211 protein-coding genes, 7 pseudogenes and 1 riboswitch (2 of these 219 running past the window's edge) are annotated in these 230,686 nt (G+C 61.1%); of the genes and pseudogenes, 114 read left to right on the top strand and 104 right to left on the bottom strand.

Translation table 11 applies throughout. The features are described from left to right. The 3 genes in view from N1937_RS31105 to N1937_RS31095 are tightly spaced (at most 12 nt apart) and all read right to left on the bottom strand, a layout consistent with a single transcriptional unit that may run on beyond the window. A protein-coding gene (locus tag N1937_RS31105; protein WP_260060307.1) for a sarcosine oxidase subunit alpha family protein crosses the window boundary here: on the bottom strand, window positions 1-1,851 show its 5' portion. It extends 1,107 nt beyond the left edge of the window; 1,851 of the gene's 2,958 nt are visible here — the first part of the coding sequence; it begins with the start codon at window positions 1,849-1,851; the stop codon falls past the left edge of the window. Beyond that, window positions 1,848-2,129 carry a sarcosine oxidase subunit delta gene (locus N1937_RS31100; protein ID WP_017968486.1) on the bottom strand — a complete coding sequence of 94 codons (282 nt, stop codon included), beginning with the start codon at window positions 2,127-2,129 and terminating at the stop codon, window positions 1,848-1,850. Before N1937_RS31100 ends, N1937_RS31105 begins: the two co-directional genes overlap by 4 nt. A gap of 12 nt (window positions 2,130-2,141) precedes the next feature. Continuing rightward, window positions 2,142-3,392: a sarcosine oxidase subunit beta family protein gene (locus N1937_RS31095; RefSeq protein WP_260060306.1), complete on the bottom strand. Its 1,251-nt coding sequence runs from the start codon at window positions 3,390-3,392 to the stop codon at window positions 2,142-2,144. Window positions 3,393-3,479: 87 nt separating this feature from the next. On the opposite strand from N1937_RS31095, the gene N1937_RS31090 reads away from it, so the two are divergent. The 16 genes from N1937_RS31090 to minE all read left to right on the top strand — a co-directional run bounded on the left by N1937_RS31090 (window position 3,480) and on the right by minE (window position 18,755). Beyond that, window positions 3,480-4,439, top strand: a complete 960-nt coding sequence (locus tag N1937_RS31090; RefSeq protein WP_260060305.1) for a GlxA family transcriptional regulator — start codon at window positions 3,480-3,482, stop codon at window positions 4,437-4,439. A gap of 79 nt (window positions 4,440-4,518) precedes the next feature. Next, window positions 4,519-5,202, top strand: a complete 684-nt coding sequence (locus tag N1937_RS31085) for a helix-turn-helix domain-containing protein (protein ID WP_260060304.1) — start codon at window positions 4,519-4,521, stop codon at window positions 5,200-5,202. Between the two features lie 88 nt (window positions 5,203-5,290). Continuing rightward, a complete protein-coding gene (locus N1937_RS31080) occupies window positions 5,291-6,199 on the top strand; it encodes a class II glutamine amidotransferase (RefSeq protein WP_170278951.1) in 909 nt (302 codons plus the stop codon). 38 nt (window positions 6,200-6,237) lie between these two features. After that, window positions 6,238-6,924: a GXGXG domain-containing protein gene (locus tag N1937_RS31075; protein WP_003548139.1), complete on the top strand. Its 687-nt coding sequence runs from the start codon at window positions 6,238-6,240 to the stop codon at window positions 6,922-6,924. A 14-nt stretch (window positions 6,925-6,938) separates the two neighbouring features. Beyond that, window positions 6,939-8,267: an FMN-binding glutamate synthase family protein gene (locus N1937_RS31070; RefSeq protein WP_003548137.1), complete on the top strand. Its 1,329-nt coding sequence runs from the start codon at window positions 6,939-6,941 to the stop codon at window positions 8,265-8,267. An 83-nt stretch (window positions 8,268-8,350) separates the two neighbouring features. Then, the gene (gene glnT, locus N1937_RS31065; RefSeq protein ID WP_017968480.1) at window positions 8,351-9,658 is read left to right on the top strand and encodes a type III glutamate--ammonia ligase; all 1,308 of its coding nucleotides are present in this window, start codon (window positions 8,351-8,353) and stop codon (window positions 9,656-9,658) included. A gap of 98 nt (window positions 9,659-9,756) precedes the next feature. Continuing rightward, the gene (purU, locus tag N1937_RS31060; protein WP_260060303.1) at window positions 9,757-10,641 is read left to right on the top strand and encodes a formyltetrahydrofolate deformylase; all 885 of its coding nucleotides are present in this window, start codon (window positions 9,757-9,759) and stop codon (window positions 10,639-10,641) included. Between the two features lie 150 nt (window positions 10,642-10,791). After that, a complete protein-coding gene (locus N1937_RS31055) occupies window positions 10,792-11,925 on the top strand; it encodes an aminomethyltransferase family protein (protein ID WP_260060302.1) in 1,134 nt (377 codons plus the stop codon). An 11-nt stretch (window positions 11,926-11,936) separates the two neighbouring features. Then, window positions 11,937-12,542 carry a dimethylamine monooxygenase subunit DmmA family protein gene (locus N1937_RS31050; RefSeq protein WP_075224575.1) on the top strand — a complete coding sequence of 202 codons (606 nt, stop codon included), beginning with the start codon at window positions 11,937-11,939 and terminating at the stop codon, window positions 12,540-12,542. Further along, window positions 12,539-13,504: a PDR/VanB family oxidoreductase gene (locus N1937_RS31045; protein WP_260060301.1), complete on the top strand. Its 966-nt coding sequence runs from the start codon at window positions 12,539-12,541 to the stop codon at window positions 13,502-13,504. The genes N1937_RS31050 and N1937_RS31045 overlap by 4 nt, the downstream gene beginning before the upstream one ends. Before the next feature lie 31 nt (window positions 13,505-13,535). Further along, complete coding sequence (locus N1937_RS31040; protein WP_170261551.1) at window positions 13,536-14,576, top strand: heme-dependent oxidative N-demethylase family protein; 1,041 nt, start codon at window positions 13,536-13,538, stop codon at window positions 14,574-14,576. Between the two features lie 40 nt (window positions 14,577-14,616). Continuing rightward, window positions 14,617-15,954: an NAD(P)-binding domain-containing protein gene (locus tag N1937_RS31035; protein ID WP_162115102.1), complete on the top strand. Its 1,338-nt coding sequence runs from the start codon at window positions 14,617-14,619 to the stop codon at window positions 15,952-15,954. A gap of 120 nt (window positions 15,955-16,074) precedes the next feature. Then, window positions 16,075-16,677 (top strand): methyl-accepting chemotaxis protein, encoded by a 603-nt coding sequence (locus tag N1937_RS31030; protein ID WP_164067234.1) that lies wholly within the window; start codon window positions 16,075-16,077, stop codon window positions 16,675-16,677. A gap of 199 nt (window positions 16,678-16,876) precedes the next feature. After that, window positions 16,877-17,596, top strand: coding sequence for a septum site-determining protein MinC (gene minC, locus N1937_RS31025; RefSeq protein WP_222280317.1), 720 nt, complete (start codon window positions 16,877-16,879; stop codon window positions 17,594-17,596). An 86-nt stretch (window positions 17,597-17,682) separates the two neighbouring features. Next, complete coding sequence (minD, locus tag N1937_RS31020; protein ID WP_260060426.1) at window positions 17,683-18,498, top strand: septum site-determining protein MinD; 816 nt, start codon at window positions 17,683-17,685, stop codon at window positions 18,496-18,498. Next, window positions 18,495-18,755, top strand: coding sequence for a cell division topological specificity factor MinE (gene minE, locus N1937_RS31015; RefSeq protein WP_003574994.1), 261 nt, complete (start codon window positions 18,495-18,497; stop codon window positions 18,753-18,755). Before minD ends, minE begins: the two co-directional genes overlap by 4 nt. Window positions 18,756-18,796: 41 nt before the next feature. On the opposite strand, the gene N1937_RS31010 is transcribed toward minE, so the two are convergent. The 4 genes from N1937_RS31010 to N1937_RS30995 form a co-directional block, all read right to left on the bottom strand. After that, window positions 18,797-19,177, bottom strand: a complete 381-nt coding sequence (locus N1937_RS31010) for a DUF6481 family protein (protein WP_017968471.1) — start codon at window positions 19,175-19,177, stop codon at window positions 18,797-18,799. Between the two features lie 247 nt (window positions 19,178-19,424). Further along, window positions 19,425-19,649, bottom strand: coding sequence for a hypothetical protein (locus N1937_RS31005; RefSeq protein WP_017968470.1), 225 nt, complete (start codon window positions 19,647-19,649; stop codon window positions 19,425-19,427). A 227-nt stretch (window positions 19,650-19,876) separates the two neighbouring features. Then, window positions 19,877-20,086, bottom strand: a complete 210-nt coding sequence (locus tag N1937_RS31000) for a cold-shock protein (protein ID WP_003548109.1) — start codon at window positions 20,084-20,086, stop codon at window positions 19,877-19,879. Between the two features lie 270 nt (window positions 20,087-20,356). After that, complete coding sequence (locus N1937_RS30995; protein ID WP_260060300.1) at window positions 20,357-22,726, bottom strand: DUF1989 domain-containing protein; 2,370 nt, start codon at window positions 22,724-22,726, stop codon at window positions 20,357-20,359. Between the two features lie 249 nt (window positions 22,727-22,975). Between N1937_RS30995 and N1937_RS30990 the strand changes: the two genes are divergently transcribed. Further along, window positions 22,976-24,760, top strand: coding sequence for an APC family permease (locus N1937_RS30990; RefSeq protein ID WP_017968468.1), 1,785 nt, complete (start codon window positions 22,976-22,978; stop codon window positions 24,758-24,760). 157 nt (window positions 24,761-24,917) lie between these two features. Here N1937_RS30990 and N1937_RS30985 read toward each other — a convergent pair whose 3' ends face one another. The 3 genes from N1937_RS30985 to N1937_RS30975 form a co-directional block, all read right to left on the bottom strand. Next, window positions 24,918-25,949, bottom strand: coding sequence for an aldo/keto reductase (locus tag N1937_RS30985; RefSeq protein WP_170256421.1), 1,032 nt, complete (start codon window positions 25,947-25,949; stop codon window positions 24,918-24,920). Between the two features lie 232 nt (window positions 25,950-26,181). Further along, the gene (locus tag N1937_RS30980; protein ID WP_260060299.1) at window positions 26,182-27,453 is read right to left on the bottom strand and encodes a flavin monoamine oxidase family protein; all 1,272 of its coding nucleotides are present in this window, start codon (window positions 27,451-27,453) and stop codon (window positions 26,182-26,184) included. A 63-nt stretch (window positions 27,454-27,516) separates the two neighbouring features. Then, window positions 27,517-28,029 (bottom strand): MarR family winged helix-turn-helix transcriptional regulator, encoded by a 513-nt coding sequence (locus tag N1937_RS30975; protein WP_260060298.1) that lies wholly within the window; start codon window positions 28,027-28,029, stop codon window positions 27,517-27,519. Between N1937_RS30975 and N1937_RS30970 the strand changes: the two genes are divergently transcribed. The 8 genes from N1937_RS30970 to N1937_RS30935 all read left to right on the top strand — a co-directional run bounded on the left by N1937_RS30970 (window position 28,030) and on the right by N1937_RS30935 (window position 35,563). Next, a complete protein-coding gene (locus N1937_RS30970; protein WP_260060297.1) occupies window positions 28,030-28,920 on the top strand; it encodes a haloalkane dehalogenase in 891 nt (296 codons plus the stop codon). 254 nt (window positions 28,921-29,174) lie between these two features. Next, window positions 29,175-29,849, top strand: coding sequence for a response regulator transcription factor (locus N1937_RS30965; protein ID WP_017968460.1), 675 nt, complete (start codon window positions 29,175-29,177; stop codon window positions 29,847-29,849). Beyond that, window positions 29,846-31,246: an ATP-binding protein gene (locus tag N1937_RS30960; RefSeq protein WP_260060296.1), complete on the top strand. Its 1,401-nt coding sequence runs from the start codon at window positions 29,846-29,848 to the stop codon at window positions 31,244-31,246. Before N1937_RS30965 ends, N1937_RS30960 begins: the two co-directional genes overlap by 4 nt. 12 nt (window positions 31,247-31,258) lie before the next feature. Beyond that, window positions 31,259-32,239, top strand: a complete 981-nt coding sequence (locus tag N1937_RS30955; protein ID WP_170261561.1) for a 3'-5' exonuclease — start codon at window positions 31,259-31,261, stop codon at window positions 32,237-32,239. 181 nt (window positions 32,240-32,420) lie between these two features. Further along, the gene (locus N1937_RS30950; protein WP_003594835.1) at window positions 32,421-32,567 is read left to right on the top strand and encodes a DUF1127 domain-containing protein; all 147 of its coding nucleotides are present in this window, start codon (window positions 32,421-32,423) and stop codon (window positions 32,565-32,567) included. A gap of 615 nt (window positions 32,568-33,182) precedes the next feature. Beyond that, window positions 33,183-34,019 carry a 5-dehydro-4-deoxy-D-glucuronate isomerase gene (kduI, locus tag N1937_RS30945; protein WP_170256414.1) on the top strand — a complete coding sequence of 279 codons (837 nt, stop codon included), beginning with the start codon at window positions 33,183-33,185 and terminating at the stop codon, window positions 34,017-34,019. After that, window positions 34,016-34,780 carry a 2-dehydro-3-deoxy-D-gluconate 5-dehydrogenase KduD gene (gene kduD / locus N1937_RS30940; protein ID WP_311202860.1) on the top strand — a complete coding sequence of 255 codons (765 nt, stop codon included), beginning with the start codon at window positions 34,016-34,018 and terminating at the stop codon, window positions 34,778-34,780. The genes kduI and kduD overlap by 4 nt, the downstream gene beginning before the upstream one ends. A 42-nt stretch (window positions 34,781-34,822) precedes the next feature. After that, window positions 34,823-35,563, top strand: a complete 741-nt coding sequence (locus N1937_RS30935) for a FadR/GntR family transcriptional regulator (protein WP_170256412.1) — start codon at window positions 34,823-34,825, stop codon at window positions 35,561-35,563. Window positions 35,564-35,584: 21 nt separating this feature from the next. Here N1937_RS30935 and N1937_RS30930 read toward each other — a convergent pair whose 3' ends face one another. Both N1937_RS30930 and N1937_RS30925 read right to left on the bottom strand, forming a co-directional pair. Then, complete coding sequence (locus tag N1937_RS30930) at window positions 35,585-38,872, bottom strand: GH36-type glycosyl hydrolase domain-containing protein (RefSeq protein ID WP_260060295.1); 3,288 nt, start codon at window positions 38,870-38,872, stop codon at window positions 35,585-35,587. A 105-nt stretch (window positions 38,873-38,977) separates the two neighbouring features. Next, complete coding sequence (locus tag N1937_RS30925; RefSeq protein WP_260060294.1) at window positions 38,978-40,519, bottom strand: DHA2 family efflux MFS transporter permease subunit; 1,542 nt, start codon at window positions 40,517-40,519, stop codon at window positions 38,978-38,980. Window positions 40,520-41,011: 492 nt separating this feature from the next. On the opposite strand from N1937_RS30925, the gene N1937_RS30920 reads away from it, so the two are divergent. Continuing rightward, entirely contained in the window at window positions 41,012-43,030 is a 2,019-nt protein-coding gene (locus tag N1937_RS30920) for a beta-N-acetylhexosaminidase (protein ID WP_260060293.1), read from the top strand. 85 nt (window positions 43,031-43,115) lie between these two features. Here the strand turns inward: N1937_RS30920 and N1937_RS30915 are convergent, their stop codons facing one another. Continuing rightward, entirely contained in the window at window positions 43,116-43,592 is a 477-nt protein-coding gene (locus tag N1937_RS30915) for a winged helix-turn-helix transcriptional regulator (RefSeq protein WP_260060292.1), read from the bottom strand. A 90-nt stretch (window positions 43,593-43,682) separates the two neighbouring features. Here N1937_RS30915 and N1937_RS30910 point away from each other — a divergent pair, with 90 nt between their 5' ends. Further along, complete coding sequence (locus N1937_RS30910; RefSeq protein WP_162115086.1) at window positions 43,683-44,498, top strand: oxidoreductase; 816 nt, start codon at window positions 43,683-43,685, stop codon at window positions 44,496-44,498. An 84-nt stretch (window positions 44,499-44,582) separates the two neighbouring features. On the opposite strand, the gene N1937_RS30905 is transcribed toward N1937_RS30910, so the two are convergent. After that, on the bottom strand, window positions 44,583-45,323 hold the full coding sequence (locus N1937_RS30905) for a helix-turn-helix domain-containing protein (RefSeq protein WP_260060425.1): 741 nt from the start codon (window positions 45,321-45,323) through the stop codon (window positions 44,583-44,585). A 278-nt stretch (window positions 45,324-45,601) separates the two neighbouring features. Between N1937_RS30905 and N1937_RS30900 the strand changes: the two genes are divergently transcribed. Then, window positions 45,602-46,516, top strand: coding sequence for a DMT family transporter (locus N1937_RS30900; protein ID WP_260060291.1), 915 nt, complete (start codon window positions 45,602-45,604; stop codon window positions 46,514-46,516). A 236-nt stretch (window positions 46,517-46,752) separates the two neighbouring features. On the opposite strand, the gene N1937_RS30895 is transcribed toward N1937_RS30900, so the two are convergent. The 6 genes from N1937_RS30895 to N1937_RS30870 all read right to left on the bottom strand — a co-directional run bounded on the left by N1937_RS30895 (window position 46,753) and on the right by N1937_RS30870 (window position 51,785). Continuing rightward, complete coding sequence (locus N1937_RS30895; RefSeq protein WP_222280304.1) at window positions 46,753-47,010, bottom strand: hypothetical protein; 258 nt, start codon at window positions 47,008-47,010, stop codon at window positions 46,753-46,755. Between the two features lie 196 nt (window positions 47,011-47,206). Continuing rightward, window positions 47,207-48,409 (bottom strand): ROK family transcriptional regulator, encoded by a 1,203-nt coding sequence (locus tag N1937_RS30890; RefSeq protein WP_260060290.1) that lies wholly within the window; start codon window positions 48,407-48,409, stop codon window positions 47,207-47,209. An 84-nt stretch (window positions 48,410-48,493) separates the two neighbouring features. After that, window positions 48,494-49,693, bottom strand: coding sequence for an MFS transporter (locus N1937_RS30885; protein ID WP_260060289.1), 1,200 nt, complete (start codon window positions 49,691-49,693; stop codon window positions 48,494-48,496). Window positions 49,694-49,708: 15 nt separating this feature from the next. Continuing rightward, window positions 49,709-50,485: an SDR family oxidoreductase gene (locus N1937_RS30880; RefSeq protein WP_260060288.1), complete on the bottom strand. Its 777-nt coding sequence runs from the start codon at window positions 50,483-50,485 to the stop codon at window positions 49,709-49,711. A gap of 25 nt (window positions 50,486-50,510) precedes the next feature. Next, the gene (locus N1937_RS30875) at window positions 50,511-51,374 is read right to left on the bottom strand and encodes a MurR/RpiR family transcriptional regulator (protein WP_017968441.1); all 864 of its coding nucleotides are present in this window, start codon (window positions 51,372-51,374) and stop codon (window positions 50,511-50,513) included. A gap of 21 nt (window positions 51,375-51,395) precedes the next feature. Beyond that, window positions 51,396-51,785 carry a RidA family protein gene (locus N1937_RS30870; protein WP_260060287.1) on the bottom strand — a complete coding sequence of 130 codons (390 nt, stop codon included), beginning with the start codon at window positions 51,783-51,785 and terminating at the stop codon, window positions 51,396-51,398. A gap of 111 nt (window positions 51,786-51,896) precedes the next feature. Here N1937_RS30870 and N1937_RS30865 point away from each other — a divergent pair, with 111 nt between their 5' ends. The 3 genes from N1937_RS30865 to N1937_RS30855 are packed head-to-tail and all read left to right on the top strand — an operon-like array spanning window position 51,897 to window position 54,986. Continuing rightward, window positions 51,897-52,379 (top strand): hypothetical protein, encoded by a 483-nt coding sequence (locus N1937_RS30865; protein WP_260060286.1) that lies wholly within the window; start codon window positions 51,897-51,899, stop codon window positions 52,377-52,379. Window positions 52,380-52,409: 30 nt separating this feature from the next. Continuing rightward, on the top strand, window positions 52,410-53,885 hold the full coding sequence (locus N1937_RS30860) for a M81 family metallopeptidase (RefSeq protein ID WP_170256405.1): 1,476 nt from the start codon (window positions 52,410-52,412) through the stop codon (window positions 53,883-53,885). Continuing rightward, complete coding sequence (locus tag N1937_RS30855; protein WP_260060285.1) at window positions 53,886-54,986, top strand: D-TA family PLP-dependent enzyme; 1,101 nt, start codon at window positions 53,886-53,888, stop codon at window positions 54,984-54,986. It begins immediately after the preceding gene. Between the two features lie 269 nt (window positions 54,987-55,255). Here N1937_RS30855 and N1937_RS30850 read toward each other — a convergent pair whose 3' ends face one another. From N1937_RS30850 to N1937_RS30820, 7 genes are all read right to left on the bottom strand, one after another. Continuing rightward, a complete protein-coding gene (locus tag N1937_RS30850) occupies window positions 55,256-56,239 on the bottom strand; it encodes a LysR family transcriptional regulator (RefSeq protein ID WP_260060284.1) in 984 nt (327 codons plus the stop codon). 73 nt (window positions 56,240-56,312) lie between these two features. Beyond that, window positions 56,313-56,903: a hypothetical protein gene (locus N1937_RS30845; RefSeq protein WP_260060283.1), complete on the bottom strand. Its 591-nt coding sequence runs from the start codon at window positions 56,901-56,903 to the stop codon at window positions 56,313-56,315. Between the two features lie 369 nt (window positions 56,904-57,272). Continuing rightward, complete coding sequence (locus N1937_RS30840; protein ID WP_170278927.1) at window positions 57,273-58,406, bottom strand: ABC transporter ATP-binding protein; 1,134 nt, start codon at window positions 58,404-58,406, stop codon at window positions 57,273-57,275. A gap of 87 nt (window positions 58,407-58,493) precedes the next feature. Then, window positions 58,494-59,699, bottom strand: a complete 1,206-nt coding sequence (locus N1937_RS30835) for an ABC transporter substrate-binding protein (protein WP_222295436.1) — start codon at window positions 59,697-59,699, stop codon at window positions 58,494-58,496. A gap of 73 nt (window positions 59,700-59,772) precedes the next feature. Further along, on the bottom strand, window positions 59,773-60,630 hold the full coding sequence (locus tag N1937_RS30830; RefSeq protein WP_017968431.1) for a carbohydrate ABC transporter permease: 858 nt from the start codon (window positions 60,628-60,630) through the stop codon (window positions 59,773-59,775). Beyond that, the gene (locus N1937_RS30825) at window positions 60,627-61,511 is read right to left on the bottom strand and encodes a carbohydrate ABC transporter permease (RefSeq protein ID WP_162115345.1); all 885 of its coding nucleotides are present in this window, start codon (window positions 61,509-61,511) and stop codon (window positions 60,627-60,629) included. Before N1937_RS30825 ends, N1937_RS30830 begins: the two co-directional genes overlap by 4 nt. Before the next feature lie 12 nt (window positions 61,512-61,523). Beyond that, window positions 61,524-62,681, bottom strand: a complete 1,158-nt coding sequence (locus N1937_RS30820) for a Gfo/Idh/MocA family protein (RefSeq protein WP_017968429.1) — start codon at window positions 62,679-62,681, stop codon at window positions 61,524-61,526. A 328-nt stretch (window positions 62,682-63,009) separates the two neighbouring features. Between N1937_RS30820 and yghX the strand changes: the two genes are divergently transcribed. Then, complete coding sequence (gene yghX / locus N1937_RS30815; RefSeq protein ID WP_260060282.1) at window positions 63,010-63,897, top strand: YghX family hydrolase; 888 nt, start codon at window positions 63,010-63,012, stop codon at window positions 63,895-63,897. 124 nt (window positions 63,898-64,021) lie between these two features. Here yghX and N1937_RS30810 read toward each other — a convergent pair whose 3' ends face one another. Beyond that, window positions 64,022-64,462 carry a DMT family transporter gene (locus tag N1937_RS30810; RefSeq protein ID WP_260060281.1) on the bottom strand — a complete coding sequence of 147 codons (441 nt, stop codon included), beginning with the start codon at window positions 64,460-64,462 and terminating at the stop codon, window positions 64,022-64,024. Then, entirely contained in the window at window positions 64,459-64,944 is a 486-nt protein-coding gene (locus N1937_RS30805) for a DMT family transporter (RefSeq protein ID WP_260060280.1), read from the bottom strand. Before N1937_RS30805 ends, N1937_RS30810 begins: the two co-directional genes overlap by 4 nt. 291 nt (window positions 64,945-65,235) lie before the next feature. Here N1937_RS30805 and mug point away from each other — a divergent pair, with 291 nt between their 5' ends. From mug to N1937_RS30780, 5 genes and pseudogenes are all read left to right on the top strand, one after another. After that, window positions 65,236-65,793 carry a G/U mismatch-specific DNA glycosylase gene (gene mug, locus N1937_RS30800; RefSeq protein WP_407768106.1) on the top strand — a complete coding sequence of 186 codons (558 nt, stop codon included), beginning with the start codon at window positions 65,236-65,238 and terminating at the stop codon, window positions 65,791-65,793. Window positions 65,794-65,845: 52 nt separating this feature from the next. Beyond that, complete coding sequence (locus N1937_RS30795; protein ID WP_260060279.1) at window positions 65,846-67,606, top strand: MOSC and FAD-binding oxidoreductase domain-containing protein; 1,761 nt, start codon at window positions 65,846-65,848, stop codon at window positions 67,604-67,606. A gap of 63 nt (window positions 67,607-67,669) precedes the next feature. Beyond that, window positions 67,670-67,905 (top strand): annotated as a pseudogene (locus tag N1937_RS30790) (pirin family protein); the annotation flags it as partial. A 60-nt stretch (window positions 67,906-67,965) separates the two neighbouring features. Then, window positions 67,966-68,184: a hypothetical protein gene (locus N1937_RS30785; RefSeq protein ID WP_017968423.1), complete on the top strand. Its 219-nt coding sequence runs from the start codon at window positions 67,966-67,968 to the stop codon at window positions 68,182-68,184. A gap of 279 nt (window positions 68,185-68,463) precedes the next feature. Beyond that, window positions 68,464-69,837, top strand: a complete 1,374-nt coding sequence (locus N1937_RS30780) for an ISNCY family transposase (protein ID WP_260058593.1) — start codon at window positions 68,464-68,466, stop codon at window positions 69,835-69,837. 265 nt (window positions 69,838-70,102) lie between these two features. Here the strand turns inward: N1937_RS30780 and N1937_RS30775 are convergent, their stop codons facing one another. The 3 genes from N1937_RS30775 to N1937_RS30765 all read right to left on the bottom strand — a co-directional run bounded on the left by N1937_RS30775 (window position 70,103) and on the right by N1937_RS30765 (window position 72,343). After that, the gene (locus tag N1937_RS30775; protein WP_260060278.1) at window positions 70,103-70,636 is read right to left on the bottom strand and encodes a GNAT family N-acetyltransferase; all 534 of its coding nucleotides are present in this window, start codon (window positions 70,634-70,636) and stop codon (window positions 70,103-70,105) included. Between the two features lie 119 nt (window positions 70,637-70,755). Next, complete coding sequence (locus N1937_RS30770) at window positions 70,756-71,574, bottom strand: bifunctional allantoicase/(S)-ureidoglycine aminohydrolase (protein WP_162115337.1); 819 nt, start codon at window positions 71,572-71,574, stop codon at window positions 70,756-70,758. 115 nt (window positions 71,575-71,689) lie between these two features. Then, window positions 71,690-72,343: a glutathione S-transferase gene (locus tag N1937_RS30765; protein WP_260060423.1), complete on the bottom strand. Its 654-nt coding sequence runs from the start codon at window positions 72,341-72,343 to the stop codon at window positions 71,690-71,692. A 123-nt stretch (window positions 72,344-72,466) separates the two neighbouring features. On the opposite strand from N1937_RS30765, the gene N1937_RS30760 reads away from it, so the two are divergent. Next, window positions 72,467-73,681 (top strand): polyhydroxyalkanoate depolymerase, encoded by a 1,215-nt coding sequence (locus tag N1937_RS30760; RefSeq protein ID WP_260060422.1) that lies wholly within the window; start codon window positions 72,467-72,469, stop codon window positions 73,679-73,681. Between the two features lie 32 nt (window positions 73,682-73,713). On the opposite strand, the gene N1937_RS30755 is transcribed toward N1937_RS30760, so the two are convergent. The 6 genes from N1937_RS30755 to N1937_RS30730 form a co-directional block, all read right to left on the bottom strand. Continuing rightward, the gene (locus N1937_RS30755; RefSeq protein ID WP_260060277.1) at window positions 73,714-75,549 is read right to left on the bottom strand and encodes an ABC transporter ATP-binding protein; all 1,836 of its coding nucleotides are present in this window, start codon (window positions 75,547-75,549) and stop codon (window positions 73,714-73,716) included. 32 nt (window positions 75,550-75,581) lie between these two features. Beyond that, window positions 75,582-76,778 carry an aminotransferase class V-fold PLP-dependent enzyme gene (locus tag N1937_RS30750; protein ID WP_260060276.1) on the bottom strand — a complete coding sequence of 399 codons (1,197 nt, stop codon included), beginning with the start codon at window positions 76,776-76,778 and terminating at the stop codon, window positions 75,582-75,584. Window positions 76,779-76,846: 68 nt separating this feature from the next. Next, the gene (locus tag N1937_RS30745) at window positions 76,847-77,359 is read right to left on the bottom strand and encodes a RidA family protein (RefSeq protein WP_170261597.1); all 513 of its coding nucleotides are present in this window, start codon (window positions 77,357-77,359) and stop codon (window positions 76,847-76,849) included. 50 nt (window positions 77,360-77,409) lie between these two features. Beyond that, complete coding sequence (locus N1937_RS30740) at window positions 77,410-78,279, bottom strand: ABC transporter permease (protein WP_222295402.1); 870 nt, start codon at window positions 78,277-78,279, stop codon at window positions 77,410-77,412. Continuing rightward, a complete protein-coding gene (locus tag N1937_RS30735) occupies window positions 78,279-79,220 on the bottom strand; it encodes an ABC transporter permease (protein WP_011655191.1) in 942 nt (313 codons plus the stop codon). The genes N1937_RS30740 and N1937_RS30735 overlap by 1 nt, the downstream gene beginning before the upstream one ends. 80 nt (window positions 79,221-79,300) lie before the next feature. Next, window positions 79,301-80,827 carry an ABC transporter substrate-binding protein gene (locus N1937_RS30730; protein ID WP_222295403.1) on the bottom strand — a complete coding sequence of 509 codons (1,527 nt, stop codon included), beginning with the start codon at window positions 80,825-80,827 and terminating at the stop codon, window positions 79,301-79,303. Window positions 80,828-81,053: 226 nt separating this feature from the next. Here N1937_RS30730 and N1937_RS30725 point away from each other — a divergent pair, with 226 nt between their 5' ends. From N1937_RS30725 to N1937_RS30705, 5 genes and pseudogenes are all read left to right on the top strand, one after another. Beyond that, window positions 81,054-81,638 (top strand): DUF1349 domain-containing protein, encoded by a 585-nt coding sequence (locus tag N1937_RS30725; RefSeq protein ID WP_260060275.1) that lies wholly within the window; start codon window positions 81,054-81,056, stop codon window positions 81,636-81,638. A gap of 187 nt (window positions 81,639-81,825) precedes the next feature. After that, a riboswitch (TPP riboswitch) is annotated at window positions 81,826-81,922 on the top strand. A 51-nt stretch (window positions 81,923-81,973) separates the two neighbouring features. Then, on the top strand, window positions 81,974-82,777 hold the full coding sequence (thiM, locus tag N1937_RS30720) for a hydroxyethylthiazole kinase (protein WP_222295405.1): 804 nt from the start codon (window positions 81,974-81,976) through the stop codon (window positions 82,775-82,777). After that, window positions 82,774-83,409 (top strand): thiamine phosphate synthase, encoded by a 636-nt coding sequence (gene thiE / locus N1937_RS30715; RefSeq protein ID WP_170258334.1) that lies wholly within the window; start codon window positions 82,774-82,776, stop codon window positions 83,407-83,409. The genes thiM and thiE overlap by 4 nt, the downstream gene beginning before the upstream one ends. Then, the gene (thiD, locus tag N1937_RS30710; protein ID WP_017968399.1) at window positions 83,406-84,215 is read left to right on the top strand and encodes a bifunctional hydroxymethylpyrimidine kinase/phosphomethylpyrimidine kinase; all 810 of its coding nucleotides are present in this window, start codon (window positions 83,406-83,408) and stop codon (window positions 84,213-84,215) included. Before thiE ends, thiD begins: the two co-directional genes overlap by 4 nt. 162 nt (window positions 84,216-84,377) lie before the next feature. Further along, a pseudogene (locus N1937_RS30705) lies at window positions 84,378-85,057 on the top strand (spermidine synthase). Between the two features lie 3 nt (window positions 85,058-85,060). Here N1937_RS30705 and N1937_RS30700 read toward each other — a convergent pair. From N1937_RS30700 to N1937_RS30690, 3 genes are all read right to left on the bottom strand, one after another. After that, entirely contained in the window at window positions 85,061-85,852 is a 792-nt protein-coding gene (locus N1937_RS30700) for an HpcH/HpaI aldolase family protein (RefSeq protein ID WP_162115326.1), read from the bottom strand. 100 nt (window positions 85,853-85,952) lie between these two features. Further along, a complete protein-coding gene (locus tag N1937_RS30695) occupies window positions 85,953-86,156 on the bottom strand; it encodes a hypothetical protein (RefSeq protein WP_170258336.1) in 204 nt (67 codons plus the stop codon). Between the two features lie 121 nt (window positions 86,157-86,277). After that, window positions 86,278-87,180 carry a choline sulfate utilization transcriptional regulator gene (locus N1937_RS30690; protein WP_170258337.1) on the bottom strand — a complete coding sequence of 301 codons (903 nt, stop codon included), beginning with the start codon at window positions 87,178-87,180 and terminating at the stop codon, window positions 86,278-86,280. A gap of 144 nt (window positions 87,181-87,324) precedes the next feature. On the opposite strand from N1937_RS30690, the gene betC reads away from it, so the two are divergent. Continuing rightward, a complete protein-coding gene (gene betC, locus N1937_RS30685; RefSeq protein WP_170258338.1) occupies window positions 87,325-88,833 on the top strand; it encodes a choline-sulfatase in 1,509 nt (502 codons plus the stop codon). Between the two features lie 138 nt (window positions 88,834-88,971). Here the strand turns inward: betC and N1937_RS30680 are convergent, their stop codons facing one another. Next, window positions 88,972-89,832 (bottom strand): sugar phosphate isomerase/epimerase family protein, encoded by an 861-nt coding sequence (locus tag N1937_RS30680; protein ID WP_170258339.1) that lies wholly within the window; start codon window positions 89,830-89,832, stop codon window positions 88,972-88,974. Between the two features lie 66 nt (window positions 89,833-89,898). Next, window positions 89,899-91,269: an amidase gene (locus tag N1937_RS30675; protein ID WP_170258340.1), complete on the bottom strand. Its 1,371-nt coding sequence runs from the start codon at window positions 91,267-91,269 to the stop codon at window positions 89,899-89,901. Window positions 91,270-91,545: 276 nt separating this feature from the next. On the opposite strand from N1937_RS30675, the gene N1937_RS30670 reads away from it, so the two are divergent. Further along, on the top strand, window positions 91,546-91,824 hold the full coding sequence (locus N1937_RS30670; RefSeq protein WP_170258376.1) for a hypothetical protein: 279 nt from the start codon (window positions 91,546-91,548) through the stop codon (window positions 91,822-91,824). Window positions 91,825-91,897: 73 nt separating this feature from the next. Next, the gene (locus N1937_RS30665) at window positions 91,898-92,338 is read left to right on the top strand and encodes a DUF1810 domain-containing protein (protein WP_170258341.1); all 441 of its coding nucleotides are present in this window, start codon (window positions 91,898-91,900) and stop codon (window positions 92,336-92,338) included. Window positions 92,339-92,387: 49 nt separating this feature from the next. Here the strand turns inward: N1937_RS30665 and N1937_RS30660 are convergent, their stop codons facing one another. Both N1937_RS30660 and N1937_RS30655 read right to left on the bottom strand, forming a co-directional pair. Then, window positions 92,388-92,576, bottom strand: coding sequence for a hypothetical protein (locus N1937_RS30660; protein ID WP_017996458.1), 189 nt, complete (start codon window positions 92,574-92,576; stop codon window positions 92,388-92,390). Window positions 92,577-92,656: 80 nt separating this feature from the next. Next, entirely contained in the window at window positions 92,657-93,280 is a 624-nt protein-coding gene (locus N1937_RS30655) for a TetR/AcrR family transcriptional regulator (protein ID WP_017968388.1), read from the bottom strand. A 127-nt stretch (window positions 93,281-93,407) separates the two neighbouring features. Between N1937_RS30655 and N1937_RS30650 the strand changes: the two genes are divergently transcribed. Beyond that, a complete protein-coding gene (locus N1937_RS30650; protein ID WP_026154592.1) occupies window positions 93,408-93,623 on the top strand; it encodes a hypothetical protein in 216 nt (71 codons plus the stop codon). Window positions 93,624-93,743: 120 nt separating this feature from the next. Here N1937_RS30650 and N1937_RS30645 read toward each other — a convergent pair whose 3' ends face one another. Then, window positions 93,744-94,601, bottom strand: a complete 858-nt coding sequence (locus N1937_RS30645; protein ID WP_170260465.1) for an SDR family oxidoreductase — start codon at window positions 94,599-94,601, stop codon at window positions 93,744-93,746. A gap of 152 nt (window positions 94,602-94,753) precedes the next feature. Here N1937_RS30645 and N1937_RS30640 point away from each other — a divergent pair, with 152 nt between their 5' ends. Beyond that, window positions 94,754-95,602 (top strand): IclR family transcriptional regulator, encoded by an 849-nt coding sequence (locus tag N1937_RS30640; protein WP_032985793.1) that lies wholly within the window; start codon window positions 94,754-94,756, stop codon window positions 95,600-95,602. A 22-nt stretch (window positions 95,603-95,624) separates the two neighbouring features. Here N1937_RS30640 and N1937_RS30635 read toward each other — a convergent pair whose 3' ends face one another. Further along, window positions 95,625-96,833: an amidohydrolase/deacetylase family metallohydrolase gene (locus tag N1937_RS30635; RefSeq protein WP_260060274.1), complete on the bottom strand. Its 1,209-nt coding sequence runs from the start codon at window positions 96,831-96,833 to the stop codon at window positions 95,625-95,627. Between the two features lie 265 nt (window positions 96,834-97,098). Continuing rightward, window positions 97,099-97,968, bottom strand: a complete 870-nt coding sequence (locus N1937_RS30630; protein ID WP_260060273.1) for a sigma-70 family RNA polymerase sigma factor — start codon at window positions 97,966-97,968, stop codon at window positions 97,099-97,101. A 124-nt stretch (window positions 97,969-98,092) separates the two neighbouring features. Between N1937_RS30630 and N1937_RS30625 the strand changes: the two genes are divergently transcribed. Further along, window positions 98,093-98,551 carry a carboxymuconolactone decarboxylase family protein gene (locus N1937_RS30625; RefSeq protein WP_026154591.1) on the top strand — a complete coding sequence of 153 codons (459 nt, stop codon included), beginning with the start codon at window positions 98,093-98,095 and terminating at the stop codon, window positions 98,549-98,551. A gap of 95 nt (window positions 98,552-98,646) precedes the next feature. Here N1937_RS30625 and rhaI read toward each other — a convergent pair whose 3' ends face one another. Continuing rightward, on the bottom strand, window positions 98,647-99,939 hold the full coding sequence (gene rhaI / locus N1937_RS30620) for an L-rhamnose catabolism isomerase (RefSeq protein WP_260060272.1): 1,293 nt from the start codon (window positions 99,937-99,939) through the stop codon (window positions 98,647-98,649). 193 nt (window positions 99,940-100,132) lie between these two features. Beyond that, a complete protein-coding gene (locus tag N1937_RS30615; protein WP_260060271.1) occupies window positions 100,133-102,229 on the bottom strand; it encodes a bifunctional rhamnulose-1-phosphate aldolase/short-chain dehydrogenase in 2,097 nt (698 codons plus the stop codon). 198 nt (window positions 102,230-102,427) lie between these two features. On the opposite strand from N1937_RS30615, the gene N1937_RS30610 reads away from it, so the two are divergent. The 8 genes from N1937_RS30610 to N1937_RS30575 all read left to right on the top strand — a co-directional run bounded on the left by N1937_RS30610 (window position 102,428) and on the right by N1937_RS30575 (window position 110,523). Continuing rightward, window positions 102,428-103,240, top strand: a complete 813-nt coding sequence (locus N1937_RS30610) for a DeoR/GlpR family DNA-binding transcription regulator (protein ID WP_011655152.1) — start codon at window positions 102,428-102,430, stop codon at window positions 103,238-103,240. 48 nt (window positions 103,241-103,288) lie between these two features. Then, window positions 103,289-104,284 (top strand): rhamnose ABC transporter substrate-binding protein, encoded by a 996-nt coding sequence (rhaS, locus tag N1937_RS30605; protein ID WP_162115313.1) that lies wholly within the window; start codon window positions 103,289-103,291, stop codon window positions 104,282-104,284. 160 nt (window positions 104,285-104,444) lie between these two features. Further along, a complete protein-coding gene (locus N1937_RS30600; protein ID WP_162115364.1) occupies window positions 104,445-105,977 on the top strand; it encodes a sugar ABC transporter ATP-binding protein in 1,533 nt (510 codons plus the stop codon). Window positions 105,978-105,986: 9 nt separating this feature from the next. Further along, a complete protein-coding gene (locus N1937_RS30595; protein ID WP_162115312.1) occupies window positions 105,987-106,988 on the top strand; it encodes an ABC transporter permease in 1,002 nt (333 codons plus the stop codon). Next, window positions 106,985-107,992: an ABC transporter permease gene (locus N1937_RS30590; RefSeq protein WP_260060270.1), complete on the top strand. Its 1,008-nt coding sequence runs from the start codon at window positions 106,985-106,987 to the stop codon at window positions 107,990-107,992. The genes N1937_RS30595 and N1937_RS30590 overlap by 4 nt, the downstream gene beginning before the upstream one ends. Next, window positions 107,989-108,309 carry an L-rhamnose mutarotase gene (rhaM, locus tag N1937_RS30585; RefSeq protein WP_260060269.1) on the top strand — a complete coding sequence of 107 codons (321 nt, stop codon included), beginning with the start codon at window positions 107,989-107,991 and terminating at the stop codon, window positions 108,307-108,309. Before N1937_RS30590 ends, rhaM begins: the two co-directional genes overlap by 4 nt. After that, the gene (locus N1937_RS30580; protein ID WP_260060268.1) at window positions 108,306-109,685 is read left to right on the top strand and encodes an FGGY-family carbohydrate kinase; all 1,380 of its coding nucleotides are present in this window, start codon (window positions 108,306-108,308) and stop codon (window positions 109,683-109,685) included. The genes rhaM and N1937_RS30580 overlap by 4 nt, the downstream gene beginning before the upstream one ends. Before the next feature lie 79 nt (window positions 109,686-109,764). Further along, window positions 109,765-110,523, top strand: a complete 759-nt coding sequence (locus N1937_RS30575) for a fumarylacetoacetate hydrolase family protein (protein WP_260060267.1) — start codon at window positions 109,765-109,767, stop codon at window positions 110,521-110,523. Between the two features lie 16 nt (window positions 110,524-110,539). On the opposite strand, the gene mmsB is transcribed toward N1937_RS30575, so the two are convergent. The 7 genes from mmsB to N1937_RS30540 form a co-directional block, all read right to left on the bottom strand. Then, window positions 110,540-111,421 carry a 3-hydroxyisobutyrate dehydrogenase gene (gene mmsB, locus N1937_RS30570; protein WP_260060266.1) on the bottom strand — a complete coding sequence of 294 codons (882 nt, stop codon included), beginning with the start codon at window positions 111,419-111,421 and terminating at the stop codon, window positions 110,540-110,542. A gap of 9 nt (window positions 111,422-111,430) precedes the next feature. Beyond that, entirely contained in the window at window positions 111,431-113,026 is a 1,596-nt protein-coding gene (locus N1937_RS30565) for a GMC family oxidoreductase (protein ID WP_260060265.1), read from the bottom strand. Between the two features lie 133 nt (window positions 113,027-113,159). After that, the gene (locus N1937_RS30560) at window positions 113,160-114,149 is read right to left on the bottom strand and encodes a branched-chain amino acid ABC transporter permease (protein ID WP_170260475.1); all 990 of its coding nucleotides are present in this window, start codon (window positions 114,147-114,149) and stop codon (window positions 113,160-113,162) included. Window position 114,150: 1 nt separating this feature from the next. Beyond that, window positions 114,151-115,038, bottom strand: a complete 888-nt coding sequence (locus N1937_RS30555; protein ID WP_260060264.1) for a branched-chain amino acid ABC transporter permease — start codon at window positions 115,036-115,038, stop codon at window positions 114,151-114,153. 4 nt (window positions 115,039-115,042) lie between these two features. Further along, window positions 115,043-115,744, bottom strand: coding sequence for an ABC transporter ATP-binding protein (locus tag N1937_RS30550; protein WP_222280274.1), 702 nt, complete (start codon window positions 115,742-115,744; stop codon window positions 115,043-115,045). After that, entirely contained in the window at window positions 115,744-116,526 is a 783-nt protein-coding gene (locus N1937_RS30545) for an ABC transporter ATP-binding protein (protein WP_162115303.1), read from the bottom strand. Before N1937_RS30545 ends, N1937_RS30550 begins: the two co-directional genes overlap by 1 nt. Before the next feature lie 5 nt (window positions 116,527-116,531). After that, on the bottom strand, window positions 116,532-117,737 hold the full coding sequence (locus tag N1937_RS30540; RefSeq protein ID WP_260060263.1) for an ABC transporter substrate-binding protein: 1,206 nt from the start codon (window positions 117,735-117,737) through the stop codon (window positions 116,532-116,534). Between the two features lie 175 nt (window positions 117,738-117,912). Here N1937_RS30540 and N1937_RS30535 point away from each other — a divergent pair, with 175 nt between their 5' ends. Next, complete coding sequence (locus tag N1937_RS30535) at window positions 117,913-118,866, top strand: LysR family transcriptional regulator (protein WP_222280272.1); 954 nt, start codon at window positions 117,913-117,915, stop codon at window positions 118,864-118,866. Window positions 118,867-118,888: 22 nt separating this feature from the next. On the opposite strand, the gene N1937_RS30530 is transcribed toward N1937_RS30535, so the two are convergent. Further along, the gene (locus N1937_RS30530) at window positions 118,889-119,227 is read right to left on the bottom strand and encodes a cupin domain-containing protein (RefSeq protein ID WP_011655128.1); all 339 of its coding nucleotides are present in this window, start codon (window positions 119,225-119,227) and stop codon (window positions 118,889-118,891) included. A 174-nt stretch (window positions 119,228-119,401) separates the two neighbouring features. Between N1937_RS30530 and N1937_RS30525 the strand changes: the two genes are divergently transcribed. The 4 genes from N1937_RS30525 to N1937_RS30510 all read left to right on the top strand — a co-directional run bounded on the left by N1937_RS30525 (window position 119,402) and on the right by N1937_RS30510 (window position 123,098). Further along, window positions 119,402-120,589 (top strand): acyl-CoA dehydrogenase, encoded by a 1,188-nt coding sequence (locus N1937_RS30525; protein WP_260060262.1) that lies wholly within the window; start codon window positions 119,402-119,404, stop codon window positions 120,587-120,589. 92 nt (window positions 120,590-120,681) lie between these two features. Continuing rightward, a complete protein-coding gene (locus N1937_RS30520) occupies window positions 120,682-121,140 on the top strand; it encodes a DUF4126 domain-containing protein (protein ID WP_162115298.1) in 459 nt (152 codons plus the stop codon). Beyond that, window positions 121,137-122,498: an FAD-containing oxidoreductase gene (locus tag N1937_RS30515; protein WP_222314844.1), complete on the top strand. Its 1,362-nt coding sequence runs from the start codon at window positions 121,137-121,139 to the stop codon at window positions 122,496-122,498. Before N1937_RS30520 ends, N1937_RS30515 begins: the two co-directional genes overlap by 4 nt. Before the next feature lie 30 nt (window positions 122,499-122,528). Continuing rightward, complete coding sequence (locus N1937_RS30510; protein WP_170258362.1) at window positions 122,529-123,098, top strand: DedA family protein; 570 nt, start codon at window positions 122,529-122,531, stop codon at window positions 123,096-123,098. Between the two features lie 12 nt (window positions 123,099-123,110). Here N1937_RS30510 and N1937_RS30505 read toward each other — a convergent pair whose 3' ends face one another. Continuing rightward, complete coding sequence (locus N1937_RS30505; RefSeq protein ID WP_260060261.1) at window positions 123,111-124,154, bottom strand: NAD(P)-dependent alcohol dehydrogenase; 1,044 nt, start codon at window positions 124,152-124,154, stop codon at window positions 123,111-123,113. 491 nt (window positions 124,155-124,645) lie between these two features. Between N1937_RS30505 and N1937_RS30500 the strand changes: the two genes are divergently transcribed. The 7 genes from N1937_RS30500 to N1937_RS30470 all read left to right on the top strand — a co-directional run bounded on the left by N1937_RS30500 (window position 124,646) and on the right by N1937_RS30470 (window position 133,498). Then, window positions 124,646-124,735, top strand: a complete 90-nt coding sequence (locus N1937_RS30500; RefSeq protein ID WP_003547774.1) for a K(+)-transporting ATPase subunit F — start codon at window positions 124,646-124,648, stop codon at window positions 124,733-124,735. 70 nt (window positions 124,736-124,805) lie between these two features. After that, the gene (gene kdpA, locus N1937_RS30495; protein WP_260060260.1) at window positions 124,806-126,509 is read left to right on the top strand and encodes a potassium-transporting ATPase subunit KdpA; all 1,704 of its coding nucleotides are present in this window, start codon (window positions 124,806-124,808) and stop codon (window positions 126,507-126,509) included. Between the two features lie 207 nt (window positions 126,510-126,716). Further along, window positions 126,717-128,777: a potassium-transporting ATPase subunit KdpB gene (kdpB, locus tag N1937_RS30490; protein WP_260060259.1), complete on the top strand. Its 2,061-nt coding sequence runs from the start codon at window positions 126,717-126,719 to the stop codon at window positions 128,775-128,777. A gap of 20 nt (window positions 128,778-128,797) precedes the next feature. Beyond that, window positions 128,798-129,367 (top strand): potassium-transporting ATPase subunit KdpC, encoded by a 570-nt coding sequence (gene kdpC / locus N1937_RS30485; protein WP_017968356.1) that lies wholly within the window; start codon window positions 128,798-128,800, stop codon window positions 129,365-129,367. Between the two features lie 236 nt (window positions 129,368-129,603). Next, window positions 129,604-132,312 (top strand): sensor histidine kinase, encoded by a 2,709-nt coding sequence (locus N1937_RS30480; protein ID WP_260060258.1) that lies wholly within the window; start codon window positions 129,604-129,606, stop codon window positions 132,310-132,312. Beyond that, on the top strand, window positions 132,309-133,001 hold the full coding sequence (locus N1937_RS30475; RefSeq protein ID WP_260060257.1) for a response regulator transcription factor: 693 nt from the start codon (window positions 132,309-132,311) through the stop codon (window positions 132,999-133,001). The genes N1937_RS30480 and N1937_RS30475 overlap by 4 nt, the downstream gene beginning before the upstream one ends. A gap of 41 nt (window positions 133,002-133,042) precedes the next feature. Then, window positions 133,043-133,498 carry a PTS sugar transporter subunit IIA gene (locus tag N1937_RS30470; RefSeq protein WP_260060256.1) on the top strand — a complete coding sequence of 152 codons (456 nt, stop codon included), beginning with the start codon at window positions 133,043-133,045 and terminating at the stop codon, window positions 133,496-133,498. 115 nt (window positions 133,499-133,613) lie between these two features. On the opposite strand, the gene N1937_RS30465 is transcribed toward N1937_RS30470, so the two are convergent. Both N1937_RS30465 and N1937_RS30460 read right to left on the bottom strand, forming a co-directional pair. Beyond that, window positions 133,614-134,630 (bottom strand): porin, encoded by a 1,017-nt coding sequence (locus N1937_RS30465; RefSeq protein WP_170277678.1) that lies wholly within the window; start codon window positions 134,628-134,630, stop codon window positions 133,614-133,616. A 12-nt stretch (window positions 134,631-134,642) separates the two neighbouring features. After that, window positions 134,643-134,876, bottom strand: a complete 234-nt coding sequence (locus N1937_RS30460) for a hypothetical protein (protein ID WP_157386387.1) — start codon at window positions 134,874-134,876, stop codon at window positions 134,643-134,645. A gap of 116 nt (window positions 134,877-134,992) precedes the next feature. On the opposite strand from N1937_RS30460, the gene N1937_RS30455 reads away from it, so the two are divergent. The 5 genes from N1937_RS30455 to N1937_RS30435 all read left to right on the top strand — a co-directional run bounded on the left by N1937_RS30455 (window position 134,993) and on the right by N1937_RS30435 (window position 139,890). Beyond that, window positions 134,993-136,018: a sulfate ABC transporter substrate-binding protein gene (locus N1937_RS30455; protein WP_017968351.1), complete on the top strand. Its 1,026-nt coding sequence runs from the start codon at window positions 134,993-134,995 to the stop codon at window positions 136,016-136,018. 8 nt (window positions 136,019-136,026) lie between these two features. Continuing rightward, window positions 136,027-136,884, top strand: coding sequence for a sulfate ABC transporter permease subunit CysT (gene cysT / locus N1937_RS30450; protein ID WP_162115288.1), 858 nt, complete (start codon window positions 136,027-136,029; stop codon window positions 136,882-136,884). Further along, entirely contained in the window at window positions 136,874-137,746 is an 873-nt protein-coding gene (gene cysW, locus N1937_RS30445) for a sulfate ABC transporter permease subunit CysW (RefSeq protein ID WP_017968349.1), read from the top strand. The genes cysT and cysW overlap by 11 nt, the downstream gene beginning before the upstream one ends. Window positions 137,747-137,756: 10 nt before the next feature. Next, complete coding sequence (locus tag N1937_RS30440; RefSeq protein ID WP_017968348.1) at window positions 137,757-138,797, top strand: sulfate/molybdate ABC transporter ATP-binding protein; 1,041 nt, start codon at window positions 137,757-137,759, stop codon at window positions 138,795-138,797. A gap of 256 nt (window positions 138,798-139,053) precedes the next feature. Continuing rightward, window positions 139,054-139,890 carry a cell wall hydrolase gene (locus N1937_RS30435; RefSeq protein WP_260060255.1) on the top strand — a complete coding sequence of 279 codons (837 nt, stop codon included), beginning with the start codon at window positions 139,054-139,056 and terminating at the stop codon, window positions 139,888-139,890. A gap of 138 nt (window positions 139,891-140,028) precedes the next feature. On the opposite strand, the gene pepT is transcribed toward N1937_RS30435, so the two are convergent. From pepT to N1937_RS30390, 9 genes are all read right to left on the bottom strand, one after another. Next, window positions 140,029-141,261: a peptidase T gene (pepT, locus tag N1937_RS30430; protein WP_260060421.1), complete on the bottom strand. Its 1,233-nt coding sequence runs from the start codon at window positions 141,259-141,261 to the stop codon at window positions 140,029-140,031. Between the two features lie 105 nt (window positions 141,262-141,366). Beyond that, window positions 141,367-142,119 carry a metallophosphoesterase gene (locus N1937_RS30425; RefSeq protein WP_260060420.1) on the bottom strand — a complete coding sequence of 251 codons (753 nt, stop codon included), beginning with the start codon at window positions 142,117-142,119 and terminating at the stop codon, window positions 141,367-141,369. Between the two features lie 71 nt (window positions 142,120-142,190). Continuing rightward, window positions 142,191-143,249 carry an ABC transporter ATP-binding protein gene (locus tag N1937_RS30420; RefSeq protein WP_162115283.1) on the bottom strand — a complete coding sequence of 353 codons (1,059 nt, stop codon included), beginning with the start codon at window positions 143,247-143,249 and terminating at the stop codon, window positions 142,191-142,193. Window positions 143,250-143,253: 4 nt separating this feature from the next. Continuing rightward, a complete protein-coding gene (locus N1937_RS30415; protein ID WP_260060419.1) occupies window positions 143,254-144,084 on the bottom strand; it encodes a carbohydrate ABC transporter permease in 831 nt (276 codons plus the stop codon). 4 nt (window positions 144,085-144,088) lie between these two features. Next, window positions 144,089-145,024 (bottom strand): carbohydrate ABC transporter permease, encoded by a 936-nt coding sequence (locus N1937_RS30410; protein WP_260060418.1) that lies wholly within the window; start codon window positions 145,022-145,024, stop codon window positions 144,089-144,091. A 207-nt stretch (window positions 145,025-145,231) separates the two neighbouring features. Continuing rightward, window positions 145,232-146,491, bottom strand: coding sequence for an ABC transporter substrate-binding protein (locus N1937_RS30405; protein WP_260060417.1), 1,260 nt, complete (start codon window positions 146,489-146,491; stop codon window positions 145,232-145,234). Window positions 146,492-146,526: 35 nt separating this feature from the next. Beyond that, entirely contained in the window at window positions 146,527-147,699 is a 1,173-nt protein-coding gene (locus N1937_RS30400) for a PLP-dependent transferase (RefSeq protein WP_260060416.1), read from the bottom strand. Next, entirely contained in the window at window positions 147,696-148,418 is a 723-nt protein-coding gene (locus N1937_RS30395; protein ID WP_170281961.1) for a FadR/GntR family transcriptional regulator, read from the bottom strand. Before N1937_RS30395 ends, N1937_RS30400 begins: the two co-directional genes overlap by 4 nt. A 388-nt stretch (window positions 148,419-148,806) precedes the next feature. Beyond that, window positions 148,807-150,630 carry a HAMP domain-containing methyl-accepting chemotaxis protein gene (locus tag N1937_RS30390; protein ID WP_260060415.1) on the bottom strand — a complete coding sequence of 608 codons (1,824 nt, stop codon included), beginning with the start codon at window positions 150,628-150,630 and terminating at the stop codon, window positions 148,807-148,809. Between the two features lie 630 nt (window positions 150,631-151,260). Between N1937_RS30390 and N1937_RS30385 the strand changes: the two are divergent. Next, a pseudogene (locus N1937_RS30385) lies at window positions 151,261-151,466 on the top strand (LysR substrate-binding domain-containing protein); the annotation flags it as partial. 48 nt (window positions 151,467-151,514) lie between these two features. On the opposite strand, the pseudogene N1937_RS30380 reads toward N1937_RS30385, so the two are convergent. From N1937_RS30380 to N1937_RS30370, 3 genes and pseudogenes are all read right to left on the bottom strand, one after another. Further along, window positions 151,515-151,679, bottom strand: a pseudogene (locus N1937_RS30380) (LysR family transcriptional regulator); the annotation flags it as partial. A gap of 203 nt (window positions 151,680-151,882) precedes the next feature. Then, on the bottom strand, window positions 151,883-152,698 hold the full coding sequence (locus N1937_RS30375) for an endonuclease/exonuclease/phosphatase family protein (RefSeq protein WP_260060414.1): 816 nt from the start codon (window positions 152,696-152,698) through the stop codon (window positions 151,883-151,885). A gap of 93 nt (window positions 152,699-152,791) precedes the next feature. Then, the gene (locus N1937_RS30370) at window positions 152,792-154,255 is read right to left on the bottom strand and encodes a phospholipase D-like domain-containing protein (protein ID WP_162115363.1); all 1,464 of its coding nucleotides are present in this window, start codon (window positions 154,253-154,255) and stop codon (window positions 152,792-152,794) included. Between the two features lie 213 nt (window positions 154,256-154,468). Between N1937_RS30370 and N1937_RS30365 the strand changes: the two genes are divergently transcribed. The 5 genes from N1937_RS30365 (at window position 154,469) to N1937_RS30345 (ending at window position 158,898) form a co-directional block, all read left to right on the top strand. After that, on the top strand, window positions 154,469-155,110 hold the full coding sequence (locus N1937_RS30365; RefSeq protein ID WP_260060413.1) for a UdgX family uracil-DNA binding protein: 642 nt from the start codon (window positions 154,469-154,471) through the stop codon (window positions 155,108-155,110). 142 nt (window positions 155,111-155,252) lie between these two features. Beyond that, complete coding sequence (locus tag N1937_RS30360) at window positions 155,253-155,507, top strand: DUF2934 domain-containing protein (RefSeq protein WP_026154587.1); 255 nt, start codon at window positions 155,253-155,255, stop codon at window positions 155,505-155,507. Window positions 155,508-155,644: 137 nt separating this feature from the next. Next, on the top strand, window positions 155,645-155,827 hold the full coding sequence (locus tag N1937_RS30355; protein ID WP_017968333.1) for a hypothetical protein: 183 nt from the start codon (window positions 155,645-155,647) through the stop codon (window positions 155,825-155,827). A gap of 9 nt (window positions 155,828-155,836) precedes the next feature. Continuing rightward, window positions 155,837-156,010, top strand: a complete 174-nt coding sequence (locus tag N1937_RS30350) for a hypothetical protein (protein WP_017968332.1) — start codon at window positions 155,837-155,839, stop codon at window positions 156,008-156,010. 173 nt (window positions 156,011-156,183) lie between these two features. Further along, window positions 156,184-158,898, top strand: a complete 2,715-nt coding sequence (locus N1937_RS30345) for a hybrid sensor histidine kinase/response regulator (protein WP_260060412.1) — start codon at window positions 156,184-156,186, stop codon at window positions 158,896-158,898. Window positions 158,899-158,944: 46 nt separating this feature from the next. Here N1937_RS30345 and N1937_RS30340 read toward each other — a convergent pair whose 3' ends face one another. Continuing rightward, entirely contained in the window at window positions 158,945-159,076 is a 132-nt protein-coding gene (locus N1937_RS30340; protein ID WP_260060429.1) for a hypothetical protein, read from the bottom strand. 208 nt (window positions 159,077-159,284) lie between these two features. On the opposite strand from N1937_RS30340, the gene N1937_RS30335 reads away from it, so the two are divergent. From N1937_RS30335 to N1937_RS30325, 3 genes are read left to right on the top strand one after another with little or no spacing between them, the layout of a single operon-like run. Beyond that, a complete protein-coding gene (locus N1937_RS30335; RefSeq protein WP_011655053.1) occupies window positions 159,285-159,599 on the top strand; it encodes a hypothetical protein in 315 nt (104 codons plus the stop codon). A 52-nt stretch (window positions 159,600-159,651) separates the two neighbouring features. Next, window positions 159,652-159,942 (top strand): DUF3175 domain-containing protein, encoded by a 291-nt coding sequence (locus tag N1937_RS30330; RefSeq protein WP_017968329.1) that lies wholly within the window; start codon window positions 159,652-159,654, stop codon window positions 159,940-159,942. Window positions 159,943-159,948: 6 nt separating this feature from the next. After that, a complete protein-coding gene (locus N1937_RS30325; RefSeq protein WP_260060411.1) occupies window positions 159,949-160,674 on the top strand; it encodes a glutathione S-transferase in 726 nt (241 codons plus the stop codon). Between the two features lie 12 nt (window positions 160,675-160,686). Here the strand turns inward: N1937_RS30325 and ligD are convergent, their stop codons facing one another. From ligD to N1937_RS30280, 9 genes are all read right to left on the bottom strand, one after another. Beyond that, window positions 160,687-161,565: a non-homologous end-joining DNA ligase gene (ligD, locus tag N1937_RS30320; RefSeq protein ID WP_260060410.1), complete on the bottom strand. Its 879-nt coding sequence runs from the start codon at window positions 161,563-161,565 to the stop codon at window positions 160,687-160,689. After that, on the bottom strand, window positions 161,562-162,569 hold the full coding sequence (locus tag N1937_RS30315; RefSeq protein ID WP_260060409.1) for a DNA topoisomerase IB: 1,008 nt from the start codon (window positions 162,567-162,569) through the stop codon (window positions 161,562-161,564). The genes ligD and N1937_RS30315 overlap by 4 nt, the downstream gene beginning before the upstream one ends. A 12-nt stretch (window positions 162,570-162,581) precedes the next feature. Then, the gene (gene glgX, locus N1937_RS30310) at window positions 162,582-164,738 is read right to left on the bottom strand and encodes a glycogen debranching protein GlgX (RefSeq protein ID WP_222385246.1); all 2,157 of its coding nucleotides are present in this window, start codon (window positions 164,736-164,738) and stop codon (window positions 162,582-162,584) included. 102 nt (window positions 164,739-164,840) lie between these two features. After that, complete coding sequence (locus N1937_RS30305; RefSeq protein WP_162115268.1) at window positions 164,841-165,635, bottom strand: SDR family NAD(P)-dependent oxidoreductase; 795 nt, start codon at window positions 165,633-165,635, stop codon at window positions 164,841-164,843. Between the two features lie 361 nt (window positions 165,636-165,996). Further along, window positions 165,997-167,211: an MFS transporter gene (locus N1937_RS30300; protein WP_260060408.1), complete on the bottom strand. Its 1,215-nt coding sequence runs from the start codon at window positions 167,209-167,211 to the stop codon at window positions 165,997-165,999. 142 nt (window positions 167,212-167,353) lie between these two features. Further along, complete coding sequence (locus tag N1937_RS30295; protein WP_260060407.1) at window positions 167,354-167,836, bottom strand: GNAT family N-acetyltransferase; 483 nt, start codon at window positions 167,834-167,836, stop codon at window positions 167,354-167,356. 73 nt (window positions 167,837-167,909) lie between these two features. Then, entirely contained in the window at window positions 167,910-169,115 is a 1,206-nt protein-coding gene (gene pcaF, locus N1937_RS30290; RefSeq protein WP_260060406.1) for a 3-oxoadipyl-CoA thiolase, read from the bottom strand. Between the two features lie 9 nt (window positions 169,116-169,124). After that, window positions 169,125-169,829, bottom strand: coding sequence for a CoA transferase subunit B (locus N1937_RS30285; RefSeq protein ID WP_170277658.1), 705 nt, complete (start codon window positions 169,827-169,829; stop codon window positions 169,125-169,127). Beyond that, complete coding sequence (locus N1937_RS30280) at window positions 169,826-170,533, bottom strand: 3-oxoacid CoA-transferase subunit A (protein WP_017968319.1); 708 nt, start codon at window positions 170,531-170,533, stop codon at window positions 169,826-169,828. Before N1937_RS30280 ends, N1937_RS30285 begins: the two co-directional genes overlap by 4 nt. A gap of 159 nt (window positions 170,534-170,692) precedes the next feature. On the opposite strand from N1937_RS30280, the gene N1937_RS30275 reads away from it, so the two are divergent. After that, a complete protein-coding gene (locus N1937_RS30275) occupies window positions 170,693-171,451 on the top strand; it encodes an IclR family transcriptional regulator (RefSeq protein WP_260060405.1) in 759 nt (252 codons plus the stop codon). A 54-nt stretch (window positions 171,452-171,505) separates the two neighbouring features. Here N1937_RS30275 and N1937_RS30270 read toward each other — a convergent pair whose 3' ends face one another. Continuing rightward, window positions 171,506-173,050, bottom strand: coding sequence for an acid phosphatase (locus N1937_RS30270; RefSeq protein ID WP_260060404.1), 1,545 nt, complete (start codon window positions 173,048-173,050; stop codon window positions 171,506-171,508). Between the two features lie 199 nt (window positions 173,051-173,249). Between N1937_RS30270 and N1937_RS30265 the strand changes: the two are divergent. From N1937_RS30265 to N1937_RS30190, 16 genes and pseudogenes are all read left to right on the top strand, one after another. Next, window positions 173,250-174,538 (top strand): annotated as a pseudogene (locus tag N1937_RS30265) (cytochrome-c peroxidase). 125 nt (window positions 174,539-174,663) lie between these two features. Continuing rightward, the gene (locus N1937_RS30260; protein ID WP_017968315.1) at window positions 174,664-174,912 is read left to right on the top strand and encodes a FitA-like ribbon-helix-helix domain-containing protein; all 249 of its coding nucleotides are present in this window, start codon (window positions 174,664-174,666) and stop codon (window positions 174,910-174,912) included. Continuing rightward, the gene (locus tag N1937_RS30255; protein WP_017968314.1) at window positions 174,909-175,331 is read left to right on the top strand and encodes a type II toxin-antitoxin system VapC family toxin; all 423 of its coding nucleotides are present in this window, start codon (window positions 174,909-174,911) and stop codon (window positions 175,329-175,331) included. Before N1937_RS30260 ends, N1937_RS30255 begins: the two co-directional genes overlap by 4 nt. Before the next feature lie 115 nt (window positions 175,332-175,446). Then, window positions 175,447-176,373 (top strand): ArsR/SmtB family transcription factor, encoded by a 927-nt coding sequence (locus tag N1937_RS30250; RefSeq protein ID WP_017968313.1) that lies wholly within the window; start codon window positions 175,447-175,449, stop codon window positions 176,371-176,373. A 210-nt stretch (window positions 176,374-176,583) separates the two neighbouring features. Beyond that, window positions 176,584-178,092: an arabinosylfuranosidase ArfA gene (arfA, locus tag N1937_RS30245; protein WP_260060403.1), complete on the top strand. Its 1,509-nt coding sequence runs from the start codon at window positions 176,584-176,586 to the stop codon at window positions 178,090-178,092. Between the two features lie 314 nt (window positions 178,093-178,406). Beyond that, window positions 178,407-180,311 (top strand): ABC transporter substrate-binding protein, encoded by a 1,905-nt coding sequence (locus tag N1937_RS30240; RefSeq protein WP_170260512.1) that lies wholly within the window; start codon window positions 178,407-178,409, stop codon window positions 180,309-180,311. Between the two features lie 113 nt (window positions 180,312-180,424). Beyond that, on the top strand, window positions 180,425-181,429 hold the full coding sequence (locus N1937_RS30235; protein WP_003554064.1) for an ABC transporter permease: 1,005 nt from the start codon (window positions 180,425-180,427) through the stop codon (window positions 181,427-181,429). 3 nt (window positions 181,430-181,432) lie between these two features. Beyond that, complete coding sequence (locus N1937_RS30230; RefSeq protein WP_162115258.1) at window positions 181,433-182,290, top strand: ABC transporter permease; 858 nt, start codon at window positions 181,433-181,435, stop codon at window positions 182,288-182,290. Window position 182,291: 1 nt separating this feature from the next. Next, window positions 182,292-183,281: an ABC transporter ATP-binding protein gene (locus N1937_RS30225; protein WP_260060402.1), complete on the top strand. Its 990-nt coding sequence runs from the start codon at window positions 182,292-182,294 to the stop codon at window positions 183,279-183,281. Next, a complete protein-coding gene (locus N1937_RS30220) occupies window positions 183,278-184,090 on the top strand; it encodes an ABC transporter ATP-binding protein (protein ID WP_260060401.1) in 813 nt (270 codons plus the stop codon). The genes N1937_RS30225 and N1937_RS30220 overlap by 4 nt, the downstream gene beginning before the upstream one ends. 150 nt (window positions 184,091-184,240) lie before the next feature. Beyond that, window positions 184,241-186,484 carry a bifunctional diguanylate cyclase/phosphodiesterase gene (locus N1937_RS30215; protein ID WP_260060400.1) on the top strand — a complete coding sequence of 748 codons (2,244 nt, stop codon included), beginning with the start codon at window positions 184,241-184,243 and terminating at the stop codon, window positions 186,482-186,484. Window positions 186,485-186,629: 145 nt separating this feature from the next. Continuing rightward, on the top strand, window positions 186,630-191,072 hold the full coding sequence (locus N1937_RS30210; protein ID WP_260060399.1) for an NACHT domain-containing protein: 4,443 nt from the start codon (window positions 186,630-186,632) through the stop codon (window positions 191,070-191,072). Between the two features lie 188 nt (window positions 191,073-191,260). Continuing rightward, complete coding sequence (locus N1937_RS30205; RefSeq protein WP_260060398.1) at window positions 191,261-191,560, top strand: hypothetical protein; 300 nt, start codon at window positions 191,261-191,263, stop codon at window positions 191,558-191,560. A gap of 246 nt (window positions 191,561-191,806) precedes the next feature. Then, window positions 191,807-192,241, top strand: a complete 435-nt coding sequence (locus N1937_RS30200) for a hypothetical protein (RefSeq protein ID WP_017968299.1) — start codon at window positions 191,807-191,809, stop codon at window positions 192,239-192,241. A gap of 619 nt (window positions 192,242-192,860) precedes the next feature. Beyond that, window positions 192,861-193,009: pseudogene (locus N1937_RS30195) on the top strand (polar amino acid ABC transporter ATP-binding protein); the annotation flags it as partial. Between the two features lie 176 nt (window positions 193,010-193,185). Then, a complete protein-coding gene (locus N1937_RS30190; RefSeq protein WP_260060397.1) occupies window positions 193,186-193,788 on the top strand; it encodes a hypothetical protein in 603 nt (200 codons plus the stop codon). A 221-nt stretch (window positions 193,789-194,009) separates the two neighbouring features. Here the strand turns inward: N1937_RS30190 and N1937_RS30185 are convergent, their stop codons facing one another. The 7 genes from N1937_RS30185 to N1937_RS30155 all read right to left on the bottom strand — a co-directional run bounded on the left by N1937_RS30185 (window position 194,010) and on the right by N1937_RS30155 (window position 203,973). Continuing rightward, window positions 194,010-194,678 carry a hypothetical protein gene (locus N1937_RS30185; RefSeq protein ID WP_311202863.1) on the bottom strand — a complete coding sequence of 223 codons (669 nt, stop codon included), beginning with the start codon at window positions 194,676-194,678 and terminating at the stop codon, window positions 194,010-194,012. Window positions 194,679-194,962: 284 nt separating this feature from the next. Further along, window positions 194,963-196,333, bottom strand: coding sequence for an alpha-glucosidase/alpha-galactosidase (locus N1937_RS30180; RefSeq protein ID WP_260060395.1), 1,371 nt, complete (start codon window positions 196,331-196,333; stop codon window positions 194,963-194,965). A 22-nt stretch (window positions 196,334-196,355) separates the two neighbouring features. Continuing rightward, window positions 196,356-198,023 carry an ABC transporter ATP-binding protein gene (locus tag N1937_RS30175; protein ID WP_222391313.1) on the bottom strand — a complete coding sequence of 556 codons (1,668 nt, stop codon included), beginning with the start codon at window positions 198,021-198,023 and terminating at the stop codon, window positions 196,356-196,358. Window positions 198,024-198,033: 10 nt separating this feature from the next. Beyond that, the gene (locus tag N1937_RS30170; protein WP_017968293.1) at window positions 198,034-199,170 is read right to left on the bottom strand and encodes an ABC transporter permease; all 1,137 of its coding nucleotides are present in this window, start codon (window positions 199,168-199,170) and stop codon (window positions 198,034-198,036) included. 1 nt (window position 199,171) lies between these two features. After that, complete coding sequence (locus N1937_RS30165) at window positions 199,172-200,179, bottom strand: ABC transporter permease (RefSeq protein ID WP_020486265.1); 1,008 nt, start codon at window positions 200,177-200,179, stop codon at window positions 199,172-199,174. A 117-nt stretch (window positions 200,180-200,296) separates the two neighbouring features. Further along, window positions 200,297-202,384, bottom strand: a complete 2,088-nt coding sequence (locus N1937_RS30160; RefSeq protein ID WP_260060394.1) for an ABC transporter substrate-binding protein — start codon at window positions 202,382-202,384, stop codon at window positions 200,297-200,299. Window positions 202,385-202,506: 122 nt separating this feature from the next. Next, a complete protein-coding gene (locus tag N1937_RS30155) occupies window positions 202,507-203,973 on the bottom strand; it encodes an alpha-glucosidase/alpha-galactosidase (RefSeq protein ID WP_260060393.1) in 1,467 nt (488 codons plus the stop codon). 60 nt (window positions 203,974-204,033) lie between these two features. On the opposite strand from N1937_RS30155, the gene N1937_RS30150 reads away from it, so the two are divergent. Beyond that, a complete protein-coding gene (locus N1937_RS30150; protein ID WP_260060392.1) occupies window positions 204,034-205,059 on the top strand; it encodes an AraC family transcriptional regulator in 1,026 nt (341 codons plus the stop codon). A gap of 25 nt (window positions 205,060-205,084) precedes the next feature. Here the strand turns inward: N1937_RS30150 and N1937_RS30145 are convergent, their stop codons facing one another. Further along, the gene (locus N1937_RS30145) at window positions 205,085-206,146 is read right to left on the bottom strand and encodes a class I SAM-dependent methyltransferase (RefSeq protein WP_017968288.1); all 1,062 of its coding nucleotides are present in this window, start codon (window positions 206,144-206,146) and stop codon (window positions 205,085-205,087) included. Between the two features lie 250 nt (window positions 206,147-206,396). Between N1937_RS30145 and N1937_RS30140 the strand changes: the two genes are divergently transcribed. The 6 genes and pseudogenes from N1937_RS30140 to N1937_RS30115 all read left to right on the top strand — a co-directional run bounded on the left by N1937_RS30140 (window position 206,397) and on the right by N1937_RS30115 (window position 211,799). Next, the gene (locus N1937_RS30140) at window positions 206,397-206,717 is read left to right on the top strand and encodes a helix-turn-helix domain-containing protein (protein ID WP_017968287.1); all 321 of its coding nucleotides are present in this window, start codon (window positions 206,397-206,399) and stop codon (window positions 206,715-206,717) included. 3 nt (window positions 206,718-206,720) lie between these two features. Next, window positions 206,721-206,981, top strand: a complete 261-nt coding sequence (locus N1937_RS30135; protein ID WP_032985829.1) for a hypothetical protein — start codon at window positions 206,721-206,723, stop codon at window positions 206,979-206,981. A 10-nt stretch (window positions 206,982-206,991) separates the two neighbouring features. Next, a complete protein-coding gene (locus N1937_RS30130) occupies window positions 206,992-207,231 on the top strand; it encodes a hypothetical protein (protein ID WP_003554151.1) in 240 nt (79 codons plus the stop codon). Window positions 207,232-207,372: 141 nt separating this feature from the next. Then, a pseudogene (locus N1937_RS30125) lies at window positions 207,373-207,570 on the top strand (hypothetical protein); the annotation flags it as partial. 28 nt (window positions 207,571-207,598) lie between these two features. Beyond that, window positions 207,599-210,160 (top strand): GcvT family protein, encoded by a 2,562-nt coding sequence (locus tag N1937_RS30120; protein WP_260060391.1) that lies wholly within the window; start codon window positions 207,599-207,601, stop codon window positions 210,158-210,160. Between the two features lie 118 nt (window positions 210,161-210,278). Beyond that, window positions 210,279-211,799 (top strand): mechanosensitive ion channel family protein, encoded by a 1,521-nt coding sequence (locus N1937_RS30115; protein WP_260060390.1) that lies wholly within the window; start codon window positions 210,279-210,281, stop codon window positions 211,797-211,799. Window positions 211,800-211,825: 26 nt separating this feature from the next. On the opposite strand, the gene N1937_RS30110 is transcribed toward N1937_RS30115, so the two are convergent. The 6 genes from N1937_RS30110 to N1937_RS30085 form a co-directional block, all read right to left on the bottom strand. Next, window positions 211,826-212,050, bottom strand: coding sequence for a hypothetical protein (locus N1937_RS30110; RefSeq protein WP_017968283.1), 225 nt, complete (start codon window positions 212,048-212,050; stop codon window positions 211,826-211,828). Then, window positions 212,047-212,799, bottom strand: a complete 753-nt coding sequence (locus N1937_RS30105) for a COG4280 domain-containing protein (RefSeq protein WP_017968282.1) — start codon at window positions 212,797-212,799, stop codon at window positions 212,047-212,049. The genes N1937_RS30110 and N1937_RS30105 overlap by 4 nt, the downstream gene beginning before the upstream one ends. Before the next feature lie 47 nt (window positions 212,800-212,846). Further along, complete coding sequence (locus N1937_RS30100) at window positions 212,847-213,575, bottom strand: phosphatase PAP2 family protein (RefSeq protein WP_162115240.1); 729 nt, start codon at window positions 213,573-213,575, stop codon at window positions 212,847-212,849. A 255-nt stretch (window positions 213,576-213,830) separates the two neighbouring features. Then, window positions 213,831-214,202 (bottom strand): response regulator transcription factor, encoded by a 372-nt coding sequence (locus tag N1937_RS30095; protein ID WP_017968280.1) that lies wholly within the window; start codon window positions 214,200-214,202, stop codon window positions 213,831-213,833. A gap of 100 nt (window positions 214,203-214,302) precedes the next feature. After that, window positions 214,303-214,935 carry a response regulator transcription factor gene (locus tag N1937_RS30090; RefSeq protein ID WP_260060389.1) on the bottom strand — a complete coding sequence of 211 codons (633 nt, stop codon included), beginning with the start codon at window positions 214,933-214,935 and terminating at the stop codon, window positions 214,303-214,305. Next, complete coding sequence (locus N1937_RS30085; RefSeq protein ID WP_260060388.1) at window positions 214,932-216,824, bottom strand: sensor histidine kinase; 1,893 nt, start codon at window positions 216,822-216,824, stop codon at window positions 214,932-214,934. Before N1937_RS30085 ends, N1937_RS30090 begins: the two co-directional genes overlap by 4 nt. A 301-nt stretch (window positions 216,825-217,125) precedes the next feature. On the opposite strand from N1937_RS30085, the gene N1937_RS30080 reads away from it, so the two are divergent. The 6 genes from N1937_RS30080 to N1937_RS30055 all read left to right on the top strand — a co-directional run bounded on the left by N1937_RS30080 (window position 217,126) and on the right by N1937_RS30055 (window position 224,769). After that, window positions 217,126-218,796, top strand: a complete 1,671-nt coding sequence (locus N1937_RS30080; RefSeq protein ID WP_170260532.1) for an arylsulfatase — start codon at window positions 217,126-217,128, stop codon at window positions 218,794-218,796. 115 nt (window positions 218,797-218,911) lie between these two features. Continuing rightward, the gene (locus N1937_RS30075) at window positions 218,912-219,883 is read left to right on the top strand and encodes an HAD family hydrolase (protein ID WP_246732738.1); all 972 of its coding nucleotides are present in this window, start codon (window positions 218,912-218,914) and stop codon (window positions 219,881-219,883) included. Between the two features lie 72 nt (window positions 219,884-219,955). Continuing rightward, window positions 219,956-222,217: a cytochrome c3 family protein gene (locus tag N1937_RS30070; RefSeq protein WP_170256503.1), complete on the top strand. Its 2,262-nt coding sequence runs from the start codon at window positions 219,956-219,958 to the stop codon at window positions 222,215-222,217. Window positions 222,218-222,306: 89 nt separating this feature from the next. Next, complete coding sequence (locus N1937_RS30065) at window positions 222,307-223,095, top strand: hypothetical protein (protein ID WP_017968275.1); 789 nt, start codon at window positions 222,307-222,309, stop codon at window positions 223,093-223,095. A gap of 216 nt (window positions 223,096-223,311) precedes the next feature. After that, a complete protein-coding gene (locus N1937_RS30060) occupies window positions 223,312-224,127 on the top strand; it encodes a hypothetical protein (protein WP_017968274.1) in 816 nt (271 codons plus the stop codon). A 96-nt stretch (window positions 224,128-224,223) separates the two neighbouring features. Beyond that, complete coding sequence (locus N1937_RS30055; protein ID WP_026154581.1) at window positions 224,224-224,769, top strand: hypothetical protein; 546 nt, start codon at window positions 224,224-224,226, stop codon at window positions 224,767-224,769. Between the two features lie 14 nt (window positions 224,770-224,783). On the opposite strand, the gene N1937_RS30050 is transcribed toward N1937_RS30055, so the two are convergent. From N1937_RS30050 to N1937_RS30030, 5 genes are all read right to left on the bottom strand, one after another. Further along, complete coding sequence (locus N1937_RS30050; protein ID WP_260060387.1) at window positions 224,784-226,277, bottom strand: HAL/PAL/TAL family ammonia-lyase; 1,494 nt, start codon at window positions 226,275-226,277, stop codon at window positions 224,784-224,786. Further along, complete coding sequence (locus N1937_RS30045; RefSeq protein ID WP_017968271.1) at window positions 226,274-227,050, bottom strand: ABC transporter ATP-binding protein; 777 nt, start codon at window positions 227,048-227,050, stop codon at window positions 226,274-226,276. The genes N1937_RS30050 and N1937_RS30045 overlap by 4 nt, the downstream gene beginning before the upstream one ends. 26 nt (window positions 227,051-227,076) lie before the next feature. After that, a complete protein-coding gene (locus N1937_RS30040; protein ID WP_260060386.1) occupies window positions 227,077-227,781 on the bottom strand; it encodes an ABC transporter permease in 705 nt (234 codons plus the stop codon). Between the two features lie 10 nt (window positions 227,782-227,791). Continuing rightward, complete coding sequence (locus tag N1937_RS30035; protein WP_017968269.1) at window positions 227,792-228,517, bottom strand: ABC transporter permease; 726 nt, start codon at window positions 228,515-228,517, stop codon at window positions 227,792-227,794. A 217-nt stretch (window positions 228,518-228,734) separates the two neighbouring features. Then, window positions 228,735-229,574 (bottom strand): transporter substrate-binding domain-containing protein, encoded by an 840-nt coding sequence (locus N1937_RS30030; RefSeq protein WP_017968268.1) that lies wholly within the window; start codon window positions 229,572-229,574, stop codon window positions 228,735-228,737. 196 nt (window positions 229,575-229,770) lie between these two features. On the opposite strand from N1937_RS30030, the gene hutC (N1937_RS30025) reads away from it, so the two are divergent. Next, window positions 229,771-230,526 (top strand): histidine utilization repressor, encoded by a 756-nt coding sequence (gene hutC, locus N1937_RS30025; RefSeq protein WP_017968267.1) that lies wholly within the window; start codon window positions 229,771-229,773, stop codon window positions 230,524-230,526. A 35-nt stretch (window positions 230,527-230,561) separates the two neighbouring features. Here the strand turns inward: hutC (N1937_RS30025) and hutC (N1937_RS30020) are convergent, their stop codons facing one another. Then, window positions 230,562-230,686, bottom strand: the 3' portion of a protein-coding gene (gene hutC, locus N1937_RS30020) for a histidine utilization repressor (RefSeq protein ID WP_017968266.1). Its footprint extends 598 nt past the window's final position; only the last 125 of its 723 coding nucleotides appear in the window; its start codon lies beyond the right edge, outside the window; it ends in the stop codon at window positions 230,562-230,564.

Genomic DNA, 230,686 nt, shown 5'->3' with positions numbered 1-230,686 from the left:
GCGATACCAGAGGCCGGTTTCGACGAAGACCGCGCCGTTCTTCTCGGCCCAGCCATGCAGCGGCGATTTGCGGGCCGGCTGGAAATGTTTGCCGCGCGATGTCCCGGTCAAGGCGCCGAAGGAAACCGGTGTATAGAAGGGCCGGAAGGTCGTCGTTCCCACCTCGGCGGGCGACACGCCGCGCGCCTCGGCAAGAATGCCGATGGCGTTGATATTGGAAAGCTTGCCCTGGTCGGTCGCCATGCCTGATGTGGTGTAACGCTTGGCGAGCTCGACATGGCCGTAGCCTTCGCGGACGGCGAGGCCGAGGTCCTTGAGATGCACGTCGTTCTGGTAATCGACGAAAGCCTTGCCCTTCGAACCCTTCACCGACCAGAGCGGTTTTGCCTGTGCAGCCGTCTCGGAAGCCGCGCCAAAGGCCGGCTCCGCCGCTGTGAAACCGATTGCCTTCAACGCGGCAGCTGCCTTTGCGGCGCCATCGCCGAGGCAGGTCGCGGTTTGCGCGATGCCGGCAGCCGAGCCGGCAACGGTCAGTCCTTCCTGCTGGACAGGCGCCAGAAACGCCGAGGCCTCGTGCGACCATTGCGGTTTTCCACCGCGATGACAGGCAAGATGAATTATCGGGCTCCAGCCGCCCGACATGGCAAGCGCATCGGCTTCGATCCGATGGATGCCGTCTGCGGTCTTGACGGTGACGCCGCGCAGGCGCTTGCCGCCAAACGCATCGATGACCCTGGCACCCTTCAGCACGTCGGCGCGCCCCTGCCAACTCCCACCTCCATCCGCGCGGCTGTCGACGATCGCCGCGACCGCGAGGCCGGCGGCTTCAAGATCGGCGGCGGTGCTGTAACCGGCGTCGTTGGTGGTGAAGATGACCGTGCTTCTGCCGGGCGCGACCGCCTGCCGGTTGAGATAGCTGCGCATCGCGCCTGCCATCATCACGCCGGGAATATCGTTGCCGCCGAAGACGAGCGGCCGCTCTTCTGCGCCGGTTGCAAGGATCGCCTGGCGGGCGACGATGCGCCACAATCGTTCGACCGGGCGTTCCGGATCGGGCATCGCCACATGCTTCTGCACCCGTTCGACGGCGCCGAAGACATTGTCGTCGTACCAGCCGAACACCGTCATGCGCGGCAGACGCCGCACATTCGGAAGTCCCTCCAGTTCGGAAAGCAGCTCTCTCAGAAGCGCGCCCGCCGGCTTGCCGTCGACAGAACCGCTGTCGGAAAGCAGGCTGCCGCCCAGTTCGGGGCCCTCGTCGGCGAGGATGACGCGCGCCCCGGCACGGCCAGCTGTCAGCGCTGCGGCAAGACCGGCCGGGCCGGCGCCGATCACCAGCAGATCGCAATGCGCCCAGCATTTCTCGTAGGAATCGGGATCGGCCTCGTAGGAGGCCCTGCCGAGGCCCGCCGCCTTGCGGATCACCGGCTCGTAGAGCTTTTCCCAGAGGGCCGCCGGCCACATGAAGGTCTTGTAGTAGAAACCGGCGCTGAGGAAGGGCGACAGCAACCCGTTGACCGCGCCGACGTCGAAGCCGAGCGAGGGCCAGCGGTTCTGGCTCCTTGCCGTCAGCCCCTGGTAGAGCTCGATCATCGTTGCGCGTGTATTCGGCTCGGTGCGCCCGCCGTTGCCTGTCGTCACCAGCGCGTTCGGTTCGGCAGCGCCCGCCGTCAGAATGCCGCGTGGCCGGTGATATTTGAAGCTGCGGCCGACGAGCTGGACGCCGTTGGCAAGCAGCGCCGAGGCGAGTGTGTCGCCCGGATGGCCTTCGAGCGGCCGGCCGTCAAAGGTGAAGCCGAGCGAAGTCGTGCGGTCGATGCGGCCGCCGGAGGAAAGACGGAAGCTCGTCATGCCGGTTCTCCGCCGAGCTTGGAAAGGGCGGCGTCGCGGACGCCATGGACCGCATGGGTGACGGTATCGCGTTCGACGATCAGCCAGCGCCGGCATCCGGAGGAGTGGTGCCAGAATTCGCTGTGCCGGCCCCTCGGATTATCGCGCAGATAGACATAATCGAACCAAGCATCCGCACCGGCATCCGGCGCCGGCCTGATAAGGCCCGCATCGCCGCGGATCGAGAACTCCTCCTTCGGTCGGGCGCCGCAATGGGGACAGGAAATCAGGCTTGCCATCGTCAAATGTCCTCAGTGCAGGTTGGGCTGGGCGCCGACGCCCTTTTCGTCGATCGGATAGCCGCGCGCGAAACGATCGAGCCGGAAGGCGCGGGCGGTCTGATGCGGCGTATTGCGGGCGATCAGATGGGCGTAGCAGAAGCCGGAGGCCGGTGTGGCCTTGAAGCCGCCGTAACACCAGCCGGCGTTGAGATAGAGATTGTCGATATGGGTGCGGTCGATGATCGGCGAGCCGTCCATGCTCATATCCATGACGCCGCCCCAGGAGCGCAGATAGCGCACGCGCGACAGCGACGGGATCAGCGCCAGCCCGGCTTCGGCGACGTGCTCGACCGAAGCGAGATTGCCGCGCTGGGCATAGGAATTGTAGCCGTCGATATCGCCGCCGAAGACCAGGCCGCCCTTGTCCGACTGGGACGCGTAGAAATGCCCGGCGCCGAAGGTGACGACCGTGTCGATGAACGGCTTCAGTCCTTCGGAAACGAAGGCCTGCAGCACATGGCTTTCGATCGGCAGCCGCAGGCCGGCCATATCGGCAACGACGGTGGAATTGCCGGCGGCGGCCAGCGCCAGCTTGCCGCAGCCGATGAAACCCTTGCTGGTCTCGACGCCGGTAATCTGACCGTTTTCGCTGCGGATGCCGGTCACCTCGCACTGGGTGATGATGTCGACGCCGCGTTGATCGGCGCCGCGCGCATAACCCCAGGCGACCGCATCATGGCGCACCGTGCCGCCGCGCGGCTGAAACAGGCCGCCCATGATCGGGAAACGGGCATTGTCGAAGCCGAGGAAGGGCAATTTCTTGCGCACCGCCTGCCGGTCGAGAAGCTCGGCGTCGACGCCGTGCAGCCGCATGGCGTTGCCGCGGCGCGTATAGGCGTCGCGCTGGGCGTCGGAATGGAAGAGGTTGAGCACGCCGCGCTGCGAGACCATGGCGTTGAAGTTGAAGTCCTGCTCCAGCCCTTCCCAGAGCTTCATCGACAGCTCGTAGAAAGGATTATTGCCCGGCAACAAGTAGTTCGAGCGAATGATCGTCGTGTTCCTGCCGATATTGCCGGAGCCGAGATAGCCCTTTTCGAGGACGGCGACATTGGTGACGCCGAATTCCTTGGCAAGATAATAGGCGGTGGCAAGACCATGGCCGCCGCCACCGACGATGATGACGTCGTAATGCGGCTTCGGCGCCGGGTCGCGCCAGGCAGGCAACCAGCTTTTGTTGCCGCGAAGGCCGTTGAGGAAAATCGAAAGAGCGGAATAGCGCATGGGTCAATCCCAAATGAACAACTGCATGATGCCAGAAAGAGGCGGGCAGACTTGTACAATAAGGACATAAATGGCTAAGAAAGAGACATGTCCTCACTTGATAGCAGAAATGCCCAGACGATCGGCTTCATCCTTATCCCGGGATTTGCGCTGATGTCCTATGCCTCGGCGACGGAACCGCTCAGGGCGGCAAATCTCTTGGCGGGACGTGAGATCTATCGGCTGCAGATCTTCTCGCCGGATGGCGCAGCGGCACTCTCCTCCTCGGGCGTCAGCGTCCCCGCCGAACCTCTCCCTGTCAGGGGCTCGGGGCTCGGAACGGCCTTCGTCTGCGCCGGCGGCTTGCCCCGCGACTGGCGGTATCCCGGCGTGCTTTCCTGCTTGCGGCAGTTGTCGCGCGAAGGTGTGAGGATCGGCGGCATCTCGGGCGGTTCTTATCTGATGGCCGCCGCCGGACTGCTTAGCGGCCGCGACTTCACCATCCATTGGGAGCATGCCGCAGCCCTTCTCGAAGCCTTCCCGGACCTCACGCCGCGCCAGGCGCGCTTCCTGATCGACGGCAACAGGATTACCTGCGGCGGCGGCATCGCACCGCTCGACATGATGCATGTGCTGATCGCCGAGCGCATGGGGCCGGATTTCGCCCGCCGGGTCAGCGACTGGTATCTTCATACGGAGGTCAACGAGCCGGCTGCACCCCAGCGCGCCTCGCTGGCGCAGCGCTATGGCGTCTATCATCCCGGCCTGCTCAGCGTTCTCGAACGGATGGAGGAGACGATCGAGATGCCGCTCGAGCGCGCCGCCATGGCGCGCATTGCCGGCGTCACCACCCGCCATCTCGACCGGCTCTTTTCGGCTCACCTCGGCAGTACCTTCCTCGAGCAGTACCGCAGGATCAGGCTGCAGCATGCCCATCGGCTGCTGAAGCAGAGCCCGCTTTCCGTCTCGGAAATCGCGGTGGCCACCGGCTTTTCCAGCCTGAGCCATTTTTCCCGGATGTTCCGTGCCCTCTACGGCATCGCTCCGCGCGCGGCGCGGCGGGAATAGGTTTTCTTCACGGTTGAGGAATTTTCACTATGGCGATAGGGTTGCCTTGAACAAAAGAGAAGGCGGCAGGGGAAAACCTATGAAACCCAAGCGTGAAGCGGCAGAGCAACCGGAACAGGCGCTTGGCGGACGCGCTCCCTTTTCCCAGGACCCGCACGCCGTTCGCGAGCCGAAGGAAAACAACCTCGAAATGGCGATCGGCCATGAGGTGCGCGCCTACCGCAAAAAACTCGGCATTACCGTCACCGATCTGGCGGCGGCGACCGGCATTTCGCTCGGCATGCTGTCGAAGATCGAGAACGGCAACATCTCACCGTCACTGACGACGCTGCAATCGCTGTCGCGGGCGCTCGGCGTGCCGCTGACGGCCTTCTTCCGCCGTTTCGAGGAGCCGCGCAACGCCGTCTTCGTCAAGGCAGGCCAAGGCATCGAGCTCGAACGGCGCGGCACGCGCGCCGGTCATCAATATAATGTGCTCGGTCATATCGACAACAATACCAGCGGCGTCATCGTCGAGCCCTATCTCATCACCCTGACGACCGACTCCGACATCTTCCCGACCTTCCAGCACGAGGGGATGGAATTTCTCTATATGCTTGAGGGCGAAGTCGTTTACCGCCACGGCGACCAGCTTTTTCAGATGCAGCCCGGCGATAGTCTGTTCTTCGACGCCGATGCGCCGCATGGGCCGGAGCAGCTGGTGAAACTGCCGAGCAAATACCTCTCGATCATCAGCTATCCACAGCAGAGCTCGAAAAGCTGACTTGCCTCAAAAGAAAAAATCTTTCTTCCCAGTTGAAAACTCAAAATAGACCTGCTAGTCCTTTTTCAACACGAACGGAGGTCTGGTCATGTGCGGAATTGTGGGTCTCTTCCTCAAGGATAAAAGTCTCGAACCGGAGCTCGGGGCATTGCTGTCCTCCATGCTGGTGACGATGACGGATCGGGGGCCGGACAGCGCCGGTATTGCGATCTATGGCGACGCCAGCGGCAACAGCGGCAAGATCACCATCCAGTCGTCCAATCCGAAGAAGGATTTCGCCGGCCTCGAGGCCGAGCTCGGCCAGGCGGTTGGCGCATCGGTCGCCGTCCAGGTGAAGAGCACGCATGCCGTCATCACGCTTGCGAGGGACCTGCTCGAAACGGGCAAGGCAGCCGTTTCGGAACTGCGTCCGAACGTTCGCATCATGAGCAGCGGCGACGCCATCGAGATCTATAAGGAAACGGGTCTGCCGAAGGATGTCGTCTCGCGCTTCGCGGTCAATTCGATGGCCGGCACCCACGGCATCGGCCATACCCGCATGGCGACGGAATCAGCCGTCACGACGCTCGGCGCCCATCCTTTCTCCACCGGCTCCGACCAATGCCTGGTGCATAATGGCTCGCTGTCCAACCACAACAATCTGCGCCGCGAACTGAAGCGCGAGGGCATGACCTTCGAAACCGAAAACGACACCGAGGTCGCCGCCGCCTATCTGACGGCAGAGATGGCCAAGGGCAAGAATCTCGGCCAGGCGCTGGAAGGCGCGGTGGATGACCTCGACGGCTTCTTCACCTTCGTCGTCGGCACGAAATCCGGCTTCGGCGTCGTGCGCGATGCGATCGCCTGCAAGCCCGCCGTCATGGCCGAAACGGACCAGTACGTCGCCTTCGGTTCCGAATACCGGGCGCTCGTCAACCTACCCGGCATCGAGAATGCCCGGGTCTGGGAGCCGGAGCCTGCAACCGTCTATTTCTGGGATCACCAGAAGGTCGCTTGACCGGCGCCTCATGCCTATTCTCCAAGGGTTATCGAAACATGCCTGTCATTGATCTTGCCACTACGCCGTTGCGCGAACTCAACAGCGCCCTGCACAACATCCAGAACGGTTCGAACGATCTTTCCTTCGAAGTCGTCAATCCGCGCGGCAGCCATTCGGTTGCCGTCGGCATCGATGCGCCCGTCACGGTCGATGTGAAGGGGTCCGTCGGCTATTACTGCGCCGGGATGAATGATGGCGGGACCGTCACCGTTCACGGTTCGGCAGGTCCGGGCGTTGCGGAAAACATGATGTCTGGAACCGTCGTCATCGAGGGCGATGCCAGCCAGTATGCCGGCGCAACCGGCCGCGGCGGCCTCCTTGTCATCAAGGGCAATGCGGCATCGCGCTGCGGCATCTCGATGAAAGGCATCGACATCGTCGTTCATGGCAATATCGGTCACATGTCCGCCTTCATGGGCCAGTCCGGCCACCTCGTGGTACTCGGCGATGCCGGCGATGCGCTTGGAGATTCGCTCTACGAGGCAAAGCTCTTCGTGCGCGGTTCGGTCAAGAGCCTGGGTGCCGATTGCATCGAAAAGGAGCTGCGTCCCGAGCATCTGACGAAGCTGGCGGAACTTCTCGAAAAGGCGGGCGTGACCGAAGTGAGGCCCGAGGAATTCAAGCGTTACGGCTCCGCCCGCAAGCTGTACAACTTCAATATCGACAACGCCGACGCGTATTAAGGCGAGGGACCACCATGAGCTATCACAACCCCTATACCCCGCCGCGTAAGTCAGCGACCTTCGACGATTACACGCTGGCGGAAATCCGCCGCGCCGCGGCGACCGGCATTTACGACATTCGTGGCGCCGGCACCAAACGGAAGGTGCCGCATTTCGACGACCTGCTGTTTCTCGGCGCATCGATCTCGCGCTATCCGCTCGAAGGTTACCGCGAGAAGTGCGACACATCGGTCGTCCTCGGCGCCCGCTTCGCCAAAAAGCCAATTCACCTGAAGACGCCGATCACCATTGCCGGCATGAGCTTCGGCGCGCTCTCCGGCAATGCCAAGGAAGCGCTCGGACGCGGCGCGACGATTGCCGGAACCTCCACCACGACAGGCGACGGCGGGATGACCGATGAAGAGCGCGGCCATTCGCAGACGCTGGTCTACCAGTATCTGCCGTCGCGATACGGCATGAATCCCAAAGACCTGCGTCGCGCCGATGCGATCGAGGTGGTTGTCGGTCAAGGCGCAAAACCCGGCGGCGGCGGCATGCTGCTCGGCCAGAAGATCTCCGATCGCGTCGCCAACATGCGCAACCTGCCGAAGGGCATCGACCAGCGCTCGGCCTGCCGCCATCCGGATTGGACTGGCCCGGACGACCTCGAAATCAAGATCCTGGAACTGCGCGAGATTACCGACTGGGAAAAGCCGATCTATGTGAAGGTCGGCGGCGCGCGGCCCTATTACGATACAGCGCTTGCCGTGAAGGCCGGCGCCGACGTGGTGGTGCTCGATGGCATGCAGGGCGGAACCGCCGCGACCCAGGATGTCTTCATCGAGAATGTCGGCATGCCGACGCTCGCCTGCATCCGCCCCGCGGTCCAGGCGCTGCAGGATCTCGGCATGCATCGCAAGGTGCAACTGATCATCTCGGGCGGCATCCGTTCGGGCGCCGACGTGGCCAAGGCACTGGCGCTGGGCGCCGATGCCGTTGCCATCGGCACGGCGGCACTCGTTGCGATCGGCGACAACGATCCGCACTGGGAAGAAGAATATCAAAAGCTCGGCACAACGGCCGGCGCCTATGACGACTGGCACGAAGGCAAAGACCCGGCCGGCATCACGACGCAGGATCCGGAACTGATGAAGCGGCTTGATCCGATCGCCGCCGGCCGCCGTCTCGCCAACTATCTGAAGGTGATGACGCTGGAAGCCCAGACCATCGCGCGCGCCTGCGGCAAGAACCACCTGCACAACCTGGAACCGGAAGATCTTTGCGCCCTGACGATGGAGGCCGCCGCCATGGCGCAGATCCCGCTCGCCGGCACAAACTGGTATCCCGGCAAGGGAGGCTACTGATTTCTACTACCGGCCGGGCAAATGTCCCGGCCGTCTCGCATCCATAACCAAAGTGTCTCCAAGAAATCCAAAGGGGAACGAGAATGACACTGGACCTTGCTGCTTTTGCCAGAGACAAAGGCATCAAATATTTCATGATCAGCTATACCGACCTGTTCGGCGGCCAACGCGCCAAGCTGGTTCCCGCAGAAGCCATCGCCGATATGCAGAAGGATGGCGCCGGCTTTGCGGGCTTCGCAACATGGCTCGATTTGACGCCTGCCCATCCCGACCTGTTCGCGCTTCCCGATGCTTCCTCCGTCATCCAACTGCCTTGGAAGAAAGACGTCGCATGGGTTGCTGCCGACTGCGTCATGGACGATCAGCCTGTCGAACAGGCACCGCGTGTGGTGCTGAAAAGACTGGTCGCTGAAGCTGCGAAAGAAGGGCTCCGTGTGAAAACCGGCGTGGAGCCCGAATTCTTTCTCATCTCCTCGGACGGCTCGGTGATTTCAGACCAGTTCGATACAGCCGAAAAGCCCTGCTACGATCAGCAGGCCGTGATGCGTCGGTATGACGTCATCGCCGAGATTTGCGACTACATGCTCGAGCTCGGCTGGAAGCCCTATCAGAACGACCACGAGGACGCGAACGGCCAGTTCGAGATGAACTGGGAATATGACGACGCGCTTCAGACGGCCGACAAGCACTCCTTCTTCAAGTTCATGGTCAAGTCGGTCGCCGAAAAACACGGCCTTCGCGCCACCTTCATGCCGAAGCCCTTCAAAGGCCTGACCGGAAACGGCTGCCATGCTCACATCTCGGTCTGGGACATCGATGGCAAGGTCAACGCCTTCGCGGACAAGGAAATGGCCTTTGGGCTTTCCGCTCAGGGTAAAACCTTCCTCGGCGGCATCATGAAGCACGCCTCCGCGCTGGCCGCGATCACCAATCCGACGGTCAATTCCTACAAGCGCATCAACGCGCCGCGCACGACATCGGGCGCCACCTGGGCGCCGAACACCGTGACCTGGACAGGCAACAACCGCACCCACATGGTGCGCGTGCCGGGACCGGGCCGCTTCGAGCTGCGCCTGCCTGATGGTGCGGTCAATCCCTACCTGCTGCAGGCGATCATCATCGCTGCCGGCCTTGACGGCATCCGCAGCCAAGCCGATCCCGGCCGGCACTACGATATCGACATGTATGCCGAGGGGTATCTGGTGAAGGATGCGCCGCGCCTGCCGCTTAACCTGCTCGATGCGCTGCGTGCCTATGATGCCGACGAGGGCTTGAAGCAGGCGATCGGGGCCGAGTTTTCCGCCGCTTATCTCAAGCTCAAGCATCAGGAATGGAATGCCTACTGCTCGCATTTCACCCAGTGGGAACGCGACAGTACGCTCGACATTTGAATGGACGGACGTTCTGAAGACACGCTCATCACGCCGGAGCGGACAGGCTCCGGCGTCATCTAGCCCTCTGCGCTTGGGATAGCGAAGGAAGCGACAGCATGAAGAGTTTCGTACTCACCGTATCCTGCAAGTCGACGCGCGGCATCGTGGCGGCGATTTCGAGCTATCTGGCCGACAAGGGCTGCAACATCATCGACAGTTCCCAGTTCGACGATCTCGATACCGGCAAGTTCTTCATGCGCGTCAGCTTCATTTCGGAAGAGGGGCTTTCGGGTGCCGATATCGACGCCGGTTTCGCGGCCGTCGCCGCGCCCTTCGCGATGGATTACGATTTTCACGACAGCGAAAAGCGCATGAAGGTGCTGTTGATGGTGTCGCGCTTCGGCCATTGTCTGAACGACCTGCTTTACCGCTGGAAGATCGGCGCCCTGCCGATCGATATCGTCGGCGTCGTCTCCAACCATTTCGACTACCAGAAGGTCGTGGTCAACCACGACATCCCCTTCCATCATATTCCGGTCACCAAGGCCAACAAGGTACAGGCCGAGGCCCATATCCTTGATGTGGCCGAGCAGACCGGCACGGAGTTGATCGTGCTGGCGCGCTACATGCAGATCCTGTCGGATGCAATGTGCCAAAAAATGTCCGGGAAGATCATCAACATCCATCATTCCTTCCTGCCGAGCTTCAAGGGCGCCAACCCTTACAAGCAGGCCTATCAACGCGGCGTGAAGCTGATCGGCGCGACGGCGCATTACGTCACCGCCGATCTCGACGAAGGCCCGATCATCGAGCAGGACACGGCGCGGATCACCCATGCGCAGTCGCCCGACGACTATGTCTCGATCGGCCGCGATGTCGAAAGCCAGGTGCTGGCCCGTGCCATCCACGCCCATATCCACCACCGCACCTTCATCAACGGCAACCGCACCGTGGTTTTCCCGGCAAGCCCCGGAAGTTACGCGTCGGAGCGGATGGGCTGAGAGATGATTGGCGTCATCGCACCCATCGCGCCGCAGGACAGATACCGTCAAAGTTTTGGGAAATGCATGCCGGACGGGCTTGCCACGGCGCGAAAGACTTATATAGTCAGGAAATAAATATTCCGTAGAGGAAATAAAAGGGAACGGACAATGGCTTTATCATGGCGTTTCTCCGTCTTGGCGGATCGGCATCGTGCTCTGGGATCGAAGCTCGAGGACTGGAGCGGCATGGGCACCGCCTGGACCTACGACAAGGACATGTCGGAAGAACATGTCGCCGTCCGCACCAAGGCCGGCATCATGGATGTCTCGGGCCTGAAGAAGGTCCACCTGGTCGGGCCGCACGCCATCGCCGTGCTCGACTATATTACCAGCCGCGACCTGACGAAGATCTACCCCGGCCGCTCGGTCTATGCGACCATGCTGAACGAGCGCGGCCACTTCACCGACGACTGCATCGTCTATCGCACCGGCCCGAATTCGTGGATGCTGGTGCATGGCTCCGGCTCCGGCCACGAGGAACTCGTCAAGCAGGCGGCCGGCCGCAATTGCGCCGTGCTCTTCGATGACGACCTGCATGACCTGTCGCTGCAGGGGCCGATTGCGGTCGATTATCTCGCCAAATATGTGCCCGGCATCCGCGATCTCAAATATTTCCATCATATGCAGACGACACTGTTCGGCGCACCGGTGATGATCTCGCGCACCGGCTACACCGGCGAGCGCGGCTACGAAATCTTCGTGCGCGGCCAGGACGCCGTCATGGTCTGGGACCGGATCGTCGAGGAAGGCAAGGAGATGGGCATCATCCCCTGCTGCTTCTCCGTGCTCGATATGCTGCGGGTCGAAAGCTACCTGCTCTTCTACCCCTACGACAATTCGCAGATGTATCCCTTCGCCGACCAGCCGCCCGGCGACAGCCTCTGGGAACTCGGCCTCGACTTTACCGTCAGCCCCGGCAAGACGGGCTTCCGCGGCGCCGAGGAACATGCGCGCCTCAAGGGCAAGGAACGCTTCAAGATTTTCGGCATGCTGATCGATGCCGAAGGACCGGCCGATCTCGGCGACGACGTCTTTGCCGACGGCAAAAAGGTCGGCGTCATCACCTGCCCGAGCTATTCGTCGCTGACGAAGAGATCCATGGCGATTGCCCGCCTGGACGTTGACAAGGCAGTGCATGGGACGAAACTCGAGGTCCGCGGCAAGACCGTGAAGGCAAGCGCCACCGCCCACACGCTTCCCTTCGACGATCCGGAAAAGAAAAAGCGGATTGCCGTAGGTTAGGGAGCACGCGCATGCTCGTTGCAGGCATCAAGAGCCGACCAGTCTACACGGGCCTGACCATCCAGCCGCGCGCCCGGCGGCACATTTTCGCGCTCGAAGGGGAGGGCGCCAAGGCTCTGCTCGATCAGCAGCCGGGGCTTGACGAAACGGCGCTTTCCCGCAGCGAAATCCTCTATGTCGCCCGCGGCTCGCAGGGTACCGGCCTGGACGAGGCGCTGGCCCGCCTCGGCGCCGACATGTTCTTCACGGCGCCGACGATCGCCACGCTGCTCTTCCGATTGAAGGGGTCGCTCGCCACCGCCCATATGGGCACACGGCTTTATCTGTCGGGCACGGAAGGCTTCATCGGCCAGGCAATGCTGGTGGCGCTGGATTACGGCATGGACCATGCCTCCGTCATCACCGAGCATCGCGGTTCGCTCGCCCGGCGTGTGCAATGCGTCCATTGCAAGGGTATCACCGACGACGTCACCACCAGCCCTTTCACCTGTAGCCATTGCGGGCTGCCGCTTCTGGTGCGCGACCATTATTCGCGCCGGCTCGCCGCCTTCCAGGGCGTCAATATCGACGCGGAAGAACCGGGCAGCGCGCCTGACCCGGAGGAGTTATTCCTTTGAGCGGTGGTACTGAAATTCCTGTCCGCGTGACGCGGATCACGCCGATCGCCGAGCGCGTCAAGCGGTTCCGTTTCGAGCGCCTTGACGGCAAGCCGATGCCTTATTTCTCCGGCGGTGCCCACGTCATCGTTTTGATGAACGATGGCGGCCATATGCGCCGCAATGCTTATTCGCTGATGTCGCCGCCGCATGATTGCGAAGCCTATGAAATCAGCGTGCTGCACGTCGAGGATTCGCGCGGCGGCTCCACCTTCATGCATGAGAAGCTCAGTGAAGGCGACGAGTTGAAGGTCAGTTATCCCGTCAACCTCTTCCAGCCGGACTGGCGCGGGCGCAAGCACCTTCTGATCGCCGGCGGCATCGGCATTACCCCCTTCATCGCGATGATGGAGCAGTTTTCCCGCGAAGGCGCCAATTTCGAGCTGCATTATGCCATCCGTACGCGCGACCGCGGCGCCTATTGGCGGGAACTCACCGAGCGCTATGGCGGACATCGCATCAAGATCTATTGCGATGCCGAAGGCGACGCCATGCCCCTGACGAGCCTGCTCGGCACCCAGCCGCTCGGCACGCATCTTTATGTCTGCGGCCCATCCGGGATGATCGACGGCGTGCTGAAGGCGGGACTGGACGCCGGCTGGCCGGAACAGAACCTGCACTCGGAACGGTTCCTGTCGTCGCTGCCCGGCAAGCCCTTCGCGATCGATCTGCTGCGGTCCGGCAAGACCGTGAAGGTTGGCCATCACGAGAGCATGCTGGAAGCAATCGAGGCGGCGGGTGTCGACGCGCCCTTCCTCTGTCGCGGCGGCGCCTGCGGTCAATGCGAGACCGGGGTCGTCACCTGCGACGGCAAGCTGCTGCACCATGACGTCTATCTGACGAACGAAGAAAAAGCATCCGGCCGCAAGGTGATGATCTGCGTTTCCCGCTTCGAGGGAAACACGCTGCATCTTGATCTCTAGCGGCATCGGAAGCGGAACAAGGAGACCGGACATGGCAATCGTCTTCAAGCAGGAAACCTTCCGGAACGATTTCAGCTATCGGAACAGCCCCGAGAACATTCGGCGTTTCCCGTTTCCCTTCGACCGCGACGAATACATGTATTCCGTCAATATGGAGCCGCATGTGCACGGCCGGGCGGGAACCGTCTATGAAAGCCTGATCGATGTCGACGAGCATTATGTCGCCGAGATGCACGACCGGGCGCTGGTGCTGAAGGAAGATCCGCTACGCTATCAGGCCCTGCCGCACATGATGAGCGCGCAATGGGATACGCTCGAACTTTTGATGGAAGAGCAGGCGGCGGGTTACCCCGATCATTTCACGCTCATCCGTAACGGCGACCAGTGGCGCTGGATCAACCGCCCGCTCGGCATCGACGACAGCTTCACCTTTGGCGATGCCTCGACGCTGCCCTATGAGCCCTTCGAATATATCACCCGCCAGGCCCAGGGCGATTTCTGCATCGTCGACCAACGCGACGGCAATCTCTGGATGGACGCCGGCATGGTGACGACGCAGGCCGACTGGTCGCTCGATTTCGATATCGGCATGAACTTCATGGAATGGCACGGGCCGGTGCCGCTCGCCCACCAGATCGGCGTCTTCGACCGGGCGCTGAAATTCCTGTTGAACCTGCAGCAGGGCAAGCCGACACGGCGCTTCAACTGGACGATGACGATCAATCCTCGGCTCGACACCAGCCCGGAGAATTATCACAAATGGGGTCCTGACCGCACCACGGTGACGCCAGAGAATGTCGGCGAGAAGGTGCATCTGCGCGTCGAAGTGCAGAGCCTGTGGCGCCTGCCGCGCTCGAACGCCATCCTCTTCGTCATCCGCTGCTACCTGATGAACATGGAAGAGCTCGTCACCGTGCCGAAATGGGCGCGCCGCTTCCCGCGCGTGCTGAAGACGCTGCCGCCCGAGCTCATCGACTACAAGGGCCTCACCCGCTTCCGCGAGACGACGATCGAGTGGCTTTCCAAATATGACGACGGGGCGCCGACCAGCCCCGGCATCTATCCGGACTGACACGCAGGACAATGCGATATAATCAAGAGGGGAATGCTTCATGACAAGAGTAGCCGTCATCGGTGCCGGGCCCTCCGGGCTGGCGCAGCTGCGCGCCTTTCAATCGGCCGCGCAGAAGGGCGCCGAGATCCCGGAGATCGTCTGCTTCGAAAAGCAGTCGGACTGGGGCGGGCTCTGGAACTATACCTGGCGCACCGGGCTCGACGAATATGGCGAGCCGGTCCACGGCAGCATGTATCGTTACCTCTGGTCGAACGGACCGAAGGAATGCCTCGAATTTGCCGACTATTCCTTCGAGGAGCATTTCGGCAAGCCGATCGCTTCCTATCCGCCGCGCGCCGTGCTCTGGGATTATATCAAGGGCCGCGTCGAGAAGGCGAATGTTCGCCACTGGGTGCGCTTCAGCACGCCGGTTCGCATGGTCCGCTTCGACGATCAGACGAAGAAATTCACGGTGACGGCGCATAACCGCATCGAGGACCGGATGTATGACGAGGAGTTCGACTATGTCGTCGTGGCATCGGGTCACTTCTCGACGCCGAACGTGCCCTATTTCGAGGGCGTGAGGACGTTCAACGGCCGCGTGCTGCACGCCCACGACTTCCGCGACGCGTTGGAGTTCAAGGGCAAGGACATCCTGCTCGTCGGCCGCAGCTATTCGGCCGAGGACATCGGCTCGCAATGCTGGAAATACGGCGCGAAATCGGTGACCACGAGCTACCGTTCGAAGCCGATGGGCTTCAAATGGCCCGATAATTTCGAGGAGCGGCCACTGCTGGTGAAGCTCGAAAATCGCACGGCGCACTTCCTCGACGGCTCGACCAAAGAGGTCGATGCGGTGATCCTCTGCACCGGATACCAGCACCACTTCCCCTTCCTCCCCGATGATCTCCGGTTGAAGACCGCCAACCGCCTCTGGGCCGACAGCCTCTACAAGGGGGTGATCTTCGACAAGAACCCGCAGCTTTTCTATATCGGCATGCAGGACCAGTTCTACACCTTCAACATGTTCGACGTGCAGGCCTGGTGGACGCGTGACGTGATGATGGGCCGCATCGCCCTGCCGCCGGAAGAGGAACTGAAGGCCAATTTCGACATGTGGCGCGCCCGCGAGGAGACGCTCGAAGATGCCGAGCAGATGATCTGGTATCAGGGCGACTATGTGAAGGAACTGCTTGCCGAAACCGATTATCCCTCCTTCGACATCGAGGGGACCAACCAGACCTTTATGGAGTGGGAACATCACAAGGCCCACAACATCATGGGCTTCCGCGACCATGCCTACCGATCGCTGATGACCGGCAACCTGTCGCCGACGCACCACACGCCCTGGGTCGAGGCGCTCGACGATTCCATGGAGGAATATCTACGCAACTGATGAGGCGGGCCTGCATTGCCGGAGGAGGGTGTTCGCGCTCTCTTCCGGCATTGTGACGTGCGCCTTTTAAATGAGACGATATAAATCCATCTGCAACTCTTCTCTTCGAATGTGGCCTTCATGGATTTTCAAACGAGCATTCTCGGGCGCATGAGCGGTTTTCTCTATCGCTGCCGTGCCGACGAAAACTACACGATGTTAGAGATGACCGATGGCATCGAGCGCATTTTCGGTTATCCCGTCGACGAAATCATCGGCAACCGCACCCGGACCTTTACCTCGATCATGTACGAGGAAGACGTGCCTCTGATGGACGAGATCGTCGGACGGGCGCTGGAGAAGCGCACGGACTGGACGATGGAATACCGCATCCGCCATGCCATGGGTCATCTCATCTGGGTCACCGAGACCGGCGGCGGCATCTGGGACGAGAAGGGTGAGCTTCTCTATCTCGAAGGCAGCATCATCAACATCGAATCACTCTACCAGCGAATCGATGACCAGACTGCCGACATGCGCATCACCGCCTCGAAGACCAATGAAATCCTGCAATCGCTGCGCTACTTGAAGCTGCTGGCCGTCAATGCCGGCATCGAGGCCGCCCGCGCCGGCACGGCCGGATCGGGATTTGCCGTGCTGGCCGCCGAGATGCGCACGCTCGCCAACTCCTCGGAAGAGGCCGCGCGCGCCATTTCCAACGCACAACGCAAGGCGGAAGGCTGAGCGTTAACCCGATTTGCGGCCCAAGTTCAAAGCCGCATTATTAACCGTTCCGTTCTTCCGGAGATTGCATCGCTTTTCCAATGGCTTACGACAGTCCGGCTCTTGAAGAATCGGCTGTGATTGTGGGGAATGTTAAGGCCGCGTTAACTTATTGTTAACCATAGCAGCGGTAGACATGGTCAACGATTTCTTCACATAGATGACCAAAGTGCTAACAGACGCTCGCTCCATCCGCATCAAGGGCCGCTCTTTCCTCGCGGTCATGCTGTCTCCGGATCTTCCGATCGATGATTGGTTGATCCGACTGGACGATCTGGCCGCGCGTTCGGCCGGCTTCTTCCTCGGACGGCCTGTCGTGCTCGACCTGACGGACCTGCAAATCGACCGACCGCAGCTGAAGGACCTGATTGCCGAACTTGCCAAGCGCAATGTCAGCATCATGGGCATCGAGGGCGCACGGCCTTCGATCCTCGGGTCCGGCATGCCGCCGGCACTCAAAGGCGGTCGTTCGGTTTCCGATATCGAGGTTCAGGCAAAGGAGCCTGCCGATCAGCCCGGCAAACCGGCAGTGGCAGAGACCCGCCCAACCATGCAATCGATCGTCATCAGGGAGCCGGTGCGCTCCGGGCAATCGGTGATCTTTCCGGAAGGCGACGTCACCGTCATCGGTTCGGTCGCCTCGGGTGCCGAGGTCATCGCCGGCGGGTCCGTCCATATCTACGGCGCCTTGCGTGGCCGAGCCATGGCGGGGTCCATCGGAAACGCATCGGCGCGGATCTTTTGCCGCAAGCTCGAGGCCGAGCTGGTTGCAATCGACGGTATCTACAAGATGGCGGAAGACATGGCGCCCAATCTTCGCGGACAGGCTGTTCAGCTCTGGCTCGAAGACGACGCGATCATGGCAGAGAAACTGATCTGACAACAGCGCCCGCGCGTCTCATCGAGAGCCGCAAAGGACGCTTCAACACTTCGAATTACTGGGGCCACGGCAAAGGAGAGACAATGATGGGGAAAGTGATCGTCGTCACGTCAGGCAAGGGTGGGGTTGGCAAGACGACCTCGACCGCCGCATTGGGAGCGGCGCTGGCGCAACGCAACGAAAAAGTCGTCGTCGTCGATTTCGACGTGGGCCTGCGCAATCTCGACCTGGTGATGGGCGCCGAGCGCAGGGTCGTCTACGACCTGATCAATGTCATCCAGGGCGACGCCAAGCTTACCCAGGCGCTGATCCGCGACAAGCGGCTGGAGACGCTGTTCCTGCTGCCGGCCTCGCAGACGCGAGACAAGGACAACCTGACGGCCGAGGGCGTCGAGCGCGTCATCAACGACCTGAAGCGCTATTTCGACTGGATCATCTGCGATAGCCCCGCCGGGATCGAGCGCGGTGCGACGCTTGCCATGCGCCACGCCGATGTTGCCGTGGTCGTCACCAATCCCGAGGTCTCGTCGGTGCGCGATTCGGATCGCATCATCGGCCTGCTGGATGCCAAGACCGCCAAGGCCGAACGCGGCGAACGGATGGAAAAGCACCTGCTGCTCACCCGCTACGACGCCAGCCGCGCCGAACGCGGCGACATGCTCAAGGTCGACGACGTGCTGGAAATCCTGTCCATCCCGCTGCTCGGCATCATACCCGAAAGCATGGATGTTCTGCGTGCATCCAATATCGGTGCGCCGGTCACGCTGGCAGACAGCCGCAGCGCGGCTGCGATGGCCTATTTCGACGCCGCTCGCCGGCTCGCTGGTGAAGTCGTGCCGATCGCCATCCCAGAGGAAAAGCGCAATATTTTCGGCAAGATCTTCGGACGGAGGGCGGCATGAATATTTTCCGTCTTTTCAACAAGCAGAGAACCGCACCGGCCGCCCGCGAACGGTTGCAGGTCCTTCTCGCCCATGAACGTTCCTCGGCGGGGTCGGACCTGGTCTCCCTGCTGCGCGAGGAAATCCTTGCGGTGATCGCAAAGCACGTGCAGCTCGATCACGACAAGGTGCAGGTGACGATCGATCGCAACGAGTACGTTTCGACGCTCGAAATCGACGTCGAAATCCCGCTGAATGCAGCCGTGCAGGCTGCCTGAAAGACAGCGCTGCCTGTCCTGACGACAGGCGGCGCTGACGATCAGGACTGTCTGGCTTTGCGATTGGCGTAGCGCCGGTCGCGCTCGGCCTTTCGGGCGGCTTCGTCGGCAATCACGCGAGCGATCCGGTCTTTGTCAGCCGCTTCGCGGGCATCGGCATCGGCGCGTGCTGCGGCTTCGGCGGCAGCCTGACGTTCGGCTTCCGCGGCCTGAGCCCGCTCCTGCTCTTCGAGCTTGACCCGTTCTCGCTGAGCGCGACGTTCTTCCCTGGCCGCGGCAATGGCTTGACGCTCCGCCTGCTTTGCCAGCCTTGTGGGTTCGGCTGAATCCTTGGCGTTACGATACGCGTTGAGGAGAGCCGCCTTGGCTTCGGCAGCGGCGCTGCGGCGATCGGAAAGCTCGTTGTTTTTGGCGTTTTTCAAATCTGTTTCCTGACTGTTTGACTTCGACCCTAGAGCATGATGCCGAAAAATCTGCGCGGTTTTCGGACGAAATCATGTTCTAACTCTTTAATTTAGGACAAGATTCAGAGTTTAGGCCGATCCGGCGTAAACTCATCTTGTTCCATGGCGCCGCACGCCATCAGACGCGCAAAGGCGCTGTAATACCTTGAACTGCACATGGCTTTATCCTGAAATCGAATCCGATTTAAGGAATTATGCCATAGGGTCAGATTTTCTTTTTTCGCTTCGCGACAGGAGCAGTAACCCCTGTCAAGCGATCCTGCAATTCCTTGGCCTCACGCGCTTCGCGTAACCGCAAGGTTTTTTCCTCGCGGGCACGTACGGTCGAATCGATCTCTTCGACCGCGCGGCTTCGCGCCAGGAACTGCGATTGCACGTTTCCGAAGGCAATCTCCGCCTGCTTGCGTGATTTGCTATGTGACTCTGTCATATCAATCCTGGATTTTATCACAGCGCCGCACGTCTTTCAGACGCGCAAAGGACGCTGTAACGCTTTGAATTCTGCACAATTCGTTAAACGAATTCCGCGTTTAAGAAATTGTGCAGCATCCCGCTGGCCGACTCAGCAAAAAAGGCCAGGCAACGTGCCTGACCTTGATAGTATCATACTTTCGACAGTGCCGGTACATCCGCGGTCAAAGGAAAGCAGATTTCAGTTTAAGCAGCTTGGAGATTGCAAGCGGACATTTTGCCCGACTTGTTATCGCGCTCAAGCTCGTAGCCGATCTTCTGGCCTTCGACGATTTCGCGCATGCCAGCGCGTTCGACGGCAGAAATGTGAACGAAGGCGTCAGCGCCGCCGTCGTCAGGCTGAATGAAGCCGAAGCCCTTGGTGGAATTGAACCATTTAACTGTGCCAGTGGTCATAACAAACCCTTTCATAGCAATTGAACGACCGCACGTGCGGAAGCACGACGGATGATGATCTCGATTTTGAAGAGGGAAGTTCGTCCAGGGCACGTTGCCAGCGTGCGATAACAAAAGTCAAACAAGCAATATCGACTACCGAGATATAGTCACTCAACCCGAATTTGTCAACTTTTAGTTTTTCAGGGCCGTTCACTCATCATCAGGTTGCATCTCGGCCGCCTTGCATGCCGGGACGCCGATCGCCGGCCTCGACCTCAAAAGCAGGCATTACGAGCGCGGCCGCGTCTTCTGCGGGTCATAATGCGAAAGCGGCACGACCGTCGCCGGCAGGCGCTTCTGGTGGCCGTCAAGCTTGCCGATCTCGACCTCGGTGCCGGGGCTCGCATGCATCACGTCGATGCGGGCGAGCGCGATCGTCTTGCCGAGGATCGGCGAGCGCGTGGCGCTGGTGACAACGCCCACTTGGGCCCGGCCGATATGGATGCAATCGCCATGGCCGACGGCCTCGTTGGCCTTGATGTCGAGCCCGACGAGCAGATGGCGCGGATGCTCCTTGCGCCGGATCAGCGCCTCGCGGCCGATGAATTCGTCCTGCTTGGATTTCAGCGGCACCGTGAAGCCGATCCCGGCCTCGAACGGGTCGGTCTGATCGGTGAATTCGTGATGGGCAAAGATCAGACCCGCCTCGATGCGGACCATGTCGAGCGCCTCCAGCCCCATCGGCTTCAATCCGTGCGGCTGGCCCGCCTTCCAGACGGCGTCGAACACCGTCAGCGCATCCTTCGGATGACAGAAAATCTCGTAGCCGAGTTCGCCGGTGTAACCAGTACGCGAGACGACGATCGGGGTACCCTCGAAGCCGCCGATGCGGCCGACAGTGAAGCGAAACCATTCGAGTTCGCCGATGTCAGGCTGGCGCGGCGCCGTCCAGACGATTTCCTTGAGGATATCGCGGCTCTTCGGACCTTGCAGAGCGATATTGTGCATCTGGTCGGTCGAAGAGCGGACCCAAGCCTTGAAGCCCTTCTTCTCCGCCTGCTGGCGCAGCCATATGCCGCTGAAATCATCGCCGCCGATCCAGCGGAAGTTCTTGTCGCCGAGCCGGAACAGCGTGCCGTCATCGATCATGCCGCCGTTTTCGTAGCACATGGCGGAATAGACGACCTGGCCGGTCGACAGCTTGCGCACATCGCGCGTCAGGCAATATTGCAGCAGTTCCTCGGCATCCGGCCCCGTCACCTCGAATTTCCGCAAGGGTGAGAGATCGATGACGGCGGCGCGCTCGCGGCAGGCCCAGTATTCCTCGACCGGCCCTTCGCTGGAAAAGCGGTTCGGCAGCCAGAAGCCGCGATATTCGGTGTAGTCCCGCGTCAACGCGGAGAGGCGAGGATGGAAGGCGGTTTCGCGTGTCAGTTCGGCGTCGGCATCTGGGGTCATGCGATAGGCTACCGCTCGTGAGAATTTCTCTTTTCCGGAAAAGGTGCGGACGTGGATATCCGTCGGATCCCAGCCGTTCGCCGCGTCGATATCGTCAGGGCAGGACGAGGAGACGCAGACGAGGTCGGTCAGCGCCCGCATCAGCACGTAATCGCCCGGGCGCGACCAGGGCTCGTCGAGATAGAGCTGGTTGTTGTGGTCGATATTGGTGTTGTAGAAATAGTTCAGCGCTTCCCACCCCTTGCGGCTGGCAATGCCGTAAGGTGCCAGCGCCGCGTTGAAATTATCCGTGCAATTGACGTGGCCGGGATAACCCATGTCGTCGTAATAGCGCGAATTGCAGGCGGTCGCGAAAGCGTCGTGACGTCCGACCGTATCCTGGACGATTTCGACCAGCGGCTCGAAGTCGCGGTCGAAGGCCTTGGAGGGGAGACCCGGCATTGGATAGCTGCGGCCGAGCAGCGTGCGGGTGACGGTGGAATCAAGCGCGAGGTCGAGACCCTTGTCGACCTTGCGGGCGGCAAAAGCCTGGAAATCGGTGCACTGGCGTCCATAGACGTCGATGATCTGGATGAATTCGCCGGCCCGCACGAAATAGGCTGCGGCGGTCGCCGCCCGGATGCGGATATCCTCGATCGGATCGGCGGCCGGTTCCGGCAAAGCGGAGGCATAATCGCGGATCAGCAGGCTGCGCTTGATCCTGATCTCGATCGGCGTCGCCGTATCCTGCGCCTCCGGCGACATGGCGCTGGCCGGTGCTGCGACGATCAACAGGCCCTTCATGGAAATCGTGAAATCCGCCTGGCTGCCCGGGGTCGATCCCGCCCCGAAGATGCAGAGCGCGCCGGCAACTGCCAGATCGGCGCCGCGACGCTGAAGCGCAGCACGCGTGCGGGCAGCACTCTCATCCTCCGCTTGAAGAATGGCCTTCAAACCATCGGCTGAATTGCTGAATGCGGTCCCGAGACCGGCCGCCAGGAAGCGGCCTTTCTCGTCGAGGAAGGAGATCTCGCAGACCTGCCCGCCCTCGCTGTCGATGACGCTGACCCGGTCGCCCGGCTCGACGCGCATAACGACCGATCCGCCGCCCTTTGCCCTGTAGCGCTCAGTTCCCTCCGGCAGGGTGGGAATGCCGGGATAATGCACGAGGCTCGGAGCGGCCGGCCGCAGGCCTGTCATAGCAGGATGAAGTTCTCGCATTCTGCCCTCATGGGGATCGGGCATGCCCTCCGGCATGCGGACACAGGTTTACAAAATGGCTGTGGAAAGTAAAGCGATGTTGACTAAAAAGAAAATATCTTCACTATGCATAAAGAGTTGAGACTCGGGAAATCCGTCGGGAACACGGATCGTCAAAATTATCCGGGCGGGCTTGAGACTGTCAGGGAGACACGTTCAGGGAGACGTACAAAGATACGTCCGGAACAAATAGAATGGGGAATTTCACTGATGACAGATATTGTGGAGGCCGGGATTGCATCCGGCACCGAAGGTAAGCTTGTACGCGCGCTCGACTGGAAGGGCGCATTCTGGGTGGCTGCGGGCGTGCCGCCGCTTGTTCTTTTCTCCATCGGCGGGATTGCGGGCACGACGGGCAAGCTCGCCTTCGTCGTCTGGATCATCTCGATGGTGATGGGTTTCCTGCAATCCTTCACCTATGCCGAGATCGCCGGCATGTTCGCCAACAAATCCGGCGGCGCCTCGGTCTATGGCGCCACCGCCTGGTTGCGTTATTCGAAATTCATCGCGCCGCTGTCCGTCTGGTGCAACTGGTTTGCCTGGTCGCCGGTGCTGTCGCTCGGCTGCGCCATCGCCGCCGGTTACATCCTCAACGCATTCTATCCGATTCCCGCGGCGGATTCGCAAATGGTCCTCGACTGGATCTCAGCGCATGCCGCTTCCATCACGGCCGACAGCCCCCGCGTCGCCGAATATATTGCAGCCCATGCCGGCACGACGCCGGATGACGCCGTCAAGGCATTGCTCGGCACCGACGGTGTCGCCGCCCTGACGCCGGCGATCCGCAGCTGGTCGCTCTTGAGCTTCAACATTCCCTTCCTTGCCACCGCCAATATCAACGCCACCTTCTTCATCGGCGGCATCCTGATGCTGGTCATCTTCGCGATCCAGCATCGCGGCATTTCCGAAACGGCAAGCGTGCAGAAGTGGCTGGCCATCATTGTGCTGGTGCCGCTGCTCATCATCGGCCTCTATCCGATCGTCAGCGGCCATATCCTTGCCACCAACGTCACCGGTCTCGTGCCGCCGACAGCCGCCTATGCCGCTGTCGACGGCACCTGGAGCAACGGCGGCTGGACACTCTTCCTCGGCGGCCTCTATATCGCCGCCTGGTCGACCTACGGCTTCGAGACGGCCGTCTGCTACACCCGCGAACTCAAGAACCCGAAGACCGACACCTTCAAGGCGATCTTCTATTCCGGCCTTGCCTGCTGCCTGTTCTTCTTCCTCGTCCCCTTCGCCTTCCAGGGCGTTCTTGGCCACGCAGGCATGCTGGCCCCCGGCATCGTCGATGGCACCGGTGTTGCCGAAGCGCTCGGCGGCCTAATCGGCGCCGGCCGCGTCGTTACCCAGTTGCTCGTCGTACTGATGATCATGGCACTCTTCCTCGCCATCATGACGGCAATGGCCGGTTCCTCGCGCACGCTCTACCAGGGCTCGAAAGATGGCTGGCTGCCGAAATATCTCGACCACGTCAACGAGCACGGCGCGCCGACCCGGGCGATGTGGACCGATTTCGCCTTCAATCTCTTCCTGCTGGCGATCGCCTCGGATGCCGGCGGCTACTTCTTCGTGCTCGCCGTCTCGAATGTCGGCTACATTATCTTCAACTTCCTGAACCTCAATTCCGGCTGGATCCACCGGATGGATTCCGGTCATATCGAACGCCCCTGGAAGGCGCCGACCTGGCTGATCGGCCTCAACACCGTGCTGGCCTTCGTCAACGCGCTGTTCCTCGGTGCGGGTGCCAAGGTCTGGGGTTATTCCAATGCGCTCTGGGTCGGCTTTATCTTCGCCGCCCTGATCCTGCCGGTCTTCGCCTATCGCCACTATGTGCGCGACGGCGGCAAATTCCCCGCAGGCGCGATGGAGGATCTCGGACTCGTCGGCCAGGATCTCGGCATCAAGAAAGCCGGCATCCTGCCCTATCTCGCACTCGCCGGCGGCCTGGCGATCGTTCTGATCGCCAACGTGATCTTCCAGCTTCCGGCCTAAAATCGCCTCCCAAGCAGATAGGCCGCCAAGCCGCCATGGAAACATGGCGGCTTTTTGCGTGGAAGCGGGGATCGAGCGATCGTCTCGCCGCCATCAACGGAGATCTGTCCGCTTCGGCGAGAAGCGGACAGGGTTTGTTCGGAGACAGAAGGAGGGCTCAGCGGCCACCCTCGATCTTGCGATGGCGCTGGTTGATGCCACCCTTGCCATAGGGATAGTCGAAAGGCTGGGGCGCACTCACCTCGTTGAGCCGCGCCATGTCGTCGTCGGAGAGCTTCAGTTTCATCGCGCCGAGGTTGTCGGCGAGCTGTTCCGGCGTGCGGGCGCCGAGGATGACGGATGTGACCGCCGGCCGTGCCGCCGTCCAGCCGAGCGCCACCTGCGCCATGCTGACGCCATGCGCCTTGGCGATCTCCTCGACGACAGCGATAATCGCCCAGGTTCGTTCCAGCGCATTGCGCGGCGCATAGGATTCGCCGCCGCGATTGGGGTTTTCGCCGAGGCGGGTGGCGCCGGTCGGCATCTCATCGCGCTTGTACTTGCCGGTCAGCCAGCCGCCGCCGAGCGGCGACCACGGCAGCAGGCCCATGCCGGCATCCTGGCAGGCCGCGACAATCTCAAGCTCGATGTCGCGCACCAGCAGGTTATATTGCGGCTGCAGCGTCACCGGGCGGGTATAACCGCGCGCCTTGGCGATCTCCGAGGCCTTGGCGATGTGCCAGCCGACATAGTTGGAGAAGCCGTAATAGCCGATCTTGCCGGATGAAACCGCATCGTCGAGGAAGCGCAGCGTCTCCTCGATCGGCGTCAGCGCGTCCCAGGCATGCATCTGGTAGAGATCGATCTGCTCGAGGCCGAGGCGGCGGAGCGAATCGTCGAGCGCCTGGCTAAGATGCCGGCGCGACAGGCCGATATCGTTGGGGCCGTTGCCCATCGGAAACCGCCCTTTGGTGGCAACGATCGCCTGGCGGGCCTCGGTCGGGCGCGCCTTCAGCCAGCGTCCGATGATCTCTTCCGACTTGCCGGCGCTGTAGACATCCGCGGTATCGATGAAATTGCCGCCCCAGGCGAAATAATCGTCGAGCAGCTTGTGTGAGGCGGCCTCATCGGCCTCTGCGCCAAAGGTCATGGTGCCGAGGCAATAGGCGGTGACAACGGTCCCGCTGGGACCGAGCTTGCGATAATCCATTTCTTCCTCCTCATGCGGATACCCGTAGCCGACACGCAAACGGTCGGGGTAGAAGCCGGGGCTCCTGCAATCAATGACAATGACAATATTGTGCTTGAGGCGGCCGCTCGCCGCCGGATGACGTATAGCGCCCTGGGCTGGGAGCACAGGGGCGAGGGGGAGCATAACCAATCCCGTCCGCGCGACCAAGTGAGAAAAAAATATTCCTGCCTGCCATCGCGGCCGGCGAAGGTTACGGACTTTGCGAAAAAGACGCTGCGATCAGCTCGGCTGCAGCAACGCCGGTCTCGTAGGCGCCGTGCGCCGTCGAATAACGCGATGTCGAACAGGCTTCGCCGGCAAAGAAGATCCGCCCGTCATGCGGCGCAGCGAGACGGCCACGCAGATCGGAGGCGCCGGGTCCGGCGTAGGAATAGGAGCCGCCGATATGGGGCGCTGCGGCCCAGGCCGACATCGCGGCGACCGACAGCTCCTTGCGGATGTCCGCGCCGAAATGTGCCGCCAGTTCGTCTCCAGCGAAGGAGAAGGCAGCCTCTCTACCTTGCCCCTCCAGATAATGTGCGAGGTCGCCGGCAAAATAAGCCTCGACGACGGGAGCGCCGAAGGGTCGGAACTGATAGGTGCCGGTTGCGCCGCGACTGGTAGAGCCGAGCATATGCGTATCCGCCGGCAGCGCCTCCTGGTTTGCGAGCTTCAAGAAGAGCTTGTCGGCGAGCCCGAGCGGCAAACGGGCTGCTGCCTCGATCTTGTCAGGCAACGGCGGGTCGAAGGCGATCTTGCCGGCGGCAAGCACATTCGTCGAAACGGTCACCAGCACCGCGCGGGCACTGAGCACACCCTGGTTCGTCTCGATGGCGATACGGCCGGCATTGCGATGGTCGACGCGTGTGACTTCGGTGCCGAGCCTTGCCCGAACCGGCTTGCCGTAAAGCGAGACCAGCGTTCCATAGCCCTCGCGCACCCGCCAGTCAGGGCCAGGGCCGGGATCGTATCTGTTGTAATCGACGACCGACGACCGCTCCAGTTCGGCGCCGGTGATATAGGTGCCGATTGCCCGGATCTGGCGGTTCCAGGGATTGCCGGGCTCGAGCATATCGGCCATGGCTGCGTCATTCCCTTCGTGGCTCTCGAGGCGCTCAAAATAGGCGCCGATCGCCTGCCTTGCGGCACGCGCCGCCGCGTCATCCCGCTGAAGCCGCCGTCCGCCATCGTTCCAGGGCGCGGGCGTGCGGTCGACCGTCAGTCCGACCTCGCCGGCGATCGCAGTCCAGGCATTGGTCCTTGCGCCATGCAGCCAGCCGCAGCCGAGATCGAGCCCGATATCGGCGGCTTCAGGCAGTGCGACCGTCCAGGCGCGACCGCCGAGACGATCGCCGGCTTCAAGCAGGAGGATGGAAAGATCCGGGCGGATTGCCTGCAGGCGGCGGGCGGCGGCAATGCCGGCGGCTCCGGCGCCGATGACGACGACATCCTCGTCGGCACCTTTGCTGTTGTCACCAGGCATACATTCTCCTTCGGTCGCGCGACGGTTAGTGGAATGGGTCGCTCTCATGCCAGCCCCGCTTCGCTATTGCAGCTGTTCCAGCAGCCGCCGGAGTGCTGTTCGCAAATCGTCCATCTGCTGCTGGCTGGTCAGGGCCGCCCAGCTTTCATCGACGCGCCGGCCCGCCGCCATCGCTATCGGCCTGACCCCCTGGCCTTTTTCCGTCAGAAACACCAGCCGGCCACGCCGGTCATTCGGATCGGGCCGACGCTCGACATAACCCAAGCGCTCGAGTTCTTCCACGGCCTGCGTCATCGTCTGCTTGCGAACACGGGCGAGCCTGGTCAGCTCGCTGACCTGGATGCCCTCGGGCCGCGCGAAGGTGAAGACGTTGGCGTGCGGCGGGCGGATATCGCCGTAGCCGGCCTCATCGAGTGCCGCTTCGACGGCCTGCGTCCAATGCTGATGGACCAGACGCAACAACAGGCCAAGGGAAGAAGACGGCATGAACCCCCGCGCAGCGATATAGACAGTTATCTGTCTATATGATAAATGGACAGTCGCCTGCCTATATAGCACGAAAGCGTGGAGCTCCATATGCCGACCATCGATATCCTCACCTCGTTCATCTCCTACGAGGAGCTGGGGGAGGGCGACCCGATCGTCTTCCTTCACGGCAATCCCACCTCATCGCATCTCTGGCGGAACATCATGCCCGACATCGGGCCTGGCCGCTGCCTGGCGCCCGATCTCATCGGCATGGGACGCTCCGGCAAACCCGATATCGGCTATCGCTATGGCGATCACATCGCCTATCTCGACGCCTGGTTCGATGCGCTTGACCTCGACGACGTCGTGCTCGTCGGCCACGACTGGGGTGGTGCGCTGGCATTCGACTGGGCCTCGCGCCACGCCGAGCGGGTGCGAGGCATCGCCTTCATGGAAACCATCCTGCGGCCGATGGGCTGGGAGGATCTGCCGGGTGGAGGAAAGGCGCGTTATGAACTGTTGCGGGGTGCGGGAACCGGCGAGGCCAAGGTCCTCGACGAAAATTTCTTCATCGAACAGGCCTTGCGCGCGACCACGCTGAAAGGGCTCAGCGATTTCGACTGGGATGTCTACCGCGCACCCTATCCCGACCGTAACAGCCGACGCCCGCTGCTGGAATGGCCGCGCGCCATGCCGATCAACGGCGAGCCGGCCGACGTGGTCGCCAGGATCGAGGCCTATGACCGCTGGCTTTCCGCCAGTCCTGAGGTCCCCAAGCTGCTGTTGACCTTCGACGGTCCCTCCGAAACGCTGTTGATCGGCAGCGAGATGATTTCGTGGTGTCGCGACAACGTCGCAGGCCTGGAGATCAGGGGGTGCGGGCCGGCGCGCCACATCGCCCCCGAGGACCAGCCCGAGGCGATTGCCGCCGAAATCAAAAGCTGGATCGACAGGAGGGGGCTGAGAGCAACGCGCCGGAAGGTCGCGTCTCACGCATAAATATCAGCGTCTGCGTCACCGTGACTGCGACATGACAGACTGTTGCAATGTTGAGCCGGTTCATGGACGGGATCAATCAGCCACCGTGAAGGCCCCATGCCCCGTTTCGATCGACGACCGAGCAGCGCCGTGCGTGACGATGAAATTATCCTCGGCCATGAGGGGGCAATCTTGCATTCGACGAACGACTGGCACCGCGGACATGCTTAGGTGATATGGTCCGCCTACGGACCGACCGCCGGTAGGAATGTGAGATGCGCATATTACTGATCGAGGACGAACCTCAAATGGCCGTGGCGCTCCGAGGCGCCCTGACCAGGCACGACATGGTGATGGATCATGTTTCGACGCTGTGCGACGCCGAACTGGTGATCGGCGACGGCGCCTACGACGCCGTCCTCCTGGATCGGCAACTGCCCGACGGCGATGGTCTCGAACTCATTCCGAAGATCCGTAAAAGAGGGCTGACGCTGCCGATCATCGTCATCACCGCCAAGGGAGAGGTTCCAGACAGGATCACCGGCCTTGAGACCGGCGCCGACGATTACCTCGCCAAGCCCTTCGTCTTCGACGAACTTCTGGCGCGGCTGCGTGCCGTGATGCGCCGCTCCGAAACCTTGCGCCCGGCGCTGATCTCGATCGGCCGCCTTTCGTTCGATCCGACCTATTGCGACATCATCGTGTCCGGCCGGCGTCTGGAAATGCCGCGCCGGGAGGCGCTGGTGCTCGAATGCCTGGTGCGGCGGGCCGGTCGCATGGTGCCGCGACCGGCCTTGATGGAAGCGGTCTTCGGCTTCGACGACGAGATCCAGTCGAATGCGCTCGATTCCCATATATCGCGGTTGCGTCGCAAACTGGCAGCGTCGCATGCGGGCGTGGTCATCAACGTTATCCGGGGCGTGGGTTATCTCCTGCGTGAAGCATCATGAGCAAACGATGCTCCTATTCGCTGCGCAAGCGCCTGTTCTGGCGGCTTCTTGCCGTGCAATCGGTCGTGCTCATCCTGGTGATGATCGTGCTGATTTCGGTTGGCAAGATATCCGAATTCAGATCGACGGAGGGCACGATCGAGATCCTGCGCCAGGCCGTCTTCCGCCAGCCCACCGGAGAGTTGAGCCTGAGGGAGACCGAGGATCTGCGACAGCTGCGGAAAGATGCGTCCGATCTCTGGTACACCATTCGCGACGTGCAGGGACATGTTTTGACCGAGGGCCGGATTCCGGAAGAATATGCCACCATCGGCAATACGCTCGATCATGTCGGCCAGGCAAAGTTCGGCTCGGATCTCGGCGATCACGACCGTCCGGCTGCCCGGATGAAGTGGATTGCGACGGATTGGGGACGGGTGCAGTTTCTGACGGGCACCGACGGCCCGAACTCACTCGCCTTCATCCTGTTCCGCGTCTCATTGATCCTTGTGAAAATTGTTATCCCCATCGTCGCGGTGATGGCACTGGGCGCGCTGATCGCAACGCCGCTCGTCGTGCGACGATCGCTGGTCGGGATCGACCAGGCCGCGCTTCAGGCCGATACGATCGATATCGACCAGCGTGGCGGCCGGCTGTCGGAAAACGATATTCCCGAAGAGATCGCGCCGCTGGTGCACGCCGTCAACCGCGCGCTCGGCCGTCTCGACGAGGGTTATGAGCGGCAGGAACGGTTTCTGACCGATGCCGCCCATGAGTTGCGCACGCCGATCGCCATTCTGAATACGAGAATTGGATCCCTGCCGCACAGTTCGATCAAGACCGACCTCTTGGAAGATGCGGCGAGGCTTGCCGTTCTCACCGAGCAGATGCTCGACCTTCAGCGGCTGAAACAGGGCAAGGTCCAGTTCACCAAGGTCGATCTCGGCCAGCTGGCGAGGAAGGTCATCATCGAGATGGCGCCGCTGGCCTTTGCCGCCGGTTATACGGTGCAGTTCGATGTCGACGGCGCCGGCGAGATCGAGGGCGATCCTCTGGCGCTGCAGCGCGCCCTGATGAACATCCTGCAGAACGCAATCAACCACGGCGGCAGGAAAGGCACCATCTCGCTGACATCAGGCTGCAACTGGATCGAGGTCAGGGACGAGGGACCGGGCATCCCCGCCGATATGCGAGATCGCATATTCGAGCCGTTCTTCAAGCGCCATCACGACGGACGCGGCGTCGGCCTCGGCCTCAATCTCGTTCGTGACATCCTGCGCATGCACGGCGGCGAGGTGACCATCGACAACCACAGTCGCGGGGCGGTCTGCCGGCTGAGCTTCCCGACGGATAGGGCCGCAGGCGAGGATAGTCCACAGCGCCCGGCGCGAGTGATGGATTCAATCGCCTCTCCGTGACATATAGATTCGATGAGCGTGCACAGAGATTCGCAACTCGACATGTTTGCCAGGGCATCGCCCGCGACAGCCAAGGCACGCGGTCCATCGCACCGGCGGCCATCGCAGCCAGTTGTCCACTCCGATGAAGACATGGCGCGGGCGCTCGAAGAGAGCGGCAACTATCGCATCTTGAGAAAGCTGACCGCCCGGCCGGTTGCGTCAGTCAGACGGCCAGGGTTTTCGCAACTCGGCGTCATTCTCGATACGGAGACCACCGGTCTCAACCACCGCAGCGACGAGATCATCGAAATCGGCGCCGTCGCATTTACCTTCAACGATGACGGTGCGATCGGCGATATCCTCGGCATTTACGGCGGCCTGCAACAGCCGTCCCGGCCGATCCCGCCCGAGATCACCCGGCTGACCGGTATCACCGATGCGATGGTCGAAGGACAGCTCATCGATATCCAATCGCTGAGGACTCTGATCGAGCCGGCGGATCTGATCATTGCCCACAATGCCGGTTTCGACCGGCCGTTCTGCGAGGCCTTCTCGACGATTTTCACCGGCAAGGCCTGGGCATGCTCGGTTTCGGAGATCGACTGGAGCGCCCGCGGCTTCGAGGGTACGAAGCTCGGCTATCTGGTCGGCCAGGCCGGGTATTTCCACGAAGGCCATCGCGCCGTGGACGACTGCCACGCACTCCTCGAAATCCTCGATCGAGAGCAGCGCGACGGTGAAAGCCCGTTCACCGAACTCTACCGTGCCAGCCAGCGCTCGCGCATCCGTATCTTTGCCGAACACAGCCCGTTCGAGATGAAGGATCATCTGAAGGCGAGGGGTTATCGCTGGTCGGACGGAAGCGACGGTCGCCTGAAGTCCTGGTGGATCGAAGTCGGCGAAGAGGATCTCGGCGACGAGCTTTCCTATCTGCGCTCGGATATTTACCGGTGGGCCGAGGCGGAGCCGCCGATGGTGCGGCTGACGGCCTTCGATCGTTTCAAACTCTGACCGCGAAGCGGTTCGGATCCTGACGCTGCAAAACATCGCGACCCATGCAAGCGCCGCATAGGTGCACTGACGCATTGGCGCTGCAATAATTGGCGGTCTCATATTATATACACCTCATCGAAGCGAACGAAGCGCCAAGGACTGGCAGCTAAGCTTCGAAAGCCCACGAAAGGGGATCATCATGAACGTAGCACGCTCTTTCAATAACTGGCGCAAGTATCGTCAGACGGTCGCTGAACTGGGTCGTATGTCCGCACGCGAACTGGACGACCTCGGCATCGGCCGCGGCGACATCCGCAACGTCGCCCGCGCAGCCATCGCCCGCTAACGGCAGCTTAGACCAAGCATCTTCAAGACCATGCCAGCGCCTGCTTCCTCCCGAGCGGGCGCTTTGCTTTTTGTGCTTCCGGCAGATGGACCAGGTGAATCGAGCCTCCCGCTTTTCGCATAACGCATAGCTGCCCTGCAAAGAAATGCCTATCAACTGAGCAAGAAAATAAGTATGATTATTTCTATCGAAGCGATGCACCTCCTCCCGCGTCCCTTCGATGTACAGGCGCCCCGTCCTCCTCCCAGGGTCGTCTGTGGAATGACAGCACTCCTCCTCCCAGCTGTCGTTCGGTTTTTTACGAAAGCCTGCCGCACCTCCTCCCGCGGCAGGCTTTTTTCGTTTTGGCCAATAGCACTGCCGGATCGCGCCAAGAACGACCGCTTGGATGATGGCGTAATCATTTCCAGAAATTCTCCTGTTATTCCCAGATTTTCTTTCGTGCTCTTGCGGGCCTTGCGTCTCCTCAAGCGCCCACCGACAAACCTGTTGACAGCAAACTTGTCGTACAACTATGTAACCAACTGGATACCGCCGCGGCGGGACCGGCCGGACAAGACTGGCTCCCGAGATAGAGACGACCCGTGGCGACAATGAAGCGGAAGGAAAATTGACATGCAGATCGACGTGAGGCACGCCTCCCATCCCGAGGCCGTGCGCAATTTCGACACGGAGACGCTGCGGCGTCATTTTCTGGTGGAAACCGTCTTCGCGAGTGGCGAGATCCGGCTCACCTATTCGCATTACGACCGGATGGTCATCGGCGGCGCGACGCCGCTCGGCCCCGGGCTAACGCTGACGGCTCCGACAGCGATCGGACAGGAAACCTTCCTTGCTGAGCGTGAACTCGGCGCCCTGAACATCGGCGGTGCCGGCCGCATCATCGTCGACGGCACGAATTACGATCTTGCCAAATATGATTGCCTCTATGTCGGCAAGGGCGCCAAGGACATCAGGTTCGAGAGCGCGGATGCTGCCAATCCGGCAAAATTCTATCTGGTCTCGACGCCGGCGCATCAAGCGCACCCGACCGTGTTGCTCACCCGCGAAAAGGCCCGTCACCTGACGCCGGGCGAAGCCGCAACGGCCAACAAGCGGTCGATCTACCAGTTCATCCATCCGGACGTCTGCCAGTCTTGCCAACTCACGCTGGGCTTCACCATGATCGAACCGGGCAGCGTTTGGAACACTATGCCTGCCCATACGCATGACCGCCGCATGGAAGCCTATCTCTATTTCGATCTGGAAGCGGAGCAGCGTGTGTTCCACTTCATGGGCGAGCCGCAACAGACCCGGCATATGCTTGTCGCCAACGAACAGGCGGTCATCTCGCCGCCCTGGTCGATCCATTCGGGCGCCGGCACCAAGAATTACAGCTTCATCTGGGCGATGGCCGGCGACAATAAGAGCTTCACCGACATGGACCATATCGCCATTGCGGATCTGAGGTGAGCGTCGTGGCAAATCCCTTCGATCTTTCCGGCCGGGTTGCCGTCGTCACCGGCGCCAATACCGGTATCGGCCAAGCCATCGCGGCCGCACTGGCAGAGGCTGGTGCGTCGATCGTCGCCGTCGGACGCTCCTCGATGGACGAAACCGAGGCGCTGGTGAAGGAAGCGGGAAGCCGCTTCCATGTCATCAAGGCCGATCTTGCCAGCATCGAACCGGTCAAGCGGATTGTCACTGAGACCATCCAGACCTTCGGCGGCCTCGACATCCTCGTCAACAATGCCGGCATCATCCGCCGCGCCGATGCGCTCGACTTCACCGAGGAAGACTGGGACGCGGTGATCGACGTCAACCTGAAGACGGCTTTCTTCCTGTCGCAGGCGGCCGGCCGCCACATGGTCGACAAGGGCAGGGGCAAGATCATCAACATCGCCTCGCTGCTCTCCTTCCAGGGCGGCATCCGCATTCCCTCCTATACCGCCTCGAAAAGCGGCCTCGCGGGACTGACGAAGCTGCTTGCTTGCGAATGGGCCGGCAAGGGCGTCAACGTCAATGCCATCGCCCCCGGTTATTTCGTCACCAACAACACCACGGCGCTGCGCGAGGATGCCGACCGCAATGCCGCCATCCTTGGCCGCATCCCGGCCGGTCGCTGGGGAACGCCTGATGAACTCGGCGGCGCGGCCGTATTCCTGGCATCATCGGCATCCGACTACGTGCATGGAACGGTGCTGCCCGTCGATGGCGGTTGGCTGGCGCGATAATCGCTCTTGGCGCAGCCGCCTCGACACCAGGATCGAAACAGGATGGAAAATAAGGACAACGCAGTCTTCAATACCATTCAGCAGGCGCCGAACCTGCGCAGCAACCTTGCCGATATGTTGACGGCGCAAATCGAGTCCGGCGACCTGAAGCCCGGCCAGCGTCTGCCGACCGAACAGGCGATCATGGCAACGACCGGCGTCAGCCGGACGATCGTTCGCGAAGCGCTCGCCGCGCTGCGGGCAAAGGGTTTGATCACCACGCGGCAAGGCCTTGGAGCTTTCGTCTCGAACGATCCGACGCCCAGATCCTTCTCCATCATTCCAAACGACCTGCAGTCGATCGACGAGGTTCTGCGCGTGCTGGAGTTGCGCATGGGGATCGAATACGAAGCCGCCGGCCTTGCGGCGCTGCGGCGCACGCAGGAGGACATCGACCGCATGCAGGACCGTCTCGATGCCCTCGACAAGGCGCTCGAGGAGGGCGGATACGGTGCGCAAGAGGATTACGCCTTCCACAGATCCATTCTGGTCGCGACGCACAACTCCTATTACGGCCGCCTCTTCGATACGTTCGGCAACATCATGGTGCCGCGGCAATGGGCGCGCTTGGACAAGATGACATCAGCCGAGCGCAAGCGCCATGCGGCGCGCATGCGCAGGGAACACCATGCCATCTTCGCGGCGATCCGCGACCGTGACGAGCCCGCCGCGCGCCGCGCCATCCGAAGCCACCTGTCGAAGAGCGCCGCGCGCTTCGAGGAGCTGCGCGACGCTACTGCATAGACAGCGCCTCGTCCTGAACTGTTACGCCTTGGGTTTCGGCTTCATCAGCCGCCGCCAGGCGGCGTGGTCGGTGTGCAGATCGGCCGAGGCATGGATTGCGGGCAGAAGCGGTTTGTGTTTGCGCCGGCCGAAGCGCCTTTTGAAGCCCAGGATATTTTCGACGAAGCTTCTGGTATAGAGCCCCGGGCCGCTTGAATAGATGCGCCATCCGCCGTCGACGGCGATCTCTCCCGCCTTGACGTGCTCCCATTCGGCCGCCGCCTGATAACGGTCATGAAAAGCCGCATCGCTGCTGCTGAAATAGGTATTGCGCTGGCGCAGCGATGCATGCGGCAGCGCTGATGTGACTGAAATCGGATTGACGACGGCGATCGCCTTCCAGAGCTCTTCCGCCTCGGCTTGGAGCGCCAACGTCTCGCAATAACGTAGATGCGCGTGCACATACATCAGCCCGATCTCGCGGCCGAAGAAGGAGGAGGATTCGGCGCGGCGAAACAGCGTCTCAGGCCCGCCGGCATAGGTCGCGGGCTTCTCCATCAGCCGCACGCCGTCGGGGAAGAGCAGATGCTCTCTAATCAGCTTCATATGATCGCGTCTCTGCGCCGGCGTGAACAGCCCGCCAAGCATCGCCTGCGTCATCGAGATCAGCGAAAAATGCAGGCCGGTGCGCTGGTCGCTCGGGTGCAGCAGCAATTCGACGCCGTCATGGCCGGGATCGAAGATACCGTAGCCGGCAACGACGCCGCCACGCACGAGATGGCGGTTGAAATCCCGGCGCATCGCCGTTGCGATCTTCCTCAAGCGCTTGGCCTTGTTGCCATGACCGAGGCGACGCAGGATCGTGGAATAACGGACGATCTGCTCGTAGAGCAGGGCAACGGTCCAACTGCTGACCATCCAGTCGCGCAGATGCGGATCGGCCGGCTGCAGAGAATCGTTCCAGTCTCCCTCGCCGTAGCGGATCAGATGCGTTCCCGGGATGAAAGCTTCGCGAACGGTCTCGAGCAGCTTCTCGACATGGATCGCGATGGTGTCGAGCCCCGGCGCCCTGGCCATCGTCTTTTCGTCGCGCCAGGAGACCTTCTCGTCGAGGATGGCGAGATCGCCGGTCGCTTCGATATAGTCGCAGAGCGCCTTCAGCGGCCAGACGACGATATCGCCGTGACTATCGCCCGCCCGGATGTTGACGTAGGGCTCCAGCATGAACCATTGCGGCCAATCGCCTTTCTCCAGGTATTGTTCGCTGAAGACGGTCTTCAGCACCTCCTTGGCTTCGCGATCATGCTCATAGGCGAGCAGGAATTCGATGGGCCCCTGGCAGGCGTCGCGTGTGCCCCAGGCAGCGCCGGTATATTGCTCGAGGCCGTGCGGCACGCTCAGATGCACGATCGCGTCATGCGCCAGCCACGGCAGCAAGGTCGTCTGCGCGGCAAGGTCGGGCGAGGTGCTGCCGATCGTCAGACCGCGCACGGCGTTCCGCCAGAATTTCGATGCCGGGGCAAGCATGGCTTCATCGGTGACGCCGGCCTCATAACGCTGCGCCAGTCGCTCGGCCTCCGCCGCATCGGTCATCGAGCCGACGACAGCGAAAGAGAGCACCTGCGTCGGGCGGGATCTAAGCGCGACGAAGGGGCCGTTGCGTGTTATCCCATCACTGTAGAGCAGTTCGTCGCCGCCGATCTCATCGATGGCATCGGGCGTCGAACTCACCAGCCAATAGCCGGCATCGGGATAGCGCTCGCCCCAGAGCCAGGCCGGGTCCGGCCGGAAAAGCATGCGTTTGCCCGACGGATGGAATTCGATCTGCCCGCCCGCGTCATATTCGCGCTCGCCGAGGACGACGTGACCGAACACCAGAAAGCGGCACGGCTTGCCCTCGACGGAGACGGTCCACTGCATCGCTGCATCCTCACCGGAGGCGACCGCCGACACGATGATCGTGCGTCCCGCGCAATGATAGATCCAGCGGCAATCGCTGAGCCCCATTTCGAAAGCCGACGGCACCGCCAGAAGCTGCCAGCCGGCGCCGACATCCGCCATGATGCGCAGCCCGCTGGCGCGCGTCAGATTGTAGGGGTCACGGGAGACGGAAAAGAGCTTGTGAAAAGACGTATTGCCGATCGTCAGCTGGGCCGCGAAAACGCCCTGCATCCAGCAGGTCGCGGCAAGCGTCGCATCGTCAAGCAGCATGTTCCCGCCGCTTCTGACGATCGCGCCGTGGCGGCGCGCCACCAGGAGCTCCTTGTCGCGCAGGACCACGTGGCGGTTCAAAACGCCGTCCGGCACGAAAAACGAAAGAAGCTTTCCGTCGACGCGCTCTTCCAGGCTCCGCTCCGGATAGAGCTTGCCAATCGCCTTCTTTTCCAGCGCCTCGGCCTTCAGCAGGGCGGCATCCTGGAGCAGGCTGCGGACCGGCGCCGCCTCTGCTATGTCGGCTGCCGCACCTTTTATCGTTGCCAGCCCGTCGAGCCGCGAAAGGTCGGCATCGCTCGACGCTTCGGGATGATCGGCTGCGAAGACGGCAAAGAAAGTCGCGGTCGCGCCGCTTGCCAGGACGGAGATCGGTCTCGACTGGATGGCGGGACATGCCATCTCCTGCTGGCGCCGTTTGCTCGGCAGGCTGGTGCCGAAAGCGCCGACCAGCAGGTCGTCGAGGCGGTCGCTCGCCTGCACCAGTTGGATCGCGTCCGTGGCATAGGCCGCCGCCCCGTCGAGACAGCCCTGCACGAGCCAGAGGTTGCGGGCGCCCGACTGCTTCAGATTTTGACGGTGCATCACGACAGGGCCGAATGTCCCGTGATCGGCGATATGGTGGTCGACATATTGCGAGGCATAGGCTTCGCTGTTCATCAGGAAGCCGCGATCGCCGAGACCGACGTCCTGGACCAGCACCAGATCGACCGGCAGCGTTCCATCCTTCAGATGCCGGATGGAGGCACGCCAGAACCAAGCCGTTTCGGAAGGATGAAGCTCGAGGCGGACGGTGTAGCCGATATCGCCTCTCTTGCCGCTCCAGGAGAAGCTCGTCGCATCGTGCCCGAAGCTGCCATCGGCACGAGGCCCGACGATCTCGACGACATCAGGTGCCGCACCGCCGATGCGCAGATAAAGGCGACTGACGCCGCCGGTGAGCGGCGAGCCCTGGATCTGGTTGATCTGCACCGATCCCTTGTCGTCGGCATATTCGATGGCAAACAGCGTGCCGTTCGGCAGGGCCGCTATCGACAGGCCGGACCCGTTGCTGATGGTGAAGAGGCCAAGCTCTTCGCGTCGTGGCATTTGAAAACTGCGCTTGAGGACCGGGGCCATTAAGATCTCGTCGATTGGCTTCAGAGGGGAACTGGAGGATGACGCAAAATGATTGAGAGAAATCTTACCGGCGACCGGAAGATCGGCAACTTGTCACCATGGCTTTCACGTTGACGCCGGCCGCCTGGCGAAGGGCACTGAGAGCAGGGCGCAGCCGGTCAGGGCGGCGACGATCATCCAGGCTTCGTTGATCGCCTGGACGCTGGCCGCGGTCTGGACCAGCGGATCGAGCATCGCCGTGGTATCCGCATCGAAGCCGCCACTATGCCCCGATATGGTTTGAAGAGGGGCGCCGACGAATGTCGCAGCCTCGATGTCGCCGGCTTGAAGGCGGGTCCAGAGGGTTTGTCCAAGCGGTTCCGAGCGCGTGTAGATGATGGTATCGATGAGGGCGATGCCGATCGCCCCGCCGAGATTGCGCATCAGGTTGAAAAGCCCGCTCGCATCGGGAATGCGCTCTGGCGGAAGTGTGCCGAGCGCCAGCCGCGTCGGCGGCAACAGGCAGAACATGATGGCGACGCCGCGCACGACCTGCGGCCAGAACATCGCGTCATAATCCGTACGAGGATCCTGAAAGGCGCTCATTCCGACACCGATCGCAAAGAGCGCGAAACCGACGGCCGACAGCAGGCGAGCATCCAAGCGCTTTTCCAGCGCGACCGCGATCGGCGCGGTGACCAGCTGCGCGATGCCGGTGACCAGCATCGTCATGCCGATTTCGAGGGCGTCGTGTCCCCTGATGAAAGCGAGAAAGACCGGCATGAGATAGACCGAGCCGAAGAGGCCGATGCCAAGGACAAAGCTCAGAACCGAGCCGACGAGAAAGTTCCGGTCGCCGAAATTGCCGAGATCGACGACGGGCCGGCGGCGGCGAAGCGTTCGCCAGACGAAGACGCCTCCCGATGCAAGGCAAACCGTTAGCAGGCTGAGCACATAGGCCGAGATCCAGCCGCTCGTCGGCGCCTCTTTCAGGCTGAGTTCCAGGCTCGTCAGCGCAGTTGCCATCAGCAGAAGCGACAGCCCGTCAAGATGCTTGAGTTCGGACGGATCGGGCGCCCGCCGCGGCAGGAACCGCGCAGCGATGATTGCCGAGACGATGCCCGGGATGACGTTGATCAGAAACAGCCAGTGCCAGGAATAGGTCTGCGTCAACCACCCGCCGACGATCGGTCCGACGGTCGGGGCCAGCACCGCCAGCACGCCGGCGATCGTCGTCGCAAGCGCCTGCCGCTCGTTCGGGAACAGGATGAACACGGCTGAAAACACCGATGGGATCAGGGTCCCGCCGGAAAAACCTTGCAGCACCCGCCAGGCCACCAACTCGCCGAAGCTGCCGCTCGCCGCACAGCCGGCGGAGGCTGCGACGAACAGGCTGGTGGCGGTAACGAACAGCCATCGCATCGTCAGAAGTCGCGTCAAGAGGCCGGTGAGCGGAATCGCCACCACTTCGGCGATGAGATAGGCCGTTTGTATCCAGCTCGTCTGATCCGGATCGATATCGAGCGCCGACTGGATGGTCGGCAGCGATGTCGCCACCACCTGGACGTCGAGGATCGCCATGAACATGCCGACGCACATCGCCATGAAGCCGAGCCAGACGATGGCGGGCGTTTCATCAGGGCGGGCAGATTCAAGTCGTTCCGACATGCGATATCCCGCGCGCTGCGTTCTCCGCCTCGGCTGCGAAGACTAAGGCCGATCGTGGTTGCGATCGAGACGACGGACAGCATGGCTCGGACGTGAACCGCGATTTCGCCGATTGCGACACCATAGTTCGGATGAGGATGGAAGCGATAGAGACCCGCCGGCACAAATTTGCAGGAGTGAGTTGAACGCGATCGAGCCTGACCGAGAAGGCCAGGCTCGATCGTGATCAAAGGACTTGGTCCGGAAGAGCGTGCCTAGCTAATGTCTGCCGAGAGCCGATCCGGAGGGCGCTACAGAAATTTCCAATCGGCAATTGACCTGCCGGCGGGAAACTGACTATCACTCTTAAATCAATTTGATTGACTTCAAAAATGATGGAATCGCGGGCGGCCTTCGACCAAAAGGCGGTTTGCGCCATGCTTACCCAAAATTGCGCTCCCGGTTATTACGCCGGGATACTCGTGATCCGATCTCCAAGAGGAATGAGCGACCATGTCCATACCGCGACCAAAAGCCCTGCGGCTTGAAACCCTTTGGAACCCGCCTGCGGACGGCAAGGAGTTTTCCTACGTCCTGCGCCTCAAGAACCTCGGCACCGAGTCGCTTTCGAATTTCTCGCTGTGCGTCAGTGGCCCGGGTCGTGTCGATCCGGCCGGGCGCGTCGACGGCGCCACAGTTTCGCAGCGGCTGTCGAATTTCACCGAGTTCCAGCCACCTGCCAATTTCGTTCTCGGCGCGGGCGAGACGTGGACGATCGCGGTCTATGCGTTGAGTTGGCAGTTTCGTCACTGGACGGACGGCGCAACCAGCGGCTATCTCGCGCTTTCCGACGGCAGCACGATCGTGCTCACCATAGAGCCGACGCGATCTTCGGTCAGCAACGCGCCATTGAAGCGTGGCGCCGAGATCTATCCGGTTCCCGTCAATGCGCCTGTTCAAGTGTCGATCATCCCCTGGCCGAACCATGTGTCCGTCACTTCCCGACGTCCGCTGCCGGCCGGTTTTGCGCCGCAAGCGCAGAGCGCTGAGGGGGAGGCGGCATCAAGAAGTTTCGCAACGCTGGTCGAGCATCTCTTCGCCGTCGAAGGCATCGTCCGGAGCGAGGCGGAAGGCGCGGTTCCAGTCACCCTGAAGGATGCCGCCGGGCTCGGGTCGGAGGCCTATCGGCTGAGTTTCGAGGGTGAGATCACGATCGCGGCCAGCAGCCAGACCGGCTTCCTCTATGGCCTCGTCACACTCGGCCAGATCTGGCGCGGTGCAAGGCTGCATCCCGAGGTCTTCCAGTTTCCGGCTTCCGGCGAGATCGTCGATGAGCCGTCGATGGGTTGGCGCGGCCTGCATCTCGACGTCGCCCGCCAGTTCTATAGCGCGGCCGAGGTCAAGAAGCTGCTGGCGGTGCTGGCCTGGAACAAGCTCAACCGCTTCCACTGGCACCTTTCCGACGACGAAGCATGGCGCGTCGAGATCGACGCCTATCCTGATTTGACCGCGGTCGGCGCCTGGCGCGGTCACGGTCTTGCCGTTCCGCCGCTGCTCGGTTCGAGCCCGGCCCGCACCGGCGGTTATTACACCAAGGCTGCCATCCGCGAGATCGTCGCGCATGCCAAGAGCCTCGGCGTGGAGATCGTGCCGGAGATCGATATGCCAGGCCATTGCTACGCCATGCTGCAGGCGATCCCGGAGCTGCGCGATCCGGCCGAAGTCGGCAGCTATTATTCGGTTCAGGGCTTCCCCGACAATTGCATCAATCCGGTCCGCGAGAAGACCTATGAGATTGTCGAGACGATCCTCTTAGAACTCATCGAGCTCTTTCCGTTCAAGACCATCCATCTCGGCGCCGATGAAGTTCCGCTCGGCGCATGGTCCGGTTCGCCGGAAGCGCTCGAGCGCCTGCGTAGGGTGGCGGGAACCGAGGTTGCCGATGCGCATGCCAAGCGGCTGAACGTCGTGACCAATACCCATGGCGCCGACGACATCCACGGCTCGGGCGCCGCCATCCTGCAGGCGGAGTTCCTGAGCCGCGTCCAGCGCTTCCTTGCCAGCAAGGGCTGCATCACCGGCGGCTGGGAAGAGGCGGCCCATGGCGATGTCATCGATAAATCGAAGAGCTATCTCTGCAGCTGGCGCAATGTCGAGGTCTCGGCCGAACTTGCCGAGCGCGGCTACGACATGGTCGTCTGCCCCGGACAAGTCTACTACCTCGATATGGCGCTCAGGCCCGACTGGGACGAGCCCGGCGCCAGCTGGGCGGGGACTTCGGACGCGGAGAAGCTCTACAATTTCGATCCCATCGGCGGCTGGACGGCAGCTCAGAAACAGAAACTCCTCGGCATCCAGGCCTGCATCTGGTCCGAGCCTATGACCGATCGGGCCGTTTTCGACCGCCTCGTCTTTCCGCGCCTTTCCGCGCTTGCCGAAACGGGCTGGACGAAGCCTTCGTCCAAGTCGTGGGAGCGTTTCAGGGCGCTCGCAGGACTGATGCCGCTGCTCTACGGGCTACAGCAGTCATAGTGCTCGGTTGGGGCCGCGGGTTTTGATTCGAGGATCCCCTTGCCATCGCCGGAGGCGGTGATGGCGGGGGATGCTGACATCGCTTTCAAAGGGCGTTGTCAGGTGCCGCTTCATCTGCCGCGGGCAGCGCACATTCGGGTGCGGCGATACGAATAGGACGGGTTCCAATTTCCGCGCCGGTCGCGCGGTCGATTGTGAGGGGTTCGATCTCCGTACCGGTCTCAGCGTCGAAGAAACGGGTGACTGCACCGCCGCTGCGATGCTTGCGGCCCCAGGCGCCGATTGCAAACAGCACCGGCAGAAAGTCGCGGCCGGCTTCCGTCAGCACATATTCATCGCGCGGCGGACGCTCGGAATAGCGACGCTTTTCCAGCAATCCTTCCTCGGTCAGCGATGACAGCCGCCCCGTCAGCATTGTCGGGACGATTCCGAGGCTTTTGCGAAATTCATCGAAGCGGGTCAGCCCCGCATGGGCGTCGCGCATGATCAACATGCTCCACGCATCGCCGACGAGTGCCAGGCTACGGGCGATCAGGCAGGGCTGGTTCGAAAGATTCTTCATGTCGATATCTTTTTAGTAGTGACTTGCTATCAATTTAATAGTAACAGAATGCGCATGGATATTCCACGACAAAAACGAAGGCAGACGTTGATGAGCAAAAGAGAACGCGGCATCGCCCTGGTCACAGGGGCCTCTTCCGGCATCGGGCTGGTAACGGCGAAGGCCTTGCTACGCGACGGTTACCAGGTGTTCGGCACCAGCCGAAAGCCAATGGCCGACACCGCCGACGGCATCACCATGCTGATCTGCGACGTCATCGACGATCAATCGGTGCAGGGCGTCGTCGACGAGGTTCTGAAACGCACGGGACGGATCGATCTTCTCGTCAACAATGCCGGGATCGGCCTGCTCGGCGGCGCCGAGGAATCGACCACGGCGCAGGCTAAAGCCGTGTTCGACGTCAACGTCTTCGGCACGATGCGAATGACCAATGCGGTGCTGCCAGTGATGCGGCGGCAGCGCAGCGGCCGGATCATCAACCTGAGCTCGATCCTTGGGCTGATCCCGGCGCCCTTCAACGCGCTTTACGCGGCGACCAAGCACGCGATCGAAGGCTATTCGGAATCCCTCGATCATGAGGTGCGCACGCAGGGCATCCGTGTCGTGCTCGTCGAACCGGGCATCACCCGCACCTCCTTCGAGGAGAACATCACGCGGCCGGACCGGCCGCTTGCCGTCTATGATGCGGCGCGCGCCGACGCGGAGAAGCTGATGCGCGAGATCATCTCAACGGGCGATGCGCCCGAGGTGGTCGCCGCAACCGTCATCCGGGCTGCCAATGCGGCCTCGCCCAAGAGACGTTACACAGCTGGGAAAGCAGCAGGGCAGATCCGTTTCATCCGCCGCTTCCTGCCCGAGTCCTTCGTCGACAAGAGCCTCCGGAAATTCAACAAGCTTCCCGGTTGAGCCAGCGCCGGTGTTATCGGCGAGGGATCAAGGCTGCCGTCCCGCCCGCCCACAGCCAACAAACACGTGCCGAGCGAAGGCGCTTCACTGCCGTTGCCGGTAGGCGGAGGGTGTGACGCCTGTGCCTAATTTAAATGCCCGTGTCATGTGGCTCTGGCTGCTGAAGCCGCAGGCTGAAGCGATCTGCGCGATCGGGTCCCTGCCGGATAACATCGATTTGGCGCGCTCGATACGCCGGTGAGCCACCCAGCCATGTGGGGACACACCGTAGCTGGCCCGGAACATCCGCTGAAAATGAAAGGCGCTGAGCTGCCCGATCGCCGCCAGATCCTGCAAGCGGATTGTCTCACCGAGATTGGCCTCGATATACTCCAGGATCCGGCGCCGCACGTGAGGAGCGAGCCCCCCGCTGATCGCACAGGGACGCATTCCTCCATAACGCGGATCCACGAAGAAATCGTCGATCGTCTGCGTCATGGCTTCTTCAGCCAGCAGATGATCACCCGCTAACATCGCTTCGGTCAGCTGCCGAAGCATATGCGCCAAGACGGGTGCGTCGGCGAAAGTCGCTTCGGCAACAGCCATAAGCCTGGAATCGCGGTCGAACGTCTCGGCAAACATCCGGCGCATCTGGTCGTCGGGAACGTAGAGATGGACGAATTCGAACGGATCGGTGATTTCCCATTCGGACGAGTGCCCCTGCGGCATGACACACAAGGCGCCGGGCCGGCCTTGAGCGGTGGGGCTGCCATCCAGGCGGCGGGTTCCGGCGCCACCGTTGAGATAAAGGCTGAACGTATGTCCGTCCGGGCGCTCATAGCTCATCCTGTCGCTGCCATTGCTCCAGAGGGCCGCAGATCGCCCGAACCCCAAATCGATGGATTGCGACATCCGCGCAGAGGGAGATGCCGACAAAAATCTGAAAACCGAAAGGCGGCTATCCTTCACCAATTCTTCCCCACACCTGGCCAAGCCTTGCGAACAATACTGGTGGGTGGTCCGCATGGCGAGCAGGGAAGTCCGGGCAAATCAATTTCATAGCAAGAATCTGCAAGAGACCTGTCCACGGTTCGCCTATCGGTCGGGAAAACGAGGATCACGCCATGGCAAATGCCGCTCTCTTCATCGCCACCGTCCTCATATGGGGGACGACTTGGATCGCCATTGCGATGCAGGTCGGTCCCGTGCCGGTCCTGGTCTCGGTCTTCTACAGATTTGCGGTCGCAGCAGTGATCCTCGTCGCCATCCTGGCTGTCATGCGGCGGCTCAAGCTCCCTGCCTTGCGCGATCAACCTTTCATCCTTGCGCAAGCGCTCTGCCTGTTCAGCCTTAATTTCATCTGTTTCTACAACGCCGCCGCCTCTATTCCGTCCGGGCTGATCTCCGTGATCTTCTCGCTCGCAACGATCTATAATGCCGTCAATGCGCGCCTGTTCTTCGGCGACCGCATTACAGGCCGCACGCTTCTCGCAGCGGCGCTCGGAGCAACCGGGCTCCTCCTCCTTTTCGGACAGGACGTTGTCGTCGATTTCGATATCGGCACGTTGAAAGGGATCGGGCTCGCAGCACTTGGCACGCTGTTCTTCTCGCTGGGCAACATGGCATCGCGTCGCAACAGCGCGGCCGGAATCTCACCGCTGGCCGCCAATGCCTGGGGCATGATCTATGGCACGATCATCCTCCTCTTCCTGATTGCCGTGACGCAAACGCCGATCGTGGCGCCTCCCAACATCACCTATCTTGTCGCGCTGCTCTATCTCGCGGCAATCGGATCGGTGATCGGCTTCACCACCTATCTCATGCTGGTGTCGCGCATCGGCTCCTCACGCGCGGCCTATGCCACCGTCCTGTTCCCGATCGTCGCGCTGTCCCTGTCGACGGTCTTCGAGGGCTACCACTGGACTGGTCTGGGCCTGATCGGCCTGGCGCTGACGCTTCTCGGCAACGTGGTCATCTTTGCGCGACCTCTGGCCCGTCGCCCGCCGCAGTCAGATGCGAGGCTGCCGGCAGGCGGTTGAAGGACGGACGAGGTGTGCTAAAGCGCGTCGCGAGCTTTCAGAGGAATCGCGCCGTCTTCCCGCGCGTCTCAGGGCGAAATCGGCTGGGCGAAGCCGTCGGCCAAGTCATGGGAACGCTTCAAAGCGCTCACAGGGCTGCAGGAGTATCGAGGGCGATGACGCTGGTGTGGGAGTCTTCTAGACTCTTCGGTCCGACGATCCGTTAACCACCTTCAATGTCGTAGAAGGAAAACGCCTCATTCCACTTGCGCGAGGAAAAATTCGCGAGAAGGTGGGAGTATAAATGGACTGTTTTCTGGCGGCTGGGGCAAGGAATGACGCACGGCGAAATCAACTTTGCGATCCGCGTCACGCTGGGAATTGACTGTGTAATCATCTGCGCGCTGACCGCTTACTTTTATGTGCGTAACGAAATGCTCGCGGCACGCGCTGCCCGCATAGCCAATATAACTTACCACGCCGGAACTATTTTCACGGGGATCGCCTATGGTCATCCCGATTGCCCGCCCGAGATTTCCACGGAGTACCTATCACTAAGGCGTAAATTTCTCATAATAACTACAATCGCTTCTTCCCCAATGATACTCTACATCATTTTTTTTCTGAAATACTTTCATTAAATCAAAATTTCCCGCACTGTTGACCGACGCTGTAAGTTAGCGGGAAATAGTCGAGCTATCGGCCAACCTTTTAGCCGAGCGGCTTTTGCAGGACGTCGAAGCGCGGATTGGTTTCCGAAAAGATCGGCAGGGCGGCGGCGCCGAGGATCGCGGTATCTTTGCCGGTCATGCCGATCATCACCCGGGGGATGGTGCGCTGCTGGCTGGGGTCGATCGGAACGTGCAGCGGCTCCAGCCGTTCCGCAAGCCGAAGCATCAGCGATGTCGATATGCTGCCGCCGAGCACGATGGTCTGCGGATCGAAGGCCAGTTCCAGAAAATCGACGGTCTGTCGCAGCGGCTGGACGGCCTGATCCAGCCAGGTATCGAGACCTCCGCCGCCCTTGGCGATCAGCGCGTCGAGATCGTCAGGCGACAGCTCCTCGGCATTGGCAATGCCCATGAATTCGTAGGCGACGGTCGGTGAGATGTAGCGATCCAGACAGCCGCGCTTGCCGCAACTGCAGAGCTTGCCATGCGGTTCGACGATGATATGCCCGATCTCGCCGGCATTGTTGCGGCTGCCCTTGTAGAGGTGGCCGTCGAGGAATATCCCGGCACCGATGCCACCGCCGCCGGCGAGAAACAGATAGACGAAGCTGGAGAAACCGCGGGCGACGCCATGCAGGCGCTCGCCGATCGCCGCTGCCGTCGCGTCGTTTTCGACCAGCACCGGCACCTTGACCCGCTGTTCCAGCTCATGCCCTACAGGAAAACCCTGCCAGCCGGGCAGGTTCAGCGGACTGAGCGACGTGGTGCCGCCATCGGCATAGCGGCCGGGCAGGGCCATGCCGACGCCGAGCAGCCTGTTCCGGTCGAACGTGAAGGCCTGCTGAAGATCCTCCACGATGGACTGGAGAGCCGGAAGGGCCTGTTGCGGATCGGGATGTTCGACATGGCGCTCGATGCGAGCGCAAACGGCGCCGGAGAGATCCGTCAAGACCCCGCTTGCGCGCTGCCGGCCAAGTTCGAGGCCTATCGAATAGGCGCCGCGCGGATTGATGGTGTAAGGGATGATTGGCTGGCCGCGCGCCAGCTTCTGCGCCTCGGACGGAACGAGAAGGTGCGATCGCTCCAACTCCTCGACGATGTTCGATACGGTCTGGGCAGTCAGCGCCGTCATCCGGGCGATCGCCGCGCGCGACAAGGGACCGTGCGTGCGGACAGCCTCGATCACCACACGCCGGTTGTGAGACTTGGCCTGCTCGAGATTCGTGCCGGAGATCGCCTTCATGTCGCCTTCAAGGGAAATGCCCCATCACCCTTGTCACAAGACGAACACCGATGAAAGCTCCATTCTTCGCAACGTCTTATTTGCTCAATGGGCGCTGCGTTTTTGCAGGAGCCCGAGCAGCGTTATGCCCGCCAATCCGGTGACGGCGCTCAGGATCGCGGTTCCCGAATAGCCAGTCACATAGGTGCCGGCGGCAAAGACCAGCGCGCCGATCCCGGCGCTGGCAAAGATATTGACGGAGATCAATGCGCTGCCGAGCCCCGGCCGGTCGGCGATGAGATCCTGCAGATAGGTGATGGGAAAGCTGATGATCGCCGCCGCACCGATGCCCGCGAGCATGGTGAGGGCATAGAGGTGCCACGGCTCGGAGGCAAAGCCGAGCAGGCTGAGGAACACGGCGTAGATGATGGTGCCGGCGGCAAGCGCCGTCATCTGGCCGGTCTTCCGGGCGATCCGAGACCAGACGATGATGAAGACAACCTCCAGCAATGCGACGATGCCGACAAGAATGCCGACGTCGCTCAGCGAACCATGCGCTGCACCGGTGGCGATCAATGGCAGAAGGGCGTCGTTGAGATGCAGCGTGCTGGTGATCAGCGCCACCCCGCAGATATGCGCCGATATCCGCGGCGAAACCACCTGGCGAAGCGCGCCGAGATAGGTGAGATGATGAACTGCTGCCATCTCCGTCGCCGCCCGCTTCGGCAGGGCGAAGATGATGATGCCCTGACAGAGCAGACATGAGAGGCCGGCAAAGAGGTAGGCCGGCAGCATGCTCGATGCGCCGGACAGCAGCAGGCCGGTGATTCCGGGGATCAGCACCCAGGACAGCGAGATCATGGCGCGCACGCCGGAGTTGGCCGTCACCATGTCGCTTCGGCTCATGCCCTGCATCGCCGCGCGCGCATTGGCAAACAGCAGCGAGTTCAGCGCTCCGTAGATCGGCAGGGGCAGCAAGCCGGCGATGACGAAGATGGCCGCGCTGGGAAAGGCATAGACCATGCCGTAGCCGACGATGCCGAACAGGCAGGCGCCGATCATCGTCGACCGGTACTCGCCTAACCGGTCGGCGAGATTGCCGAGCAGGATGCTGATGACGACGTTCACCGCTGCGGAGAGGAAACTCAGGAAGGAATAGAGGCCATCGCTCAAGCCCAATTCGCGGATACCCACGACCGAACGATAGGGTGCAGTCATCGCCCCCGCCATGCCGAAGGTGAAAATGGCGATCATGCTGGCGCGGATCGCCGGATTGCGGAAGACGTCGGGGAAAAGGCGGCTCATGCGGGCATCTGAAGGTCAGTAGTGCTCCGATTGGGAGAAGGTCCGCGCGAGTTCGGCCTGGCCTGCCGTGAGGCCGCAGTCGACAGGCAGGCAGACGCCGGTGATGGAAGCGGCCTGGGGACCGGCGAGGAAGGCCACGGCATTGGCGACATCTTTCGGATCGACGACGCGCTGCAGCGGATACCAGCGGCATGCTTCCTCGAAAACGTTGGGATTGGCTGCCGCGCGCGCTTCCCAGGCCTGCGTCTTCACCGTGCCGGGTGCAACCGCGTTGGAGCGGATGCCGAACTTGCCGTATTCCACGGCGACCAGCCGGGTGAAATGCAGAAGGCCGGCCTTGGCGGCGCTATAGGCCGGATGCCCGAAGACATGCATGCCGTTGACCGAGGCGATGTTGACGACGGACCCCTTCGAAACCGTCAGCATCGGCTCGAACGCGCGGAAACATAAGAATGCCGCCTCGAGATTAAGCGCATTGTCCGCCCGCCAGATCTCGGGCGTCGTCTCGTGCAGGCTGGTGGCGCGGGCAGCACCGGCATTGTTGACCAGGGTTCGAACGACGCCGACGTCGGCGGCGCGTCTTGCCAATGCCGCAATGCTCGTCTCGCTGGTCACATCGCATTGGACGGCGACGAAGCGGTTGCCCGGCCCGAGCTTCGACGCCACCGCAGCCGCGGCCTTCGCATCGATATCGGCGAGCAACACGACGTCGTGGTCATCGGCGAGCCGTGCGGCGATCGCCGCGCCGATATCACCTGCAGCGCCGGTAACGATGGCTATCGACTGCGTCATTTTCCGTCGCTCCCATTCATGAACCTCAATCTCCAAGCAATTGCCGGTCATCGCCGTCGCGGTGAATGACCAGCTGCTGCTTGATGCGCCGAAGCGTGGTCGTCGCCTTCGGCTGAACGGCATAGGCGACCAGGCTCGACAGGATATCGACCGTGGCGATGTAGGCGATGCGCGTCGAGGTCGGGCGATAGATATTGCTGCCTTCGGGTAGATCGATCGGCACGACGATTTCGGCAGCCTTGGCGACCGGGCTTGCCGTCTGTGTCAAAGCGATCGTCTTCACCTTCGCGTGGCGGGCAAGCTCGAAAGCCCGCACCAGCTCCGTATTGCGCCCGGAGAAGGACGAACCGATCAACACGTCGCCCGGCCTTGCCGCGGCCGCCATCATCAGCTGCATACTGTGGTCGGAACTTGCCGTGATGCGAAGCCCGAGACGGAAGAGGCGGTTCTGGAGCTCGTCGGCGATCATCGACGAATTGCCGCCTGACCCGAACGCATAGATCATATCGGCCTTGGCGATATGCGAAACGGCAGCTTCGATCGCGGCAAGATCGAGCGACCGATGCAGCAGGAAGAGCGCGTTCTGGGCCTTGGTGATGATATCCTGGGCGACATCGGCCGGATCGGTGCTTTTCGATTCCGGCTTCAGATAACGCACGCCGATATGGGCAGTGCGGGCGAGTTGCACCTTGAAGTCGGAAAAGCTCTCGCAACCGAGCCGCCGGCAAAAACGGGTGACGGTCGGCGGCGATACCTCGGCCCGTTCAGCGAGCTCGATGATCGAGGCATTCACGGCAAACTCGAAGTCGTTGACGATGATTTCCGCGATGCGGCTCTCGGAGGGAGAGAGCCGGCCCCTATCTTCCTGCAACGTCGAAAAGATATCCAAACCCGTCCCCCCGATGGCTCGCTATGCGTCCTTCTTCTTATAGGCCACGCAATCGATCTCAACCTTGCAATCGACCATCATCGACGATTGCACACAGGCGCGTGCCGGCGGATGTTCGCCGAAATACTCCTGATAGATTTTGTTGAAGGTCCAGAAGTTGCGCGAATCGTCGAGCCAGACGCCGACGCGCACCACATCCTCGACGCCGTATCCGGCCTCATCGAGAATCGAAAGGACATTGGCGATCGTCTTGTGGGTCTGGGCAATGATGTTGCCGTCGATGATTTCGCCATCTTCCATCGCAACCTGGCCGGAAACATACAGCCATCCGTCGGCCTCGACCGCACGTGCGAAAGGCAGCGCCTTGCCGCCGGCGCCCGTTTGAACAGTGCCATAGCGCTTGATCGGCATGCTGAAGTCCTTGCAAATTATTTTCTTGATAAGTTGACAAGTGACCATAGAAAGCAGAATTTGACCAGTGAAAAACGCAGTTTATGAAAAGAATTTCAATCCGGGGCTGATATGCGCGATCCTTTCCAGAATCCTTTCACGTCAGACAGCGCCCGGCATGCCATCTGGGAAATGCTCGTTCTGCGCGATATCGATGCGTTTCTGGCCGCCGACTGGTCGAAGGTGGAGCATGACTTTGTCGAAGAGGGCTTCATCGGTATCGATGCCCAGAAGCAGGTCAGCCCCGACAGGTGGCGCCTGGCATTTCCGACGCTGTCGGCCTATCGCCAGGAATGGCTGAGGCAGGCAAAGGATTTCGCCGAGCAGAGTTTCGCGGAGGACGCGCGCACGGCGATCTTCACCACGACGACGCTTGAGGATATCGAAATCGAAGGCGACATGGCGCTGGTTCGCAAGAAATTCGACGGCAGCATTTCCAAGCCTGACGGCACCCGGGATGTCCTGCAATGGCAGACGCTCTATTATTGCAGGCTTCACCAGGGACGCTGGAAAATCTCAGGTTTTACCGGCTACCTGCCGAACCCGATGGGTTGACGCGGGGCCGACAACACGAAGGCCACTTTCTTGCGCATTTTCACGGCAGCACTGGCGACGGAAACCAACACCTTTTCCCCGATCTGCGTGGATCGCCGCGCATTCGAAGCCTCGCTTTATGCCCCGCCCGGCCAGCATCCCGAAACACCGACGCTCTGCACCGCGCCGATCACCGTCGGAAGGCGCGTCACCCGGGAAAAGGGCTGGGAACTGATCGAAGGAACGGCCACGTGGGCCGATCCCGCAGGCCTCGTCAACCGGGGAACTTACGAGGAGCTACGTGACGAAATCCTCGAGCAACTTAGCGGGGCAATGCCTGTCGACGCCGTCGTCATGGGCCTGCATGGCGCCATGGTGGCTGCCGGATACGAGGATACCGAAGGCGATCTTCTCCAGCGCATGCGCGAGATCGTCGGGCCTAACGTTCTCATTTGCGCTGAGCTCGATCCGCACAGCCATCTCACCGCAAAACGCGTCGCTGCGCTCGATTTCGCTGTCTATTTCAAGGAGTTTCCGCATACGGACTTCGTCGACCGCGCCGAGGATCTCTGGCGCATTGCGGTCGAGACGCTCGAAGGCCGCATCAAGCCTGATATGTCGGTGTTCGACTGCAAGATGATCGACGTCTTCCCGACATCGCGCGAACCGATGCGTTCCTTCGTCGACAAGATCATGCGGATAGAAAAGGATGATCCGGACGTCTTGTCGATCTCGGTGATCCACGGTTTCATGGTCGGCGACGTTCCCGAAATGGGAACGAAGCTGCTTGTCGTGACGGATAATAAGCCCGAAAAGGGCGCGGCTTTGGCGCGCGAACTCGGCCTCGAGCTGTTTTCCAAACGCGGCACCTTCATGGTGCCGCAGATCGACGAGAGGCAAGCCGTCTCGCAGGCGATGGCCGCCACCGCATGGCCCGTCGTCATCGCCGATGTCTGGGACAATCCGGGCGGCGGCACGGCAGGCGATGCGACGGTTATTCTCGCCGAGCTCATGGCCCGCGGTGTCACCAGCGCCGCGATCGGCACCATTTGGGATCCTGTCGCCGTGCAGATCTGCTTTGCGGCAGGCGAGGGGGCGGAAATTCCGCTGCGCTTCGGCGCCAAGTCGGCCCCCGGCACCGGCAACCCCATCGACGGCACCGTCAAGATCGCCAAGCTGGTCAAGAATGCCGAGATGCAGTTCGGCGAGAGCCTGGCACCTTTCGGCGATGCCGCTCATATTGTCCTCAACGGCATCGACATCATCCTCAATTCGACACGCGCCCAAAGCTTCGATCCGAGCCTTTTCTCGGTGATGGGCATTGATCCCACCCGGCAGAAGATTCTGGTGATCAAATCCACCAACCACTTCTTCGCGTCCTTCTCGAAGATCGCCGCCGAGATCCTTTACTGCTCGGCCGGAACGCCCTATCCCAATAATCCGGCGACGACGCCGTACCGGCGGGCACCGAAGACCATATGGCCGATCGTCGCCGATCCACACGGGTTAGAACGCGGAGCCGCCTAGATGCATGACAACAGGTTCGCCGTCATCGCCAAGGCAGGCGACAGGATCGCCGATCTCTCGACGCCGCGTCCTGTGATCGACGAAGACAGGCTGGCTGCCAACATCAACCGCGTTCAATCCTATATGGATCAGCACGGGCTGAATTTCCGCCCGCATATCAAGACGCACAAGATCCCGGCCTTGGCCGTCGCGCAGATTGCCGCCGGCGCCAAGGGCATCAATTGCCAAAAGGTCACGGAAGCCGAAGTCTTTGCTGAAGCCGGCTTCGAGGACATCCTCATCACCTTCAATATCCTCGGACAGCAGAAGCTCGAGCGGCTGGGCAAATTGAACGAGAGAATTTCGGCCCTCAAGGTCGTCGCCGACAGCGAAGTGACGGTCGACGGGCTCGCGGCACATTTCTCCGGCCACAAGCCGCTGAACGTGCTTGTGGAATGCGACACCGGCGGCGGCCGCTGCGGCGTGCAGACGCCGGCAGAAGCGGCTTCGCTCGCCAGGCGCATCGCCGCGGCCGACGGTCTCACCTTCGGCGGCATCGTCACCTATCCGAAACCGCAATCGGCCGCCGCCGTCGAAGCCTTCATCACAGAGGCGCTCGCACAGCTGACATCGGAAGGCATAAGCTGCCCGATCGTCAGCAATGGCGGAACGCCAAGCCTCTTCGAGGCGCATCTCGTCAAATCGGCCACCGAGCACCGCGCCGGCACCTATATCTACAACGACCGCCAGATGGTGCGCATGGGCCATTGCACCGAGGACGATTGCGCCATGCACGTGCTGGCAACCGTCGTCTCCCGCCCCAACGCCGACCGCGCCGTCGTCGATGCCGGCTCGAAGGCGCTGACATCGGATCTTCAGGGTTTCAGCGATTACGGCCTAGTCGTCGGCTATCCCGAAGCGCGGATCAGCAGCCTCTCGGAAGAACATGGCGTGATCGACCTGTCGAACTGCACCGGCCCCAGGCCGCAGATCGGCCAGAAGCTCTTCATCATCCCGAACCATACCTGCGTAGTGTCCAACCTGTTCGACACGATGGTCTTCCATCGGGGCGGCATCGTCACCCGCGTCGAGGACGTCGCGGCCCGCGGTCTCGTCTGGTAGGCTTGTTCCGGTTGAGGGCGAAATGGCCTTGATCGCCGAACGCCTCAGTTATTGGTGGATTGCTCGCGGTCTCGGTATCAGCAAGAATGCAGTCGCTGATATCGCAAGACATGCGCGTGGCGGATGATTTCGTTGCGCCAATAACCGACATCAGTTCAGAACCGACGATGACCGATTTGGGGCGGAAACTGACGGTCGGTTTTCGGCGTTTAAGTATCGAGAGCAGCCGTTCCATAGCGCCCGATACGGGACCCAAACCTAGCCCGCAATCAATCGAGATTGGCAGCGCTTCCCAATACCAAACTACCGACGCTGGACTGTTCAAGATCATCGAGTGGCGTGAGTATTTCGGAGACCTGATCGCGCAGCCAAGCGTGTGCATGGGAGGCGGAATTGCGCCGGTGCCAAATCATTGCCAACAGTATTGGCGGCAAAGCAAAGGGCAGCGGATAAATGGCAAGCCCCTCTGCGATGGCCACTTTCACGGCCATCCGGCGCGGTACAATTCCGACAAGGTTTGTCGCGGCCACAGACCGCAAGACGGCCGTAAAGGTCGGTACCGAGAGGACGACCTCACGTTGCAGGCCCAGTGCCGCAAGTGCGGCAGTTTCTCGATCGGGCGCCATCTCGATGACGCGGAAGGCGGCGTGGCGCAGACTGCAATACAGTTCGACGGGCATCGCCGCCGCCGTCGTAACACCGTGCTGGCGTAGAACCGGATGATCCTGCCGCGCAACAACAACGTAACTGGCATGAAAGATCGGTCGCCAATCGACCCAGGGCGAAAAATTGCCCGCAGGCAACAAGATCAGATCCAGCCTGGCTTCTCGTAGGTCGTCCATGGTCTGAAGATTGAGCGAGTCGGTATAGCGCAGCGAAATGCCCGGTGCCCGCTGTTCCAGGTTAGCCATTAGGCCGGGAAGCATCATCTCGGTGAAAAAATCTGACGCTGCAATGCGGAAAGTCTGCACCGCACTCACTGGATCGAAGCTTGCCGGGTTTAAGAGGCGGCTTGAATCCTCAAGCAGTTGCGTCAACGGCAACACCAAAGCAAGTGCAAATTCGGTCGGGCGCATTTGCTGGCCATCGCGCATCAGCAGTGGATCGCCGAAGGCGGCGCGCAACCGCCCAAGGGCCGCCGACACGGCCGGCTGCGATAGGCCAACCCGTTCCCCGGCGCGCACGGTAGACCGTTCGCGCAACAAGGCATCCAGCACTTTCAATAGGTTGAGGTCGAACGTGGATAAATTCATAGGATCAATTCAGTCGATATAATCATCCAATTTATCACAAGCCCGGCGGTGCGCTATTTCGGGGGCCTTCCGATCAACCAACCACGAAGGTCCCTGTATCATGAACATATATACCCAGCCACAGCAGTCTCATAGCTGGAATGGCACCACCTATCGCATCCTGTTGTCCTCTGCCGAAACGCAAGGCGCCATGTCCATCGTCCACGGCGTTGCCGGCCCGCTTGAGGGCCCGCCTTCGCACATCCATGAGGCCGAGGACGAAACTTTCCTTGTGCTGGAAGGCGTCATTGATTTCGAACTTGAGGGCACCGTGTTTCGGCGCGGTCCGATGTAGATTGCGCATATCCCACGTGGCAAGCGTCATAGCTTCCGCACCGGTCCCGACGGGGCTGTTTGCATCGCGGTGCTGACGCCGGGTGGCTTTGAAGGTTTTTTCGAAGAAGTCGCCGCAGCCGGTTTTCAAATACCGCGTGACATCGCCGCGGTTGCCGAATGTGCGGCACGCTATGGCTCGCAGTTTACCGGCCCCGGGCTGGCGCAGAGAGGCTGATATGCGTGACATCGCCTTTATCTTTTTTCTCGCGGCGGTCGTGTGTGTCACCTCTGGCAGGTTTGGGGGATCCAGATGGCAATCAGCGAGGACTACTTGCTGGCGGCGGCCCATGCGCATCTCAACCTGGTGGGATGGACGACGCTGGCGTTGTTTGGCCTGTACTGCCGGCTGACCCCCACCGCAGCGCGGGGGATACTTCCCCACGTTCACGCCGGACTTGCCATCCTCGGTGTCGCTCTCATGGTCCCAGGTATTGCCATGGTCATGGCCGGAGGTTCGCCCGCTCTGGCGAGTGCCGACGCGATGCTGACTTTGGCCTCGATGCTGCTGGCCGCAGCTTCGCAACGCCCGCGGTCAAAAGGCTTGTTTAGCCTCCGGGCACCAGTAGAAAAGCGGACCGAACGCCGCGAGAACTGCCGTCCGATTGGCAGAGGGTCCTGTGGCGGCATCAATAGGACCGCCGACACGAAGCCAGTCGCTTCAGACCGCCGTGGGATTGATCATGTTCATATCGATTTCGGTCAGTTCCACGCGCCGCTCGAAGGCAACGCCGGCCTCGTCGAACAAATGGCAATCTGCGGCGTTGATGCCGGTCGCGACTGGCGCGTCCGCGCGGATGCCGACGCTACCCGGCAGCATCGCGCAGAAATTCTCGGCCTCTCCGTTGAGCGAGGCATAAGCGACCGTATTTGCCCCGAGGCGCTCGATGACCGTCGGGGTCACGGTAAAGACGATATCGCCGCCGTTAAGCTGGATATGCTCCGGCCGGATGCCGAGCGTCAAAGCCTTGCCGGCCATGCCGTCGCGCGGCGTCACGGGCAGGAGGGCTGTCTGGCCCTGATAATCCACCTCGACGCCATTGGCGCTGACGCTTTTACAGGTCACAGGCAGAAAATTCATTTTCGGATTGCCGATGAAGCCGGCCACGAACTGGTTCGCGGGCTTATGATAAAGCTCCAGCGGCGCGCCCGTCTGGGAGATATCGCCGGCGTCAAGCACGACGATACGGTCGGCCATGGTCATTGCCTCGACCTGGTCGTGCGTCACATAGATCATCGTCGCCTTTAACTGCCTGTGCAGCTTGGCAAGCTCGATGCGCATGTCGGCGCGCAGTGCTGCGTCGAGGTTGGAGAGCGGCTCGTCGAACAGGAAGATCTTCGGTTCGCGTACGATGGCGCGGCCGATCGCGACGCGCTGGCGCTGGCCGCCGGAGAGCATGCCTGGTTTCTGCTGCAGCCGCTGCTCGAGGTGAAGGATGCGCGCTGCATTTTCCACCTTGGCCTTGAGCTTTTCTTCTTCCATCTTTTCGACGCGAAGCGGGAAGGCTATGTTCTCGAAGACCGTCATATGCGGGTAGAGCGCGTAGGACTGGAACACCATGGCGATGCCGCGCTTGACCGGCGGTAGGTCGTTGACCCTGACGCCATTAATGACGATGTCGCCGGCGGTCGTCGCGTCGAGACCGGCGATCATCCGCAGCAGGGTGGATTTGCCGCAGCCCGACGGGCCGACGAAGACGACGAATTCGCCGTTTCTCACCTCGAGCTGCACGCCCTTCAGAACTTCGTAGTCGCCATAGAATTTCTGAACTTTGTTGAGAAGGAGCTGTCCCAAAAATCTGTCTCCGCCGGCGGTCTTCGCACATTCGATAGAGGGGAGGGGTCGCAGCTGATGCCGCGACCCCAAGGAGCTCGGGAGAGTTTACTTGAAGGCCTCGATTTCGCCGGCAGCCTTCTTCAGTGCGGCTTCCGGCTCGGCCTTGCCTGTTACAACCGACTGGATCATTTCGATCATCGAGTTCTGGAAGCCCTTATAGTCGGTGAAGAGCGGCTCGGGACCACCATAGCTGATGCCGTCGATCAAGGGCTTCCAGTAAGGATCCTTGGCGACGAACTCGTCGACCTTTGCCGACGGACGCAACGGGGTGAGGCCGGCGCCGCCCTGCAGTTCGTATTCCGACTGGACATCCGGAGAGGTGATGAACTTGGCGAACTCCGTCGCCTTGTCCTCGACGCCCGAACCCTTGAAGATCGCCAGGCTGTCGGTGATCAGCAGCGTGCCCGGACCCTTGGCGTTCGGACCGAGCGGCAGCGTCGTAATACCCCAGCTGATCTGCGTCTTCTTCAGACGGTCGGCGGCACCCGAACCGGCCTGGATCATGGCGACCTTGCCATCGAGGAAGATGGCGCGGACTTCGTTCTGCTCATAGGCCGTCGGGCCTTCTTCGGAGTAGGGGACGATGTCCTTGTAGGCCTTCAGCGCAGCGAGGATTTCGGGGCTATCCAGCGTGACCTTGCCTTCGGCATCGGTCACCGCACCATTATTGGTGTAAACCCAATGCATGAACTGGTGCATGGTGTTGTCGAAGGTCTTGGCGGAGAGACCAAAACCTGGAATGCCGGTCTTTTCCTTGATGGTCTTTGCCATCTGGATTTCTTCGGCCCAGGTCTTCGGCGGCGTCTCGGGGTCGAGGCCGGCCTGCTTGAAGAGATCCTTGTTCCAATAGAGCGCCTTGGTGGAGAAGGCGATCGGAACACCCCACTGGTTGCCCTCGAAGGTCACCGTGTCGACGATGTGGGGGTAATAGGTCTTCTTCTCGTCATCGGTCATCGGCACCGGGACGATAAGATCGTTCTGGGCGAATTCCTTCAGCGTGCGCGAGCCGACATAGGCCATCGCCACCGGCGTGCCGGCGGCGGCGAGCGTCGTTGCCTTGTCCTGGCACTGTGCCCATCCGACGACCTCTGGAGTGATCTTCCAGCCTGTGTTCTTTTCTTCCCACTGCTTGATATATTTCGTGTGGACCGGGTCGATCGTGTCGCCGCAATAGATCCAGCTGATTTCCTTGTCGGCCGCCTGGACAGTGACCGTGGTCAGTGCCGTCGAACCGAGAAGGGCGAGCGCCATAAGGCCTGTCTTGATTGATATGCTCACGTCGTGACTCCCATTCTTGTGTTAGCTGTTCACTCGTTTTTTGGTCTTATTGTTTCACCGCACCGGCGGTCAGCCCGCCGACAAGGTAGCGCTGAAGGAAGAAGATGACGACCATCGCCGGCGCGATGCCGACGAAGGAAGCCGCCATCAGTTCGTTCCAGATGACCTCCTGCTTGCCGAAGTAAGCAAAGAGCCCCACCGGCAAGGGCATGTATTCGGTCTTCGAGTTGAACGTCAGCGCGAAGATGAATTGCTGGGCGTAGGCGCCGATGAAGGTGGTGATGGCGACGACGATAATCCCCGGCATCGCAATCGGCAGGATGACCCGGCGCAGCGTGTAGAAGTGGCTGGCGCCATCCATGTAGGCCGCTTCGTTGAGCTCCTGCGGAATACGGATCATGTAGGTGCGCAGCAGCCAGATCGCCGAAGGGATCAGGAAGGCGACGCCAGGCACGATCATGGCGAGATAGGTATTGAGCACGCCGATGCTGCGCATCAGCCGGAAGAGCGGGATCAACAGCACCGCGCCGGAGAACATGTTCACCGTCAGGAAGGCGCCGAGCAGGATGCCCATGCCCTTGAATTCGAACTTCGCGAAGGCATAGGCCGCCGGAATGACCAGGCCGAGCACGATCAGCGTGACGATGACCGAGATGAAGAACGAGTTGAAGATATAACGCCCGAAGCCCGGCACGCTGATCCACATCGTCCGGTAGGCTTCGAACGAGCCGTTCTCCGGCCAGAAGCGGTAGGGTGAGGAAAAGAGCTGGCTGAGCGGCTTCAGCGACACCAGGAAACCTTCGACGAAGGGCGACAGCACAAAAAAAAGAAACAGCGCGATGCCGCAATAGATCAGGATGATTTCCCACCAGCGGTAACGGTCGATCATGGCTGCATTGCTCATGCGCGCTTCTCCGGATTGAGGCGGCGGGTGACGCGGAAATAGGCGAAGCAGAAGAGCGACAGGAAGATGCAGATCAAAACGGCACGCGCTGCACCTTCGCCGTATTTCTTCGAGCCGATCGCGGTCTGGTAGGTATCGATGATCATCGTCGTCGTCTCGCCGCTCGGTCCGCCCTGCGTCAGGATCCAGATGATGTCGAACGAGTTGAAGGTGGCGATCAGCGACAGCATCGACATGGTGATGATCGCCGGAACCATCAGCGGCAGCGTGATGCGGCGGAAGCGGTACCAGCGGCCGGCGCCGTCGGTCCAGGCGGCCTCGTAGAGATCCTTCGGAATGGATTGGATCGCCGCCAGGAAGTAGATCGTCACCAGCGGCACGCCGATCCACACGTCGGTGACGATCGTGGCCCAGAAGGCGGTGCTTCCATAAGCGAGGAAGGCGACCGGGCCGTCGACCAGACCGAAGCGCTGCAACATGCCGGAGATCATCCCGAACTGGCCGTTATACATCCAGCCCCACATGAAGATGCCGATCGCCATCGGCACGATCCATGGCGGCATGGTCAAAAGCCGGAACAATGAGCGGCCGGGGACCGCGGCGTTCAGCATCGTCGCCCCGAAGGTGCCGATCACCATTTTCAGGGCGACCGAGAAGAAGGTCCAGATGAAGGTGCGGATGATGACTTCAGCAAACCGCTCGTTGAAGATCTTCTCGTAATTGACCCAGCCCACCCAATTGGTGGTCTTCCTGAGGGACGCGTCGGTGAAGGAGAGAACGAAGGTATCGACCAGCGGATAGGCGACGATCGCCAGAACATAGAGCACAGCCGGAAGAAGAAGGATGCAAGCGAAGATGAAGGTGCTTCTTTGAACACTCATCCTGCCGCCCCCTCAAGCCGCTCTTGCGTGAAGGGCTTCGTCGAAGCGGTCCCAGATGGGTCTGAGATCGACGACCGCCTTCTTCATCCTCGCTTCGTCCATCGCCAAGGCGAGGATGCCGGCTTCGAGCGCATTCAGCGTAGACACGGGAAGTTCGAGCCCGGTGCGCACGCTTTCAAGCAGGTCGCTCGCCATCTGTTCGTCGGCGCCGTAATGCTGGGAGAGCTCGGTGGCGGCATATTTGTTTTCGACAATCTTGCTGCCGGTCAGTTGTTCGTGCACATCGAGATAACCGCGAACGAAATCGCCTTCGGCCATGCCGCGCGAGCCCATGATGGCGAAGCGACGGAATTGGTCGGGCACATTCAGATTGGTGTGGAAGTTCATGCCGACGCCATTGGCATATTCGACGATCGCCACCTGATAATCGATAATATCGGCGTCGCTGTCGAACACCTTGTCCGAGCCCATCCAGCCGCTTGGCTTGCGATGGAAAAGCTCGAGGTCGTTGATGCCTTCGCGTGCTGGATCGTTCGCAGGAATGAAGCTCTTGCGGCCGCCGAAACTTGCGACCCGCTCCGGCCGCGCACCGACGACGCCATTATACAGGTCGAGGTCGTGGCAGCATTTTTCAAGCATGAAGCTGCCGGAATAGCGTTCATAGCGGCGCCAGTCGCGCATGAAGAAGGCACCGTGATAAGGCTCGATATGTTCGGAGGCCTCGATCGAGACGATCTGACCAAGCTTGCCCTCGGCCTGGATGGCGCGCAGATCCTTGTAGAGCGGAGAATAACGCAAGACGAGACCGACCATCAGTCGCTCGTGGCCGAATTTTGCCATCAGATGGGCAAGTTCGATGCTTTCAGCGATCGTGGTGACGATCGGCTTTTCGCAGAAGACCTTGAGACCGGCTTGAAGTCCGAGCCTGATATGGTCGAGATGCATATGATTGGGGGAGCCGATCATCAGCAGATCGAGCTTTTCGGAGGCGAGCAATTCTTCCGGCGAACCATAGGCCTTGCCGACTGAAATGCCCTTTTCCGTCAATCCAGGAAGTCCGGCGGGTTCCGGATCCACATAGCCGACAATGTCGAAGCTGCTATCGATTGCCTTGAAAACATAGCCGAGATAGCCGAGCCGGAATCCTAGCCCGATGATTCCCACTTTCATGCCGATCAAGTTCCCATTTAGTAATTTATTTTCTTTAAGTTGGGACAAAAATCGGAAGGCGTCAATAGAAAACGGGCCTCAAAGCGCGAGTATGAAATTAATTTTCATAGATCGGTAGCCGGCGTCGATTGCTGGCTGCGACCGGCCGGGCGCCGATTGCCAAAGCGAATAGGGCGCATCTCTTGACGCCGGGGCAGCGAATTCAGCGACTGTTGGCGCAGCCAATGATCGCCCTGGCAAGCTCACGCAGAACTCGCGAAATGTTGAAAAGAGCCGCGAGTTTACGTGTGTAGGATAGTGCGCGACCGGAAGGCAAGGAGGAGCCATCATGACCCGCATGACAGCCAAGGATTTCCCTCAGGAACTTCTCGAACTCTACGATTATTACGCGCACGGGAAAATCACCAAGCGCGAGTTTCTCGACCGAGCCGGCAAATTCGCGGTCGGCGGCGTGACGGCAGCCGCCATTCTTTCATCGCTGAGCCCTGATTATGCGCTGGCGACACAGGTCGAGTTCACCGATCCCGATATATCAGCCGAATACATCACCTATCCCTCTCCGAAGGGAAATGGAGATGTCCGCGGCTATCTCGTCCGCCCCGCAAAGGCCGCCGGCAAAGTCGCGGCCGTGGTGGTCGTTCACGAGAATAGAGGTCTGAACCCCTACATCGAGGATGTGGCGCGGCGCGTGGCAAAGGCAGGTTTCATCGCACTTGCGCCGGATGGACTGACGTCGGTCGGAGGCTACCCCGGCAACGATGAAAAGGGGCGGGAACTCCAGCAGAAGGTCGACCCGGAAAAGCTGATGAACGATTTCTTCGCGGCGGTCGAATTTTTGATGCACAGCGATCTCACCACCGGCAAGGTCGGCCTCACCGGCTTCTGCTATGGCGGCGGCGTGGCCAACGCGGCGGCAGTGGCCTATCCGGAACTTGCCGCGGCCGTGCCCTTTTACGGCAGGCAGCCGCGCTCCGAAGACGTGCCGAAGATCAAGGCGCCGCTGCTTCTCCATTATGCCGGGCTGGACAAGGACATCAACGAAGGCTGGCCGGCCTATGAAGCTGCACTGAAGTCAGCGGGAAAGACATTCGAGGCCTACATCTACCCTAACGTCAATCACGGCTTCCACAATGATTCCACGCCCCGCTACGACGAAGCAGCGGCCAAGCTCGCCTGGCAGCGAACGGTCGACTGGTTTACGAAATACCTCGCCTGAGCAGGCTGCGGCCTGAACGATGATACGGGCCGGGAGCCATTCCCACCGTCCATCCGTCCCCTTGCGACCGGCCGATGAAATTGCCCGGTCAGCAATGGCACCTGAATCGCAGCGCAACGCATGGCTATTGCGAGCGGCCGGTTTTGCGTCGTCCCCGGCTGACCATCATTCCGCCGACGATGAGAACAATTCCGGCCGCGTTCGCCCAAAATGATGCTGGAACGGCGCTGATATAATCAAACGCCACCCCTGTCACCATCTGGCCACCGATGATCAGCAGAGCCGAATTGACCGCGCCTATTCGAGCAATGACCCAACTGCCCGCCGCCACGAAGATGACGCCGATGGGACCACCCAGATAGGCATACCAAGGCGCATCGGCAGCGCCTGCAGGAAGCAGGCCCGCGACAAAGAGACCAAGGCAGGTGAGGACGGCAAAGCCCACGGCATGGTTCCAGAAGGATGCGATCAGCGGTGTGGTGGATATGCTCAACCGCCCATTGAGCTGACGACTGAGACCGACGAGCACACCGCCCAGGCAGGCCAGGAGAATGAACACCGTCATGCCGCACCTCGCCCAAGCAGGATAGTCAGCGCAGCCCCCATGACGACCAAGCCGAGTGCTACGATGTCTCGTCTATCTGGACGGCGCTTTGGCAGACCAAACAATCCCCAACTGTCGGCTGCGACGCTGAAGGCGACCTGGCCTGCCAAACCCAAAGCCAAGGTGCCTGAGAGCCCGAGCGGTGAGTTGACCGCGGTCGAGGTCAGCATGACCGTTGCCGCGCCGGATATCCCACCGAAATAGGCCCATAAAGGCGCGCGCAAGGTTTGTTCCGGCTTAGGTCTGCGGCGCCGGTGGATCAGCAAAAGAAGAATGACGGCTGCGATGATGCCCGTGCCGTGGGCGGTCCAAGATGAGAACAGGGGAGTCCCATAACGGGCCAACTCGCCGTTGAGGTGCACCATAAAAGTCAGGAGCCCGCCCGTGGCAAAAGCTCCGGCAAAATAGATCGGATGCGGATTTCGTGCGGCTTCGATGGTCATGAAGATCCCGTCAAAGAATCGATTGCAGCGGATATTTCAGATTGTCACTACCGCATCGCGCGTCTTTTGAGAGCCGCAAAAGACGCTGTGCACTTTGAATGGCCGCATAATTCCTGAAATCGATTCCGATTTCAGGAATTGTCCGGTAAGACCATTCATCGACATTTCCAGCAACATGATTAGCACTGCGTGTCTGTTAGACCGGCCTCTTCCTGACGGTGTTCAGGAAGCTCGTTTCGATCGACGCACGGTTGGTATATTTGACAGGCTTAATTCGAGCGATATCCCATAATGCAAGATGATGCCACATCCGCAAACCTCAACGGCCCAGGCGACCCCATGATGCCAAGAGCCGAATTGTCGGAAATCCTCACTCCTGGCCTTTCCGTGGTATTCTGCGGATTGAATCCTGCTCTGTCCGCGGTTCGCGACGGCCATAATTTCTCGAACCCGAGCAACCGTTTTTGGCGCGTCCTGCATCTGGCCGGATTTACACCGCGCCTGCTGCGGGCGGATGAAGAGCGCGCGTTGTTGCAATATGGCTGTGGTCTGACATCCGCGGTTTCACGTCCGACAAAAAGCGCAAGCGAGCTTAAGAAGCAGGATTACCTTAGCGCCGCGCCCGTCCTGGAAACCAAGATACGAAAGTTCGCACCAGCCAATCTGGCTTTTCTTGGAAAGGCGGCATACGCGGCTATCAGTCTTCGAGCCAATGTTGAATGGGGTCGGCAGCCGGAGGAATTTGCCGGCGCAGGTGTCTGGCTGTTGCCAAATCCGAGCGGCCTCAACAGAGCCTTCACCTTGACGACTTTGACCGAACACTATCTCGAACTGAGATTGACGCTGTAGTCATCCTGCGCCGATCTGGAAATTGCGATCATCGTCATTCGGGAGAAATGTCATGGTACGCTTGCTTTCGGTCAATGTGGGCCTGCCGCGCGACGTCACCTGGCAAGGCAAGATCGTCAACACTGCCATTTGGAAGACGCCGGTCGACGGCCCGCGCATGGTGCGGCGCCTGAACGTCGACGGCGATGGACAGGGCGATCTGGCTGGCCACGGCGGCGAACGCCGCGCAGTCTTTGTCTATCAGATCGATTCCTATCGGTACTGGCAGGAGCAATTGCGCCGAGACGACTTCGTTTACGGTCAGTTCGGCGAGAATTTCACCGTCGATGGGTTGCCGGATGCAGAGGTCTGCATTGGAGACCGTTACAGGATCGGCGGCGCTTTGTTCGAGGCGACGCAACCGCGCGTCACCTGCTACCGGTTCGGCATACGCATGGACGAGCCAGAGATGGCCGCGCTGGTGGTCAAACATGGTCGACCTGGTTTCTATTTCCGTGTGCTGGAGGAAGGCGAAGTGCAGGCCGGCGACGAGATCACGAAGGTGGCGTCCGGGCCCGAGGGCATGAGCGTTTTCGAGATCAACGCGCTGCTTTATATGCCGGGTCACCCGCGCGATCAGTTGGAGCGCGCGTTGCGCATCCCGCCGCTGAGCGCAGGCTGGCGTCATTCTTTCGAGGCCATACTCAAGCAGGAGCGGAAGGAGGGCGCGACGACAGGAAATGCCGGGCTGACAGCTGCTCCCGGCCTGCCTCCGGCATGGCGCGGGTTCCGCCCGCTGCGTGTGTTGCGCAAGGTGCGCGAAAGCGGCAGCGTGGTTTCCCTCGTGCTCGAACCGGCGGATGGCCAGCCTGTTGCCGCCGCACTCCCCGGGCAGTTCGTGGTGCTGCGGCTCGGACGGGATCCGGCGCCTGCGCTGATGCGCAGCTATTCGCTGTCGGGCGAGCCCAGCGTCACGCATTATCGCGTCAGCGTCAAGCGGGAGGTCCATGGCGCAGCCAGCGGCTACATCGACGACGAGCTACAGGTCGGCGACATCGTGCAGGCAAGTGCGGCGCGCGGCAGTTTCATATTGCGGCCGGGCGATACACCGGTTGTTCTGTTGAGTGCCGGGATTGGAGTGACGCCGGTGCTGGCGATGCTTCATGTCTTGGCGGCCGAAGCATCGCCCCGGGAGGTCTGGTGGTTATACGGAACCCGCAATGGCCGCGAACATCCGTTTGCCGAGGAGGCGCGCGGGCTGCTGAAGAGGCTTCCTCACCACCACAGCCATATTTGCTACAGCTCTCCCGACCCTAAGGATCGGCCTGATATCGATTTCGACGCTCGCGGCCATCTGGATGCGCAGGCGCTTAAGTTGCTTAACCTGCCGCGCGATTGTGACGTCTATGTCTGCGGACCATCGAGCTTCATGAGCGATCTGAGCGTCGGCCTTGCTGCCTTGGGCATCGCGCCGGATCGCATCCACACCGAGATGTTCGGCGCCGGTCCGTCGATCACACCCGGCATAGCTGCTTCGCCTCGCCGGCCGCCACATTTGCCGGCAGGGCTTCCAGGCTCGGGGCCGCTGGTGTCGTTTGCCCGCACCGGCCTCAATGTGCGCTGGGAGCCGACATTCCAGAACTTGCTCGAACTGGCCGAGGCCTGCGACGTGCCGGTGCGATGGTCGTGCCGAACCGGCGTCTGTCACACTTGCGAGACCGGACTTGTGGAGGGAAGTGTCGGCTACCAGCCGGACCCTGTCGACGCGCCGGCGGATGGCAATGTGCTGATCTGTTGCGCAAAACCTGAGGGCGATATCGTGATTGATTTGTAATGCCTGGACGAACGCGCCGACGGTGATTCTTGCTCACCACGCACGGCGCGGTGATGGCTTGGAGGCGAGCAGGGGCTGCATTTATTGGATGACAAGCTCGAAGTAGAGGCGCAGAGTGCAAGCACGTTGGTCGCGTTTCTGCTCGACCCGAACGCATCTATCACCAGACAGGGGACTGTCGGCGACCACAAGAAGATCCCGCCGGCAATTATCATTCGCGCGTTCCTGCGATGGAGGAAATTTCGCCATATATGTGGCGTCATTCGCTTGGCCGCTCGAAGACCGAAAAGGCGATATGAATGGAACAAGGATGCCCCTAACGGGTTTCGAACCTTAGCGTTCAATAGGAGGAGCATTTCATGCCTACGGTTGCCGCCACACCCATCACCCCACCAGACCAGCACGTTGTAACAGCGCGCGAAGCCATCGAGCCGCTTTATGAGAAGCTCGAGCTTCAAACGGAATCGCTGGTCCTGTCTGCGGCGTTGGAAGCGGGATGGTCTTCGGATGAGGCAACCGAAGCATTGGCGGCACTCAGACTGCAGGATGCACTTTCGACGCTTGGACGAACGACCTGACCGAGAAAGCTCCGAGAAACCGGTGCGCGGGGCAGATTCACCTGAATTCGGTGAATGTCTGGGCGCCTCCGGTAACGCGTGGCATCATTGCAGACAACGTGCCATCATGAATGATTGGCGGGGTTTATTAGAGAGGCGGTTCTCGGTGGTTGTAAAGCACCTTTTAGTTCCATAATGTTGATTACGCCACATTACAATGTAGCCGCAAAGTTGAAGTGTCCTGTTTCTGCAAAGTTGGAATGTCACTCTCCCCTTGTTTGATGACGGTGGAGATTGCGGATGGGACTGATTGCGATGAGCGAGCGCGACCTGCAACGGATCGAGATTCTATCGAAGGTCATCGCCGGCCGGATGACGATGGTGTCGGCGGCACATGTGCTTGATCTGAGTACGCGCCAGGTGCGTCGTCTGCTGGAGCGGATCAACACGGGTGGTGCGGCGTCGATCCGGCACAAGGCGATCGGTCGACCGTCGAACAACCGGATCAGCGACGGTGTTCGGAATTACGCCGTGACGCTGGTTGGCGAACGCTATGCAGACTTCGGACCAACCTTGGCGGCCGAGAAGCTTGCCGAGCGCGATGGGTTGCGGGTGTCGCGCGAGACGTTGCGCAGCTGGATGGTGGATGCGGGCCTGTGGCTCTCGCGCAAGCAGCGGCGGACGTTTCATCAGCCGCGCTTGCGGCGTGAAGCCTATGGCGAGCTGATACAGATCGACGGGTCCGAACATCGCTGGTTTGAGGACCGCGGTGATCCATGCTCGCTGCTGGTGTTCGTCGATGATGCGACGGGCAAGCTGATGCAGTTGCGGTTCGTGCGCTCGGAAAGCGCCTTCAGCTATTTCGAGGCGCTGGCGCTTTACCTGCGCGATCACGGCGCGCCTGTGGCCTTCTACTCGGACAAGCATTCTGTGTTCCGGGTGGCGAAGAAAGACGCCAAGGGTGGCCAGGGCATGACCCAGTTCGGCCGTGCGCTCTCAGAGCTAAACATCGAGATTCTTTGTGCAAATTCCAGTCAGGCCAAGGGCCGCGTCGAGCGGATGAACCGGACGCTGCAGGATCGGCTGGTCAAGGAATTGCGGCTGGCCGATATCTGCGACATGGAGGCAGGCAATGCGTACCTGCCTGACTTCATAGAGCATTACAATGCGCGGTTTGCGCTCGCCCCTGCCCGATCCGGTGACCTGCACCGGCCGATGAATCTCGCCCCAGATCGGTTGAAGGAGATCCTGTGCAAGCGCGAGCAGCGCTATGTCGGGGCGCAGCTGACGTTTTCGTTTGAACGCAAGCGGATCATGCTCGAGGAGAACGAGGTGACGCGTGGATTGGCTGGCCGCTATGTCGAGACCTATGCCTATGCGGACGGCCGGCTCGATGTGCGGTGGAAGGGATACTCCCTGCCCTACAAGGTGTTCGACAAGGACCAGCGGGTGACGCATGCGGCGATCATCGAGAACAAGCGACTCGGAGACGTGCTGGCCTATATCAAGGAGCGCCAGGAGCGGCAGTCGCAGCCTGATGTAAAGACCAACAGCGAGAAGAACGGCTATGTGCGACGTGCTCGCGGTCCGGGACGGCGGAAGGATTTCATGAACGATCCCGCCGTCATTGCCCGACGGCGACAAGCGCTCTCTGACCTCGATGCGGCGGAATGACTGGCTGCTCCAATTGTCAAAGCTAAAGCCGAAGGGGAGCATCTCACCCGCCCCCGCCCTTCCCTTGCAACCCGGTCCAGCCGGTCCGGTCGGGGGCTTGCCTCAGCGCAAGTGGACATGCCGAGTGTCGCATTTCTAAATAGCTGAAGACGCGTCCGAAGTGACACTTCTACTTTGCACACAAACGGACATTCCAACCCTGCCGCCACATACAAGTTGCTCGACTATAAACGCGCCCTCACGGTTGGTGCCGATGCGTGGGAGGTCACATACCGTTTGATGACCGCAGTTCATAGAGCACGTGATGGCGCAACGGATGCCCCTCGGCGAAACTGGGATGATTGAACTCACCGATCCGATTCATCCCCAGTCGTCTCATCAAACCCCAGGAATTGCTGTTTGCGGGCACCGTGAAGCTGACGATGCGGTCAAGCTTCAGCGTGTTGAACGCAAAATCGAGAGAGCGTTCCGCGGCCTCGCGCGCATATCCGGCGCCGTGCCGCGACGCTGAAAGCCGCCAACCGATTTCGACTGCAGGCGCAAACGGCAAAGCCGGCGAAACCTTGGCGAGGCCGCACATACCGATCAACGCGCCGCTTTCCTTCTCCTCCAGCGCCCAAAACCCCCAGCCATGGTCCTCGAAGTGCCGGTCGATGCGGTCGAGCATCGCATTCGACTGTTCGTCGGTCAGAGGATTGAGATATCTGACGACGTCGGGCTCGGCATTGATCGCAGCGAAGGGTTTGCGATCCTGCTGTCGCCAGGGTCTCAAAATCAGACGTTCGCTTTCGAGCTTCATCGTTCCTTCGCCCAAGCAATTCCAGGAAAAGTGCAAAGCGGTTTTCCGTCCGGAATTGCGATAAAACAAAAGGTTAGAGCGGTTCTGCATTTCCATGAAAAGCTGAACCGCTCCAGATCCTACCAGAGCGTCATGTGACGGTTGACGTCCTTGTAGAGCAGGTAGCGGAAACGGCCGGGGCCGCCGGCGTAACATGCCTGCGGGCAGAAGGAGCGCAGCCACATGAAGTCGCCGGCCTCGACCTCGACCCAATCCTGGTTCAGCCGATAGACCGCCTTGCCCTCCAGCACATAGAGACCATGCTCCATGACATGGGTTTCCATGAAGGGGATCACGGCGCCCGGCTCCAGAGTCACGATATTCACGTGCATGTCGTAGCGGACATCGGCTGGATCGATGAACCGGGTCGTCCCCCAGCGTCCATCGGTATCGGGCATTGCCGAGATGGGGTGCTGGTCCTCATGCGTGAAGATAGCCGGCGGCGGCTCCAGCCCCTCGACCTCCTGAAAGGCCTTTCGAATCCAGTGGAATTTTGCCGCCGTCGAGCCGCTATTTTTCAGGCGCCAGACCGAGCCCGCCGGAAGATAGGCGAACGAACCGGCGCGCAGCGCATGGCTGTTGCCGTCGAGCTCCACCGTCATCTCGCCTTCGACGACGAACAGGACCGCTTCGGCCCGTTTGTTGGGCTCCGGCCGGTCGCTTCCGCCGCCGGGCTGGACCTCCATCACATATTGCGAGAAGGTCTCGGAGAAACCGGAGAGCGGCCGGGAGAGAACCCAAGCCCGCGTTCCCGTCCAGTGAGGAAGGACGCTGGTGACGATATCGGTCATGACGCTGCGCGGGATGACCGCGTAGGCTGTGGTGAAAACGGCTTTGCTGGAAAGCAGCTCGGTTTGCGGCGGCAGTCCGCCGAGTTTGGAATAATAATCTCTGTTCATTGGTCCAGATTTCGCGGCATGTAGCACTGCATCTGATTTATGCGCCGCTCACCTTGCAGGCAACTCTTAATTCGTCGCGTGAAAGTCGATGCGGAGCCGCACCGCCGCGTTCCGGTCAGAACTCGACTTCCAACTCGACGATCTCATCCGGCTCGACCATCGCTCCCTCCGTCCATTCACCCATCAGCGGCCAGGACAGCACCGTCTCGACATAGGCTTCGAGCTGCGGTTCGAGTTCCACCGCGTAGGTGCGGAATCGGGTGCAGACCGGCGCATACATCGCATCGGCCACGGTCGGCGTGATCCCGAACAGCCACGGGCCGCCGCTTGCCTCGAGGCATTCGGTCCAGATCGCCTTGACACGCTCGACATCGGGCCGCGCGCCCGAAAATATCTTGAAGCTCGCATGCCGCGCCTTGAGGTTCATCGGCAATGCCGAGCGCAGATTGTGGAAACCCGAATGCATCTCGCCCGAAACCGACCGGCAGCGGGCGCGCGCCGCGCGCTCGGTGGGCCAGAGCCCGGCAGTGGGCGCGACCTCATAGAGATATTCGGCGATCGCCAACGTGTCCCAGACCGTCACATCGTCATGGGTCAGCCTCGGCACCAGAACCGACGGTGAAAGCAGAAGCAGTTCCTGGCGCGCCTCGTCATCCAGTTCCACAAGGACTTCGGCGAAGTCCAGCCCGGCCATCCGGCACAGCAGCCAGCCGCGCAGAGACCATGATGAGTAGTTTTTCGAGGAAATCGTCAGTGCCGCCTGCGACATCGGGCTTGTATCCTTGTCGGACAATGTTGCTTCTTCCTCGATAATCTTCTCGCATGGCAGGAGATATTCCACTAGCATTTTTTGCACTGCCGCATCGATGCGGCAGTGCGGGAGATTTCGGCCATGCTCTACCAGGCCTATCAGTTCCAGGATGATATCATCGCGCCGCTCCGCGATCTGGCGCGCCGCCTGCAGATCTTCTCCGCGACAGCGCTCTGGGGATCCGGCAGCGAAATGGGACGGCACTTCGCCGCCGCGCTGGAGATGATCTCACGCTTCGAGATCACTCACCAACGTCCGGATTTCGCTATTACGTCGGTCATGATCGGCAATCGCGTGATGCCCGTCACTGTCGAGACCGTGCTCGACATGCCCTTCGGCACGCTGCTGCGCTTTGCAACGGACACCGATGCAAAGCGGCCGCGGGTGCTGGTCGTCGCACCGCTGTCCGGCCATTTTTCCACGCTGCTGCGTGGCACCGTGCAGACCCTGCTGCGCGACCACGACGTCTATATCACCGACTGGGCCAACGCCCGTGACGTGCCGCTGTCGGCCGGACGCTTCGGCATGGACGACTATGTGGACTATATTATGCATTTCCTGGAGGAGATCGGTCCGGGCGCTCATATCCTTGCCGTCTGCCAACCCTGCGTGCAGGCGCTTGCCGCCGTCGCCGTGATGTCGGAAGAGCGGCATCCGGCCACCCCGCGGACCATGACGCTGATGGCCGGTCCGATCGATCCGCGCGAGAGCCCGACGAAGGTCAACGAGCTTGCCGTATCGCAATCGCTCGCCTGGTTCGAGAACTCGCTGATCACGGGCGTTCCCTGGCGTTATCGGGGTGCGGGACGGCGCGTCTATCCCGGTTTCCTCCAGCTTGTCGCCTTCATGTCGATGAACATGCAGCGCCACCAGGACGCCCATCGCAAGCTCTACGACCATCTGGCGAAGGGCGAGACGGCCGAGGCCAGCAAGATCAAGAATTTCTACGACGAATATTTCGCCGTGCTCGACCTCACCGAAGAATTCTACATCGAAACCATCGAACGCGTCTTCCAGAAGGCGGAAATCGCGACCGGCGACCTGACCCATCATGGCCGCAAGGTCGATCCCGGCCAGATCCGCAACACGGCGCTTTTGACCGTCGAGGGCGGGCGCGACGATATCTGCGCGCTCGGCCAGACCTCGGCCGCGCACGATCTCTGTCGTGCGTTGCGCCCGCATCTGAAGCGCCATCATCTTCAGGCCAATGTCGGGCATTACGGCGTCTTCAGCGGCCGCCGCTGGGAGGGGGAAATCTACCCCGTCGTGCGCAACATGATCCTGGCGATGGAATAGCGCCCGTCAGATCCGAAACGCGATGGCAAGTCTTAGCGATCCGCCATGACAAGGTGGCCCGGCCCGACTTCGCGATAAGACGTGCTTGCAGGCTGATAGTCGACCGGGCGCATTGGGCTCTTGATCTCGTCATTCGCCACCATCCGCTTTTCGTGGCGACGGTCGGGATCCGGCACCGGCACTGCCGCGATGAGTTTTTTCGTATAGGGATGCTGCGGATTTTCGAAGACCGCGGATCGCGGGCCGATCTCGACGATCTCGCCGAGATACATCACCGCTACGCGATGGCTGACGCGCTCGACCACCGCCATGTCGTGCGAGATGAACAGGAAGGCGAGGTTGAGGCTCTGCTGCAGGTCGAGCATCAGGTTGATGACCTGCGCCTTGATCGAGACGTCGAGCGCCGAGACGCTTTCGTCGGCGACAATGACCTTCGGCTGCAAGGCGAGCGCGCGGGCGATGCAGATGCGTTGGCGCTGGCCGCCGGAAAACTCATGCGGATAACGGGCGGCCATATCCGAGGACAGACCGACCTTCACCAGCAGATCGGCGACGACATCCTTTGCCTGTTTCGCGTTGCCCATCCTGTGCTCGAGATAGGGTTCGGCGATAGCTGCGCCGACCGTCATGCGCGGATTGAGGCTGGCAAACGGATCCTGGAAGATCATCTGTACGGATTTGCGCATCTCGCGCAGATCCTTCCTGTCGAGGCCGAGCACCTCCCTGCCCTCGACGAGAACGGAACCGGCCTGCGGCTCGATCAGCCGCATGATGGCGCGGCCGGTCGTCGATTTGCCGCAGCCGGATTCGCCGACGAGCGACAGCGTCTCGCCGGCATGAAGATCGAAGGAGACGTTTTCGACGGCATGCACCCGGCTGGTCAGCCGGCCGAACAGGCCGGAATGAATGTCGAAGCGCTTGGTGAGGTTCTTCACCTGCAGGACGGGCGTCACTGCCACCGTATCGGTGACCTCGGCGGGAATGTCTGATTCACCCGTTGCGGTATTGACCACGGGAAAGCGCAGCGGCCGTTGCCTGCCCTGCATCGAGCCGAGCACCGGCACGGCTGACAGTAGCGCTCTCGTATAGGGATGTTTGCCGCGGTGGAAGATATCGGCGGTGGCGCCGCTTTCCACCTGTTCGCCGCGATACATCACCACCGTCCGGTCAGCGATCTCGGCAACGACGCCCATATCATGGGTGATGAACAGAACGGAGGTTCCCTCCTCGTCCTGCAGCATCTTGATGAGATCGAGGATCTGGCCCTGGATCGTCACGTCGAGTGCCGTCGTCGGCTCGTCGGCGATCAACAGTTTCGGCCGGCTGGCGAGCGCCATGGCGATCATCACCCGCTGGCGCATGCCGCCGGAAAAACGATGCGGATATTCGCCGAAGCGCGAGGCAGCCGAGGGGATGCGGACCTTTTCCAGCAGCCGGATCGTCTCGGCTTTGGCATCGGCGCTGCTCATATCGGAATGGCAGAGCAGCGCTTCGGATATCTGGTCACCGATGGTGAAGAGCGGATTGAGCGATGTCATCGGCTCCTGGAAGATCATCGCCACCTCGTTGCCGCGCACCTGCCGCATGGCATTTTCCGGTAGGGCAAGAAGGTCGCGTCCGCCGAGCATGACGCGGCCCTCGACACGGCTCGTATCCGCCTGCAGCAGCCGCATGATCGAGAGCGATGTGACGCTCTTGCCCGAGCCGGATTCGCCAACAATCGCCACAGTCTCCGCTGGCGCCACCGTGAAGGAAACATCGCGCACGACCGGTTTCCAGACGCCGTCCACCAGGAAGGATGTCGTCAGCCCTTCGACGGAAAGAACGTCGGTGGTCGTCTGGATCGGTTGCATTTGGGCGCTGGCCATGGTGGTTCCTCTTGCGACGGGTAAGCGGCGGATCAATCCGGCCAGCGCAGCACACCGTCGAAGCGGTGTCTGCTGCGGTTCTCGATCGCCGTTGCGATGATCTCGTTGGAGGCGCGCGCCTTGTCGAGTTCCTGCGCCAGGCGCTCCGCGACGACCGTCTCCTCGCCCGGGTGCAGATTGCACGGGTCGAGATAGAAATAGCGGTGCTCCACCTCGTGATCGCGCACGATGATCGGCGGGCTGCCCTTGGCAAGCGCATCGGCCAGATCCCAGGCGGTGATGTGAGCTTGCTCAGGATCGACGATCAGGCGCAGCCGATCGAGCGGATTGTTGGTCGGGTCGGGCTCGATCAGCGCGGTGACGCCCGGGCGACCGTCGAGCGTGCGCTTCCACAGGTTGAGATAGCCGGTCTCGCGTTCCCGGATGCCGGCATGGTCGCGGTTTTCCCAGGCCTCGAGTGCTGCCATGACGCCGAAGATGCTCTCCTTGCCGACCTTCATGCCGCGGCCGATGCCCATGTTCTGCAGGAAGGCGTGGCGCACCAGCTCCTTTCTGCCGGCAACGATGCCCGAGGTCGGGCCGCCGAGGAATTTGTGGCCGGAGTAAAGGGCGATGTCGGCCCCCTGCTCCAGGAAAATCCTGAGATCATATTCCGAGGCGGCATCGACGATGACGGGCACGCCCTTGGCATGGGCAATCTCGACGAATTCCTTGAGATTCAGCAGGCCGTAATCGACGACATGGTGGGAGACGACATAGACGGCAGCGGCGGTCTTGTCGGTGATGGCGTTTTCCATGTGGAAGCGATGCGTCGAGGTCGCCTGCCCGACAAGCACGACCTTGCCGCCGGTAAGCCGGATCGCCTGGTCGACCGGGGCGCCGTAGCTGACCACATGGCCCATCTGCACCAGCACTTCGTTCTTCTCCGGCACGACATCCGGCAGCTTCTCGATCGCCAGCAGGTTATTGCCGGTAATCGCGCCGGCGACAGCCAGCGAAATGCCGGCCGAGCAGGAGGCGGTGACGAAGCCCGCCTCGCCGCCGGTCAGCCTTGCGATGACGGCGCTTGCCTTGCGCTGCAGGTCGTTGATCTCGACGAAGTGCGGCAGGATCGATGCCATCGCGCTGATCGCTTCAGGAACGACAATCGAGGCGCCGAGGCTGGTCATCGTGCCCGATACATTGATGACAGGGCGGAGGCCAAGCGACGGGCGGATATCAGTGGACATGGAGGTCTCCAGGATTCTGGGTCGAAAAACGAAACATGGGGCGGTCGATCAAATGTGTCGAGCTTCCATCAGCCGTGCAAGGCGACGATCGCCTCGATCTCGACGGTGATGTTGCCGGGCAGCGAGCCGAAGCCGACGGCCGAGCGGGCATGTTCGCCGGCGGGCCCGAAGACTGCGATCAGCAGATCCGAGCAGCCGTTGATGACGCTCGGATGATCCTCGAAATCAGGCACGGCATTGACCATGCCGAGCAGCTTGACCACCCGCTTGACCCGGGAGAGATCGCCGAGCGCATCCTGCATGACGGCAAGCAGGTTGATGCCGGTCAGCCGCGCATGGCCATAGGCCCCCTCGACACTGATGCCACCGCCGACCTTGCCGGCATGCAGGAAGCCGTCGGCCTCGCGCGGGCCCTGGCCGGAGAGGTAGAGCATATTGCCTTCGATCACGTGCGTGACGAAATTGGCGATCGGCGGCGGCGGCGGCGGAAGCGTTATGCCGAGGGCAGCAAGCCGTTCGTAAGGCGAGTTCTCGACCTTGCCGGCGGCGGTGGGAAACTGATTCACGCAAACTCCTGTCATGCAATTTTCGATTTGACGAATTTCGATTGGGCCGACGCCTGATCGGCGGATTAAAGATCCTTGCGAAGTCTCGGATCGAGCATGTCCCTGAGGCCGTCGCCGACCATCTGCAGCGACAGGACGGAGAGGATGATGGCGACGCCCGGAAACAGCGTCATCCAGTCGGCCTGGCCGATATACTGGCGGCCGGCGGCGATCATCGTTCCCCAGGTCGGGATTTCGGGGCTGACGCCGAGGCCGAGGAAAGACAGGCCGGCTTCGGCAAGCATGGCGCTGGCGAAAAGGAACGTCGCCTGCACCAGGATCGGCGACAGCAGATTGCGCAGGACATGCCGGGTCATGATATGGAAGGTCGAAATGCCAAGCGCCCTCGCCGCCTCGACATAGGGCAGTTCGCGAATGACCAGCGTCGAAGCGCGGACGATGCGGGCAAGGCGCGGCGCATAGACGATCGACAGCGCGATGATCACCGTCGTCAACGACGGGCCGAGGGCGGCGACGAGCGCGATCGCCAGCAGAATATCGGGGAATGCCATCATCGCATCGATCAGCCGGGCGATCGGCGTATCAAGCTTCTGGAAGAAGCCGGCAAGCAGACCGAGCGTCACGCCGATCACGGCCGACAAGGTCACGACCGCAACACCGACGAGCAGCGACAGGCGGCCGGCGAAGATCGTCCGTGAGAAGACGTCGCGGCCGAATTCGTCGGTGCCAAAGACAAAGGTGCCGCTCGGCGGCTTCAGCCGATTGACGATGGAGAGCTTCGACGGCGAATAGGGCGCGACAAGAGGTGCGAGGACCGCCAGAAGCACGAAGATCGTCAGGATCAACAGACCCAGGGCGACCGTCTTGCGCTTCAGCAGGCGCCTGGCGAATTTGCTGCCCTCGCCTTCGACTGATTTAATTGCGATATCGGCCATCAGTAGCGCACCCTCGGATCGATCAGCAGATAGAGCATGTCAATCGCAAAATTGATCAGCACGTAGAGGGCGGCGATGACGAGCAGAGCCCCCTGGATGACGGGATAGTCGCGGCGCAGCACCGCCGAGACGACAAGATTGCCGACACCCGGCAGGCCGAAGACAGTCTCGGTGACGACGGCGCCTGAAATCAGCACGGCTGCCGTCAGGCCGATCACCGTCAGGATCGGGATCAGCGCATTCTTCAGCGCGTGCTTGAGGATTACCCGGCGCTCGATCAGCCCTTTGGCGCGGGCGGTGCGGATATAATCGTCGCCGAGCACATCGAGCATCGACGCGCGGGTGAAGCGCAGGATCAGCGCCGAGGAGACGATGCCGAGCGCGAAGGCAGGCAGCGTCAGATGATACATCCGATCGAGAAAGGTCGAGCCCGGACCGCCATAACCCGAGACCGGGAAGAGGTTGAGCCTGACGGCGAAGAACTGCATCAGTATCAAGCCGAGCCAGAAGCTCGGAATACTGGCGGCAAACATCGCGAGCGTCGTTGCCGCCTGATCGATGAAGGAACCGCGCCGATAGGCGGCATAGATGCCGATCGGCAGGGCGATGATGCTGGCGATTGCGAGCGAAAACAACGTCAGGAAGAAGGTCGGCTCCGCCCGGTCGAGCAAGGCCGAGGTGACGGGCATGTTGAGGAAGATCGACTGGCCGAGATCACCTCTCAGCATCTGGCCGATATAATAGACATATTGCAGGCCGAGCGACTGATCGAGGCCGAGCCGGGACCTGAGGTCGGCAATATCCTGCGGCGTCGCATCCGGCCCGAGCATGACGGCGGCCGGATCTCCCGGGGTCACACGCACGATGACGAAGACGATCGTGACAACGAGAAACATCACGACGATCATGCCGAACAGGCGCTGGAGGATGTAGCGTATCATGAATGTCTGGCAAACCCTTGCAGATTCTGCAAAAAAGAAGACTGACACCGGCCACGACGGGCCGGTATCGCTGGCGATGTTTACTTCTTGATCGAAGCATTCCAAAAATACGGCCACGGAGCCGGATCGACGCCTTCGAGCTTGGTCGATTCCGCCGAAACCGCGTTGAAGTCGCCGATCTTCATGAAGGGTGCATCGGCATAGATCGCCTTCTGGACATCGGCCCAGAGCGCCACGCGCTTCTTCGGATCGACTTCCGATGTAAAGGCATCGACGGCGGCCCTGCGGGCCGGCGTATCCCACCAGCCCGGCGAACTGGTCGAGAGCGAGCCGATCAGCGCCGGCTCCGGCAGGAAGGGGCTATGGGTGATGTAGATATCCCAGAGCTTCGGATCGGTGCGGCGCTGGGTCAGCGTCGCCCAGTCCACAACCTGCATATCGACGGTGAAGCCGGCAAGCTTCAGATATTCGGCGGCGACCTGCGCCATCTTGTAGTGGAATTCGTACTGGCGGCTGGTCAGGATACGGATCGGTTCGCCGTTGTAGCCGGCCTTCTTGGCGGCGGCCGCCGCCCCTTCCGGATCGGCGACATTATAAGCGCCTTCGACGCCGGCATCGGTCGACCAGGCAAAGGTCTTCGGATAGATCGCGCCGTCGAGCGCATAGAAATCCTTGCTGCCGAAGGCGGCGGCAAGCATGTCTTCCATGCTGAGCGCCTGGCGGATCGCCTTGCGGACCTCGACATTCCCGGCAATACCTTCCTTCGTGTTGAAGACGAAGACCGGATAACCGAAGGGCTTGAGGATGATCGGCTGCGAGGCGGTCGAAGCCTTCAGCTTGTCGTAGGATTCGACGGGGATCGAGTCGACATAATCATACTGGCCGGAAACAGCGGCTTCGACGCGGGTGTTCGGATCCGGCACCGGCACGAAGCGGATCTCATCTAGATATTGATGACGGGCGCCGCCATAACCATTGCTGTCGCCTTCGCGTGACTTATAGCCATCGAAACGGACGAGCTGGATATACTGGTCGGCCTTGCGCTCCTTCAGCATGTAGGGACCGGTGCCGATGAAGTCCTTCATCGGCTCGTCCTGCTTTTCCGACGGGATGATGATCGCGGCCGAATTGTTGAAGGCAAGCAGCGAGGTCAGCGGCGCATAGGGCTGCTTCAGCGCAATCTTGACGGTCGCCGGATCGACGGCGGTGACGGACTCGATGAAGCCGGCCACCTGCTTGCCGCGCGAAGCGATCTTCATCCAGCGGCCAAGCGAGGCGACGACATCTTCCGAGGTCATATCGGTATTGTCGTGGAACTTGATGCCGGTTCTGAGCTTGATCGTATAGGTTTTGCCGTCGGCGCTGATCTCAGGCAGGCTTTCGGCCAGAAGCGGCGTGACGTTCCAGCTCTTGTCGAAGGTGTAGAGCGTTTCGAAAATGTGCTGCGTGACGATGCCGACCAGATCGGCCGTCGACGACATCGGATCGAGCGTCGGCGGTTCGCCAATCGTCGCGACGTTAATGACGCCACCCTTTTCCTGGGCAAGGAGTGTCGAAGGCAGGGCGACGAGCGCAGTGCCGACAAGGAATGCGACCAGTGTTTTCATGTGAGAGCTCCCGTTTAGTTCCACAATTATGTAATTCATCTTTTTGTAACAGAATAGGAGATGGATCGATCCTGTCAAGCACGAGCGACGGATTATGCTAGGGCGGATAGCCGGACGCCGGAAAAACACACAATCTTCGGCTGCGCCGGCCTGCACCACGGCCGCGCATTATGCCAAGGTGAGGCGATCGCCCTGCGGTGAGGCTTCAACGGAACGGGAGAACAGGATGAGCATCGACTTCAATGACGGCAAATGGCTGAACGAGCCCGCACACTGGCAGGCGAACGAAGCCGGCCTTACCTTGACCACCGATGAGAAAACCGATTTCTGGCGAGAAACCCATTACGGCTTCACCCGCGACAGCGGCCATTTCCTCGCCTTTCCCACCACCGACGGCTTCACCGCGCAGATCCGCGTCCAGGGCGAATTCCGCACCCTCTACGACCAGGCCGGCCTGATGGTGCGCATCGACGAGAAACGCTGGATGAAAACAGGCGTCGAGTTCACCGACGGCGAAGCCTTCCTCAGCACCGTCGTCACCGACGGCAAATCCGACTGGTCCGTCGCTCAGCCCTTCCGGGAATTGGAAGATTTCCGCATCCGCGTCACCGTCGCCAACGGCGCGATGCGCATCCAGGCTTCGCGCGATGGCAGTTTTTGGCCGCTGCTGCGGTTAGCGCCCTTCCCGGCTGCCGAGCTCTATGAGGTGGGGCCGACTGCTTGCACGCCAGAGCGGAGTGGGTTGACGGTGCGGTTTTCGGAGTTTTCGATTGGGCTGGCGATTACGACGAATCTGCATGCCTTGAGCTAGGGGATTTCGATGTCGTATTCTCGACGGCAATATACGAATCCAGATAGTGGAGTCCAAGAGGCACCCCGGCAGAGATTATCCGCGGGGTGCGCATCTCTTAAAATCGTTCATCGTCATCGCGCCGCGCCGGTCGCAGGACCGTCATTTTCGAGATGACATCCGACCCATTCTCTGCGAAAAAGGGCGTGATGAGAGACAGGGGCGCCCGTCGGAAGACGGGCTGAGAAGCACCCTTCGAACCTGAACCGGGTAATGCCGGCGGAGGGAGTCGCTCGGGGCCGCGGCACCGTCCGCACGAACCGCCCCGTGCGCGCCCCCGCCTGAAAAGGGGCCATATGCAGACCAGGACCACACCAGGAGCGATGCTGAAGGCGATGCGCGAGAAGCCGCCGCTCGTTCAGTGCATCACCAATTACGTCGCCATGAACATCGCCGCGAATGTCCTGCTTGCATCAGGCGCCTCGCCCGCCATGGTGCATGCCGCCGAAGAAGCCGGCGAATTCGCCGCGATCGCCAGCGCTGTGACAATCAATATCGGCACGCTGTCGACGCAATGGATCGACGGCATGCGGGCGGCTGCGAAGGCGGCGACATCAGCCGGCAAACCCTGGGTGCTCGATCCGGTCGCCCATTATGCCACCGCCTTCCGCCGCAATGCGGTCGCCGAACTGCTGGCGCTGCGCCCAACCATCATCCGCGGCAACGCATCCGAGATCATCGCGCTTGCCGGCGGAGAAAGCCGCGGCCAGGGGGTCGACAGCCGCGACCCGGTCGAGCAGGCGGAAGGTTCGGCGCGATGGCTTGCCGAGCGGCAGCGGGCGGTCGTCAGCGTAACCGGTGCCGTCGATTTCGTCACCGACGGCGAGCGGGCCGTGCGCATCGAAGGCGGATCGGTCCTGATGCCGCAGGTCACGGCACTCGGCTGCTCGCTCACCTGCCTCGTCGGCGCCTTTGCCGCGACGGCACCTCAGGATATCTTCGGCGCGACGGTCGCAGCCCTTGCAACCTTCGCCATCGCCGGCGAGGAGGCCGCCCTTGGGGCGGCCGGCCCCGGCTCCTTCTCCTGGCGCTTCCTCGATGCGCTGGCCGCGCTCGACGCCGAAACGCTGGATGCCCGGGCAAGGATATCAGCCGCATGAAGGCTTTCGACCTTTCGCTCTATCTCGTCCTCGACCCCGACCTCTGCGCCGGGATCGGCATGGTCGAAACCGCGCGCCTTGCCGTTGCCGGCGGCGCCACCATGGTGCAGTTGCGTGACAAAAATGCCGGCACCATCAGGATGATCGAGACCGGCCGCGCCTTGAAACAGGCGCTGGATGGGACGGGCGCGCTTCTCATCGTCAACGATGACGTCGAGGCGGCCATCGCCATTGGCGCCGATGGCCTGCACATCGGCCAGGAGGATATGGATGCGCGCAGAGCGCGGGCCATGGTCGGTGCCGAGATGATCCTTGGCCTGTCGGTCGAGAGCGAGGCGCTTGCGAACGCCGTCGATCCTGGCTTGGTCGACTATACCGGCGTCGGGCCGGTGTTTGCGACACCGACCAAGGCCGATCACAAGCAGCCGATCGGCTTTGACGGCCTTGCAAGGCTGGTCAAGGCCTCGCCGGTGCCATCCGTCGCGATCGGCGGGCTCAAGGCGGATCATGTCGGCCAGGTGTTCGCCGCCGGCGCCCGGGGGCTTGCCGTCGTCTCCGCCATCTGCGGTTCGCCCGACCCCGAAGCGGCCACCCGCCGCATCGCCGCAGAAATTCGAAAGGCCCGCGCATGATCCGCAACGTTCTCTCGATCGCCGGCTCCGATCCCTCCGGCGGCGCCGGCATCCAGGCCGACCTCAAGGCCTTTTCCGCCCGCGGCGTCTACGGCATGGCGGTGCTGACCGCGCTGACGGCACAGAACACGCAAGGGGTGAGCGGCGTGCATCTGGTGCCGCCGCAATTCGTCGCCGATCAGATCAATGCCGTCTTTGCCGATGTGCGCGTCGATGCCGTCAAGATCGGCATGATCGCCAATGCCGGCATCGCCGACGCCGTTGCCGGTGCGCTGACCGACCACCGCGACATTCCGATCGTCATCGACCCGGTCATGATCGCCAAGGGGGGAGCCGCCCTGCTGGCGCCCGAGGCGGTCGACGTGCTGACCCGCCGGCTGCTGCCGCTTGCCACGCTTCTGACCCCGAACCTGCCGGAAGCCGCCGCCCTGCTGCACCAGCCGGTCGCGACAAACCGCGCTGACATGGCGGCGCAGGCCGAGCGCCTGCTGGCGCTTGGCCCGGCCGCGGTGCTGGTCAAGGGCGGCCATCTCGACAGCGACGAGAGCCCCGACGTGCTTGCCACCGCTGCCGGCCTGCACTGGTTCGAAGCCAGGCGCGTGCCGACCAAGAACACCCACGGCACCGGCTGCACGCTCTCCAGCGCGCTGGCGGCCGAGCTCGCCAAGGGCGCCTCGGCGCGGGAGGCCGTCGCCATCGCCAAGGATTACCTCGCCGGCGCGGTCGCGGCTGCCGGCAACCTCACCGTCGGCTCCGGCCATGGACCGGTGCAGCACTTTCATGCACTCTGGAAAGGCGGCGAATAGGCACTCGCTCAACCAAACATGCCGACTGAAACGGCCGGCCGTTGGGCGAGCTTTACAAGAGCTGGGCGGACCCGTCGGTGCGGATGATCTGAAGCCGGCTTGCTGGCCTCGTCGCCTGCCCTATGCTAGGGGACAGTCCCTTTCATAAGAGGCGAAGCCGTCATGCTGCCATGGATCCAGCTCGATTCCGCGACCATTCCCGGTGAAAACGGCGAATTGCGGCTGAAGCGGCGCGGCAGCGAGTTCTCGATCATGCTCGGCGCCAACGAGCTGATGAACAGCCGTCTCAGCGGCTCGGAGGAGGCACTGGCGACCCTTTCCTGGGATCGGATCAAGTCGCACCCAAAGCCAAGGATGCTCATCGGCGGGCTCGGCATGGGTTTCACCCTGCGCGCCGCTCTTGCCATCCTCCCGAAAGATGCCGGCGTCACCGTCGCTGAACTGGTGCCGGCCGTGATCGTTTGGGCGCGCGGACCGATGGCCGAAGTCTTCCAGGGCTGTCTCGACGATCCGCGCGTCGGTATCCACCAGGGCGATGTCGGCGAGGCGATCCGCGCCGACGCGGCTGCTTATGATGCGATCCTGCTCGATGTCGATAACGGCCCTGACGGCCTGACCCGCAAATCCAACGACCGGCTTTATGATTTCACCGGCCTTCGCGCCGCCGCGACGCGCTGCGTCCCGGCGGCGTGCTCGCCGTCTGGTCGTCCGGTCCGGACCCTGATTTCACGCGGCGTCTCAAGGGCAGCGGGTTTGCCGTCGATGCGGTCAACACGCGCGCCAACGGCAAACGCGGCGGCGCCCGTCACGTCATCTGGCTGGCCGTCAAATCGGTGAAATGACGCTCAAGCAGAAGCGATCCTGCGGGCGGCATTGATGGCGCGGCGGGCGCCGGAGCGCAGTTGCGCGGTCTCGGCACCGGCAATGACCAGATCGAAACCGAACTTCAGCAGTTCACCGGCCCGCTCGCCGTCGCCGGCGAAGGCGCAGGCGAATTTGCCATGGGCACGGCAGCGCGAAACCGCATGCTGCATGGCGCTGTCGATCTCGGCGGCGTTCGGCGCCACCTGATCGCCGTTCGACAGCGCGATCGAAAGGTCGGAAGGGCCGATGAAAATGCCATCGATGCCGGCAACGCCGAGGATGCCGTCGATCGCCTCGAGTGCCGCCCGGGTCTCGATCATGGCGACGGCGACGGTGAGCGCATTGGCGTTCTTCAGATAATCATCGGCCGACAGGCCTGTATGGTTGAGCGCCAGCGACGGTCCCCAACTGCGTTCGCCGAGAGGTGGGTATTTGGTGGTCTTGACGAAGGCTTGCGCGTCTTCGGCCGAATTGATCATTGGCGCGATGATGCCAGAGGCGCCGGCATCGAGAAGGCGCGAGGCGGACGCGAAATCACCGACCGGAATGCGCGCCAGCGCCGGCTTGCCGGCAAGGCGCACCTGGGCAACGGCGTTCGCTGCCGAGGGCATGTCCCACATGCCGTGCTGCATATCCAGCACGATGGTGTCGAAGGCCTCCTGCGCCAGGTGATTGGCGAGCGTAGCGTCGGGAATACCGATCCAGGCGGAGATCATGCCGCCCCGGTGCTGCCTGATCCTGTCCGCAAATCCGTCGATATCAGCTGCGCTCATGCCATTCTCCTCAATTCGACAGGCCGCCAGCGGCCAGATATTTCACCTCGAGGAACTCGTCGATGTCGAATTCCCTCAAAGCCGTGCACGGGTTGCCGGCTCATCCTCTCCGGCGCAGCCGTGAAATAATAATTGTCACAGCGAGCCCGGCGACGACCATGATGCTTCCCCAGAGAACCCAGATGCTTTGGTTGATCATGAAACTGGACGCGGGATAGGGAAAATAGCCGCTTCCCTGGGCGATCCAGATCAGTCCCAGGAGGATCATAAGCAATCCAATAACGTATCCGATGGTTCGCGACATGCTTCGGGCCCTTCCTTATGAATCGATGCCACAATGTCGATCGACGCCCGTCATGACAAGGCTTCTCTCCTGAGCGCTAGCATATTCGCGATGCAATGACGCGCCGGCCTCGGTCCGAATATCATGTCCTGCCGACTTCATCCACAAGCCACGTGCTGAGCCTCTCGCTGTGAATATTTGCCGATCGCGGCCGTATCAGCCAGTATCCGCGGTCGGGTGCCTCGAGCGGCGGCCCGGCTTCCACCAGCATATGTGTGGAGAGAAGCGCATCGACCAGTCCCATCCAGCCGATCGCCACGCCCTGTTCGCTGAGAGCCGCTTGGACGACCAGCGAGTAGGTGTTGAAACTGACATCGCCGCGGCCGGCATGGAGATCGCGAATGACGGAGAATTCAGCAAAATAGCTCCGCCAGTCGAACCAGGGCGATGGCATTGGCGAGTCGAGATGGATCAGGATCGCTTTGGCAAGCTGCCGCGGATCGTCGAACGGGCCGTTGCGATCGAGAAAGCCTCGCGTGCAGACCGGCACGACCTTTTCCTGCAGCAGAAGCGATCCGATAGCGCCGAATTCCGCCCGCGTCCCGAAAACCACCACCACATCGGCGTCGTCACGAAGGCCGGGCTCAAGCCTCTGGGTGGCGACGATCTGTATATCCGTTTCGGGGTGAAGCAGGCGAAAGCCGTGCATGCGCGGGATCAGCCAAAGCGCTGAAAAAGCATAGTCGGTTCTCAGTCTGACGACCGGCCTTTGAGCCTCAGTGCGGAAACTGCGCGCCAGGGCATCGATGTCACCGACCGCCTTGGCCGCGACCTGGAAAAGCCGCTCCCCCTCCGCGGTCAACTCGACGCCGCGGTGTTGGCGGCGCAGCAGGGCAACGCCGAACTGCTCTTCCAGCCGCCGAATCTGATAGCTGACGGCCGGCTGCGTAAGGCCGAGACCTGCCGCTGCGGCCGAAAAGCTGCCGAGCCTTGCGACCTCCGTAAAGATGCGCATCGATCCCAGCTCAGGCGGGCGATCTCGCATAAAAATTCCTTTTGGCAACTATCGAAAAAAGCCAGCTTTACAGGCATGACAATACTGGCTTTGATAAGATCTGCAAATAGCAAGGGGCGACGTGCGCCTCAGCGGGACCTTCCCGGCCTTTGAGACCACAGGAGACAATTTCACATGGCGCGTCCGAATATTCTCATCCTGATGGTCGATCAGTTGAATGGCACTTTCTTTCCCGATGGCCCGGCCGATTTTCTGCATGCGCCGCATCTGAAATCATTGGCGGAGCGTTCCCTGCGTTTCACCAACGCCTATACCGCAAGCCCGCTCTGCGCACCGGCGCGGGCCTCCTTCATGTCCGGACAATTGCCGAGCCGAACCCGCGTCTATGACAATGCGGCGGAATTTGCCTCTGACATTCCGACCTATGCGCATCATCTGCGCGCGGCCGGATACCAGACCGCACTTTCCGGCAAGATGCATTTCGTCGGCCCCGACCAGTTGCATGGTTTCGAGGAGCGCTTGACGACGGACATCTACCCGGCCGACTTCGGCTGGACGCCGGATTATAGCAAGCCCGGCGAACGCATAGACTGGTGGTATCACAATCTGGGTTCGGTCACCGGCGCCGGCATTGCCGAGATCACCAACCAGATGGAGTATGACGACGAGGTCGCCTACCACGCCGCCCGCAAGCTGTTCGATCTCTCGCGCGGACACGACGAGCGTCCCTGGTGCCTGACCGTCAGCTTCACCCATCCGCACGACCCCTATGTCGCGCGCCGCAAATTCTGGGACCTCTATGAGGATTGCCCGGCACTTGATCCGGCGGTAGCGCCGATTGCCTTCGAGCGCCAGGACCCGCACTCTCAGCGGTTGATGAAAGCCTGCGATCACGATGCTTTCGACATCAGCGATGAGCAGATCAGGCGGGCAAGGCGCGGCTATTTCGCCAATATCTCCTATGTCGACGACAAGATCGGCGACATTCTCGGCGTCCTCGAGCGGAGCCGCATGGCCGAAAACACCATCGTCCTCTTCGCCTCCGACCATGGCGACATGCTTGGCGATCGCGGCCTCTGGTTCAAGATGAACTTCTTCGAAGGATCGGCCCGCGTTCCGCTGATGATTGCGGCACCCGGCTGGAAGCCCAGACGGATCGACCAGCCCGTCTCCACGCTCGACGTGACGCCGACGCTGGCAGGACTTGCCGGGATCGATATCGCCTCGCTGAAGCCATGGACCGAGGGCGAGAATCTCGCAGCGCTTGCCCAAGGCACCGGCAGCCGCGGCCCGGTCCCGATGGAATATGCCGCAGAGGGTTCCGAGGCGCCGCTCGTCTGTATCCGGGACGGACGATACAAACTCTCGCTTTGCGAGAAGGACCCGCCGATGCTGTTTAATCTCGAGACCGATCCGCAGGAGCTCGACAATCTGGCGCCCGATCCGGCGCATGCCGAGATCTTGGCAAGACTTGTCGAACAGGCCGGCCGGCGCTGGAACCTTGCCGATTTCGACGCAGCCGTGCGCGAAAGCCAGGCGCGCCGCTGGGTAGTTTATGCGGCGCTGCGCAATGGGGCCTATTATCCATGGGACTATCAGCCGCTGCAGAAAGCCTCGGAACGCTACATGCGCAATCACATGGATCTGAACGTGCTGGAGGAAAACCAAAGGTTCCCGCGCTAGAACAGCATGATTTTAGGCCGGGTTGGCCTAAAATCTGAATCCTGTTCTACATTTTGTCGTTAGCGCATGATGTCGTCCGAAAACCGCTCATACTTTTTCGGCATCATGCTCTAGGGATGAGCGAGAAGTGCTTCTGATTTAAGCCGTCCTGCGCGCCGGCGACTCGCGCAGGAAATCCTCGATGAACGTCTTTTGCAGCAGGATGCCGTCCCATTCATCCGGGAAGAAGGACGAGTCGTAGATCAGCGTGAAGGGACCGGCATAACCGGCCCTCTCGCACATCTCCAGGCACGTGCGGTAGTCCTCGGCGTCGAGGCCGCTAACGCCGTAATCGGCCTTGGCATGGCAGATTTCCGCCCGGCCCATGATATCGGCAAGGCCCTGATATTTCGCCGGCGCCGCCCAATTGCCAAGGTCACCGTTGAGGCCGACCCTGCCATCCAGCCGGTCCAGCAGCCAGTTCATCTCGACGGGGGACGGCAGCAGGTCGAACCAGTTCTCGACGACGACACGCACGCCGCTGCCTTCCGCCTTTTCGGCCAGCCAGTTCAGATGGCGGTCGGCGCGGGCGAGGTTTTCTTCCGTCGGCTTCTGCTTGCCGGCTATGACGCGCATCCTCTCAGCCCCGAGGGCTGCGGCAATGTCGATCCACTCCGCCATCCATCTGACGTCGCGTTCGGCAGTCTCCGGATGGCTCGGATCACCGTCCTCGACGAGCAGCGTCTGGAACAACACGTTCGAGGCCGCCATCGCCTCGCGCAATTCGCTTATATAGGCGGCGTCGAGGCTCGGCAGATGGAAGGAACAGACCTCCAGCCGGTTGACGCCACGTGCCGAAAGAGCCGCGGGCACGTCGATCAGCACCGCGCCGCCTGGGCCATAGGGCTCTTTCGGCGCAGCGCTTTTGTCGGGATCGGGACTATAGGCGTGAACGGCGCCAAGCAGCCGATGCAGCGACCATGTCGAAACCGCGAAACGTCCGTTTTGCAAAACCTGCACTTGCTTTCCTCCGGGATCTCCTCACGCCATCAATGGCAACTAATTCCCGGCGGTTCAATTGCCAATTCAGGCAAAGTCGTCGCGGATGACCGGCTCGGCGGCAAGGGCGATCCCCAGCAGCGCCTCATCGCGATGGGCCGTGGCGGAAAGCAGCAGTCCAACAGGCATGCCAGCCTCGCCGGCGCCGCAGGGAATGGAAACGCCGCACCAGTTGAGGAAATTGCCGAGCGCGGTGTTGCGCAACGTCTTGTTGTTCGTCGCGAAGAACAACTCGTCATCCTGCGCCAGCGGCCCGATCGGCGGCGCGACATGGGCGACAGTGGGAAAGGCGAGCAGCCGGTCGCCGACAAGGCGTTCGACATCGGCGATCAGGCGGCTGCGCGCCTCGAGGATTCTGAGGTAATCGGGCAGCGTCGTCTTGCTTCCGAGACGGGTACGCATGACGACACGGTGATCCATCCTGTCCGCGTCCGGTCCGGCCAAGCGTTCCTGATGAAGTGCGAAAGCCTCCGCCGTGACCAGCGGACCATATTTCGTCATCAGCTCGAATATCTCGTCGAAGGCGGGGATAACGGTGCGGGCAACATGGGCGCCCGCCCTTTGAAGACGTTCCAAAGCCGCCTCGAACGCGGCGACGACGCCGGGTTCCGCTTTGTCGAAGACGACATTTTCAGGCACGACGAGTTCCAGACCTTGCAGGGGATGCGCAACGACATCGGGCGCGGTCAGGCCACGCATCGCCGCATCGATCCAGACCGCGTCCGTGACGCTGCGGCAGAGCGGTCCTAGCGAATCCAGGCTCTTTGCCAACGGATAGACGCCTGCCATCGCGTGGCGGCCGCGTGTTGCTTTATAACCGACGATGCCGTTGAAAGCGGCGGGGATACGCACCGAGCCGCCAGTATCGGTGCCCATGGCGACCGGAACCAATCCGGCCGCGACGACGACACCAGCGCCCGAGGACGAGCCACCCGGAATGCGCGGGAGATCTGTGCCGCGCGGATTTACCGGCGTGCCGTAATGCGGATTGATGCCGAGGCCGGAAAAGGCGAATTCGCTCATATTGGTGCGTCCGACGGCGACCATGCCCGCCTGCCTGAGCAAAACGACGACAGCCGCATCGCGCTTGGCCGGCATATCCTTTGCCAGTACGACGGAACCGGCCGTCGTCGGCAAGCCTTCCATGTCGAAAAGATCCTTCCAGGCAATCGGAATGCCGTCCAGCAATCCAAGCGAGCGCCCCTCCCGCAGACGTCGGGACGAAGCGCGTGCCTCCGCCATCGCCCGGCTTTCGAGCAGTGTGGTGAAGACGGCCTTGTCGGCATAATGCGCGATGGAATCGAAGACCGCCTCCGCCACCTCGACCGGATCGGCCGCGCCAGCTTGAATGAGGACGGAAAGCTGCGCGACCGACATCGCGCCGAAGGATTTGCTCATGGGGCTATCCAGAAAAAAGATGTTCCTCTCTGGACTACCCCGGATCATTCCGGTGAACCAGAGCTTCACGATATTTTGCATTTATTGGTACGATTTTTTGAACACTGAGTTTGAAGATCGCCCCTTCAATTACCACGATCGAAGACACACATGCTGCACGCATGCGGAAGCGGTTTGGCGCGAGGGTGAGAGTTTGCTCTTAAGAGACCGGCTCCGCATGTGTTGCAGGAGTAATTAAAAATGACAGATTGTGAAACTTTGACCCGTCGCCAGGATATGGTGACCCTTCATGTAAAAGAAGACGAAACAGCCGGTTTAGGCGAGCGTGATTATGTAGACCATGTCAGCGCCCAGAAACTTTCGGCCTTCGAGCGCATTGTCGTGGTCGGAGCGCTGGTTCTCTTGAGCTTTGCGGGTTTTGCCGCCTATTCTTCCGGCGATACGGACCCGATGACGACATCGGCCATTGTCGCCCCCGTGAGCGATAACACGCCGCCGCATCCGGCTTACGGCCATTGCCGCGACAGCAGCCCCTACGCTGAGAGGGTCTGCTAACAGGAAAGCTAGCTCGCCGGGCATGGAGACCTTGGCCCAGGCTGCATCGACAGCAGGAAAAGGGAAAAGGACCATGGCCGGTGAAATCGACTATAATCTCGATCGGTTCATCGATGCCCAGAACGGCATCTACGAACAGGCGCTTTTAGAGCTGAAAGCCGGACTCAAGACATCCCACTGGATGTGGTTCATCTTCCCGCAGATCGCCGGTCTCGGCACGTCGGCGATGGCCGAAAAATATGCGATCCGCTCGGCCGAGGAAGCCGCCGCCTATCTCGCCGATCCCATTCTCTCAAGCCGGCTGCTGCGCTGCGTCGAGGCGATCCTGTCCGTGAACGGCCGATCGGCGCACGAAATCTTGGGCTCACCCGACGACCTCAAGCTGCGCTCGTCGATGACCTTGTTTGCCGCGATCAGCGACCATGGTTCGCCCTTCCACCGGGTGATCGAGCATTTCTATCAGGGAAAATTCGACGCTCGGACGATGGAAATCCTTAGCGCCAGCACAGGATGATTTTAGGCCAGGCCGGCCTGGAATCTGAACACGTTCCCAAATGAAACAGTTAGCGGCCCGGCCTGCTTTCCAGCGTAGCGATTTCCTCGGAGATCTCGCTCAACCGCTGACGCAGATCGCTGTCGGTGCCATCATCGACCTCTTCGTCGCCGAAACAATAACGCGCATCATGAAGCTCCAGCTTGGCTTCGAGTTCCGCGCGTTTGGCATACAGGCGTTTGAGATAGACGTAGTTCATCTCCCTGCCTCCACATCGCTCTCGGGTTAGTGTGAAAACGGCATGGAAGCAGTAAGGTTCCCCTCCCACACTTGCGGTGGTCAGGCGAAAGAAGCGATTGCCGCATGGCAGGCCTTGGCGAAATGGCCGCAGCAGCCGGCAGCACCCATAGCCTGGCGGCTGACACGCGCGCCTTCGAGCAGCAGCGTCAACGTATCGGCAAGAAGCTGGGGTTCGCGCGCGCCGGCCGCCGAACAGAGCGCGGCCAGGCGATCACGCTGTTCGGCCTTGTGCCGCTCGATCATTTCGTGGGCGGGATGGCCCTCGCCCTTCAGCTCGATGGCGGCGTTGGCGAGATCGCAACCGGCGGGCTCGCCGTTCAGACATTGCGCCCGCAACTCAACCCAGGCGTCCAGCTGGGCGCGCGGATTGCCGGGATAGGCCGCTTCCAGATCACGCCAGATGGTACCCGCCTTTTCGGAGGCTCGGCGAAGTGTCTCACAGACGAGCTCGTCCTTCGAGCCGAAATGCCGGTAGAGCGTCATCTTGTTGGTCAGAGCCGCGTCGGCAATGGCATCGACGCCGATGCCGCGGATGCCGCGCTCGCGGAAAAGCTCCGAGGCGGTCGACACAATACGTTCCCGCGGCGGGATGCGATCTTCTGGAACGGCTGCGGAGATTTCATTCGAAGTTTCTGATTTTTTTGCGGACGTAGTCCTTGACATCAATGTGACCGATCGGTAACAAATGCATTGTTACTTACCGGTAACACCACAAAACGCGAAAGTCAATGCCGAGGGCATGACAGCGGAAAGTGGAACACGGGCGACCGCCCACGAAAGGAGGACAACCATGACAAAGACCAGAGACGACCTGACGATATCCGAAGCCCTTCGCGACCCCCTGATCGCCATGGTGTTGCACGCTGACGGCGTGAAGCTTGAAGACTTCAAGCAACTCCTGGAGACGGCCGCCCGCAAACGCGAACCGCGCTCGACTTCGGTGGGCAATATGATTGGAGCGCTTGCAAGTCGCGCCAATCTGCCGGCAATGCCCTGCTTCGGCTGAAGAAGCCGCCTGAACAGCTTGGGGATCTCTCCCTGCCCCCGTCAAGGGCTGCCGTCACAACCAGACGGCGGCCCTTGCCGCTTTAAAGCATGTCGCGCAGCGCAAGGATCGCGACGCGCTTTAGAGGATCGGCTTGCCGCCGGTGACCGCGATCGTCGTGCCGGAGATATAGCTCGACAAGGGATCGGCCAGCATCACATAGGCTGTCGCAAGCTCGGCCGGCTGTCCCGGCCGTTTCATCGGCACTTGCTTGCCGAAATTGCTGACGCTTTCTTCAGGCAGTGTCGAAGGGATGAGCGGCGTCCAGATTGGCCCGGGCGCCACCGCATTGGCGCGAATGCCTTTCTCGGCCAGAAGCTGAGCAAGGCCGGCGGTGAAATTCTGGATCGCACCCTTGGTCGTCGCATAGGCAAGCAGCGTCGGGTTCGGATTGTCCGAATTGATCGAAGCCGTATTGATGATGGCGCTGCCGGGCTTCATATGGGCGACGGCTGCCTTGGTCAGGTAGAACATCGAATGAATATTGACCTTGAAAGTCAATTCCCATTCCTCGTCGCTGATTTCGTCGATGCTCTTGAAGCTTGCCTGATGCGCGGCGTTGTTGACGAGAATGTCAATGCCGCCGAGCTCCTTGACCGCCGTCTCGACGATCTGCCTGCAGTGGGCGGGATCCTGGATGTCGCCGCTGACGAGAATGGCCTTGCGCCCAGCCTGCTCGACGAGCCGCTTGGTCTCGTCGGCATCCTCGTCCTCGTCGAGGTAGGAGATCACCAGATCGGCCCCTTCACGGGCATAAGCGATCGCCACGGCCCGGCCGATGCCGCTATCGCCGCCGGTGATAATCGCACGCTTGCCCTTCAGCCGCTCGGAACCGCGATAACTTTTTTCGCCATGATCGGGAACGGGGTCCATCTGTGCCGTGAAACCCGGCATCGGCTGTTTCTGAGAGGGAAAAGGTGGTGTGGGATAATTTGGCATCATGACCTCCTGGGTTGAGGGGGTCAAACTCGGACTGCGGCTTGTTGTTCCACGCCGAGCTGTCGCATCTGCCCACACGATCAACCTACAAGATGTTGCGATTTGCCATAGCCACCGCTATGCCATAGTAATGTAACATAACGGCGTTTTTCATGAGGTGCGTGGAATTGGACGGAAAGACATCCCCCCCGGTTTACTCCGAAGATGAGGGCGTTGCCGACGAGGCTGCTGGCAAGGGCGCGCGCCGCGCGCGTGTCAGCGGTATCGACCGGGCGCTTCAAGTGATCGACCATCTTTACGAGACCGGATCGCCTGCCGGCGTCTATGCCATCGCCAAGGCGGTGAAGGCGCCGCTATCGACCGTTTACGTCATCGTTGACGATCTCGTCGAGAAGAACATGCTGACACGTCAGGCGGACGGCTCGATCTGGCTCGGCGCGCGGCTCTACCATTACGGCCTTGCGTATGCCAGGTCGCTGGATTTCATGAGCATCGCCACCCACGAAATGCACGATCTCTGCCGCCAGGCCGGCGAAACCGTGCAGGTCTGCGGCCGCGACGGCGACTATATGCTGGTGCTGGCCATGGCCGACGGCCCGAGCCATTTTCAGGTGGCGTCCCGCGTCGGCACAAGGGTGCCGCTGAACTGGACGGCCTCCGGCCGCCTGCTCGTCGGCCACCTGGCGGAGGAGGAGCGCATCGAACTGTTCAAGCGCTGCGCCCGCTCTTCACCGACCGGCCGCGCCGAGATCGATCCGGGCACGTTGTCGGAAGCCGCCGGCAAGGCCTTCGAGTCTCGCCTGTCGATCCAGGCGGGGGAATCCGATTATGCGGTTGCCTGCATCGCCTCGCCGATCTGCGATCGCGACGGCCAGTGCGTCGCCACCATTTCCATCGTGCTGCCGGAACAGAAGGCCTTTTCCGACGAAAACCACTATACCGCCCATGTCCGCAGTTCAGCGGAACGGATCGAAAAGCTGATGGGCTGGCGCAACCGCTGAGCATTGCGCCCTTCGGTGGATCCTACCTATAGGAATAGCCGTGGCTGTGCCGCACCAGCTTGCGCGCCCGCGGCACATAGCGGCTGGCGGTAAAGGCATCCGCGCCCATCACCGCATAGCGCGGCTCGAACAGCTTGTTGAGGACCGACACGTCGCCGTTGGAATCCGTCGCCTCAAGATCGGAATCGACCAGGTCGAAAATGGTGAACTCCGCTTGCGAGCCGACCGAAAGCCCGTTCTCCATCGACAGCTTGATGACGGATGCCGGCGCATGGGTGACGGCTTCCACCACCTTGTCGAAAGGCATGCCGACGCTGAGCAGCTTCGACATCGTGGTCGCCAGGTCCCAGACCGGGAAATTCATCGAGTGGCCGTGCAGGTCGGTCGAAATCGAGAACGGCAGAAGCCCGCGTGCGATCGCCGCCTCGGCGACCTTGAAGGAGAAGGAGGCGCCGCCATGGCCGATGTCGAGACGGATGCCCTCGGAGGCACAGCGCTCGGCGAGGTTGAAGAGGTCCTCGTCTTCCATGATGCTCGACCCGGCCTTGCCGTTGAAGCAATGGGTGACGACGTCGCCGGGTCGGAGGATCTCAAGCACCTCGTCATAAAGCGCCGGCGGCTCGCCGACATGCACCATCATCGGCACTTTCAAGATCTTGGCGATCTTCTTGCCGAGCTTGACCGGGGTGACGCCCCAGGACCCGGTGATGACATGGCTGGCGCGCACCTTGATGCCGACAATGTGCTCGCTGTTTGCCGCATAGACTTCGAGAATGCGGTCGAGATCGATATCACGGATATCCCGCAATTCCGCGACGCGGTTGCACGCGACGAGGCCGATCGAGCCGAGATTGAGGAAGGCCTTGATGCGCTCGCGCGAGGGCTCGATGATATATTCGCGGAAGCCATGGAAATTCGCCTCACCGGCCGAACCGGCATCGACCAGCGTGGTGACGCCGCGCTCGACGCCGCATTCGGACGGACGTATAGAAATATCGGTGCCGCCGTGCCAGATATGCACGTGCAGGTCGACCCAGCCGGGCGAAATGAAGGCGCCCTTGCCGTCGATGCGCACAACATCCTGCGAGACAGAAAGCGACGGACCGGTCTCGGCGATCCTGCCGTCGGCATTGACGAGAATGTCGATTGCCCCCTCTTGTGTGCCCGCACCAAAAGCCATCGGTTTGACATTGGTGAGGAGAAGCGGCTTCTTCGCCTGGTCGCCGGGCATGATATGCATTCCTTTCGAAGTCTCGGACCGGGATCACGCCTCGGCCATCCGGGTCATTATGGAAGAGCAATGGAAGCTAGAGATGGCCTCTCAGGGCGCCGTATCGGAAATTCCATAACTATGATACATAAGGCTTTATAATAGAATAAAGCCGAAGACGAAGCTGTCAAGGAAAATGACGCGGTCGTCGCGTAGACGAAACGTAAGCGGTGCGCTCCTTGCGAAGCGCGCCTTTTTCGAAGATCCGGTAAATTCGCCTTTATTTTCAATCCCGAAGAATCGAATAGTCAAGCCGTTCCAAGTGATCCGGATCGGCGATGGCGTCGATTGCGGCGATCCTGCCCTCGGCGATCGTCAGCGCCACCACGACGCGGAGCTGGCCCTTGATCTCCACGACGAATCCGAGCTCGCCGTCGACCATGGCGATTTCTGCCGCCTGCGCCCGCCCCTTGAAGGCTTCGGCCACGTGAGCCGCTCCGCGCGTTTCGCCAATGGTGCCGAAGCGGGCCGCCGTCGCATCCGGCCGGAAGACGACGTCAGGGGCAAGCACTGCGATCAATCCCTCCAGATCGCCGTTGCGCGACGCCGTGAGGAAGGCTTCGGCGATCGTCCGTTTGCGGCCGAAATCGACATCAGGCGTTTCGTCCACCCCCTGCACCCGGCGACGGGCGCGGCTTGCGAGCTGGCGGGTGGCGCCGGACGAGCGGCCGATGATCGGCGCGATCTCGTCGAAGGGCAGATCGAACATGTCGTGCAGCACGAAGGCGACACGTTCGGCGGGCGCCAGCGTCTGCAGCACGACGAGCAGCGCCAGACCGACCGAATCGGCAAAGGCGGCTTCGCGCTCGGGATCGTTCGCGGGATCGGCGATCCCGCCATGAACAGGCGCCTCCAGCGGCTCCTCGCGCCGGGTCTTGCGGGTGCGCAGCATGTCGAGACAGATGCGCGCCACCACCGTCGTCAGCCAGCCGCCGAGATTGCCGACCCCTGTCGTGTCCGTGCGGCTGAGCCGCAGCCAGGCCTCCTGAACGGCGTCCTCCGCCTCGCTGCGCGAGCCGAGCATGCGATAGGCTGCGGCCCTCAGATGCGCTCTGTTCGCCTCGAACTCATCGGCCAGCCATTTTTTCTCGTCCATTTGTCACATTCCTCCGCTGCGTTCCGTCAAGGCCATGACGAATGAAACCCGGCCGATGTGACACCCGGCGGATCGTCGAACCATAAACGCATCAAGGAGACATACCATGCAGGAAAAAATGGTCATGCAGGAGCGAATGGGAAATCCCGCCCTCGTCCTTCCCGCAGCCATGCAGGCGCTCAATGCTCTCAGCAAGGTGCCGGTCGAAACCGGCCTTCCGCCACAGTTGCTCGAACTCGTCAACCTGCGCGCCAGCCAGATCAACGGCTGCAGCGTCTGCATCGACGGTCATTGGCGCATTGCCCGTAAACACGGCGAGACTGACGAACGGCTCTTTGCCGTCGCTGGCTGGCGCGACGCCCCCTACTATAGCGATGCTGAACGCGCCGCGCTTGGGCTGACGGAGGCGATCACCCGCCTTAGCGATCGGGCAGATCCGGTGCCGGATGATATCTGGAACGAGGCGACCCGGCATTATGATGGCAGGAGCCTTGCGGCACTCGTCATCGCCATCGCCAACATCAATGTCTGGAACCGGCTGAACATCGCCACCCGCCAGATCGCCGGGGCCTGGAAGCCGTAAACGGCGAGGTTGCCGGCAGCGCGTCACCCCTGCGCTGGCCGGCAACCCACATCCCTAATCAGCATGGCTTCAGGCCATGCGAGACAATCGGGCGTTCAGATGATGCCGCCGCCGCCGGCAGCGGATGCCGGACGCTCGGCTGCCACTTGTCTGCGATAGCCGCTGGCGCGGTAGACGACGATCGGGTCGATTGCGCCGCCGGCCCTGCGGCGGGCTTCGGCCAGAATCGGTTCGACATCGGCGCGATAGGCGCGCTTCAGCGTTTCCGACGCCATCAGCGCGTCGTTGTCGTCCTGGTAACCGGAGAGCGCCTTGCGGTCGACGAGCAGCGCCTGCGCATAGGCGCGGCGGATTTCGTTGGCGCTGTTGATCAGGCTTTCGATCGGGTCGGTGACATTGTGCGACTGGTCGATCATATGGGCCGGGTTGAAGTCGTTGACGCCGCGCTGCTCGGCATCGACCAGTTCGTTGAAGACGAGGAACAGCCGGTAGGGATCGATCGCGCCGGCGTCGAGATCGTCATCGCCATATTTCGAATCGTTGAAATGGAAGCCGCCGAGCTTGCCGAACTGGATCAGGCGGGCGACGATCATCTCGATATTGGTGTTCGGCGCATGGTGGCCGAGATCGACGAGGCAATAGGCCTTGGGGCCGAGCGTCTGGGCGATCAGGTAGTTGGTGCCCCAATCCTGCACGATTGTGGAATAGAAGGCCGGCTCGTACATCTTGTGCTCGGAGAAGAGCTTCCAATCGTCGGGCAACGCCTTGTAAATGTCAGCCATCGAGGCGAGGTAACGCTCGAAAGCCTTGGTGAAATGGCTCTGGCCGGGGAAGTTCGAGCCGTCGCCGATCCAGACCGTCAGCGCCTTGGAGCCGAGCGCCTTGCCGATCTCGATGCATTCGAGATTGTGCTCGACCGCCTGCGCCCGTGTCGCCGCGTCGGTGTGGCTGAGCGAGCCGTATTTGTAGGAATGGGCCTGGCCGGGCACATCGGAAAAGGTGTTAGAATTCATCGCATCGAAGCCGAGGCCGAGCGCGTCGCCCTTGGCCTTCAATTCGCTAGCATCCGCCTTGTCCCAGGGAATATGCAGCGAGACGTTCGGGGTCGCCTGCGTCAGTTGGTTGATGACGGCGCAATCGTCGAGCTTGTCGAAGATGCCGCGCGGCTCGCCGGTGCCGGGAAAACGGGCAAAACGCGTGCCGCCGGTGCCCACACCCCAGGAGGGAACGGCAACGAAGAATTCCGCAACCTGGCGAGTGACCGCCTCGATATCGACGCCGCGACGGGCAAGCGTCGCGCCCAGTGCCTCATAGTCGGCTTTCAGCGCCGTTACCCGCTTGTCGTTATCCGTCGCAACCAGATCCTGCGCGATTCTGAATTCGGCCATGTCTTCCTCCCGATTGTTTCTTTCTCCCCTTCTCCCCAGCGGGGAGAAGGTGGCCCGAAGGGTCGGATGAGGGGGCGGCACGGTAGGACACTATTGTCCTTCGCTTCCCGCTCAGAACACGCATCGCTTCGCTCTGCGTCCCCCTCATCTGCCTGCCGGCATCTTCTCCCCGCCGGGGAGAAGAGCGTCCCTCTTACCGCGTAAAACTCTGCACGTTGCCGGCATCGACGTTGATGATGTTGCCGGTCGATTTTGCCGAGAGGTCCGATGCGAGGAAATAGATCGCCTCGGCGATATCTTCCGGAAACACGTTGAGTTTCAGCATCGAACGCTTGCGGTAATGCTCCTCGAGATCGTCCACCTCGATCTTCGACGAGGCGGCGCGCTGCTCGCGCCATTCGCCGCTCCAGATCTTCGAACCGCGCAGGACGGCATCCGGGTTGACGGTGTTGACACGGATGCCGGCATCCGCACCTTCCAGCGCCAGGCAGCGGGCAAGATGGATTTCGGCAGCCTTTGCCGTGCAATAGGCAGATGCATTCGGCGAAGCGGCAAGACCGTTTTTCGAAGCGACGAAGACGACGTTGCCGCCGAGCGCCTGTCGGCGGAAGAGGCGGAAGGCTTCGCGCGAGACGAGGAAATAGCCGGTCGCCAGAATATCGATATTGCGGTTCCACGTCGACAGTTCGGTCGCTTCGATCGGCGCGGAGGAGGCAATGCCGGCATTCGAGACGAGGATATCGATGCCGCCGAATTCGACGCAGGCTTCCGCGAAGGAGGCGATCACCGCATCTTCCTTGGTGACGTCGAGCCGGACGCTACGCACGGCGTCAGCGCCGAACTTCTTGACGAAATCGGCTTCGGTGCCTTCGAGCGCTGCCTGGTCGATATCGGCAAGCACCACGCAGGCGCCTTCGCCGACGAGGCGCGCGGCCGTCGCCCGGCCGATGCCACCGGCGCCGCCGGTGACGAAGGCGACGCGGCCGGCAAGGCCCTTCGGCTTCGGCATGCGCTGCAGCTTGGCTTCTTCGAGCAGCCAATATTCGATGTCGAAAGCTTCCTGCTCGGGCAGTCCCTGATATTCGGAGACCGTCGAGGCGCCACGCATGACGTTGATGGCGTTGACGTAGAATTCGCTGGCAATGCGGGCCGTCGCCTTGTCGCGGGCAAAAGACAGCATACCGACGCCGGGCACCAGGAAGATGACGGGATTGGCGTCGCGCATGGCGGGCGAATTGTCATGCTTGCAGTCGTTGTAGTAGCGGGCGTAGTCGGCGCGGTAGTCCTCCAGCGCCTTGTCGAGACCGGCAACGATCGCGTCGACATCCGGCTTGACCGGGTCGAAATCGACGATCAGCGGGCGGATCTTGGTGCGCAGGAAATGGTCAGGGCAGCTGGTGCCGAGCGCACCGAGCGGGCGCAGATCGCTGGAATTGACGAATTCGAGCACGGCGTCCTGATCGTCGAAATGACCAAGCTTGCGCTCCTGCTTGCCGATGCGGCCGCGGATCTCCGGCATCAGCCGGGCGGCGATGGCGCGGCGTTCGGCGACCGGCAGGCTTTGTGCCAGCGCGCCACCGAAAATCGTCTTGCCTTCGGTCTTTTCAGCGAACCAGACGATCGCCTTGTTGATGATATCGAGCGTTAGCTCGTAGCAGGCCTTCGCATCGTTCGCCCAGGTAAAGAGGCCATGGCTTTCGAGCACGACGCCCTTGGCATTCGGATTTGCGGCAACGAAACCGCCGAGGTCGAGGCCGAGCTGGAAGCCCGGACGGCGCCATGGCAGCCAGCCGATCTCGTCACCGAAGATCTGCTGCGTCAATTCCTTCGAATTCTTCGATGCGGCGATCGCGATGATCGCATCGGGATGCATGTGGTCGACATGGGTGAAAGGCACGAAACCGTGCAGCGGCGTGTCGATCGAGGCAGCGCGGGCATTCAGGTTGAAGGTGCAGTGCGGCAGGAAGCCGACCATGCGGTCCTCGTCCTCGACACCCTTGTAGATGCCCTTTAGCGATTCCAGCTTGTCCTGGTAGAGCGTCGCGAAACCGTCGAGCTTGATCGTGCCGACGTCGCCGCCCGAGCCCTTGACCCAGAGCACCTTGACCTTGCCACCGGTCAGCGGATCGGTTTCCATCACCTTCGCCGAGGTGTTGCCGCCGCCATAATTGGTGATGCGCTTGTCGGCGCCGAGCAGGTTGGAGCGATAGAGCAGTTTGCCAGGCTCATCGAGGCCTGCCGCGTAAGCCTCATCCCACCGGTTTTCCAGAAGCCGGACGTTCGCCGCCATGTCATCCTCCCATATGAAATCTTCATCGAGACGCAAAGTTCGCGCCGCTTTTCGCTGACGGTATCGCGCATTAAAATGGAGGTTGTCAATCGAAAACGATCAAATTCGATTATTGTGCAGCGCAATATGAAAATTTATGATCGTTTTTGATTGACACATTGTCATATGTGCGAAATAAACGGTCCAAGGAGGAGCCCCATGCACGAACGCGAACGCCATCGCATCATACTGAGCGCCGTTCAGGAAAAGTCCGTCGTGACGGTTCAGGATATTTCCGAACTGACCGAGGCTTCCGAGGCGACGATTCGGCGCGACATCGCGGCTCTTCATGTCCAGGGCAAGATCCGGCGTGTGCGCGGCGGCGCCGAAGCGGTGCATCCGCCGCAGCTCGGAAATCTCGCCGGGCGCCCCTTCCGCGTTTCGGAATCGGTCAACATTGACAAGAAGCGCGCAATCGCACGCCAGGCGGTCGAGCTTTGCGATCCGGGCGACGCGATCATCATCAACGGTGGCACGACCACCTTCCAGATGGTGCATTTCATGGCGGCGCACCGCCTGCAGGTGATGACCAATTCTTTCGCGATCGCCGAACATCTGGTCAAGCACTCGAAGAACACGGTGACGGTGCCAGGCGGCGCGATCTATCGCGAGCAGAGCCTGATCCTCTCCCCCTTCGACAATGACGCGATCCGTAATTTCTATGCCCGTCGCTTCTTTATCGGCGCGCAGGGCATCGGCCCGCTCGGCATCATGGAAGCCGACGCGCTGATCATCCAGAGCGAGCAGAAGCTGATGCATCAGGCCGACGAACTGGTCGTCATGGCCGATTCCAGCAAGTTCCATCGCCGGTCGAGCCTCATTCTGTGCCCGCTCGAGCGTGTGTCTACCATCATCACCGATGACGGCATTCCAGAGGAAGCCGTCAGGATGATCGAGAATGCCGGCATCAGGCTCATTGTCGCGAGCCCGGTCGCCCAAGCAATCAAGGAGGATTCCTCGTCGGTCGCATAAGGCGCCGGAGAGGTGTGAAGAGTGTCAATCAAGTGGGAGGATGAAAGCATGAAACTCGCAAAGAAACTCGCAATCGGCGTGGCATTTGCCGTCGCCATGATGGCCGGAACGGCAAGTGCTGCCGACATCAAGATCGGTCTCGTCGTGAAGTCGCTCGGCAACGGCTTCTTCGATGCCGCCAACAAGGGTGCGCAGGAAGCCGCCAAGGAACTCGGCGGCGTCGAGGTCATCTATACCGGTCCGACGACGACGACGGCCGAAGGCCAGATCGAAGTCATCAACTCGCTGATCGCCCAGGGCGTCAGCGCCATCGCCGTTTCGGCCAACGATCCCGACGCGCTCGTTCCGGCGCTGAAGAAGGCTACACAGCGCGGCATCAAGGTCATCTCCTGGGATTCCGGCGTGGCACCTGAAGGCCGTATCCTGCAGCTCAACCCGTCGTCCAACGAGCTGATCGGCAAGATGTGCCTGACGCTGGTCAAGGACCATCTCGACGGCGGCAAGGGTGACTTCGCCATCCTGTCGGCCACGACCACCTCGACCAACCAGAACATCTGGATCGACCAGATGAAGAAGCAGCTCAAGGATTTCCCGGGCCTCAACCTCGTCACCACCGTCTATGGCGACGACCTTTCGGACAAGTCCTATCGTGAAGCCGAAGGCCTGCTGAAGGCAAACCCGAACATCAAGGTCATCGTCGCTCCAACGACGGTCGGCGTTCTCGCCGCGTCCAAGGTCGTCGAAGACAAGGGCCTTATCGGCAAGGTCTACGTCACCGGTCTCGGCCTGCCGTCCGAAATGGCCGGCGCGATCAAGTCGGGCGCCACGAAGGAATTCGCCATCTGGAACCCGATCGATCTCGGCTACTCCGCAACGCAGATCGCCTATCGCCTCGTCAAGGGCGAGACCGACGGCAAGCCGGGCAGCGAGATCGAAGCCGGCCGCATGGGCAAGATCAAGGTCGGCGACAACGGTGAAGCCGCCATGGCCGATCCCTTCGTCTACAATGCTTCGAATATCGACCAGTTCTCCAAGGTCTTCTGATCGTTAAGACCCCTTCTGGCCTGCCGGCCATCTCCCCCACAAGGGGGGAGATAATCTGAAGCAACGCCTCCGCCCATCGCGAGCCTCGGCATCGCGATGGGTAAAGCCCCTCCCCCTTGTGGGGAGGGGTTGGGGAGGGGTTTTCAAGGTGAAACGAATAATGCACGCCGCAACGCAAAAGCACGATGTCAGCCCCATGCCCGATACACCGGCCATTCTGGAAATGCGCGGCATCTCCCAGATCTTTCCGGGCGTGAAGGCGCTCGACAATGTCAGCATAGCGCTGCATCCCGGCACGGTGACCGCGCTGATCGGCGAAAACGGCGCCGGCAAATCGACGCTGGTCAAGATCCTGACCGGCATCTACAGGCCGAACGAAGGCGAGATCCTGGTCGACGGCCAGCCGGTGACCTTTGCCAGCGCCCAGGCCGCGATCGATGCCGGCGTCACCGCCATCCATCAGGAAACCGTGCTGTTCGACGAGCTGACGGTTGCCGAGAATATCTTCCTCGGCCACGCACCGCGCACGCGTCTGCGCACCATCGACTGGCAGGCGATGAACAGCCGCGCCAAGGCGCTGCTGACCGCGCTCGAAAGCAACATCGACCCGACGATCCGGCTGAAGGACCTCTCGATCGCGCAGCGCCACCTAGTGGCGATTGCGCGCGCTCTGTCGATCGAGGCCCGCATCGTCATCATGGACGAACCGACGGCAGCCCTTTCCCGCAAGGAGATCGACGATCTCTTTCGCATCGTCCGGGGCCTGAAGGAAAAGGGCAAGGCGATCCTCTTCATCAGCCACAAGTTCGACGAAGTGTACGAAATCGCCGACGATTTCGTTGTCTTCCGTGACGGCCGCGCCGTCGGCCAGGGCCGGCTCAAGGAAACACCGCAGGACGAGATCGTCCGCATGATGGTCGGCCGCGACGTCGAGAATGCTTTTCCGAAGGTCGATGTCGCCATCGGCGGCCCGGTTCTGGAGATCCGCAACTACAGCCATCGTACCGAATTCCGCGATATCTCGTTCACGCTGCGCCAGGGCGAGATTCTCGGCATATACGGCCTGATCGGCGCCGGGCGTTCGGAACTGTCCCAATCGCTCTTCGGCATCACTAGGCCGCTCTCCGGCACCATGATGCTCGAAGGCCGCGAAATCACCATCCATTCGCCGCAGGACGCGATCCGCGCCGGCATCGTCTATGTGCCGGAGGAGCGCGGCCGCCACGGCTTGGCGCTGCCGATGCCGATCTTCCAGAACATGACGCTGCCTTCGCTTAGCCGCACCTCGCGCCGGGGCTTCCTCAGGGCGGCAGAAGAATTCGCGCTCGCCCGCAAATATGCCGAGCGCCTGGATCTGCGCGCCGCCGCCCTTTCCGTCCCGGTCGGCACGCTGTCGGGCGGCAACCAGCAGAAGGTCGTCATCGGCAAATGGCTGGCGACGGCGCCGAAGGTCATCATCCTCGATGAACCCACAAAGGGCATCGACATCGGCTCGAAGGCAGCCGTGCACGGCTTCATCAGCGAACTCGCCGCCGAGGGCCTGTCGATCATCATGGTCTCGTCCGAACTGCCCGAAATCATCGGCATGTCGGACCGCGTCCTGGTGATGAAGGAGGGTCTCGCCGCGGGGATTTTCGACCGCGCCGAGCTGTCGCCGGAAGCGCTGGTGCGCGCCGCCACCGGCAATGCATAAGGTAAAAGCATGGCAAGACTGATCAGAAAACGCGAAACCCTGCTGTTCCTCATCATCGTGGTGATGATCGCGATCTTTTCGACGCGCGCCGCCGATTTCGCAACGCCGGAGAATCTGGCCGGCATTTTCAACGATACCTCCATCCTGATCATCCTGGCGTTGGCGCAGATGACGGTTATCCTGACGAAATCGATCGACCTGTCGGTTGCCGCCAACCTCGCCTTCACCGGCATGGCGATCGCGATGATGAATGCCGCCTATCCCGACCTGCCGCTCGTCATGCTCATCCTTGCCGCGATCGTCATCGGCGCGTGCCTCGGCGCCATCAACGGCTTTCTCGTCTGGGCGCTCGAAATCCCGCCGATCGTCGTCACACTCGGCACGCTCACCATCTATCGCGGCATGGCCTTCGTGCTGTCGGGCGGGGCGTGGGTCAACGCCCATCAGATGACGCCGGTCTTCCTGTCGGTGCCGCGCACGCCGATCCTCGGCCTGCCGGTTCTCGGCTGGGTGGGCATCATCATCGTGCTTCTGATGTATGTCCTTCTCAGATACACTCAGTTCGGCCGCTCGGCCTATGCCACCGGCGGCAATCCGACCGCGGCCGTTTATGCCGGCATCGATACCGGCTGGACGAAGTTCCTGGCCTTCGTTCTGTCGGGCGCCTTGGCCGGACTTGCGAGCTATCTCTGGGTATCGCGTTATGCCGTCGCCTATGTCGATATCGCCAACGGCTTCGAGCTCGACAGCGTCGCGGCCTGCGTCATTGGCGGCATTTCGATTGCCGGCGGCGTCGGCTCGGTCGCCGGCACCGTGCTCGGCGCGCTTTTCCTCGGCGTCATCAAGAATGCATTGCCGGTGATCGGCATTTCACCCTTCACGCAGATGGCGATCTCCGGAACCGTCATCATTCTCGCCGTCGCCTTCAACGCCAGGCGTGAGCGCAACCGCGGCCGAATCATCCTGCGCGACCGCGCCGCAGCCGAGATCAGAACGGAGGCCGCAGCATGAGCGCCGTGTCCACACGCGAAAAGCGGGTCATCCCCGACCGCCTCGGCACACCCTTCCGCCGCATCGTCGCGAGCTGGGAAGTGCTGCTCTTTGCCGTCGCCGTCCTGATCTTCATCTTCAATTCGCTGGCTTCGCCCTATTTCCTCGATGCCTGGAATCTTTCGGACGCCACCTTCAACTTCACCGAAAAGGCAATGATTGCCTTCGCCATGGCGCTGCTCGTCATATCAGGCGAGATCGACCTTTCGGTCGCAGCGATCATCGCGCTCGCCTCGACGGCGATGGGCGCGGCAGCGCAGGTCGGCATCGGCACACCGGGTCTGGTTGCGATCGGCATCGGCACCGGCCTCGCCTGCGGCATCTTCAACGGTGTGCTGGTCTCGGTGCTGAAACTGCCGTCGATCGTCGTCACCATCGGCACGATGAGCCTTTTCCGCGGCATTTCCTATATCGTCCTCGGCGACCAGGCCTATGGCAAATACCCGGCGGAGTTCGCCTATTTCGGCCAGGGTTATGTCGTCTGGGTATTCTCCTTCGAATTCGTGCTCTTCATCGTGCTGGCGATCCTCTTCGCCGTGCTGCTGCATGCGACGAATTTCGGCCGGCAGGTCTATGCGATCGGCAACAACGACTTCGCCGCCCGCTTCTCCGGCATTCCGGTCGAGCGCGTCAAATTCATCCTCTTCCTGCTGACCGGCGTCATGAGCGGCATCGCCGCCGTCTGCCTGACCTCGCGCCTCGGCTCGACCCGGCCGTCGATCGCCCAGGGCTGGGAACTCGAGGTCGTCACCATGGTCGTGCTCGGCGGCATCTCGATCCTCGGCGGCTCCGGCACGATCGTCGGCGTTGTCATCGCTGCCTTCGTGATGGGCCTCGTCACCTTCGGCCTCGGCCTGCTGAACGTGCCCGGCATCGTCATGTCGATCTTCATCGGCCTGCTTTTGATCATCACCATCGCGATTCCGATCATCGTCCGCCGTATCAAGCTCATGAGCTCCCGATGACTTTAGAAAAACACGCTTTCAAGATGCAGTTCAACCCCGGCATGGAAGCCGAATATCGCAGGCGGCATGACGAGATCTGGCCGGAACTGGTCGATCTCCTGCACAAGTCAGGCGCCAGCGACTATTCCATCTATCTCGACCGCGAGACCAACACGCTGTTCGGCGTGTTGACGCGGTCCACTGATCACACGATGGCGAGCCTGCCGGACCATCCTGTCATGAAGAAATGGTGGGCTTATATGGCCGATATCATGGCGACCAATCCCGATAATTCGCCGGTCCAGAGCGACCTGGTCACCGTCTTCCATATGCCATGAACACTACCTCCTATCGCCGCATCGCCGTCCTCGACATCGGCAAGACCAATGCCAAGGTCGTCGTGCTCGACAGCGAGACGGGCGCCGAGATCGCCGTGTTGAAGCGGCCGAATATCACGATCAAAACCGGTCTCTATCCGCATTACGACGTAGAGGCTCTCTGGACCTTTGCGCTCGATGCGCTGAAGAGCCTCGCGCGCGAGCCCGGCTTCGACGCCATTTCGATCACCACCCATGGCGCCTCCGCAGCACTCCTTGCCCGGGACGGCACGCTTGCCATGCCTGTCATCGATTATGAACACGAATATCCGCAGGAAATCCGCGATGCCTATACCGCACTGCGCCCCTCCTTCGACGAAACCTTCTCGCCGCGCCTGGCGATGGGTCTCAACGTCGGCGCGCAGTTGCACTACCAGAAGACCACCTTTCCCGAGGAATTCGCAGAGGTGGCGGCCATCCTCACCTATGCGCAATACTGGACGGCGCGGCTGACGGGTGTGGCCGCCAATGAGCTGACTTCGCTCGGCTGCCACACCGACCTCTGGAACCCGAGGGCCGGCCGCTATTCCTCACTCGTCGACAGGCTCGCCATCCGCGGCCTCATGGCGCCGATCCGCTCCGCCTTCGATGCGCTCGGCCCGGTCCTGCCCGACATCGCCGCTGAGCTCGGCCTTGCCGCGCCCGTGCCGGTCTATTGCGGCATTCACGATTCCAATGCCTCGCTGCTGCCGCATCTGGTTCATCGGGAGGCACCCTTTGCCGTCGTCTCCACAGGCACATGGGTCATCAATTTCGGCGTCGGCGGCGATCTCGATCATCTCGATCCGAAACGCGATACCCTCGCCAATGTCGATGCCTATGGCCGGGCCGTCCCCTCTTCCCGTTTCATGGGTGGGCGGGAATTCGAGATCCTTTCGGCCGAGATCGGCCCTGTCGACGCAGAAGCCGCTCAGGCGGCAATCGGTCCAGTCATCGCTAAGGGCATGATGCTGCTGCCAAATATCGCCCTCGGTTCCGGGCCTTTCCCAGGAAAGGCAAGCCGCTGGATCGGTGCCGAAGAAGCAAGCCGCGAGGAGCGCTTTGCCGCTGCCTGCCTCTATCTCGCTTTGATGACCGATGCCTGCCTCGGACTGATCGGCGCCAAAGGCCCGGCTATCGTCGAAGGGCCGTTTGCGCTAAATGAGACCTATCTCCAACTGCTGGCGGTCCTGACCGGCCGCGAGGTCATGGCGCTTCCAGGTTCGACCGGCACCAGCCAGGGTGCCGCCCTTCTGACCGGCATCCGGCCGGTGTCGAGCGCCGAGACGCATATTCCGCCGACCGATATCCCCGGACTGACCGCCTATCGCACTCGCTGGTACGCGGCGATGGAATAGGAGCTTTTCCAAGAACAGACCTTGTTCATCCTTGTCTTGTGATTAGTGTGCACCTCGAAAATCAGGTCGAGGAGATAGCATGACAGAGACATTCGATCCGCGCGCCCTTGCAGCCGGGCTTCACAGCCTGCGGCAGGCCGGTCGTCAGGAGGCAACGGACACGTTCGCGCTGCCAGCCGATCTCGATCAGGCGATGGAGGCACAGGACTTGCTTGCCGCCGCGGACGGTATTTCGAGCAATGCCTGGAAGGTGACGGTCTCGCCGCGGGGCCAGGCGGTCACCGGCCCGCTGCATCCCTATGCCGAAGCCGTCTCAGGCGCTGACATTCCCTGGTATCCGGGCCTGAAATTCGAGACCGAGATCGCCGTCCGTCTTGGCAGGGACCTGCCGATCCGCACAGGCGCTCCCTACAGCCGCGCCGAGGTGGTCGAGGCGATCTCCGCTGTCTATCTCGGCGCTGAACTGCTGGTGAGCGCCATCAGGGAAAGCGGCAGCGTTTCGTTTCTGCTGTTCGTCGCCGACCGGCTCGGCAATAGCGGCTATGTGCTCGGCCCGGAGGTCGAAAAAGGCGTCGTCGACACCGCCGGCGGAACACCGCTCAAGGTCACCCATGCCGGCCGCATGATCTATGATGGTCCAGCACAGCATCCGAAGGGCGACGTTCTCACCTGGCTCGTCGATTACGCTAATGACGGCTTGCGCCCCGAGACATCGCTGAAGACGGGTGCGCTCATCACCACAGGCACGTTGAGCGGCGCGATCGAACTGACCGAACCCGGCGAGATCGACATCCTGCTCGGCAATAGCAGCCTCAGCTTCTCGGTGTCGAAGGGTTGATTTGATGCCGCGGTGCCTACGCCTTCTCGCGGAACATCTCGATGATGGCGGAAAAATCCCTTCCGCCATTGCCCTGCTTTTCGAAAAGCGCATAAAGCTGTGCTGCTTCCGCGCCGAGCGGGGTGGAGGCGCCGCTCGCCAGGGCCGCCTCCTGCGAGAGCCTGAGATCCTTCAGCATTAGTGCCGCGGCAAAACCCGGTTTGTAGCCATTGTTTGCGGGCGAGTTCGGCACCGGTCCGGGCACCGGACAATAGGTATTGATCGACCAGCACTGGCCCGACGAGGTCGAGGCGACGTCGAACAGCGCCTGATGCGAGAGGCCAAGTTTCTCGGCGAGCACGAAGGCTTCGCAGACGCCCACCATCGAGATACCGAGGATCATGTTATTGCAGATCTTCGCCGCCTGGCCGGCGCCGGCCTCGCCACAATGGACGATCTTCTTTCCCATGGCCTCGAGGATTGGTTTTGCCCTTGCGAAGGCTTCTTCCGAGCCGCCGGCCATGAAGGTCAGCGTGCCCGCGGTCGCCCCACCCGTGCCGCCGGAGACGGGAGCGTCGAGCGACAAGCAGCTGGCGGCCTTGGCCATTTCATGCGCCTTGCGGCTACTTTCGACATCGATGGTCGAGCAATCGATGACCAGCGTGCCCTGAGCCGCAGTCTGCAGGATATCGGTCCAGGCCGTCAGCACGTGCTTGCCCTGCGGCAGCATTGATATGACGATCTCCGCGTCCTTGACCGCCTGGCTGGCATGGCTTGCCGGCTTGACGCCGCTCTCCTCGGCCGCCTTCAGCACCGAAGCCGCGAGATCGAAGCCCAGGACCTCGTGGCCTGATTTGACCAGATTGGCCGCCATCGGCCCACCCATGTTGCCGAGGCCGATGAATGCGATCCTTGCCATGGTCTTCTCCTATCGATTGTCTTCGAGGATCATTGCTGCCGCCTTTTCGGCGATCATGATGGTCGGCGAATTGGTGTTGCCCGAGGTGATCGACGGCATCACCGAGGCGTCGGCGATCCTGAGCTTGCCGAGCGCCCGGAATCTCAGCCTGGGATCGACGACGCTGTCCCTGTCGGCGCCCATGCGGCAGGTGCCGACGGGATGGAAGATCGTCGTGCCGATCTCGCCCGCCGCCCGCTCCAGATCGGCCTCCGTCTGATAGGCAGGCCCCGGCTTGAATTCCTCCGGCCTGAACCGCGCAAACGAAGGCTGCGCGACGATCTTGCGCGTCAACCGTATTGAACGGACAGCTATGTCACGATCGCGCTGCGTCGAGAGGTATTTAGGGCTGATCGTCGGCTGGGCGGCAAAATCCGGGCTCGAGAGGTGGACAGAACCGCGGCTTTCCGGCCTGAGGTTGCAGACGCTCGCGGTGATCGCCGGAAAAGGATGGACGGGATCGCCGAACTTTTCCAGCGAGACCGGCTGCACATGATATTGCAGGTCGGGCGTTTCCCGGTCCGGGCCCGATCGAGTGAAGATGCCGAGCTGGCTCGGCGCCATCGCCATCGGCCCGGAGCGGCGGACGAGATATTCGAGCCCGATCGCCGCCTTGCCGATTAGCTTCGTCGCCTTCTCGTTCAGCGTCGGAACGCCCGTGACCTTATAGGCCAGACGCAGTTGCAGATGGTCCTGCAGGTTCTCACCGACACCCTTGACTTCGGTGACGACATCGACGCCCGCTTGGCTGAGAACCTCGCCCCGGCCGATGCCCGACAGTTCCAGGATATGCGGAGAGCCGATAGAACCGGCCGAAAGGACGGTTTCTTTCGCGGCATAGGCGCGTTTCGCCAAGCCCCGATGCTGGAATTCGACGCCGGCAACGGCGCCTTCCTCCACCAGCAGCCGCCGGACCTGCGCCTTGGTGAGCACGGTCAGGTTGGAGCGTTTCATCGCCGGGCGCAGGAAGGCCTTCGACGTGTTCCAGCGAATGCCGGAACGCTGATTGACGTCGAAATAGCCGGAGCCCTCGTTGCTGCCGCGGTTGAAATCCGCGGTCTCCGGAATGCCGGCTTCCCTGGCAGCCAGCTGGAAGGCATCGAGCACGGCCCAGCGCACCCGCGCTTTCTCGATCCGCCATTCGCCGCCGGCACCATGCATCTCGTCTTCGCCGCGATAAAAATCCTCCGACTTGCGGAAGAATGGCAGAACATCGTCCCAGCCCCAGCCGCTGCAGCCCATCTGCCGCCAGAGGTCGTAGTCGCGCGCCTGACCGCGCATGTAGATCATGCCGTTGATCGACGTACAACCGCCGAGCACCTTGCCGCGCGGATAGCTCAGCGCCCGGCCGTTCAGCCCCGCTTCCGGCGCCGTGGTGAAGCACCAGTCGGTGCGCGGATTGTTGATGCAATAGAGATAACCGACTGGAATATGGATCCAGTGATAATTGTCGCTGCCGCCGGCTTCGAGCAGCAGTACCCGGCTCCTGCCATCGGCCGACAGCCGGTTGGCGAGCACGCAGCCGGCGCTGCCTGCCCCGATGATGATATAGTCGTAACGATCCATGCCCCGCACGAGACTCCAGATGCTTGCCGCTTTCCTCTCCCCGCAGCACGGGGAGAGGAAGAGTCGCAGCGTCGCCGCCCGTCTCTTTTCCGGGGAAAAGTAATTCTTCCCGGAAAGAGAGAGGTCCGCCCGTTCAGCGGCGATAGACGAAGCCCAGTTTCCGCCCCAGCCGAGAGGCGTAGAATTCACCGATGATGCCACGGCGGAAGATCAGCACGCAGACCATGAAGACGATGCCGGTGATGATCGTCACCGGGAATTCCGACGTGGCGAGGTAGTTTTCCAGCGCCACCACCAGCCCGGCGCCGAAGAGCGGGCCGATCAGCGTGCCGATGCCGCCGAGCAGCGTCATCAGGATCACCTCGCCCGACATCTGCCAGGCGACGTCGGTCAGCGTCGCAAACTGGAAAACGATCGATTTCACCGCGCCCGCGAGCCCGGCAAGCGCTGCCGACATGACGAAGGCGCCGAGCTTGTAGCGCGCCACGGAATAGCCAAGCGAGATCGCCCGTTGCTCGTTCTCACGGATTGATTTCAGGATCATGCCGAAGGGTGAATTGATGAAGCGCCAGATGATCAGCACGCCGATGATGAACACGGCCAACACGAAATAATACATGTTGGTCGAGCTGTTCAGATCGATGAAGCCGAAGAGATGGCCGCGCGGCACGGACTGGATGCCGTCCTCGCCCTCGGTGAACTTCGCCTGCAGGCAGAAGAAGAAGAACATCTGCGACAGAGCCAGCGTGATCATCGCGAAATAGATGCCCTGCCGGCGGATGGCGAAGAAACCCATGACGAGCCCGAGAAACGCCGCACCCGCCACGCCGATCAGGATGCCGAGTTCCGGCGGCAAGCCCCATGCCTTCACCGTATAAGCGGTGAAATAGGCAGCACCGCCGAAGAAGGTGGCATGGCCGAAGGAAAGCAGGCCAGTATAGCCGAGCAGCAGGTTGAAGGCGCAGGCAAAGAGCGCGAAGCAGAGCAGCTTCATCAGGAAAATCGGATAGAAGAAGAACGGTGCCAGCAGCAGGAGCAGCAGCCCGGCCAGCAGGAAGCCCGCCTGCACCGAAAGGGCGGTCCGGCTTTTTTCCGTTCGGATGGTGTCGGTGATGTCGGCCATGTCAGGCATCCCGTCCGAAGAGGCCCGCGGGCCTGATGAGAAGCACGATCGCCATGATGACGAAGATCACGATGTTCGACGCCTCGGGATAGAAGACCTTGGTCAGACCCTCGGCGATGCCGAGCACATAACCGGTGATGATCGCGCCCATGATCGATCCCATGCCGCCGACGACGACGACGGCGAAAACGACGATGATCATGTTCGAGCCCATCAGCGGCGAGACCTGGTAGATCGGCGCCGCCAGCACGCCGGCAAAGGCGGCGAGACCGGCGCCGAGCGCATAGGTTAGCGTCAACAGCACCGGCACGTTGACGCCGAAGACCTGCACCAAAACGGCATTTTCGGTGGCGGCCCTGAGATAGGCGCCGAGCTTGGTCTTTTCGATCAGCAGCCATGTGCCGAGGCAGACGACGAGCGAGACGACGACCACCCAGCCGCGATAGATCGGCAGGAACATGAAGCCGAGATTGGCCCCGCCGGCAAGGGCCGCCGGTGTCGCATAGGGCTGGCCGGAAGAGCCGTAGAGATAACGGAAGGTGCCCTCGACCGCGAGCGCCAGCCCGAAGGTGAAGAGCAGGCCGTAGAGCGGATCGAGATCATAGAGCTGCCGCAGGAACAGCCGCTCGATGATAGCGCCGGCAAGGCCGACGATAGCGGGCGCCAGGATCAGTGACGGCCAGTAGCCGATGCCGGCATAGGTCAGCAGCAGGTAGGCGACGAAGGCGCCGAGCATATATTGCGCGCCATGGGCGAAGTTGATCACCCTAAGCAGGCCGAAGATGATGGCGAGGCCGAGGCTGAGCAGCGCGTAGAACGAGCCGTTGATCAGGCCGATCAGCAGCTGGCCGAGCAGCGCCTGCAGGGGAATGCCGAAGATCATCGTCATCTGGTCACACTCCCAGAACCTTGTGCAGCGTATCCATGCGCTGCGGCAGTTCACCGACCGGGAATTCCGACACCATCTGCCCATGATCCATCAGATAGAAGCGATCGGCAATACGGCTGGCGAAACGGAAATTCTGCTCGACGAGCAGGATCGTCATGCCGCGCTCCTTGAGTTTCTTCAGCACCTCGCCGATGCGCTGGACGATAACGGGGGCAAGCCCCTCCGTCGGTTCGTCGAGAATGAGCAGCCTGACGCCAGTGCGCAGGATCCGGGCGATCGCCAGCATCTGCTGCTCGCCGCCTGATAGTTTGGTGCCCGGGCTGCCGCGGCGCTCGTAGAGATTGGGGAAGAGCTCATAGATCTCGTCGAGCGTCATGCCGCCCGCTGCCACGACAGGCGGCAGCAGCAGGTTTTCCGAAACGGTAAGCGTCGAGAAGATGCCGCGCTCCTCCGGCACGAAGCCGATGCCCCGATGCGCCGTCTTGTGCAGCGGCACCTGCATCATATCACTGCCGGCAAAGCTGATCTTGCCCTTACGGGACCGCACGATGCCGGTGATGGTGCGCAGCGTCGTCGTTTTGCCGACGCCGTTGCGGCCGAGAATGGTGATCGTCTCGCCTTCGGCCACACGCATGTCGACGCCGTGCAGGACGTGGCTTTCGCCGTACCAGGCATTGAGCCCCTGGACTTCGAGGAGAGCGGCCATCAATGCTCCTCCGTGCCCATATAGGCCACACGCACGCGCTCGTCCTGGCTGACGGTGGCATAGTCGCCCTCGGCGAGGATCTCGCCGCGCTGGAGCACGGTGACATGCTGGCAGATATTGGCGACGACGGAGAGATTGTGTTCGACCATCAGCACCGCCCGGTCGCGGGCGACGTCGCGGATGATCGACGAGACGACGCCGACATCCTCCTGCCCCATGCCGGCCATCGGCTCGTCGAGCAGCAGCACTTTCGGATCCAATGCCAGTGTGGTGGCGATCTCCAGAACGCGCTTGCGGCCATAGGAAAGATCGGCGGCGATGTGATCGCGCTCCTTGGACAGCCCGACGCTCGCCAGCAGTTCGTCGGCGCGCTCGTTCAGCCGGCCGAGCGCGGACAGCGGCTGCCAGAACTGCGTGGAAAGATTGTTCGGCCGCTGCAGCGCCACCCGGACATTGTCGAGAACGGTCAGATGCGGAAAGACCGCCGAGATCTGGAAGGAGCGAACGAGCCCCATGCGCGCTACTTTGTCGGGCGGCGTTTTGGTGATGTCGGTGCCCATCAGTGTGATGGTGCCTGAGGTCGGCTGCAGGAACTTGGTCAGCAGGTTGAAGACCGTCGTCTTGCCGGCGCCGTTCGGGCCGATCAGCGCATGCACGCTCGCGTCATGCACGTCGAGATCGACGTTCTTGACGGCCGTGAAGCCGCCGAAATCGCGGCGCAGGCCGCGGGCGGACAATACCACCCGCGGCTTTTCCTGAGTTTCAATTGCGGAAACCGCCATCGTGCTTACTTCACCAGATCGCAGCCGCTCTTGGCGGGATCGATATAGGCTTCCTTGCCGGGAATGGTGGCGAGCACGTTGAAGTAATCCCACGGCTCCTTGCTTTCGGCAGGCTTCTTGACCTGCAGCAGGTACATGTCATGGATCATACGGCCATTGGCGCCAACCGTGCCGCCGCGGCCGAAGACGTCGTCGACCGGCATTTCATGCATCTGCTTGGCGACGGCTTCCGTCTCGTCGGTGCCGGCCTTCTGCACCGCCTTCAGATATTGCGTCACTGCTGAATAGGTACCGGTGTGGATCATGTTCGGCATCTTGCCGGTGCGGGCGAAGAATTTCTTGGCGAAGGCGCGGCTTTCGTCGTCGCGGTTCCAGTAGTAACCTTCCGTCAGCGTTAGCCCCTGCGCCGCATCGAGGCCGAGACCGTGGACTTCGGCCAATGTGAAGAGTAGTGCCGCCAGATGCTGGCCGCCTTGGGTGATGCCGAATTCGGCCGCCTGCTTGATGGCGTTCGAGGTGTCGAGGCCGGCATTGGCAAGGCCGATCACCTTGGCGCCGGACGATTGCGCCTGCAGCAGGAAGGACGAAAAGTCCTGGGTCGACAGTGGGTGGCGGACGGCGCCGACGACCTTGCCGCCACTCGCCTTGACGTAATCGCTGGTCTGCTGCTCCAGCGAATAGCCGAAGGCATAGTCGGCAGTCAGGAAGAACCAGCTGTCGCCGCCCTGCTTGACGAGCGCGCCGCCGGTGCCGACAGCCAGCGCATGGGTGTCGTAGGCCCAATGGAATCCATAAGGCGAGCAGGCCTTGCCGGTGAGATCCGTAGTGGCCGCACCCGTGACGATATCGATCTTCTTCTTCTCCTTGGCGATCGCCTGCACGGCGAGCGCCACCGACGAGGTCGTCAGTTCCATGATCGCATCCACCTGCTCGGTGTCGTACCACTGGCGGGCGATGTTGGAGGCTATATCCGGCTTGTTCTGGTGGTCGGCATCGACGATCTCGACCGGCACATCAAGCACCTTGCCGCCGAAATCTTCGACCGCCATCTTGGCGGCTTCGACAGAAGACTTGCCGCCGAAATCGGCATAGACACCCGACTGATCGTTCAGGATGCCGATCTTGACCTTGCCGTCGGTCGCGCTCTGCGCGAGTACCGCAGTGCTGCTCGCGAGCAGAAATGCAACTGATACAATGAAATTCTTACGCATATTCTCTCCTCCCAGAGATTGGCCAGATTGCGGATCTGTTCAGATTTGGCCAGCCGCACTCCTCAGAGCGGCGGACCCTGCCCTTACGATCACGGAAATTCCCCGTTGAAGCAACGGGTGGTTTACAACTAATTCCAAACAGTATCTGTTCGTTTTTGAACAGATGAGGATCGCGATGAACAATCCACCGCAGTTTACTTGGGACGATCTGCAGTTTTTTCTAGCCGTCGCCCGCACCGGACAGCTGTCGACCGCCGCCAGGCAACTGCGCTCCAGCCATGCCACCGTCTCGCGCCGCATCGACCGGCTGGAGTTCACCCTCAAGGTCAAGCTGTTCGAGCGCAATCCCCGCGGCTACGTGCTAACCGCCATGGGCACGCGCTTCGTCGAGACGGCCGAGAGGATGGAGCAGGAGACCGAACGGCTGCGCGCCGACCTCGCCGACGGCTCGATGGCGCAGCGCGGCCTTGTGCGGCTCAGCGCGCCGGAGGGTTTTGCCAATTTCTTCTTCGCAACCGTGCTGCCGCAGTTTGCCGCCCAGCATCCGCACCTGGCGCTGGAACTGGTGACGATCCAGCAGATCATGTCGCTGTCGCGCAAGGAGGCCGATCTTTCCGTCGTGCTCGACGAACCGAAGGGCGGGGCGTATTTCGCCGAGAAGCTGACGGATTACCACCTGCAGGTATACGGCTCGCGCGATTATCTGGCCAAGGCGTCTGACATCAACTCCCGCGAAGACCTGCTCAGCCATCCCTTCGTCAGCTATATCGAGGAAATGATCTTCGCGCCGGGCCTGGATTATCTGGGCGATGTGCACCCGCGCATCAAGCCGCAGTTCCAGAGCTCCAGCATCTTCGCGCAGCTGACTGCCACGAGAAACGGCCTCGGCCTCTGCATCCTGCCCTATTTCTTCGCCAGCCGTTATCCCGAACTCGTGCGCGTGCTGCCAGACGAGATCGACCTCAAGCGCCATTACTGGATCACTTGCCATCGCGACCTGAAACAGGCGCCCCGCGTGCGCGCCGTCATCGATTTCCTCCGTGAGGCGGTGCGCGGCGAGGATGCGCGCTTCGTCCCGCCCTATGTCACCGCCGCCGGCCCCGCGCGCCGGGCAAGAGCGGATGTTTAGATCATGAGTGGCATGATACCAGCTATTTCAGGAATTCGGCCCGGTGCGGGGTGAATGCATCGATCAGTCGGCCCTTTTCCAGCGCCTTGACGCCATGGACCAGATTGGGGGGCACGATGAAGCTGCCGCCCTGCTTGAGCACCTCGGTCCGGCCATCGATCGTCACTTCGAAACTGCCTTCGGCGACATAGCTCGCCTGGATGTGCGGATGCGAATGGGCGGCACCCACGGCACCGCTTTCGAAGGCCACTTCCACCATCATCATCTCGGGCAGGTAGGTCATGATGCGCCGGACGACACCGGGCTCGGGATTCACCCATTCGGCGCCTTCGGCCGATACGAACAGATCGCTTGACGACATTTCCGCCTCCTCGTTCCAGAATCGATCGCGGGCAAAGTGGATCATGCCGACGCTTTTGAAAAGATGGCGTGGCCCGTCTTTTCGGCGCGACGACCTTCTGTTGACGCGGTCGGCTGGCGGGTCTATGGCCAACTTGAGCGAGACAAGCCTGAACCGGGATGAGGAGACGCCGCCATGCAGCATACGCGCGAAGTTTTCGACTGGGCCGATCCGTTCCGCCTGGTGGAGCAACTGACCAGCGAAGAGCGCATGGTGCAGGATACTGCCCACGCCTATGCGCAGGAAAAGCTTGCGCCCCGCGTTCTCGACGCCTTCCGTAACGAAAAGACCGATCCTGAGATCTTCCGCGAAATGGGCGAACTCGGCCTGCTCGGCCCGACGGTCTCGCCGGATTATGGCGGCGCCGGCCTCGGTTACACCGCCTACGGCCTGATCGCCCGCGAGGTCGAAAAGGTCGATAGTGGTTATCGTTCGATGATGAGCGTCCAGTCATCACTCGTAATGGTGCCGATCGAAACCTTCGGGTCGCAGGCACAGAAGCTGAAATACCTGCCGAAACTCGCCACCGGCGAATGGATCGGCTGCTTCGGGCTGACCGAACCGGATCACGGCTCCGACCCCGGCTCGATGGCTACACGTGCCAAAAAGGTCGACGGCGGCTACAGCCTGACCGGCTCGAAGACCTGGATCTCCAACGCACCGATCGCCGATGTCTTCGTCGTCTGGGCAAAGACCGAGGATGGCCTCATCCGCGGCTTCATCCTCGAAAAGGGCTGGAAAGGGCTTTCGGCTCCCGCCATCCACGGCAAGGTGGGCTTACGCGCCTCGATCACCGGTGAAGTGGTGATGGACGGGGTCTTCGTGCCTGAGGAAAACCTTCTGCCTGATGTGACAGGCCTCAAAGGGCCGTTCACCTGCCTCAACTCGGCCCGCTTCGGCATCGCCTGGGGCGCACTCGGTGCTGCCGAGGATTGTTATGCGAGAGCCCGGCAATATACGCTCGAGCGCAAGCAGTTCGGCCGGCCGCTTGCCGCCAACCAGCTGATCCAGAAGAAGCTCGCCGACATGGCGGCGGAAATCGCGCTCGGCCTTCAGGGTTGTCTGCGGCTTGGCCGCATGAAGGAGGAAGGCCATCCGCCGGTGGAACTGACCTCGATCCTCAAGCGCAACAGCTGCGGCAAGGCGCTGGAGATTGCGCGGGCGGCCCGCGACATGCTCGGCGGCAACGGCATCTCCGACGAATTCGGCATCGCCCGACACCTCGTCAACCTCGAAGTGGTCAACACCTATGAGGGCACGCACGACATCCACGCGCTGATCATCGGCCGGGCGATCACCGGCATTGCCGCCTTTGCGAACTAGCCTCTTGGCGCGAAAGGGCGAATTGCCACGCGCCTGACAATGTGCAACCTTCGCTGAAGGCGGCAAGAGCCGGCAAAAAGGGGGGACCATGCATGTTTCTGCTTGTTGCATTGCTGATTGGTGTCATTGCCGGGCTTCGCGCCATGACGGCGCCCGCCGCCGTCGCCTGGGGCGCGGCGCTTGGCTGGTTTGATGTCTCGCAGACGCCGCTTGCGTTCATGGCTTACCAATGGACGCCGTGGATCTTCACGCTTCTCGCCGTCGTCGAACTGATCACCGACCAGCTGCCATCTACGCCTTCGCGCAAGGTGCCGGTGCAATTCGGCGCTCGCATTGTCATGGGCGGGCTGGCAGGTGCCACGATCGGCGCCGCCAACAGCCTGCTCTTCGGCGGGCTGATTGTCGGGGTGATCGGCGCCGTCATCGGCACATATGGCGGTGCTGCCGTCCGCGGCAGGCTCGCAGCGTCCTTCGGCAAGGATCTGCCGGCTGCTCTCATCGAGGATGCCGTCGCCGTCATCGGCGCGCTGCTGATCGTGGCCGTGTCATGAAGAGCTTCGACGCCATCGTTATCGGCGCCGGTCAGTCCGGCCCCTTCCTCGCTGCCCGGATGGTCGAAAAGGGCATGAAGGTGGCGCTGATCGAGCGCAAATTCCTCGGCGGCACCTGCGTCAATGCCGGCTGCATGCCGACGAAGACGCTGGTCGCCAGCGCCCGCGCCGCCCATGTCGCGAGAAACGGCGCCGTTTACGGCGTGAATCTCCAGGGCGAGATCGCCATCGACATGAAGGTGGTCAAAGCCCGTGCCGAAACCGTGACCATGAACGCCCGCAACGGCTTGATCGGCTGGTTCGCCGGCATGGACGGTATGACCGTGATTTACGGCCACGCCCGTTTCGAGGGCCCGAAGACCGTCAGCGTCAACGGCGAGACGCTGAACGCACCGCGCATCTTCCTCAATGTCGGCGCGCGGCCCGTCATCCCCGACCTGCCCGGGATCAACGATATCGACTATCTCACCAGCACCTCGATCATCCATCTCGACACGCTGCCGCGGCATCTGGCCGTCATCGGCGGCAGTTATATCGGGTTGGAATTCGCACAGATGTATCGCCGCTTCGGCGCCGAAGTCAGCGTCATCGAGCATGGCCCGAAGCTCGCATCGCGCGAGGACGAGGATATATCCGACGCGATCGCTGATGTCCTGCGCTCGGAGGGCATCGACATTCATACCGGCGCCAGCGACATCGCCTTCGCCAAGAGCAGCGACGGAATAACGGTCGCCACCGATTCAGCGAGAATCGATGCGAGCCATGTGCTGATCGCCACGGGCCGCAAGCCGAATACCGACGATCTCGGCCTCGATACCGCCGGCGTCATCACCGACAAGCACGGCTATATCACCGTCGACGACAGGCTTGCCACCAATGTCGACGGCATCTTAGCGCTCGGCGACTGCAACGGCCGCGGCGCCTTCACCCACACTTCCTACAATGATTTCGAGATCGCCGCCGCCAACCTGCTCGACGGCGACGATCGCAAGGTCTCGAGCCGCATCCTGGCCTATGCCCTTTATATCGACCCGCCGCTTGGCCGCGTCGGCATGACGGAGAAGCAGGCGCGTGCCTCGGGACGCAAGATCATGATCTCGACCCGGCCGATGAGCCGCGTCGGCCGCGCCAACGAGCGCGGCGAGACCAAAGGCTTCATGAAGGTGATCGCCGACGCCGAGACCAAAAAAATCCTCGGTGCGGCGATCCTCGGCATCGAAGGCGACGAGGTGATCCACGGCATCATAGACGCGATGAATGCGGGAACGACCTATCCGGCCTTGCAATGGTCGGTGCCGATCCATCCGACGGTGTCGGAGCTGATCCCGACGCTGCTTGGGGATTTGAAGCCGGTTTAGCTGTAGAAACCCCGGGCCGAGGACAGCTGCGTGTCTATCGAACTGCTGATCGAGCACTACGGCCTGTTGGCGATATTTCTGGGTTCAGCCTTCGAAGGCGAAACAGCCGCCTTCCTTGGCGGCGTGATTTCCCACCGCGGGCTGCTGACCTATTGGTCGGCGTCGCTTGCGGCAACGGCAGGATCGTTCGCCGGCGATCAGTTCTGGTTCTTCGCCGGCCGTTATGCGGCTCGATGGGGTCTCGTCCGCCGGCTGATGGAGACACCGGCGCTGGCGCGTGCAACCCGGCTCCTGGAAAGATATCCCACAGGCTTCATCCTTGCGTTTCGTTTCCTGGTGGGATTGCGGACGATCAGCCCGATCGTCATCGGCACGACGCGAATAGCGACCGGGAAATTCATCATCCTGAATGCCGTGGCCGCGCTGGTGTGGGGGCAGCTCTTCACGGCGCTGGGCTATTTGTTTGGGCACGGCCTTGAACAGACATTGGGCCGCCTTCCGCTTCACCGCCATCTCCTGATCGCAGTCGGAGCCGCGGCTGTCGTCGCAGCCGCGGCTCTTGCCTTTCGCAAGATGAAACTGAACGCCAAGCACTCATAGAGGTATGGCGTCCTATTCCATCACAATCTGCAGCTTCACGTCGCTCGGCCGCGCCTCGACGGCGCGGTCAAACGCCTTGATGGAATCCTCGAATTTGAACGTCTCTGATATCAGCGGCTTCAGATCCACGCGACCCGAGCCGAGCAGCGCGATCGAGCGCTCATACTGGTGCGCGTAGCGGAACACCGTCTCGATGCGGATTTCCTTGGTGGATGCCGTCGAGACGTCGAAGCCGATCGGGTTGACCGGCAGGCCGACGACGACGATGACGCCGCCCGGGCGCGGCAGCGCCATGATCGTCTCCCAGGCCTTTGGCGAACCGGAGCATTCGAAGACGACATCGGCGCCCCAGCCGTCGGTCAGCCGGGCAACTTCTTCGGCCAGGTTCTTCTCGCGGATATTGACCGGGATGACGCCCTGGTATTGTGCGGCGACATCGAGCTTCGGCTGGGCAAGATCAGCCACGATCGCGCGGGCGCAGCCGCCGGCAAGCGCCGCGATCGCCACCATGGTGCCGATCGGCCCGGCGCCGAGAACGACGGCAGTATCACCAGGCGTAATCTTCGCCTTGGCAGCCGCCTGCATGCCGACGGCGAAGGGCTCGACCATGGCGCCTTCGGCAAAGCTGACACTGTCGGGCAGCTTGAAGGTGTAGTTGGCGGGATGCACGACCTCTGGCGTCAGCACGCCATGGATCGGCGGGGTCGCCCAGAAGGTGACGGCCGGGTCGATATTGTACATGCCGAGCCGGCTTGCCTTCGAATTCGGATCGGGAATGCCGGGCTCCATGCAGACGCGGTCGCCCACTTTCAGATTCGTGACGCCGGTACCGACCTCGACCACCGTGCCCGCCGCCTCATGGCCGAGCACCATCGGCGCGTTGACGATGAAGGGGCCGATCTTGCCGTGGGTGTAATAATGCACGTCCGAACCACAGACGCCCACCGTGTGGATCCTGATCTTCACCTCGCCGGGGCCGGTTTTGAGCGGCAGATCGATATCGCGGAGCGCAAGCTCATGCTGGCGCTCGAGGACAAGCGCGCGGACTTTGGTCATCGTCGGTTTCCTTCCCTAATGGCTTGCCCATGACTCCATCGGGCAGCGTTGCAGCCGACTATAAAGCCCGAAGCCTTCCCAATTCAACCAGATTGCGAAGGCTTTTGCTCAACAAATGAAAAAATGCTCACTCGTACTTGCCGAGGCTCAGTGCCGGCAGCGGCCCGTCCGAAAACTGCGCCAACCTGGTCCGACGGTGAGCGGCCTCGCATGGGCATTTATAAGATTTTTATATTGATGGCCTGTCGTCCCGTCTCGAACCTTTATGCTCTTCGGCTCCATATTGACGTCCGAGAGATCGAAAGATCGTCTCCACGCCAGAAAGCATGAAAGGCGGCCTCCCAGCGCCCTTTGTCTTGTCTGACTCCAAGAAGAACGACAGGAGTCACGATCATAATGGATATCATTCTACTCGGCACGGCGATCATATTCTTTGCGCTGTGCTTTGCCTACACCCGAGCCTGCGACAGGCTTTGACAGGAGAAACGACGATGACCCTCGATTATGTCTTGAGCGGTGCCGTAACCGTGTTTCTCACCGTTTACCTCACCTACGCTCTCCTTCGCCCAGAACGCTTCTGAAGAGAACTGGCGCTTCTGGGGTCGCGCATGCGCGACCCCAGAAGCAGCCGGGTATTGAAAGTTTACCTCCATGACCCTCAACGGATGGCTTCAGATCCTGCTTTACTGCGGGATCGTGCTCGTGCTCGTCAAACCGCTCGGCGGTTACATGACGCGTGTCTATAACGGAGAGCGCACATTCCTCTCCCCGGTCCTCGTCCCGATCGAACAGGGGCTTTACCGTATTGCCGGCACCAGCGAGCGCGAAGAGCAGCACTGGACCTCCTATGCCTTCGCGATGCTGATGTTCAACCTCCTCGGCGTCCTCGTCCTCTACGCGCTCCTTCGCCTGCAGGACGTCCTGCCCTATAATCCGGCCGGCATGGCCGCCGTCCCGCCGGAGCTTTCGTTCAACACCGCCGTCAGCTTTCCCACAAATACCAATTGGCAGAATTATGGCGGCGAAAGCACCATGTCGTATCTGACCCAGATGGCCGGCTTCACGGTGCAGAACTTCCTGTCGGCCGCGACCGGCATGGCGATCGCGGTCGCCTTCATCCGTGCCTTCGCACGGGCGTCGGGCAAGGCGATCGGCAATTTCTGGGTCGATATGATCCGCGGCACGTTCTATATCCTGCTGCCGATCTGCATCGTGCTGACCATCGTCTACGTCTATCTCGGCGTGCCGCAGACGCTTGGCGCTTATGTCAATGCGACCACGCTCGAAGGTGCGCAGCAGACGATTGCCGTCGGGCCGGTCGCCTCGCAGCTTGCGATCAAGATGCTCGGCACCAACGGCGGCGGCTTCTTCAACGCCAATTCGGCCCATCCGTTCGAAAATCCCAACGCGATCTCCAATCTCATCCAGATGGTCTCAATCTTCACGATCGGCGCGGCTTTGACCAACGTCTTCGGCCGCATGGTCGGCAACCAGCGCCAGGGCTGGGCGATCCTTGCCACGATGGGCGTGCTGTTCCTCGCAGGTGTCATCGTCACATATTGGGCGGAAGCTGCCGGCAACCCGCTGATGCACGTTTTCGGTCTCGGCGGCGGCAATATGGAAGGCAAGGAAGTCCGCTTCGGCGTTGCCTTGTCTTCGCTCTTTGCGGTCATTACGACGGCCGCTTCCTGTGGCGCGGTCAATGCCATGCACGGCAGCTTCACCGCGCTTGGTGGCCTGATCCCTTTGATCAACATGCAGCTCGGCGAAATCATTGTCGGCGGTGTCGGCGCGGGTTTCTACGGCATCCTTCTCTTCATCATCGTCGCCGTCTTCGTCGCCGGCCTGATGGTCGGCCGGACGCCGGAATATCTCGGCAAGAAGATCGAGGCGAAGGAAATGAAGATGGCCGTTCTCGCCATTCTCTGCCTGCCGCTCGCCATGCTGGTCTTTACCGCAATCGCCACCGTGCTGCCCTCCGCCGTCGCGTCGATCGGCACCGCCGGCCCGCACGGCTTCTCCGAAATCCTCTATGCCTATACCTCGGCTGCGGCCAACAACGGTTCGGCTTTCGGCGGCCTGACCGGCAACACGCCCTGGTACAACGTGACGCTCGGCATCGGCATGCTCGCCGGCCGCTTCCTGGTCATCATCCCGGCGCTTGCCATCGCCGGCTCGCTGATCGCCAAAAAGACGGTTCCGGCTTCGGCAGGCACCTTCCCGACGGATGGACCGCTCTTCGTCGGCCTGCTGGTCGGCACGATCCTGATCGTCGGCGGCCTGACCTTCTTTCCGGCCTTGGCGCTCGGCCCTATCGTCGAGCACCTGGTCATGATCGCCGGCCAGACCTTCTGAGGTGATGCCATGATCCTCCGTCACAGGCTTCGCAACGCTCCCACCCTCGTCCCGGTGCGCCGGGACGAGGGAATGGCCCGACGACCCGCGCCCCCGACGTCATCCTGGTGATGATGGCAGGCTCCTCGTCATCGCCGCCATCTTCAAAATCCTACAGGGCTGACCGGCCGCCGGTTCGCCATCCTCGTTTCAAAGCTGGAGTCTCTTATGAGCCAGGCAAAATCCGCGAGCATCATGGATTCTCGCATCCTCATTCCGGCCGTGGGCGCCGCTTTCAAGAAGCTGAACCCGCGCGCGCTTGCCAGAAACCCGGTCATGTTCGTCGTGGCCACGGTCTCGGTGCTGACCACCGTCCTCTTCCTGCGCGATTTCGTAGCAGGCAACGGTAATCTCGGCTTCTCGTTTCAGATCAATCTTTGGCTCTGGTTCACCGTCCTCTTCGCCAACTTCGCCGAAGCCGTCGCCGAAGGCCGCGGCAAAGCGCAGGCGGATTCGCTGCGCAAAGCGCGCACCGAAACCCAGGCGAAGCTACTCACCGCCAACAACGGCAGCGGCTACCGCATGGTGCCGGGCACCAGCCTTAAGGTCGGCGATATCGTGCTCGTCGAGGCCGGCGACATCATCCCGTCGGATGGCGAAGTGATCGAAGGTGTAGCCTCCGTCAACGAAGCGGCGATAACAGGCGAATCCGCCCCTGTCATCCGCGAATCCGGCGGCGACCGCTCGGCCGTCACCGGCGGCACGCAGGTACTCTCCGACTGGATCCGTGTCCGCATCACCGCCGCTGCCGGCTCGACCTTCATCGACCGGATGATTGCGCTCGTCGAAGGCGCCGAACGCCAGAAGACGCCGAATGAGATCGCACTCAACATCCTGCTTGCCGGCATGACGCTGATCTTCGTGCTTGCCACCGCGACGATCCCGAGCTTTGCCATCTATGCCGGCGGCTCGATCCCGATCATCGTGCTCGTCGCCCTCTTCGTCACCCTGATCCCGACGACGATCGGCGCACTGCTCTCGGCAATCGGCATCGCCGGCATGGACCGCCTCGTCCGCTTCAACGTGCTCGCCATGTCCGGCCGCGCGGTCGAAGCTGCCGGCGACGTCGACACGCTGCTGCTCGACAAGACGGGCACGATCACGCTCGGCAATCGCCAGGCGACGAGCTTCCGTCCGGTCCGCGGCGTTTCCGAACAGGATCTCGCCGATGCCGCCCAGCTCGCCTCGCTTGCCGACGAAACGCCGGAAGGTCGTTCGATCGTCGTGCTCGCCAAGGAGAAATACGCGATCCGCGGCCGCGACATGGCAAGCCTGAAAGCAACCTTCGTGGCCTTCACCGCCCAGACCCGCATGAGCGGCGTCGATCTCGAAGGAGCCTCGATCCGCAAAGGTGCGGTCGATGCCGTGCTGGCCTATGTCAACGGCGATTCGTCCTCGAAAAACGGCAGCGAGGTGGTGCGCGAACTGCAGTCGATCGCCGACGAAATCGCCAAATCAGGCGGCACACCGCTGGCAGTTGCCCGCGACGGCAGGCTGCTCGGCGTCATACAGCTGAAGGATATCGTCAAGGGCGGTATCCGCGAGCGCTTCACCGAGCTGCGCCGCATGGGCATTCGCACCGTGATGATCACAGGCGATAACCCGCTGACGGCAGCCGCCATTGCCGCCGAGGCCGGCGTCGACGACTTCCTCGCCCAGGCAACGCCGGAAATGAAGCTGGCGCTGATGCGCGAGGAACAGTCGAAGGGCAAGCTCGTCGCCATGTGCGGCGACGGCACCAACGATGCGCCGGCGCTCGCCCAGGCCGATGTCGGCGTCGCCATGAACACCGGCACGGTCGCCGCCCGCGAGGCCGGCAACATGGTCGATCTCGATAGCGATCCGACGAAGCTCATCGAGATCGTCGAGATCGGCAAGCAGCTCCTGATGACGCGCGGCGCGCTGACGACGTTTTCGATCGCCAACGACATTGCCAAGTATTTCGCCATCATCCCGGCGATGTTCCTGACCTTCTACCCGCAGCTCGGCGTGCTCAACGTCATGGGATTGTCGACGCCGCAAAGCGCCATCCTCTCGGCGATCATCTTCAATGCCCTGATCATCATCGCGCTGATCCCGCTGTCGCTGAAAGGTGTCCGCTACCGTCCGATCGGCGCCGGCTCGCTACTGTCGCGCAACCTGCTGATCTACGGTGCCGGCGGCATCATCGTCCCCTTCATCGGCATCAAGGCGATCGACATGGCCGTCGCAGCCCTCGGACTCGCCTGAACACTCCAAGGAGTAAGACAATGTTCAAAGAACTTCGTCCGGCAATCGTCATGATCGTCGCCACCACCGCCATCACCGGTCTTCTCTATCCCCTCGCCATGACGGGTGCTGCCCAGGCCCTCTTCCCGACCCAGGCGAACGGCAGCCTGATCGAGAAGAACGGCCAGGTGATCGGCTCGACGCTGATCGGCCAGGCCTTCACCAGCGACAAGTATTTCCACGGCCGCCCTTCGGCCGCCGGCGACGGCTACAATGCGGCTGCCTCCAGCGGTTCGAATCTCGGCCCGACCAGCCAGAAGCTGATCGACCGCGTCAAGGGCGACTACGAGACCGCCAAGGCGACGAACCCGAACGCGGAGGTGCCCGCCGACCTCGTCACCGCTTCGGGCAGTGGCCTTGATCCCGATATCTCGCCGGAGGCTGCCTACTTTCAAGTGGCGCGCGTCGCCAAGGCACGTGGTGTTGATGAGGCCAAGGTCAAGGCGCTGGTCGACGGTGTGGTTCATGCCCGCGAAATCGGCATTCTCGGCGAACCCACAGTCAATGTTCTGGCGTTGAACCAGAGCCTTGATGCTTCTATGACTCGGTGACGTCGGAAGGCTGAGGGCGCCTCTGTAGGCCAGGGCGAGTTTGGCGAGAAGGCCAACACCACCCTCCGTCATCCTCGGGCTTGACCCGAGGATCCATGCCGTCGCCGCTGGTGGACGCGATGTAGATGCTCGGGTCAAGCCCGAGCATGACGGAGGGTGGGGGCTGCGCAACTGACTTAATGAGGGATACGAGACGTAACGCATTCTCGGCAGCCATCTGCAGAAAGACCACACGCATGCCAGACGACAATCGCGACCAGGCCGGCAGGCCCTCGCCCGATGCGCTTCTTGAAAAAGCCCGGGCGGAGTCGCGCGGCCGTCTGAAGATCTTCCTCGGTGCCGCCCCCGGTGTCGGCAAGACCTACGAGATGCTCGTCTCCGGCCGCGCCAAGATGGCCGACGGTCTCGATGTCGTCATCGGCGTTGTCGAAACTCATGGCCGGAAGGAGACCGAGGCGCTCGTCGCCGGCTTCGAGATCATCCCCCGCGTTGAAATCAGCTACAAGGGCCGGCCGCTCGAGGAAATGGACCTCGACGGCATCCTCGCCCGCCGGCCGGATCTTGTGCTGGTCGACGAACTCGCCCACACCAATGCCGAGGGCAGCCGCCATCCGAAGCGCTATCTCGATGTCAAGGAATTGCTCGATCGCGGCATCGACGTTTATACGACGCTGAATATCCAGCATGTCGAAAGCCTGAACGACGTCGTCTCGCAGATCACCCGCATCCGCGTGCGCGAGACGGTGCCGGACTCGATTATCGACCTTGCCGACGACGTCGAGATCATCGACCTGACGCCGGATGATCTGATCAAGCGTCTGCATGACGGCAAGGTCTACATGCCGCGCACCGCCGAACGTGCGCTGAGCAATTATTTCACCCCCGGCAACCTGACGGCACTGCGAGAGCTTGCGCTCCGCAAGACTGCCCAGCGCGTCGACGACCAGCTGCTCACGCATATGCAGGCCCATGCCATATCGGGCCCCTGGGCGGCGGGCGAACGCGTTCTCGTCTCGGTCGACCACCATCCGCGCTCCGCCTCGCTGGTGCGTTATGCCGCCCGCATGGCCTCGCGGCTGCGCGCACCCTGGGCGGCCGTCTATATCGAGACCAACCGCTCGATCAGTCTGACGGAAGCCGAGCGCGATATCGTCGCCGCCACGCTGCGCCTTGCCGAGCAGCTCGGCGGCGAAGCGATCACCATTCCCGGCCGCGAGGTAGCCGAAGAGCTCGTCCGCCACGCCACCGCCAACAACGTCACCCACATCGTTATCGGCGCCCCGAAGAAGCCGACATGGCGCGACTGGTGGAGCCGTTCGATCACCGACGAGCTGATCCGCAAGACCGGCGAGATCAGCGTCCATGTCATTTCAGGCAACGAGAAGGACGGCACCACCGCGCGCGGCGTCAGGGCGGCCGCCACCCCGCCGCCACTGGATTTCAGGGCTTACCTGCTGGCGACCAGCTATGTCGCCATCGCGCTCGGCGTCAGCGTCGTGCTCGACCAGGTGCTCGACGTGCGCAACCTCGCCCTCGTCTTCCTGATGGCGGTGCTGACCTCCGCCGTCCTCCACGGCCTGCGGCCGGCCCTTCACAGCTGCATCCTCAGCGCGCTTTCCTTCAATTTCTTCTTCCTGCCGCCGCGCTACACGTTGACGATAAGCGATCCGGAAAGCGTACTTGCGCTCTTCTTCTTCCTGGGCGTCGCCATCATCGCCAGCAACCTGACCGCGACCGTGCAGCGCCAGGCGGCGGCCGCCCGCCAGCGGGCGCGCACGACCGAGGACCTCTATCTCTTCTCTAAAAAACTCGCCGGCACCGGCACGCTCGACGACGTGCTCTGGGCGACGGCCTTCCAGCTCGCCTCGATGCTGAAGGTCCGCGTCGTGCTGCTGCTGCCGGAAGAGGGCGGTATCGCCGTCAAGGCCGGTTATCCCCCCGATGACACGCTCGACGATGCCGATATCGCCGCGGCCCGCTGGGCCTGGGAGCACAATCATGCCGCCGGCCGCGGCGCCGACACCCTGCCCGGCGCCAAGCGCCTCTATGTGCCGCTCCGAACCGGGCGCACCGCCGTCGGCGTCATCGGCCTCGATAGCGACCGCCGCGACGGGCCGCTGCTGACGCCGGAGCAACAGCGGCTGCTGGATGCGCTGGCCGATCAGGCGGCCCTTGCCATCGAACGCATCCAGCTTGTTGCCGATGTCGACCGGGCACGGCTTGCGGCCGAAGCGGACCGGCTGCGCTCGGCCCTGCTGACGTCGATCTCGCACGACCTGAAGACGCCGCTTGCCGCCATCCTCGGCGCCGCCGGCACGTTACGCGATTATTTCGCCTCGATGCCGGAGGAGGACCGCAGCGACCTGCTGTCGACCGTCGTCGACGAATCCGAACGCCTCAACCGCTTCATCGCCAACCTGCTCGACATGACCAAGATCGAATCCGGCGCGATGGAGCCGAACCACGCGCTGCATTATGCCGGAGACATCGTCGGCAGCGCGCTGCGCCGTGCCGCAAAGATCCTCGATCACCACAAGACCGAGATGAGCATTCCCGCCGACCTGCCGATGGTACGCGTCGATCCCGTCCTGTTCGAACAGGTGATCTTCAACCTTCTCGACAATGCCGCAAAATACGCGCCCGAGGGATCGGTCATCCACATCGAGGGCTGGGCCGATGCCGACAACGTCGTCGTGCAGGTCTCGGACGAAGGCCCGGGTATTCCACCGGCCGATCTTACCCGCGTCTTCGATACCTTCTACCGCGTGCGCAAGGGCGATCAGGTGCGCGCCGGCACCGGGCTTGGCCTTTCCATCTGTCGCGGCTTCATCGAGGCGATGGGGGGCACGATCACCGCCGGCAACCGGACGGGCCGTCCGGGCGCTGTCTTCACCATCCGCCTGCCGAAACCCACCGACATTCCAAAACTGGATGAACTCAAATGACCGGTTCAGCCGTCAAAATCCTCGTCGTCGACGACGAGCCTCCGATCCGCAAGCTGCTCCGCGTCGGCCTGACCGCGCAAGGCTACGAGGTGCAGGAGGCGCCGAACGCCAGCGCCGCCCGTCAGTCGGTCGCCGCCGACATGCCCGACCTCATCGTGCTCGACCTCGGCCTGCCCGATACATCAGGCCACGACTTGCTGCAGGCGTGGCGCGACGAAGGGCTTTCCATGCCGGTCGTCATTCTCTCCAGCCGCACCGACGAGGCCGGTATCGTCAAGGCGCTGGAAAGCGGCGCCGACGATTACGTCACCAAGCCCTTCGGCATCAACGAGCTCGGCGCCCGCATCCGCGTGGCGCTGCGCCACCGCCTGCAGCAGCAGGGCGAAAAGGCAATCTTCCAGACCGGCGGGCTGTCGATCGATCTCGTCAAGCGCATCGTCAAGGTCGACGGCCGGGAAATAAAGCTGTCGCCGAAGGAATACGACATCCTGCGCGTGCTCGCCCAGCACGCCGGTAAGGTGCTGACACACCAGTTTCTTTTAAAGCAGGTATGGGGGCCGGCGGCGGATGTGCAGTATCTGCGCGTCTATATCCGGCAGCTGCGGCAAAAGGTCGAGCAGCTTCCGGACCAGCCGCACTATATCACGACCGAGACCGGCGTCGGCTACCGGCTCAGGGAACCGGATTGACATCCCCTCCCTCCCGCTGCCCGAAGAGTATTGAGAATGACATGAACCTTCTGAACATCATCCGGCCGGAACACACCTTCATCGGCGTGTCGGCGCCGACCAAATGGCGCGCGCTGCAGACCATCGCCGACAAGGCGGCCAAGGCATTCTCCGTCGATGGCCAGACCATCCTGAAGGCGCTCGAAGTGCGTGAGAAGCTCGGTTCCACCGGCATCGGCAACGGTATCGCCATCCCGCATGCGGCGATCGACGGCATGACCAGCCCGTGCGGCCTTCTCATCCGCTTCGCCCAACCACTGGATTTCGAAGCGATCGACGATATCCCGACCGACATTGCCTTCGTGCTGCTCTTTGGAGAAAACAATCGCGGCGAATATCTGAACGTGCTGTCTGCCATCGCCAGGCGGCTGCAATCGGACGGCGTGCTTGCCGCCATGCGAAAGGCAAGGACGGTCGACGAATTCTATTCCGATTTCATCGCCGATTCACGGGTGTGACGTCCAAATTCAATAGCGAGAGCATGATGTCGTCCCGAAAACCGCTCACACTTTTCGGCATCATAAAAAAGGCGCGGCCCGAAGGTCGCGCCCGCTCGTCTGCAATCAGACTATCTTAGAAATCGCGCTGGAAGCGCAGGAAGCCGAACACTTCGTCGTCGCCTTCGTCCTCATCGTGATATTGCACGCTGAGCTTCGAACGCAGATCGTCGACGATACGGTAGTCGATGGTGACACCTGTGGTATAGGCGCTGCCGCCGGTGAAGCCGTTACCGTCAGCCTCGAGGGCGATGTTTTCAAAGTACTGGAAGCCGGGGGTGACCGACCACTTGTCGTTGATCTTCAAGGCATATTCTGCTGCGATCGTCCATTCGGACTCTTCGTAGTAGTAGTTGGCGCCGCTTGCCCATACGCCGGCAATGCCGAGCGTGCCCGGGCCGATGTCGGCATAGACGATACCGCGGACAGCGACTTCGCTGGTGTCGGTGTCATAGCCGGCAAGCAGGTAAGCGCTGATGGCGCCGGCCTTGTAGGAGACCTGGCCTGCGACACCAAAGTTGTTCGGGCCGTCGCCCGGCTTGGTGGCGTAGTCGTCTTCCAGTTCGTCGACCGAGATGCCGGCCGCGAAAGCGCCGGCCTCGTACTGATAACGGATCGAGTTGTGGGTCGTCTCGTTGCTGGCGAGCGTATCGGTCTCCCCGCTCATGTCGTCATCCCACCAGCTGTACAGCTTACCGACGCGGAAACCGGCAATGTCGATATAGCCTTCATCGAGCAATGCTTCCTGGTCGGTGGCATTGTCGACATTGTAACGCAGCGTGATGACGCCGGTGAGCGTGCCGTACTCGGTGTCGTTCTTGGCCTGGAAGGTGACCTGACCGCGAGTCCAGAAGTCTACGTCGGAGTCGCCGGAAATATGGTCACCGAAACGCACTTCAGTACGGATGTAACCGCCGATCGAAAGGCATGTTTCCGTCCCCGGAATATAAAAATAGCCGGTACCGTAGGCGTCGCAAACGCGAACATATTCCACGGGCTCGGGTTCCGCCGCCACGATGGCGTCGGCTGCACGGGCTCCGGAGGCCGCGGCAAGGGCGGCAACGGAGGCAAAAAGGATCGTCCTGATATTCATTTTGAATTGCCCTTAACAGGTTTGGAATGCGAGGCGCACTTCAAGGGTTGCCCCCGCGTTGCGGTCGGCGAATACGACCGCAACGGAGGCCATATAGGAATCCGCAAGTGTCATCGCGGCAAAATCTTGGCAAAAATCAGCACCATCATGTCGCTTTCGTGGAGGAACTGTGGCCAAAAAAACACGCTCCCGCGACACGACGGCGGGCGACGATCGATTGGCCGCGGCCAACTTCGGCACGTCCATTTCGAAACCGCCTCTCAAATGGAATGACATTCTAACAGCCCGACTGGAACGGGAAGAAACTTCGTTTCATTATACGACTGAATTGATAGAGTTAACACACAAACAGGAGGGTTCCCATGCAGACACAACGGTTCACCCGGCTCCTCGCGGCGGCGGTCATGGCAGGCAGCTTCGCAATCGGGGGCATCGCTCCGGCATTCGCGGATCAGACGCTTCTTAACGTTTCCTACGATCCGACCCGCGAATTGTACAAGGATTTCAATGCCGCCTTTGCCGCCAAGTGGCAAAAGGACAGCGGTGAAACCGTGACGATCCAGGCATCGCATGGCGGCTCCGGCGCCCAGGCCCGCTCCGTCATCGACGGCCTCGACGCCGATGTCGTGACACTTGCCCTCGAAGGCGATATCGACGCCATCGCCAAGGCGACCGGCAAGATCCCGGCCGACTGGAAGACCAAGTTCCCCAACAATTCGACGCCTTATACGTCGACGATCGTCTTCCTCGTCCGCAAGGGCAACCCGAAGGGCATCAAGGATTGGGGCGACCTGGTCAAGGACGACGTGCAGGTCATCACCCCGAACCCGAAGACATCGGGCGGCGCGCGCTGGAACTTCCTTGCCGCCTGGGCATGGGCGAAGCAGGCCAACGGCGGCGACGAAGCCAAGGCGCAGGATTACGTTGCGAAACTGCTGCAGCACGTTCCGGTTCTCGACACCGGCGCCCGCGGCGCCACGACCACCTTCGTCCAGCGCGGCCTCGGCGATGTGCTGCTCGCCTGGGAAAACGAAGCCTATCTTTCGCTCGAGGAACTCGGTCCCGACCAGTTCGAGATCGTGACACCGACCTTCTCCATTCGCGCCGACCCGCCGGTCGCCATCGTCGACGGCAATGTCGACAAGAAGGGAACACGCAAGGTCGCCGAAGCCTATCTCAACTACCTCTATTCGGACGAAGGCCAGAAGATCGCCGCCAAGCATTACTACCGGCCGTTCAAGCCGGAAGCCGCCGATCCGGCTGACATCGCCCGCTTCCCGAAGCTGACGCTGGCGACCATCGACGACTTCGGCGGCTGGAAGAGCGCACAGCCGAAATTCTTTGGCGACGGCGGCGTATTTGACCAAATCTACAAGCCGGCCCAATAATAGACTTCATGAAAGCACATAGCCCCACGCGGTGGCGGTTCAAACGGCCGAGCGTCATTCCGGGTTTCGGAATGGCGCTCGGCCTTACCTTGACCTGGCTCACCCTTCTGATCCTCATCCCGCTCTCGGGCCTTGCCGTCCGGTCGAGCGCGCTCGGCTGGGAGAAATTCTGGTCGATCGCGGTCGATCCCCGCACGTTGAACGCACTGCGTATCAGCTTCGGCAGCGCCTTCATCGCCGCGATCGTCAACGCCGTCTTCGGCATCATCCTCGCCTGGGTGCTGGTGCGTTACCGCTTCCCCGGCAAACGCATCATCGATGCCATGGTCGACCTGCCCTTCGCGCTGCCGACCGCCGTTGCCGGCATCGCACTGGCGACACTCTATGCGCCGAACGGCTGGATCGGTCAGTTCCTGACGCCGCTCGGCATCAAGATCGCCTTTACGCCAGCCGGCATCGTCGTGGCGCTGATCTTCGTCGGCCTGCCCTTCGTGGTGCGCACCGTGCAGCCCGTCATGGAGGAGATCGACAAGGAAGTGGAGGAGGCTGCGGCAACGCTCGGCGCCAACCGCTTCCAGACGATTTTCCGCGTGCTGCTGCCGGGGCTGGCGCCGGCCGTTCTCACCGGCTTCGCGCTCGCCTTTGCCCGCGGCGTCGGCGAATACGGCTCGGTCATCTTCATCGCCGGCAACCTGCCGTTCAAATCGGAGATTGCGCCGCTGCTGATCATCATCAAACTCGAAGAGTATAATTACGCGGCAGCCACCGGCATTGCGGCGATCATGCTGGTCCTCTCGTTCGCCCTGCTGCTGGTCATCAACCTTATCCAGAGCTGGAGCAGGCGGAGGTATGGCTATGGCGCTTGATGCGACCGTTCGACCGGCAAAGCTGCGTTCGGTGACGACTGAACATCGGATCGCACGCTACAGCCTGATTGTCCTTTCACTCGTCTTCTTGCTGCTGATCCTGCTGCTGCCCCTCGCGGCCGTTTTCGTAGAGGCCTTCCGCAAGGGCACCGGCCCCTTCCTCGAGGCGCTCGGCGATGCGGAGACATTTTCGGCAATCCGCCTCACATTGATCGTCGCGGGGATCAGCGTGCCGCTCAACCTCGCCTTCGGGGTCACCGCCGCCTGGGCAATCGCCAAATTCGAGTTCAAAGGCAAAGCCTTCCTGACGACGCTGATCGACCTGCCCTTCTCGGTCTCACCCGTGATATCGGGCCTGGTCTTCGTTCTGCTGTTCGGCGCCAATACCTGGCTCGGCCAGTGGTTCAGCGCTCACGACATCAAGATCCTGTTTGCGGTGCCGGGGCTGATCCTCGCCACCATGTTCGTAACCTTCCCCTTCGTCGCCCGCGAACTGATTCCGCTGATGCAGGAACAGGGAACGGCCGACGAGGAGGCGGCCCTTTCGCTCGGCGCCAGCGGCTGGCAGACCTTCTGGCACGTGACCTTGCCGAATATCAAATGGGGCCTGCTCTACGGCGTGCTTCTCTGCAACGCCCGCGCCATGGGTGAATTCGGCGCCGTCTCAGTGGTATCAGGCCACATCCGCGGCCAGACCAATACCATGCCGCTGCAGGTGGAAATCCTCTATAACGAGTATAATTTCACCGGCGCTTTTGCCGTCGCCACGCTTTTGGCCTTGCTCGCGCTCCTGACTCTTGTTTTGAAGACGCTGCTGGAAATGCGCTATAGCGCCGAAATCGCCGCCAGCCGGCGGCACTGAAGGATTTGGAATGGAAGTACGCGTTCAAAACATTCGCAAGGAATTCGATCGTTTTCCGGCGCTGCACGATGTCTCGCTCGACATCCGCTCCGGCGAGCTGATCGCACTGCTCGGGCCTTCGGGTTCCGGCAAAACGACATTGCTGCGGCTGATCGCCGGCCTCGAAAGCCCGACGGAGGGGCTGATCTTCTTCGGCGACGAGGATGCCTCGAAGAAATCGGTGCAGCAGCGCAATATCGGCTTCGTCTTCCAGCATTATGCCCTCTTCCGCTACATGACGGTGCTCGATAACGTCACCTTCGGCCTGAGAGTCAGAAAGGGTGCGCGGCGGCCTGCGAAGGCCGACATCCGCCGGCGGGCGCTGGAACTGCTCGACCTTGTCCAGCTTTCCGGTCTCGAAAAACGCTATCCCGCTCAGCTTTCCGGCGGTCAGCGCCAGCGCGTGGCCCTCGCCCGCGCTATGGCCGTCGAGCCGAACGTGCTGCTGCTCGACGAACCCTTCGGGGCGCTCGACGCCCAGGTTCGCAAGGACCTGCGCAAATGGCTGCGCGAGATCCACGACCGCACCGGACACACCACCGTCTTCGTCACCCACGACCAAGACGAGGCCCTGGAACTCGCCGACCGTGTCGTCGTCATGAGCCAGGGGGCGATCGAGCAGGTCGGCACGCCCGATCAGGTCTACGATTATCCGAACTCGCCCTTCGTCTTCGGCTTCATCGGCCAATCGAACTGCCTTGAGGTCGAGATATCAGGCGGTGACATCCTCTTCGAAGGCCGTTCGCTCGGTCTTAATGCCGATGGTGAGCCCGAGGGACCAGCGCAGCTCTATTTCCGCCCGCATGACGTCAGGCTCTGCGAATCAGCCGAAAACTGCATAGCCGGCCAGCCGGTCTCCAGCCGCCGCGTGGCAGGCACCCGCCACATCGAATTGGATATCGGCAACGACCGCCCGCATATCGAGATCGAATTGCCGCCGAGCGAGGCCGACAGGCTTGACCGCAACCGGGTAGCTTTCAAGCCAACCCGCTGGAAACTGTTCCGCAGCTGATGGAGATTGGGCAGCGCGGCGCGTCTTTTCGAGAGCTGCAGAAGACGCTGTAACACTTTGAATTGCTGCTTAATTTTATCCTTGGATCGATTCCGATCTCGGGAATTATGGAATGGCTCATCGCCGGAATCGTATTTGGCGAGAGGCCCTTAAGGTTTTTGTTATCTAAGGTTGTTTGTATTTCAGTCATATGACGAGTAAAACGTTTTCGCTTAATCATGAAGGGCTGAACTAATTCCGTAGGAGGCACCTGGCGTTGAGGGCGGAGATTTCCTTTGGAAAATCCCTGATCGGGATTTTGTTTGTAGGACTGGCAGCGGCAAGCTGCACGACGACATCGAAACCGGCGGCGACGGCGGCGAACACCAAGACGAAGCAGGGCCAAGCGGCGAAAGTCACGTTCAATTATACGGCCAAAGACCGCGAGTGCCTGCAACGCGCGATGTATTTCGAATCGCAGCATTCGGACGAGGACGGCTACATGGCTGTCGGGACCGTCGTCATGAACAGGCTCACCTCTGGCGCCTATTCCACATCGATCTGCGGCGTCGTGGCCCAGAAAAGGCAGTTCGCGCCCGGCGTGATGACGCGCGAAGTCAAACCGCAGGCGGAAACTGAGCTTGCGAGCGCGGCCGATGCGATTCTTATCAAGGGCGCACGCCATCCTGCGGTGAAGGATGCGATGTTCTTCCACACCGATGGCCTGAAATTCCCTTACGACAACATGCACTATGTGACGGTTGCCGGCGGTAACGCCTTCTACGAGAAGCGCGATTCCAACGGCATGCTTGAAACGCCGCCGCCGCTGCCCTCCTACGAGGTGGCGATGAACTATGTGCCCGGCGAAAGCATGCTGCCGCCGCAATTCGAGACATTGATACCCTCGGCAGTTCCCGTTCCTCTGCCGGCTCCGGACCCCATGGCGACGGCGAGCACGGGGCAGATGCGGATAACGGCGCCGGTGACTTCGCCGGAAACATCACCGGTAACATCGGTCGAGCCGGAGCCGGGAATGCCCATCGCGATCCCTATTCCCCGGCCCGCCTATGACAGCGTGATGCTGCGTGAAAGCCTTCCGACGAACGGTGGTTAAACCGTCCTTCCGGTATGAGTTAGATGGAAGCGCGCCTAAAGCGCGTCGCAATCTTTCAGATCCGCTTACCGCACTTCAGGTCTTTGATTTCCGCATGTCGCGATCTCAAAACCGCTGCACACTTTTGCGCGACATGCTTTAGGCGCGCTCTTCCCAGACCCTCGCCAATTCCACGATCGTTTTGACGGCCTTTTCCATGTCCTGACGGCTCACCCATTCTAGCGGCGAGTGGAAAGCATGGCCGCCGGCGAAGATGTTCGGGCACGGCAGTCCCATGAAGGAAAGGCGCGAGCCATCCGTGCCGCCGCGGATGCTGCCGCGCACCGGCGTCATGCCGGCCCGGCGCACCGCCTCGATGGCGTTCTCGACGATCTCCGGGTGACGATCGAGCACCACCTTCATGTTGCGATATTGCTCCTTCACCTCAAAACGATAGGTCGAGCCGGGATAGCCAGCCAACACGTCCTTAACGATCGCTTCGAGCATCGTTTCCTTTTCCGTCAGCCCCTTGTCGGTGAAGTCACGGATGATGAGGCTCAGCGACGCCTTCTCCATCGAGCCGGTCACGCCTGTCGGATGGATGAAGCCCTGCTTTCCTTCGGTGGTCTCGGGGGCAAGATGCCTCGGCAGCCGGTCGATGATGGCGCCTGCGATCTTGATGGCGTTTTCCATGCGGTCCTTGGCAAAGCCGGGATGGATTGCCACACCTGATATGCTGATCTCGACGCCATCGGCCGAGAAGGTCTCATCCTCGATATGGCCGGCCGTCTCGCCGTCCATCGTATAGGCGAAGTCGGCACCGAGTTTCTTCAGGTCGACCTTGTTGACGCCGCGCCCGACTTCCTCGTCGGGGGTGAACAGGATCTTGATCGTCCCATGCCTGATATCGGGATTACCGACGAGCATCTGAGCCGCGGTCATGATTTCGGCCAGTCCGGCCTTGTCGTCGGCACCGAGCAATGTCGTGCCGTCGGTCGTGACGATATCGTTGCCGATCTGGTTCTTCAACTCGGGATGATCGCTGACGCGGATCACCCGGCTCGTATCATTGGCAAGCTTGATATCACCGCCAGCATAGTTCCTGACGATCTGCGGCTTGACATCGGTGCCGCTGAAATCGGGTGCGGTATCCATATGCGAGCAGAAACAGATGACCGGCACCGTCTTGTCACTATTGGCCGGAATGGTCGCGTAGACATAGCCGTGTTCATCGAGATGCGCGTCGGCAAGACCGATCTTCAGCAGTTCATCGACCAGAACCCGGCCGAGATCCTTCTGCTTGCCGGTGGTCGGCTGCGTCGACGAGGCAGGATCGGATTGCGTGTCGATAACGACATAACGGAGAAAGCGGTCGAGAACAGTGTCGGTCATGGCATCCAGTCCAGCAAGATCACACGGACGATATAGCCCTCCTGGGCGATGCGGCAAAAGATTTTTCCGCTCGCAGCGCGTGAGGAATGACTGTTCAATCCCATTTCATGCCCCCCTGTCGGATACCGGAATCGAGACCACATGTGAAACCAGCCTACCGTCGCTGACCTCATGCACGAGGAAGGACGGAGCGTCGATCACCGAAAGATCGGCACGGCCTTCCAGCAGAAGCGGATTGGGCAGGCAAAGGGAGCCGCAGGTCTGGACAGGGATCGATCCCAACCGACCAATTGCAGGTCGGTGGACATGGCCGCAGAGAATCGCCAGCGGCAGCCTGTGCATTGTCTCCAGGGTGCTGAGAAGCGCACTGCCGTTCCTGCATCCCACCTGGTCCAGCACCTCGATGCCGATCCTGAATGGCGGCTGATGCATGAAGAGAAGCGAGGGTGTCCTCACATCCGCAAGCACGCTCATCAGCCATGGCAGATGCGGCAGGACATCGCCATAGCTCTGACCGGCGACGGTCACATCGACACCGAAGAGGGTCAGGCCATCGACGGCTGTCTGGAAGTGCATCGGTCCCGTCGCATTGATCCGCGCGCCGACGGCGGCAAGTTCGGAACGCATCAATTGCACGTCGTCACCGTTGCCCGGCAACAGGTGGACAGGGCAGTCCAGCGACCGCAGGCTTTCGGCGACCAGGCGATAGCCTTGCCGCCATCCGTCGTCCACCAGATCTCCGGTGACAACAAGTGCATCCGGGCGGAACGTCTTCAGCCACGCTATCGCTCGCTCCAGCGTCCGCACCGACGAAAGGTCCGGCCTCGCATGGATATCGGATATCTGCGCAACGAGCATATTCTGCCTCCCCGCCCTACCGGAGACAATATGCCGAAACCGATAGCGTCCGGCTACCGGCCTCCGACCATTCAATCGACGCGTTTTCCTTCGCCATCGAACACGTGCAGATATTGAGCGGGGAAGGCCACATTGATTTTCGGACCTGCCTTCAGCGCTTCGCGGTTCAGCGTGAAGATCTTGAATGGCAGACCATGCAGGGCAAGGTGGAGGATGATGCCGAAGCCTGTGGGCTCGACGAGTTCCACATCGGTGGCGAGCCCTGCCCCGCCGTCGCTCACCAGCACATGCTCCGGCCGGATGCCGAGCGTCACCTTTGCGCCGTCGACAAGCGGCAGCGGCTTTGCAAGCGGCACGATCGTGCCGTCCTTCAACTTCACGCCGCCGGCATCATAGGTGGCCTCGAGGAAATTCATCCCCGGCGAGCCGATGAAGCCGGCGACAAAGAGATTGGCGGGGCGGTCGTAGAGTTCCAGGGGACTGCCGACCTGCTGGACCACCCCGCCATGCATGGCGACGATCCGGTCCGCCAGCGTCATTGCCTCGATCTGGTCGTGGGTCACGTAGATTGAGGTCGCCTTCAGGTCGCCATGCAGTTTCTTGATTTCGGCGCGCATCTGTTCGCGCAGGCGCGCATCGAGGTTCGACAGCGGTTCGTCGAACAGAAAGGCCTTCGGCTGGCGCACGATGGCGCGGCCCATGGCGACGCGCTGGCGCTGGCCGCCGGAAAGCGCCTTCGGCCTTCGTTCGAGCAAAGGGTCGAGGCCGAGCTTGGCAGCGGCTGCGGCCACCGCGCCTGCAATCTTCTCCTTCGCCACCTTCCGGAGCCTGAGGCTGTAGCTCATATTGCCGGCGACGTTCATATGCGGGTAAAGCGCGTAGGACTGGAACACCATGGCGATGTCGCGATCCTTGGGATGCAGTTCGTTGACCCTATTGCCGGCGATGCTGATCTCGCCTGATGTGACCTCCTCCAGCCCGGCGATCATCCGCAGCAGCGTGGACTTGCCACAGCCGGACGGGCCGACGAGCACGACGAACTCGCCGTCCCGGATCTCGAGGTCGACGCCGTGCAGCACCTGCACATGACCATAGGCTTTGTGAATATTCCGGATATCGATCGATGCCATTTGTTTAACCCTTGACCGCGCCGGCCGTCAGGCCCTGGACGAGATAGCGCTGGATAAGCAGGAAGAAGAGGCCGGCCGGAATGAGCGCCATGACGCCCGCCGCCATCATCTGCCCGAAATCCACCGAGAATTTCGAAACGAAGGTGAGAAGGCCGACCGGGAAGGTCGCCGCATCATTGCCGTTGATCAGCATCAGCGCGAAGAGCAGTTCGCTCCAGGCGGCGGTGAAGACGAAACCGAGGGTGGCGGCGATCCCCGGCAGCGTCAGCGGCAGGATGATCTGGCGAAACGCCGTGAACTGCGTCGCCCCGTCGATCTTCGCCGCCTCTTCGAGATCCCTCGGGATGCCGTCGAAGAAGGACTGCATCAGGAAGGTGGCGAAAGGCACGTTGAAGGCGGTGTAGACGACGACGAGCCCGGTCAGGCTGTTGGTCAGGTGCAGCGGCGACAGGATCTTGAAGATCGGCGCCACCAGCATGATCAGCGGGAACATCTGGGTCAGCAGCATCAGGGCGACGATCCAGTATTTTGCCCGGAAATTGAAGCGCGACAGCGCATATCCCGAGAGCGAGGCGCAGATGGTCACGGTGACCGCCGTCGAGGCCGAGACGATCAGGCTGTTCTTGAAGAAGGTCGGAAAGGCGCTGTGGCGCAGCACGAAGGCATAGTGATCCCATGTCATGCGCGATGGCCACATGCGCACGCCCTCGCTATAGAGCAGGTCATTCGGCGTCACCGAGACCTTGAGCAGCCAGAACAGCGGAAAAAGTGCGAAGGCGATGTAGCAGAGGATCGCCAGACGGTGTGCGATGGTGGGAATGACGGATCGTCTCATGATCTCAATCCTTGTTCAGCAGCGTCTGCCGGAGCAGGATGATCAGCATCGAATAGGCAAGCAGCAGCACGAGCAGCACCAGCGCGATCGCCGAGGCATAGCCGAAATCGAGCCGCCTGAAGGCCGTCGTGAAGATGTAGCTGGCGACGATCTGCGTCCGGTCGGCCGGCCCGCCACTGGTCATGACGACGATGAGATCGGCGAAATTGGAAATCCATACGGTGCGCAGCAGCACCGTGATGGCGATCGTCGGCGCCAGAAACGGCAGGGTGATCGAGCGGAAGCGCTGGAACCAGCCGGCGCCGTCGATCGATGCCGCCTCATAGAGATCGCGCGGGATCGCCTGCAGCGCCGCAAGCAGGGTGATGGCGAAGAACGGAATGCCCCACCAGACATTGGCGACGATCGGCCCCCACATCGCATAATTGGGATCGGAGAGGATGTTGCCCGGCTCATGCATCAGCCCGAGGGCGAAGAGCCAGTGCGGGATCGGCCCGATGACGGGATTGAACAGCCAGGCCCAGTTGAGGCCGACGAGAAAGGACGGCACGGCCCAGGGCAGGAACACCAGCGCCTGGGCGATCGCCCTGCCCTTAAAGGGCTTGTCGAGCAGCAGCGCCAGGATCAGCCCGAAGACGAACTGCAGGACGACGGAAGCGCCGGTCCACCAGAGCGTATTCCGCAGCGCGCCATAGAAGGCGGCATCGCCGGCAAGCTCGCGGAAATGATCGAGCCCGATGAAGCCGCCGGAAAACGGATTGAGCAGTTGGATATCGCGGAACGCATAGGAAATGCCGACCGTCAGCGGCACCAGCATCACCGCAATGATCAGGATCAGCGACGGCGCGCTGTAGAGATAGGGCTCCGAAGCATCGGCAACCCGACGCAGCCATGGCCTGCGGTCGCGACGCATGTCGAGCGTATCGGAGGAAATGGTCATCGGTCTGCAATTTCCATTGTCTTACCCGGTTGGGAATTTGTGGTGCTTTTGAATGGAGAGACCGGAGCCCCCTCATCCGCCTGCCGGCACCTTCTCCCCGCTGGGGAGAAGGGAATATGCCGCAACGTTTCCGTTCCCTCCTCCCTCGGGGAGAAGGTGGCCCGTAGGGTCGGATGAGGGGGCTTCTGGCTCAAAGCCCGCTATCCGCTATTTCTTAGCAAGGAACTTCTGCTGCGCCTTGGTGAGGTAGTCAGCCCACTGGTCGGCCAGATCCTTTGCCGAGATATCGCCGAGCAATGCCTGCTGCGAGGTCTTGATCGCCAGCGAATCCTTGAAGAAGGCGAATTCCTCGAGGTACGTCGGCATCACGGTTGGTACCGTGTTCGGGTCCGCCAGTTCCTCGAACCAGCCCTTGAACTGGTCACCGGCATAGAACGGATCCTTCTCGGCCGCCGTATAGGCCGGGAGGGCGCCGATGCGCTTGTTCCACTCGATATTGCCTTCCGGCCCTTCGAGCGTGGCGATCAGCTTCCAGGAGAGATCCTTGTTGCCGCTGGTCGTGAACATCGACCAGCCGCCGTAGCCGATCGTCGGAAAGGACTTGCCGTCAGGACCCTTCGGCAACGGCATGACGCCGAAATCATCCTTGTTCATGCGTTCGGCGATGGCGATCAGCGCATCCGGATCCTGGTCGAGGAAAGCGCAGGTGCCGGAATAGAAGCCGGCGACGACTTCGTTGAAGCCCCAGTTGACGCTGTCCTTCGGCGCATAGCCCTTCTTGTAGAGATCGACCATCCATTCGATGCCCTTGGCCCAACCGGGGCTGTTCATCGTCGAGGTGCCGTCGTCATTGAAGTACTTGTTCGAGCCGGCCATCGAGGCGGCAAAGATCATCCAGCCGTTGAGACCACCCGGTCCGCCACGCATGCAGTAGCCGTATTTGCCGGACAGTTTGGAAACCTTCTCCGAAGCCGCGGTGAATTCCTCCATCGTCTTCGGCGGCGCGGCAACGCCGGCTTCGGCAAGCAGCTTCTTGTTGTAGAACATCGCCCTCAGATAGAAGCCGTAGGGCAGCATATAGGCTGTGTTCTTGATGTCGCGGCCGAGTTCGAGCGCGCGCGGCGTCAGCTCCTTGGTATGTTCCCACTTTTCGAGGTAGGGCTCCAGGCTCTCGAGCATGCCGTTATTGGCATAGAGCGACAGCCAGGTGTCGGGCATTTCCATCACATCGGGCACGTCGCCGGCCGATACCATGGTCGCGAACTTCTGGAAGGCTTCGTTCCAGGGCAGCGAGATGATGTCGACCTTGGTGCCGGGATTGGCGGCTTCGAATTTGCCGACGATCGATTTCAGCGTTTCGGTGCGCTCCGGGCTGGTAATGACTTCGACAAGCTTGAGCGTCGTATCGGCAAAGGCCGTACCCGCCATCATCGAAGCAAAGAGCGTCGAGATTATTAGTTTTTTCATGGCTCAGTTCCCCCTTATTAGGTTTCTCTCGGGTTTCAGGATTGTGAGGCGGCGGCGAGCGCCTCCTCGATGTCTCTCCACAGAGCCTCGGTTCCTTCGAGGCCGACATGGAGACGTACGGATCGCGCATGGATGCCGAAGGCATGTGCGGAATTCGGCTGTGCCTTCTGCTGAAGCACCACCTCGCCCGGTACGATCAGGCTTTCATGTCCACCCCAGCTTACGCCCAGTTTGAAGAGCTTGAGGTGATCGGCGAAGGTGCGGATATCGACGCCCTCGCGGAAGATGAAGGAAAACAGGCCCGAGGTGCCGATGAGGCCGGCGGGCAGGCGGTTGGCGAGCCCCGGATGGCAGACCGTCTCCACCACGTCGAGCTTCTGCAGGCGCCTGGCGATTTCAAGCGCCGATGTCTCGTGGGCTTTCATGCGCAGCGGCAGCGTGCGCAGGCCGCGGATCAGCAGCCAGGCGTCGAACGGCGAAAGCTTGCCGCCGAGATAGGGATAGGCCTCCGCTTTGATGCGTGCGATCATCGCCTTCGAGCCGGCGATGACGCCCGCCACCACATCGCTGTGGCCGCCGAGATATTTCGAGGCCGAATGGATGACGAGATCGACGCCGAGCGTCAGCGGCCGCTGGAAGAACGGGCTTGCCCAGCTGTTGTCGATCATCGAGACAACACCGTGCCGCTTGGCGAGGGCTGCGAGCGCACCGACGTCATGGGCCTCCATCACCCAGCTCGTCGGGCTTTCCAGGTACAGAAGCTTGGCGCCGGGCAGCGCCCTGGCGACCGCTTCCTCGTCGCGCCCGTCGACATAGGTCACCTCGATCTTCATCCGTTTCAGGATGGTGCCGAACAGGCGGAAGGCGTCGGGATAGACATGATTGACGGCGACGATGCGATCGCCCGGCTCGACAAAGCTCAGCACCGAGGACGAGATTGCCGCCATGCCGCTCGCAAAACCCAGCGCATCCTCGGCACCTTCGAGCTTGGCGAGCATTTCCTCGAAGGCGCGTACCGTCGGGTTCAGGCCGCGCGTATAGATCGGCCGCACCTTCTCGCCGCGATAGGAGGCGATCATGTCCTCGTAATCGGAAAAGGTGAAAAGCGAGGTCTGGAAAATCGGCGGCACGACGGCGTCAGCGACGTTGCTCTCGTCGTGCGCGGTGATGAGGGAAGCAAGATCGAACGGTTCTGCGCCGTTGCTCATTTGGACATTTCCTTGATGTCTTCCTCGACGATATCGAGAATTTTCAGTGTTTCGGCGCGCGCCGCCTCGGGATCCCCGGCAGCGATCGCGTTGAAAAGGGTGCGGTGAAAGGGAAAGGATCGGCGGGCGAAATCCTGCCGGTCGAACGGATGTTCCCAGAAGCGCTCGAAGGTCTCGCGCATCTGCTCTAGAAGCTGGCGAAACAGCGGATTGTGGGTGGCGTCGTAGACGGCGAGGTGAAAGGCCAGATCCTCCGGCCCGGAGGTGCCTTTCTCCAAGTGCACCCGTTCCATCGCGTTGAGCTTTTCCTCGATGACGACGAGATCCCTGCTCGTGCGCCGCCGCGCCGCGACCATACCCGCCTCGCATTCGATGCCGCGGCGAACCTCCAGCGTCTGCAGCAGCGCGTCGCGCAGGTGAACCGTGTCGAGGGACAGCGGCATGTGAATCGTCGCCCTGGAAACCGGTTTCAGCAGATACGTGCCGCTGCCCTTGCGCGTCTCGATAACGCCGAGCGCCTGGAAGTGGCGGATCGCCTCGCGAATGGTCGAGCGGCCGACAGCAAGGGCTGCCATCAGCTCGCGCTCGGCCGGCAGCCGATCGCCCGCCTTCAACCTGGCTTCCTCGACATAATCCGCCAGCGCATCGGTCACCTGACGCGCGCGGTCCATGACCGGAAGCGGCCGGATCACCGGCCTGTCGCTGCTATTTGCCTTCATGGTTCCCCATTTTCTTATCAGGCAGTCAGGCCTTGAAATTGGTCTGACATCTTAGCATTTCTCAAAGTGGGGAAAGCGTCAAGGGGTGTTTGTTGGGAACGAACTCGCGTTGGTTCAGCCAACATGCATGGTGGCAAGCCCGTTCTCCGTTCTTATTGGGAGGTTGCGGGTGTCATAGTGCATTCGTGCCAATGTGCGGGTTGGGCGCCGGGCCAAAAAGCGGCTTAGCTGGACATCACGCGGAGAGCGCTACCATCCTGTCAATTGCCAATTTGTACGCCCGTTGACCGAGAATCGGCGTCCGAACCCGAGATTTGGCGGACGCAACGGTGCGTTCACGGCGACGTAATCATCGAGTGAACTTTTAGTCCGATCGATAACAGGTGAACTATGCAGTCTTGCGGAAAGCATAGGCTTGGTGTCCCGTTCCGTCACCCACTTTGAATTGTCCAATCAGCTCGCGTAGCGTAACGGTCTCGTTCGCCAGCGACGTGGAGGCGGCACTCGCCTCCTCGACCATCGCAGCATTCTGTTGGGTCGTCTGATCGAGGCTGTTAACTGCCGTGTTTATCTCAGCGAGACCTGTCGACTGCTCGCGCGACGATACTGCGATCGCTTCGACGTGTTGATTCATTGCTACCACGAGCTCACCGATCTGCTTCAAGGCACTGCCGGTTTTCGAGACCAGCTCGACACCTGTTGCCACCTCCCCGCTCGATGTTTGAATGAGCGATTTGATTTCCTTTGCCGCCTTTGCCGAGCGCTGCGCCAGCTCGCGTACCTCCTGGGCAACGACCGCGAAGCCCTTGCCAGCTTCGCCCGCGCGTGCCGCTTCAACACCTGCGTTCAACGCGAGGAGGTTCGTCTGAAAGGCGATTTCGTCAATGACACCGATAATGGTCGATATCTCGTTGGAAGATTGCTCGATGCGGCTCATTGCTTCGACTGCTTGTGTGACAATCTGGCCGGACGTCGCTGCGCTGGCGTTGGCCTCAGCGGCAACCTTCCGGGCTTCCTCGGCGCGTTTGGAAGATGAGGCGACGTTTGCTGTGATTTCGTCCAGCGCGGCCGCCGTTTGTTCCAAAGCCGCCGCCTGCTGCTCGGTGCGTCTTGCGAGGTCGTTCGCACTGTTGGCGATCTCGTTCGATCCGCTGTCGATACCCACTGTCGAGCCGGCCACTTTGGTCAGCGTGCGACAGAGCTGGGCCACTGCACTGTTGAAGTCGCTCCTTAGCGCCTCAAAATCAGCATCGAATGGCTCGCTGATCTGGATTGTGAGATCGCCGTCAGCCAGCTTCTTCAAGTTTCCGGCCAATCCGTTCGTCGCCTGAGCCATCGCCGCCGCTCGCGCACGGTCAATCTCCTCACGTCTCTGGCGTTCACCTTCTGAAAGGGCGCGACTTACCTCAATTTCCTGATCCGCTTTGATCTTGGCCAATGCCGTCTGCCTGAAAACTTCGACCGCCCCAGCCATCGAGCCGATTTCGTCGGTTCGGCTGGCATAAGGAATGATTGCCGCCGTGTTGCCTGCAGCAAGCCCGGTCATCGAACCCGTAATCGCATTGATTGGACGGGCGATCTGCGCGGCAACGTAGACAATCGCGCCAGCGACAATCGCCAAGACTAAGGCAATAAGGCCCCAGGTGCTCCAGAGGATCGCACTATAGGTTAGCTCGCTGCTCTCGTATGAGGCATCCGAACCCTTGACGTTGATGTAAAGCAGCTCGCCAGCGTCCTTGTCGGCTTCTTGGATAATGGGCTCCATATCATTGTAGAAAATGACCTTCGCCGCATCGTTGTCGTTCTTACGAGATTTCTCGAGCATCGGCTCGGCTGCATTCGCGTAGTCGGTTGCGCCTTTTGCGATCTGTTCCAGTAATTCTTTCTCGTGAGGCGATGATATCAACGCGTTATAGGCTTCGATCGCTTTTGCCAGTTCTTCCCTCTGTGCGGTAACCTGCTTTTCAGCCGCCGCGATCGCTTCGTCACTGAGGGACATGATGTGATTGGCATATGCGAACTTCATCTTCTGAAGTTGGAGTTGAATGTTCCTGACAACGGAAACGCTTGGCAGCCAATTCCTGGCAATGGCAGTAGTGTCCTCATTTACCGCTCGCACGCTACTCAGCGAGAACATTGCGAAGCCGAGAAAAATGGACGCAAACGTCAGATTGATGACGATCAGGGAGGTTCGGACGGTAGGCCTGCGCATGTATTCACTCCTTGGAACGATGTCAGGCCAGGTCACAAACTTGGCTCTTGGTAAGTATTGTATGAATTTTAGGGATTTCTGTTTAATTAAACGTCAAACCCGCAGTTAGTGTGCTTTACTTTGGCACTCGCCAAAAGGCAGTATTAATGCGCGTGTCGAGCAATCTGCCGAAGGCAATTCGGCCAGCAAAGCTGGACGGATTATGCGCAGCCGATTGACCCGAGTTGAGTATTCCTCGAGCCAGTCACCGGAACGTGGCCATCATCGCCTCTGGGCTACTGGCGGTGGCACCCGAAACCTTCAAGGACAAAGCACTCAGGCTTTCCCAAAGGGCCAACAAACTTCGGATCATCGGGCTCGGTGCGGAGATCGGGATGGCACGGCATGCCGACCTTTGATCTTCTATCGCGTACGCTCGCCTGCGTCCATGACGCGTATAACGACAACGCCAACGAGGACGACGCGGACGCGATCAAGGATGGTGCGAGAGAAGCGTTCAAAAAGGCCAGAGGCCTTTTCGAAAAGAAGGTGACGTGCCCACCTTACCTTAGGCCATTTTGAACTGGAATTTTCCACTCCATGAAGCCCCGAGGTTTTGGAAGCGTAGATCGCGTTCGTTTTGAAGCACGCGGAGTGGCAAAAGGGCTCGGCATCGCCTATGTCTCGGATCGCACGGCCCGGCCTTTTCTCGAAAGTGGCGGGCTCGTCACCGTGCTTGACGACTGGTGTCCCACCATTCCGGGCCTTTGTCTCTATTATCCCGATCACCGTCACGTACCGCAGGGTTTGGGGCCTTCATCACGGTGCTGACCGAGGTCGAGCGGCACAGACAATAGATCGCCCTCGTCCGCCCTTCAGAATCCCCTGATCCGGGACGCGATCCAGCGCTCGAAGAGCGCTTCGCCCAGCGACGTCTCAAGCTCGCGGATCTGCCGGCTGACCGCTGCCTGCGAGATGAACAGCTCCTGCGCCGCCAGCGTGAAGCTTTCGAGGCGGCCGGCGACCTCGAAACTCCGCAAAGCCGTCAATGGCAGGCGTCCACGCTTCATCCATAACCTCAAGTCATTCGAGGGCGACGATAAGCTCGTTTGAAGGCGCCAGGCAAGAGGCGGCATATGACGCGAAGGAGAGATATCGATGCGCAGGCGGATATTCGAGATCATATTGAACGTCATCCGACTGGTGACGTTTCAGCCATGGCCAGGCGCCGGGCGAAGTGAGAACGGCGACAGCACCCACTGTCGCCATGACATCAGACCGGCACCGGCTCCAGATCGACGAGCGCCTTGATCGGCAGGTGGTCGGAGGCGATGCGCGCCAGTGGCGTATCATGCGCTTCCACCTCCGAAATGATCCCCTTGCGGTTGGCGATGATCCGGTCGAGGGCCAGAAGCGGCAGGCCGGCGGGGAAACTCGGTACGGCGGCCGGCAGCTCGCCGAAGGCGGATTGGAAGGTGTTGAGCGAAGACCGGTCGCCGAGCCGCCATTCGTTGAGGTCGCCAAGCAGGATGGTCGGCATCTCGTGCCTGTCGTTGATCAGTTCGACCAGCGTGCGGGCCTGCTGGGCTCTGCTATGGCGCAGCAATCCGAAATGCGCGGCGATGATGCGCAGCACCCCGCCCTGCTCGAGTTCGATTTCGGCAACCAGCGCCCCGCGCGGCTCCAGTCCCGGCAGCTTGACCTGGTGCACGTCATGCACCAGCCCCTTCTTGAAGAGCACGACATTGCCGTGCCAGCCATGCGCCTTCGCCATGCCGGCAATCGGCACCGGGATCAGTCCCGTCTCCCGCTCCAGCCGGCCGAGATCGAGAATGCCCGTGCGTTCGCCAAAGCGCGTATCGGCCTCCTGGAGCGCAATCACGTCGGCGCCGATTTCATGGATCACCCGGCTGGTGCGCTCCGGATCGAAGCGGCGGTCGGTGCCGATGCACTTGTGTACGTTGTAGGAGGCGATCAGCGTTCCCGCACTGCGCGGCCTTGCCTCGGTACAGGCTGGGTCGAGCCGCTTTTTCCTGCTCCTGATCGAGGCGAGAATGCTGGCGGGAAGGCTGTCTTTTCTGGCGTGCATCGGCAGGCGCACTCGTCCCGTTGATCGAAAATGCTTGTCTCAGCAGTATAGGCAGGCAAGCCGAACTTACCACGTCCGATCACAAAAAATCCGTCAGAGATAGGGCGACCCCAGCCATAGCACCTTTTCGATCAGCCGCACCGCGAAGGGTCGCGCCTGCAGGCCCTCAAGCGTCACCGGCGCTGCCGTTTTCAAGGTTTCCTCGATGTGCTCGTCGATCTCGGCGGCGAAGCCCTCGTTCAGCACTTCGAGATCGACCTCGAAATTCAGCCGCAGCGAACGCGGGTCGAGATTGGAAGAGCCGACATAGGCCCAGGTGCCGTCGATCGTCAGCAGCTTCGAATGGCTGAAGTTGCCGGTGGAGCGCCAGATGCGGCAATAATTCTTGAGGATCTGGTCGAATTGCGCCGTCATCGCCCGGTCGACCAGGACGAGGTTGTTGACCGCAGGCACGACGATATCGACTTCGACGCCGCGCCGCGCCGCCGTCACCAGCGCGCTGATGAGTTCGCGGTCCGGCAGGAAATAGGGCGACATGATGCGGATCGATTGGCGCGCCACGGAAAAAGCGCCCATCAGCATCTTATGATTGGTCTCGACGCTGCGGTCCGGGCCGGAGGCGACGACACGCATCAGTATGGGATCACCGGCGCTGCGCTCTGGCGGTTCGATGCGCCACGGCTCGTCGTTCAACAACTCCTGCGTCGAGAAGCGCCAGTCTTCGGCGGCGAGGTCGAAGAGGTCGGCCACGACAGGGCCCGTGACGCTAAAATGCGTGTCGTGGGCAAAGTTTTCGCCTGTCGCCTCCTCGCTGAAGCCCGCCCTGATGTTCATCCCGCCTGTCAGCGCAATTTTCCCGTCGACGATCAGGATCTTGCGGTGGGTGCGCAGATTGGCATAAGGCAGCCGCAAGCCCATGATGACGTTGCCGTTGAAGACGGCAACAGTGACGCCGCTCTCCCTGAGATGGCCGAGAATGCTCGGCACCGAATAACGCGCCCCGACCGCGTCGATCAGGACCCGGACCTCCACACCACGCCTGACCGCGGCAATCAGCGCATCGGCGATGCGAAGGCCAACCGCATCTCGGTCGAAAATATAGGTTTCGAGCAGGATGCTGCGCGTCGCCTCGTCGATGGCTGATTTCATCGCGGCATAGGCCTCGTCGCCGGTCTCCAGCACGTCGATCGTATTGCCTGTCGTCAACGGATTGCGAGTCACCCGGTCGCCCAGCGTCTGCAGCGCGGCAAAACGGCGGCCGAACTGGCTGATCACCGTCTCGGCCTCGGCATCGAATGTCTCCAGTTCGTCGAATTCGGCCGCAAGCAGCAGCGCGTCGCGGCGAACGCTCAACGATTTGCGGCGGATGCGGTTGATGCCGGCAATCGCGTAAAGCACCGCGCCGATGATCGGAGACAGAATGATGACGCCGACCCAGCCGATCGCTGCACGCACCTCCTCCTTGGTCATGGCGGCATGGATCGCCGCCGCGGCCCCCATGGCGATTGAAACGACAAAGAGGATATGCGGCCAGTAGGTTGATAGGAGATAGAACATCGCTGGCGAATATAGCCGCGAAACCGCGACGTTCAATCACACTGCCGCTCTCCCATGAGGCGAAATTTTTCACCATGACCATTGTGCCAGCCCGGGGACCGATCGTGAAAGGTTCCGGAATGGGCCTGCAGATTGCAAAGCGCGCGGCTCATTCCCGAACGGGAACAATCCCGGCACAGATCGATTGACCCCAAGGAAATGAGGATCGCCATCATGAACATAGCCGCAAACGTCGGTCCCGCCTTGGCGCTCGAAGTCGCGGATGCTGACAGCATTGCCGAACTCCGGCATCAGGCCGAAGACTGCACCCGCTGTGATCTCTACAAAAATGCCACGCAGATCGTCTTCGGCGAAGGTCTGGGGAAAGCCGAGATCGTCCTCGTCGGCGAGCAGCCGGGCGATCAGGAGGATCTGACCGGCAGGCCCTTTGTCGGCCCCGCCGGCCGGCTGCTCGATCGCTGCCTCGAAGAGGCCGGTCTCGATCGTCAACGCTGTTATGTCACCAATGCGGTCAAGCATTTCAAGTTCACGCCACGCGGCAAACGGCGGCTGCATTCGAAACCGAATGCCGGCGAGATCAGGCGGTGCGCCTGGTGGCTCGGCGCAGAGATCAATATCCTGCAGCCGAAACTCGTCGTGACGCTCGGCGCAACCGCTCTTTATGCGCTGCTCGGCCCGAAAGCAAAGCTGACGCCAGAGCGCGGCCATATCCTGCAGCCGACAAATCGTCCGCCTGTTCTGGTCACCATCCACCCCTCCTATCTCTTGCGCATTCGCGACGAAGAAGAGCAACAGCGGCAGCGCCGGGAGTTCGTGTCAGATCTGCACAAGGCGGCAGCGTTTCGGCCCGCTTGAGTGCCGATTCTCAACCCTAATATGCTGCGATGCGAAATATTTCGGGTTGCGGCGCGATTTCGCTTGAAACAGTTCCCCACCTCTGGAACCATCTCAGCAGTATCGCGTTCGAACGACGGCATCATGTGACTGGAGATCAGCGATGGCAGAAACTCGGGAAGAGTGGATCAAAAAACGTGCATACACTCTCTGGGAAGAAGAGGGATATCCGATAGGGCGAGATTCCATTCATTGGGAACAGGCACGACACGAGCGCGACACGCTCGATGGCTCTGCCGCGTCTTCCAACGGCAAGGAAGTCAAGTCCAAGGCGAAACGCAGCGTGACGGGCAGCAAGACGAACGGCGTCGTGACACCGGCAGCGAAACGGACTGCGAGCCGCAAGACGGCGTCCTGAACACTGAAATACCGAGCACGTCGATTAAAAGGGCGTCGTCGCGACGCCCTTTGATCCCTCTTTGTCATATGCCTGAATTAGTTGTGCTTTATGGAATTTGAGAGGTGGGCTTCCATGCGGGGGTGAACAGAGGCCGGATGACGCTGCAAGCTTTGAGGCTTCAAAATAAAGTTGTTCCCCCGCCCGACAACCGGGAACAAGAACATCCAATGGCTGTTAATGGCGAAACCGGGGAGGTTGCCATGAACGACGGCCGTATCGAAATCCTTTCCATCCCGCTCTTCGCAGCCAGCGGCTGCGCTTCGACCACGATCGTGTGAGGGATGGAGATGTCGCTCCTCATCATCGCCGCGCTGCTCTATCTCGGTCTCGCGCTTGGGTTCATCCTTGTCGTCGACAATCTCGTCGGGCTGGTTTTCCGCGATCCGCGCGCGCCGGTGCAGCGGCCCTCCTTCGACATCGGCCGCGCCTTCGCCGCATCGCAAAAACTCTATCGAAAATAACAGCCCGCAGGCGACGTCCGCAGACTGCTAAAACTGTTGAACGCCCGGCGGTTAAGGATATTTCGACCGGGCCCTTTCCCTCCTATCGGAAGCCTCTATGTTGACGGTTTGGAAGGGCTGATCCCGAGGTGGCCAATCACCCGGCGCGGCTGACGACAAGAAAGCGATTTTGAATGGGAAGCGTCGCGAACGGCTGGCCGACAGGCGGCGGCGAAATCGGCGAATTGTTACGGCATCCGGCTTTCCATGCCGTCGGTCTCGGTCCGGTCGAAAGCTGGCCTGCGTCTCTCAAGCATATCGCCGAAATGGTGTTGAATTCCCGCCAGCCCAAATTCGTCGCCTGGGGTCCGGATCTCGCTTTTCTCTACAATGACGCCTATGTGCCTGTTTTCCCGGAGCGACATCCCGATGCCCTCGGAAGACCCTTCCGCGAGGTCTGGGCAGACATCTGGGAACAGTTCTCGCCAATCATCGCCAGCACTCTGGAAGGCGGTTCGCAGCTCTTCAAGGAACTGCTCATCCCGATGCGCCGCGACGGCCGCACCGAGGACACCTGGTTCACCTTCTCCTACACCCCGCTGCGCGACGATGACGGCATGGTCGCCGGCATCCTCTGTGCGGCCCTTGATGTCACAGACCAGGTGTCGGCCAAGCGCGGCGAACAGATTGCGCTGGAAGAGCTGCGTGCAAAATCGGACGCGCTTGCAGTCGTCAACCAGGCGGGCGCCGCGATCACCGCCGAGCCCAATGTCGAACGCCTCACCCAGATTGTCGTCGATGCCGGCGTGACGCTGACCGGCGCGGAATTCGGCGCCTTCTTCTACAATGTCGATGACGGTGAGCGCGGCAGCTACATGCTCTACGCGCTCTCAGGCGTCGATCGGAAGAACTTCGAGAAATTCCCGATGCCACGCAATACCAAGGTCTTCGCGCCGACTTTCAACGGCGAAGGCATCGTGCGCTCCGACGACATCCTGCTCGACCCGCGCTACGGGCAGAACGCGCCGCATGCAGGCATGCCGAAGGGGCATCTGCCGGTCAGGAGCTATCTTGCCGTGCCGGTGAAATCACGCGACGGCAGTGTCATCGGCGGTTTGTTCTTTGGCCACGGCCAGCCCGGCCGTTTTTCCCAAGCAGCCGAGGCGAGCCTCGTCAGCCTCGCCGGCCAATCGGCCGTCGCGATCGACAATATCCGGCTCTTCCGTGCCGCCAAAGTCGAAATCGACCAGCGCCGCGATATGGAAGATCAGCTGCGGAAACTCAATGAAATGCTCGAGGTCCGCGTCGCGGCAGAGATTGCCGAGCGCCAGCAAGCCGAAGCAGCACTCCAGCAATCGCAGAAGATGGAATCGATCGGCAAGCTTACCGGCGGCGTCGCCCATGATTTCAACAATCTGCTGCAAGTGATCTCCGGTAACCTGCAGCTTCTCGGCAAGGACGTGGCTGATAACGGCCGGGGCAAGGAACGCATTTCCAACGCGCTTGCCGCCGTCGGACGCGGCTCGCGACTGGCAAGCCAGTTGCTCGCCTTCGGCCGCCGCCAACCGCTGGAACCGAAGGTCGTCAATATCGGCCGCCTCGTCACCGGCATGGACGACATGCTGCGCCGCGCGCTTGGCGAAGAGATCGAAGTCGAGACCATGGTCTCCGGTGGCCTCTGGAACAGCTTTGCCGATCCGACCCAGATCGAGAACGCCCTGCTCAATCTTGCGATCAACTCCCGGGACGCGATGGATGGCGCCGGCAAGTTGACAATCGAGGTCGGCAACGCCTTCCTCGACGATTCCTACAGCCGCGCCCATCCTGAAGTCACCGCCGGCCAATATGTCGTGCTGGCGGTCACCGATACCGGCTCCGGCATGATACAGGAGGTAATAGAACAGGCATTCGAGCCCTTTTTCTCGACCAAGCCGGAAGGCAAGGGTACCGGGCTTGGCCTGTCGATGGTCTATGGCTTCGTCAAGCAGTCCGGCGGTCATGTGAAGATCTACAGTGAGATCGGCGAAGGCACGACCGTCAAGCTCTACCTGCCCCGCTCGTTCCAGAGCGAGGATGGCATCACCAATGTCGACAGCGTGCCGGCAACCGGGGGCACGGAAACCATCCTTGTCGCCGAGGATGACGAGGGTGTGCGCACGACTGTCGTTGAGATGCTGACGGATCTCGGCTATTACGTGCTGAAGTCCAAGGATGCGCAAAGCGCGCTCACCGTTATCGAAAGCGGCGCCCATATCGATATGCTCTTTACCGATGTCATCATGCCCGGCCCGTTGAGGAGCCCGGAGCTTGCGCGCATGGCGCGAGAGCGCCTGCCCGATATCGCCGTGCTCTACACATCAGGCTATACCGAAAATTCGATCGTCCATGGCGGCAGGCTCGATCCCGGCCTCGAACTGCTCTCCAAGCCCTATACACGCGAGGAACTCGCCCGCAAGATCAGCCACGTGCTTGCCAACCGGAGCCAACGCCGCCAAGGGGCGAGCAATGCCGCAGCACCGGTTGCCCAGCCCGATATCGCCGGTGAAAAGCTGAAGCTGCTGCTCGTGGAAGATGACGCCTTCATCCGCATGGATACTGCCGAGATTCTGCAGGATCTCGGCTATGACGTCATCGAGGCTGATAGCGGTGAGCGGGGCGTGGAAATCCTCCGACACACCATCATCGACATCATCGTCGCCGATGTCGGCTTGCCCGGCATGTCGGGTCCGGCCTTTGCCGCCAAGGCGCGGGAGGCCTTTCCGTCGGTCGGCCTGGTCTTTGCCACCGGCAACAGCAGCCTGCCGGATGCAGACCGTTTCCCCGGCTCGGTACTGCTGTCAAAACCTTTCAGCAGCTCGGCGCTCGACCAGGCGGTCAGGAACGCCGTCCAGCAGCGACCTGTCGGCTAAGGCATTTCTGTTCTCTGCCAGTCGTGGAAATGCTGTAACTTCTGCTTTATGCGTCGGCGCCATGGAACTCGGGATATTTGCGCATCAGATCCACCTCACTGATGCAGCTGTCGTCACGCGCCATCAGTTCGATCGAGATCGTGTCGGCAGGATCGGGGTATAGGTGACCGGCATGCACGTCGATCGCGCCGTTCCATCGGCTTTGACGATGTGTTTTTCCATGTTCTCGGCTCCTTCCTATGTGCAGCTCATGCAGACTTTTCCCATCGGATACCTGATAAAATCGGCTTTTGTTCCGAATCCTGGGGCTGCAGACCATGATAGTATGACCGGAACTTTTGGCCTCCGTATCGGTTCACTCCCTTTGAAAGCCAGAGGAGGCAAAAATGCCGAGAGGTGACAAATCCGACTATACCGACAAGCAGAAACGCAAGGCCGAGCATATCGAGGAGGGCTACGAGGATCGCGGCGTCTCCGAGAAGGAAGCCGAACGGCGTGCCTGGGCGACCGTCAACAAGGAAAGCGGAGGCGGCAACAAATCCGGTTCCGGCCGCGGCAAGAAGGATACGCATGAATCTTCTGAAAAGGGCGGCCGCATCGGCGGCGCGGCCTCCGCCGCACGCTCGAAGGAGGAACGGTCCGCTTCCGCAAAGAAGGCCGCTGCGACGCGCAAGCGCAACGAACACCACAGCCACCATTAACGAGGATGCGGCAAGCGGAGGCTTTCCGCCAGCCGCACAGGGAGTTTGACCCATGGCCAAATCGAGGAAGAAATGGTCGCAGGACGTCACCGAACACAGCGATGCGCTGGACCTAAAAGAAGGCGTGTTCAAATCGGACGATCCGAAGAAGATTGCCCGCTCCGTCAAGCACTCAGCCGAAGAGAGCGACCGCCGCAAGTCGAGTCCCTTTCGTGCCGCCATGTCGATGCTGACCTTCTACATCAACCGCGCCGGCAACCAGCTGACGAAAAAGCGGCGCGGTACCCTTGAAAAAGCCAAAGATGAACTGCGAAAAGACTTCGGTCGCCAACCGAAGGATTGAGCAGCCATGGCATATGAGCTTTATTATTGGGACGGCATTCAAGGCCGCGGCGAATTCGTGCGATTGGCGCTGGAAGAGGCCGGCGCCGACTATATCGACATCACCCGCCAGCCCGGGCGCGGCACCGGCGCCATGTTCGACATCATGGAGAGCGAAAGCGAACCGCACATTCCTTTCGCCCCGCCCTTCCTGAAGGATGGTGACCTCACTATCCCGCATGTCGCCAACATCCTGCTTTATCTCGGTCCGAAGCTCGGCCTTGCGCCCGAGGATGAAGGCCTTCGCCATGTCGTCAACGGCCTGCAGCTGACCGTCACCGATTTCGTCGCCGAAGTGCACGATACGCATCACCCGATCGATATGTCGCTCTATTACGAGGACCAGAAGCCAGAGGCAAAAGCCCGCTCAGCCGCCTTCATCCGCGAACGCATTCCGAAATTCCTCGGCTATTTCGAGCGTGTGCTGCGGCAAAATCCGAACAGCCCCAACCATCTGGTCGGCGATGCGCTCACCTATGTCGACCTCTCGCTCTTCCAGGTGATCGAGGGCCTGAGCTACGCCTTCCCGAGAGCCATGACAAACTGCAAGGCGGAATATCCCGCTCTGCTAGCTCTGCATGATGCGGTGGCTAAGCGTCCAAACATCGTCCGCTATCTCGCCTCCCCCCGCCGCCTCGCCTTCAACGAGGAAGGGATTTTCAGGCACTATCCTGAGCTCGACAGTGCGGGCTGAGTTAAGAGCCGTTCATTCCAGTGGCACGGCCGCATCGAAGAAATTTCCCCATGGGTCCTTCGGCCGGGTCTCCAATCGCCGCGGCACGTTGCCGAGCGTGAAAGCGGCGGGACCGTTTACCTTGTTCAATTCTGACCAATCCAGCGGCATCGAAACTGGCGCACCCGATCGCGCCCGCGTCGAATAGGCCGCGACCGCCGTGTTGCCGCGGCCGTTGCGGAGATAATCGATGTAGATATGCCCACCGCGTTTTGCCTTTGTTGCGGTTGCCAGATATTTGTCCGGCGCGTCGGCCGACATGCTTTCGGCCAGTGAATGGGCGAAATCCTTCACCTTCGCCCAGCCGGCCTTCGGCGCAAGCGGCGTCACCACATGCAGTCCCTTGCCGCCCGAGGTCTTGACGAAGGCAGCCAACCCGCGGGCTTCCAGCCGTGCCTTCAATTCAAGCGCTGCCGTTATCGCCGCGCCCCAGGCAACGTCCTCGCCCGGATCGAGGTCCATGGTGATCATATCGGGTCGTTCCCAATCGTCGGTCGTCACACCCCAGGGATGAATTTCGAGCACGGCCGACTGCACCAGCGCCACGAGCCCGTTGAAATCGGCGATGCGCAGCAGCTTTTCGCCGTCAGCATCCTGCGGATCGGCAATCTCTTCGATATGCGGGTTCATGCCCTTCCAGGCATGTTTCTGAAAAAACCGTTGGTGGCTTTTTATCCCATCCGGCAGACGCAGCAGCGCCAACGGCCGATTGACGACATAAGGCGCCATGAACGGCCAGACCGCCGCGTAGTAATCCGCCAGCGCCTGCTTGGTCACGCCCTCGTCCGGCCAGTAGAGCCGGTCGGGATGTGTCAACGATACGGCGGATGCCGGCGGATGTCTGGGGCTCATTCTTCGATCTCGCTTGTGAGGAAATCAAGTAGCCTGTTTTCCTCGGCCCGCAAGCCCCGCAGTGGTTCGTTGCCGCTCTCGATCAGCGGATGATCGTTGCCGGCGAGCGCGATGATCGCGGGATGGATATAGCTCGAGCGTGAGATCGCCGGTGTGTTGTGCAGCGTCTCGGCCGCGGCCTCCGACATTTGCTTTACCGTCGGCCGGCCGCCGCCGGCAATTGTCTCGCGCGCCACACCGAAGGCCGCCAGCGAGCCCGCCCAGGTGCGGAAGGTCTTCGCCGAAATCGGAATCCCCGATATCTCGGCGAGATAGGCGTTCAGCCGGCCGGAATCGATCGGCTTCAGCGTCCCGCTTTCGTCCTTCCAGACGAAGAGCTGGCGGCCGGGCAGGTCGGCTATCTCCTCCAGGATCTTCTGGAGCCTCGGATGCTTGAGGCTGCGCTGGACGCGCTTGCCACCCTTGGCGCGGAATTTCAGCTCTACCTGCCCGTCGACGATCTTCAGGTGGCGCTTCAGCAGCGTCGTTGCGCCATAGGTGCCGTTCTCCCTGACATAGGCCTGGTTGCCGACGCGGAGGTGCGCCTCGTCGAGCAGCGTCGTCAAAGCCGCAAGCACGCCGCTGACATCCTCCGCACCGGTGTCGAGATGGCGCAGCACGGTGCGGCGTATCCGAGGCAGCGCCCGGCCGAATTCGATCAGCTGATGGAATTTTCCCGCACTTCGGAAGGATTGCCAGTCCTTGTGATAGCGGTATTGCTTGCGCCCCCGCGCATCAAAGCCTGTCGCCTGCAGATGGCCGTTGTCGTAGAGGCAGATCCAGACATTCTCATAGGCCGGCGGCAGACCGAGCGCGCGGATGCGCGCCCGCTGCAATTCGTCAGTGAGCGTCGTGCCATCCGGCATGACGTAGCTGAAACCCTTGCCCTTCCTTCGTCTTCGGATGCCAGGTTCGGTATCGCTGACATAAACGAGACCAAGTTCGGTGATGGCTTCGGCATTCATGCTTTCTGAGACCTACTTGCTCCAGCGGCCGAACTGGAACCAGCGACGACGCTCGGCCTTTGTCGCGCCTTGCGGCGGTTCGGTTTGTCCCTTCGGTGCGAAGACTGCGACGCTCTGGGCATAGACCATCACCGGATTGTCCTCATCGTGCACCTCGAAAGCCTCCGTCTCTGATCCCGTGTCGAGAACCCTCGACCACTGTTTCAGCCCGTTCACGACAGGCAGATGGACCTCGCAATCGCCGCCTGCATTGAAGACGAGGAAGAGGTCGTCCATCCTCTCGGTATCCGGAGCATGCACGCTCCTCGAGAGATAGACACCAATGACCTGCAATCCGTCGTCATTCCAGGCGCCGTCATCCATGAAACTGCCGTCGGGCTTGTACCAGGCGATCTCGATGCGCCCGTCCTCGGCTGTCTCTCCGGTCAGGAACCGCTCCTGCCGCAGGACGGGGTGGGCCTTGCGGAAGGCGACTGCCTGCCGGCAGAAATCGAGGAAGGGGTCGTCGAGCCCTGCCCAATCCGTCCAGCCGATTTCATTGTCCTGGCAATAGGCGTTGTTGTTGCCGCCTTGGCTGTTGCCGAGCTCGTCGCCGGCAAGGATCATCGGCACGCCTTGGGAGAGCATCAGCGTCGCCATCATGTTGCGCCGCCGCCGTGACCGCGCGGCGTTGATATCGGCATTATCCGTCGCACCCTCGGCACCCATATTGTCGGAATGATTATCCGAATGGCCGTCCCGGTTATCCTCGCCGTTCGCCTCGTTGTGCTTGTCGTTGAAGGAGACCGTGTCCATCAGCGTGAAGCCGTCATGGGCCGACAGAAGATTGATCGAGGAGGTCGCTCCCCGGTCCGAATGGTTGAACTGCGGCGCCGAGCCGGTGACACGCGCCGCCACCTCCGACACCATGCCGCCATCGCCCTTCCAGAAACGGCGAACGTCGTCGCGGAATTTATCGTTCCATTCGCGGAAGGGATGCGGGAAGCCGCCGACCTGATATCCGCCCTCGCCGATATCCCAGGGTTCGGCGATCAGCTTGACCCCCGATAGCATTGGATCCTGGCGGATGGCGCCGAAGAAGCCACCTTGCCGGTCGAATTCCAGATCCTGCCGGCCGAGCGTACTGGCAAGATCGAAGCGGAAGCCGTCGATATGCATGACGCCCACCCAGTAACGCAGGCTGTCGAGCACCATGCGCATCACCATGGGGTTGGCGACATTAAGCGTATTGCCGGTACCCGTCGTATCGAAGGTATGGCGCGGATCATCGGGGGAGAGAATGTAATAGCTCGCATTGTCGAGCCCGCGGAAGGACAGTGTCGGGCCTTTTTCGCTGCCTTCGGCGGTGTGGTTATAGACCACGTCCATGATGACTTCGATGCCGGCGGCATGGAACCTTTTCACCATGGTCTTGATCTCGGTGATCTTGTCGCCGGACATGTAGCGCGATTGCGGCGCAAAGAAGCCGAGCGTCTGGTAGCCCCAGTAATTGCGTAAGTTCTTTTCCAGGAGATAACGGTCGTCGAGGAAATATTGGATCGGCAGAAGCTCGATCGCTGAGATGCCGAGCTTGACGAGATGGTCGATGATCGGATCGCTGCACATGCCGAGAAAGGTGCCGCGCAGCCGGTCAGGCACTTTCGGATGCGTCATCGTCAGGCCGCGCACATGCGCCTCATAGATGATCGTGTCGGGCCAAGGGCGGCGGATCGCCTCTTCACCCGCCCAGTCGAAGTCCGGATCCTGCACCACGCCCTTGACCGTGAAGGGCGCGCTATCGCGCTCGTCGAAGGAAAGGTCGTCCTCGCCGATCTGGTAGCCGAACAGCGCATCGTCCCACGTCAACTCGCCCGTCACCTGTTTGGCATAGGGATCGAGCAGCAGCTTGTTCGGATTGAAGCGATGGCCGGCGGCAGGCTCGTAGGGACCATGAGCGCGATAACCGTAGACGGTGCCGGGGCCGATGCCGGCAATATAGCCCGACCAGATATCGCCTTCGCGTTTCGGCAACGGCAGCCGGGCGATCTCATTCTTTCCATCAGGCGAGAAGAGACAGAGCTCCATCTGTTCCGCATGCGCGGAGAATACCGCGAAATGGGTGCCAGAACCCGTATACTCCGCCCCCAGCTCCGGCTTGAGGAAGTCGAGTTCCGAAAATGAAAAGCTCATGGTGCCCCGCTTGCTGAAAAGACCAAGCAGGAAACGTCACGGCGGTTCGAAAGTTCCCTTTTAAAAGGGAAAGCGAAGGATCTTGCTCGCCGATCGAAGCGTCTACGGCATCAGCTGACCGCCATTGACCTCGATGATCTGGCCGGTGATGTAGCCCGACAGGGTCGGCGAGGCGAGAAAGAGATAGGCGCCGACGCAATCTTCCGACGTGCCGACGAAACCCATCGGGATCGACTTGCGCTGCAGCTCCATCTGCTCGTCATTGGTATAACGCTCGTGGAAGGGTGTCGCGATGACACCCGGCGCCACCGCGTTGACGCGGATCCTGTCGGCGACGAATTCCTTGGCATGACCGCGGGTGATCGTCGAGACGAAGCCTTTGGACGCCGCATAAAGGATCGCACCATTGCCGCCGCCATTGCGTGCGGCGATCGAAGTGGTGTTGATGATGAAGCCGCCCTGCTTCTTCAGCCAGGGATGGGCCGCACGCGTTGCCGCCAGTACAGAGCGTGCGTTGAGATCCATGACCGCGGCATAATGCGCATCGGTATATTCTGCGGTCGGCTTGCGCCCCAGCATGCCGCCGGCATTGTTGATAAGCCCGTCGAGGTGACCGAAGGTCTTCGCCGTCTCCTCGACGACACGCTCGGTCTCGCCTTCCCTCGACACGTCGCCCTGGACCAGATGCACCGTGCCGCCGGCAGCCCGGATCTCGTCGGCAAGCTTCTCCGCCGGTTCGCGGCTGGCATTATAATGGACGCCGACCTTGGCCCCTTGGGCCGCGAAGGCGCGGGCGAGTGCCGCGCCGATGCCGGTCGAGGCACCGGTGATCAGCACGGCCTTGCCGGACAGGTCCGGCAGCTTGATGGATGCGAGCGATTGCGCAAGTTCGACCATGGCGACGATTGCCTCCCGAAATACCAAGGACATAGGTGATGAAACGAATAGGAGAAGACTTATCAGGGGAAATCGACGAAGGGCAATGCACGAAAGGGAGATTTCATTGTGGGCGAATGCAATGGTTGGTCTGTCGGATCGAAAAGTCCCCTCCCCAACCCCTCCCCACAAGGGGGAGGGGCTAAGCTGCGGTGGCCGACGGTGACCAAAAGATAGCTCTTGCCCGCTGCTACCGTTCGGCAGATTGATACGATTGATGGCTGCGTGAGGCGGTGCTGCACGTAGGCCCTCCCCCTTGTGGGGAGGGTTGGGGAGGGGTAAGCGACAGAATGAAAGGCTGATCGCGCCAAGCGCCATCTCATCAAGAAGTTACGCCAAAGGCCGGTTGCGGCTTCTGGCGGGCGAGAGGCGGAAATGCGAGCGCTATCGCCGCAGCCCCCAGCCCGACCATTGCGGAGCCGATGAACAGCCAGGAATAATTGGCGAAAGTGTCGAAGATCCAGCCGCCGATCAGAGGGCCGAACGCCATGCCGAGGCTGGAGAGCATCGTTGCTGCGCCCAAGACGGTACCGATGATGCGTTGGCCGAAATATTCCCGCGCCAGTACCGCATAAAGCGGCATCACGCCGCCATAAGCGCTGCCGAAGACGATGGCGAGCGCATAGAATTCGGTCAGCTCGCTGACGAGGAGATAGGTCGCGAGCGCGGCTGCCTGCACCAGCAGGCCGGCGACCAGCACCGGCTTCACCCCGATCCTATCGGCGAGGCTGCCATAGAGCAGCCGGCCGCCGAGCCCCGCCAGCCCCTCAACGCTGTAGATGCTGACCGCCGCCATCGGTGCGATGCCGCAGATCGTCGCATAGTTCACCATGTGGAAGATCGGGCCTGAATGGGCCGCACAGCAGGCAAAGAAGGTCAGGCCGAGCACGATGAATTGCGGTGACCGGAAGACTTTCGACAGCTGTGGCCTGGCGCCTTCCGCGGCAAATCCGGCGTCGGCATCTGCGGTCTCGGCAGGCGGACGCCTGACCAGCAGCGCGGCTGGCACCAGCAGCACCCAGGCCGCGATACCGATGATCAACATGGCTGGCCGCCAGTCATAGGCCGAGATCAGCCAGCGCGCGAAGGGCGAGATCGTCATCGGCGCAACGCCCATGCCGGCGGAGACGAGCGACACGGCAAGGCCGCGGTGCTCGTCGAACCAGGCGGTCGTCGCCGCGATCATCGGCGCGAAGAAGGCGCTGGCGGCCAGTCCGACGAGGATGCCGTATGTCAGCTGGAATTGCAGGAGTGTCTCGGCGCGGCTCGCCAGCACCAGCGCCAGGCCGAGCAGCCCGGAGCCTATTAGCACGACGACACGCGGGCCGAAGCGGTCGCTTGCCGCCCCCCAAAGGAAGCCGCCTAAGCCCATGACAATGAAATTCAGCGTCATTGCGCTCGCGATGCCGACATGCGACCAGCCGGTCGCGGTTGCGATCGGCTCCTGAAAAATCGCCAGCGAGAACATCGCCCCGATGGCGACGCATGACATCAGAGCGCCGACGGCGACGATGACCCAACGATAAGAAACACTCATGGCTTCATAACCTCCATGCCGACAGAGTGATCGCGAGGCACGCGGCAAGCCTACCGCATTTCGCGCCTGCAATCTCAAGACGTTTGGGCCGCGACGGATTCGACAGCGCATTCACATCTTTTTTCGCCGCACGACGTGGCCGCTAAAGCGTGCGAAACATCACAAATGCGTCGACATAGCCCTGCTTGGGATGAAGGAAGACGCCAGGAAGCCGGCCGACGATATCGAAGCCGAGAGATTGCCACAGCGCAACCGCGCGTTCATTGCTGCTGACGACGAAATTGAACTGCATCGCCCGAAAGCCAAGCAAGCGGGCATGGCCCAGGGAATGCTCATGCATCAGCCGTGCGGCGCCGCGGCCGCTCGCGGCAGCATCGGTCATGTAGCCGCAATTGCAGACATGCCGGCCGCCACCTGCCTGATTGGCCTTGATGTAATATGTGCCGAGGATCACGCCATTTTCTTCGGCGACGAAGGTCTCGCGGTCCGGTCCCATCCAGTAGGCCACCGCGTCGGCTTCGCTGAGATCGCGATCGAGCGCATAGGTTTCGCCGGCGCGGATCGTCGGACCGATGATCCTCCAGATGGCGCTCTGATCGTTCTTGTCTGCGGGTCGGATCAGCATGCCCGATCTCTAACGAAACCGGGCACACCGCGCAACGGATCGGCAGCCGGCAAAAGCTGGAAGCGTCCCGGCCTCAAACCCTTTCAAGCGCCACCGCGATCCCCTGCCCAACGCCGATGCACATGGTCGCCAGCGAATATTGTCCGCCGGTCTCCAGAAGCTCGAGGGCCGCCGTGCCGGTGATGCGTGCGCCCGACATGCCAAGCGGATGGCCGAGTGCGATCGCGCCGCCATTGCGGTTCACGCGTGCGTCATCATCGGCAATGCCCAGCGCGCGCAGCACCGCCAGCCCCTGGCTGGCAAAGGCCTCGTTGAGTTCGATCACGTCGAACTGCTCCGCGGTCATGCCGAGCCGTGCCATCAGCTTGCGCGAGGCCGGGATCGGCCCGACACCCATCACCCTTGGCGGAACGGCGGCAGCCGCGCCGCCGAGGATGCGGGCGATGGGCGTCAGGCCGTATTTTCGCGCCGCCGCTTCCGACGCGACGATCAGTGCCGCCGCCCCGTCATTGACGCCGGAGGCATTGCCGGCCGTCACCGTACCGCCTTCCTTTTTGAAAGGTGTCGCGAGTTTCGCCAGCGTTTCGATCGTCGTCGCGCGCGGATGCTCGTCCTTGTCGACGACAACAGCATCACCCTTGCGCTGCGGGATCGTCACCGGGGTGATCTCCTTCGCCAGCCGTCCGTTTGCCTGGGCGACGGCCGCCTTCGCCTGGCTTCGCACCGCAAACGCATCCTGGTCTTGGCGGCTGACATGATAGTCTTCGGCGACATTCTCGCCGGTCTCCGGCATGGAATCGACACCGTACTGCTTCTTCATCAATGGGTTGACGAAGCGCCAACCGATCGTCGTGTCATGGATTTCGGCCGTGCGCGAAAAGGCCGTCTCGGCCTTCGGCATGACGAAGGGCGCACGCGACATGCTCTCGACGCCGCCGGCGACCATCAGTTCGGCCTCGCCGGAGCGGATGGCGCGCGCCGCCGTGATCACCGCATCCATGCCGGAGCCGCAGAGCCGGTTGATCGTCGTGCCGGGAACCGTGATCGGCAGGCCGGCCAGCAGGGCCGACATGCGCGCAACATTGCGGTTGTCCTCGCCCGCCTGATTGGCGCAGCCGAAGATCACATCGTCAACGGCTTCCCAATCGACGGCGGCATTTCGTTGCATCAGCGCCTTCAGCGGGATTGCGCCGAGATCGTCGGCGCGCACCTGGGATAGCGAGCCGGCGAAGCGGCCGATCGGCGTTCTGACATAATCGCAGATAAAGGCTTCGGTCATGGCTTTTCCTCAGAGCTTGGGGACAACGAGGTCGGCAACCGGCCCGTCGACATGCAGCGGCGCGCCGGTCATCGCCTGCAATTCCTCCTGCGACATCGCGGCCAACTTCTCGCGCAGGACGAAGCGTCCCTTGACGATGTCGATGACGGCATGGCTGGTATAGACGCGGGTGATGCAGGCGACGCCGGTCAGCGGGAAGGTGCATTTCTCCACCAGCTTCGGCTCGCCTGTCTTGGTGACGTGTTCGGTGATGACGCAGACCTGCTTGGCGCCGTGCACCAGGTCCATGGCGCCGCCGACGGCCGGCACACCTTTGCTGCCCACCCGCCAGTTCGCAAGGTCGCCGCTTTGGGCAACCTGATAGGCGCCGAGGATCGCGACGTCGAGATGACCGCCGCGCACCATGGCGAAGCTGTCGGCGTGATGGAAGAAGGCAGCACCCGGCTTCAGCGTCACCGCCTTCTTGCCGGCATTGATCAGATCCCAGTCTTCTTCGCCTGCCGCCGGCGGCTCGCCAAAGTTCAGGATGCCGTTTTCGGTGTGGAAAATCGCCTGACGGCCGGGCGGCTGATAACGGGCGACCATTTCCGGAAAGCCGATGCCGAGGTTCACATAGGCGCCGTCGGCGATGTCCTGCGCGGCGCGCCAGGCGATCTGCGCATTGGAAAGCTTGATGTCTTCGCGGGTGTTGATGCGGCTTATATCGATCGTCATACGTAGGCCACTCCGGCTCGAATGAGCTCTTCTTCCTGCTGGGGATGGGGAACGGCAACGACGCGGTCGACGAAGATGCCTGGTGTCACCACCTGCTCGGGATCGATGCCGCCAGCCGGCACGATGGATGAGACCTGGACGATGGTCTTCGCCGCCGCCATGCACATCAGCGGATTGAAGTTGCGGCCGGCCTTGTTGTAGGTGAGGTTGCCCTGGATGTCGCCGATCGCAGCCTTGACGATTGCGAAGTCGGCCTTCAGCCAGCGCTCCTGCACGTAATGGCGGCCGTCGAATTCGGCGATGACCTTGCCGTTGGCCAGTTCGGTGCCGTAGGCCGTCGGCGTGTAGAAAGCCGGGATGCCGGCCCCGCCGGCGCGGATGCGCTCGGCAAGCGTTCCCTGCGGCACCAGCTCGAGCTCGATTTCGCCGGCCAGATATTTGTCGGTAAAGGCGCGGGGATCCGACGAACGCGGGAAAGAACAGATCATCTTTCTGACCATGCCGGCATCGATCATCGCAGCGATACCGATGCGCCCGTTGCCGGCATTGTTGTTGATCACGGTGAGGCCTTTGGAGCCCTTGTCGATCAACGCATGAATGAGCTCGATCGGCGCGCCCGAGCCACCAAAACCACCGATCATGACGGTCGCGCCATCACCGATCTCAGAGACAGCTTCCGCCGTGCTCCCGACTGTCTTGTCCATGCGGGATCTCTCCTTGGCTGATGCGGTCGGGAACTTTCCATCCCGTCCTCTGGCGTAGACATAAAGCGCGGCAAGCCAGCCGGCAACGTATTTTGTGCGATATTTGACATTTGTTTATATATCGCACAAAGTGAAATGAATCCATTGGAGACTGGACCCATGCGCGAAACGGATTTCGTCAGCGGCTTCGCCCGCGGCCTGAAGGTCATCGAAGCTTTCGGTGAAACGCGGCAGCGGCTTTCCATTGCCGAGGCCGCAAAGCTGACGGAGCTTGACCGCGCCACCGTGCGCCGCTCGCTGCTGACGCTCGCCGAGCTCGGCTATGCCGATTATGACGGCAAGTTCTTCACGTTGACGCCGAAGATCCTGCGCCTTGGCCATGCCTATCTCTCAGCGACGCCGCTGCCGGCGCTGCTGCAGCCGCATCTCGATCATCTCTCGGAAAAGGCCGGCCAGAGCGCTTCCGCTTCGGTGCTCGACGGCACCGACATCGTCTATATCGCCCGCGCCTCGCAGCGCCGCGTCATGTCGATCAACCTGACACCCGGCAGCCGCCTGCCCGCCTACTGCGCCTCGATGGGCCGCGTACTGCTTGCTGCCCTGGCCCAAAGCGAGGCGCGCGCCATCCTCGCCCGCAGCGAGCTGAAGCAAAACACGCCGAATACCAAGACCGATCCGGACGAGCTGATCGCCGAATTCCGGCGGGTCCGCACTGAGGGTTACGCCATCATCGATCAGGAGCTGGAGATCGGCCTCTGCTCCATCGCCGTGCCCATCGACAACGACCGCGGCGAAACGCTCGCGGCGATCAACATCGGCGCGCCAGCCGCCCTCGTCCCGGCGGCGGAAATGAAGGAACGCTATCTGCCGCTGCTGAAAGAAACACAGGCGGCGTTGCGCCCGCTGCTGCATCGCTGACAGCAAAATTGGGGCAGAGCGGCCCCGGTCAGCACCGGGGCCGCTCGTAATCGGTCAATGTGTCAGGTCGAGTGCAGCTGTGAGGTCACCCATCGGCGGCCGGTCGTTATTGCGCAGCGCCTTGTCGCGGGCGAGGATGCCGGGCAAAACCGGCAGATCGTAGCGCGCGGTGATGAAGCGGATGATCGACGTGGTGTCGTACTGGGTATGATCGACCATGCCGCCCTTGGCGAAGGGCGAGATGATGAAGGCGGGAATACGGTTGCCCGGACCCCAGCGGTCGGCCTTCGGCGGTGCGACGTGATCCCAGAAGCCGCCATTCTCGTCATAGGTGACGATAACGAGCATATGGGGCCATTGCGGGCTGTTCTCGAGATGGGAAACGATATCGGCAAGATGCTGGTCACCGCTCGAAACATCGGCGTAACCGCCATGTTCGTTGAGGTTGCCCTGCGGCTTGTAGAAGGAAACCGCCGGCAGCTTGCCGTCGTCGATATCCTTCAAGAAGGCTTCTCCGCCAAGGCCGCCGTCTTTCAGGTGTTCGGCACGCGCCGGCGTACCGGGCGCGAAATTGGCGAAATAGTTGAACGGCTGATGATGGAACTGGAAGTTCGGCACCGGCGTGGCGTTCTTGCCGTCGAGGGCTGCCTGCCAGGCGCCGCTATACCAGCTCCAACTGACACCCTTCAGCGACATGAGATCGCCGATGGTGATTTCATGCTGCGGTGGCAGCGTCGTTGCGGCGGCCGGATCGGCAAAGGCCGGATCGCCGTCTGTGGCCGGCGGATTGGCGCTCGGCTGGTAGGGCGGTTGCATGGTGTTGACGGCGTAGAAGTCAGGCGTCAGCGTGCCGTCGGAGACGAATTTCGGTGCGCCCTCCAGCGCCGACTTCGGGGCATTCTCCGCGACCGTCAGCGATGTCCCATACGCATCCACCTTGGCGATGGTCGGCTTGGCCGGGCTCTTGTCGGCATCCGGATAATAGGGCGCGCAGGCGCAGACCAACGCGAAGTGGTTGAGGAACGAACCGCCGAAGGCGCCCTGGAAGAAATTGTCGGCAATGACGTATTTCTTGGCGACCTGCCACATCGGCAGGATGGAGCCGTCGTAGTGCCCCATGACCAGGCTGCCGGAATCGGCCCAGGCGACGAACTTGTCGTTCTTGCCGCCGTCGATCTGCATCTGCTCCTGATAGAAGCGATGCCAGAGGTCGCGGGTGATGACCGAAGGCGCCTGCGCGAAGCCCTTCGGATCGTCGATCGCGAAGGAGGCGTTGGCAAGATGGGCCGACTGCGCCTCAGTGACAGCAGGCGTCACCCCCTTGGCGGTGAGGCCGCCCCAGGCCGGCGGCAGTTCGGGCAGCGGCTGGCCGTCGCGGTCGAGCTGGCGGGCGCGATCGGCTGTCGCGTTCGAGAGCCCGTCGGCGCCGGGAAAGCTGCCGTAGAGATTATCGAAGCTGCGGTTTTCGGCATAGATGACGACGACATTGTCGATCTTGTCGTAGCCGGCGGGCGCCGCATGGGCTGCCGTCGCCATGGCAAACGGCACCATGGCCGATCCGGCGAGACGGATGGAACGGAGGAGTTTCAGTCTTTTCACGGCAAGTACCTCATGGCTAGGGGGCGTTGGCTAGAGGGAGCGGAGAACGCTCGGGGGCGCGCTGAGGCTATTCCCGCCGTCTATCAACTTTGTGACATCAGGACTTGCCGTGATGCCGCACGAGGATGGCCGTCATCAATTTGTTGCAGCGGGGTTCGATCATAGCGGAAACCGGCCCCAACTTATTGGAATCCTTATGATGACGACGAAGATCATCTGGCTTGTGCGGTCCGGCCTGGCCGTCAGCATGGGTGCCGTGGCGCTTGGTCTTGCCCTTCTTCCCCTGCGGTAAAGCAGCGCGGCAGCTGCCGCCGGCGTGCATCCGGGGCCGATGTCGCGCACGGAAGCCTTCGCCCGGGCCGAAACGCTCACAGCGCTCGGCCGCAAGATATTCTCAGATACCTCGCTGTCGGCCTCGGGGCTTCAAGCCTGCGCGTCCTGCCATGATCCGGCTCACGCCTTCGGCCCGGCATCGGCCATGCCGGTTGAAATGGGCGGCGAGCATCGGGACCAGCCGGGGCTGCGCGCCGTTCCGACCCTGCGCTATCTGCAATCGGTGCCTGCTTTCACCGAGCATTATTACGATTCCGAGGACGAAGGCGACGAGAGCGTCGACAACGGCCCGACGGCGGTTTGACCTGGGACGGCCGGGTCGATCACGGCGCCGATCAGGCAAAGATCCCGCTGCTCTCACCCTTCGAGATGGGCGACAGGGATGTGGCCGAGGTGGTGGCGAAGCTGCAGACGGCGGCCTATGCCGACGACATCAAGGCGGCATTCGGCGAGACCGTGTTCGACAATCCTAAGGACGCCTTCGATGCCGCCGCCGAGGCGCTCGCCACCTTCGAACAGAGCGGTCCAGATTTCTATCCCTATTCCAGCCGCTACGACGCCTTCCTCGCCGGCAGGGCGACGCTGACGGCGCAGGAACTGCATGGGCGCCAACTGTTCGAGGATCCGGCCAAGGGCAACTGTTCAAGCTGTCACTTGAGCGAACCCGCCAATGACGGCGAGCCGCCGCAATTTTCCGATTTCGGCTTCCTCGGGCTTGCCGCGCCGCGCAACATGGCGATCCCCGCCAACAACGATCCCAACTATCATGATCTCGGTCTTTGCGGCCCGCAGCGCACCGACTTTGCCGGACGCAGCGACTATTGCGGCCTGTTCCGCACCCCGACGCTACGCAATGTCGCGTTGAAGCAGAGCTTCTTCCACAACGGCTATTTCCATTCGCTGCGCGACGTCGTCTCCTTCTATGCGACGCGCGACAGCGATCCCGGCCGCTGGTATCCGAAAAATTCCGACGGCACGGTTCGCAGATATGACGACCTGCCGCAGGCCTATTGGGACAATCTCAACCAGGATCCGCCCTTCGGCAGGAAGCCGGGCGACGCGCCCGGGCTTACCGATCCCGAGATCGACGATATCGTCGCCTTCCTGGGAACCCTGACCGATGCCGATCTGCAGCCTGAGGCGACCGGGCACTGACCCGGGCCGGCGGACCACGCTTGTTGTGGACCTGCCAGGCTAAGGACGGAAACGCATCTCGCGACCGTTGCTTGAGAAGATGCGATCAATGATTTATATGCTGTCATTGATGAATGGAGGCAATGATGGCCAGCATGACGATCCGCAATCTCGATGATGGATTGAAGCAGCGGCTGCGCGTTCGCGCCGCCACGCATGGCCGGTCAATGGAAGACGAAGCACGCGATATTCTGCGTACGGCACTTGCGACGACCGAGCCGGTGGCGCGCAATCTCGCCGATACAATTCGCTCCCGCTTACAATCGGTCGGAGGGGTTGAGCTCGAAATTCCCCCCCGCCAGCCGATCCGGGACGCGCCGGACTTTGACGCGTGATCGTCCTCGATACCAACGTCATTTCGGAACTGCTCACGCCGGCGCCGAATGTGGCTGTAATCGAATGGCTCGGGGCACAACATCCACTATCGGTATTCACAACCGCGATTACCGAAGCGGAAATTCTATATGGCTTGCGCCTGCTTCCTCACGGTCGGCGTCGGCGTGATCTCGAGGCAGCAGTCCTGCCGATATTCAATGAGGACATGAGTGGCCGTGTCCTGCCATTCGATCGTGACGCGGCAGACGTCTATGCCATCATTGCCACCAATCGCCGCGAGGCTGGCAGGCCGATCAGCCAGTTCGATGCGCAGATCGCAGCCATCACCGTCTCGCGCGGCGCTTCAGTCGCAACGCGCAATGTGTCCGATTTCGAGGGAATCGGCTTGCAGATCATCAATCCGTGGAAGGATATCTAAGTCCCTCGCATCGCAGAATTCTAAACCATCTAAGTCAGTCACGGTCGATCTAAGCATTCCCACTTGATGTATCACAATTTCCGATATACATCATTTCATCGGAAATAGTGGGGGAATGATGGAACGCTCGTTTTTGACGATTGCCGCCGGCGAGAATAATGATGCGATACGCGCGCTTTCAGCGCCGGCGCGGCTTGAGATGCTCAAGCTGCTCTGCGCCAGGGGGCCGATGAATATCAACGATATCGCGCGTGCTCTTTCTCTTCCACAATCGACTGTCGCCACCGGGATCCAGATTTTGGAAGACGCCCGACTTGTCGATTCCCAATTGACCAAGGCGCGCAAGGGAAACCAGAAGATCTGCTCTGCGATCTACAGCGAAATTCTGATCAGCTTTGAGGAAAGTGCCGCGCAAAGGGCCAACAATATCATCGAAGTCGAGATGCCGGTTGGGCTCTACACCAGCTGTGACGTCCATGCGCCATGCGGTCTTTGCTCCACCGAGAGCGTCATCGGCCCTCTCGATGTTCCCGACTATTTCCTCGATCCGCAGCGCATGCAGGCCGGACTCGTCTGGTTCGGCAGGGGATATGTGGAATATAAATTCCCCAACAACGCCAAGGTGTTGAACAAGGATATCCGCGCCATCGAGTTTTCGTTGGAGCTGTCGTCTGAGGTGCCCGGTACCAATCCGGACTGGCCCTCGGATATAACGCTCTGGGTCAATGGAATGGCGATCGGCACCTGGACGTCGCCCGGCGACTACGGCGACAAGCGGGGCGCCTTCACGCCGGCATGGTGGAAGCTCGAGGGCTCGCAATATGGTATGATGAAGACCTGGCGGATCTCCACGCGCGGAACCTTCATCGACGGTATCGCCGCATCGAATGTCACGCTCAGCGATCTCGCGCTTGCCCAGCACTCTTCCATCCGGCTCCGGGTCGGCATCGCGGAGAATGCCGGCCATACCGGCGGCGTCAACATTTTCGGCCGCGGCTTCGGAAATCACGGACGCGATATCATCATGCGGCTGCATGTCTGAAAAATAAAAATCGGGAATCCTGATTTAAACATCACGCTTTTTTCCAATTCCGATGACCGATAAAATACGACAACATACTGTAATAAAATAATTTTCTCGGAAATCTGCATTAGTATGATTAAAAGCGCAACTCGGTTGACAGAACAACATTCCTGATATCAAGTTAGGGGCAAGAAAACAAAAAATCTGATATATAAACGGGAGGATCCGTTGAAGACGAATGTTATTGTCCACCGCGATTTCCGCATCGCGACCATTGACTCCAGGCTCTACAGCTCATTTCTCGAGCACCTCGGCAGGGCGATCTACGGGGGCATTTATGAGCCCGGACATCCCACGGCCGATGAGGACGGGTTCCGCCGGGATGTCCTCGATCTGGTCCGTGAGCTCGACACGCCATACTGCCGTTATCCCGGCGGCAACTTCGTCTCGGCCTATAATTGGGAAGACGGCGTCGGCCCGCGTTCGGAGCGCCCGGTGCGCCTCGACCTTGCCTGGCGCACCCGTGAAGCCAACCAGATCGGCGTGAATGAATTCGTCGACTGGTGCAAGAAGGCGAATACCAAGCCGATGCTTGCCGTCAATCTCGGATCACGCGGCCTGGATGCCGCCCGCAATTTCCTCGAATATTGCAATCATCCCGGCGGCACCTACTGGTCGGATCTGCGCCGCAAGCACGGCTGGTCCAATCCGCACGATGTGAAACTGTGGTGCCTCGGCAACGAGATGGATGGTCCCTGGCAGGTCGGCCACAAGTCGGCCTATGAATATGGCCGGCTGGCCGACGAGACGGCGAAGGCCATGCGCGGCTTCGACAAGTCGCTCGAACTCGTGGTCTGCGGCTCGTCGAATTCCGACATGAAGACCTATCCCGAGTGGGAAGCCCAGGTTCTCGAGCAGTGCTACGACAGCGCCGATCATATCTCGCTGCATATGTATTTTGCCAACCGCGAGAAAAATACCCTCAACTATCTCGCCCGCGCGACGAAGCTCGACCGCTACATCACCACGATCGGCGGCGTGATCGACTACATCAAGGCAAAAAAACGCTCGAAGAAGACAATCGGCATTTCCTTCGACGAATGGAATGTCTGGTATCATTCCAACCAGCAGGACAAGGAGATCCTGGCGCGCGACGAATGGCCGGATGCGCCGCATCTCTTGGAAGACATCTATAATTTCGAGGACGTGCTGCAGGTCGGCGGCATCTTGAACACCTTCATCCGACGCTCCGACCGGGTGCGCATCGCCTGCATCGCACAGCTCGTCAACGTCATCGCCCCGATCATGACCGAAGACGGCGGTGCGGCCTGGCGCCAGACCATCTATTACCCTTTCTATTACGCCTCCCGGTATGGCCGTGGAACGGCGCTGCAGCTGGTCGTCGATGGCCCGACCTATGACAGCGACGAGGAGAACGACGTCCACTATCTCGACGTATCGGCAGTCCATTCCGAGGACGGCAAGACGCTGACGTTCTTTGCCGTCAATCGCCATCCGAGCTCGGCGCTCGATCTCGATGTGCGGCTGGAAGGCTTCGGAAATGCCCGGGTGGTCGAGCAGGTGGAGATGACCCATGGCGATCTGGAGGCCGTCAATACGGCTGCGCGGCCGAAGACGGTCGCCCCCGTCAATGTCGAGAGTGGAAAGATCGAGGATGGACGGCTGCGCGCGGCGCTGAAACCGTTCTCCTACAACGTCATTCGGCTGTCGGTGTGACAGCTACCGCCGGGTGGCCCATTCAGGCGCCTCCCGGCTAGAACAGGATGATTTCAGGCCGGATCGGCCTAAAATCTGAATCCTGTTCTAAATTAAATAGTTAGAGCATGATGTCGTCCGAAAACCGCTCACACTTTTCGGCATCATGCTCTGGGATATTCGGCTCGCTGCGAGGAGGCAGGGAGCCGGAAGGATGGTTCACCGAGGTCCAGGACCTGACTGTTCAAGTCCTGAGGCTTCTGCGAACCGACAACCGCGACGTGCCCATGCGTGCCTTTACGGCCGCCGTATCGTCGCTTTCTAGGGAGGAGTTCATGCAACAGTGGAAGAGGCTCGCATTTGGCGTCGCGCTGGCCGCACTCGGCCTGACAGCGACGGCCAAGGCCGATGACTACACCTCCTTGCCGCGCAAGGAGACGCTCATCGTCGAAAATCCGGAAGGGACGATCAAAAATCCCGGCTGGTTCAACATCTGGGTCAATGGCGGCGGCGGCGTATCGACCGGCCTGCAGCAGCTGACCATGGATACGCTCTGGTATATCGACCCCGAACAAGGACTTGGCGGCGCGACCTGGGATAATTCGCTGGCTGCCGACAAGCCGCAATACAATGCCGACTTCACCGAGATGACCGTGAAACTGCGCAAGGGGCTCTTCTGGAGCGACGGCGTCGAGTTCACGGCGGACGACGTGGTCTACACGGTCAAGACGCAGATGGATCATCCCGGCATGGTCTGGAGTGCTGCCTTCTCGGTGCAGGTGGCAAGCGTCGAGGCGACCGATCCCTCGACTGTGGTGTTCAAGCTGAAGAAGCCCAATTCGCGCTTCCACGCCATTTTCACCGTTCGCTGGAACGGCGCCTGGATCATGCCCAAGCATGTCTTCGAGAAAGTCGAAGATCCGCTTCGTTATGATTTCGCCAATCCCGTCTCGCTCGGCGCCTATAAGCTCAAGGCATTCGACCCCCAGGGCAAGTGGTATACCTGGGAGAAGCGTGACGACTGGCAGCGGACATCGCTTGCCCGCTTCGGCGAGCCGGCCCCGAAATACGTGACCTATACCGATCCCGGCCCGCCGGATAAGCGGACGATCGCCCAGCTCGAGCACAATCTCGATATCATCCACGACAATACGCCGGAAGGCATGTTCACCCTCAAGGAGAAATCCAAGTCGATCGAAACCTGGTTCCCGGGCTTCCCCTTTGCCCATCCGGATCCGACACTGCCGGCCGTGATCTTCAACACCCAGAATCCGCCCTTCGACAATGCCGATGTACGCTGGGCGCTTGCCCTGCTGATCGACATCAAGGCGGTTGATATGGCGAGCTATCGCGGCGCTGCGACGCTGTCGGCGCTCGGCGTGCCGCCGACGGCGGCCACGATGAAGGACTATCAGGCGCCGATGCAGGATTGGCTGAAGAATTTCGAGGTCGATACCGGCAAGAGCAAGATCAAGCCATATGATCCGACAGTCGGGCAACAGATCGCCGATATCCTGCGCAAGCAGCCGAAGTTCAAAGACCAGATCCCGACCGATCCGGAAGCGATCAGCGGTGCCTTCGGCTACGGCTGGTGGAAACCGAACCCGAAAGCGGCCGGCGAACTTCTGGAAAAGGCAGGCTTCAAGAAATCCGGCGGCAAATGGCTGACCCCTGATGGACAGCCCTTCAAGATCCGGATGACGGTGGAAGGCGACACACGCTCGGTCTTCACCCGCGCCGGGACGCTGATCGCACAGCAATGGGCGGCCTTCGGCATCGACGCCAAAGCCGTGCCGGCCGCTAAACTTTGGCAGACGGCGCTACAGCCCGGCGATTTCCAGGTGGCGATCGCCTGGAGCGTCGAAACCTGGGGCGGCGATCCCGATCTGTCGTTCTTCCTGGATAGCTGGCATTCGCAGTTCGTGGCCAAGAAGGGTGACAATCAGCCGCCGCGCAACTGGCAGCGCTGGAGCAATCCGGAGCTCGACAAGATCATCGAAAGCATCCGCGGCATCAGCGCCGACGATCCCAAGGGCGTCGAGCTCGGCAAGGATTATCTGAAGTTGGTTGCCCGCGAAATGCCGACGATCCCGCTGATGTCGTATAACGTCTTCACCTCGATGGATACGACCTATTGGACCGGTTATCCGACGATATCGGATCCCTATACCGATCCGGTGCCGAATTGGGCCAACTCCAGGCTGATGATGGTCAAGCTGAAGCCGGCACAACCGAAATAATCCTCCCAACGCCGGCGCGAGTGTTGCGCGCCGGCCCCCTAATCGGCGGGCATGTGGCGTGTCCGTCGATCCTTTCCACTCGATGAAGGGAACCAGAGAGGAACCACTGCCCTATGACGTCCTATCTGATCTTTGTGCTGAAGCGGTTCGGTCAGTTTCTGCTTGTCGTATTTCTTGGCGTGACCATCACATTCTTCGTCACGCACCTGACCCCGATCGATCCGGTCGAAGAAAGCATAGGCGCCATCACCCAGATGGGTCAGTCCGATCCCAACGCGATCGAGCTCATGCGCCAGTCGCTTCGCGAGCTTTACGGCATGGAGGGCTCGATCTGGCAGCAATACCTGCATTTCTGGCTTCGGCTTGCGACCGGTGATCTCGGTCCCTCGCTGTCGGCTTTTCCCACACCCGTTTCCACCATCATCCTGCGATCCCTGCCCTGGACCATCGGGCTGATGACGGTGTCGACCCTCATCACCTTCGTGCTCGGCAATGCCATCGGCGCGCTCGCCGGCTATTACCGCAAGGACATGGTGCTGAAGGCCGTCAGCCTCGTCTTCATCGCCCTGCTTCCCATTCCCTATTACATTCTGGCCTTCGTGCTGCTGATTGTCTTCGGCTATCTCTGGCCGGTGCTGCCGATCAACGGTGGCTACGAGATGAACGCCAATCTGGACCTCTCCTTTGCGCTGGTCTTCGATATCCTGAAACACTCGATCCTGCCGGCCTTGTCGCTGATTATGGTCGGCGCCGGCAGTTGGCTGATCGGGATGCGCGCGCTCGTTTCCAACATCATCACTGAGGATTACGTGGTCTTCGCCGAGCTTGGCGGCGTTCCGAAGCGAAAGATCCTGCGCTCCTATATCGCCCGCAATGCTATGGTGCCGCAGTTCACCGGGCTTGCCATGTCGCTCGGCGCAATCTTCAACGGCACGGTGATCACCGAAATCGTCTTCGGCTATCCGGGCATCGGCAACCTGCTGATCGAAGCGGTGCACGCCGGCGATTACAGCCTGGTGCTCGGCCTCAGCGCATTGTCGATCGTCGGCGTCGCCGCCGCCGTCTTCATCATCGACATTCTGAGCCCGCTGATCGACCCGCGCATCAAGGTGGAATAGAGCATGTTTACGATTGTCCGCGACCTCGCGCGCCAGAATATGGAATTCCTCTGCGGCCTGCTGCTCTTTGCCGTTATCGTCGGCTTCGTCATCTTGTCGTATTTCTCGCCCTACGGCGCGACTGACATCTATCTTCTGCCGCCCGATATGCCGCCCGATGGCGAATATTGGCTCGGCACGACATCGCGCGGCCAGGACGTTTTCTGGCAACTGACGACCGCCCTCAGGAACACCTTGTTTTTCGGCATCGGCGTCGCCTTCATTTCACGCATCATCTCATTGGTCGTCGGCCTCGTCGCCGGTTATGCCGGCGGCGCGGTCGACCGGGTGCTGATGGCGATCAACGATAGCGTCATGGTCATCCCGCAATTTCCGCTGCTGATCCTTTTCTATTTCGTGCTGAAGGATAGCATGACGTGGACGGCGCTGATCCTCATCATGGCGTCGCTCGGCTGGTCCTACGATGCACGCCTCATCCGTTCGGTGGCAATCAGCCTGAAGACGAGATCCTTCACCACCCAGAGCGTCTATTCCGGCATGAGCATGCGCAAGATCCTCGTCGAGGAGCACCTGCCCTATGTTCTGCCGATCGTCTTTGCCACCACGATGAACAACATGATCTGGTCGATCGGCATGGAGATCACCCTCTCGGTGCTCGGCTTCACCGATATCGAGACGCCGACCATGGGCATGATGATCTATTGGGCCAATGCGCATTCGGCGCTGATCTCGGGCATATGGTGGTGGGTGGCCGCCCCCGTCGCTGTCATCGTCGTCCTCTTCCTGGCGCTCTTCCTGCTGTCCATGTCGATGAACGAATACAATGATCCGCGCAGCCGGCTGAACCGGATGGGAAATTAGAATGGATCCTTTGGTCGAAATCCAGAACCTGAAAGCCTATTACCGTGCCTTCCTCTTCGGCGTCGATCGCGAGGTGCGCGCCGTCGACGATATCAGCCTGACCATCGCCCGCGGCGAGGTCTATGGCGTTGCCGGCGAATCGAGCAGCGGCAAGACCACCCTGATCAAGACCATCGCCGGCGCCATCCGGCCGCCGCTGCGGGTCGTCTCAGGCAGCGTCAAATTCCATTTCGCCGGCGGCACCCAGGACATCTACGCGATGAGCCCGGAAGAGCGCATGGCGCTGCGCTGGCGGCATCTGTCCTATATCATGCAGGGCTCGATGAATGTGCTCAATCCGGTGCGCCGGATCCGCCATTCCTTCACCGATTTCGCCTTTCGCCACATGAAGGTCAGCAAGGCAATTTTTTTCGAGAAGGTCGCCATCCATCTGCAGCGGCTGAAGCTGGATCCGCAACTGCTCGACGCCTATCCCCACGAACTCTCCGGCGGCATGCGTCAGCGCATGACCATTGCGCTTGCCACCATCCTGACGCCGGAATTCATCATCGCCGACGAACCGACGACCGCGCTTGACGTCATCGTTCAGCGCGACGTGCTGTCGATGATCCGCGAAATCCAGCGCGAGATGGGCTCGTCCTTCCTGTTCGTCACCCATGACATGGGGGTGCATGCGACGGTCTCCGACCGGATCGGCATTGTCTATGCCGGGCGTCTTGTCGAGGAAGCGCCGACCCCCAAGCTCTTCAGCAAACCGCTCCACCCCTATACGCAGCACCTCGTCGGCAGCCTGCCGCGCATCGGCGATGCAACGGCGCGCCCTTCGCTGGAGGGGCGCCCGCCGAACCTCGCCATGCCGCCGGAAGGCTGCCGGTTTCACCCGCGCTGTCCGAAGCGCATGGACATCTGCTCACAGAGGGTTCCGCCGCTCGTCACCGTCGAGCCGGGGCGGCGGGTGGCGTGTTTTGCCGTTACGGGAGATCAGGTTTGAGCGCTCTTCTTCGCCTCTCGCATGTCACCAAAGTCTACCGCCAGGGCGGCATGCTCGGCCGGCGCCTGATCACGGCGGTCAAGGACGTCAGCTTTGAACTCGGAGCGGAGCCGGAGATCCTCTCGATCGTCGGCGAATCCGGCTCGGGAAAATCGACGATCGCGGCGATGATCCTCGGCCAGACCGAACCAACGGAAGGCGAGCTTCAATTCAGCGGCAAGACCGTCGCCATCCATAGCCGATCCGAACGCAAGGCTTTCATGAAAGAGGTGCAGCCGGTTCTCCAGAACCCCTTCGAAGCCTTCAATCCGCTGAAACGTGTCGATCGTTATCTCTTCGAGACCGCCCGCAATTTTTCCTTCTCGGGAATCCGGCCGGACCGCCAGCAGGCGGAGAAGATGGCGGATGCAGCACTCGTCCATGTCGGCCTGACCCTTGAAGAAGTGAAAGGCCGGTTTCCCCACGAATTGTCCGGTGGCCAGCTCCAGCGCGTCGCCATCGCTCGCGCGCTGATCCCGCAACCCCGCCTGCTGGTGGCCGACGAACCGGTCTCCATGGTCGATGCATCGCTGCGCATGGCCATCGTCAATCTCTTCGGCCGCTTGAAAAACGAGCTCGGGCTCTCGATCGTCTACATCACCCACGACCTCGCCACCGCCTATTATATCAGCGACAACATCATCATCATGCGCAAAGGCGAAATCGTCGAGCGAGGACAGGCGCGCAGTGTCTTGGACAACCCGCAGCATCCCTATTCGCGGGCGCTCAAAGACGCGGTGCTGGCGGCGGACTTCAGCCCGGCGACATAAGCGCTGCGGGCGAGGTGCGGGAACGCTAGGTCTGTTACCCCGGCTCCAGGACGAATAGGCAGTTTTCCTTTTATAGGACGCCGGCAGGTTTAGCGTTGCCTTAAAGAAACCGTGCCAGGATGAGGGCTTCTCATCCACGCCGGCAACCTGATGAAACTTCGAAGAAATCTCGCTCGCTCTGTCATAAGCCATACCAGCGCCTTCGCTCCGGCAATATTTGCGGCCATTATTGCGGCAATCGTCGTCTGGATGGCAACGAACTGGCGGCTGGAGCGATCGCTGGCCGATGAACGCTCGATCGTTGCCGGCGAGCTTGCCACCATATCCTCACGGCTTCAGACGAACCTCAACAGCAATGTGAAGCTGTTGCAGGGACTGGCGGCTGGCATCGCCGTCAATCCGGCGATGGACCAAGACGGATTTTCCAAACTTGCCGCTGAGATCCTGAAGCCCGATTCACAATTGCGAAGCTTCGCCGCCGCGCCCGACATGGTGGTCAGGTGGGTTTATCCGGAGAAAGGAAACGAAAAGGCCATCGGGCTCGACTACCGAACCAATGAGAAGCAACGGGCTGCCGCGATGCTGGCGCGCAACACGCACAATATCGTTCTGACGGGCCCGGTGGAGCTTATCCAAGGTGGAACCGGCTTTGTCGTCAGGTACCCGATCTACATCAATGACGGAAAAAGCCAGATTTTTTGGGGCCTGCTTTCCGGCATTGTAGACATACCCAAGCTTTACCAGGAAAGTGGCCTTGCTTCGACCGAGCTCGAGATTGCTATCAGCACCGTACCGGAGCCGAATGCGCCCAAACAGGTTTTCTTCGGCAGCCTGGCAACGTTTTCCAGGAAGCCGGTCCAGGCATCCGTCGATATCACCTATGGCCGATGGACCCTCGCCGCACTGCCAAAGCAGGGATGGGGCCAAAATAACGGGATCGGCATTTTTGAGTTTTACGCGAGCCTGTTGGCATTCTGTGTCGTTGCGCCGATTGTCTGGATCGGCTTTCTGACCAAATCGCGCCAAAGAACGATCGAAAAGCTTCGCCTTCACAAGAAAAAGCTCGTTCGCGCACGACAGCGGCTGGAGTACCTGTCATTGCATGACGCATTGACGGGGCTTCCCAACCGACGATTTGTCGACCAGTTGATCTCGCAACCGCCGAGACCCAGTCCACAAGATTGCCTGATATTCATTCATATCGACCTGGATCGATTTAAAGAGATCAACGACACCAAAGGGCATGCCGGCGGCGACGCGGTCTTGCAGGAAACGGCTTCGCGCCTTGCCGATTTGGCTGGTCCCAACGACGTAGCGGCTCGGATCGGTGGAGATGAATTCATCTTCGCCAGCTGGAGTGTCGATCCGGAGCCGAAGGCAAACGCATTGGCAGGGCAAATTGTCGATGCGCTCGAGCAACCCCTCTTCATTGACGGTGCGGCCTGTGTTGTCGGGGCAAGTGTCGGCGTCGCCTGGGAGAGTGAACATGCTCTCGGGCGCGACCTCGGCCAATTGCTTCTCAATGCCGATTTGGCTCTGTACGAGGCGAAGAAGGCGGGCCGCGGCCGCGCGGCGGTTTTTACGGAAGAGCTTCGCAGCGCCGCGGTTCATGCGAAGGAATTGGCGGACGAATTCAATCAAGCGCTCGATCGCGACGAACTCGTTGCATTCTTCCAACCGCAGTTCGATGCAGACACATTGGATATTGTCGCCGTCGAGACACTTGCCCGTTGGGATCACCCGCAAAAAGGTCTGCTCGCCCCGGACAAATTTCTGGAGGTCGCGGAAAAGCTGGGGCGCACCGGCGACATGGATAGGCTGATCCTGCAAAAGGCCCTGTTCGAGCTGACGAGATGGGACAGCTTGGGAATGCAAATTCCCCGTGTTTCGGTCAACATTTCAGCGCGTCGACTGGCGCAGGCCAATCTGCTTGCCGAACTATCCGAGCTTCCCATAGCGAAGGGTCGCCTGTGTTTCGAGCTGCTCGAAACCATCTCCTTGAATGCTCTTCAACCTGTTCTCAACGAGATCATTCCCGCCGTCAAAAAGCTTGGCATCGAAATCGAGATCGATGACTTCGGCACCGAACATGCCAGTATCGTCAGCCTACTTCGATTTGAGCCGCGACGCCTGAAGATCGACCGCGAAATCATCAAGCCGATTATCGCGTCTCCATCGCAGCGCCGCCTGGTCTCCTCCATTATCGAAATCGGCCGATCGCAGAACATCGACATTGTTGCCGAGGGCGTGGAGACCATGGAGCATGCGAAGATCCTGAAAGATCTCGGTTGCCATATATTGCAAGGTTACGCTTTGGCACGACCAATGACCTCGGAGCAGTTGATTGAATTTTGCCGTGTAAGGGACAACGGAATGACGGAGGCGGGCCGGTAGTCAACCCTGCATTCCGAGTATGACTATTTTCCGTGCGTGTTCCCAATTGATTTGTGGTGGCCTTTTTCGAGGCCGAATTAAGCGTCCCGCACGACTATCTAACCAGATGCTGGCAAAAATTGCATGGCTCGCGTAAAAGTGCGCCATGGACAAAGATGATGTGCCCGCCATTGTGACGCCTATAAACCGGGCTGTACTGGCGACTGCGACCACGAACGAACAAAAAAGACGGCGGGACGATTTCAAGGCAGCCACAAAACGGCTGTTAGCACTGCGCGTAGGTTATCTTTGTTCTAACCCCGATTGCCAAAAACCAACGATCGGGCCAAAGAAAGGAGGGACTGGCTTCGTCAACACCGGTGTCGCAGCTCATATCAAAGCGGCTGCACCTGAAGGTCCGCGCTATGACCAAAATCAGACCGTTGTGGAACGAAGCGCTTTCGACAACGGTGTGTGGCTTTGCGCCGATCACGCACACATCATTGACCACGACGAAAAACATTTCACGACTGAGCTTTTATTGGAGTGGAAGCGTGGGGCCGAGGAGCGAGCTTTCCGCCAGCTTATCAGTGGTCAAGGACACGCGGCAACTCCGAGCACAAGAGACGATTTAGCTGCGGAATTGCATAACCTTCGATTGCAACTAGGGCTGCCAGACGAGCAGGACCTGGAATGGATTAGAGCGCGAGTAACAGCCGGAGCTTTAGCTCAGATTGAGGCCTTTGAGGCAGCGCCGACCTGGCCCCGGCATCCAGTAAATCTAGAGCTCGCGTCCAAAACCGCGGAGCGTCTGGAGGCAATGGATATTTCGCGCTTGCCGAAGGTCGTTCTGGCAGTCCAAAAAGTCGTTCTCATTTCCGGGCCGGGGACAGGCAAGACCACCACGCTCCTGCAGGCCGCCCGCTTCGTGATGATGGAAAACCTTATTCCACTCTTTGTGCCGCTGGGCGAATGGGCCGAGGGCCGCTTCGAACTGCTGGGTTGGTTGATTGGGCGCCACGGTTATGAAGGGCTGAACGTCAATCATCTGAAAATTCTTGCGCACCACGGCGAGTTGGTACTGTTTCTGGATGGCTGGAATGAGGTTCCCGCGAGTTCTCGGCGACGGCTCATCAAGGAGCTGGACGGCTTACAACGGGACTTTCCTTTGCTGAACATGGTGATGAGCAGCAGACGCGAAGCGCTCGAGATGCCCCTAAAAGGACGACGCGTTGACGTATTGTCGCTCTCCCAGACCCAACAGATGGACATTGCTCGAGGCCTGAAGGGCGACGCAGGCATTCGCGTCCTGGATGCCGCCTGGAGAACGGAAGGTCTGCGCGAACTCGTCTCCATCCCACTCTACCTGCGTTCTCTTTTGGCGATCTCCGACGCAGGTAAGCTCCCCGAGACCAAGGAGGAAGTGCTACGTCGAATGGTTGACGCGCATGAAGCTGAGCCCGCGAATGCGGATTTGTTCAACCGAGAACTTCTTGGATTTCAAAGACGCTACCTGTCCGCTCTTGCGACATCCGCACAGAGGGCGGAAAGGGCGACGCTGCCTACGAAAAATGCACGGTCCCTTATCGCGGCGGTCAACAGATCTCTCATCGAGGAGGGAGAGACATCGGCTTCGCCAAGTGCGCAGGATGTCCTAAGCAAACTGGTCGACGCTCATTCCCTTGTTCAGAATGAGGAATTGTTTGGTTTCCAACATCAGCAAATCCTTGAATGGTTTGCCTCGCTTGATCTGGAAATTGTCCTTCGGGCGAGTAAGGATGGCCTAGCACTTGACCACCCCGTTGTCACCGAATGCCTGAACGAGGCCGCGTGGAGCGAGCCAATACTGTTCGCGAGCGAGCGCATGTCGCGCTCAGACGCCGTCGGGATTGGTGCGATTGCAGCCGTAGTTGAAATCCTGCTAAAGATTGATCCTTTGTTTGCTGCGGCGGTGGTAAAGAGGTCAGGTCCAGCCTTATGGGAGATCGTCGGCAAGACGGTCTCGTCGTTCGCACGGGCTTGGCACGCCTCTGGTCGAGTCGATCGCGCCGTAGCGTTTATGATTGAGACGGGTCAGGCCGAGTTTGCTAACATCCTGTGGCCGCTGGTAGCAAGCCAAGACCATCAAGTGCAATCGCATACGATTCAGCTTGTTCTGAGATTCAATCCATCTGTGCTCGGCGATGTCTTGAAACGGGAATATAGCTCGCTTCCGGATCGAACTCGAGATTCGATCGTGGGAGAACTCGCCTATCATGGCGACAGCGCCGGTATGGACGCCGCCCTTGAGTTGGCTCTGTCGGAGCGAAGCGCTGCGATACGCTTCCAAGCTTTCGATGGACTTTCCTTCCGCGGCGCGACCACGAGGATTGAGGAGCTGCTAAGAAAGTCGGGGGATGAACTCGCTGAAATGATCGCGGCACGCGGATATCTAGACGCGGTCCACGACAATTCGCTGCTCGCCGACTTAGAGACACGAAAAGAAAAACTTACCGCCGCCAACAGCCCCGAAGACCGGCTTGCAAAGGCTAGTAGTTCAACTCCGGACGTTGTGCTGCGAGAAACTATTGTTTCCACTCTCAAGAGCCGCGAATTTTCCTTTCGCGATCAAGGCGCTTATGCTTTGGCCGAAGCAGCCAGGAGGTTGCCGGAGACTGTCGCAGCGACACTTCGGTGGCGCTTGGAGAACGGTCTAAATTTGCCATTTCGCCCATTCGGCTATCTTGAAGCAGAAGCGCCGGCCGATACTGGTCCCCTCCCCGGGATGTTGCTTAACGAGGAGGTGGCTCACGACGTAGCTGAACATGCATCCTTCCTAGTCGGCCCTCAAACCGTCAAGCGGCTTCTTGAGAGTCTACTCGCTGCTCGACGTGAGTTTCGTGTTGCCGAGCTGCGCACGCAAGCCGCCTATGCGCCGGTAAGAAAGCTATACGATATACTTGAGAGCACGCGAGCGTCGGTTCTTTTTGAGGCATTACGGTCTTGTTCGACGGGCTGCTCGCCGGTAGAAATTGAAGATCTTTGCGAAGTCATTACCTCTCATGGCCGGCATCATGATCGGGGAGACATTCCCCTAACAATCGAGCAACTAGAGAGCGCCGTCGCACTCCTGAACGGATGGGGACGGCAGTTACTTAGCCAAGGAGCCAATCGCAGAGAGCTGGGAGCACTAGCCCGGGCGATGCGACGGCTGGCCCATCCAAACCAAGTTAGCATTCTTGCGGATATGCTGAATGCCGATCTAGCGGGGTTGAGCACCGCAAAGGCTGCTTTTCAGAAGAACCGCCGAAATGAGGCGGCTCTTGATGAAATTCGGTCCTCGCACTCGCATGGCTACAGACTATCGCTGACGGCCGTCGGCACGCCGGAGGCCGAGGCTGTTCTCGCCGGCCACCTACACGACCCTGAATTCGGCATCGAGGCTGCAGTAGGCCTTCAGGTGATCTGGCTGGAGCGGAACGAACCTCGAATAAAGAAAGCGTTCCAGCCCCGGCCGGACTTCGAGCGGGCGATGATAAATCGATCCCGGGACCGGGGCACGACGACCGAATCGGCCGAAGCTATCCTCCAGGCCGCCGAGTTGGCCAAGACGGACGGCACGCAGGCAGGGCACCGCCGCGCAATGAAATTTGCAGGCTGCGCCGCCCTCCTTCCACATGGACAAAGGGCGGACTTCTACAACGAACTGATTTCCGCTGATGTCGACCCCCGCGCCAAACTCGACCTTGCTACCGGAATGTTGGTCGGGGGATTGAGAGTCCCGACAGCAATCATCAAGGACGCATTGAAACAGACTGTCGATGCGCTCGGTGAACGCAAATGGGTTTCGGATGACCAATTCGAGGACGTCATCGGCTGGATCAAACTCTTACCTTTCTCCGATAGACCGGATGATACGCTGGACGTCCTCGACTCTATAGCCCCCAACATCAAGCTTTCATGGCTACGGATCAGGGATATCCTTTCGATGGTTCGGTACACATCGGAGAGCCAACGGATCGGACTGCTAAGAGGATTCGTTCAACGATTTCCTGAACTCGCTGCACAGTATGAGCTTTACATGGCAATGCAAAATCCGGGGGGACTTACGCTCGATTTTCTTCAAGAGTTAGCATCGGGACGATACGGAGAGGGCGCGATGGATCGCGGTACACCTTATGATTATCCGCAAACCATCTATGCAGCGCTACCGGCCGAGGAGAGGGATGGACTTCTCGATCGATTCACTGGCGCCCGCGATCAATCGGCTAGGGAATTTATCGCGGCTGTCCTAGTGGCCGGGAGTGACCATGAGGCATTTCTGAAGCTAGTTTGTGATGTCGTTGGCCGCCGCGCGATTGCTCGCAATGATTGGAGCACTCGGCAGAACTTACTGTATCATCACCAGCCCATTGGTGGAAATAGCAATCAATTCGAGCTCATCCCTCGGGACTTACGGTTGCTGCGCAAGGGACTGTTCGACCTTATAAAGTCTGATGATGCCGAGACCGGTGTATTCGCGTCTGAGTATTTGAACAGCATTGATGAAGAGCGCGACAAAGAAGGCGGCATCGATGCTGGCCCACGACATCCTAACATCGCGTCTGGGCGGGCATGGCCGGAAATATGAGCATCGGGAGCGCAGGATGAAACACATGATCCTGACGCTCCTCAGAAAGAACGGAAATATTTGCCCGGTCGGAGCCAGCCGGCGCTGGATGCCGGAAGCGTCAACGAGGATGGTTCTGCAAAGTTTCAATTGACCGTTTCCGATGGCGAGGCGACACTCGCAACCTGTAGCGAGGCAGGAGGAAAACGATGGACGACATAGACCGCTGGCGCGACATGGCAAGCGCACCGAGAGACGGTAGCCGGATCCTCGTCACGATTCGCCCGTCCGAACAGGGGCCGGCGGAAGTTGACCTCGCCTATTGGTCGAATGGCGATCAGTTCGGTGCAGAAGGCTGGCGCGCCTCTGATTCCTCGCCCGGGCATATCATCGAATATGCCGAGCCGGAATTGAAGTGTTGGATGCCGATGCCTTCGGCCAATCGTACCTCGATGCCCTCTCCCTGGGAAGGCGACGATGACCAAGAGCTCTACGGGTCGGGGATTTAAGAGATCGCGCGCGATATTGCGATGTTGCGGTACGCTGCGGGTGGAAAATCCAGTTGAAAATGACCCGAGACCGCCGACTCAGCGACGCCTTAAAGGCAGCCGCGCGAACGGCGTGTCGTCGATTCCGGCTTCCGTTCCACTTCAACGCAGGTGCCGTTTTCAATCGTGATTGGACATCGGCTGCGACCTGAGCGACGCTGTTTTCGGGAGGCGGACCATCTATTTTTCCGGAGATAGGAGGCCGAAATGGAACAGTACGCATTAGACCAGTTGAAAAGCATCGCAACTGTCAGCCCGACCTGCAAGCGCCTTGAAATGACTTGGCGCGAACGGCTTGAACGCTGGGCCGAAAGTCTCGAAGGCAGCCCCAGACCGTTTCTCAAGACACTTCACGAAACCGAGTATCAGCCGATGGCCGATCGGCTTGCTCTCAGGGCTGACGGCACCCCGATCTCCGTTGCATTCGCTGATCCCATGCTGCGGGCGGCAGGGATGGAAAATGATAGCTATGGCGAAGCCAAACGATTCTTCGAACTCGGCGACGAGCAATTGCATGATCTTGTGTGCTTCTGCCATTTCGGTGAACGCGTCAGCGCGGCAGTCGTCGCTCGCCGTTTGCGAAAAATGGCAGGTTGCAAACCAAGCGGGTTTTTCGCTCAGCTTCGTGCGTTCTTTGGCTGATTGAAGCGAAAAGCCACCATCTGACATGCTGGCCGGGGATGCATCGATCCCCGTCGCGGATGGCACGCGCGACGCCCAAGCCGGACCGTCGGGTCGCTGCTCCTGCGGCAACGACTATGGCTGACCATTTTGAGGGGCAGATTTCTGGAGCAGTTGGTTCCTGCTGGTCAACTGGCGGGTCCAGGTTTTCTGCGCTGGCCGACCACGCCCCCCAAGGGACTTGGGTCAGGGCGTTCACCAGCAGCACCCACACCTATGTCAGCGTGCTGGGGAAAGATGCCTCGCCGAGCGACTATCCAGTCAGGGAGACGCTTGAACAGGCCGTATCGCTACTTGCCGCCAGCCAACCACGCGCTTGCCATTCTAGGTGATTTAACGGAAAATCCTCGGCGTGGCCCTTGAGGCCCGGGCAGTCTGCCATGATCGGAGAACGCCGTGCCTCTGAAAAACATTTTGGCCGCAGCAGCAATCGTCTTCATGACCCTCTCAGGATGCGCAACTAGCGGATCGGACAACACAACCTATGCACAGCCGCAGGGGATAGGCCCAGTTCGCGGTGAGATAGGCGGTTACTAGCCCATCGAGAGTGTTTCGACCGCTTTGGAAACACGGCCTGGCTGTTTACGACGAACCGACCTCGGCGCTCGATCCGATGTCATGGTCGCTGTCGCGCAGGAAGGCATGACGATGATGATGGTGAACCCACGAATGGGCTTTGCCCGCAAGCTCGCACAACGCGTGGTGTTCATGGATGCCGGCGGCAAGATCCCGCGCCACGAATTCCGCCCGTTACGTGACTCGGTCACGGCTCCGACGAGACCTCACCGCGTTTACCACCCACGGATCACAGGTGCTGCATCGCTTTGGCAGATCGGGAGTTCATGCTGTCGTTGTGACATCGGGTCAGTCCAAAAGCGTCACAGTCTCGATGAGGGATATCTGGAATGTCGATCTTGCTCAGAGGTTTGTCCCTATTGGTCGGACTAACATTGGCGGCGCCCGTTTCTGGCACTTGCTTGAGCGCTAAAGAAACCAAACAGGGCGTGCTGCTTACCAGAGAAGTGCCTTTCTTTTCCGCGTTCTACAAGCCGGACGGTCCGGGTCTCACAGAACAACGGCTGATGGAGCGTAACCGTTCACTGCAGCCGGTGTCGGCTGTATATTTGCACCCCTTGCTCGTCGAAAAGAGAGTTAGTGCCAGCGGGACGCATGAGCTGAAATACGCCAATGCGATTGCGTTAGACGATCTACCGCAGAAGAAGAACTGGCAATCCGAGACTACGCTTTTCATCAATGGCAAAAAATCCGTTTCAGGCGCCACTATGATTAGGTTCGACGGCTGGGGAGAAGAAACGATCGCGTCTTGTTCCTACAAAGTTTGGGCCATCAACAGCCGCCTCCAACTGACGGGATTGCCTCCGATTATTTTTGAACAATACTATTCCCCCGAGCTTCGTCTCGTTCTTCGTTCGGTAAGGCTGGGCCCCTCCAACCAGCCGTTGAGCGAGGTTCGATTTGATCGATTCCAAATTGGCTGGGGCAACTGATTGATCGTGAGGTCAGACTGCCAGTACGAAAGCAACTTCGCGTCAATTTCCTGAACGCTGAGCGACCGCCTCCGAACTAAACTGATCTTCGGGAGACGGCCATTCGAGTAGATCTGATCGACAAAGCCAACCACGTGCGGGACCAACTCCGATCTTGCACTGCCGACCTTCTTAGCACGTCATTGTTAGCTCAATTTGTTCAGCAGCGCGGTTCCTTTAAATCACTCGGCTTCATCGCCTGTCTTTGGAAATAGGTACAGGACATTCGATCCGTTCGATCGCGTGACAGTCCCGGTCGTTCGACGGCCGGAGCTTCGTTCTCCCACACTCTGGATCGCCGATACGAGCCCCTCACGCTGGCGATAGTAGTCCGGCTTGGCAGGCAGCGTCAGACCGAACTCTTCGAGCATGCGCTCAATCAGGTCCATGGCCTCGGCTGCAAGACCCGCATAACCTTCCTGGCGCTTTTCAAAGAAGCCATCGTAGCCGGGCCTAGAGAGATCGAGGCTATCCAACGCATAGTTGAGGTTCTTGACCCGGTTCGACAGCCACAAGATTTCGTCTGACAACTCAGTAGTGAAAAGCTTCCAATCGGCGTCCTTCGGAAGCGAAAGGACGGGATCCGGAACGTGAAACACGAATTCGCCTTCATCCATCGGATTGAATTCTGGGATGTCCCGGACTGCCGCATAGCTCGCTCCGGCGAAGTCGTCGAGCGCCAACACCGTCATCATTGCCAGATTTCTCGCCTCGCTTCTTGGGCGTCGATTGATCTGCTTTCTTGCGAGCTGAATTACTGTGGGGATGCAAGCGCCAGCTGTTATGCCACCGGCAGCAATCAGCGCTCCCATTACCATTATTCCTTGAGTAGTTTCGAAGAATTGCGTCAAAAATCACCTCATTCGATTGGAGATGCGGGTCGCGTCAAAAGCACGCGCAGACGGAATCAGAGCTGGTTTCCCTGGACATCACTAGGCGTCTTTGCTGAGCACCGGCGGCAGCTTCTTTGGCAAGGAGCTGTCAGTTCAAAATTGAAGTCAGCATATCAAGTGAGATCGAAGGGTATCGCTTTCAAGGACCATTTGTTGATTGAGTAGATCGGCCCATCCTCACGCAAAGAGCCCCGCGGTTGTTGCGACCGCGGGGCTCCTTGACGCCTTACCCGGGAGAGGGGTCAGGCGGCCTGTACTTTGCGGGTCCTGCGGGCCCATTCGGGCAGCCAGTCGCCGTGGGTGGCGAGCAGATCGTCGACCAGCGACCAGATCTGGTCGAGGTCGAGTTCGGCTGCCGTATGCGGGTCCATCATCGCAGCGTGGTAGATGTGCTCACGATTTTCCGTCATCAGCGCCTGCACCGTCAGCTCCTGCACGTTGATGTTGGTGCGGATCAGCGCGGTCAGCTGCGGCGGCAGGTCGCCGATGAAGGTTGGCTGGATGCCGGAGGCATCGACGAGGCAGGCCACTTCGGCGGCGCAATTCGTGGGCAGCGAGGTGATGCAGCCATTGTTGCGGACATTGCCGTAGATTACCGAGGGTTCGCCGGTCCATACCGAGTTGATGATCGAGGAGGCATATTCCTTCGACGGCTGAACCTCGATCTTGTCGGCCGAACGATAGGCCTCCGCCTGGCCTTTCCAGCGCTCGATCTGCTCGATGCAACGCTTCGGATATTCATCGAGCGGAATACCGAATTTCTCGATCAGGTCCTCGCGGCCCTCCTTGATGAAATAGGGCGTATATTCGGCGAAATGCTCCGAGCTTTCAGTGACGAAATAGCCGAGCCGTGTCAGCATCTCGTAACGCACCTTGTTCGGGCAGCGCGGGTTCCAGCCGGGTTTCGGCGCCCTGCCCTCGCGATAGGCGCGCAGCAAGTCGGGATAGAGGTTGCGGTAGGAGCCGTCCGGCTGGCGATGCTCGAATTTGAGATAGAACGCCATGTGGTTGATGCCGGCCGCGCGGTAGCGGATTTCTTCGTAGGGAATGTCGAGATCATGGGCCAGTTCCATCGCCGTGCCCTGCACCGAATGGCAGAGGCCGACCTGGCGAATGGTCGGATACTTCTCTGATATCGCCCAGGTGTTGATCGCCATCGGGTTGACATATTGCAGCATGATCGCCTCGGGGCAGACGGCGAGCATGTCCTCGCAGACCTTCCAGAGATGCGGCACGGTGCGCAGCCCTCGCATGATGCCGCCGACGCCAAGCGTATCGGCGATCGTCTGGCGCAGCCCGTATTTCTTCGGCACTTCGAAATCGGTGACCGTGCAGGGCTCATAGCCGCCGATCTGGAAGGCGACGACGACGAAATCGGCGCCCGAAAGCGCCTTGCGCTGGTCGGAATAGGTTTCCGCCTTCGCCTTCACGCCGAGCGTCGAGATCAGCTTGTTGACGACGACGGCGCTTTCTTCCAGCCGCTGCGGGTTGAGATCCATCAAGGCGATCGTCGCGCCCGACAATGCAGGGCGCTGCAGCACGTCGCCGACAATGTTCTTCATGAAGACGGTGGAGCCTGCTCCGATAAAGGTGATTTTGGGATTTCTTGCCATTATAGCCTCCGGCATTCGGTAATCATGCTACCTCGAAAGCGGCCTTGACGAGCCGTTCGGTGTAGGCGGTCTTGGGATGGGATAGAACCTCGTTGACAGGACCCTCTTCGACGATCTTGCCATGCTGCATGACGATGACGCGATGGCAGAGCGCCCTGACGACCTTGAGATCGTGGGAGATGAAGAGGTAGCTCAGGCCACGTTCGTCCTGCAGCTTGCGCAGGAGTTCGATGATCTGCGCCTGGACGGAAAGGTCGAGCGCCGATGTCGGCTCGTCGAGCAGGATGAATTCCGGCTCGAGCGCGATGGCGCGGGCGATTGCGATGCGCTGGCGCTGGCCGCCGGAAAATTCATGCGGGAAACGCGACAGGATATTGCCCGGCATGCCGGCGGCAATCAGCGCCTCGCGCACCCGGTCCTGGCGTTCGCCCTTGGTCGCGCCCAGCCTGTTGACGACGAGCCCCTCCTCGATGATCTGGCCGATCGTCATGCGCGGGTTGAGCGATGAGAACGGATCCTGGAACACCACCTGCATACGGGCGCGCAAGGGCCGCATCTCGGCTCTGGACAGGCCATGGATCGGCTGGTTGTCGAAACGGATCTCGCCGCTGTCGGGTGTGTTCAGCCGCAGGATCGCCTGGCCGAATGTCGTCTTGCCGGAGCCGGATTCGCCGACGAGACCGAGCGTCTCATGGCGGCGCAGCGTCAGGTCGAGGCTGTCGACGGCGACAAGCTCACGCATCGCCGGCTTGAGAAAAGTACCGTGACGCATCATGAAGGAGACCCGCACGCCCTTGGCATCGAGGATCACATCCGACCCTTCCGGCAGCGGATTGGCCTGGCCGCGCGGCTCGGAGGCAAGCAGATGCTTGGTATAGGCGTCCTGCGGATTGGCAAACAGCGCTTCGGTGGTGTTGTGCTCGCGCACTTCGCCGTACTGCATCACATAGACATAATCGGAAAACTGCCGCACCACCGTCAGGTCGTGGGTGATGAGGATGACGGCCATCCCCAGTTCCTTCTGCAGGTTGCGGATGAGATTCAGGATCTGCGCCTGCACGGTGACGTCGAGCGCCGTCGTCGGCTCGTCGGCAATCAGCACGTCGGGATCGTTGGCAAGCGCCATGGCAATCATCACGCGCTGGCGCTGGCCGCCGGAAAGCTGATGCGGATATTGCATCAGCCGCGCGGCAGGATCGGGGATCTGCACATGTTCGAGCAACTCGAGCGCCCGCTTTTGCGCATCCCTCTTGCTGATCCGGCGATGCACGCGGATCGCTTCGACGATCTGGCTGCCGATCGTATAGATCGGGTTCAGCGAGCTCATCGGCTCCTGGAAGATCATCGAGATGCGGTCGCCGCGCAGCTTGCGGCGCGCCCGCTCGGAAAATTTCAAAATGTTGCTGCCGTCATAGGCAACCGTCGATTTCTCGGAGACGACGGCGCGCTTAGACAACAGTCCCATCACCGTTCGCGCCGTCACCGATTTACCCGAACCGGATTCGCCGACGATCGCGATCGTCTCGCCGCGATAGAGCTGAAAGGAGACGTCCTTGACGGCTTCGACCATGCCGTCTTCGACCTTGAAATTCACCGCCACGTTGCGGGCGTCGATAATCGGTGTGTCCGAACGGCCATCATGGTCGTGGCGAACGGGCGGGGCGAAGGAATTGACCAGTGCGAGAGCCATATCAATCACCTCAATAAGGATCGACCGCGTCGCGCAATCCGTCGCCGAGCGCATTGAATGCGAAGACGGTGACGAGCACGAAGCCGACGGGGGAGAGAATCCAAGGATAGGAGCCGATGACAGAATAGGTCGCCGTATCCTGCAGCATCAGCCCCCAGGAGATCAGCGGCGGCTTGACCGCAAAGCCGAGGAAACCGAGGAAGGATTCCAAGAGCACGACGCTCGGTATATGCAGCGTCACCGCAACGATGACGTGGCTCATCACATTCGGGAAGATATGCTGCATGATGATGCGCGTGTCGGTTGCGCCGACGGCCATGGCCGCCCTGACATAATCGATGCGGGCAAGTGCTAAGGTCTTGCCGCGCACCTCGCGCGACATCTGCGCCCAGCCAAGCGCCGACATCACGGCAATGACGAAGGCCAGGAAGACGTTGGTCGGCGCCGTCACCGGGATCAGCGAGGTCAGCGCCAGATAGAGCGGCAGCTGCGGGAAGGCGAGTACCAGTTCGACGAAACGCTGCAACCAGATATCGAAGGTGCCGCCGAAATAGCCCGATACCATGCCGACGGTCGTGCCGATGATGGTGACGATGAACACCACCGTCAGGGCAATGGTCAGCGAAATACGCGAGCCGATGATGGCGCGCGACAGCACGTCGCGGCCGAACTTGTCGGTGCCGAGGAAATGCACCGGCTGCCCGTCGGTCGAGCCGAAGAAGTGCCGGCTGGCGGGGATCAGGCCGAAGAGTTGGTATTCAGCGCCCTTGACGAAGAAGCCGAGCAGCCGCGGGTTATCGTAGTCGATGCCGACGATCGGCTGGAAGGTGACGGGGTCGAGCTCTTCGGAATCGGAGAGCGCATAGACGCGCGGCTGGAAGACGAAATTGCCGTCCTTGTCGTGGAAGCTCATCACCTGCGGCGGCGCGAAGCCGACATCGGTCGCCTTCGGATCCATCGGCGCAAAGAAATCGGCAAAGATCGCCATGACGATCAACAGCACGACGAGCACCAGCCCTGCCATGCCGGTCCAGGAGCGCCTCAGCCGGCGCCAGACAAGGGCGATATAGCTTTCATGCCCACGCGATGGCTTGTTGATGGAAAGTTCTGTCGTCGGCGGAGGTGGCGCGGAGTCGAAAGCCAGCATCTCAGGCTCCTCCATATTGGCGGACACGGGGATCGAGCAGGGCGAGCAGCATGTCGGCAATGATGTTGCCGACGATCAGCGTCGCCGACAGCACCATCATGAAGGTGGCGGTGACATAGACGTCACCGACCGCCATCGAGCCGACGATCGCCGGGCCGACCGTCGGCAAGGCGAAAATGATCGCGGTTTCGATCTCGCCGGTCAGCATGTAGGGCAGCACGACGCCCTGGTACATCACCAGCGGGTGCAGCGCGTTCGGCACCGCATGGCGCATCACCACGGCTGCGCCGGAAAGCCCCTTGGCCTTGGCCGTCTCGACATATTGGGCATTCAGCGTGTCGAGCAGATTGCCGCGCATGACGCGCATATTGTAGGCGAGCCCGCCGAAGGTGGCGATCGCCACGACCGGCCAGACATGGTGAACCAGATCGGCGAACTTCGCCCAGGACCAGGGCGCGCCGCCATATTGCGGCGAGAAGAAGCTGCCGATTTCGGAGACGTTAAGCTGGAAAACCAGGAGATAGACGATGATCAGCGCCATCAGGAAGCGCGGCACCGTCATGCCGAGGAAGGAAATTCCCGAAAGCAGGCTGTCGATCCAGCTATATTGTCGCGTCGCCGCCCAGATGCCGAAGCTGATGCCGAGCACCGAGGCAAGGAGATGGCAGACGAGCGCCAGAAGCAATGTCCGCGGCAGGCGTTCGCCGACGACATCGGCGACCGGCTTGTTGTAAAACATGCTGTAGCCGAAATCACCGCGGGTCACTATCCCGCCGATCCAGTTGACGTATTGGACGACCATCGGCTTGTCGAGGCCGTGTTCGACCCGGTAGAGCTGCGCCTGCGCTTCGGCCTGGGCATAGGACGCGCCGCCCTGGTTGATCAGCTGGGATCTTATATAATCGGCGTAGTCGCCGGGTGGTGCCTGGATGATCGCGAAGGTCACCACGCTCAGGATGAAGAGAATGGGAATCGCAGAGGCTATGCGCACGAGCAGGAATCGTAACATCGAACGGTTCGCTTCTCCTTGCCGCCAGTCGCTCCTTGTCAGCGCGGCCGGCTTGTTGGTCATGTCAGGCCGCGCGCGGCGCGCGCGGCCTGGAGCTCACTTCAGCTGGGAGGGAGCTTAGTTTATCGGGCCCTTTTCGCCGGGCTTGCCGGGCAGTTGTTCGGGGAACAGCTCGTATTTGCCCTGCTTGTCCGCAGCCACCCACAGGCGTTCGCGGATCACCGAATCTTCAGCCCAGTTGAACATCATGATCGGCGTACCCTGGGGCACGTTGGAGAACCGCTTGTTGACGATCAGGGCGCCCGGATATTCCGTCAGGCCGACGGTGTTGACGTGCTCCGTCGAGATCTTCTGATACTGCTTCATCAGATCGACGCGCTCGTCGTTGTTCTGGCTCGTCCTGAACTTGTTGACGACATCGACAAGCTCCTTTTCGAAGGGCATCAGATCGAGCTGGTCGTCCTTGCCGGCGCGATGGTGCCAACTGGTGCGCGGACCGACAGGGGCAAGCTGTTCGGTATTCTGCACCACCGACGACAGTTCCGTCGTGTTGCGCTGGATCAGCCAGTCGAAGCGGCCGGCATAATGGGCGTCGTCACGCTTGGCACCGTCGAGCGCATTGATGACGATCTTCAGCCCGAGCTTCTCCATCTGGCCGACGACACCTTCGGCAAGGCTCTTGTCGGTCGTGTACTGATTGTTGATCAGCATGACGATTTCGACATCCTTGCCGCCCGCCGTGCCGGCCGGGAAGTTCACGATGCCATTGCCATCCGTATCCTTGAGGCCGGCTTTGGCGAGTTCCGCCTTGGCGCCCTTAAGATCAAAGGGATAGTAGACGGTCGAGTTGCGGTCGTAGAAGCTGGTGCCGGAGGAGAGCCCGCCCGGATAGATCGCGGTGAACGGTCCCTTGACCAGCGAGTCGCCGATGGCCTTGCGGTCGAGCGCCATGGTGACCGCCTTGCGGAAGTCTTCGTTGCGGTTCAATTCGCGGATCGCCTCACCGCGCTCGTCCGGGTTGCCCCAGCCGTTGGCGGAGAAATTCATGCGCAAGTTATAGCCGATCAGGCGTGGGCCGAAGGCAAGCCGGGCGGGCGCCGTTTTTTCGGCGGCGCGCTTCAGCGACGCGACGAAGTTTTCCGGCTGCTCGAGGTTGGAGAAATCGGCGGAGCCGGCCACGGCCTGAACGTCACGGTCGGCCCAGGTCGAGAGCTTGTAGTGCAGCTCGTTCAGATAAGGCAGCTGATCGCCCTTCTCGTCGACCTTCCAATAATAGGGGTTGCGGCGCATGACGATGATGTCGTCCGGGCGATATTCCACCGGTACCCAGGCGCCCATGACCGGCATGTTCATGAACTCTGGCGGGAAGGCGTTCTTGAACTGGTCGTAGGTGTTCTTCGAATATTTCGGATGCTGCGCCTTCAGGATATGCGACGGACCCGGGCAGAAATTCGGGTAGGACATGGTGTAGAGATACTGCTTCGGGAAGGCCTCCTTGAAGGTCCATTCGACGGTGTAATCGTCGACCTTCTTCAGCGTCGTTCCGGCGCCGAAGGCTTCCGGCGAGGCGCCGCCGCCGAGCGGCGAGACGTTCGGGTCGATGACTTCATCGTCCCAGTAGAACATGATGTCGTCGGCGTTGAACGGCGCGCCGTCGGACCATTTGGCGCCTTCGATCAGGTGCATGGTCAGCTTGTGGCCGTCTTGCGACCAATCCCAGCTCTTGGCAAGGTTCGGCAGCGGCTCGGTGTCGGAGGCCTGCACCTGGAACAGCGGCGCGGTGCGCGTCAGGCATTCGGAAAGGCCGATATCGATGCCGCCCCAACCCTGCGTCTGGCCGGCGCCGTAGTTCCAGCCTTCCGGCCGGCCGCCGATGACGTGGCGCATGGTATCGCCGTAGACTCCGATGCCATCCGGCATATTGCCGGTCTTGAAGACCAGCGGCTCCTTCGGCAGACGGTCCTTGACCGGCGGCAGCTTGCCGGTGGCGACGAAATTCTTCGTGACCCAGTCGGGCTCGTGATATTCGGGCAGCGCCTTGAACTCCAGGATGGAGTCGCGCGCGACATAATTGATCTTGCCTCCGGCCGGAAAGTCCGCCGGTTTCGGTGGAACGGTTGGCTCGGAGGCATATGCATTCAGCGCCGCGGCTGAGACGCTGAGCGCCAGTCCGGCCAGAATGCCTGCGTTACGAAAATTCATCATCGTTTCTCCCTCTTGTTCCGGAGCGCGATCACGCGGCTCCTTTCTCCTCGAACACATGAAACCGGGCCGGACGCCGCGGATTTCCCTCCCGGAAACCCCCGGCAACCCATGCTTCACGAAAATCAGACGGCCTGTTTCAGCGCCGCCTTTTCCGCGCGCAGCTCCTCGATCGAGCGAACGTTGCGGCGTGCGGCCCCCGCCCAGTCGCGGGTCTGCACCTTCGATTTCGACAGCCGCTCCTTGGCGGCCGGCACGGCATGGGCATATTGCGGCAGCCAGGGGGCCTGGGCAACGACCATCTCGTCGACCATCTGCCAGACCTCTTCAGGCGTCGAGACGGCGCCGACCAGAGGATCGTGCAGCACGGCAAGCTTCAGAAGATCGATATCGCCCGATATGGCGGCATGCACCGACATGCGCTGGACGTTGATCGAGGAAATGCAGGTGGCGGCGCAGGCTTCCGGCAGGGTGACGCCGGAGACCATGTTGATGCCGAAGCGATCGACGAAACCCGGCGATTCGATGATCGCATCGGACGGCAGGTTGGTGATGACGCCATTGTTCTTGACGTTGAAATGGCCGCGATAGACCCGGTTCGTCTCCAGCGCCTCGAGGATATGGCTCGCATGTTCGTTCGAGCGCTTGGCGGGATCGATCGGCTTTGCGGCGGACTCCAGGAATTGCGGATATTCCGTCTCGAACCAGTTGCGCGTTTCCGTGGAATGGCGGAGATAGCCGCCGGTCTCGCCGTGGATCCAGTCGGACATGTCGATCCAGCGGGTGATCTCGTCCGGCCGCTTGCGATACCACGGCAGGTATTCCGAGAGATGGCCGTTGCTTTCTGTGGAATAGACGCCGAAACGCTTCAGCACGTCAATGCGCAGTTTCTCCTGCTGCGAATAGACCGGATGCGCCTCGAAGGCGGCGATCAGCTCGTCCTTGCCGATCTTGCGGCCGGAGAGGCGAAGGTCGATGAACCAGGTCTGGTGGTTGATGCCGGAGCAGATATAGTCGAGCTCGCTCACCGACTTCGCGCCAAGCACCTCGGCGATCTGTTCGGCGCCGTGCTGGACGCCGTGGCAGAGACCGACGGTATCGACCTTGCCGTATTCGATCGCCGCCCAGGTGTTCATCGCCATCGGGTTGGCATAGTTCAGGAATTTCGCGCCGGGCTCCGCCACTTCGCGGATATCCTTGCAGAAGTCGAGGATGACGGGGATGTTGCGCTGGCCATAGAGGATGCCGCCGGCGCAGATCGTATCGCCGACGCACTGGTCGATGCCGTATTTCAGCGGGATTCTGATATCATCCGCATAGGCCTCAAGCCCGCCGACCCGAACGCAGCTGATGATGTAGCGTGCGCCTTCCAACGCCTGGCGCCGGTTGGTCGTCGCCGTCACTTTCGTCGGCAGTCCGTTCGCCTCGACAACGCGATCGAGGATCGCCTTGATCATCTCGAGATTGTGTTCACTCAGATCGGTCAGCGCGAATTCGACGTCGCGAAACTCCGGAACGCACAATATGTCGGTGAACAGCTTCTTGGTGAACCCGACGCTGCCCGCACCGATGATAGCGATTTTGAAACTCATGATCTTCACCTCGACCCAATCGAATGCTAAGGAAAAGAAGGCCATGGAGGATCAGGCCGCATGCTGACGCATGTGGCTGAAAACGCCGCAAAATCTGTCTTTTTCCTCCCGGCCGCTCTGTCGGCCGTGGTCTCTTCCTCTTGTCGAGCGGGATTATGCCCGAAATCGACAGGGCGACCAGAGAAGGATTATGCTTTCGGGGGTAATTTTGTGCTGCAGGATTTGATCGCCAACGGACAGTCGATGAGGACGGTTTCGCTGCCTCGAGGCCGCCAGCGATTGCATGCCATGCCGACCAGCGCCGGTTATGAAGTGCGCGAGAACGAGAGCTATGACTGGGACGGCCGCCGGCGCGGCCAGACCCCCTTCACCGTGCTGCAACACACGATCAGCGGCAGCGGCCAGCTGCGCTACCAGAACCGCAACTATCGCCTTCAGGGCGGCGACACGCTGCTCGTTCTGGTGCCGCACAATCATCGCTACTGGCTGGAGAAGGGCGACCGCTGGGAATATTTCTGGATCTCGATGAACGGCGAGGAAACGCTGCGCATCCACCAGATGGTGCTGTCGACCGCCGGCCCGGTGCTGAAGCTGCAGCCCTCGACCATCGATCATCTTGCCGATTGCAGCCTGCGCCTGGTCAAGGGCGCGACATCGCCGGGTGCCGCCTCGGCGATCGCCTATGAAGCGGCGATGGCGCTCTACGACGACGTCTTCGGCTCGCCGGCCTTTGCCGCCGAGCTCAGCCTCATGCAGCCGGTGATCGACCATATCAACGCCAATCTCGAAAAGCCGCTGCCGGTCAGCGAGCTTGCCGGCATCGTCGGCCTCAGCCGCGCGCATTTCTCGCGCAGCTTTGCCGAGAGCGAGGGCATGCCGCCAGCCGAATTCGTGCTGCAGCAGCGCCTGCAGCGTGCCGTCAAGCTTTTAACCAAGGCAGACTTCCTGCCGGTCAAGGAAGTCGCCATCATGTGCGGCTTCGAAGACCCCAACTATTTCTCCAAGGTCTTCCGCCGCGTCTACGGCACCAACCCCACCGAATTCCGCACGACCGGCATGTATGCCAGCATCGGAAAACTGAGATAGCCGGCCACCTGCTAAACCAGTTGCGTCAGGCCCGCACCTCGAACACCATGTTGAACGGCGTTTCCGTTGCGCGACGGAAATGGGTGAACCCGGCGTCGAGCGCGACCTTTCGGAGTTTCATTTCTCCCGCCTGCGCGCCAAGCCCAAGCCCCACCTCCTGGGAGAGTGACGCCGGCGTGCAGATCATCGTTGATGCCCCGTAATAGACGCGTCCCACAGGATTGAGATTGTCCTTGAGATGGTCATGGGCAAAGGGCTCGACGATCAGCCATGTCCCGTTCGGCCCAAGCGTTTCCTTGACATGCCGGCCGGCGCCGACCGGATCGCCCATGTCGTGAAGGCAGTCGAACATGGCGACCATGTCATAGCCGCGCCCCGGAAATTCCGCCGCCGAGCCCTTCTCGAAGGTCACACGGTCAGAAACACCCGCATCTTCGGCGGCCGCCTTTGCTCTTTCGATCGACGGGCCGTGATAGTCGAAGCCGGTAAAGCGGGAAGCAGGATAGGCCTGCGCCATCAGGATGGTCGAAGCACCATGACCGCAGCCGACGTCGGCGACACTGGCGCCGGCCTTGAGCTTTTCTTCGACCCCGGCAAGAGCCGGTATCCATTCGTTGACGAGATGGCTGTTGTAGCCAGGGCGAAAGAACCGCTCGGTACCCCGGAAAAGGCAGGTGCTGTGCTCATGCCAGCCGAGACCCTTGCCGGTGCGGAAGGCATCGGCGACCTTCGGCTCGTCCATCCACATGGATTGGACGACCTCGAAGGCGCCGACGAAAAAGGCGGGGCTGTTTTCCTCGGCAAATACCATCGCCTGTTCCGGCGTCAGGCTGAAACGATCCGTCTTTTCATCGTAAGCGACATAGTCCGCGGCCGCCTGGGCGCTCAGCCACTCCCTGAGATAACGCTCCCTTATCCCTGTCTTCTTGGCAAGATCCTGGACGCTCATCGGCGTTCCGTCGGCCATCGCCTTGAAGATTCCGACCTTATCGCCAAGCACGACCAATACACCGGAAACGGCGGCGCCGACGTCGCCAACAAGACGACCGACAAGTGCATCGAGTTTTTGCATATCTGGCTCACGCATTATAACCTCCCGAGTGCGTGATAAAGACAATCTAAATTAGACTTTAATAATATTCAGTCAATCAATCTTCCCGTTCGCCAGATGTGCGTGGAGTGTTAAAGGTCGAAAGGATGGAATGGGCAGGTCCATTCAAAGGCTCACAACGTCCTATGCTGTCATGCACCTGCTCTCGTCATCGCTTGTATCGAGATTGCATTTTTAATATAATCTGCCCGAGGCAGAATCACACTTTTGATGCAAGGTTATTGGTTTGTATCTATCCTCCGCTCAATGCCGCGCGGCTCGGGCCCTTTTGGCATGGTCTCAGGACGATCTCTCATCGGCCTCGAAAGTCGCCAAAGCGACGATTGCTAATTTCGAGGCCGGCAAGCGCTCTCCCTATGATCGGACCCTTCAGGATGTGAAGCACGCGCTGGAAGTCGCAGGCGTTGTTTTCATCCCTGAAAATGGTGGGGGTGCGGGCGTTCGCCTTGCGAAGCGCGCGGATGCCTCGATCGACACGAATGAGACCGAGACGGTTCAATATGAAGAATATCTCAAAAACGACGCACCGCCCGGTGCAGGTGGCTGAATGATGGCGAAAAAAGAAAAGCTCGAACACTCCGAACTGGCGGGAGAATTCACCGATGACGGGATCACCGTGCTCGTCGATATCTTCCGCACATCGGGCAGCAATGAAGACTGGACGATGGAAGTGGTCACGCAAGCGGAAGACCTGATCCGCTGGGACGAGCCATTTGCGACTGACCGGGATGCATTCGACGAATTCCTGGCCGTCATCGCGCGGGACGGCATTCGATCGTTTCTCGAAGACGAAGAGCCATCCGTGCATTGAGGGGTATCCCGTGAAAAGCATCAATGATCTGGTCGCATCAGCGAAAACCGTCTGCGATCGATACCGGGCCGGGCGGATGGAGCGCGAGACCGTGCGGGAATGGGTCCTCGGACTCGGCGCCTATCCATCGCCCCATGGGGACCGTGTACGCGAAGCGGCGGAATGGTTCCGCTTGCACAATCGCGAGCCTGTTTCCGAAGACATCGTGTTGGTGGACATCGACCGGCTTGCGGCGATTTCAGCGCCGTGATCCCGGGGCGCGCGGGCGGAAAGGCCGGTTGCAAGGCTCGCCCATATCCGATCTTAGTCAGTCATTGCCAGACCGTTCGATGCGGAATGGATCGCAGCAGTGCCGGCGCTGTTTGGCGGTTGCCTCGCCGCCCCGATACGGGCTGGCGCAATTACGCCGGTACTAGGCGGCGTAGGACCAATGACGATCATGAGCCTTATGCATAATACCCTCATCGCAGCTGCCATACGAGCGGTCTGGGGGTTCCGCAGCTTCGGCAAATGTGACACTCCTTACGAGGCTGGCATGGCTGCTGCATCTCGCGCGAAGCGTACGTCAAGCGCGGCTAGGGTATTTTAATTCGTGCGATAAATAGAAGGAACAGCACGTGGCAGCATTTCCGGAAAAGGCGAAGGTCGTCATCATCGGGCTCGGCGGTATCGTCGGCGCCTCCATCGCGCATCATCTCGTCGAGCGGGGATGGGACGATATCGTCGGCATCGATAAGTCGGGCATACCGACAGATATCGGCTCGACAGCCCATGCCTCGGACTTCTGTTACACCACCAGCCACGACTATCTGTCGGTCTGGACTACGCAATATTCGATCGATTTCTACGAGAAGATGGGCCATTACGCCCGCATCGGCGGCCTCGAAGTGGCGCGCACCGGCGACGATGCCTGGATGGAGGAAATCAAGCGCAAGCTATCCTCGGCACGCGCTTTCGGCACACGCGCTCATTATGTCAGCCCTTCCGAGATCAAGGAGAAGTTCCCGCTGATCGAGGAAGATCAGGTGATGGGCGGCCTTTTCGATCCGGATGCCGGCCTCGTCATTCCGCGCTCGCAGACCGTTGCCGGCAAGCTGGTCGATGCTGCCGAAAAGGCCGGCAAGCTCAAGGTATTCGGCAACACGCCGGCGAAGTCGCTGATCGTCGAAGGCGGCCGCATCAAGGGCGTCGTCACCCATCGCGGCACCATCATGGCCGACCACGTCATCGTCTGTGCCGGCCTCTGGGGCCGCCTGATCGCGGAGATGGTCGGCGAAGACCTGCCGGTCATGCCGGTCGACCACCCGCTCACCTTCTTCGGTCCGTATAACGAATTTGAAGGCACCGGCAAGGAAATCGGCTTCCCGCTGCTGCGCGACCAGGGCAACTCCGCCTATATGCGCGATACCGGCGACCCGGCGACGACGGAGGGCGGTCAGATCGAGTGGGGCTACTACGAAGCCACCAATCCGCGCATGTGCCATCCGCGCGATCTTCTCGAAAAACACGAAGCGCGCCTTTCGCCCTCGCAGCGTGATCTCGAAATGGAACAGATCATCGAGCCGCTCGAACGCGCCATGGAACTGACGCCGATCCTCGGCGAACTCGGCTATAACGAAGGTCACTCCTTCAACGGCCTGCTGCAAGTTTCCGCCGGCGGCGGCGCCTCCTGCGGCGAGAGCCAAAAGGTGCGCGGCCTCTGGTATTGCGTTGCCATCTGGGTCAAGGACGGCCCGGGCTACGGCAAGCTGATCGCCGACTGGATGACCGATGGCCGTACTGAAATCGATCACAACAGCATCGACTACGCCCGATTCTATCCGCATCAGTTGACGGAAGAGTTCATCGAAGGCCGCTGCTTCGAAGCCGCCCAGAAGATCTATTTCCCGGCTGTTCACACCCGCGAACCCTATGCATCCGGCCGCAACGCCAAACGCTCGCCCTTCTACGAGCGCGAAAAGGAGCTTGGCGGCTACTTCATGGAACTTGGCGGCTGGGAGCGTGCGCATGGCTACGCCGCCAACGAGCACCTTCTGGAGAAATACGCCGACCGCGTCCCGGTTCGCGAGAATGAATGGGACAGCCGCCATTTCTGGCGCGTATCGAATGCCGAGCATCTGGCGATGAGCGAGGACTGCGGCATCGTCAACCTCAGCCACTTCCACATGGTCGATATCGAGGGACCTGACCATGTCGAACTGATGGAATGGCTGTGCGCCGCCAAGATCGGCGGCGACGCAAACATCGGCAAGGGCGTTTACACCCACTTCCTCGACGACGAAGGCATGGTGCGCGCTGACTTCACTGTCTTCCGCATGGCCGACCGCTGCCGTCTCGTCAACGGTGCCGATGCCGGCCCGCGCGACTTGCACTACATGAAGCGCGTCGCCGAAGACCGCGGCCTTGACGTAATCATCACCGACGTCTCGGAAAAATTCGTGACGATCGGCATCTGGGGTCCGAACGCGCGCGACACGCTGAAGAAGGCTGTGGCCGATCCGGCCGGGCTCGATCAGGAAAACTTCGCCTTTGCGGCGATCAAACCGATCGAAATCGCAGGTAGACCCGTCACCGCCTTCCGCATCTCTTATGTCGGCGAGCAGGGTTGGGAACTGCACATGAAGTACGAAGACGGCCTCGCCGTCTGGGATGCGCTGCGCGCGACCGGCGTGATGGCTTTCGGCGTCGAGACCTATGCGAACTCGCGCCGCATGGAAAAGAGCCTGCGCCTGCAGAACGCCGATCTCCTGACCCAGTACAACCTGATCGAAGCCGATCTCGCCCGTCCGAAAGTCAAGGAAGCCGATTTCCGCGGCAAGGCAAAACATCTGGAATACAAGGCGCGTGAGCACCAGCCGGCCATGCTCTGCACGCTTGTGATGACCGAGAATACCGACAAGTCGGGCGTGAAGCGTTATCCCGTCGGAAACCTGCCGGTTGTCGATCCCGCCACGGGAGAGGTTCTGGTCGACGAGCTCGGCCGCCGGTCCTACACGACCTCGATCGCCTATGGCCCGACGGTCGGCAAGAACATTGCCTTGGCCTATCTGCCCTGGTCGCATTGCCAGGTCGGACGCAAGTTGAATGTCGAGTATTTTGCCGAGAGCTATCCGGTGGAGGTCGTCGGCGTCGGCTACAAGCCGATCTATGACCCAGAAAATCTGAAGCCGCGCAGCTAACGCGTCGGCGCGAAGATCGGACTCGATTTTCGGGAAAGCCGATGCGAGGATTGAAAGTGTTACAGCGCCGCCCGTCTGAAGAGACGCGCGGCGCTGTAAGCGCTCAAGTGGGTAGACGATGCTCGATAATCTCACATGGTCCGGAGTGCTTGCCGATCCTGTCGTCCAGGCCGGGACGCTGGCCGTGGTCGGCGCGGTGATCACCCGAATAGCCCTTCGGCCCTTCCCAAGCTGGAAGCTCGCCGGCCAGGTGTTCTTCTTCGCGGCGCTGACCGTCCTGCTGCTCTATCACGACATCGTACCCTACGAAGTCGGGCCGGCGCCGGCTTCGACCTTCGAACGCGTCTTCATCGCCCTTGCCAAGGTGGTCTGGTGGATCAATGCCGCCTGGGCGTTGATCGCCTTCGTCCGCGTCTTCCTGATATTCGAGCGTCAACCACGCGAAGGACGCCTCGTTCAGGATCTGGTCATCGGCCTGATCTACCTCGGCGCGATCCTCTCGGTGGTCGCCTATGTCTTCAGCTTTCCCGTCGGCACGCTGATCGCCACATCAGGCGTCCTTGCCGTCATCCTCGGCCTGGCGATGCAAAGCACCCTGAGCGACGTCTTTTCCGGCATCGCGCTCAATCTCGGCCGGCCCTATACGATCGGCGACTGGATCGTCCTGAATGACGGCATTGAAGGCCGTGTCGTCGAAACCAACTGGCGCTCCACCCATCTGCTGAACGGCTCCAACGACCTCGTCATCTTGCCCAACAGTTTTCTGGCCAAGGTCGGGCTGACCAATCTCAGCAGTCCCGACCGAAGTCACGGCGCGACGCTGACGGTCCGCGTCGTGCCGACGATCAGGCCGTCGGCGATCATTGACGTCATGCGCGCCGTGCTATTGAGCAGCGACTCGATCCTGACTGAGCCGAAACCCGGCGTTCAGATCAAATCGCTGACATCGGATGCAGTGGAGCTGGAGCTCTCCTTCCGCGTCAGGGATATCGGCCAGACGGGATCGGCGAAGAACGAGATATTCGATCTCATTTACCGCCATATCAAGGCCGCGGGCCTCATCTTGGCACGACCGCTCGACGCCGCAGGCCCTCCGCCCGACCAGTTGCAGTCGGAAGAGGTGATGAGGCCGCACCGGCCGACGCCGCTCAAGCTTCTCGACGCCATCCCGTTGTTTTCCTCACTGACCGAGGACGAGAAGGAAACGCTCGCGGCCTCGATGACGCGGCGGACCTTCAAGAAGGATGCCATCCTCATCGAACAGGGCGATACGGTTGCATCGCTGATGATCGTGCGCAGCGGTGCGCTCATCGCGACACGGCAGGAAGGCCACAAGGAAATCGAACTCGGCCGGCTGGCGCCGGGCGATTATTTCGGCGAAAGCGGACTGCTTATCGGCGTCGGCGAGGCCGCCAGCCTGCGGGCGCTGACCTTCGTCGTTGTCTACGAGATTGCCCAGGCAAGCCTGACGCCGCTGCTGCACGACCGACCCGCCATCGCGGAAGAGCTTGCCGCCACCCTCGCACACCGGATCGAGACCGGTCAGCATTCCTTCGCGGCCGAGGGCGCGACGTTGCATGGCCGCTCGGTGAGTTCGCTGGTGACGCGTATCCGCCACCTGTTCAAAGTGCCGCAATAGCTGTCCCAGACGCACGGCGCTGTAGACTATTTCCGCTGAAACTTCTTCCGTGCCGCGCGCGCCAGGCTCTCGGCAAGGATCAGCAGGCAGGCGAGCAGAAAAAGAACGGCAACAAGCAGCGCATCGACGTGGACGAATTTCACCAGAACGGCGACGGCGGCGATTAACAGCAGCGCCAACAGCGCCAGGGCGCCGTCGTCGATGAACATGCCGAAGAGTTCCTTGAGCGCGATGGTAAGAATATTCATCACGCGGTGACCTCGGCGCGGGTATTGAAATACTGGCGCAGCATCCGGACTGCAGCGAAGGAAAAGACGGCGAGGACGGCAAGAATCGCCAGGAGCGAAAGGTCGGCGCCCGGCCAGTCGGCGCCCAACCCCTCGCCAACCCAGAATATGCCGAAGGCGCTGAGCAGCAGGCCGACGACGAATTTCAGGCTGTTTTCCGGAACCGCAGAGAGCGGTTTGTGCACGAAGATGCCGATGACGAGTACCAGCAGGCAGGCTGCGGCCGCACCGAGGCTGGCATAGCCGATCATGCCGTGCCCGGCGCCGGTGGCGATGACGATGAACACCACTTCGATCCCCTCCAGCAGCACGGCCTTGAAAGCCGCGGTCCCCGCCAGGAAATTGGCACGGCGCTCGGCGGATTGGCGCCGCAGGCTATCGGTCTCGGCCGCGAAGGCCTTCTCCTCGTCGTGCAGCGCGATGAAGCCTGAAGCCCGCAGGATCGCCTTGCGCAACCAGCGCAGGCCGAAAAGAACGAGCAGCGTCCCGATCACGAACTGCATCAGTTCGATCGGAATAAGGCCGAGCAGCGGACCGAGCGCCAGCACGAGAAGGGCGAGAAGGGCAAGCGCAAGACCGGTGCCGATGAAGGCCGGACGCCAGCTCTGCGTGACGCCGACGGCGAGGATGATGGTGAAGGCTTCAACGACCTCGACGAAGGAGCCGAGAAACGCGGCCGTGACCGTCGAGGTGATCGTTGTCAAAGTCGTCATGGTGCTTGTCCGCTCTGCCGGGGAATCACGTATCGGCCTTACTTTTCTTACTGTTTTCCCGCTTCCGCAACATCATCTGGCACGCGGCTCGGAACGAACCGCTTCGAAATCAGCCAGCAGCCGAGCGCCCAGAGCGCGCCGGCGCACCATCCTGCCAAGACGTCAGTGGGGTAATGGACACCGAGATAGATCCGACTCAAACCGATGATGACGGCGAGAAAGACGCCGGTGCCCATAACAAAAATTCGTGTCGACTGGTAACGCTGCGTTCGCGCCAGCAGCGCGCCCAGCGTCAGATAGGTCACTGCCGAGACCATCGCATGTCCGGAGGGAAAACTGAGATCGCTCACCTCGACCAGGTGCGGCACGATATCGGGGCGCGGCCGAGCGACGAGGATCTTCAGGAGCGTGCTCGCGAGCCAGCCGGTCAGCACCGAGGAAAAGACAAAGATCGCGATCGGCCAGCGCCGGTCGAGCAGAAGATAGACGGTAACGAGAACGGTCATTAGCGAGAGAACGGTGATGCCGCCGAGGCTGGTGATATCGTCGACGGCATGCGTCAGCCAGCCAGGACCAATCGGCACGGCAAGTTCGCCCGGCCGTCGCAAAGCCAACAGGATCGCCTCGTCGAAGCGGAATGTCTCGCCCTCCAGGACTTCGCTCGTCAGCCGCTGGAGCACGAACAGTCCACCGGCGATCGATGCCACCATGATCAGTGTCAGCGGCTCATATGCATTGAGCCTCGCCAAGAATCCCCGTCGTTGAACCTCACTCATGCCTGCCGTAGAACCTCCCTTATATAATGTCGGTCCTCGCCAGATTGGCAATGCAGAACGAGGATTCAAGGCCTTACTGCCATCAAGGCGCTCCCGAGAGGAGTTTTTCGGTTGGCGAGGCCAGCGATTATGCTTCATCAACGCCATTGGCGAGATGGTGATCGCCCTGAATCGGTCTCGGTCCGGCAAAGGACTGCTGCCGATGCAACGTCGACCGTCGTTCTTCGAGCGCGCATGGTCTTCGGCCCTATCAGGTCACAATCCCAACGCCTTGTTGATGGCCGCAATCAGCGCGGCTCCGGAAAACTGCTTCTGCAGATAAGCAACGCATCCCACCTTTTCCGCCTCTGCCTTCACGGAGGCGGTTTCCAGTGCCGTAATGAAAATCACCGGAAGGGTTGTCCCCTCGGCCTTCAGCCTGCGTTGCAGATCGATGCCGGACATGCCACCGAGGTCGATATCAAGGACAAGGCAGTCTATCGCGGTTTTGGGATCGCGAGCGAGAAAGGCCTCGGCGGAGGCAAACTCCATGGCCAGAAAACCGTAGGCGTTGAGCAGCCGCCCCAGGCTGCGCCGCAGGCTTGCGTCATCGTCGACGACAGCGACCGTGCGGCGAAGGTTCTCCACCTCATGCCCCCTCTTTCGAAGATATGAGAGACTAACAGTTGCCGGTCAAATTAGGCCGCTTGGAAGTCGATAGATATTGTCCTAAGGGGAAGGTGCCCGATCACCCCACCGGCGATGCCGTATCCTGGTCGATGAGACCGATATTTGCGGCGATCGATACCGCCTCGGCCAGCGAGCGTACGGCAAGCTTTTCCATGACCTGATGGCGATGCACCTTCACCGTCCGCTCCGAGATGCCGAGCGCATAAGCGATCTGTTTGTTGAGACGGCCGCGAATGAGGAGCCGGAACACTTCGGCCTCACGCGGACTGAGGCCCGCCACCAAGGCGCGCTGGGCTTGAAGACGGTCGTGTCCGGCCCGCTGTCTTTCGTATTGGATGAGCGCCCGATCGATCGCCTCCATCAATGTCGCCGCGGTCGATCCCTTCTCCAGAAAATCCTTGGCACCCGTCTTCATCGCCTCGACGCTTGCCTTTATGTCTCCTTCCCCTGTGAGGAACACGACCGGCAATTGCGGTGCCAGCTTGCATAGGCGGCGTTGTATCTGCAGGCCGGACTGGCCGGGCATTTGCAGGTCGAGGAGAACGCAACCCGGCTCGCAAGCGGAAAGCCGGGCGAGAAACTCGTCTCCGGATTCATAGACTTCGACCCTCAGACCATGTGCGGAAAGCAGCCTTGCGGTCGCCGTCCGATAGGATTTGTCGTCATCGACCATGTGGATAACCGGTTTCATCTCGATCGCTCCTGTCGGCGGGCAAGAGGCAGGGCCACACGAAAGACCGCGCCGCCTTCCGGGCGGTTGTCGGCACGGATGGTGCCGCCATAGGTCTCGACAATGGCGCGGGCTATGGAGAGCCCGAGGCCCGTGCCTGCTTTCTTGGTGGTGTAGAATGGCTCGAAGATGTTATTCAGTCTCTCTCTGGGAATACCGTCGCCGGTATCGGAGACCCGCAGTTCCGCCTTCTCGTTCGCCAGTTCCGTTGCAAAGGTGAGCGTTCTCCCGGCCGGGACGGCGTCCAGCATGGAATCCATCGCGTTGATCGCCAGGTTGAGGATGACCTGCTGCACATGAACTTTGTCGGCACGCACCGGCAGCCCGCCGGGCAGCTGGTTCGATGTCAGCTTGATTCCGCGTCGTTCCGCCTCGCCATGAATGATGTGGATCGCGCTCGACGTGACATCGTTCAGGTCGAACTCCTGCCAATCGATCTCGTCTCTCTTCTTGAGCAATCCTCTCATCCGGCTGATAATATCGCCTGCGCGCTGATCGTCCTCCTGGATGTCGAGAAGAATCTGCTGGATCAGTTCGTGATCCGGGTTCTCGCTTCGAAGCAGCACCGACGCTGCCTCGGCATTGTTGCGAATGGCCGAGAGGGGCTGGTTCAGTTCGTGAGCGATCGACGAGGACAATGCGCCGGCTGTCGCGGACTGGTTGAGATGAACGGCTTCGAGTAAATGCAGACGCGAGCTGCGCTCGGCGTCGCGGCGGCGCCTCCGCTCGAGCAGAAGCACCGAGATGATGCTGGCCTGCGCCAGCACGAGGCCACCCCCCGCTACCAACACGACCCAATGTTCCGCCCAGAGGCTCCTCTCCTTGTGCCTCTGGATCGTGCCCGGTGGCAGATCCTTTTCGGCAAGCCCCCAGCGCTGGAGTTGCCGGGCATCGGCAATGTAGGTCTGCGGCGCTTCGAGATCCGACACCGGCTTGCCGGCAATCGCATCGATGACGAGGTCGCCGACGGTCCGGCCCAGCGCTTCGAATGTGACGGTGTTGCCCCCGACGACGCCATGATCGATGTAAGTCTCGTAGGGGCCGTAGACAGGCGCGCTGGCCGTCGCAGCGATCTGACCGATCGCGTCGCGCGGAACGAAATTGCGCCCTGCCCGATCCTTAAACACCGTCAATGCCAGGATGATGCTGTCGGGCGGCACTCGGGATGCCCGCTCGGCGAATTCGTCGATCGTCAAATCTTCCAGATAGGTCGTCTCGTAGGATTTCGAGAACTGCTCGAGAGCCGCGCGGGCCGTCGTCAGCCAGCCGCGGTCGAAGTCGGACGAACCGCCGACAATGTAGAGGTGGCGCGCATTGGGCTGCAGGCTGCGGGCCATCTCGGCGGTCTTCAGAATGTCGAATGTCGTGAAGGCTCCGATCACGTCGTCCGGCAAGCTGATCTTCTCGGCGGTGGCTGTGCCGAAACCGGCAGCGACGATCTTTGCGCCAGGCGCTATCGTGCCGCGGTTCGCGGTTACGAAGCTCGCCGATTCCTTGCCGAGGGCCACAACCACGTCCGGACGGCGCGACGCGTATTTTTCGCCAAGATACCGTGCCATGCGGGCGACATGGTCGCCTTCCGGAAACCGCGAAAGATCCAGGAACTCTGAAAACAGGTCGATCTTGCCGTTTGTCGCCTCCAGCAAACGGCTCCGCAGCGCCTCTCCGGCAGCGGTCGTCGCCGCGATCCTCTCATCATAGGGATAGAGGACGAGCACGCGGGGAACCCGGTCGACGATGGCAATCGAGGTGTCGGAGGCTGCGACATGGCGACTGGGCACACTCAGGGCGACCACCGCCAACAAAAAGGCAGTGCAGCACAATCGACCTGACCATTCGCCCAAGCCCATCCGCTTTCCCCCCAAAGCCGTGCGACAATAACAGCTTCTCGCTGCGCCGTCATCTGCGCATCACTACTTTCGATTGCTTACTGTGAGAAGGATTCCCCAAAGTACAATATCGGGCGAAGACCGTATTGGCTAAGGTCCAGCACGCCAGGGCAGAGATGCCGTCGGCTTCGCAAACCCCACCGGAGGCAGCTCCGGCAGGATCGTCATTTTCAAAGCAGCCCGTTTGAGCTGACGCAGGCGATCGCAGGCCTTTGCCGCGAGCGACACCGTCATCAACCGGACTCCAATGGAGGGATTTGACATGAACGGCAGAATCCTTGTCCGCTGCATCGGAGCCTTGGCTTCATCCACCATTCTCTGGTGTGCGGCCTCGCCCCTGCAAGCGCAGGACTCCCAACGAAAGCCCAACATCCTTTTCATCGTGTCGGACGATACCGGCTACGGCGATCTCGGCCCCTATGGCGGCGGTGAAGGTCGCGGGATGCCGACCCCAAACATCGACAAGCTCGCCGACGAAGGCATGACCTTCTTTTCCTTTTACGCGCAGCCAAGCTGCACACCTGGGCGTGCGGCCATGCAGACCGGGCGCATTCCGAACCGCAGCGGCATGACCACGGTGGCGTTTCAGGGTCAGGGCGGCGGCCTTCCGGCGGCCGAATGGACATTGGGATCAGTGCTGAAGCGCGGCGGATATCACACCTACTTCACGGGCAAGTGGCATCTTGGCGAGGCGGACTACGCGCTGCCGACCGCACAGGGCTACGACGAGATGAAATATGCCGGTCTCTACCATCTCAACGCCTACACCTACGCTGATCCGACTTGGTTTCCGGATATGGATCCGAAGCTGCGGGAGATGTTCCAAAGGGTGACGAAGGGCGCGCTTTCCGGCAAGGCCGGGGGACCTGTCACTGAAGATTTCAAGGTCAACGGTCAATATGTCGACACCCCGATTATCGACGGCAAGGAAGGCGTCGTCGGCATCCCCTACTTCGACAGCTATGTCGAAAAGGCAGCCGTCGAATTTCTCGACGAAGCCGCAAAGAAGCCGGATGAGCCCTTCTATATCAACGTGAACTTCATGAAGGTGCACCAGCCAAATATGCCGGCGCCGGAATTCGAGCACAAGTCACTGTCGAAGAGCAAGTATGCCGACTCGATCGTGGAACTGGACACCCGTATCGGGCGGATCATGGACAAATTGCGGGAAACCGGAATGGACCGGAACACACTGGTCTTCTACACCACGGACAATGGCGCCTGGCAGGACGTCTATCCGGACGCTGGGTACACGCCGTTTCGTGGCACGAAGGGTACGTTGCGCGAGGGCGGTAATCGCGTCCCTGCGATCGCCGTCTGGCCGGGTAAGATCAAACCCCGCACCAAGAACCACGACATTGTCGGCGGTCTCGATCTGATGGCAACATTCGCTGCCGTCGGCGCGGTCCCCCTTCCGACCGAGGACCGCGAAAACAAGCCGATCATTTTCGACAGTTACGACATGTCGCCGATCCTCCTCGGCACGGGGAAATCGGAACGGAAATCCTGGTTCTATTTCACCGAAAATGAGCTGTCGCCAGGTGCCATCAGGGTCAATAACTACAAGTTTGCGTTCAATCTTCGCGGCGACGACGGAGCGCAGACCGGCGGACTGGCAGTCGATTCCAACCTCGGCTGGAAAGGCCCGGACAAATACGTGGCAACGGTTCCCCAGGTGTTCGACCTCTGGCAGGATCCGCAGGAACGCTACGATATTTTCATGAACAACTTCACCGAACGTACATGGATGGGCGTTGTCATGGGCGAAGAACTCCAGAAAATCATGGCGACCTACGTCAAGTATCCTCCGAGAAAGATGCAAAGCGTCGGCTACACGGGTCCGATCACGCTCTCGAACTACGAGCGCTTTCAGTGGGTGCGTGATCAGCTCGCCAAGGAAGGTGTGACGCTCACCCTCCCGACCGGGAACTGATCGAAGAGCCGCGGCTCTGCGAGGGGCCGCCGCCCGTTTTCTGTTTCTCCCTGTTGCCAACCCCGGAGGATGACCGATGTCTTTTGTCCGCTCGGCGCCGCGATTGATCTGCCTGATGATCATTGCGCTCGGTGTCGCACTGGTTCATGCCACTTCTGCATTCTCTCAAAGCGATCCTTTGCCCTCCTGGAACGATACAGCTTCGAAGGTTGCCATCGTCTCTTTCGTCGAAAAGGTCACTGGCCAGGGATCGCCCGACTTCGTCCCGGAAACCGAACGGATTGCCGTATTCGACAATGACGGTACCCTGTGGGTGGAGCATCCCATGTACGTTCAATTGGCCTTCGCTTTGGACCGCGTGAAGACGCTTGCTCCGCAGCATCCGGAATGGAAGGAGACGCAGCCATTCAAGGCTGTGCTTGACGGCGACATGAAGACGCTTGCGGCGTCGGGCGAAAAGGGCCTCGTCGAGCTCATCATGACCACGCATGCCGGAATGACCAGCAGCGATTTCCAGAAGATCGTCACCGATTGGCTGGCGTCGGCCCGTGACCCAAAATTCAAGCGGCCCTACACAGAACTCGTCTATCAGCCGATGGTCGAGCTTCTCGCCTATCTCCGCGCCAACGGTTTCAAGACCTTCATCGTTTCAGGCGGAGGCATAGAGTTCATGCGGCCATGGGCGGAAAAAGTCTACGGCGTCCCGCCCGAGCAGGTAATCGGCTCGTCGATCAAGACCGAGTTCAGGATGCAGGATGACACGCCAACCCTCTACCGCCTGCCCGAAGTCAACTTCATCGACGACAAGGCCGGCAAACCCGTCGGGATCAACCAGCAGATCGGCCGGCGGCCGATTGCCGCCTTCGGCAATTCCGACGGAGATCTCCAAATGCTGCAATGGACGACCATGGCAGGCGCACCGGCCAGACTCGGCGTGCTGATCCATCACACCGATGCGGAGCGTGAATATGCCTACGACCGCGATACCGAATTCGGCCGCCTCGACAAGGCGCTCGATGCGGCCGCAATCACCGGCTGGACCGTCGTCGATATGAAGGCTGACTGGAAACAAGTTTTCAAGGATTAGGAATGCGCCTCACGCCAGAAGTTTGAACAATGGCGACCCCGACCTTCTAAAACGTCAACAGGGAGCGATTGAGTGGCAGCATCTGTTCGGTCAGCAGCAGTGGGACGAATAGCTGTCCTGCTTTTCCTGTTGCTCGCGCCTGCCGGGCGCAGCCTTGCGACTGACGACATCTCGACATCCAGGGCCGACCCGCAGATATCGATCCATGAGGGCTTCGTGGATGAAAGGACGTGCACATCCTGCCACGCCGATCGGGCCGCGGCCTTTTCGAAGTCCCACCATGCAAAGGCCATGGCATTGGCCGACGACGAAACGGTGCGCGGCAAATTCGACAATACCACGTTCGATCATGACGGCGTCGTCACGACCTTCACCCGCCGCGATGGCCACTTCTTCGTCAACACCGAAGGAGCGGACGGCGGCCAGGCCGAGTTCGAAGTCAAATATACCTTTGCCTACGAGCCCCTGCAGCAATACCTCGTCGACATCGGAGGCGGACGGCTGCAGGCGCTCGATATTGCCTGGGATACGGCCAAAGGGCAGTGGTTCTGGCTCGGCGACGGCACCCCGACCAAGCCCGGATCGACCTATCATTGGACAGGTCCTTTCTATCGCTGGAACCGCACCTGCATCGATTGTCATTCGACCGATCCCCAGGCGAAGTTTCAACCGCAGACGAACGAATACAAGTCGAGCTACGTCGCCACCAGCATCGGCTGTCAGTCCTGTCACGGCCCCGGAGCCAAGCACGTCGCTTCGGCGCAATCGGGCAATCTCTCATCTATCGGTCTGCCGAAAGTCGATGCGGGCATCTGCTTTGCCTGCCATGCCAGGCGCACCAAGCTGCTGAACGGCTACCAGCCGGGAAAGCCCTTTCTCGACTATTTCTCCCCTGCCCTGCTCCGGCAGGATCTCTATTTCCCCGACGGGCAGATCCTTGACGAGGTCTTCGAGTATGGCTCGTTTCAGCAAAGCAAGATGGCAAGGGCGGGCGTGACCTGTCTCGACTGTCATCGGCCGCACGAGGCCGGGCTTAAGGCCGAGGGCAATGCGCTGTGCACGCAATGCCACACCGAAACGAAGCCGGAGCGCTTCGTCCGGCAGGATCCAAGTGGGCTGTTCGACACTCCCGCCCATACCCGCCATCAGGCCGGTTCGACCGGAGCGCAATGCGCCAACTGCCATATGCCGGAACGCACCTACATGAAGGTCGACCCGCGCCGCGACCACTCCTTCGTCATCCCCCGGCCGGACCTGTCGACAACCCTCGGAACGCCGAATGCGTGCACGACCTGCCATGTCGGCAGAACGAATGATTGGGCAGCCGAGACAATGGACAAATGGTACGGGACGCAGTGGCGCAAACGCCCGTCGATCGCCCATGCCTTCGCCGGAGCTGCCAACGGCGATGAGGCCGCGATAGAGGCTTTGCGCACGCTTGTCAGCGATCAGGACCAGGCGGGAATTGTCAGGGGCAGCGCCATCGCCGCAATGAGTGGCATCGACGGCATGGATGTCACCACCGACATCCGCACGGCCGCAGTCGATGCAGATCCGCTCGTCAGGCTCGGCGCTGCGGAAGCGGCAGGCAACATACCGCCTGAACGCAGGCTGGAGGCGGTCGGCAATCTGCTCGGCGATCAAACGCGTGCGGTCCGCGTTGCTGCCGCCAACGCACTCGCCGGCACTCCTCCCCACCTCTTCGGCGATCAGCAAGGCGATTTCGAAGCCGCTGTCGTGGACCTGCGCGCCTACGTCGAGGCGAACGCCGACGTCGCGGAAACACAAAGCAATTACGGCTTCTTCCTGTTCGCCCGGCAGCGTACGGCCGAGGCCGAAGCCGCGTTCCGGCGGGCGATTTCGCTCGACCCGACACTGGAGGGAATGCGCGTCAATCTCGCCGAGTTCTACCGCGCTTCCGGCCAGAAGGATAGGTCGGAGCAGACCTATGCCGAAGCGATCGCCATGGCGCCCGAACGCGCGGAGCTGCGCTACGGCCATGCGTTGTCGCTGGTGCGGAAACAGGCATTGACCGATGCTATTACGGAACTCGAAGAGGCCGTGCGGCTCGATCCGCAGAACTCCCAGTACAAAACGACCTTTGCCGTCGCTCTCGATTCGGCTGGCCGGACGGGGGAGGCATTGGACAGGCTCGATGGATGGGCAGCAGGTGAAGACGCCGACATCATAGGCCTGGCATTGCAATACAGTCTCAAGCTTCGACGCTTGCCCGAGGCGCTGAAACACGCGGAGGTCCTAGCGCGACTGAGACCTGAGGACCAGCAGATTTCAGGCCTCATCGGGCAGTTGACGCAGGCGATCAACGAAAAATAGGTATTTTAGCTTGTCGAAATCTACTTCTCGCTGCACAGTGCCGACTCGGGACAGCAGTGCCGAGGCGAAACGAGATCGGGGGGATTCTCATGAAAGCCATATACTTGCGTGCCATTCTATTGGTGACGGGCATTTGCGCGGCGTCGGCCGGCAACGCCGCCGATATTACGCCGCTCACGCCGGAAGCAAAAACAGTCGAGAGCCAGAGCGGCTGGGAATTCACCTTCGCGCCTTATTTCTGGGCTGCCGGCATATCCGGCGATATTGGGCAATTTGGGCTGCCGGAAGTTCATGTCGACGCGGATTTCGGCGATATCCTCAATAACCTCGACTTCGCTTTCATGGCCGCAGGTGAAGCAAGATACGACCGTTTCAGCATCGTTGGTGACGTGATCTACACCAAGCTCGGTGCCGACGCCGACACACCTGCCGGCATCCTTGCCGATAGCGTCGATGTGACATCGAAGACCTTCGCGGGATTACTTGGCGTCGGTTACGCCGTGCTCGAAGATCAAAATGGCCACCTCGACGTGGTCGGTGGCATGAGGGTCTGGTCGGCCAAGACCGAGATCTCCTTCAATGGCGGCATTCTGGACGGAGTGGATGTCGAAGACAGCGCCACGTGGGTCGATGCCGTCGCTGGCGTCCGAGGAAACTACTTCTTCACGCCGGAAATCTATGTCACCGGGTGGGGCCTGCTGGGCGCCGGCGGCGCCGATATCGACTGGGATGTGGCGTTGGGCCTCGGCTACAAGTTCAACGACACCATCTCAGCGGTCGCCGGATATCGTGCACTCGGCGTCAATTACGATAATGACGGGTTCGTCTTCGACGTCGTCCAGCAGGGGCCGATTATCGGAGTCGCCATCCGGTTCTAACGGGCGGACTGGCGAACTTCGTACTGTTGGCGATTATCCTTCCAGTATGCTCGCCTTTTGAAGACCTGGTGTCCTCGAGGAGCCGGAAAACGACCTCCCCAGGAAGCAAAGAGCCGCCGTGACAGCGGCTCACAGTTCGGTATCCAACAGGATCGACCGGGGGATATCGTTTCGTTTCGGAGGAAGCCTGCCTTGCGGGCTGGATTCAATCGGATCATGGAGGCATTGGTGAAGAAAGTCGCTTCTTGGGTGGTACTGGTTGTCGCGCCGCTCGGTGTCTGGACAGGGACGGCAGCCGCCCAGTCGAGTGAAGACCTGGCGAAGAAGCTGTCGAACCCGATCGCCTCGCTGATCAGCGTGCCGTTCCAGTTCAACTACGATCACGGCTATGGTCCAGACGACGGCGACAAGGCGACGCTGAACATTCAGCCGGTCATTCCCTTCAAGATAAACGAGGACTGGAACGTCATCTCGCGCACCATCCTGCCAGTCACATGGCAGAACGACATTGCCGGACCGTCGGGAACGCAGTTCGGTCTGGGCGACACCACGCAAAGCTTCTTCTTCTCGCCGTCCAAGCCGACCGAGAGCGGTATCGTCTGGGGCGTCGGCCCGGTGTTCCTGCTGCCAACGGCGACGGACGAGCTCCTCGGAAGCGGCAAGTGGGGCGCGGGTCCGACAGCGGTCGTCCTCAAGCAACAAGGCCCGTGGACTTACGGCTTTCTCGGCAACCACATCTGGTCCTTCGCTGGTCAAAGCGACCGGGAGGATGTGAGTTCGACGTTCCTCCAGCCGTTCCTCTCCTACACGACCAAGGACGCCTGGACGTTCTCGCTGAATACGGAATCCACCTATAACTGGGAAACGAACGACTGGTCGGTGCCGATCAACTTCGCCGTCGCCAAGCTGATCACCATCGACAAGCAGCCAATCAGCCTGACGGCGGGCATACGATATTGGGCGGCGGCTCCAGACAATGGGCCGGAAGGACTGGGCTTTCGCGTCGCGGTCACGTTCCTCTTCCCGAAGTGAATCCGCAGTCGACGACGCGCGCGGCGGCTGTAGTAGCAAAAGCTCAACCTTCTTTTGCTATCGCTAGAGCCGATTGCGTTGGAGATGATGTTGGCGATGAAAATTCTCGCGGCTATGGTTTTGATGGCGGCCGTCGTGCAGCCGGTCTGCGCCTTCGGCGAGACCGAATGGATGGGCGGGGCGAGACAATGGTCGGTCGGCTTTGCGAATGAGGGCCCACATCCCTATTGCCGTCTGCTGTGGGACAGCGAGATTGGCAAGACCATGGAATTCCGCCAGAACGCGACCGAGACGTTCTGGCTGGTTTCAAAGAACACGTGGGACATTCCGGCCAATACCAAGACCGAGGTGACGCTGACCAACCGGACAGTGACGAAAGTGGTCGCCGCCGAATACTTCGACAAGTACACGCTTCGCCTCTGGGGTCCGGCCAGCAAGGGGAGCGGCGGACTGAAGAAGATCATCAAGAATTCCTTTGCCGGAACACCTGACGTGCAGCTTACCTTTGCCGGCGACGAAGGCGACTGGACGCTTCCGCTCTCGCGGGTCGATCAACTCTACCCGACTTATCTCCAGTGCCTCAAACGTCTCGAGGCCGGCGAAAGGCCCAAGCGGAATTCCGAAACCAGCAAGCCGTTCTGACAGCGGTCTTCGGTTCAACCAATCGGCGGCGGCGCGGTATCACGGATCAGGCTGCGCACGGCTTCGATGTCGCCGTTGAGCGGACGCTCGTCGCCATAGTGGGAAACCTGTTCCCGCACTGCCTTATAGACCAGGTCCGTGCCTACCGCCCGCGGCGCCGTCGCTGCCAGGAAATCATGCGCCTGGGCAGCAGCCATCAACTCGATCGCCAATATATATTCGGCGTTGTCGATGACCGCGAGCAGCTTGCCGGCGGCAGCCGTCGGATGCGCGAGGAAATCCTCCTGCAGACCGGAGGTCAGCCCGCCGTCCATGGCCGCGGGTGAAGCAAGGCGGCGGTTCTCGTTGCTCAGTGCGGCTGCGGTATATTGAGCAATCATGAAGCCGGAATGGCTGCCGGCATCGCTCGCCAAAAATGGCGGCAGGCCGCTCACCAGCGGATTGACGAGCCGGTCCATGCGCCGCTCGCTGATCGCGCCGATCTGTGCCAGCGCAATCGCCAGGCTATCGGCCGCCTGCCCGAGTGCCGGGGCAACGGCATGGGCCTCGGAGGAGACGATCGGATGTTCCGGCGTGCCTGAGACCGCCGGATTGTCCGTCACCGAAGCAAGTTCCTGATTGACGACGCGGGCGGAATTGTCGAAGACGTCGCGGGCGGCCCCATGCGCATGCGGCACCGCACGAAGGCTGAGCGCATCCTGCGTGCGCCGGCCGAAGGCGGCGGCGACAAGACCGCTGCCTTGAAGCCGCGCGCGCAGGCTCGCTCCGACTTTCTCTATTCCCGCCGATGGGCGCAGCGCCAGCACCGCCGCGTCGAAGGCGGCAATCTGGCAGCCTGCCGCTTCCAGCGTCAGTGCTGCGATCGCATCGGCCCAGTCGAGCAGCCGCTCGGCGCGGGAAAGCGCCACAGCGGTCAGACCAGTGGCGCAGGCCGTGCCGTTGACAAGGCTCAAGCCTTCCTTGGCGCCAAGCACCAGTGGTTCGAGGCCGATCGCGGCAAGCGCCTCGCGACCGCTCATACGCCGGCCGTCCAGGTGAGCGCTGCCTTCGCCGACCAAAACAAGCGCGATATGGGCGTTGTGGACGAGGTAACCGGCAGAGCCCTTGGAGGGCACGTCGGGAATGCAATCATGTTCCAGTATGGCCGCAAGATGCTGGACGATCTCGCCCCGCACGCCGGAATGACCATGGGCGAAATTGGCAATCTGTGCGGCGATGATGGCGCGCACCTCGCGGGCGGCCAGCGATGGCCCGACGCCGCAGGCATGGCTGAGCACGATGCTGCGCGACAACAGGCTCTGCGAGGCACGATCGACCACCGTATCCGCCAGTGCCCCCACGCCGGTATTGACGCCGTAGGCGCGCACGCCTGTCTCGACGATGCGCGCAACGATGCGGCTTGCCTGCTCGACGCGGGCCGAGGTGGCCGGCGACAGCGCCAGCGCTTCCCCTGCCCCGACGCGGGCGACATCGCGCCAGGTCAACACGGACTCGATGGTGATCGTCATTGACCGCTTCCGAAATGGCCGATGAACTGGCGAAAGGCGGGTGTGGCGCCGCCGGTGAACATTTCGTCGGGCTTGCCGCTGCTTTCGATCAGCCCTTCGCGCATGAAGACGACGCGGTTCGAGACGTTGCGGGCAAAGCTCATCTCATGGGTGACGACGAGCATGGTCATCCCCTCCTCGGCCAGCGCACGCATGACGCGCAGCACTTCGCCGACAAGCTCCGGATCGAGCGCCGAGGTCGGTTCGTCGAAGAGCATCACCTTCGGCTTCATCGCCAGCGCACGGGCGATTGCGGCACGCTGCTGCTGGCCGCCGGAGAGATGGGCCGGATAGGCATGGCGCTTATCTGATATGCCGACCTTTTCGAGCAGGGCTTCGGCCTCGGCGATGCAGTCGGCGCGCGGGCGCTTCAGCACATGGATCGGCCCTTCGATGACGTTCTGCAGGATCGTCATGTGGGACCAGAGATTGAAGGACTGGAACACCATGCCGAGTTCGGAGCGGATATGGTCCACCTGCTTCTGGCTGGCCGGCTTGCTTCGCCCGCCCTTGTGCACCATGCGGACCTCCTCGCCGTCGACCCAGATCTCGCCGTCGCTGGCGGTTTCGAGCATGTTGATACAGCGCAGAAACGTCGACTTGCCGGAGCCGGAGGCCCCCAGCAGCGAGATCACATCGCCGTCTTCCGCATCGAGGGAAATGCCGCGCAAGACCTCGTGCGTACCGAAGCTCTTGCGGATATTGCGGACCGATAGTCGGGTTACGCCTGGCATGGGTGCTCCAATCGGGTCAAAAGCTACTACGCTTTCAGCGGCTGCGGGGCCGCGCGGCGATGTCGGGACAGCGAATATTCGAGCAGAGCCATGCCCTGCAGGATGATGAAGTTGAGGACGAGATAGATGATCGCCGCACAGAGAAAGACTTCCATTGTGCGGTAGGTCTGCGAGATCAGCCGCTGGGCCACGCCGGTGACCTCCCAGACGGTGACGAGGCTTGCGAGCGCCGTCGACTTCATCATCAGCACGATCTCGGTGGAATAGGCCGGCAGCGCGTGGCGGAAGGCGATCGGCGCCAGGATACGGCGCACCAGCAGGAAGCCGGACATGCCGATCGAGCGCGCCGCCTCGATCTCCTTCGGCGAGACGGCACGAATGCCGCCACGGAAGATCTCCGCCGTGTAGCCGGCCGTGCAGAGCGCCAGCGACAGCACGGCGCAGACCATCGGCTCACGCAGGAACGGCCAGAGGAAGGAATAGCGGATGAAGCCGAACTGGCTGAGGCCGTAGAATACCAGGAACATCTGGATCAAAAGCGGCGAGCCGCGGAAGACGAAGATATAGCCTTTGGCGAAGCCCGAAAGCACTCTATTGCCGCTGGTCCGCATCCAGACGATGACAAGCGCCAGCAGGCCGCCGGAGACGATCGACAGGGAAAACAGGATGAGCGTCGTCGGCACGGCCTTGAGCAGGGTGACCATGGTCGAGGCGATGAAGGTGAAATCCATTGTCGCCTCCTTACGCCTGGCCCATGGCGGATGCCGGCATGCTGCGATTGGCGCGGCGCTCCGCCCCGTTGAAGATGCGGTCCGAAAGGCTGGTCAGGATGAGATAGAGGCAGCCGCCGGCGATGAAGAACAGGAAATATTGCCGGGTCGAGCCCGCCGCCACCTGGCTGGTGCGCATCAGTTCGGCAAGACCGGTGACGGAGATCAGCGCCGAATCCTTGAGACTGAGCTGCCAGACGTTACCGAGGCCGGGAATGGCGAGGCGAAACACCTGCGGCATGATGATGCGGCGAAGGCGCATGCCGCGATGCATGCCGATCGCCGAGGCGGCCTCAAGCTCGCCCTTGGAGATGGCAAGAAAAGAGCCGCGAAACACCTCCGCCTGGTAGGCGCCGGAGATGATGCCGACGGCTAGCGCGCCGGCGACAAAGGAAGGCAAACCGAGGAATCCTTCGTAACCCAACGACTGGCCGATCGAGGTGACGGCCGACGAACCGCCGAAATAGATGAGATAGATGATCAGCAGTTCCGGCACGCCGCGAAACACGGTCGTGTAGACATTGCCGAGCGTGACAAGGACAAGATTGCCGGAGAGTTTCGCGGCCGCGACGATCGCGCCCAGCACCGCGCCGATCGCCAGTGCCGTCGCCGTGACAGCCAGCGTCATCAAGGCGGCGGCAACGAGCAGCGCGCCCCATCCGGTCGAGCCGAAGCCGAGAAGTTCCAAGCTTGCCATATCGTCCGTTCCCCGTCCGTGGCAGTGTTTTGCGGATTGACACCAGAGCATGATGCCGAAAAGTACCAGCGGTTTTCGGACGACATCATGCTCTAACTCTTTTATTTAGAACAGGATTCAGTTTTAGGCCGACCGGGCCAAAAATCATCCTGTTCGAGCATGCGGTCTCCGGCGATAAAGCCGGAGACCGGCGTTTGCGGCCGAAAGGCCGAAATGCTTATTGCGGGCTGACGTCGACCTTGAACCACTTCATCGAGAGGTTCTTGACGGTGCCGTCGGCAAGTGCGGACTTGATTGCTTCGCTGAACTTGTCGCGCAGGTCCGTATCCGCCTTGCGGACACCCAGGCCTTCGCCCTCGCCCCAGATCGAACCGGCGATCTCGGGGCCGGTGAAGTCGAGTGCGCCGTTGGCGGACGCAAAGGCATTGGCGAAATAGACGGCGTCATCGAAGCCGAGGTCGATGCGGCCGTTCTGCAGGTCGAGGTCGCGGTCGGCACCGGTCTTGTATTCGCGGATCTCGGCAATATCGCCGAAATTGTCATAGACGAACTTGGCGTAAACGGTCGCCGCCTGAATGCCGATCGTCTTTCCCTTGAAGGCCGCCTTCAGCGCGTCGATCTCCTTCACGCCGGTCTGGCCGGGCGTCATCTTGATCGTGGTGCCGGTGCCGGCGGCCTTTGCCAGCGGGCTGTCCTTGGCGGTGGCAAAGGCGGCAGGCGTGGCGGCATAGGGAATGGTGAAGTCGATGACCTGCTTGCGCTCCTCGGTGATCGACAGCGCATCCATGATGACGTCAAACTTGCCGGCGTTGAGCGCCGGGATCATGCCGTCCCAATCGGAGGCGACCAGCGTGCATTCGATCTTGGCGCGTTCGCACAGCACCTTGGCGAGTTCCGGTTCGAAGCCGCCGAGCGTGCCGTCGGCATTGGTGAGGTTCCAGGGCGCATAGGCGCCTTCGAGTGTGATGGTCGCCTTCGTCCAGTCTTTGGAAAAGGCAGGCGCGGCGAAGGCGGAAAAAGCCGCCACGCCACAAAGCAGGATTGCGCTGAATTTCATTTGTGAATTCTCCTCTGGAGTTGAAACAGACCTTGCGGCACCACGGCCGATCTTCGCCGGCTTGCCCTTTCCTGTCCTATTTCTGTTTCAAGGACCGATTGGGAGGTTGTATATGGTACCATATGAGAAATTTTGTGATATGCAAGGGGAAAGTCGAATTATGTGGCGAATTCCATTTGTGCAAAAGGAATAGGCAATGAAGCGTCCCGGCGAGATGAAGCGCGAACTGGCGCAGAATGATAGCACCCCGCTCTATGCCGGCGTCAAGCAGGTGATCCTCGACCGCATCCACAGCGGCGAGTGGCCGCCGAAATATCGCGTGCCCTCGGAAAACGAACTGGTCGTCGAGCTCGGCGTCAGCAAGATGACTGCCAACCGGGCGCTGCGCGAACTTGCCAACGAGGGCGAACTCATCCGCATCCAGGGCGTCGGCTCCTTCGTTGCCGAGCGCAAGGGCTATTCGGCGCTGTTCGAGGTCCGCAACATCGCCGAGGAAATTGCCGAACGCGGTCATACCCACGAGGCCTCCGTCGTTGTTCTCGCCCAGGAAACAGCCTCTCCCGAGGTTGCCGACGCGCTCGAACTGCCGATCGGTGCTGCGGTTTTCCACTCGCTGATCGTCCACAGCGAAAACGGTGTTCCAGTGCAGATCGAGGACCGTTTCGTCCATCCGGAGGCCGCCCCTGAATATCTCGACCAGGATTTTTCGACGCTGACGCCGAACGCTTATCTGACGGCCGCAGCCCCGCTCAGCGGCTCCGAGCACGTTGTCGAAGCGGCGATGCCACAGGCCTGGGAATGCAAGCTGCTGACCATCATGAAGACCGAACCGTGCCTGACGATCCGCCGGCGTACCTGGTCGGCAAAACAGGTGGTCTCGACCGCTCGCCTCGTCTACCCTGGCCACCGCTACCGGCTGGAAGCGCGCAGCGGCAAGTTGTTCGAGGAATGAAAACACTGCTCATGTTGTATATGGAAGATAGCGGCTTATTGTGATGCCGGCGTGAAACGCGCCACCAATGCATGACGATCGCCCGGATAGGTGAAACGCACATGCGTCACCGGGCCGGCGCCGCTCCAGGTGCGGCGTTCGACCACGAGGCAGGCGGTAT

Source organism: Rhizobium sp. WSM4643 (genome assembly GCF_025152745.1).
In the GTDB taxonomy this organism is placed as follows: domain Bacteria; phylum Pseudomonadota; class Alphaproteobacteria; order Rhizobiales; family Rhizobiaceae; genus Rhizobium; species Rhizobium leguminosarum_I.
This window is presented reverse-complemented; position numbering and strand designations above follow the sequence as displayed.

Coding starts and splice junctions, on each gene's coding strand:
- N1937_RS31075 (WP_003548139.1), top strand. CDS start 6,238: ATGCCTGTCATTGATCTTGCCACTACGCCGTTGCGCGAACTCAACAGC.
- N1937_RS30030 (WP_017968268.1), bottom strand. CDS start 229,574: ATGAAATTCAGCGCAATCCTGCTTTGTGGCGTGGCGGCTTTTTCCGCC.
- N1937_RS30460 (WP_157386387.1), bottom strand. CDS start 134,876: ATGGACGTGCCGAAGTTGGCCGCGGCCAATCGATCGTCGCCCGCCGTC.
- N1937_RS30180 (WP_260060395.1), bottom strand. CDS start 196,333: ATGGCAAGAAATCCCAAAATCACCTTTATCGGAGCAGGCTCCACCGTC.
- N1937_RS30980 (WP_260060299.1), bottom strand. CDS start 27,453: ATGCCTGGTGACAACAGCAAAGGTGCCGACGAGGATGTCGTCGTCATC.
- N1937_RS30055 (WP_026154581.1), top strand. CDS start 224,224: ATGAAAATTCTCGCGGCTATGGTTTTGATGGCGGCCGTCGTGCAGCCG.
- N1937_RS30420 (WP_162115283.1), bottom strand. CDS start 143,249: ATGGCATCGATCGATATCCGGAATATTCACAAAGCCTATGGTCATGTG.
- N1937_RS30765 (WP_260060423.1), bottom strand. CDS start 72,343: ATGTCGCAGGCGGCACTGACGATTTCCTCGAAAAACTACTCATCATGG.
- N1937_RS30480 (WP_260060258.1), top strand. CDS start 129,604: ATGCCAGACGACAATCGCGACCAGGCCGGCAGGCCCTCGCCCGATGCG.
- thiD (WP_017968399.1), top strand. CDS start 83,406: ATGATCCGCAACGTTCTCTCGATCGCCGGCTCCGATCCCTCCGGCGGC.
- N1937_RS31080 (WP_170278951.1), top strand. CDS start 5,291: ATGTGCGGAATTGTGGGTCTCTTCCTCAAGGATAAAAGTCTCGAACCG.
- N1937_RS30275 (WP_260060405.1), top strand. CDS start 170,693: ATGCGCGAAACGGATTTCGTCAGCGGCTTCGCCCGCGGCCTGAAGGTC.
- N1937_RS30560 (WP_170260475.1), bottom strand. CDS start 114,149: ATGGCCGACATCACCGACACCATCCGAACGGAAAAAAGCCGGACCGCC.
- N1937_RS30295 (WP_260060407.1), bottom strand. CDS start 167,836: ATGCTGATCCGACCCGCAGACAAGAACGATCAGAGCGCCATCTGGAGG.
- N1937_RS30645 (WP_170260465.1), bottom strand. CDS start 94,601: ATGCCAAATTATCCCACACCACCTTTTCCCTCTCAGAAACAGCCGATG.
- glgX (WP_222385246.1), bottom strand. CDS start 164,738: ATGAGCTTTTCATTTTCGGAACTCGACTTCCTCAAGCCGGAGCTGGGG.
- N1937_RS30315 (WP_260060409.1), bottom strand. CDS start 162,569: ATGAATGCCGAAGCCATCACCGAACTTGGTCTCGTTTATGTCAGCGAT.
- N1937_RS30615 (WP_260060271.1), bottom strand. CDS start 102,229: ATGGCGGCGAACGTCCGGCTTCTGGAAAACCGGTGGGATGAGGCTTAC.
- N1937_RS30695 (WP_170258336.1), bottom strand. CDS start 86,156: ATGTCGCGAACCATCGGATACGTTATTGGATTGCTTATGATCCTCCTG.
- N1937_RS30975 (WP_260060298.1), bottom strand. CDS start 28,029: ATGGAGCTCCACGCTTTCGTGCTATATAGGCAGGCGACTGTCCATTTA.
- N1937_RS30360 (WP_026154587.1), top strand. CDS start 155,253: ATGGCAGAAACTCGGGAAGAGTGGATCAAAAAACGTGCATACACTCTC.
- N1937_RS30580 (WP_260060268.1), top strand. CDS start 108,306: ATGAACACTACCTCCTATCGCCGCATCGCCGTCCTCGACATCGGCAAG.
- N1937_RS30690 (WP_170258337.1), bottom strand. CDS start 87,180: ATGCGAGATCGCCCGCCTGAGCTGGGATCGATGCGCATCTTTACGGAG.
- N1937_RS30900 (WP_260060291.1), top strand. CDS start 45,602: ATGGCAAATGCCGCTCTCTTCATCGCCACCGTCCTCATATGGGGGACG.
- N1937_RS30330 (WP_017968329.1), top strand. CDS start 159,652: ATGGCCAAATCGAGGAAGAAATGGTCGCAGGACGTCACCGAACACAGC.
- N1937_RS30910 (WP_162115086.1), top strand. CDS start 43,683: ATGAGCAAAAGAGAACGCGGCATCGCCCTGGTCACAGGGGCCTCTTCC.
- N1937_RS30780 (WP_260058593.1), top strand. CDS start 68,464: ATGGGACTGATTGCGATGAGCGAGCGCGACCTGCAACGGATCGAGATT.
- rhaM (WP_260060269.1), top strand. CDS start 107,989: ATGACTTTAGAAAAACACGCTTTCAAGATGCAGTTCAACCCCGGCATG.
- N1937_RS31000 (WP_003548109.1), bottom strand. CDS start 20,086: ATGACCACTGGCACAGTTAAATGGTTCAATTCCACCAAGGGCTTCGGC.
- N1937_RS30355 (WP_017968333.1), top strand. CDS start 155,645: ATGACGCTGCAAGCTTTGAGGCTTCAAAATAAAGTTGTTCCCCCGCCC.
- thiM (WP_222295405.1), top strand. CDS start 81,974: ATGCAGACCAGGACCACACCAGGAGCGATGCTGAAGGCGATGCGCGAG.
- N1937_RS30775 (WP_260060278.1), bottom strand. CDS start 70,636: ATGAAGCTCGAAAGCGAACGTCTGATTTTGAGACCCTGGCGACAGCAG.
- N1937_RS30215 (WP_260060400.1), top strand. CDS start 184,241: ATGAAACTTCGAAGAAATCTCGCTCGCTCTGTCATAAGCCATACCAGC.
- N1937_RS30155 (WP_260060393.1), bottom strand. CDS start 203,973: ATGAGTTTCAAAATCGCTATCATCGGTGCGGGCAGCGTCGGGTTCACC.
- N1937_RS30505 (WP_260060261.1), bottom strand. CDS start 124,154: ATGACCAAAGTCCGCGCGCTTGTCCTCGAGCGCCAGCATGAGCTTGCG.
- N1937_RS30950 (WP_003594835.1), top strand. CDS start 32,421: ATGAACGTAGCACGCTCTTTCAATAACTGGCGCAAGTATCGTCAGACG.
- N1937_RS31050 (WP_075224575.1), top strand. CDS start 11,937: ATGCTCGTTGCAGGCATCAAGAGCCGACCAGTCTACACGGGCCTGACC.
- N1937_RS30630 (WP_260060273.1), bottom strand. CDS start 97,968: ATGGACGAGAAAAAATGGCTGGCCGATGAGTTCGAGGCGAACAGAGCG.
- N1937_RS31040 (WP_170261551.1), top strand. CDS start 13,536: ATGGCAATCGTCTTCAAGCAGGAAACCTTCCGGAACGATTTCAGCTAT.
- N1937_RS30520 (WP_162115298.1), top strand. CDS start 120,682: ATGTTTCTGCTTGTTGCATTGCTGATTGGTGTCATTGCCGGGCTTCGC.
- N1937_RS30075 (WP_246732738.1), top strand. CDS start 218,912: ATGATCATTGCGCTCGGTGTCGCACTGGTTCATGCCACTTCTGCATTC.
- N1937_RS30855 (WP_260060285.1), top strand. CDS start 53,886: ATGCATGACAACAGGTTCGCCGTCATCGCCAAGGCAGGCGACAGGATC.
- N1937_RS30400 (WP_260060416.1), bottom strand. CDS start 147,699: ATGAGCAACGGCGCAGAACCGTTCGATCTTGCTTCCCTCATCACCGCG.
- N1937_RS31095 (WP_260060306.1), bottom strand. CDS start 3,392: ATGCGCTATTCCGCTCTTTCGATTTTCCTCAACGGCCTTCGCGGCAAC.
- N1937_RS31070 (WP_003548137.1), top strand. CDS start 6,939: ATGAGCTATCACAACCCCTATACCCCGCCGCGTAAGTCAGCGACCTTC.
- N1937_RS30305 (WP_162115268.1), bottom strand. CDS start 165,635: ATGGTCGAACTTGCGCAATCGCTCGCATCCATCAAGCTGCCGGACCTG.
- N1937_RS30035 (WP_017968269.1), bottom strand. CDS start 228,517: ATGGCAAGCTTGGAACTTCTCGGCTTCGGCTCGACCGGATGGGGCGCG.
- N1937_RS30625 (WP_026154591.1), top strand. CDS start 98,093: ATGCAGGAGCGAATGGGAAATCCCGCCCTCGTCCTTCCCGCAGCCATG.
- rhaI (WP_260060272.1), bottom strand. CDS start 99,939: ATGGCCGAATTCAGAATCGCGCAGGATCTGGTTGCGACGGATAACGAC.
- N1937_RS30350 (WP_017968332.1), top strand. CDS start 155,837: ATGTCGCTCCTCATCATCGCCGCGCTGCTCTATCTCGGTCTCGCGCTT.
- mug (WP_407768106.1), top strand. CDS start 65,236: ATGCAAGATGATGCCACATCCGCAAACCTCAACGGCCCAGGCGACCCC.
- N1937_RS31035 (WP_162115102.1), top strand. CDS start 14,617: ATGACAAGAGTAGCCGTCATCGGTGCCGGGCCCTCCGGGCTGGCGCAG.
- N1937_RS31100 (WP_017968486.1), bottom strand. CDS start 2,129: ATGGCAAGCCTGATTTCCTGTCCCCATTGCGGCGCCCGACCGAAGGAG.
- N1937_RS30525 (WP_260060262.1), top strand. CDS start 119,402: ATGCAGCATACGCGCGAAGTTTTCGACTGGGCCGATCCGTTCCGCCTG.
- N1937_RS30090 (WP_260060389.1), bottom strand. CDS start 214,935: ATGAAACCGGTTATCCACATGGTCGATGACGACAAATCCTATCGGACG.
- N1937_RS30415 (WP_260060419.1), bottom strand. CDS start 144,084: ATGAGACGATCCGTCATTCCCACCATCGCACACCGTCTGGCGATCCTC.
- N1937_RS31090 (WP_260060305.1), top strand. CDS start 3,480: ATGTCCTCACTTGATAGCAGAAATGCCCAGACGATCGGCTTCATCCTT.
- kdpA (WP_260060260.1), top strand. CDS start 124,806: ATGACCCTCAACGGATGGCTTCAGATCCTGCTTTACTGCGGGATCGTG.
- N1937_RS30610 (WP_011655152.1), top strand. CDS start 102,428: ATGCACGAACGCGAACGCCATCGCATCATACTGAGCGCCGTTCAGGAA.
- N1937_RS30660 (WP_017996458.1), bottom strand. CDS start 92,576: ATGAACTACGTCTATCTCAAACGCCTGTATGCCAAACGCGCGGAACTC.
- N1937_RS30650 (WP_026154592.1), top strand. CDS start 93,408: ATGACAAAGACCAGAGACGACCTGACGATATCCGAAGCCCTTCGCGAC.
- N1937_RS30675 (WP_170258340.1), bottom strand. CDS start 91,269: ATGAGCAAATCCTTCGGCGCGATGTCGGTCGCGCAGCTTTCCGTCCTC.
- N1937_RS30670 (WP_170258376.1), top strand. CDS start 91,546: ATGGTGACCCTTCATGTAAAAGAAGACGAAACAGCCGGTTTAGGCGAG.
- glnT (WP_017968480.1), top strand. CDS start 8,351: ATGACACTGGACCTTGCTGCTTTTGCCAGAGACAAAGGCATCAAATAT.
- N1937_RS30105 (WP_017968282.1), bottom strand. CDS start 212,799: ATGACGACTTTGACAACGATCACCTCGACGGTCACGGCCGCGTTTCTC.
- N1937_RS30335 (WP_011655053.1), top strand. CDS start 159,285: ATGCCGAGAGGTGACAAATCCGACTATACCGACAAGCAGAAACGCAAG.
- N1937_RS30240 (WP_170260512.1), top strand. CDS start 178,407: ATGCAACAGTGGAAGAGGCTCGCATTTGGCGTCGCGCTGGCCGCACTC.
- N1937_RS31005 (WP_017968470.1), bottom strand. CDS start 19,649: ATGACAGAGTCACATAGCAAATCACGCAAGCAGGCGGAGATTGCCTTC.
- purU (WP_260060303.1), top strand. CDS start 9,757: ATGAAGAGTTTCGTACTCACCGTATCCTGCAAGTCGACGCGCGGCATC.
- N1937_RS31085 (WP_260060304.1), top strand. CDS start 4,519: ATGAAACCCAAGCGTGAAGCGGCAGAGCAACCGGAACAGGCGCTTGGC.
- N1937_RS30175 (WP_222391313.1), bottom strand. CDS start 198,023: ATGGCTCTCGCACTGGTCAATTCCTTCGCCCCGCCCGTTCGCCACGAC.
- N1937_RS30535 (WP_222280272.1), top strand. CDS start 117,913: ATGAACAATCCACCGCAGTTTACTTGGGACGATCTGCAGTTTTTTCTA.
- rhaS (WP_162115313.1), top strand. CDS start 103,289: ATGAAACTCGCAAAGAAACTCGCAATCGGCGTGGCATTTGCCGTCGCC.
- N1937_RS30850 (WP_260060284.1), bottom strand. CDS start 56,239: ATGAATTTATCCACGTTCGACCTCAACCTATTGAAAGTGCTGGATGCC.
- N1937_RS30895 (WP_222280304.1), bottom strand. CDS start 47,010: ATGACCATAGGCGATCCCCGTGAAAATAGTTCCGGCGTGGTAAGTTAT.
- N1937_RS30250 (WP_017968313.1), top strand. CDS start 175,447: ATGATGGAACGCTCGTTTTTGACGATTGCCGCCGGCGAGAATAATGAT.
- pepT (WP_260060421.1), bottom strand. CDS start 141,261: ATGACCGACACTGTTCTCGACCGCTTTCTCCGTTATGTCGTTATCGAC.
- cysT (WP_162115288.1), top strand. CDS start 136,027: ATGAAAGCACATAGCCCCACGCGGTGGCGGTTCAAACGGCCGAGCGTC.
- N1937_RS30655 (WP_017968388.1), bottom strand. CDS start 93,280: ATGTCAAGGACTACGTCCGCAAAAAAATCAGAAACTTCGAATGAAATC.
- N1937_RS30135 (WP_032985829.1), top strand. CDS start 206,721: ATGGCGAAAAAAGAAAAGCTCGAACACTCCGAACTGGCGGGAGAATTC.
- N1937_RS30440 (WP_017968348.1), top strand. CDS start 137,757: ATGGAAGTACGCGTTCAAAACATTCGCAAGGAATTCGATCGTTTTCCG.
- N1937_RS30470 (WP_260060256.1), top strand. CDS start 133,043: ATGAACCTTCTGAACATCATCCGGCCGGAACACACCTTCATCGGCGTG.
- N1937_RS30200 (WP_017968299.1), top strand. CDS start 191,807: ATGGAACAGTACGCATTAGACCAGTTGAAAAGCATCGCAACTGTCAGC.
- N1937_RS30395 (WP_170281961.1), bottom strand. CDS start 148,418: ATGAAGGCAAATAGCAGCGACAGGCCGGTGATCCGGCCGCTTCCGGTC.
- kdpC (WP_017968356.1), top strand. CDS start 128,798: ATGTTCAAAGAACTTCGTCCGGCAATCGTCATGATCGTCGCCACCACC.
- N1937_RS30835 (WP_222295436.1), bottom strand. CDS start 59,699: ATGGCGCTCGCCCTTCTCGGTTCGACGGCACTGACCACGGTCACTGTC.
- N1937_RS30575 (WP_260060267.1), top strand. CDS start 109,765: ATGACAGAGACATTCGATCCGCGCGCCCTTGCAGCCGGGCTTCACAGC.
- N1937_RS30225 (WP_260060402.1), top strand. CDS start 182,292: ATGGATCCTTTGGTCGAAATCCAGAACCTGAAAGCCTATTACCGTGCC.
- N1937_RS30725 (WP_260060275.1), top strand. CDS start 81,054: ATGAGCATCGACTTCAATGACGGCAAATGGCTGAACGAGCCCGCACAC.
- N1937_RS30530 (WP_011655128.1), bottom strand. CDS start 119,227: ATGTCGTCAAGCGATCTGTTCGTATCGGCCGAAGGCGCCGAATGGGTG.
- N1937_RS30600 (WP_162115364.1), top strand. CDS start 104,445: ATGCACGCCGCAACGCAAAAGCACGATGTCAGCCCCATGCCCGATACA.
- N1937_RS30205 (WP_260060398.1), top strand. CDS start 191,261: ATGGACGACATAGACCGCTGGCGCGACATGGCAAGCGCACCGAGAGAC.
- N1937_RS30970 (WP_260060297.1), top strand. CDS start 28,030: ATGCCGACCATCGATATCCTCACCTCGTTCATCTCCTACGAGGAGCTG.
- N1937_RS30880 (WP_260060288.1), bottom strand. CDS start 50,485: ATGACGCAGTCGATAGCCATCGTTACCGGCGCTGCAGGTGATATCGGC.
- N1937_RS30375 (WP_260060414.1), bottom strand. CDS start 152,698: ATGCACGCCAGAAAAGACAGCCTTCCCGCCAGCATTCTCGCCTCGATC.
- N1937_RS30565 (WP_260060265.1), bottom strand. CDS start 113,026: ATGGATCGTTACGACTATATCATCATCGGGGCAGGCAGCGCCGGCTGC.
- mmsB (WP_260060266.1), bottom strand. CDS start 111,421: ATGGCAAGGATCGCATTCATCGGCCTCGGCAACATGGGTGGGCCGATG.
- N1937_RS30475 (WP_260060257.1), top strand. CDS start 132,309: ATGACCGGTTCAGCCGTCAAAATCCTCGTCGTCGACGACGAGCCTCCG.
- N1937_RS30740 (WP_222295402.1), bottom strand. CDS start 78,279: ATGGCCGATATCGCAATTAAATCAGTCGAAGGCGAGGGCAGCAAATTC.
- N1937_RS30165 (WP_020486265.1), bottom strand. CDS start 200,179: ATGTTACGATTCCTGCTCGTGCGCATAGCCTCTGCGATTCCCATTCTC.
- N1937_RS30545 (WP_162115303.1), bottom strand. CDS start 116,526: ATGGCGGTTTCCGCAATTGAAACTCAGGAAAAGCCGCGGGTGGTATTG.
- N1937_RS31055 (WP_260060302.1), top strand. CDS start 10,792: ATGGCTTTATCATGGCGTTTCTCCGTCTTGGCGGATCGGCATCGTGCT.
- N1937_RS30735 (WP_011655191.1), bottom strand. CDS start 79,220: ATGATACGCTACATCCTCCAGCGCCTGTTCGGCATGATCGTCGTGATG.
- N1937_RS30465 (WP_170277678.1), bottom strand. CDS start 134,630: ATGAATATCAGGACGATCCTTTTTGCCTCCGTTGCCGCCCTTGCCGCG.
- N1937_RS30115 (WP_260060390.1), top strand. CDS start 210,279: ATGCTCGATAATCTCACATGGTCCGGAGTGCTTGCCGATCCTGTCGTC.
- N1937_RS30230 (WP_162115258.1), top strand. CDS start 181,433: ATGTTTACGATTGTCCGCGACCTCGCGCGCCAGAATATGGAATTCCTC.
- N1937_RS30045 (WP_017968271.1), bottom strand. CDS start 227,050: ATGCCAGGCGTAACCCGACTATCGGTCCGCAATATCCGCAAGAGCTTC.
- N1937_RS30590 (WP_260060270.1), top strand. CDS start 106,985: ATGAGCGCCGTGTCCACACGCGAAAAGCGGGTCATCCCCGACCGCCTC.
- N1937_RS30745 (WP_170261597.1), bottom strand. CDS start 77,359: ATGACAGGAGTTTGCGTGAATCAGTTTCCCACCGCCGCCGGCAAGGTC.
- N1937_RS30920 (WP_260060293.1), top strand. CDS start 41,012: ATGTCCATACCGCGACCAAAAGCCCTGCGGCTTGAAACCCTTTGGAAC.
- N1937_RS30770 (WP_162115337.1), bottom strand. CDS start 71,574: ATGAACAGAGATTATTATTCCAAACTCGGCGGACTGCCGCCGCAAACC.
- N1937_RS30805 (WP_260060280.1), bottom strand. CDS start 64,944: ATGACCATCGAAGCCGCACGAAATCCGCATCCGATCTATTTTGCCGGA.
- N1937_RS30995 (WP_260060300.1), bottom strand. CDS start 22,726: ATGCGAGAACTTCATCCTGCTATGACAGGCCTGCGGCCGGCCGCTCCG.
- pcaF (WP_260060406.1), bottom strand. CDS start 169,115: ATGACCGAAGCCTTTATCTGCGATTATGTCAGAACGCCGATCGGCCGC.
- betC (WP_170258338.1), top strand. CDS start 87,325: ATGGCGCGTCCGAATATTCTCATCCTGATGGTCGATCAGTTGAATGGC.
- N1937_RS30990 (WP_017968468.1), top strand. CDS start 22,976: ATGACAGATATTGTGGAGGCCGGGATTGCATCCGGCACCGAAGGTAAG.
- N1937_RS30210 (WP_260060399.1), top strand. CDS start 186,630: ATGGACAAAGATGATGTGCCCGCCATTGTGACGCCTATAAACCGGGCT.
- N1937_RS30755 (WP_260060277.1), bottom strand. CDS start 75,549: ATGGCCAGCGCCCAAATGCAACCGATCCAGACGACCACCGACGTTCTT.
- N1937_RS30820 (WP_017968429.1), bottom strand. CDS start 62,681: ATGAAAGTGGGAATCATCGGGCTAGGATTCCGGCTCGGCTATCTCGGC.
- N1937_RS30325 (WP_260060411.1), top strand. CDS start 159,949: ATGGCATATGAGCTTTATTATTGGGACGGCATTCAAGGCCGCGGCGAA.
- N1937_RS30985 (WP_170256421.1), bottom strand. CDS start 25,949: ATGGATTATCGCAAGCTCGGTCCCAGCGGGACCGTTGTCACCGCCTAT.
- N1937_RS30050 (WP_260060387.1), bottom strand. CDS start 226,277: ATGACGATCACCATCGAGTCCGTGTTGACCTGGCGCGATGTCGCCCGC.
- N1937_RS30930 (WP_260060295.1), bottom strand. CDS start 38,872: ATGGCCCCGGTCCTCAAGCGCAGTTTTCAAATGCCACGACGCGAAGAG.
- N1937_RS30785 (WP_017968423.1), top strand. CDS start 67,966: ATGCCTACGGTTGCCGCCACACCCATCACCCCACCAGACCAGCACGTT.
- N1937_RS30595 (WP_162115312.1), top strand. CDS start 105,987: ATGGCAAGACTGATCAGAAAACGCGAAACCCTGCTGTTCCTCATCATC.
- N1937_RS30555 (WP_260060264.1), bottom strand. CDS start 115,038: ATGACGATGATCTTCGGCATTCCCCTGCAGGCGCTGCTCGGCCAGCTG.
- ligD (WP_260060410.1), bottom strand. CDS start 161,565: ATGAGCCCCAGACATCCGCCGGCATCCGCCGTATCGTTGACACATCCC.
- N1937_RS30810 (WP_260060281.1), bottom strand. CDS start 64,462: ATGACGGTGTTCATTCTCCTGGCCTGCCTGGGCGGTGTGCTCGTCGGT.
- N1937_RS30160 (WP_260060394.1), bottom strand. CDS start 202,384: ATGATGAATTTTCGTAACGCAGGCATTCTGGCCGGACTGGCGCTCAGC.
- N1937_RS30080 (WP_170260532.1), top strand. CDS start 217,126: ATGAACGGCAGAATCCTTGTCCGCTGCATCGGAGCCTTGGCTTCATCC.
- N1937_RS30260 (WP_017968315.1), top strand. CDS start 174,664: ATGGCCAGCATGACGATCCGCAATCTCGATGATGGATTGAAGCAGCGG.
- N1937_RS31030 (WP_164067234.1), top strand. CDS start 16,075: ATGGATTTTCAAACGAGCATTCTCGGGCGCATGAGCGGTTTTCTCTAT.
- N1937_RS30300 (WP_260060408.1), bottom strand. CDS start 167,211: ATGAGTGTTTCTTATCGTTGGGTCATCGTCGCCGTCGGCGCTCTGATG.
- N1937_RS30170 (WP_017968293.1), bottom strand. CDS start 199,170: ATGCTGGCTTTCGACTCCGCGCCACCTCCGCCGACGACAGAACTTTCC.
- N1937_RS30150 (WP_260060392.1), top strand. CDS start 204,034: ATGCTGACGCATGTGGCTGAAAACGCCGCAAAATCTGTCTTTTTCCTC.
- hutC (WP_017968267.1), top strand. CDS start 229,771: ATGAAGCGTCCCGGCGAGATGAAGCGCGAACTGGCGCAGAATGATAGC.
- N1937_RS30235 (WP_003554064.1), top strand. CDS start 180,425: ATGACGTCCTATCTGATCTTTGTGCTGAAGCGGTTCGGTCAGTTTCTG.
- N1937_RS30040 (WP_260060386.1), bottom strand. CDS start 227,781: ATGGATTTCACCTTCATCGCCTCGACCATGGTCACCCTGCTCAAGGCC.
- N1937_RS30515 (WP_222314844.1), top strand. CDS start 121,137: ATGAAGAGCTTCGACGCCATCGTTATCGGCGCCGGTCAGTCCGGCCCC.
- N1937_RS30410 (WP_260060418.1), bottom strand. CDS start 145,024: ATGACCATTTCCTCCGATACGCTCGACATGCGTCGCGACCGCAGGCCA.
- N1937_RS30100 (WP_162115240.1), bottom strand. CDS start 213,575: ATGAGTGAGGTTCAACGACGGGGATTCTTGGCGAGGCTCAATGCATAT.
- N1937_RS30370 (WP_162115363.1), bottom strand. CDS start 154,255: ATGTTCTATCTCCTATCAACCTACTGGCCGCATATCCTCTTTGTCGTT.
- N1937_RS30405 (WP_260060417.1), bottom strand. CDS start 146,491: ATGAAAAAACTAATAATCTCGACGCTCTTTGCTTCGATGATGGCGGGT.
- N1937_RS30390 (WP_260060415.1), bottom strand. CDS start 150,630: ATGCGCAGGCCTACCGTCCGAACCTCCCTGATCGTCATCAATCTGACG.
- N1937_RS30960 (WP_260060296.1), top strand. CDS start 29,846: ATGAGCAAACGATGCTCCTATTCGCTGCGCAAGCGCCTGTTCTGGCGG.
- N1937_RS30795 (WP_260060279.1), top strand. CDS start 65,846: ATGGTACGCTTGCTTTCGGTCAATGTGGGCCTGCCGCGCGACGTCACC.
- N1937_RS30885 (WP_260060289.1), bottom strand. CDS start 49,693: ATGAGCCGCCTTTTCCCCGACGTCTTCCGCAATCCGGCGATCCGCGCC.
- N1937_RS30635 (WP_260060274.1), bottom strand. CDS start 96,833: ATGCCCGGCGACCAGGCGAAGAAGCCGCTTCTCCTCACCAATGTCAAA.
- N1937_RS30500 (WP_003547774.1), top strand. CDS start 124,646: ATGACCCTCGATTATGTCTTGAGCGGTGCCGTAACCGTGTTTCTCACC.
- N1937_RS30760 (WP_260060422.1), top strand. CDS start 72,467: ATGCTCTACCAGGCCTATCAGTTCCAGGATGATATCATCGCGCCGCTC.
- minC (WP_222280317.1), top strand. CDS start 16,877: ATGACCAAAGTGCTAACAGACGCTCGCTCCATCCGCATCAAGGGCCGC.
- N1937_RS30750 (WP_260060276.1), bottom strand. CDS start 76,778: ATGTCCACTGATATCCGCCCGTCGCTTGGCCTCCGCCCTGTCATCAAT.
- N1937_RS30730 (WP_222295403.1), bottom strand. CDS start 80,827: ATGAAAACACTGGTCGCATTCCTTGTCGGCACTGCGCTCGTCGCCCTG.
- N1937_RS30060 (WP_017968274.1), top strand. CDS start 223,312: ATGGAGGCATTGGTGAAGAAAGTCGCTTCTTGGGTGGTACTGGTTGTC.
- N1937_RS30905 (WP_260060425.1), bottom strand. CDS start 45,323: ATGAGCTATGAGCGCCCGGACGGACATACGTTCAGCCTTTATCTCAAC.
- N1937_RS30955 (WP_170261561.1), top strand. CDS start 31,259: ATGAGCGTGCACAGAGATTCGCAACTCGACATGTTTGCCAGGGCATCG.
- N1937_RS30865 (WP_260060286.1), top strand. CDS start 51,897: ATGCGCGATCCTTTCCAGAATCCTTTCACGTCAGACAGCGCCCGGCAT.
- yghX (WP_260060282.1), top strand. CDS start 63,010: ATGACCCGCATGACAGCCAAGGATTTCCCTCAGGAACTTCTCGAACTC.
- N1937_RS30345 (WP_260060412.1), top strand. CDS start 156,184: ATGGGAAGCGTCGCGAACGGCTGGCCGACAGGCGGCGGCGAAATCGGC.
- N1937_RS30890 (WP_260060290.1), bottom strand. CDS start 48,409: ATGAAGGCGATCTCCGGCACGAATCTCGAGCAGGCCAAGTCTCACAAC.
- N1937_RS30280 (WP_017968319.1), bottom strand. CDS start 170,533: ATGGACAAGACAGTCGGGAGCACGGCGGAAGCTGTCTCTGAGATCGGT.
- N1937_RS30540 (WP_260060263.1), bottom strand. CDS start 117,737: ATGCGTAAGAATTTCATTGTATCAGTTGCATTTCTGCTCGCGAGCAGC.
- N1937_RS30455 (WP_017968351.1), top strand. CDS start 134,993: ATGCAGACACAACGGTTCACCCGGCTCCTCGCGGCGGCGGTCATGGCA.
- kduI (WP_170256414.1), top strand. CDS start 33,183: ATGCAGATCGACGTGAGGCACGCCTCCCATCCCGAGGCCGTGCGCAAT.
- N1937_RS30935 (WP_170256412.1), top strand. CDS start 34,823: ATGGAAAATAAGGACAACGCAGTCTTCAATACCATTCAGCAGGCGCCG.
- N1937_RS30145 (WP_017968288.1), bottom strand. CDS start 206,146: ATGCGTGAGCCAGATATGCAAAAACTCGATGCACTTGTCGGTCGTCTT.
- kdpB (WP_260060259.1), top strand. CDS start 126,717: ATGAGCCAGGCAAAATCCGCGAGCATCATGGATTCTCGCATCCTCATT.
- N1937_RS30925 (WP_260060294.1), bottom strand. CDS start 40,519: ATGTCGGAACGACTTGAATCTGCCCGCCCTGATGAAACGCCCGCCATC.
- N1937_RS30190 (WP_260060397.1), top strand. CDS start 193,186: ATGTCGATCTTGCTCAGAGGTTTGTCCCTATTGGTCGGACTAACATTG.
- N1937_RS30640 (WP_032985793.1), top strand. CDS start 94,754: ATGAGGTGCGTGGAATTGGACGGAAAGACATCCCCCCCGGTTTACTCC.
- minD (WP_260060426.1), top strand. CDS start 17,683: ATGGGGAAAGTGATCGTCGTCACGTCAGGCAAGGGTGGGGTTGGCAAG.
- N1937_RS30845 (WP_260060283.1), bottom strand. CDS start 56,903: ATGGGCCGCCGCCAGCAAGTAGTCCTCGCTGATTGCCATCTGGATCCC.
- N1937_RS30700 (WP_162115326.1), bottom strand. CDS start 85,852: ATGAGCGCAGCTGATATCGACGGATTTGCGGACAGGATCAGGCAGCAC.
- N1937_RS30550 (WP_222280274.1), bottom strand. CDS start 115,744: ATGGCCGCTCTCCTCGAAGTCCAGGGGCTCAATGCCTGGTACGGCGAA.
- N1937_RS30870 (WP_260060287.1), bottom strand. CDS start 51,785: ATGCCGATCAAGCGCTATGGCACTGTTCAAACGGGCGCCGGCGGCAAG.
- N1937_RS30285 (WP_170277658.1), bottom strand. CDS start 169,829: ATGACGATCGATATAAGCCGCATCAACACCCGCGAAGACATCAAGCTT.
- N1937_RS30830 (WP_017968431.1), bottom strand. CDS start 60,630: ATGAGCAATGCAGCCATGATCGACCGTTACCGCTGGTGGGAAATCATC.
- N1937_RS30965 (WP_017968460.1), top strand. CDS start 29,175: ATGCGCATATTACTGATCGAGGACGAACCTCAAATGGCCGTGGCGCTC.
- N1937_RS30085 (WP_260060388.1), bottom strand. CDS start 216,824: ATGGGCTTGGGCGAATGGTCAGGTCGATTGTGCTGCACTGCCTTTTTG.
- N1937_RS30425 (WP_260060420.1), bottom strand. CDS start 142,119: ATGCTCGTTGCGCAGATATCCGATATCCATGCGAGGCCGGACCTTTCG.
- N1937_RS30915 (WP_260060292.1), bottom strand. CDS start 43,592: ATGAAGAATCTTTCGAACCAGCCCTGCCTGATCGCCCGTAGCCTGGCA.
- N1937_RS30365 (WP_260060413.1), top strand. CDS start 154,469: ATGAACATAGCCGCAAACGTCGGTCCCGCCTTGGCGCTCGAAGTCGCG.
- N1937_RS30825 (WP_162115345.1), bottom strand. CDS start 61,511: ATGAGTGTTCAAAGAAGCACCTTCATCTTCGCTTGCATCCTTCTTCTT.
- thiE (WP_170258334.1), top strand. CDS start 82,774: ATGAAGGCTTTCGACCTTTCGCTCTATCTCGTCCTCGACCCCGACCTC.
- N1937_RS30065 (WP_017968275.1), top strand. CDS start 222,307: ATGAAAGCCATATACTTGCGTGCCATTCTATTGGTGACGGGCATTTGC.
- cysW (WP_017968349.1), top strand. CDS start 136,874: ATGGCGCTTGATGCGACCGTTCGACCGGCAAAGCTGCGTTCGGTGACG.
- N1937_RS30665 (WP_170258341.1), top strand. CDS start 91,898: ATGGCCGGTGAAATCGACTATAATCTCGATCGGTTCATCGATGCCCAG.
- minE (WP_003574994.1), top strand. CDS start 18,495: ATGAATATTTTCCGTCTTTTCAACAAGCAGAGAACCGCACCGGCCGCC.